We start from the raw sequence: 227026 nt of genomic DNA, 5'->3' as shown, positions 1-227026 counted from the left end.
GGGGGATAAAAAGCCTGACTGGGGGCATAAGCAGAATGAACCGCCACCATCGGGCGGCTGCTTTATGCTTCCTGGCAAAGGAGAAACCGCATGTCAGACCCGAACGCCCCGGACAATACCAGCGAAGTTCGCGAAATCCGCATCAATCCCATCGTGCCGAGCGAATCGGTGCTGGTCGCCACAGCGCGCAGCATGCGCCCGAAAAAAGCCGAGGAACTGGCGCCACGCGACACCCGCAAGCACGTCGAAACCTGCCCGTTCTGCCGCGGCAACGAGCACAAGACGCCGCCGGTGATCCTGAGCTGGCCGCCGGAAGGCGACTGGCAGATTCGCATGGTGGAAAACCTCTACCCGGTGCTGGGCGACGATCGCGAACAAGCCGGCTTCAACTTCGGCCTGCAGCAGACCATCGACGGCTACGGCCGGCACGAAGTCATCATCGATCACCACGAGCATGGCATTGCCGTACAGGACATGGCGGAAAGCCATCTGGCCGCGCTGTTCGGCGTCTACCAGGCGCGCATGCAGCAGCTGTTCGCGTCCGACGAGCGCCTGAAATACGTGCTGGTATTCAAGAATTTCGGCCCGGCGGCCGGCGCGTCGATTCCGCATACGCACAGCCAGGTGATCGCGATGCCGGTGGTGCCGGAGAACGTCGACGCCGAGGTGAAAAACAGCGCCGCGTATTACGCCAAGCACCACCACTGCATTTTTTGCGCGCTGATCGACGAGGCGCTGACCTTCGAGGCGACGATCTACGACCGCAATTCGGGTGCAGTGCGGCGCAAGATCAACGTCGGTCAGTATGTGGTCGAGCGCGGCGAGAAGTTCATCGCGATCAAGCCCTTCGCCAGCCGTTACGAATGGGAAGTGCACATCCTGCCGCTGGCGCACCAGGCCGATTTTCTCGACGTGCGCGGCGAGGATCTGGCCGACCTGGCGCGGGTAGTGAAGCGCACCATGGCGCGGCTGGATGCCGTCATCGGCGGCGCGCAGTACAATTTCTTCCTGCACTCCGTGCCGCATGGCGGTACGGACTCGAAACATGGCGTGCCGCACGGCGCGTACGCCGCGAGCTATCACTGGCATCTGGAAATCTGCCCGCGCACCTCCATTCCGACCGGGTTCGAACTGGGCTCGGGGCTGTTCGTCAACACCATCAACCCGGAACAGGCCGCCGAGCGTTTGCGTGCAGTGGATTTGTAACGGTCGCGAGAAGGCTAGAATGGCGCCTGTTAACCAGCTTCAACGGCGATCATGCAGGCAGTCAACCAATCCGGTCAGCGCGTACCATTGTCCAGCCATGGCGACACGCATGTCGATCGCCTGAATGCCTTGTGGAAACTGTCGGTACGAGGCGGCCTGAGCGATGCCGAGCGCATCCGTGCCATGCTGGCGATGGCGGCCGGGGTGCTGGACATGGATCTGGTGGTGCTGAGCGAGCTTGGCGAGCACTGCACCGCACGCTATGTCAGCGATCGCCTGGGAGTGTTTCCGGAAGGCAGCAGGCAGGCGCTGGAAGCGTCGCCGTTCCATATTGTCATTCATACCCGTACGCCGTCCCATATCGCCGATCTGGCCGCGCACCCCCTGTATGCCGGCAATCCGCTGGTGACCGAGTTTGGCATGCGTGCCTTCTCCGGGATTCCGGTGTCGGTTGGCGACGAGACCGAGACGCGCTGGGTGCTGGCTTTTTTGCGCAGATGCAGCGAATCGCCGCCCGGCGCGGTGGATGTCGGCTACATGAGCCTGATCGCCGACTGGCTCGGCAATGCGCTGCATCAGTCCGCGCAAAAGGACTTGCTGCAGCGCATCGCGCTGACCGATCCGCTGACCGGCCTGCCCAATCGGCGGGCGGCCGAAGAGCGCCTGCAAAAGGAACGCGCACGCACGCTGCGCGACGGCCATGGCTTTGCGCTGGCCCTGGTCGACCTCGACCATTTCAAGATGGTGAACGATCGTTACGGCCATGCCGTGGGAGACGAAGTGCTGAAATCCGTGGCGCGTCGCTTCGAGAGCGGGCTGCGCGAAGGCGACTGGGTGGCGCGCTGGGGCGGGGAAGAATTTTTGTTCGTGCTGCATGGCAGCACCGTGGACGAAGCTGCCGGCATCATGGAACGGTTGGCCGGCCGGGCCCGTACGACGCCCATCCAGACCAGCGTGGGGGCCCTTTCACTGAGTTTCTCGGCGGGGGTGGCGGCTTTCGGCGTGAACGACAGCGAAACCCTGCCGATGCTGGAAAAAATCGACCATGCCTTGTATCGGGCCAAGGCCGATGGCCGCGACCAGGTCAGGATGGCGGCGCTGGACAGCCTGCCGTGGAACAGTACGTTGCTGCGGCAGGCGCTGGCTGAAAACCGGGTCAGGCTGGCCTCGCAGGTCATCGTCGATTTGCAGACCGGGCAGGCCATTGCGGACGAAGCACTGGCACGCATCGAGACCGCGACCGGCGAGATCGTCGAGGCCCAGGAGTTCGTCGACATGGCGGAAGGGCTGGGGCTGATGGCTGAAATCGACCGCCAGGTGATCCGCAACGTGATGCAGCACTGCGTGGTGCGAATGAATGAAGGCGGGGCATCCGATTTCATTCATTTCGTGAATGTGTCGCCGCAATTCCTGGCACGCCGCGATCTGGTCGAGGAGATGTTCGACAATGCCATGGATTATTGCCAGACCTGCAGCGCGATGTTGGGGCCGGCCAAGCCCATCGTGCTGGAACTGACCGAGCGCCAGCACATCGTCAGCCTGGAGAAGCTGCGCGCCGATTTGCAGCCCTTCATCGACTTCGGCTTCCGGCTGGCGCTGGACGATTTCGGCAGCGGCTATTCGTCCTATCTGTACCTGGCGCACCTGCCGGTCAGCTTCCTGAAAATCGAAGGCTGGCTGGTGTCGCATATGCGCCAGGACCGCAAGGTGGCGAGCATCGTCGAAAGCCTGGCGAATTTTGCACGCAAGGAGGGCATGCATACCGTGGCCGAGCACGTCGAGGATGCGGAAACCGCACGCATCCTCGCAGACATGGGCGTGGACTACGGGCAGGGCTGGCATTTCGGCCGCCCGCAACTGGTTTGACCCGCGCAGGATCAAGCGCTGAAGCCAACGGAAAATGAGAGACCTACAATGCATGCCAAGCCGCGATATCTCCGGGACATCTGCGTATCGATATGGCCCGTTTCGTAGCGTCGACAGGCGAGTGTCCCGTCCAGTGAGCGCGCTTGGGTGGAGACGGGGAGAGTCCCCTTGATCGAGCGGCACGCGGGCGGAGAGCGGGTCGTTCTGGTGGCGCTCGATTTCGCGACGCCGGATTTTGCCGAAAGCGTGGCCGAGCTGCGTCTGCTGGCGGCCGGCGCCGGACTCGATATCCGGGGCGAGGTCCAGGGTAAACGCAGCCGCGCGGATGCTGCGTTGTTCGTGGGCAGCGGCAAGGCCGATGAAATCGCGGCGCTGGTCGCCGCCACCGAGGCCGACGTTGTCATCTTCAATCACGAACTGTCGCCCGCGCAGGAGCGCAATCTGGAGCGTCGCCTGCAGTGCCGGGTGATCGACCGCACCAGCCTGATTCTGGATATCTTTGCCCGCCGGGCGCAGAGCGCCGAAGGCAAGCTGCAGGTCGAGCTGGCCCAGCTGCAACACCTGTCGACCCGCCTGGTGCGCGGCTGGACCCACCTCGAGCGCCAGCGCGGTGGCGTCGGCATGCGCGGCCCGGGTGAGAAACAGCTGGAAACCGACCGTCGCCTGCTCGGCGTGCGGGTCAAGGCGCTGCGCGAACGGCTCGCCAAACTGGGCAAGCAGCGCCGCACCCAGCGGCGTTCGCGCTCGCGCCAGCAGGTATTGTCGGTCGCACTGGTGGGCTACACCAATGCGGGCAAATCCACTCTGTTCAATGCGCTGACGCGTGCCGGCGCCTACGCGGCCGACCAGTTGTTCGCCACGCTCGACACCACCACACGCAAGATCTATTTGCCGCGCCTGGCTGAATCGACCGGCGACGGACCAGCGAGCGGTGAAGTGGTGCTGGCCGATACCGTCGGCTTCATCACCCGTCTGCCGCACGACCTGGTGGCTGCTTTCCGCGCCACGCTGGAAGCGACCGCCGAGGCCGATCTGCTTTTGCACGTGATCGATTCGTCCAGCCCCGGGCGCGAACGGCAGATCGAGGCGGTCGAAAAGGTGCTGGGGGAAATCGGCGCGGATGCCGTGCCGCAGCTGCGGGTTTACAACAAGCTCGATTTGACGGGCGTTGCGCCGGGAGTGGGGCGCGACGAATATGGTAAACTTCAGAGCGTATATATATCCGCGCAAACGGGTGCGGGGATTGAACTTTTACGCGAGGCGCTGTCGGAAATCCTGCTGGCCGTGCGGCTCCGGAATGAAGCCGGCAAACCAGACGACCCCTCTCCCCAAACCACAGTTTTCTCTACATAAACATAAACCATATGGCCTGGAACGACCCCCAATGGGGCAACAATGGTAACCGCAACAAAAACAGCGGACCCCCTGACCTGGACGAACTTTGGCGGCGCATCAACCAGCGCCTCAATGGCCTGTTCGGCAACAAGAACACGGGTGGCGGCAGCGGCGGTGGCGATGGCTTCTCCTCCGGAGGGTTGCCGGGCGGCGGCAATCTGGTCGGCTTGCTGGTCGGTGCGCTGGTCGTGGTGTGGTTGGCGAGCGGGTTCTACATCATCGACGCCGGCCAGCGCGGCCTGGTGCTGCGCTTTGGACAATATGTCGAGACCACCGAGCCCGGCCCGCGCTGGCATCTGCCGTGGCCGATCGAATCGCGTGAAGTGGTCAACGTCGATCAGGTGCGCACCGTCGAAGTCGGTTACCGCACCTCGGTAAAAAGCAAGGTGCTGAAAGAATCCCTGATGTTGACCGACGATGAGAACATCATCGATCTGCAATTCGCGGTGCAGTACATCCTCAAAGACCCGAAGGCATTCCTGTTCGTTAACCGCGCGCCTGAAGATTCGGTGCTGCAGGTGGCCGAGACCGCGATGCGCGAAATCGTCGGCAAGAACAAGATGAATTTCGTGCTGTATGAAGGCCGAGCCGATATCGCCGCACAGGCCAAGGTACTGATGCAGCTGGTTCTCGATCGCTACAAGACCGGCATCAGCATCAGCCAGGTAACCTTGCAGAATATCCAGCCGCCCGAACAGGTGCAGGCCGCGTTCGACGATGCGGTCAAGGCGGGGCAGGATCGTGAGCGCCTGAAGAATGAAGCCGAGGCCTACTCCAACGACGTAGTGCCGCGTGCCCGCGGCCTGGCTTCGCGTCTGAAAGAGGAAGCCGAGGGCTACAAGCTGTCGGTGATTGCCAATGCCGAGGGCGAGGCCAGCCGCTTCGTGCAGATTTTTGCCGAATACCAGAAAGCGCCCCAGGTGACGCGCCAGCGTATGTATCTCGATACCATGCAGACTGTGATGAACAACACCAGTAAAGTGCTGGTAGACCAGAAGGGTGGCAACAGCCTCCTCTATCTGCCGCTCGACAAATTGCAGCAGATTGTCGGCCAGACATACAGCGGCGCGCCCGAAGTGCTGTCGCAGCAGCCGGCCGCTGCGCCCGCCCCCATGGACACGCGTTCGCGCGACGCTTTACGCAGCCGTGAACGGGAGGACCGGCCATGAACAGAAGTCTGGGTCCCATACTGATCGGCCTGATCGTGTTGCTGGTGGTGTTGAGCGGCAGCATGTTTACCGTCGACCAGCGGCAGAACGCCATCGTGTTCCAGCTGGGCGAAGTGGTGTCGGTGAAAAAAACGCCGGGGCTGTATTTCAAGCTGCCGCTGGTGCAGAACGTGCGTTTCTTCGATACCCGCATCCTGACGCTGGATGCGGCCGATCCGGAGCGTTTCATCACCTCGGAAAAGAAAAACGTGCTGGTCGATTCCTTCATCAAGTGGCGCGTGGTCGATGCGAGGCAGTTCTACGTATCGGTGGGCGGCGACGAAACGCGTGCGCAGATCCGCCTGAATCAGACCGTCAACGACGGCCTGCGCGCCGAATTCGGCAAGCGCACCGTCAACGAGGTGGTGTCGGGGCGCCGCGAGGAAATCATGAGCATCATCCGCACCAAGGCCGACGCGGACGCGCGCACGATCGGCGTGCAGGTGGTGGACGTGCGGATCAAGCGGGTCGATCTGCCGGAAGCCGTGTCGGAAAACGTCTACCGCCGGATGGAAGCCGAGCGCAAGCAGGTGGCCAACGAGCTGCGTTCGACCGGCGCGGCCGAAGCCGAAAAGATCAAGGCCGATGCCGACAAGCAGAAGGAAGTGATCGTGGCCAATGCCTATCGCGACGCTCAGCGCGTCAAGGGCGAGGGCGATGCCAAGGCCGCGGCCGTGTACGCCTCGGCCTACGGCAGAAACGCCGAATTCTACGCGTTCTACCGCAGCATGCAGGCGTATCGCGAAAGCTTCAAGAGCAAAAGCGACGTCATGGTGCTCGATCCCAGCGCCGACTTCTTCAAATACATGAAGAACCCGCGTGCCGCCGGCGGTCAATGACCGGCCTCGGCGGGCTTGCCGCAACAGGTTTGCTGCGGGTGATTGAAGGGGTCCTGCCTTCGCCGCGCCCGCCCTGCGGCGGGACGGCTTCCGCCGGATACTGGACCCCGGTGACGGCCAATTGCGTTTCATCGGCGCTGCCTCCATGTTGGGCGGCGTTTTTTTGTTGATGATTTTGAACTGAAATGACTGCCTGGTTATTGCCCGAAAACGTCGAGGATGTATTGCCGCCGCAGGCCTGGCGCATGGAGGACATGCGGCGCGCGCTGCTCGACCTGTTCCGCGGCTGTGGCTATCAACTGGTGATTCCGCCGCTGATGGAATACGTCGATTCGCTGCTGACCGGTGTCGGAGCGGATCTCGACCTCAAGACCTTCAAGCTGGTCGATCAGCTCTCCGGGCGGCTGATGGGCGTACGCGCCGACATCACGCCGCAGGTGGCGCGCATCGATGCGCACCTGCTGGCCGCCAACGCGGTGAATCGCCTGTGCTATGCGGGCAGCGTGCTGCATACCCAGTCCGCCGGCTTCCATCGCTCGCGCGAGCCGATCCAGATCGGCGCGGAGCTGTATGGCGAAGCCGGTGCCGAAGCGGATCTCGAAATCCTCACGTTGATGCTGCAGGGTTTATCCGCGTGCGGCGTGAAAACAGTGCAGCTCGATATCGGCCACGTCGGCGTTTACCGTGCGCTGGCGCAAGAAGCCGGCCTGAGCGGCGACATCGAGCACCAGCTGTTCGGTGCATTGCAGACCAAGGACGGCAGTGCCGTGGCGGTGCTGACGGCAGACTTGCCCGTGGCGTTGCGCGATGCTTTTGCAGCGCTGCCGCAGCTGTATGGCGATCGCAGCATGCTGGCAGAAGCGCGTGCGCGCCTGCCACGGCTGGCGGCCGTCGATGCGGCGCTGGATATGCTGGCGGCGCTCGACGAGGGATTGGGCGGCGTCGAAGTGGCGTACGATCTGGCCGAATTGCGCGGCTACGGCTATCACAGCGGCGTCGTCTTCGCGGCGTATACCGGCGGACGCAGCCATGCGATCGCGCAGGGCGGGCGTTACGATGAAGTGGGGCGGGTATTCGGCCGGGCGCGTCCGGCCACCGGTTTCAGCCTGGATTTACGCGAACTGGTTATCGCCAGTTCGGCACAATAAGGGAGATTGCAGCATGGCAGCAAAAAACGTCGTCGTCATCGGCACCCAGTGGGGCGATGAGGGCAAAGGCAAGATCGTCGACTGGCTGACCGACCGCGCGCAGGGAGTGGTGCGCTTCCAGGGCGGCCACAATGCCGGCCACACCCTGGTGGTGGCGGGCAAGAAGACAGTGCTGCACCTGATTCCGTCCGGGATTCTGCGCGACAGCGTCACCTGCTACATCGGCAACGGCGTGGTGCTCGCCCCGGATGCACTGCTGAAGGAAATGGACATGCTCGAGGCGGCCGGCGTCGACGTCGCCAGCCGCCTGAAAATCAGCGAAGCCTGTCCGCTGATCATGCCGCACCACGTGGCACTCGACCAGGCGCGCGAGATCGCCAAGGGCGCCGGCAAGATCGGCACCACCGGGCGCGGCATCGGCCCGGCCTACGAGGACAAGGTGGCGCGCCGCGCGCTGCGCCTGCAGGACCTGTTCCATCGCGAACGTTTCGCCGCCAAGCTCGGCGAGGTGCTCGACCATCACAACTTCATGCTGAAGAACTACTACAAGGCCGAGGTGGTGAGCTTCAACCAGACGCTCGACAGCATGATGGCGATGGCCGAGCGCCTCAAGCCGATGGTCGCCGACGTGCCGCGCAGCCTCTACGAAGTCAACAAGGCGGGCGGCAACCTGTTGTTCGAGGGCGCGCAGGGCACGCTGCTCGACATCGACCACGGCACCTATCCCTTCGTGACCTCGTCGAACTGCACCGCCGGCGGCGCGTCCACCGGTTCCGGCGTCGGCCCGTCCGCGATGCACTACGTGCTCGGGATCACCAAGGCCTACACCACCCGCGTCGGCTCCGGACCGTTCCCGACCGAACTGTTCGACGATGTCGGCCAGTACCTCGGCGAGAAAGGCCACGAGTTCGGCGCCACCACCGGGCGCCAGCGTCGCTGCGGCTGGTTCGACGCCGCCGCGCTCAAGCGCTCGATCCAGATCAACGGCGTGTCCGGCCTGTGCGTGACCAAGCTGGATGTGCTCGATGGCCTGGAAACGGTGCGCGTATGCGTCGGCTACAGGATCGACGGCGAGACCTGCGACATCCTGCCGGTGGGCGCGGAATCGATCACCAACGTCGAGCCGATCTACGAGGATCTTCCCGGCTGGAGCGATACGACCGTGGGCGTGCAGGAGTTTGGCAAGTTGCCGCAGAAGGCGCAGACCTACCTCAAGCGCATGGAGGCGCTGTGCGAAGTGCCGGTTGACGTCGTATCGACCGGCCCGGACCGGGTGGAGACCATCGTGCGTCGCCATCCCTACGAGTCGTAATGCCTGAAACAAGCTTTGAAAAAGCAAAAAGCCGACACGAAGTCGGCTTTTTGCTTGCAGCGTCTGGTGCCCAGAAGAGGACTCGAACCTCCACAGTGTTGCCACCGCTAGGACCTGAACCTAGTGCGTCTACCAATTCCGCCATCTGGGCTGCGAAGACGCGCATATTAGAGAGCACCGAATAAATTGTCAACGAAGATGACCTCAAAAAAATCCCGCAGTCGCGCAAGCAAACACAAGCTTCCTGAAATCCGCCTCGCCGATCCGTTCTACGAGCGTGAGATCGAACGCTACGAATCGCCACTGCCGAGCCGCGAATACATCCTTCAACTGCTGACCGAGGCGGGCTGTCCGGTCGACGCCGATGCCTTCGCCGAGCAGCTGCACATCACCGAGGCCGAACGCGACCTGTTCCAGCGGCGGCTGGGCGCGATGCAGCGCGACGGCCAACTGATGCTCAACCGCAAGCGCCAGCTGTGCCTGCCGGACAAGCTCGACCTGATCAAGGGCCGCGTCGAGGGGCACCCCGACGGCTTCGGCTTCGTGGTGCCGGAAGAGGGCGGCGACGACCTCTATCTGTCGCCCAAGGAAATGCACCGCGTGCTGCACGGCGACAAGGTCCTGGTGCGGGTCGCCGGCTTCGACCGGCGCGGGCGGCGCGAGGCCAAGATCGTCGAAGTGCTGGAGCACGTCAACAGGTTCGTCGTCGGCCGCTACTACCTCGAGGGCGGCGTCGGCTTCCTGATCGCGGAGAACCGCCGCATCAACCAGGATATCCTCGTCCCCGCCGAGCATGCCGGCGCCGCGCAGCCCGGCCAGGTGGTGACGGTGGAAATCCTCACCCAGCCCGGCGCGCACAACGAGGCGGTGGGACGAGTGTCCGAAGTGCTGGGCAGCTTTACCGGCCCCGGCATGGAAATCGAGATCGCCCTGCGCAAGCACGACCTGCCCTACGTGTTCCCGCCTGAGGTCGAGGCGCAGGCATCCAAGCTGCCAAGCAAGGTGCTGAAAAAGGACCTGGCCGGACGCGAGGACATCCGCCACCTGCCGCTCGTCACCATCGACGGCGAGACCGCGCGCGACTTCGATGACGCGGTGTACTGTGAGCCGCTTGGCCGCAGCGGCTTTCGGCTGGTGGTGGCGATCGCCGACGTCAGCCATTACGTGCAGCCCAGGGACGCGCTCGACAGCGAAGGCTTCAACCGCGGCAACTCGGTATATTTCCCGCGCCGCGTCATCCCCATGCTGCCGGAGGCGCTGTCCAATGGCCTGTGCTCGCTCAACCCGGACGTCGATCGCCTGTCGATGGTGTGCGACATGCGCATCACCACCACAGGCAGCATCAAGGAATACCGCTTCTACCCGGCGGTGATCCATTCGCACGCGCGCCTGACCTACGACCAGGTGTGGGACTGGCTCTCCGGCGTTGCCAAGCCGGAGAAGCAGCAGGCCGCGCTGATGCCGCACCTGGAGGCGCTCGATAAACTCTTCCGCACCCTGTTGAAGGCGCGCGCCAAGCGTGGCGCCATCGATTTCGGCTCGACCGAGACGCAGATCAATTTCGACGACCAGGGCAAGATCCGGGAAATCGTGCCGGTGATTCGCAACGACGCCCATCGCATCATCGAGGAATGCATGCTGGCGGCCAACGTGTGCGCGTCGGACTTCCTGCACGAGAACAAGCAACCGGCGCTGTTCCGCGTTCACGAAGGCCCGACCGAGGAGAAGCTCGCTGCGCTGCGCGGCTTCCTCGCCGAGTTCGGCCTCGACCTCGGCGGCGGCGACAAGCCGCACGCCAAGGACTACGCGGCGCTGCTTGACAAGATCAAGGACCGCCCCGACCACGGCCTGTTGCAGACGGTGATGCTGCGCTCGCTCAAGCAGGCGGTCTACAGCCCCGACAACAAGGGGCACTTCGGTCTCGCCTACGAGGCCTACACCCACTTCACCTCGCCGATTCGCCGCTACCCCGATCTGCTGGTGCATCGCGGCATCAAGGCGGTGCTGAATGGCGAGAAGCTACCCGCCAAGGGACTGGCCGAAATCGGCCTGCACTGCTCGATGACCGAACGCCGCGCTGACGATGCCACCCGCGACGTCGACGCCTGGCTGAAAACCTATTTCATGCGCGACCGCATCGGCGACGAGTACAACGGCACCGTCAGCGCGGTGACCAGCTTCGGCATGTTCGTCGCGATCGACGAGATTTTCATCGAGGGCTTGGTTCACGTCTCCGAGCTTGGCCAGGACTACTTCCACTACGACCAGGCCAAGCACATGATGCTCGGCGAGCGCACCGGGAAAAAATATCGCCTCGGTGACCGCGTGCGCATCAAGGTGATGCGCGCCGACATCGAGACCAGCAAGATCGACTTCAGCCTGGTCGAGCAAGAAAACGCCGCGCTCGACATGCAGCGTGCATTCGAGAAGCGGGAGCCGGAAAAGAAATCCGGCAAGGCTAAAACCGGCGCCAAGAAGAAATGAGCGAGAAGTCCTCCGGCAAGCAGGCCGCTGAAAAACTCATCTACGGCTTTCACCCGGTGCTGGCGCGCCTGCGCCAGGATCCGTCGGGAATTTTTGAGATCTATCTCGACCTGACCCGCCGCGACGCGCGCGCGCGCGATCTGGTGCATCAGGCGAAGGACAATGGCGTCAAGCTGGCGCAGGTCGAAGCCGATCGCCTTGCCCGCCTGGTCGGCAAGTCTGCCAAGCACCAGGGCGTGGTCGCGCGCGTCAAGCCGGTCGCGCTCACGCATTCGCTGGACGAAGTGCTGGAAAACATCCAGGGCCCGCCGCTCTTGGTCATCCTCGACGGCGTCACCGACCCGCACAATCTGGGCGCGATCCTGCGCTCGGCCGACGCCTTCGGCGTCCACGCCGTCATCGCACCGAAGGACAACGCCGTCGGCATCAACGCCACGGTGGAAAAAGTCGCCTCCGGCGCCGCCGAGACCGTGCCCTACATCATGGTCACCAATCTTTCGCGCACCATCGAAGACCTCAAGGAACACAACATCTGGGTCATCGCCGCCGACATGGACGGCGAGCAGCCCCTGTCCGGCATCGACTGCAAGACCGGCATCGCCTGGGTGCTCGGCGCCGAGGGTGCGGGTATCCGCCGCCTGGTCAAGCAGAGCTGCGATCAGGTCGCGCGCATCCCGATTGGCGGCACGGTGGAAAGCCTCAACGTGTCGGTGTCGGCGGCGCTGTGCTTGTATGAGACGGTGCGGCAGCGCGGGCGGTGAGCCGTTCTGCGAGAGGTGGTGAATGACCGGAAACCTGGACTTTCAATGAAGAAAATTCTGTTCTTGATCTTGATAGGTCTTGGTGTCTGGAATTATTACGGTAAGCAGCCTTCGGTAAATTCAGGCGAGTCTGCCTCTCCTGAAAAGATTGTGATCAGGGACACCAATGCTTCGACGCCAGCGCCCCGGTCATTCAGTTGCGATGGCCGGATGCACTGCTCAGACATGACATCGAGAGCAGAGGCGGAATACTTTTCCAGGTATTGCCCAGGCACCAAAATGGACGGTGACCATGATGGCGTGCCTTGTGAAAACGACAGCCGGTTTTAACCGGGCTTGAAATACGGTCAGGCCGTTCTGGCCGGGCACGGGTGAATCATCCCGCTTCCTGCAAGCGCAACAGGCGCGCAGCCTCTTCCTCCCGCGCGTCATCAATCTCCCGCATCACCCCTTCCAGATCGACTTCAGGCAACGTGCATTCATACAGGCCGGTGAGTTCGACCTCGGGAAGCAGCTTGCCGTGCTCATACAGCGCCCAGATTTCCTCGGCGTATCGCGTCGCCAGTAGCGCCGGCGCGAACTGGCCGAAGTAAGCCCGCAGATTGTTCACGTCGCGCGCCAGCATGGCCTGGGCGTGGTTGTTGCCGGCTGCATCCACTGCCTGCGGCAGGTCGATGATCACCGGGCCGTCGGCGCCGAAGAGGATGTTGAACTCGGACAGGTCGCCGTGGACGACGCCGGCGCACAGCATGCGCACGACTTCGCGGATCAGGGTGCGGTGGTGGGCGAGGGCTTCGTCTTCGCTGAACGACACGTCGTTGAGCCGGGGCGCGGCGTTGCCCTCGGCGTCGGCCACCAGTTCCATCAGCAGCACGCCCTCAAAGAAGTTGTACGGCGTGGGCACGCGCACGCCGGCGGCGGCGAGCCGATACAGCGCATCGACTTCGGCGCTCTGCCAGGCGGCCTCCTGCATCTGGCGACCATACTTGCTGCCCTTGGCCATGGCGCGCGCCTGGCGGCTGTTCTTGGTCTTGCGGTTTTCGGTGTAGTCGACGGCCTGGCGGAAGCTGCGCTTGTTGGCTTCCTTGTAGACCTTGGCGCAGCGGATGTCGTCGCCGCAGCGGACGACGAAGACCATGGCCTCCTTGCCGCTCATGAGCTGGCGCACGACGCCGTCGATCAGGCCGTCTTCGAGCAGGGGTTCGAGACGTTTGGGGATTTTCATCGGGTATCGATCTAGCCGCGCACCTTGCGGTACGCCTCCAGCAGGTGCCGGTGCATCGCGCTGCCTTCGAAGTCGCTGCCCAGTTTGGTCAGCCCGAAAAAGCGTTCGTCCTGGTTGAATAGCGCGAACGCCAGTTCCAGTGTCTCGCGGCCGTACAGCAGGGCCAGCGCAGATTCGAAGGGATTGGGGTCGCCGAGCTGGACGAGGTCGGCGATGCAGCGGTAGACCTTGAGGCGCGCTTCGCTGCGCTGGCCGTACTGGGCGATCCAGGTGCAGCCTTCGAGGATGGCGTCGTCGTCGCCGAGGGCCAGCGCGAGCAGCAGCTTGAGTTCGCCGACGCGCAGATCGGTCCACGGCGAATCGGCATCCGGCGCCAGGCCGATCAGCACGGTGACGAGACGGTCGTCGGCCAGTTCCAGCTCGATTATCAGGTCAAACAGCTCGGCGCATTCGTCGTCGCCCAGTTCGGGCAGGCGCGCGAGCGCCGGGCGGATCAGGTTGCCGACGCTGTTGTTCTCGAATTCGAGCTCCTCGAACGGGTAGATCTCGGACACGCCGGGCACCAGGATGCGGCAGGCGTAGACGCCCAGATGCTCGAAATCGGCGATGTAGATATCGTGCCCGTCGGCCTGCAGGGCGTCGACCGACCACGCGTAGTCCTCTTCGGTGGTGGTGCCGAAGTTCCAGTCGACGAAGTCGAAGTCGGGGGTGTCGCGCAGGAACTGCCAGGAAATCACGCCGCTGGAATCGACGAAGTGGATTTCCAGGTTCTGCGGATCGGCGATTTCGGCCTCGTCAAATCCGGGAGCGGGAAAGCCTGCCAGCGAATCGAGCGCACGACCTTGCAGCAGCTCGGTCAGCGCGCGTTCCAGCGCCACTTCGAAGCGCGGGTGCGCGCCGAAGCTGGCGAAGCAGCCCTGATCCTCGGGATGCAGCAGGGTGACGTTCATCACCGGATAGAGGCCGCCGAGCGAGGCGTCCTTCACCAGGATGCCGAAGCCGGCGCAACGCAACGCGCGGATGCCGGCGGCGATGTGCGGATAGCGATCGATGACGGCTGCGGGCACGTCGGGCAGGCACAGGCCTTCCTCGATGATGCGGAACTTGATGTGGCGTTCGAAGATTTCGGACAACGCCTGGGTGCGCGCCTCCATCGGCGTGTTGCCGGCCGACATGCCGTTGCTGACGTAGAGGTTGCCGATCAGGTTGACCGGAAAATACACGGTTTCGCCGTCACGCAGCCGCTGGTAGGGAATCGCGCAGATGCCGCGTGTGGCGTTGCCGGAATTGAGGTCGACCAGCTGGTCGGCGCGCACGCTTGCTTCCGGGTTGTAGAGGCCCTGCAGCGTGGACGTGAGCAGGCCGGCTGGCCAGGCATCGCCGCTGTCGCCGAGCGCGAACCAGCGCTCGGCGGGGTGATGGACGTATTCCCGGTTGGCGATCGTCGCACCCAGATGGAAGTGGGTCCAGAAATAGTTGGTCGACAGCCGCTCGAAATATTCGCCCAGCGCGCTCGCCCGCGCGGCCAGTTCCGAGGCGCCCTTGCCATTGGTGAACAGCAGCGGGCAGTCGCGGTCGCGGATGTGTACCGACCACACGCCTTCCACCGGATTGAGCCAGGAGCGTTCCTCGATGTGGAAGCCGATCGCTTCGAGCCTGGATTGCAGGGTGGCGATCGACGCTTCGAGCGAGGCATCCTTGCCGGGAATGAAGTGTTCGGTGACGTGCATGAGGTGGCTCTTTTCTGGACAGCGAACAGCATAAGCGATGCGTCAAGTACGGCGTAAAATGAATGCCGACCCCCGTAACCTTGCCGGCTGCATCCTGCCCCATGCCTGACCGTCTCTCTTGCTTGTTGTTGTTGCTCTGCCTTGCGCTTGCAGGCCCGGCGGCGGCTGCTGCCGCCCAGACCTTCGGTCTGGACAACGGCCAGGCGGCGCTGGCCGCCCGTCCGCAGGCCGAGTGGGTGCGGCAGGCGCAGGCGCTGGAAAAACGCGCCGACTGGCCAGGCCTGCTGGCGTGGGGGCAGGCCTGGGCGCTGGCCGATGCGAAGAGTGCGCTGGCCTGGTTCGTTCAGGGGCGCGCGCTGGGCGAGCTGGGGCGGTTCGCCGAAGCGATCGTGGCATATCGGCGGAATGTGCGCCTGGACCCTGGCGATGTGTATGCGCACAACAATCTGGGCAATGCCTACCGCGACAGCGGGCGCCCGCGCGAGGCGATGCAGGCGTATCGCGCGGCGGTGGAGATCGATCCCGACTACGTCCAGGCCTGGCACAACCTGGGGCTGACGTTTTATCTGACCAAAGGGCAGGACGGGGTGATGCAGGCACTGCAAAAGCTGCAGGCCACCGACCCGACGCTGGCCGAGGTCTGGCGTGCGCTGGCGGTCGAATATTCGATCACGCGCGACGCACGGGTGGCACGCGAAGCGGTGCGGGTGCTGCGCGGCCTGAGCGCAGCCGAACGCGCGCGCATGTTCGGGATTCTGTTTGCCGAGGGGTGACCGCCCGCTTGCGCAGTCGCAGACCGCTATTTCACCCCGCGCTCTGCTCGAATTCCGCTACCAACTGCCGCAACCGGCTGGCTTCCTGTTCCGGCCGCAGCAGGCTGCGTCGGGCACGCGCGTGGCCGAGCAAATCGGCATAAAAGCCGGGATCGTGTTCGGCCATGGCCAGCAGCCTGGCCAGCCGCCTTTCATCGCCCACCGGAAAATAGCCGGGGTAATCCTCGCCCAGCATGCCGACGTTGCCGGGCATGTGCGAGGCCAGCACCGGCACCTCCGCCGCCAGGGCCTCGCAGATCACGTTGGCGCCGCCTTCCAGCACCGATGGAATGACCATGAGCTGCGCCCGCGCCAAGCGCTTCAGCACCGTCTTGTGCGGCACCTCGCCGAGCCAGTGCCAGCGCGGCAGCTTGCTTTGCGCCAGCGTCGCGGTGTCGGCCATCTCCTTGCTCAGGGCGCTGCCCAGATGCGTCACCTGAATGCGCGAGTGCTCGGGCAGGTAGGCGGTCGCCAGCGCCACCCGGAACGGGTCTTTTTCCGTGCGCAGGTGGCCGATCACCAGCACTTCGAAAGTGTGGGCAGGCGAGGGCAGGCGGGCAATGTCGGGCGACGACTGGTAAATCACCCGCGTCTTGGCGGCCAGATGCGGGGCCAGCTCGTCGACCCCGCGATCCTGCAGCACGATCAGCCGGTGCGCGAGCTCCAGCGCCTGCTGGGCGTCGCTGTCTTCGTGGATGTCGCGGTACAGGTCGGTGCCGGTCAGCGCCAGCAACAGGGGGTGGCTCGGAAAGCGCCCGGCAAAGGCGCGGATCGAGGCGAAGCTGCGCCGCGCATGCAGCGCCAGCATCAGGTCGGCCGAGCGGCCATCCCATTCCACCTGCGCCCGCACCGCGTGGCCCGCCTCGCGCAGGAAACGCGCCCAGCGTGCGGCGGTGTGCCAGTTGCCGTTGCGGTGTTCGCGGCCATACGGCGTGATGAGAGCGATGCGCATCGTGTGAGTGTAGCTTGCCGGATGAATCGCGGATAATCGGCGCATGACCGAGACCGCCATTTCCTCGCGCGACAATCCCATCTTCAAACGGTTGAAGAAGCTCGCCGAGTCGGCTCGCGCGCGGCGCGAGGCGCAGATGACGCTGCTCGACGGCGAGCATCTGCTGGCGGCCTATCTCGACGCCGGCGGCCAGCCGCATACGCTGGCACGCGCCGCCTCGTTCGGCCGGGAGCGATTCGCGCAGCTGGCCGCGCGCTGTTCCCGCGCCAAGGCCATCGTCTTGCCTGACGCGCTGTTTGCCGAGCTCGCCCCGGTTGCCACGCCGACCGGCTTGCTCGCCGAGGCGGCCTGGCTCGCGCCGCCGCCGCCGGGCGGCGTTGCGCTCGCCGTCGTGCTGGAGGATATCCAGGACCCCGGCAATCTCGGCGCCATGCTGCGTACCGGCGCGGCGGCGGGGGCGACGCTGGCGGTGCTGTCGAAGGGCTGCCACGATCCCTGGTCGCCCAAGGCGCTGCGCGGCGGACAGGGCGCGCAGTTCGTGCTGCCGATGCGGCTGGGGGCGGATCTGGTGACCTGGCTGAAAGGCTTTGCCGGCCGCAGCGTCGCGCTCGCACCGGCCGAGGACAGCGATTTCTATGCGCTCGACCTCGACGGGCCGCTTGCGCTTATCGCCGGCAACGAAGGCGCGGGGCTGTCCGCCGCGGTGCGTGATGCGGCTCAGCTGAGCGCGCAGATTCCGATGGCGGGCAGGATCGAGTCGCTGAATGCGTCGGCCGCGCTGGCGGTGGCGGTATTCGAGGCCGCCCGGCAGCGCAGGCGATAAACGGTCTGCGCTGTCCGGCTGCACGCCTCAAGCCTGGCCGAACTCCTGCAGCCAGTCGCGGCCCAGCAGCGCGGTGATCTGCTCGGCCGGAACCGGCCGGCTGATGAAATAGCCCTGCACGATGCGGCAGCCGAGCTTGCGCAGCGATTCGAGCTGGTCCCTGTTCTCCACCCCTTCGGCGACGGTGCCGAGACCCAGCCCTGTGCACAGGGCGAGGATCGAGCCGATGAGCGCTTCGTTGACCGGGGCGTGCTGGATGTCCTTGACGAAATAGCGGTCGATTTTCAGGACGTCGAGCGGGAAGCGCTTCAAGTGGGCCAAAGACGAGTAGCCGGTGCCGAAGTCGTCGACGGCCACGGCGATTCCCAGCGCCTTCAAGGCGAGGATTTTCTCTACGGCCGCGTCGACGTTTTCCATGAAAATGCCTTCGGTCAGTTCGAGCTGCAGCGAGTGCGCAGGCAGGCCGGATTGCGCCAGCGCGTCGCGCACGTTCGCGAGCAGGGATGCGTGCCAGAATTCCTTGCTGGAGACGTTGACGGCAACGCCCAGATCGGCGAACCCGGCGGCGTGCCAGCTTGCAGTCTGACGGCAGGCTGCCAGCAAAAGCGACCGCCCGATGCCGACGATGCCGCCGGATTCTTCCAGCAGCTCCAGAAAAACAGCCGGGCCGAGCAGACCCTTGTCCGGGCTGTTCCAGCGGATCAGTGCCTCGACGCCGTGGATGCGCCCGGTTTCCAGGTCGAGTTGGGGCTGGTAATGAAATACGAATTCGTTGCGCTGCAGCGCATAGTGCAGCTCGGTTTCCAACTGCAGTCTTTCTTCCGCCATGGCGTTCATCGCCGTATCGTAAAGCTGGAAGCGGTTTCTGCCGCCACTCTTGGCGGTGTACATCGCCGTGTCGGCGTTCTTCAGCAGGCTGCCGGAGTCGGCGCCGTCATTCGGATAGACGCTGACACCGATGCTGCAGCTGCCAAAAATCTCGCGTCCGGCGATCTGGTAGGGCCTGCCTACGACAGCCAGGATTTTTTCCACGACCTGCAGGATATGGTTGAGCTTGGCGGCATCGATGACCACCACGAATTCGTCGCCGCCCAGCCGCGCCACGATGTCCTCGGCACGCGTGGCTGCCTGCAGGCGCCCGGCCACCTCGCTGATGAGCGTGTCGCCCATGGCATGGCCGAGAGTGTCGTTGACGCGCTTGAAGCGGTCCAGATCGATGAACATGACGCCCACCAGCGTTTTACGCCGCTGCGCACGCACCAGTGCCTGCTCCAGGCGATCCATGAACAGCATGCGGTTGGGCAGGCCGGTCAAGGTGTCGTGGGTGGCGAGATGTTCACGTTCGCGGCTGACGCGATTGGTGTAATGAATGACGGCTGCAGCGACCAGGATCCCCAGCAGCAGGGCAACGCCGGACAACAGATACATCCAGAAACGCGCTACCCCGTGCGCCTCGTGCGCCTCGCGACTGGCCGCCAGCGCGATTTTCTGGGTTTCGGCGTCGAGTTGCGCGAGCACGTCCAGAACATTGTTCTGTGCCGGAATGGCATCGGCGAGGATGCGTTCTTCGGCTTTCCGGCTGACGTCGTTGCGGAACGTGTCGGCAACCCGGTTGTGAATCTGCTGGGCAATGCCGGTCAACCGTCCCTGCAGGGCGATCAGTTCGCGTTCGCGGCTACTCAGGGGCATGTTCAGCAGCGCTATCCGCGCATTGGCAAAGGCCGAGGCGCCCGCGTCGAACTGCATGATAAACCCGTCCCGCTCGAACGGGTCGTCGCTCTGGGCCAGCCTGAGCATGCTGAGCGTGCGTTCGCGAGCGGCGCTCATCATGGCCTTGGTGAGGCTCAGCTTGCGCATGTGGACGTCGACGACCGTGCCGAGGTTGTCGGCGGTCATCCTCAGCTGCTGCAAACCGATGGCGGTTACGAACAGGATCAGCAGCAACTGGGTGACAAACCCCGCAAACAGCGCGCGTCGCCAGGTTGAGGGGAGGGCAGGACGCAGCCCCGCCTTCGCATCGGCATCGATCTCGGCGTGCATGGTGTTCAAACTGTGATTTTCCTGGCGGAATTCCTGCGCTTGCAATCATCCATCCGTCCACAACCCTGCTGCGGCGGGGAGTATGGCGGCGAATGAGCGGGTGCTCGAAAAATGGCCGGACATCAGAAAACTCCTGGTATTTGAACAAGGGCAGGGATGCGCACCGCAGGCTGCATCGATGCAAGGCGTCTGTTCAAACGGTCGAATGGCAGAAAACTTGAGTGCGGGCGGGCCAGCTAGGGGTGCCGCAGGCGTGCCGCGATTTCTTCCACCGACATGCGGGTGGTGTCGAGGACGGGAAGGGCGTGACGCTTGAAGAGCGCCTCGGCAGTAACCAGCTCTTCGCGGCATTGTTGCGGACTGGCGTAGCGGCTGTCGGGGTAGCGCGCCTGGCGGATGGCACTGAGGCGCTCGGCCGACAGGGTCAGGGCGCGTAGCCGCGGCAGATGGGTGAGCAGGACGCCGGGCAGCGCGGGATGGGCAAGGTCGTCCGGGGTGAGCGGATAGTTGGCGACGCGCAGGCCGTATTGCAGGGCGAGATAGAGCGCGCTGGGGGTTTTGCCGACGCGCGAGACGCCGACCAGGATGAGGTCGGCCTGGCCGAGGCGTTCGGGGTTGAGGCCGTCGTCCAGGTTGAGCGCAAAGTTGACGGCGTCCATGCGCGCCTCGTAGTCGGGCGCCATGCCGTGGGTGTGGCCGCCGCTGGGGGTGGCAGTCTGGCCGAGCGAGGCCTCGACAGCGGGAGCGACCAGTTCGAATACGTCGAACAGGCCCGACCCTGCGCTGCGCAAGAGTGCACGCAGCGCAGGGTCGGTCAGCGTGGAAAACACCAGGGCGCGGGGCGCGGCGGCAATGCGCGCGGCGGCGGCCTGCGCTTTCCCGGCGCTGTCGACGAAGGGCAGCGTAATCAGGCTAAACTCAAGACGCGGGAATTGCGCCAGCACGCTTTTGGCGACGGCTTCGACCGTCACGCCGGTGTGGTCGGACACGCAAAATACGCTGCAATTATTCATGGAGCTCACCTAATGTCTGCTGACTATATTGTGCCGCTGGATGCCTTGTCGATCGCGGATGTGCCGCGCGTGGGCGGCAAGAATGCCTCGCTCGGCGAAATGATCCGCCATCTGGCGGGAGCGGGAGTCAAGGTGCCGGGCGGGTTCGCCACCACCGCACAGGCGTTCTGGGATTTTCTCGATCATAACGATTTGCGCGCGCGCATCCATGCGCGGCTGGCGGCGCTCGACGTGGCGGACGTGACGGCGCTGACCGCGGCCGGCGTGGAGATTCGCGCCTGGGTGGAAGCAGCCAGCCTGCAGCCCGCACTGGAAAGCGGTCTGCGCGCCGCCTATGCGGCGCTCGGCGATGCAGTATCGGTGGCGGTGCGCTCATCGGCCACCGCCGAGGATCTGCCCGACGCCTCGTTCGCCGGCCAGCAGGAGACCTATCTGCACGTACGTGGCGAAGACGCGCTGCTGGCACACGTGAAAAAGGTGTTCGCCTCGCTCTACAACGACCGTGCCATCGCCTACCGTGAGCATCACGGCTTCGACCATGCCGAGGTGGCGTTGTCGGCCGGGGTGCAGCGCATGGTGCGTTCCGACATCGCGTGTTCGGGGGTGCTGTTCACGCTCGATACCGAATCCGGGTTTCGCGACGTGGTGTTCATCACCGCCGCCTACGGGCTGGGTGAAACCGTGGTGCAAGGCTCGGTCAACCCGGACGAGTTCTACGTGCACAAGCCGACGCTGGCGCAAGGCTTTCCCGCCGTGGTGCGGCGCGAGCTGGGCGAAAAAGCCATCCGCATGGTCTGGCGCGATGGCGCCACCGCGGTCGAGGAGACTCCGCTGGAGCTGCGCCGGCAGTTCGCGCTGACCGACGCCGAAGTGCTGGAACTGGCGCGCCAGGCGGTGCAGATCGAACGCCACTATGCCCGGCCGATGGACGTCGAGTGGGCCAAGGATGGTGAAACCGGTGAACTTTTCATCGTGCAGGCGCGGCCGGAAACGGTGAAGACGCGCGAGAAAAGTGGCGGCGAGCGCTACGTGCTGGAGGCCACCGGCGAGGTGCGCATCAGCGGCCGCGCCATCGGCCAGAAAATCGGTGCCGGCGTGGTGCGGGTGATCGCCAGCCCGGCGGAAATGGATCGTGTGCAGCCGGGCGACGTGCTGGTGAGCGACATGACCGATCCCGACTGGGAGCCGGTGATGAAGCGGGCCGCGGCGATCGTCACCAACCGCGGCGGCCGCACCTGCCACGCCGCGATCGTGGCGCGCGAACTGGGCATCCCCGCCGTGGTCGGTACCGGCGCGGCGACCACGGTGCTGAAGGACGGCGAGACGGTGACGGTGTCGTGCGCCGAGGGCGATACCGGCAGGATCTATGCGGGCAAGCTGCCGTTCACGGTGGAAACGCTGATGAGCGAAACCCTGGCCGAGCCCCCGGTCAAGCTGATGATGAACGTCGGCAACCCGGAGCGCGCCTTCGAATTCGCGCAGATTCCGAACCACGGCATCGGCCTCGCGCGCCTCGAATTCATCATCGCGCGCATGATCGGTGTGCATCCGCTGGCGCTGCTCGACCATGCCGGCCAGACGCCCGAGCTGCGCGACGAGATCGAACGGCGTACCGCCGGCTACGCCGATCCGGTGTCCTTCTACGTCGACAAGCTGGCCGAGGGCATCGCCACGCTGGCGGCCGCGTTCTGGCCGCAGCCGGCGATCGTGCGATTGAGCGACTTCAAGTCCAACGAATACGCCAACCTGCTCGGCGGCGGCCGCTACGAGCCGAAGGAGGAGAATCCCATGCTGGGGCTGCGCGGCGCAGCGCGCTACGTGTCGCCACTGTTCCGCCCGGCGTTCGAGCTGGAGTGCCGTGCGCTGAAAAAAGTGCGCGACGTCATCGGGCTCACCAACGTCGAGGTCATGATTCCCTTCGTGCGCACCGTCGAGGAATGCGCGGCGGTGGTCGACCTGCTGGCGCTCAACGGCCTTGCGCGCGGCGACAATGGCCTGCGCCTGATCATGATGTGTGAGATCCCCTCCAACGTGCTGCTGGCCGACGATTTTCTGCAGTACGTCGACGGCTTCTCCATCGGCAGCAACGACCTCACCCAGCTCACGCTCGGCATCGACCGCGACTCGGGTCTGGTGGCCGAGAGCTTCGATGAGCGCAACCCGGCGGTGAAGAAACTGCTCGTCGAGGCAATCGCCGCGTGCAAGCGCAACGGCAAGTACATCGGCATCTGCGGCCAGGGGCCGAGCGACCATCCCGACCTGGCCGACTGGCTGGTGGCGCAGGGCATCGGCTCGATGTCGCTGAACCCGGATACGGTGGTGGCGACCTGGCGGCGGCTGGCCCGTGCACAATAGATCGTCAAGCGCAGGGGAACACAATGCCGACAACAACACCGCGGCGCAGAAGCAGGCGCAAATGGCTGGTCGGCAGTGGTACTGCACTACGAGGAGCATCGCGGCATCCCCACCCCTGCTATGGCGACACCAGCCACTTCGTCAGCCGCATCGGGCGATCGATGAGTCCGTGCCGTTCCTGGGCGCACCGGCGGCGCCCCGCCCCTGAGGGAGGGTTTGCGGAAAAGCCGTCACGGTTTGAGCGGCAGGGTGGGATGGAGTAGAATCCGCCATCACCCGCCCCCGCTTACAAAATGACGAAGTATGTGTTTGTCACCGGCGGGGTGGTTTCTTCCCTCGGGAAAGGGATCGCCTCCGCTTCTCTCGCTGCGCTGCTCGAATCGCGCGGTATCCGCGTCACCCTGTTAAAGCTCGATCCGTACATCAACGTCGACCCTGGCACCATGAGCCCGTTCCAGCACGGCGAGGTGTTCGTGACCGACGACGGTGCCGAGACCGACCTCGACCTTGGCCATTACGAGCGCTTCTCTAGCGCGCGCATGAGCCGGCGCAACAACTTCACCACCGGCCAGATCTACAAGTCGGTGATCGACAAGGAGCGCCGCGGCGACTACCTCGGCGGCACGGTGCAGGTGATCCCGCACATCACCGACGAGATCAAGCTGTCGATCCGCGAAGGCGCCAAGGGTGCCGACGTCGCGCTGGTCGAGATCGGCGGCACCGTCGGCGACATCGAGTCGCTGCCTTTCCTCGAAGCCATCCGCCAGATGGGCTTCGAGGACGGCAAGGAAAACACCTGCTTCATCCACCTCACGCTCTTGCCCTACATCGCGACCGCCGGCGAACTGAAGACCAAGCCGACCCAGCATTCGGTGAAGGAACTGCGCGAGATCGGCATCCAGCCCGACATCCTCCTGTGCCGCGCCGACCGCGAGATCCCCCTGGACGAGCGGCGCAAGATCGCGCTGTTCACCAATGTGCGGCCGGAGGCGGTGATCGAAGTACTCGACGCCGATTCGATCTACAAGATCCCGGCGATGCTGCACGAGCAGATGCTCGACGAGATCGTCTGCCACAAATTGAACATCTTGGCGCGCGCCGCCGACCTCTCCGTATGGAAGAGCCTGGTACACGCGCTCGAGCATCCGCAGCACACGGTCAACATCGCCTTCGTCGGCAAGTACGTCGACCTCACCGAATCATACAAGTCGCTGTCGGAAGCGATGATCCACGCTGGCATGCACACGCTGAGCCGGGTCAAGATCCATTACATCGACTCCGAGCAGATCGAGAAGACTGGCACCGATTGCCTGCAGGGCATGGATGCGGTCCTGGTGCCGGGCGGTTTCGGCAAGCGCGGGGTCGAGGGCAAGATCGCCGCCATCCGCTACGCGCGCGAAAACAGGGTGCCGTATCTGGGCATCTGCCTCGGCATGCAGCTCGCGGTGGTCGAGTTCGCCCGCGACGTCGCCGGCATGGCGGACGCGCAATCGACCGAATTCGATCCGGCCACCACGCATCCGGTGATCGGCCTCATCACCGAATGGCTGGACCGCGACGGCCAGGTCGAAAAACGCAGCGAACAATCCGACCTCGGTGGCACCATGCGCCTTGGCGGCCAGCCATGCGAACTCAAGGACGGCACTCTGGCGCGCCGGATATACGGCGCCGCCAGCATCGTTGAACGCCACCGCCACCGCTACGAAGTCAACAACACCCTCCTGGCGGAACTTGAGGCCAAGGGCCTGGTGGTGGCCGGACGCGCGCCGGGCACCGATCTGTGCGAAATGGTCGAACTGCCGGCCTCGGCGCATCCCTGGTTCGTCGGCTGCCAGTTCCATCCCGAATTCACCAGCAACCCGCGCAACGGCCATCCGCTGTTCATCGCTTTCGTGCAGGCGGCGCTGGCGCACCAACAGGAGCGCAGCAAGTGAAACTGTGTCATTTCGAGGCAGGTCTCGACCAGCCGCTGTTCCTGATCTCCGGCCCCTGCGTGATCGAATCCGAGCAACTGGCGATGGACACCGCCGGCACCCTGAAGGAAATGTGTGCCGGGCTGAATATCCCTTTCATCTATAAGTCCTCGTTCGACAAGGCCAACCGTTCGTCGACCCAGTCCTTCCGCGGACTCGGGCTGGACGAGGGGCTGCGCATCCTCTCGGAGGTGAAGGCGAAGATCGGCGTGCCGGTGCTGACCGACGTACACGAAGACACCCCGCTCGAAGAGGTCGCGTCGGTGGTCGACGTGCTGCAGACGCCGGCCTTCCTGTGCCGCCAGACCAACTTCATCCAGAACGTCGCGCGCCAGGGGCGCCCGGTCAACATCAAGAAGGGCCAGTTCCTGGCGCCGTGGGACATGCAGAACGTGGTCGACAAGGCGCGCGCCGTCGGCAACGAGCAGATCATGGTGTGCGAGCGCGGCGTCAGCTTCGGCTACAACACCCTGGTGTCCGACATGCGCGGGCTGGCGATCATGCGTGCGACGCAGTGCCCGGTGGTGTTCGACGCCACCCACTCGGTGCAGCAGCCGGGCGGGCAGGGCACGACCAGCGGCGGCCAGCGCGAGTTCGTGCCGGTGCTGGCGCGCGCCGCGGTGGCCAGCGGGGTGGCGGGGGTATTCGCGGAGACGCATCCGAATCCGGAGCGTGCGCTGTCCGACGGACCGAACGCGTGGCCGCTCGGCATGTTGAAGGAACTGCTGGAGACACTGAAGGAAATCGACGCGCTGGTGAAGCAGCGCGGGTTTATTGAACATAAATTGATGAAAACCTGATCCGCGAATGCCCGAAGGGCATAAAGGGCGCGAAGAAACGCGAAGAAAACCCGGAGTTTTGTCTTGTTTTCCCTTCGCGCCCCTTAGCGTCCTTCATGCCCTTCGGGTATTGCGGATAAGAATTGAATCTGAAGGATAGAAATTGAGCGCAATCATTGATGTCATCGCCCGGGAAATTCTCGACTCCCGCGGCAATCCCACCGTCGAAGCCGACGTGCTGCTTGAGTCAGGCGTACTCGGGCGTGCCGCGGTGCCGTCGGGCGCATCCACCGGCAGCCGCGAGGCGATCGAGCTGCGTGACGGCGACAAGTCGCGCTACCTCGGCAAGGGCGTGCTGAAGGCCGTCGAACATATCAACACCGAAATCTGCGAAGCCATCATCGGGCTGGACGTCGAAGACCAGGCTTTCATCGATCGCACCATGATCGAACTCGATGGCACCGAGAACAAGTCGCGCCTTGGTGCCAACGCGATCCTGGCGGTGTCGATGGCGTGCGCGCGCGCCGCCGCCGAACAGGCCGGGCTGCCACTCTATCGCTATCTAGGCGGTGCCGCGCCGATGGCGCTGCCGGTGCCGATGATGAACATCATCAACGGCGGCGCGCATGCCAACAACAACATCGACATGCAGGAATTCATGGTGATTCCGGTCGGTGCGCCGAGTTTTCGCGAAGCCTTGCGCTATGGCGCCGAAGTGTTCCACGCGTTGAAAAAGCTGCTCGACGACGCTGGCATGGCGACCACCGTCGGCGATGAGGGCGGCTTCGCCCCCAACCTGGAATCGCACGAGGCGGCGCTCAAGCTGATCGTGCAGGCGATCGAAAAGGCCGGCCTGCAGCCCGGCATCGACGTCGCCATCGGCGTCGATTGCGCCGCTTCAGAGTTCCACAAGGACGGCCGCTACCACCTCGAGTCCGAAGGGCTCAAGCTGACTTCCGCCGAGCTCGCCGATTACCTGGCGGCCTGGTGCGACAAGTACCCGATCATCAGCATCGAGGACGGCATGGCCGAAGGCGACTGGGACGGCTGGAAAACCCTCACCGACAAGCTCGGCAAGCGTGTCCAGTTGGTGGGTGACGACCTCTTCGTCACCAACGCCAGGATCCTCAAGGAAGGCATCGACAAGGACATCGCGAATTCCATTCTCATCAAGGTCAACCAGATCGGCACGCTGTCGGAAACCTTCCAGGCGGTCGAGATGGCCAAGCAGGCCGGCTACACCGCGGTGATCTCGCACCGCTCAGGCGAGACCGAGGACACCACGATCGCCGATCTGGCGGTGGCCACCAACGCGCGCCAGATCAAGACCGGCTCGCTGTCGCGCTCCGACCGCATGGCGAAATACAACCAGCTGCTGCGCATCGAAGAAGAACTCGGCGACACGGCGAGCTATCCCGGACGTGATGCTTTCCGCCAGCGCGCCTGACCTCAACGCAGTCAGGCTGGTCGCGCGTATTCGCAGCCAGGGCTTGACCTGGATGCTGGCCGTGGCGATCGTGCTGTTGCAATACCCGCTGTGGCTGGGCGAAGGCGGATGGTTGAAAGTGCGTGAAAGTGCGAACAGAATCGACACCCAGCAGGCGCTGAACCTGCGTCTGCAGACCCGCAATGCCGGCCTGCTGGCCGAGCTTGGCGACCTCAAGCAGGGACGCGACGCCATCGAAGAGCGCGCGCGCAATGAGCTGGGCATGATTGCGTCGGACGAATGGTTCGTCCGGGTGGTGTCTGCCCACACCGTTCAGTCGGGAAAAACGAATGAGTGACTTGCAAATCGGCTTGCTGGTGATCGGCGTGGCCATCGTGGCGGTGGTGCTGCTATTCAACTGGATTCAGGAGCGTCGCTTCCGAAAACAGGCCGACGCGGCTTTCCAGCCGCCAGTGGGCGATGCGCTGATGCAGCCGGAGACGGTACCGCGCGAAACGCACAGCCGGTCTGAGCGGTTTGAGCCGGCGCTGCGCGAACCAGTCTTCGATGCCAGTGACGACATGCGCGACGTGGCCGAGGTCAACGAACCTCATTTGCAGATCGATGCCGACCTGTCGCGGGCGGACGCCCCGCTTGAAGACAGTATGCCCACGCGCGTGACGTCTGCGGCACCGGCTCCGCCGCCTTCCGCTCACGCGCCCTACGTCGCGGTGACGGCACCTGAGGCACCCTACGACGAACTGATCGAATACCGTATCCGCGTCGGCGGCGATGGCGTCCTGGCGAATGTGTTTGCCGATGCCTTCAATCATGCGCGTACTCTGGGCAAGGCGGTGCGCTGGGCCGGATTGCCGGCTGCTGCCGCGGAATGGGAGGAGATCCAGCCCTGGCGCGACGTGCACTATCAGCAGGTGGTGGTCACCATGCAGCTGGCCGACCGTAATGGTGCGGCGCAGGAGGAGCAGCTCTCGGCCCTGTGCGCCTTGCTGCAGAATGTAGGTCAGGCACATGGCCTGCGCGTCGCCTGCGACGATGTGGCCGATGCGATGGAGCGCGCGCAGGCCATCGATCGCTTCTGCGTCGATGTCGATGTCCTCATCGGCCTGAACGTGGTGGCGCGCGGCGAAGGGGCGGTGAATCTGACGCGCATCGTGCACGAGGCCGAAGCCTGCGGCATGGCGCTGGGCATGGACGGCGTATTCCAGCTGCTCGACAGCCGCGGCGAGCCGCTCTATGCGCTGTGCAACCACGATGCCGAACCTTTCAATACCACCGTGATGGAAGGGCAAACCTCGCAGGGGGTGACCCTGCAATTCGACGTGCCGCGCGTACCGGATGGCCTCAAGGTATTCGACGGCATGGTGACGTTCGGCCGCAAGCTTGCCAGCGAAGTCGGCGGCATCCTGGTGGACGACAACCTGCGCCCGCTGACCGACAGCGGCATCGAGAAAATCCGCATTCAGCTCACGCATATCTACGAACGCATGGAAGCGCGCGGCGTGCCATCCGGTTCACGGCGGGCGCTGCGCCTGTTTTCCTGATGCCGGCAGCCGGTGTGCCGGCGCGCGCGGCGGCACTGCGTCAGGAAATCGAGCGCCATGATTACGCCTATTACGTTCTCGATGCCCCCACCATTCCCGATGCGGAGTACGACCGGCTGTTCCGCGAACTGCAAGCGCTCGAAGCCGAACACCCCGAACTTGCCACCCCCGATTCGCCGACCCGGCGCGTAGGCGGCAAGCCGCTGGATGGTTTCGCGCCGGTGCGCCATGCAGTGGCGATGCTGTCGATCCGCACCGAGACCGATACCGAAGCGAGCGGCGCGCAGGCTTTCGATGCGCGGGTGCGGCGCGAATTGGGGCTGGATGAAAGCGACCCGCCGGTCGAATACGCGGCGGAACTGAAGTTCGACGGCCTGGCCATCAACCTGCGCTACGAGCTCGGCGTGCTGGTACAGGCCGCCACCCGCGGCGACGGCGAAACCGGCGAGGACGTCACACAGAACATCTTCACAGTGCATGCCATCCCGCTGCGCCTGAATACCGCTGCGCCGCCCGCCGTGCTGGAAGTGCGCGGTGAGGCGTTCATGCGGCGCGACGACTTCGAGCGCTACAACGCGAAGCAGCGGGAAGCCGGCAAGCCCACCCTGGTCAATCCGCGCAACGGCGCCGCGGGCAGCATTCGCCAGCTCGATCCGGCAATGGCCGCGCAGCGGCCGCTGTCGTTTTTTGCCTATGGGCTGGGCGAGGTACGGGGCTGGTCGCTGCCGCCCACCCACAGTGCCACGCTCGACGCACTGGCTGAACTGGGCGTGCCGGTGTGCAGCGAGCGCATCGCCGGACTAGGTGCGGCGGCACTGGTCGCCTTCCATGACGATGTCGCCGCGCGCCGCGATCAGTTGCCGTTCGACATCGACGGCGTGGTGTACAAGGTCAACCGCCTGGACCTGCAGCGCGAGCTGGGTTTCGTCACGCGCGAGCCGCGCTGGGCAGTGGCGCACAAATTTCCGGCGCAGGAACAGCTGACCACGGTGCTCGGCATCGAGGTGCAGGTCGGCCGCACCGGTGCGCTGACGCCGGTGGCGCGGCTCGCCCCGGTGTTCGTCGGCGGCGTCACCGTGACCAACGCCACCTTGCACAACCAGGATGAAATCGATCGCAAGGATGTGCGCGTGGGCGATACCGTGATCGTGCGGCGCGCCGGCGACGTCATCCCCGAAGTCGTCGCGGCGGTGGTGGAGCGGCGGCCTAAGCCCGAGCCGCCGCGTTTCAGCATTCTGCAAAGCTATCCGCTCTGTCCTGTGTGCGGTTCGCACGCGGTGCGGCTGGAAGGCGAGGCGGCGGTACGCTGCACCGGCGGCCTGTATTGCCCGGCGCAGCGCAAGCAGGCGCTGCTGCATTTTGCCGGCCGTCGCGCGATGGATATCGACGGGCTGGGCGACAAGCTGGTCGATCAGCTGGTCGAGCGTGGCCTGGTGCGCACGCCTGCCGACGTGTATGGCCTCAATCTGGAAACGCTCGCCGGGCTCGACCGCATGGCCGGGAAATCGGCGGCCAACCTCATCGCGGCGATTGAGGCCAGCAAGGCCGCCACGTTGGCGCGCTTTATTTTCGCCTTGGGCATCCGTAATGTCGGGGAAACCACGGCCAAGGATCTGGCGTGGCATTTCGGTTCGCTGGACCGGCTGATTGCCGCGAGCGAGGCCGATTTGCTGAAGGTGCGCGACATCGGGCCGATCGTGGCGCAGTCGATCATCCAGTTTTTTGCCGAACCGCATAACCTGGAGGTGGTCGACAAGCTGCGCGCCGCAGGGGTGCGCTGGCCGGAGTCCACCGGCGTGCAACAATCGGCGGGCATATTGGCCGGCAAGACGCTGGTGCTGACCGGCACGCTGCCGACGCTGACGCGCGATGCCGCCAAGGAAAAGATCGAGGCGGCAGGCGGCAAGGTGGCGGGGTCGGTGTCGAAGAAAACCGACTACGTGGTGGCCGGTGAAGAGGCCGGCAGCAAGCTGGCGAAGGCGCAGGAACTCGGCGTGGCCATTCTCGACGAGGCCGGGCTGCTGGCCTTGCTGGCAGCGGACAACAATAACGAACAACACGTTTTAGACTTTTGAGCCAAAGGACAGACAGGGAAGCGATATGCAAAAAGTAAAAAAAGCCGTATTTCCGGTGGCCGGCCTGGGCACCCGTTTTCTGCCCGCTACCAAGGCCAGCCCAAAGGAAATGCTACCCATCGTCGACAAGCCGCTGATCCAATATGCGGTCGAGGAGGCGATGGCCGCCGGCATCACCGACATCATCTTCATCAGCAGCCGCACCAAGCGCACCGTCGAGGACCACTTCGACAAGGCCTACGAACTGGAAACCGAGCTGGCCGCGCGTGGCAAGGACCGCGTGCTGGAGGCCGTGCAGTCGATCCGCCCGGCCGGCGTCAACTTCATCTACATCCGCCAGGCCGAGGCGCTCGGGCTCGGTCATGCTGTGCTGTGCGCGCAGCCGGTGGTCGGCAACGAGCCCTTCGCCGTGATCCTCGCTGACGATCTGCTCGACGGCGAGCCGCCGGTGATGAAGCAGATGGTCGACCAGTACAACTACTATCAGTGCTCGCTGCTCGGGGTGCAGCAGGTGGCGCCCGAGGACACCGCGTCCTACGGCATCGTCGACGCCAGCCCCATGGCCGAGCGCGTGTCGCGCGTCAACGCCATCGTCGAGAAGCCGAAGCCCGAGGACGCGCCGTCGACCCTCGGGGTGGTCGGCCGCTACATCCTCACCCCGCGCATCTTTCACCACATCCAGCACCTGAAGCCCGGCGCCGGCGGCGAACTGCAGCTCACCGATGCGATCGCCGCGCTGCTGAAGGAGCAGCAGGTGCTGGCCTACGCGTACGACGGCATCCGCTACGACTGCGGCAGCAAGCTCGGCTATCTGCAGGCGACGGTCGAATATGCGTTGAAGCACAGCGAAGTCAGCGACGACTTCGCGGCATACCTGAAAAATCGCGTCTGCTGATCAGGCCGCCGCACCGCTGCCGTGCAGCCAGACGGCGGCTTCCAGCGCGTCTCCCGCAGCCATTCCCTGGCCCAGCAGCGCGACGACCATGCCGGTCAGGCGATCGCCGGAGCCGGCCTGCGCCAGCCAGGGGCCGCCGCTGGTGTTGATGGCATAACGGCCGCCGGGGTGGACGATCACGGTGCCGGCGCCCTTGAGCGCGACGTGCGCGCGATAGTGTGCGCTGAGCTGCTGCGCGGCTTCGATACGGCTGGCCTGGATGTCGGCATTGCTCAGACCGAGCAGGCGCGCAGCCTCGCCGGGATGCGGGGTGAGCAGGGTCGGGTGGGCGCGGCGGCCGATCTGCCTGGCCACTGCGGAATCGCCGGCCAGCAGATTCAGCGCATCGGCATCCAGCAGCAGCGGGCAGGGCGCCGCGAGGGCGGTTTCCAGCAAGTACCGTGCACGCGCGCTGTGCCCCAGCCCGGGGCCGATTGCCAGCCCGTTCAATTGCGCATCCGCCAGCTTTTCCGGCACGGCAAACATCAGCCGCGGCTCGCCGTAATCGACCGCGATGCGCTCGTCCAGAACTCCCAGCGTCGCCATGCCGGCGCCCTGCCGCAGCGCGGCGCGCCCGGCGATCAGGCAGGCGCCTACCATGCCGGGGGCGCCGCCGACGATGCCGACATGGCCAAACTGGCCTTTGTGGCTGTTGCGTGCGCGCGCAGGCAGGCAATGACGGGCTTCCAGCTGCGTCAGCGCGATGCCCGGGGTGGCGGGCAGGGTGGCCGGGTCGACGCCGAGCGTGTCGAGGTGCAATTCGCCGGCGTGGTCGGGGCCATCGGCGGTGAGGAGGCCCGGCTTGAGTCCGAGGAAGGTGAGCGTGTGGTCGGCGCGCAGGGCGCAGCCGCGAATCCGGCCGCTGTCGCTGTCGAGGCCGCTCGGCACGTCGAGCGCCAGTTTCGGGCAGTCCAGGCCATTGGCCTGCGCGATCCAGCGTGCCTCCTCGCCGCCGACGTCGCGCTGCAGCCCCACGCCGAACAGGCCGTCGATGACGAGGCTGTATCGCTGCGACGGCGGAATGTCCGCCTGGATCACGCCGCCGCTTTCGCGCCAGGCGGCCCAGGCGCGCGCGGCGTCCGCCGGCAGGCGCGCGGGGTCGGCGCGACTGACGACGAGCACGCGACACCCCTGAAGCGCGAGCAGGCGCGCGGCGACCAGGGCGTCGCCGCCGTTGTTGCCGGGGCCGGCCAGGATCAGGACGGGGGCGCCCGATTCGCTGGCCAGCGTGCCCGCCAGTTCGGCGGCGGCCGCGCCCGCCCTTTCCATCAACGAGGTTGCGGGGTGGGCGTCTGCCCAATGCCGGTCGATGAGGCGGATGTCGGCGGCCGTGAACAGCGGCGGAGAAACGAGGGAACTGGGAGCGGTCGGCATGGGCAGACAGGGGAATTCGAGTCGGGCGCAGCGGACATCTTAATCCCGGCGGCGGCGCGATCGCGTGAACCGTTCCCGCGGCGGCATGCCGGACTGGTCGAAAATGACTACGCCGCCTGGTATCCAGCGCAGCTTCCGCAATGCCGTTGATGCTTTGCCGCGCGCCCAGCCCGGAAAAAGGAGAATGAAGATGCAACGACGACGCTTCCTGACCGCTCTGGCACTGCTTCCCGCGCTGCCATTGGCGGCGCATGCAGCCAGGACGGAACTGAACATCGGTATATACCCGGGTACCGGCAAGGCGGACGTGATCATGGGGGATTTCCGCGCCTGGGCGATGCCCTTTGCCCAGGCCCTTGGCGCGGCCGTGGGCGCGAAACCGGGGCTTACCCTGTTCCGCAGCATCAAGAGCGTCACCCGCTCCATGGCGGGCGGGCGGCTGGATCTGTATCTTGTGCCGCCGTCGGTGGCGGTGGCCGCGCTGGACCACCGCTACTCGCCGGTGGCACGGGTGCGCGACCAGGCCACGGGCGTTCTCGTGCGCCGCAAGGGCGCGGCGGTGGCGACGGTGGCGCTCACCGAAAAGGAGTCCTGGCTCGACGTGATGGCGCGCCACACGCTCAAGCGCAACAAGCAGGAAGCAGCGCAGATCCTCAATCTGAAAACCCAGGAGGAGGTGGTGCTGGCGATGCAGCGCGATTTTGCCCAGGCCGGCAGCCTGCGCAGCAAGCTGGCCGACGAACTGGTCGCCAGGGGCGGGTTCGAGACCTGGTATGCCTTGCCCGCAACCCCGGATTTCACCCTGATGGCGAGCGATCGTTTCGCCGTCGCCGAGCAGGACAAACTGGGCAGGGCTGCCGCCGCGCTCGGCCCGGACGTCATCCAGTCCCTGCAAAAAACCATCCACAGCAAGGTGACGGGATTCGTGATCGACAAACAGGCGGATTACCAGCTGATCAAGCAGGCGATCCGGGAGGCCGGGTACTGACCCGCGCGAACCGGTCCGGCCGGCTTGCGGGATGCCTGCGGCGGCATATACTGGAAAGTACTGCGAAACTTTCTGGAATGCGCATGGATACCCGTCATCGCACCCCGGCCGGCGCTTTGGTGGCGCAATGCACCGACGAAGACCGTTGTACGGTTTTCAACTGCGAAGTCTGCTTGCGGGAAATCCCCGCCGATGCGGTCAAACTGACGGATGCTCAGGATTACGTCCACCATTTTTGCGGGCTCGACTGCCTCGAAGCCTGGCAGAAGCAGACACGGATTCGCCGCTAAGGCGTCAACGTCGGCGACCGGGCGCCGCGAACCGCGCTAGGTCACACAGCGGGAAAAATATGAAATACGCCTTCTGCGGTCTCGCCTTGCTGCTCACTGCCTGCGCTTCCACCGGGCCGGTCGGGCCCGAACGCCGCGCGGCGCCGATGCCCCTCGACCAGGCGGCACCCGCGCAGTTCGACGCCCGCCTCTCGCTGTATGCCTATCCGTATGCGGTGAAGATCTTCGCGTTCGCGTCGCAGCGCCAAGCACTGGAGATGGCCTACATGGACGTGGCACCCGCGGGCGAGGCCAACGGCAAAACGGTGCTGCTCATGCACGGGAAGAATTTCTCCGCCGCCTCGTGGGCCAGGACCATCGACGCGCTGAGCAAGCGGGGCTACCGCGTGGTGGCACCTGACCAGATCGGCTTTGGCAAGTCGGCGAAGCCAACCCGCTACCAATTTACGTTCCAGGCGCTCGCGCGCAACACGGCGGCGCTGCTCGACGCAATCGGCGTTCACAGGGTGACCGTCGTGGGCCACTCGATGGGGGGCATGCTCGCAACACGCTTCGCGCTGATGTTCCCCGATCGCACCGACAAGCTCGTGCTGGTGAACCCGATCGGCCTGGAAGACTGGAAACGCAAGGTACCCTACGTCGATGTGCAGGCCTGGTACCAGAACGAGCTCAGGCAGACCCCCGGCGGCGTGCGCGAATACATGAAGGCGAGCTACTTCGACGGCAAGTGGAAGCCCGAGTACGAAAAGTTTGCCGACATCCAGATGGGATGGAGCGAGAGCGCCGACCGCGAGCAGCTCGCCTGGGTCTCTGCCCTCACCTACGACATGGTCTTCACCCAGCCCGTGCTCTACGAGTTTGACCAGGTCACGGCCCCCACGCTGCTCATCATCGGCCTGCGCGACCGCACTGCGCTGGGCAAGAACCTGGTCGCGCCCGAAGTGGCAAAGACGATGGGTCTGTACGAATCGCTCGGCCGCGCCGCCGCCACAGCGTTTCCCAACGGCAGCCTCGTTGAGCTTGAGGGCATCGGCCACCTCCCGCAGTTCGAGGCCTGGGACGCCTACATCGAGGCGCTCACTGGCTTCCTTGACTGAGGGCACGCGTCGCCGGCGCGCGCGATCCGGGGCCAGGGACGAATGGCACTGGCGCAAGCCCGCGGATTCGGATGCAGAGTGGGTCAGCCCGTCCGGTCAGGCGCTCCAATCGGATAAAATAGCGCCTTTGCCCTGTTCGCAAAGGCGCTCATGTCTTCCATCGTATCGCTCCCCGGCAGTGCTGCGCTGTCGTCTTTCCGCATCGATAAAATCCGTCAGGAGGCTGGCCGGCTGGGCGTTGCGTTGGGCGAGTTGACGGCGCGCCACTGGCATTTCCTGGAGCTGGAAGCCGAGTTGGACGCAGCGGCCGCGCAGCAGCTCGACAAAACGCTGGATTACGGCACCCCCACCGGCAGTCCGACGGCGAACGACATGCAGGTGCTGGTCACGCCGCGTCCGGGCACGATTTCGCCGTGGTCGTCCAAGGCGACGGATATTCTCAGGAACAGCGGCCTGGCCCAGCTGCGCCGCATCGAGCGCGGGGTGGCCTACCGCCTGTGCGATCCGCAGGGCGCCGCGCTTTCGGGGCAGGCGCTAACGGTGCTGCTGCCGCTGCTGCACGACCGCATGACGGAAGCCGTGATGACCTCGCTGGAAGCCGCCCGCGCGTTGTTTCGGCATGTGCCGCCGCGCGAACTGAGCGCAATCGATGTCATGGCCGGCGGCCGCGCCGCGCTTGCCGAAGCCAACCGCAGCCTCGGCCTGGCACTGTCGGACGACGAACTCGACTACCTGGTCGACAACTTCACCCGCATCGGGCGCAACCCCACCGATGTCGAACTGATGATGTTCGCGCAGGCCAACTCCGAGCACTGCCGCCACAAGATATTCAACGCCAGCTGGGTGATCGACGGCGCGGAACAGGCCAAGTCGCTGTTCGGCATGATCCGCGATACCCATGCCGCGCACCCCGCAGGCACGGTGGTGGCGTATTCGGACAACTCCTCGGTCATCGAAGGAGCGCAGATTGACCGCTTCTACCCGCGCGCCGACGGCAGCTACGCCTACAGCAGCGAGCTGACCCACGTGCTGATGAAGGTGGAGACGCACAATCATCCGACCGCGATCTCGCCTTTCCCGGGCGCCGCCACCGGCAGCGGCGGCGAAATCCGCGACGAGGGCGCGACCGGCATCGGCTCCAAGCCCAAGGCCGGTTTGTGCGGATTCTCGGTGTCCAACCTCAACATTCCCGGCTTCGAGCAGCCGTGGGAGTCGGGCGCCTATGGCAAACCCGAGCGCATCGTCACCCCGCTCGCGATCATGCTCGAAGGCCCGATCGGCGCCGCGGCGTTCAACAACGAATTTGGCCGCCCCAATCTGGCAGGCTATTTCCGCACCTTCGAAGAGACCGTGGCGGGGCAACGGCGCGGCTACCACAAGCCCATCATGCTGGCAGGTGGCGTCGGCAGCATCCGTGCCGATCACGTGGAGAAGAAAATGCTGCCGGCCGGCACGCTGCTGATCCAGCTGGGCGGCCCCGGCATGCTGATCGGACTGGGCGGCGGCGCCGCATCGTCGATGGACACCGGCGCCAACGCCGCCGACCTCGACTTCGATTCGGTGCAGCGCGGCAACCCGGAAATGGAGCGGCGCGCGCAGGAAGTCATCGACCGCTGCTGGCAGTTGGGCGAGGCCAATCCGATCCTGTCGATCCACGACGTCGGCGCCGGCGGCCTGTCGAACGCATTGCCGGAACTGGTGCACGGCGGCGGCCGCGGCGGCCGCTTCGAGCTGCGCGCCGCGCCGTCGGAAGAGTCCGGCATGTCGCCGCGCGAGATCTGGTGCAACGAAGCGCAGGAGCGTTATGTGCTGGCGATCCCGCCGCAGCGAATCGGCGAATTCCGCGCGATGTGCGAGCGCGAGCGCTGCCCGTTTGCGGTGCTGGGCGAAGCGACCGAGGACAATCACCTGCTGGTGACCGACAGCCATTTCCAGAATGCGCCGGTAGACGTGAGCCTCGACGTCATCCTCGGCAAGCCGCCCAGGATGACGCGCGACGTCGAGCATCAGCCCGCCGCACCGGCGCCGCTGCTGCTCGACGGAATCGATCTGAAGGATGCGGCCTACCGCGTGCTGGCGATGCCGGGGGTGGCGTCGAAGATGTTCCTGATATCGATCGGCGACCGCAGCGTCGGCGGGCTGACCGCGCGCGACCAGTGCGTGGGGCCGTGGCAGGTGCCGGTCGCCGATTGCGCGATCACCCTGGCCGGCTACCAGACCACGCTGGGCGAGGCGTTTTCCATCGGTGAGAAAGCGCCGTTGGCGCTGATCGATGCCCCGGCGTCGGGACGCATGGCGATCGCCGAGGCGATCACCAACCTGGCGGCCGCGCGTGTCGATGGCCTGGGCAGTGTCAAACTGTCGGCCAACTGGATGGCTCCGGCCGGCCATCCGGGCGAGGATGCCGCGCTGTTCGATACGGTGGCGGCGGTTTCGGAGTACTGCCAGGCGCTCGGTGTGTCGATCCCGGTCGGCAAGGATTCGATGAGCATGAAGACCGTGTGGCAGGAAGGCGGCGAGAAAAAGGCGGTAACCTCGCCGGTTTCGCTGGTGATCTCGGCTTTCGCCGTCACCCCCGACGCCACGCGGCATCTGACGCCGCAACTGCGTACCGATGCCGGCGACACCGACCTCGTGCTGATCGATCTCGGTCGCGGCAAGAACCGTCTTGGCGCATCGAGCTTCGCCCAGGCTTTCAAACAGGTGGGCGAGCGTTGCCCGGACGCGCCGGTTGCCGACGCACTCCAAGCCTTTTTCGACACCGTACAGGGGCTCAATGCAGCAGGCATGCTGCTCGCCTACCATGACCGTTCCGACGGCGGCCTGTTCGCAGCTTTGTGTGAAATGGCCTTTGCCGGCCATTGCGGCGTGGAGATCGACGTCGACGAGCTGTGCTCGGAGAAGATCCGTCTCGACGCCGAGAATGAAGGCGTGCCCGAGCCGGACATGCGGGATCCGCGCGGCTACTCCGAACGCGTCTTCAACGTGCTGTTCAGCGAGGAGGCCGGCGCGCTGCTGCAGGTACGCCGCGCCGATACCCGGACGGTGATGCAGGCTTTCTTCGATGCCGGCCTGCGCGGCGAGTTCTACATCATCGGCCAGCTCGATACGAGCGACCGCGTGCGGGTGCTGCGCCGCGAACGGGTCATCCTCGACGAGGCGCGCACCGATCTGCAAAGCGCGTGGGCGCGCACCAGCTACGAAATGGCGAAGCTGCGCGACAATCCGGCGTGCGCCGAGCAGGAGTTCGCGACCCATGCCGACGCTGCGGACCCCGGTCTGCGCCATGCCCCGAGCTTCGACGTGAATGAGGATGTCGCCGCTCCCTTCGTTGCCAGCGGTAAGCGGCCGCGGGTGGCGGTGCTGCGCGAACAGGGCGTCAACGGCCAGATCGAGATGGCCGCCGCGTTCGATGCCGCAGGCTTTGCGGCGGTCGACGTCCACATGAGCGACATCCTGTCCGGCCGGGTCAGCCTCGGCGATTTCAGCGGCCTCGCCGCGTGCGGCGGCTTCAGCTACGGCGACGTGCTGGGCGCGGGCGGCGGCTGGGCCAAGTCGATCCTGTTCAACCCGCGCGCGCGCGACCAGTTCGCGGCGTTTTTCGGGCGTGGCGACACCTTCGCGCTCGGTGTCTGCAACGGCTGCCAGATGATGAGCCAGCTGCACGAACTGATACCGGGCGCGGACGCCTGGCCGCGTTTCGAACGCAACCTGTCGGAGCAGTTCGAGGCGCGTTTCGCCCAGGTCGAGGTGCTGGCCTCGCCGTCAATTTTTTTCGCCGGCATGGCGGGTTCGGTGATGCCGATCGTGGTGTCGCACGGCGAAGGCCGGGTCGCTTTCCGTGACCCGGTGCACGCCGCGCAGGCGCATCCCACGCTGCGCTACGTCGATCACCGGGGCGCGCCGGCCGCGACCTATCCGGCCAACCCCAACGGTTCGGCCGGCGGGCAGACCGGTTTTACCACCGCGGACGGCCGCTTCGGCATTCTGATGCCGCATCCGGAACGCGTGTTCCGCGCCGCGCAGCTGTCGTGGAAACCGGACGACGTGACCGGTGCCGCCCCGTGGCTGCGGCTGTTCCGCAACGCGCGGCGCGCGCTTGGGTGATGCGCGCCGACTATGCGAAAATAACTGGCTTTGTCGCATGAATCCCGCTGTGCCGGGATCAATTCTCCAGTCATGAATGCACCTGAAAATCTGCTGACGGATGACCACCTGCGCGCGCAGGTCAAGCTGCTGGGCACCCTGCTCGGCCAGGTGTTGCTGCAGTTTGCCGGCGAAGACGTGTTCGATGCAGTGGAAACCCTGCGCCGCGGTTTCGCTGAATTGCACCAGCAGGAAGATCAGCAGCGCCGCACCGAGTTGATGGCGATGATCGACGCCATGCCCGCCGCCAAGGTGGAGCTGGTGGTGCGTGCCTTCGCCGGCTATTTCAAGCTGGTCAATGTGGCGGAGGAAAGCTTTGCCCACCGCAACCGCCGCCGCATGCTGTCGCACGGCATGCGGCTGTGGGAAGGCTCGTTCGACCGCACCCTGGCGGATCTCAAGGCGCAGGATATGCCGGTCGCCACACTGCAGGAGATGGTCAACCGTCTGCACTACGCGCCGGTATTCACCGCCCATCCCACCGAGGCGCGCCGTCGTGCGGTGATGGAAGGCATGCGCCGGATATTCCTGATCTGCGACGAACTGTACAACCCCGCCCTGGGGGTGAACGACCGCCGCGAACTGGAAGCGCAGCTGGCCGCCGAGATCCAGGTGGGGTGGCGTACCGACGAACTGCGCAGCGCCAAGCTCGAGGTGCGCGACGAAGTGCGCAACGGCCTCTACTATGTGCGGGAAAGCCTGTTCGAGGCGGTGCCGAAGGCGTATTCCTTCTTCGAGAAGGCGCTGCGCAAGCATTACGGCGTGAATGTCGACGGCACCGCCACCGTCCGCGTGCCGAGCTTCATCCGTTTCGGCTCGTGGATTGGCGGCGACCGTGACGGCAACCCGTTCGTGACCGCGGACGTCACCGAATGGACGGTGCATAAGCAGATGCAGGCCGCACTCGAAGAATACCGTTCGCGCGTGCTGGAACTGCGCCAGACGCTGACCCACAGCAGCGACTGGTGCACGCCTTCCGACCTGTTCCTGGAGCGCCTGTCGGAATACGAGGCCGAATTCGGCGAACAGGTGTTCCGCGGCACCGCGGTGCAGATATACAGCCGCGAACCCTACCGTCGCATGGCGGCAATGATGCTGGCGCGGCTGGACGCCAACCTGTCCTACATCCACCAGTGTCTGGCCGACGTGCCGAGCTTTACGCCGCATCTGGCGTATGAGAATGCTGCCGCCTTCCTCGCCGACCTCTACCTGGTGCGTGACTCGCTGATCAGCCATGGCGACCGCATCGTCGCCATGCAGGATCTGCAGGCGCTGATCCGGCTGGTCGAAAGCTTTGGTTTTCACCTGCTGCAGCTCGACATCCGCCAGGAATCGACCGTGCATACGCGCACGGTGGCGGCGCTACTGCAGCAGATCGATCCCGATTTCGATTACCTGGCTGCGAACGAGACCGAGCGGCTGCAGCGCCTGGCTGCCTGGATCGGCCATATCGATCCGATCGAGGTGGACGACGGCATGCTGGACGACGAGGCGCGTGAAGCGCTCGCGGTGTTCCGGCGCATGGTCAAGCTGCAGGCCGAAGTGGGCGACGAGGTCTTCGGCACCTACGTGATTTCGATGACGCACAGCGCGTCCCACGTGATGGAAGTGATGCTGCTGGCGCGGTTGGTGGGCCTGTGCGGCCACAATGGCCGCGACTGGTTCTGCCGCATCCAGGTCGCCCCCCTGTTCGAGACGGTGGACGACCTGCAGCGCAGCGAGACCATCCTCGACCAGCTGCTGTCGAACAAGGTATACCGTGCGCTGGTTACCGCCAACGGCAACCACCAGGAAGTCATGCTGGGCTATTCGGATTCGTGCAAGGATGGCGGCATTCTGGCGTCGAACTGGAATTTGTATCAGGCGCAACTGTCGATCATCGCGCTGACCCAGCGCTATGGCGTCGAATGCCGTCTGTTTCATGGCCGCGGCGGCACGGTGGGCCGCGGCGGCGGGCCGACTCACGAGGCGATCCTGTCGCAGCCGCCGGGCACGGTCAACGGCGAGATCAAGTTCACCGAGCAGGGTGAGATGCTGTATTACAAATACAGCAATCCAGAAACCGCCAACTACGAGATCGGCATGGGTGTCACCGGACTGCTCAAAGCCAGTACGACTGCGCTTGCGCAGATCGATGTGCGCTACCCGCAGGAATACCTCGACGGGATGAGCCGGATCGCCGCCGATGGCGAGAAAAGCTACCGTGCGCTGATCGGCATGCCGGGCTTCATCGACTATTTCTACGAGACCACGCCGGTCACCGAAATCGGCCTGCTCAACATGGGCAGCCGTCCGTCGCACCGCAAGAAGGCCGACCGCTCGCTCGGGTCGATTCGCGCCATTCCGTGGGTGTTCGGCTGGGCCCAGTCGCGCCATACCCTGCCTGCCTGGTATGGAATCGGAACTGCGCTGAAGGATTTCATCGGGTCCGCTCCGGCGGGGCTCGATCAGTTGCGAATCATGTACCGCGAATGGCCGTTCTTCCGCGGTCTGCTGTCCAACGTGCAGATGGCGCTGACCAAGGCCGACATGGAAATTTCCGAGGAATACGCGCGCCTGTGCGACCACCCCGACACCATGGCAATCTACCGCGCCATTGCCGATGAGTTCGCGCTGACGGTGGAGTGGGTCAAGCAAGTCGCGCAGATCGAGACCCTGCTGGAAGACAACCCGACGCTGGCGCTGTCGCTTTCGCGCCGCCGCCCCTACATCGATCCCATCAACCACATCCAGGTGCGCCTGCTGAAACGTTATCGCTCGGAGAGCGTGTGGGAGTCCGAACAGGATAGCTGGCTGACGCCGCTGATGCGCTCGATCAATGCGATCGCCTCCGGGATGCGCAACACCGGTTGAGCATGGATAAGGATATGGCCGCATCCTCTCCGACACGACCGAAGCGGCGTGGGCTGGCCATTTCCATCGGCCTGAATGCCGTGCTGGTTTTGCTGGTATGCGGCCTCGCCCTGTATGCCTTCATGCTGAATGTCGATCTGGGCGATGTGAAGCGGCGGCTGTCGAAGGAAAGCGAAACCCGCCAGCAAGCTGAGCGCTACCTGGTCGAAACGCGCAACCAGTTGACCGACAGCCTGCGTGAAATCGAACAGCTCAAGGCGCAGCTTGCCTATAAGGAAACCGACATCCAGACGGCGGTGGCGGCCAAGCCCGCGCTGCCGGTGGTGATCGGTTTTCGTTCGTCGATGCTGGGCAAGGGGCTGGTGGCGGTGATCGAAAACACCAGCGACCGCTATCTGACCGTGGTCCTCGCCGTGCGCAACCCGACCCTGTCCCTGGCGCGGCGCTTCGAACTCAAGCTGGAACCCAGGTCCAGCACCGACTTCGGACACATGGAAGGCTGGCAGTTTGCCTCGGGCGACGAAGTGGGATTGTTCAACGACGACTTCGGCGCGCTCAAGCTCACGGTGCCGTAACGGCAGGGCGTGGCTTCGGCAATTTCAGGCCGAGCAGCGCGGGCATCAGCAGCAACTCGAACACCTGGCCGGCGAACAGGCCGACCGCGCACAGCATGCCGAAGTGAGCGGTGGGGCGGAAGTCGGACAGCCCCAGCAGGCTGAACTGCGAGATCAACACCACCGAAATGGCGATCACCGCGCGGCCCGAGGCCTCCACGCTGCGGATGATGGCGAACACCGGGCTGACGCCGCGGCGGATGCGGTGCAGGTAGCCGTGATACAGATGGATGGTGTCGTCCACCGTGATGCCGAGGATGACGCCGGCGATCAGGACGGTGGCGACGTCGAGCGAAATTCCCGCCGTCCCCATCACCACGAAAATGAAGAACAGCGGCGCCAGGTTGGGCACCAGGCAGATCAGCGCGCCGCGGAACGAGCGGAACAGCAGCGCCATTAGCAGCAGAATCTGCAGGAAGGCCGAGGCAAAGCTCTTGACCTGGCCGTCGACGATGCGGTCTTCCTGGTCCGAGAACAGCCGCCCATACCCCGCGAGGTCGATTTCCACGCCCGCAATCGGCTGCGCGGCGACGTGCGCGCGCACCCTGTCGATCACCTCGCCGATTTCGTTGGCGCCGTGCACGTTGAGGCTCATCGGGATGCGGGCGCGCTGGAACTCGCGGTTGACCAGCTCGTATAAATCCTTGCCGTCGTAGATCAGCAGCAGCTGTTCGACCAGCTTGCGGCTGGTCGGCAGCGCATCCGCTCCCAGATCCTCGCCGCTGAGGGCGCGGTTCATTTCCTCCAGCACGTCGATCAGGGAGAAGCTGCGGTCGACTTCCGGCTGCTGTTCGAGCCAGGTTTGCAGCGCCTTGATCTGCGCCAGCGTCGCCGGATTCTTCAGGCTGTCGCGGGCCGTGCCGGTGAGGACGACTTCCAGCCCGGTGACGCCGGAAAGCGTGCTCTCCACTCTGGCGGTGCTGCGGCTGATGCTGTGGTCGGGCGCGAAAAACTCGATGATGTTGGATTCGACCTTGACCTGCATCACCAGCGGGATGGCTGCCAGCACCAGCAGCGCGGTGGCCGTCAGCACGGCTTTTGCGTGCCGCAGGCTGAACACGGCCACGGCTGCCGCGATGCGGCGTGCGTGCGCCAAGCCGGAACGGTGGCGCGGCCACCGCGGCGTATCCCATTTCAGCATGATCGGCGGTACCAGGATGAACACCACCAGAAACACGATGAGGGTGCCGATCGCGCCCGCCAGGCCGAAGGCCTGCACCGGAGGAATGTCCACCCACAGCAGGCTCAGCATGCCCGCGCCGGTGGTCAGCACGTTGAACAGGCCGGGGACGAAGGTTTCCTTCAGTGCGCGCGCGATGCGTTTCGGACGCGGCAGCAGTGCGATGCGGGCGCGCTGGATCGCGGCATACAAATGCAGCAGCGTGGCCGTGGTGTAGGCCGCCATCAGGGTGGGAATCATCGCGGTGATCGGGGTATAGGGCTGGCCGGACAGCACCAGCCCGGCAACGCTGGCCGACACGACCGTGCCCATGGCCAGACCACCCACCACCATCGGGCGCACCCGCCCCACCACCCACCATAGCAATGCCATGCCGATGACGAAGGTCAGCGGGATGAAGATGGCGCTGTCGCGCCACAGCGAGCGCAGCTCTTCGACCGTCTGCGCCACTGTGCCGGCGGTGGCGGTGTGATAGGGCGTGAGTTTTTCGGCAGCGATGGCGGCGTCGAGCGCGATCTGGATATCGCGGCGGGCCAGGCTTTCCTTCAGGATCTTGGGGCGCACCACCAGGGCGACCGCACGGCCGTCGCGCGAGGCGAGCAGCCCCGGTGCGAAGCTGTCGCCCAGCACGCGGGCCTTCCATTCGGCGGGCGTGCGGGTGGCGAGGTCGTCGGGGTCGACCAGCAGCGAGACGGCGAAGCCGTCGTCGGTGGCGTCGATGTGCTCCACCGTGGTCAGCGTCAGCACCCGGTCGACCGCCGGGTGCGCCGCCATTTTCTGCGCGGCGCGGTCGAGTGCGGCGAGAAATTCCGGGGTGTAGAGCGCATCGCCCTCGAACAGCGCGATGACGGCTTCGTCGTTGGGGAATTCCCTGAACAGCGATTCGCGCAGTTGGATGGTGGAAGAATCCGGCGGCGAATAGATGTCCGGCGCGTTGTTGAAATGCAGCTGCAGCAGAAACGGCAGCGCCGCCAGCTGGATGCCGAGCAGGATCGCCAGCGCCAGCCAGGGTGGCAGCATGCGGCTGCCGTTGAGCCAGGGTTTCAGCATAGGAGCGTCGGCATGGCGGCGTCAGGCAATCAGAATTTGCTGCGCAGCCCCAGCGTGATCAGCGAATGATCCTGGTGGAAGCCGCCCAGGGTGCGCGCTTCGCCGTCGAAGTAGTGGGCGGCGACGTAGATCTCGTGCGGCTCCCAGCCGACATAGCCGAGTTTGGGGCTGAGATAGACGTCGTTCACGTTGAAGCCGGCGGCAAAGCGCATCCCGGCTTTCCAGCGGCCCTGGCCGAAGCGGGTCTCGATTTCGCCGTTGGCGCCGTAATACTCCTTCAGTTCGAGGATGCTGCGGTCGGTCTGCAGCGCGTGCGCCACCAGTTGCAGGTTGACGCGGGTGTCCGCCCCGCCGGGGAAGAATTCCAGCGCGCCGATCCAGTCGAGCGAATGCGTCGTGTCGAGCGCGGTGGTGGCCAGGGTCACCGGCACGTTGTCGGTGTAGCCGGCTTCCATGCGCCAGGTGAGGCCGCCGCGCACCAGTTCGACATCGGCGCCGACGAAGGTGTTGAACGGATGCACCGCGGTGAGCGTGGCGGTGGGCAGGTCGAGCCGGTAGTACGGCAGCGACTGCCGGGTGCGCGCCAGCGTCATGCCGAAGTCGAGCGCGCTGCCGGTCCGGGTCAGGCGCAGGGCGCCGCCGCCACTGCCGTGTTCGTCCTCGTCGATGCGCGCGGCATTCACCCAGGAGGTGAGCGCGGGATCGATGCCGATGATCTGGCGGCTGGTGCGATTGACCGGGCTCCAGATGCTGGCGGCGTCCGGCAATTGCGCACCACGGAACAGCGGCAGCCAGACCGCGTCCAGCTTGTACTCGCCGAAAGTCTGCTCCCAGCGCGCGGCCAGCTGTGCGCGGCGGCGGTCGGGCAGGTCGTCCAGCACGAAGCGCGTCAGGTCGGCGCGGCTGACGCGGTCGGCCAGCGGGATTTCGTCGGCACGGCCCCAGATGATGGTTTGCGCGCCGAAGGTCAGGCGGGTATCGCCGTTGCGGTAGCGCACATAGGTATCGCCGTAGTCGGCCAGCATCTCGTCGTGATCGGCGCGGCCACCGGCCTGCGTCATGCCGTCGAGGCGGGCGCCGGCGCGGAATTCCCAGTTGCGGCTGGGCTGCCACAGCACGTAGGCGCTGGTGCGCAGGGTGGAATAGCGGTCGGCCTCGGCGGCGTCGGGCAGGCCGCCCGCTTCCAGCAGAAAGTCGTCGATGCCGGCCTTGAGCGTGGGCTGGAAGCCGCGCGCGGCGGGCTTGCGGCTGCGCGCGGTGGGCGGTGGCAGATCGTCGGCCATTCCGGCCTGCGGCGTTGCCGCCGCGGCGGCAACCGGGCGCGGTTTGCGCGTGGTGGCGCGCGGCGGCGGCAACTCGTCCGCCGTGTCCTGGGCGGAGACGGCGCGCGGTGGCGGCAGCTCGTCGGCGGCGCAAACGGGCAGGGCGATGAGCGACAGGCTCAGGGACAGCAGCAGCTTTTTCATGGGCGATATTCCGATTCCAGGCTTTCGTCGGCCAGGGCTTGCGAGGTGAAGAGTTTGGCGGGCAGTTTCTGGTCGTACAGCGCGCTGTCGACCACCAGGCGGGTTTCGTGACCACTGGCCAGATCGATCATGCGGCTGTCGGTGATCGTCCAGTAGCCCTGGTTGCGTTTTTTGCTGCGCAGCAGCCAGCGCTTGCTGGGGGTGCTGGCGTCCTTTTCGAAATAATCCACCCGTTGCGGGATCGCGGTGGCGGGATCGATCCAGCTGATGCGCTTCCGGTATACCGAATCGCCGGTGTCCAGCGGCACGCTTTCGAGCACGTCGCACAGGAGGCCGTTTTCGGCCTGTCTGCCGAGCAGCCGGTGGCGGTCACTGGATGGCTTGCGCTCCTGCAGATCCTCGAAATACAGGTCGGAGCCGACAAAGCGCCCGCCTTTGCGGTCGCTGGAGATGCGCCGTACCCGGTCGAGCGCCGGCAGGTACAGCCACTGGTCGGTGCTGCCGTCGGCCTTGTCTATGCTGAGAAGGCCGGTTCCCGCGATGTCTTCGGGATCGAGAAAGCGGATCAGGTTGGCGGTTTCGCCGCCCGACTTGTCGAGACGGTAGGTGACGAGTTCGCGGATGCGCGGTGCGCGGCCTTTTTCGGTGAGCACCATGCGGCCCAGCGTGGTGAGATCGCGGCCGTTGGGGCGGTCGTAGACTTTTTGCGCAAGGTCCGCGGCTTCATCCGCCTGCGCGGCGGCGGCGCCGAGCAGCAGCGCCAGCATCAGGAAACGGATGAAGTCCAGCAGGGGGCTTGGAGGTGCCATGGGTTTTACGCGCACGTGATACCTTATGACCAACGGATCGCCAGCCCCGAACTTTACCGCAAAACCGGGTAGGCACCGACCGCGCCGGCACAGGCGCCGGGCTCCGGCGCTGCGCTGGATTTCAGGGTTTGCCTATGATAAAAAGACAAAAAAGTCCCCTATTAAGGATGCCAAGATGACGTCGACGACACTGGAACTGCTTCAGAAATACAGCGTGCCTGGTCCGCGCTACACGTCGTATCCGACCGCGCCCTATTTCCGCACCGATTTTGGCGAGGCGGACTGGGACGCGGCGCTGACGGCGTCGGCGGTGGATCGCGGCCTGTCGCTGTATGCCCATATCCCGTTCTGCGATTCGCTCTGCTACTACTGCGGCTGCAATATGGTGGCGACGCGCGACTACAGTAAAACCCAGCCCTATCTGGCCTATCTCGATCAGGAAATGGCGCGCACTGCGCAGCGGGTCGATCCGGCGCGGGTGGCGCGCCAGCTGCACTGGGGCGGCGGCACGCCCACCTATCTCAATCCCGACGACATCCGCCGCCTGATGGCGATGATGCGCCGGCATTTCACCCTCGCCCCGGATGCCGAAATCAGCTGCGAGGTCGATCCGCGCGAACTGACCCGCGCGCATCTCGAGGCGCTGCGCGAATCCGGCTTCAACCGGCTGTCGTTCGGCGTGCAGGACATGGACCCGGCGGTGCAGCAGGCGGTCAATCGCATCCAGTCTGCGGCCCTGATCCAGCAGGTACTCGACTGGTCGCGCGAACTGGGCTTCTCCAGCATCAACCTGGATCTGATCGTGGGGCTGCCGAAGCAGACCGTGGCGAGTTTTTCCCGCACCCTGGAACAGGTGGTGGCGTGGGCGCCCGACCGCCTTGCGGTGTTTTCCTATGCCCACGTGCCATGGCTGAAAAAGCATCAGAACCTGATCCAGGAGGCCGATCTGCCGGATTCCGCGATGCGCCTGGGCCTGCATCAGGCGGTGAACGAGGCGCTGGGGGCGGCGGGTTACGTCAACATCGGCTTCGATCACTTTGCCCGCCCCGAGGACGAACTGGTGCGCGCGCAGCGGAACAAGACGCTGTGGCGCAATTTCCAGGGCTACACCACGCACAAGGACTGCGACATCCTTGCCTTCGGCGTGTCCGGCATCAGCCAGACGGCGGACGTGTACATGCAGAACGAAAAGAACCTCAAGCGCTACGAGGAGCGCATCGCGGCGACCGGGTTTGCGGTCGAACGCGGCCTGAAGCTCAGCCGTGACGACCAGATCCGGCGCGATGCCATCACCCGCGTGATGTGCGACCTGGAACTCGACTTCGCCGCCTTCGGCAAGGAGTGGGATATTGGGTTCAGCGACTATTTCGCCGACGCGCTGGCCGGCCTGCGCCCGCTGGCGGACGACGGGCTGGTGACGATCGCCCCCGACAAGATCAGCGTCACCCCCAGCGGCCGCCTGTTCCTGCGCAACATCGGCATGTGCTTCGACCGCTATTTGAAGGAGGCCGCCGGCGAAAAGCCGCGCTATTCGCGCACGGCCTGAAGCCCGGGCAGGGGCTTGCAGGGTAAAAGCCGGCGGCATGAGGCGCGCAGGCTGTTGACAGAATAGCCGTGACTTCGCAATAGTCGGCCCATAACAAGCGGAGGACAGTGGAAGATGCTGGCTGGGAGAATCGGCCCCCGCGCCCGTAACGCATGGCGCCGAACGGCCAGGATGTCGCTGCAGTGAACCGGTTGCGGCTGTGGCAGCATCGCCTGCTGTTTCCGCTTGCGACCGGGCTGGGCTATTACCTGGGTGCCGCGCTCGGCGTGGCGGCCTCGACGATGTCCGAGGGCATCGCGATCTTCTGGCTGCCGAACGGCATCCTGCTGGCGGCCCTGTTGCTGGTATCCCGGCGCGAATGGCCGCCTGTCCTGCTGGCGGCCGTGGTGGCGGAAATTGCCGCCGACCTGCCGGCCTTCACCCTTGCGCAGGCCCTCGGCTTCGCCGCCGTCAACCTGCTTGAATGCCTGCTGGCCGCCTGGCTGCTGCAGCGGGCCGCCCGCCCGTTTGCGCTCGACCGGCTGCGCCATGTCGTCCTGTTCGGCGTCTATGCGCTGGGGGTGGCCTGCGGGCTGGCCGCCGTGCTGGGCGCATCGATCTATACGCTGAGCGGCCAGGCGACCACTACCTCGTTCTGGGCTTTCTGGGCAATATGGTGGCTGGGCGATGGCATGGGTGTTCTGCTGATTACGCCGCTCCTGCTCGGCTGGCTGCGCGGCCCCGCGCAACCGGCCGAACAGCGTCGCCTGGAAGCCACGGTGCTGTTTGCGCTGACGCTGCTGCTTGCGATCTGGATTTTTTCGCAGGCCGGCACCGACAACTTTCCCAGAAGGCCTTTTCTGCTGTTTCCACTCTCCCTTTGGGCGGCCATCCGCTTCGGGGTGAGGGGTACGGCCAGCATCGGGCTGCTGATCTCGGCCATTGCTATTACGGCCACCCTCAACGACGTGGGTCCACTGCTTGTCGCCACGCCGGCGGACACCGTTCTGCTGCTGCAGGAATATCTGGCCGTGCTGACGTTTTCGTCCCTCGCGCTGGCTGCGCTGTTGCAGGAGTTGCGCGAGCGCAATGAACGTCTGCGCATTCGCGAAATGGAATTGCATGCCACGCATGACGAGCTCGACCGCCTCAACCGCGAGCTCGAGGCGCGGGTGGCGGCGCGCACGCGAGAATTGCAGCAGGCCAACCAGCGCCTGGAGGCGCTGGCTTCGATCGATCCGTTGACGGGCGTCAGCAATCGGCGTCATTTCCTCGAACAGGCCGGGATCGAGATCAGCCGTGCCAAACGGCAAGCGCTTCCGCTGTCGGTGATCATGCTGGATATCGATTTCTTCAAGTCGATCAACGATCGCTTCGGCCATGAAGCCGGCGACAAGGTGCTGGTGACGCTTGCCGACACCATCCACGCCGCGCTGCGCAGCGGCGACATCTTCGCCCGCCTGGGCGGCGAGGAGTTCATTGTCATGCTACCCGGCCAGGGAATCTCCGAAGCCTTCCAGATGGCCGAGCGGCTGCGCCTGCTGATTGCGCAAAACGCGGTGCCGGACTATCCGGTCCACGTCACGGTCAGTGCCGGTGTGGCAGGTCTGGAAAACGAGGCGGAAGAAATCGACGACCTGCTGCGGCGCGCCGACCAGGGGCTCTATCGCGCCAAGAGCCAGGGCCGCAACCAGGTCTGCCTGGGGCAGGGTATGCCGCCGGACAGGCTCGCTGGCACGTAGGCCGCCGCGTCACGGAAAATCAGCAGCAGCCGCTGCCGTCGTCGCGCTTGGGGCAGCCCTCGGGCCGGCTGCGGGGAGGCAGCGGACAGCGGTTGATCTCGTCGGCGCTGCGCTGGAAGTAGCAGGTCATGGCGCTGGAAGCGATGCCCAGCAGCCAGAATGCAAAGAACCCGACGGTGTAGGCGGCGATGCGCTGATCGAACAGCGTCTCGCCGTGATAGGTGATTTCCAGCGGGTCGAACAGGGTGGTGAAGACGATGTCGGCCACCCCGGCAACGAGAAAGGACGGCCACAGTATGTGGATCAGGCGCTTCAGCATGGCGTGCTCCTCGTGGCGGCGGCGGTCATTCTTCCGGGCTGTTCATCTTGCGCTTGTACCAGCCCAGCAGGGTGATCGCCATGCCGATGATGAAGAGGATGGTGAACAGGCTCAACAGGCCGATCGGGCTGGTAAACAACAAATCGAGTACGACGTCCATTTCAGTCTCCCTCTGGTTGATGAACGGTAGATCCGGAAGCCGTCAGCGTGACGGCCCGGTCTAGCGGGGTATGCAGCACGCCGCCCAGGCGCCAGGTGGCTTCATGGTCGGTCAGCTGGACCTGCCATTTGCCGGCGGGCAGCAGGGGCAGCGCCGCGCGATAGCGGCCGCCGCCGGTGTGAACGAGGGTGAGGGTCCGGTCCATGCCCTGGCGGGTGGGGTGCGCCAGGGTGAGCGTCAATTGCCCGGGATACGTCTGCATGCGTCCGTCCAATGCCAGCGCCAGGCCGGCGTTTCCGTTTTGCACGGTGGCGGTCAGCGCCAGCGCGCGGGCGGCGTCGTCGCGCGCCAGCGTCTGGTTGATGGCCAGCCCGGCCTTGTAGTAGTCGCCGACCACCAGGCCATCGGCGCTGGTGGCCGCGATCCACACGGTGACGATCCCGGCGACAACCGCGCTGGCGGGCAGGCTGATGAGAAACCAGGGCCAGGGTTCGCGATACCAGGGTTTGGACTGCAAGGCACGGTTCGTCATGGCGCTCACCGGTTGAAGAATTTGGTTGCGACGGCCTGCCGAATGCGCGGATCGTCGATGGCCTGCACCGTGAAGGTCACCTCGATCGAGCGGCCTTTCAGGTCGACAGGATCGGCAATCAGGCTGACCGGGATGTCCACCGTCTGCAGGGGCGCGGCGGCGATTTCGCGCGTGGCGGCCACCACCTGCAGGCCGGCGATGCCCTGCGCGCCGATCGTGTAGCGATGCGGCCGGCCGTCCTTGTTGATGAGTTGCAGGCGATAGACGTTCTCGATCATGCCCTCGTCGGTTTCCTTCGACAGCGCCACGCGGTCGCGCACCACGTCGACGCGCAGCGGCACACGGGTGGCGAGGCTCCAGACGAAGGCGCCGGAGATCAGCGCCAGCAGCACGCTGTAGATGATGGTGCGCGGGCGCAGCACGTGTTTGAGGATGCCGCTGTCCGGGTAGTTGCCTTTCACCACGTTCTCGGTGGTGTAGCGGATCAGGCCGCGCGGGTAGCCCATCTTGTCCATGATCTGGTCGCAGCCGTCGATGCAGGCGGCGCAGCCGATGCATTCGTACTGCAGGCCGTTGCGGATGTCGATGCCGGTGGGGCAGACCTGCACGCAGACTTCGCAGTCGACGCAGGTGCCCAGCCCGGCCGCCTTGTAGTCGGTCTTTTTGCTGCGCGGCCCGCGCGGTTCGCCGATCGAGCTGTCGTAGGTCACGGTCAGCGTGTCGGAGTCGAACATCACGCTCTGGAAGCGCGCGTAGGGGCACATGTACTTGCACACCTGCTCGCGCATGAAGCCGGCGTTGCCCCAGGTGGCGAAGCCGTAGAACAGGATCCAGAAGCTTTCCCACGGGCCGAGGCTGGCGCTCGCCACTTCGGCGGCGAGCGTCTGGATCGGGGTGAAATAGCCGACGAAGGTGAAGCCGGTCCACAGCGCGATCAGCATCCAGACCAGGTGCTTGAAGCCGCGCCGGCGCAGCTTGTTGGCGTTCCACGGCGACTGGTCGAGCTTCCTGCGCGCGAGGTGGTCGCCTTCCAGCCAGTTTTCCACCCACATGAAGATTTCCGTGTACACGGTCTGCGGACAGGCATAGCCGCACCACAGCCGTCCGGCCACCGCGGTGAACAGGAACAGCGCCAGCGCCGACAGGATCAAAAGGCCGGTGAGATAAACGAAATCCTGCGGCCAGAACACCAGGCCGAAGATATAGAACTTGCGCGCGGCCAGATCGAACAGCACCGCCTGGCGGCTGTCCCATTGCAGCCAAGGCAGGCCGTAATACAGCACCTGGGTCAGCAACACCAGCGCGATGCGCCAGCTGGCGAACACGCCGTGCACCGAGCGCGGCTGGATCTTTTGCCGGATCGCGTAGAGCTGCTGCTCGATCGGCGTGTCGGCGGGGGCGGGCTGCTTGTCGTCTGTCACTGCTTTCATCCGTTAAGGCTGAGCCGCCTGAGCGTACTGGGACAATACGCTCAGGCGGCGCGCCGGAAATATTCCGGCGAGCGCCCGTTGCTTACTGCTTTTGCGACAGGCCGTACACGTAGGCCGCCAGCAGGTGCAGCTTGGCTTCCTTGTTCGAGGTGGTGCCGAGGGTTTGCGTCATGGCTGGCATCACGCCGTTGCGGCCTTTGGTAACGGTCTCGATGATCGTGGCTTCGCTGCCGCCGTACAGCCACACCTTGTCGGTGAGGTTGGGCGCTCCCAGGGCCTGCATGCCGGTGCCGTCGGGCATGTGGCAGGCGGCGCAGTTTTCGGCGAATTTCACCTTGCCTGCGGCTGCCAGCGCGGCGTCGTGCTTGCGGCCCGACAGCGACAGCACATGGTTGGCCACTTCCTTCGTCCCTTGCGGGCCGAGCGCTTCGCCCAATGCGGGCATGATCCCGCTGCGGCCGCCGGTGAGGGTGGCGACGATGGTGTCGGGGTCGCCGCCATAGAGCCAGTCGTGGTCGGTCAGGTTGGGAAAGCCCCTGGCGCCGGTCGCATCGGAGCCGTGGCACTGCGAGCAGTAGGTCAGGAACAGGTTCCTGCCGATGGCGCGCGCCTCCGGGTCGGCGGCCACGCTGGCGATGTCCTGCTTCATGAACCCGGCGTACACCGGCTGGAATTTGGCTTCGGCGGCCTTCACCTCGGCCTCGTACGCGTTACTTGAGGTCCAGCCCAGCACGCCGGCAAAGTTGCCCAGCCCCGGCCACAGCAGCAGATAGGCCACCGCAAATACCAGGGTGCCGTAGAACAACCCCAGCCACCAGCGCGGCAGCGGGTTGTTCAGATCCCGCAGGTCGCCGTCCCAGGTGTGCTCCATCAACTCGGGCTTTTCGCCGGGCGCCAGCTTGCGGGTGGTCTGCGAGCGGAGAAACACCCAGGTGCCGACGATGCTCGCCACGGTGATGACGCTGATGTAAATCGGCCAGAAGCCGTGTGTGAAATCGCTCATTGCTTGTCTCCTTGCTTGGTGGGAGCGTCGTCTTCGCTGAAAGGCAGCTTGCCGGCGTCTTCGAAACGCTTTTTGTTGCCTTTGCTGTAGGCCCACCAGACGATGCCGATGAACACCAGGATGAAGACGACTGTGACGATGCCGCTGATCGTTCCGCTGTCCATGGCAGCCTCAGATCCTGGGGGCGTGGGTGCCCAGCACCTGCAGGTAGGCGATCAGCGCCTCGAGCTCGGTCTTGCCTTCCAGCGCGGCCGGTGCCTCGGCGATTTCCTGCGCACTATAGCCGTGGCCGACGATGTTCAGCGTGCGCATCTTGGCCTGGATCGCGGTGTCCTTCAGCGGACGGTCGAGCCAGGGGTAGGCGGGCATGTTGGATTCCGGCACCACGTCGCGCGGATTCATCAGGTGAGCCGTATGCCAGGCGTCGGAATAGCGCCCGCCGACGCGATGCAGGTCGGGGCCGGTGCGCTTGGAGCCCCACAGAAAGGGACGGTCGTAGACGAATTCGCCCGCCACCGAATAGTGACCGTAGCGTTCGGTTTCGGCGCGGAACGGACGAATCATCTGCGAATGGCAGCCGACGCAGCCTTCGCGGATGTAGATGTCGCGTCCCGACAGCTGCAGCGCCGTGTAGGGCTTCAGGCCTGCCACCGGGGTGGTGGTGGAGGTCTGGAAAAACAGCGGCACGATCTGCACCAGGCCGCCGACGCTGACGACGAGAATGGTCAGCACGATCAGCAGGCCGAGGTTCTTTTCGATAGTTTCATGCGAAATCATGTTCGGTCTCCTTAGGCGTGGACGGCTTGCGGAATGGCGGCGTCATTGACGACCCGTCCGATGCGCACGGTCTTCCAGACGTTCCAGGCCATCATCAGCATGCCGCTGAAGAACAGCACGCCGCCCAGCAGACGGATGCCGTAGAACGGATACATGGTGTTGAGCACCTGGGCAAAGCTGTAGGTCAGCGTGCCGTCGGCGTTGGCCGCGCGCCACATCAGGCCCTGCGCCACCCCGGCGATCCACATCGAGGCGATATACAGCACCACGCCGATGGTGGAGAGCCAGAAATGCCATTCGATCATCTTGGTGCTGTACATCGATTCGCGGCCGTACAGGCGCGGAATCAGGTAGTACATCGAGCCGATCGTGATCATCGCCACCCAGCCGAGCGCGCCGGAATGCACGTGGCCGACCGTCCATTCGGTGTAGTGCGACAGCGCGTTCACCGTCTTGATCGCCATCATCGGACCTTCGAAGGTGGACATGCCGTAGAACGACAGCGCGGTGACGAGAAACTTCAGGATCGGGTCGGTGCGCAGTTTGTGCCAGGCGCCCGACAGCGTCATGATGCCGTTCATCATGCCGCCCCACGAAGGCGCCAGCAGCATCAGCGAGAACACCATGCCGAGCGACTGCGCCCAGTCCGGCAGCGCGGTGTACTGCAGGTGGTGCGGACCGGCCCACATGTAGATGAAGTTGAGCGACCAGAAGTGGACCACCGACAGGCGGTAGGAATAGATCGGACGGCCGGCCTGCTTGGGAATGAAGTAATACATCATGCCGAGGAAGGCCGTGGTGAGAAAGAAGCCCACCGCGTTATGGCCGTACCACCACTGCACCATCGCATCCTGCACGCCGGCATACAGCGAGTAGGACTTGGTCAGCGTCACCGGCAGTTCCAGGTTGTTGACAATATGCAGGATCGCGATGGTCAGGATGTAGGCGCCGAAGAACCAGTTCGAGACATAAATGTGCTTGGTCTTGCGCTTGGCGATGGTGCCGAAGAACACCAGCGCATAGGCCACCCACACCAGCGTGATCAGGATATCGATCGGCCATTCCAGCTCGGCGTATTCCTTGGTGCTGGTATAGCCCATCGGCAGGGTGACGGCCGCCAGCACGATCACCGCCATCCAGCCCCAGAAAGTGAAGGCCGCCAGCTTCTCGGCCCACAGTCTTACCTGGCAGGTGCGCTGCACGATGTAGTACGACACCGCGAACAGGCCCGAGCCACCGAAGGCGAAGATGACGGCGTTGGTATGCAGCGGACGCAGACGGCCATACGACAGCCATTCGATCCCATAGGTTAATTCCGGCCAGATCAGCTGCGTCGCCAGGGTCACCCCGACCAGCATCCCGACGATCCCCCACACCACCGTCATGATGGCGAACTGGCGGACGACCTTATAGTTGTAGGTTGTCGCTTCCATACACGTCTCCCGTGATTGATAACTGGATTAACACATGCGGATACGATGATATGCGCATATGCGGATAAATATATCCATTTAATATTGAATGTGTCAAGGAAGCATGTTCGGGCGTGAGCGAACAATGAGGCCAAGTGTTGTTTGGCTGGGAAAAAGCCATCCCTGCTCGTTGCCGGATCTGGATTTTGTATAGCCCAGTTAGCACGCGATTGATATGCGTCGATATTGTTGGGTGGATTACTCGATCGTGTGATGCTTCTGGCCCGAATGATCGGGTTGGGTAGCTACGGGGTCTCAATCTGTACCCGACCGTGCGTGGCGTGAGGCGCTGGGATTTACACCAGAATCAGTTTCGCAAAGGCCAAAGCCGCCAGTGCGGATTAGCCTTTCCAGCGAGGCACAGAAAAACTTCGACGCGGCAGTTGACTGATATCTCGAAGAACTCGCGTTCACAGCAACAGACGGTTTTGCAGACGAGTTCGAACAGCACTGACGCTGCTTGCTCGATTTTGTGTGCGCTTGAATGTGCGGTATGGCGGTGCGTTGCAGGACATTGGCGCGCGCGATTTCCCCTGCAGGCGAGAGGCGGCCTGTGCCAGCCGCGGCCCGGTTTAGCTGAACCCCAGATCCTGCGCCAGTCCGGCATGAGTGATCTTGCCTGCGTGCACCTGCAGTCCCGTTCGCAGCCCTGCGTCCGCGTCCAGTGCGGCCAGGCCCTGGGCCGCCAGCGCCCGCACATAGGGCAGGGTGGCATGGGTGAGCGCGTCGGTGGCGGTACGGGCGACAGCGCCGGGCATGTTGGTGACGCAGTAGTGGACGACGCCCTCGGCAACAAAAAACGGGGCGCTGTGGGTGGTGGGGCGGGAGGTTTCGGCGATGCCGCCCTGGTCGATGGCCACGTCCACCAGTACCGATCCCGGCGACATCTGCTTCAACAATGCGCGGCTGATCAGGCGCGGCGTGTGGCGTCCGGGAACCTGGGCGGCACCGATGACGATGTCGGCTTGCGCGAGGCCGTCGGCAATCGCCCGCGGCGAGGAAAACCGCGTTGTCACTCGCGCGCCGAACAGCGCTTCGGCGTGGGCGAGCTTGTCGGCCTGCTGGTCGAGCAGGGTGACCTGCGCGCCCACGCCGGTGGCCGCGCGTGCGGCGCTCATGCCGACGACGCCGGCGCCGATGATGAGCACATGCGCCGGCGGCACGCCGGGCATGCCGCTGATCAGCTTGCCGTTGCCGCCGTGGGAGGTGTGCAGCCCGAGTGCGCCCATCTGCGGCGCCAGCCGCCCGGCAATGTCGGACATCGGCTGCAGCAGCGGCAGGCCGCCGGCCGGGCGGGTCACGGTTTCGTAGGCGATCGCCGTCACCCCGCGCGTCATCAGCTCACGCGCCAGCGCAGGTGCGGCGGCCAGGTGCAGGTAGCAGAACAGCAGTTGTCCGGCACGCAAAGCGGCCAGCTCGTCCCGCTGCGGTTCCTTCACCTTGACCACCAGGTCGGCGGCGTAAGTCTCGGCGGGGGTGGCGACGATGTCGGCGCCGCTGGCGTGATAAGCGGCATCGTCAAATCCCGCGGTGGCGCCGGCGCCGGTTTCGATGCTGACCCGGTGCCCTGCCTGGACCAGTTCGCGCGCGCCGTCGGGCGTGAGGGCGACGCGGTATTCGTGGTTCTTGATTTCCTTGGGGATGCCGATGTGCATGGTGGGTCTCGCGCAGGATGGATACCCGCGCAGCATAACCAAAGCGGCCGTGTGCTGGCGAGCGCTAGCGGGCCGGGCGGAGGTCGGCGCGACGCTCGAAGCGGTAGTACGCCGGCGGAATCCGGTTGAACTTGAGTTCGCTGGTGCCCCAGCCGATGCGGATGCGGCCGACGCTGCGATAGGGCCCCAGCATCGACGGCGCGGCCTGCATCTCGTAATCGCCGGGGGCGAGCAGGCGCGCCGAGAGGGTCAGGCCGCCGTCGCGCGCATGGTGGGCGACGCCGGCGAACGGGCGCGCCAGCGGTTCGCCGATGAAGAGACCCTGCCCCGGCATCTGCACGCTTTTCCAGTAGGCTTCGAGCAGGGTTTCGCCCTGCAGGTAGTGCGCCATGACGATGCCGGGAAGCGGAAACTTGGCGGGGAAGTTGCACGGCTCGACCACGGCGCCGTAGCTGCCGGTGGCGCCGGCCTGCAGCCAGGCGAGGCTGCTCATCTGCGAGCCGCCGAATAGTTCGCCGCCGGCCGAGGTGAGGTGGTCGGCGATGGCGCCGGGCAGGAAGCGGTTGCTGTCGAGCGACGCCACATGGGTCAGCCCGGTGAAATAGAACATCACGTCGGACTTGTTTTCGAGGACGTCGGCCGCGACGATTTTAGTGGGCAGGATGCGCTGCATCTGCGTGCGCAGCGCCGCGTAGCCGGCGGCGCGCACGTTGCGCGCCTTGTCGCCGGTACTGACCAGATAGGCGGTGCCCGCCGGGTTGCTGCCGTCGGCGGCGACGCCGCGATCGATGAGTTGTTTCGCCTCGGCCACGCTGGTGGCGGCCAGGCTCATGGCCGGGCGCATCCTGTAGGTGTCGAAGGGGCGTGCCGCGCTGCTGTTGAAATACGGGCTGGGTTGCGTCGGCTTGCAGCTGCTGGCGCACCAGGCGGGATCGAAGCCGAAGGCGAAGGCAGAGGTGATCGACATGCAGTCGACCCGGTAGGGCTGGGCCCAGGTCAGGGCGTAGGCCTGGATATTCCCGGGCGTGATGCGGTCGACCCGGCGTTTGAGCGCGGCGAATTCCTCGCGGGAAAGCGTGCTGCGTCCGGGCTTGAAGCGCACGTGGATCAGGTTGGCGGCGGGGATGCCGCGCTTTTCGAGGTAATACGCGGCAATCGCCACGCTGTCGGGATCGTCGTCGTTGACGATCACGCCCAGTTGCCCGGCCGCGAGTCCCGGCTGGGCAAAGCGGGTGACGACGGCGTGCCCGGGCGGCGCGGCGTGCGCGGCGGCGGCCAGCACCAGCAGGCCAAGGACGAGCCCGCGCACTCGCTTCAGTTTCGTCAGGCGAGGCGCTGCACGCACTCGCGCACCAGTTCCGGGCCGCGGTAGATCAGACCGGAGTAGAGCTGCACCAGCGAGGCGCCGGCGGCGATTTTTTCCTGCGCATCGTCGCCCGACAGGATGCCGCCGACGCCGACGATCGGCACCGCGTTCTTCAGGTGGCGCGCCAGTTCGCGGATCACCCGGGTCGACGCCGCGCGCACCGGTCTGCCCGACAGCCCGCCGGCCTCGTCGGCGTTGGGCAGGCCGGCCACTGCGTCGCGGGCGATGGTGGTGTTGGTGGCGATCACCGCGTCGATGCGGTGTACCATCAGCAGCGCGGCGATGGCGGCGATCTGCGCGTCGTCGAGGTCGGGTGCGATCTTCAGCGCGACCGGCACGTATTTGCCGTGTCGTTGCGCCAGTTCGGACTGCCTGAGCTTGATCGCCGAGAGCAGCGCGTCGAGCGCTGCGTCCTTCTGCAGCTCGCGCAGGTTCTGCGTGTTGGGCGAGGAGATGTTCACCGTCACGTAGCTGGCGTGTGCGTAGACCTTGTCGAGGCAGGCCAGGTAATCGTCCACCGCATGCTCGTTGGGGGTGTCCTTGTTCTTGCCGATGTTGATGCCGAGCACGCCGGTGAAGCCGCTGGCCGCGACGTTTCGCACCAGGTTGTCGACGCCAAGGTTGTTGAAGCCCATGCGGTTGATGATGGCGTCGGCTACCGGCAGGCGGAACATGCGCGGCTGCGGATTGCCGGGCTGCGGGCGCGGCGTCACCGTGCCGATTTCGATGAAGCCGAAGCCCAGCGCGGCCAGCGCATTGATGTGTGCGCCGTCCTTGTCGAGCCCGGCGGCGAGGCCCACCGCGTTGGGGAAGTCGATGCCCAGCGCGTGCACCGGCGTGCCGGTTGCGCGCGGCAGCAGGCCCAGCAGGCCGATCCGGTGCGCGAGATCGAGGCTGGCGAGGGTGAAGCGGTGGGCATCCTCGGGGTCGAGCGAGAAGAGGGCGGGGCGGATCAGCGTATAGAGCATGGTTCAGGCAGCCGGGCGGAAGGAGGCGGCGGGTTTCAGGGGCGGCCGGGTGGGCGCGGTACGATCGTCGGCATGACGCGAGTTTAACAGGACCGTTGCCGCCGGGCTGCCGCCGGGCGGCGTGCGATGTTATCCTGAACGGGTGCGCGTTTGCGCGCACCCGCCTGTTCCAATGCCCATTCTGTTCCTACTCATCGATAAGCCCATGACTATCCCGTATTTCCTGCAACGACTCGTATTGCTCTTTGGTTTTCTGCTCGCGCCGGCTGCGTGGAGCGCCTCCGCCGTCATCCCGCCGCCCCCGCAACTGGCAGCCAAATCCTGGGTGTTGATGGACGCCGTCAGCGGCAACGTGCTGGTCGACCACCAGGGCAATCAGCGCCTGCCTCCCGCCAGCCTGACCAAGCTGATGACCTCGCACGTCGCTGCGCTGGAACTTCAGCGCGGCCGCATCAAGGAGAATGACCTCGTCACCATCAGCGAGAAGGCGTGGCGCATGGGCGGCTCGAAGATGTTCGTCAAGGTCGGCAATCAGGTCGCGGTGAGCGATCTCTTGCGCGGCATCATCGTGCAGTCGGGCAACGACGCCAGCATCGCGCTGGCCGAGCATCTCGCGGGCGGCGAGGACACCTTCGCCGCGCTGATGAACCAGGAGGCGAAACGACTGGGCCTTGCCGATACCCATTTCGTCAACGCCACCGGCTGGCCGGCCGAAGGCCATTATTCGAGCGCGCTCGACATGGCCAAACTGGCGCGGGCCATCGTGATCGAGGATCCAGAGCACTACTCGCTATACAAGGAGAAGGAGTTCGTCTGGAACGACATCAAGCAGCCGAACCGCAATCTGCTGCTGTGGCGCGACCCCACTGTCGACGGCCTCAAGACCGGCCACACCGAGGAAGCCGGCTACTGTCTGGTGGCGTCGAGCCAGCGCGATGGCCAGCGCATGATCGCGGCGGTATTCGGCACCAACAGCGAATCCGAACGGGCGACCGAGACCGCCAAATTGCTCACCTACGGCTTCAACTTCTTCGACAGCAAGACCTTCTTCAAGAAGAGCGAAACGATACAGGCCGTAGCCGTCTGGAAAGGCGCCGCGCGCACGGTCAAGGCCGGGGTTGCTGCCGACTTCGCCGCCGCGCTGCCCAAGCGCGCCAGCAGCGAATACAAGACGCGCGTCGTGCTGAAGGAAGGCAACATCGTCGCGCCCGTCGCCGCCGGCGCACCGCTGGGCCGTGTCGAACTGGTGGGCGGCGACGGCAAGGTCGTCATGCAGGCGCCGCTGGTCGCGCTCGAAGCGGTCGAGGAGGGCGGCTTCTTCCGCCGGATGTGGGATGGCATCCGGCTGCTGTTCCGGGGCCTGTTCGGCTGAGGCTCAAGCGCGCACGTTAAAGGCGACCCCTGGAACGCGAGCGGTCGCCTTTTTGTTTGCAGCAAGGCTGCCGCTCCGGAAGCGCCCCCAGGCACACGGCCAGAAAGGGATTCACCGGCGCCTCGGGCGCGTTCAACCTCCTGGCATTGGCAACGTGAGTTGGAACCGCGTGACTCCATTGGCGGAGGTCACGGACAGGACCCCGCCGTGTGCTTCAACGATCGACTTGACGATGGCAAGCCCCAGCCCGGCGCCGTCGCTTTTGCGTTCGCGTGAAGGGTCGACCCGGTAGAAGCGGTCGAAGAGTCTGGGGATGTGCCCGGCCGGGATTTCCGGGCCCGGGTTCTCGACGACAACGACGGCCTTGTCGCCGGGCGTTTCCAGCGTAACGCGCACCGTGTGGCCCTGTGGGGTATGCCGGATGGCGTTGGAGATGAGGTTGCTCAGTGCGCGCCGCAGCATCAGCCGGTCGCCCGGGACTGAGGCCGAGCCGGTCTGTAGCAGAGAAACGCCACGCTCTTCCGCCCACGCCTCGAAATAGTCGAACAGGTTGGTGGTTTCGCTACTCAGGTCGACCGTCTCCAGACCGGGTCTCAGCAATCCATTGTCGGCCTGTGCGAGATACAGCATGTCTCCGACCATCTGGGCCATGCGCTCGTATTCTTCCAGGCTGGAGTACAGAATCTCCTTGTATTCATCGCTGTTGCGCGCAGTGGAGAGCGCCACCTGGGTCTGGGTCATGAGGTTGGAGATGGGCGTGCGCAATTCGTGCGCGATGTTGGAGGAAAACTCCGAAAGCCGGCGAAAGGCGTCATCGAGGCGGGCCAGCATGGCGTTGAAGGCAGTGGCAAGTGGCATGAGTTCGGCCGGCAGGCCCGCGGACGGGAGGCGCGCACCGAGACGTTCGGCTGAGATGCCCGCCACCGTGTCGGTGACCTTACGCAGCGGCGAGAGACCCCATCGGGTCACGGCCCAGCCGAGGCTGGCGGTGGCCAGGGCTGCCAGGGCGATGGCGATACCCAGGAGCGAGCGGAATGTGTCCATGAAAAGCTCATGGTGCTGGATGTCCTGCACCAGCGCCACGATGTATGGCGTGCCGTCGCCCGCCGTGATCGACGCGGCGATTCCCCGGTTGCTCACGCCGTTTTTCTGCCATTGGTGCAAGGTTTCTTCAGTGCATGCTGCCGGCCGGGCCTGGCAGACTTGCAACAGCCGGTGCGGGAAATCTGCCCCCGAAGTCGCGAACCAGATGTTTCCTGTCCCGTCCGTCACGACGACGGCAAGCCCATGATGCCCGACCAGTGCGTCGTCCAGTTGCTGCGGCAGGCGATCCAGTTCCCTCTGGCTGGAGGCATGCCGGAACAGGTTCTGGATGAGATCAAGCTTGCCATTCAGCTCGTGGTGATCCTCCTCCTCGAAGTGCGCCTCCACCGCCTGCGTCAGGACATAGGCCGTTGCGAGCAGGACCAGCGATGCGGCGACTGCGAAGAGCAGGCTGATCCGGGTGGTCAGCGACAGGGCCTTCAGGTCTGATTCTCCAGGTCGTTTTCCAGCACATAGCCCATGCCCCGCACGGTGTGGATGAGTTTGGACTCGAAGCCGTCGTCGATCTTGACCCGCAGCCGGCGTATCGCCACGTCGATCACATTGGTGTCCGAGTCGAAATTCATGTCCCAGACCTGGGAAGCGATCAGGCTGCGCGGCAGCACTTCGCCCTTGCGGCGGAGAAACAGCTCCAGCAGGGCAAATTCCTTGGCGGTCAGGTCGATCCGGCGGCCGGCCCGTGTGGCCCGGCGCCGCAACAGATCGAGTTCGAGGTCGCCCACTCTGAGAACCGCGGCTTCAAGACCGGCCTGCCCGCGGCGCATCAGCGTTCGCGCCCTGGCCAGCAGTTCCGCGAAGGCGAAGGGCTTCACCAGATAGTCGTCGGCCCCCAGTTCCAGTCCCTTGACCCGATCTTCGACCTGGTCGCGTGCGGTCAGGAACAATACCGGCCCTTCGATGCCGGCGCGGCGCAGGCCTTCGAGCACCTGCCAGCCATCGAGTCCGGGAAGCATCACGTCGAGGATGATCAGGTCGTAGTGCCCTTCCTTGGCGAGCTGAAGACCTTCCCAGCCATCGCGGGCGAGGTCCGTGACGAATCCGGCCTCGCTGAGGCCCTGTTTCAGGTAAGCGCCCGTCTTGGGCTCGTCTTCGACGATCAGGATCTTCATGGCTATGATGGTAGATCGAGCGGCCCATCCTGCCGCACAAATCGCCACGGATGGCGCGGATTACGGGTTTGTAATGTGCGAGTCGGCTTCATGTTTGTCCTGGGCGCCTGCGCGAACATGCCGCCGGGTGTTCCAGCCTGCGGGCCTCGATGGACTCAGGCCATGCCGCGCTTCATGATGGCGAGGTCAACCACGCTGCAGCTGGTTTTCCGCGTGGTCAGGCATGCGTCGTCGCCGGGGTGATGCTCAAACGAACAGGATCGTGCCTGCAGCATCGCCCAGTCGTCCTGCGCGTAGGCCTGGGGCGGCAGATTCGGTGGAAAGTAGACGCAACCGGAGCAGAGCTCGGCGGGTTCGGTGCGGTTTTCGTTCATGCGGGTGTCCTGTCTCCGACAGTGGGTAAAAATCACGGCGGCGTCTTGCCATCGCCGCGTGCGGTAGCTGTAACGATGGCAAAGATGACACAAATGTAACCCATCCGTCAGCTTGTCGTAGTGAACCGCCTTCCATACTGACGTCATTCATCAGCAGGATTTCCCCGCGATACCGCTGTTGACCCCCGAACCTGGCACCGAAAGGAATAGGCATGAGAAAGAACCTCACCCTGACCACTCTGTTCGTGGGTCTCAGCCTGGGCCTGCCGGCCTGGGCCGGGATCCAGCATGCGACGTACGTGAAAACGGCGGCGCAGACGGTTTCCCTGTCCGATGGGGTGGTGAAGAAAATCGACAAAGCACAGGGCAAGCTCACGATCAAGCACGGCCCGCTGGAAAACCTCGACATGCCGGGCATGACCATGGTTTTCCGCGTGCAGGATGCCGGCTGGCTCGACCAGGTCAAGCCCGGCGACACCATACGGTTCCAGGCTGAAAGGGTGAACGGCGTGCTCGCCGTAACCCGGCTCGAGATCGTTCAATAACCCAACTTCAAGGAGCGATTCATGCAGGCAATGCAACGCAACACCCTGATGTTTTCCCTGGCAGCCGCCATGGTGCTGTCCTCCGCCGCGCGCGCCGAGAGCAGCCATCATCCGGATCCGGCCCCTGCGGCGGCGCCTGCAGCGACACAGGCCAAGCCCGCGACAGCTACCGACATGCAAGCCCTGCGCGAACGCATGCAGGAAATGCGCCGTACGCGCGACCCCGCCCAGCGCATGCGGATGATGGAAACGCAGATGAACCAGATGGATGCCGTGATGAAGAACATGGAGGCCGGCTGCCCGATGGCCGGCCAGGCGCCGGGCGGCATGGGCATGATGGGCGGCGGCATGGGCATGATGGGTGGCCAGGGCATGCCCGGTAACGGCGACATGATGAACAGGCGCATGGAGATGATGGAAAAGCGCATGGACATGATGCAGATGATGATGCAGAAGGGCATGGGCATGCCGCCGCCCCCCGCCGCAACACCGGCCAAATGAGGAATGGCGCAGCTGGCCGTCCATTGCACCGTTGAAAAACAGCATGCATGAAAGCCATTTCCCACGTGCGGCCGGCGACGGCCATGCGCCGGAAAAAGGCAGCGGGGAGACCTGCGGGTAGGGGCTCAACAACGGGTCTGCAAAAAGACAGGGATCTATTCCGCGAGCACATCCCTGCGGACGCCAGGTTTGTGTCGCACTGCCAGTCTGGAGAACGGAAATGTGGGGATTCGAACACTACGGTATGGGATGGGGAATGATCCTGGTTTGGCTGGTTCCGATCCTGCTGGTCGCACTGGTCATCCTCTATGGCGTACGCGACCGGAATGAAAAACCCCGGCGCACGGCACTCGACATCCTGGAAGAGCGCTATGCCCGCGGCGAGATCGATCAGGATGAATTCCACAAGCGGCGTGCCGATCTGTCTGTATAACCCTATAGCTGAAACGGGCATGCGTGCCGCATCATCGTGGTCCTGAAGCGCACGCGGGGCGCAACGGGCATACAACCGGGGGGCGGTATGAGTAGGGGAAGAACAGCTGGCTCGCTGCGGCTTCTGTGGGCCATCGCGGCCTCGATCCTGGCGTTGCCTGCCTGGGCACAGGAAGCGCCGCTGCCGGGGGGGAGTGTCGATTCGCTCCTCACGTATGCCCGGGAACACAACCCCGAATACGCAGCAATGCGCCTGGAAGCGGACGCCGCGGGCGAGCGCGCGGCGTCCGCATCTGCCTTGCCCGACCCGAAGTTACGCATCGAGCTGCGCGACATCACCCGATTCGGCGAACAAAACCCGAGCCTGTCCCCGGGCAATGTCGGCAGCACCCGCTATCTGCTGATGCAGGATGTCCCCTGGTTCGGCAAGCGTGCGCTGAAACGGCAGGTAGCGGAACTTGATGCCGAGGGCGTCAGGGGGCAGGTCATGGGGAACTGGGCGGAACTCTCGGCCCGCATCAAATCGGCCTATGCCCAGCTGTACTACGTGCATCGCAACGAGCGGTACACGCGTGAAGTCCTCGATCTCCTGTCGCGCCTGGAAAAGATCGCCCGGGTGCGCTACGCCGGCGGCCTCTCGGCCCAGCAGGATGCCATCCGGGCCCAGGTCGAGCAGACCGGCATGAAGACCGAACTGGTCTCCCTCGAGAACGAACGCCGCCAGCTTCAGGTTCGCATGAATGCCTTGCTTGCCCGCCCCGCTGGCGCGCCGCTGGGCGAGCCGGAACAACTGCGGCCTGTGCCCATCGCGGCGAAGCTCGATCATTCCACGCTCGATGCACGCGTCCGCGCCCGCAATCCGCAATTGTTCAGCGAGGAGGCGCGCATCCGCTCGGCCGAAACTAGCCGTGAGCTCGCCTACCGGAACCGCTACCCGGATTTCACCCTGGGCGTGTCTCCCATCCAGTACCAGAACGCGGTAAGGGAATGGGAACTGATGGTCGAGCTCAACCTGCCCTTGCAGCAAACCTCACGCCGCGCCCGGGAGCGTGAATCGGAATCCCTGCTGCGCGCCGCCAGGGCGCGCGCGGAAGCTGTTTCCAACCAGATCCTCGCCGAGCTCGCCGGGCATCTCGCAGGCATCGAGGCGGCGCGCCGCACCGACACGCTGATCGCCAGCAGCCTGCTGCCGCAGGCCGAGCTTACCTTCCGGGCCGCGCTGGCAGGCTACGAAAACGGACGTCTCGATTTCGCCACGCTGCTGGACGCGCAGCGCCAGATCCTGCAGGCAAGGCTGAACCAGCTCAAGGCCCAGGTCGAGGTCCAGGTACGGCTGGCGGAAATCGAGCGACTGCTGGGGGAGGATCTATGAAGCGGGGCATGATGGGGGCGATGGGGCTGGCGCTTGCTGCGGGACTGGCGGGCGGCGGCTACTGGCTGGGGGTGCGAACCGTGGCTCCGGTCGCCGGTTCGGCTATTCATTCGCCAGCGCGCGAAGGCGCGCAGCAGCCACGCAAACTCCTCTATTACCGCAACCCGATGGGGCTCCCCGATACTTCGCCGGTTCCCAAGAAGGATCCGATGGGGATGGACTATATCCCGGTCTATGAAGGCGATGGGCAGGGCAACGACGATGCCGCGCAGGTCAGGATCAGCCCGGACAAGGTGCAGAAACTGGGCGTGAAGACCGAGGCGGCCGCCCTGCGGACGCTGGACCGGATCGTGCGCGCCGCCGGCCGCATCGAACCGGACGAACGGCGCATCGTCGCGGTCGCCCCCAAGTTCGAAGGTTACATTGAGCGCCTGCACGTCAATGTCACAGGGCAGCGGGTCGCGAGGGGGCAGCCGCTGTTCGAGGTCTACAGTCCCGAGCTGGTTTCGGCCCAGCGCGAATTCGCGCTCGCCGCCGAGGGGGTGCAGGCCATGAAGGATGCCGACAGCGAGACGCGGAACGCCATGCAGCAACTCGCCGAATCGAGCCTGGCGCGGCTGAGGAACTGGGATATTCCCGATGCGCAGGTGAAGGCGTTGACAAAGACGGGCGAGGCGAAACGCTCGCTCACCTTCCGCTCGCCGGTATCCGGCATCGTGACGGAGAAGAAAGCCGTGCAGGGCATGCGCTTCATGCCCGGCGAGACGCTGTATCAGGTGACCGACCTGTCTTCGGTCTGGGTCGTGGCGGACGTGTTCGAGCAGGACATCGGGCTTGTCAGGACCGGCGCCCAGGCCCGTGTGTCGATCAGCGCCTACCCGGACAGGGTGTTCGAGGGCCGGGTCACTTACGTCTACCCGACGCTGACGCCCGCGACGCGCACGGTCCCGGTTCGGCTCGAGCTCGCCAATCCCGGCATGCTGCTGAAACCGGCGATGTTCGCCCAGGTGGAGTTGCCGGTCGGCGATGGAAAGCCGGTGCTGGCCATCCCCGATTCGGCCGTAATCGACAGCGGCACCCGCCGCATCGTGCTGGTGCAGCTTGAAGCCGGCCGCTTCGAGCCACGCGAAGTCAGGCTCGGCAGGCGCGGCGACCGTTACGTGGAGGTGCTGGACGGGATCGACGAAGGCGAGCAGATCGTGGTCGCGGCCAACTTCCTGATCGACGCCGAAAGCAACCTGAGCACGGTGCTAGGGGGCATGGAGGGGCCGGCCGCAGCGGGCGGCGCGCCCGGGAATAAGCCGCCAGGAGCGGGGCACCGGGCCGAAGGAACGGTGGACAGCGTGGATTCCAGGAGCGGCGGGATCAGCATCAATCACGGTCCGGTGAAATCGCTGCAATGGCCCGCCATGACCATGGAATTCACGGTCGCGAATGAATCCCTGCTCAAGGGCATCAATCCCGGAACAGCGGTGTCGTTCGAGTTCGTCGAGCGGCAGCCCGGGGAATGGGTGATCACCGGCATCAAACCGATGGGCGACCCGGCTGCGCATTCCAGCCCTCGCGCCGGTCACTGACGGGGGTCGCCATGCTGGCCAGCATCATCGAGTGGTCGGGCCGGAATCGCTTCCTCGTCCTGCTCGCCGCCCTGTTCACCGTCATCGGCGGCATCTACGCTATCGCGAAGACGCCGCTCGACGCGCTGCCCGACCTCTCGGATATGCAGGTCATCATCTACACCGAATATCCGGGCCAGGCGCCGCAGGTGGTGGAAGACCAGGTCACCTATCCGCTCACCACGTCCATGCTCGCCGTGCCCCGGTCCAGAGTGGTGCGCGGGTTTTCCTTCTTCGGCGCATCCTTCGTCTATGTGATCTTCGAGGACGGTACCGACATCTACTGGGCCCGTTCGCGGGTGCTGGAGTACCTCAACTTCGCCTCCAGCCGACTGCCGAAAGGCGTGACGCCGACACTGGGGCCGGACGCCACAGGCGTGGGCTGGGTCTACCAGTACGTCGTGCTGGCGAAGGATCGGACGCTGGCCGAACTGCGTGCGATCCAGGACTGGTATGTGCGCTACCAGCTGACCAAGGCGCAGGGCGTGGCCGAGGTCGCCTCCGTCGGCGGCTTCGTCCAGACCTACCAGGTGACCGTCGATCCGGTGAAGCTGCGCGCCTACGGAATTCCGCTGCGCACGGTTTCGCAGGTCATCCGCGATTCCAACCGCGACGTCGGCGGGCGCGTCGTCGAAATGGCCGAAACCGAATACATGGTGCGCGGCAAGGGCTATCTGCGCGGCAAGGACGACCTCGAGATGCTGGTGGTGAAGAGCGAGGCGGGAACGCCGGTGCTGATTCGCGACATTGCCCGGGTCGAGCTGGCGCCGGACGAGCGGCGTGGCCTCGCCGAGCTCAACGGCGAGGGCGAGGTGGTGTCCGGTATCGCGATGGCGCGTTACGGCGCCAACGCCCTGGAGGTCATCGGCAATCTCAAGGCCAAGCTCGCCGAGATTTCCGCCGGTCTGCCGCAAGGGGTGACGATCGAGCCGGTCTACGACCGTTCCGACCTCATCCTGCGCGCGGTCGAGACCCTCAAGACCACGCTGATCGAGGAAAGCCTGATCGTCGCGCTGGTGTGCGTGATCTTCCTGCTGCACGTGCGCTCGGCGCTGGTCGCCATCCTGATGCTGCCGGTGGGGGTGCTGATCGCGTTCATCACCATGCGTCTGCTCGGCATGAATTCCAACCTGATGAGCCTGGGCGGCATCGCGATTGCCATCGGCGCGATGATAGACGCCACCATCGTGATGATCGAGAACGCCCACAAGCACCTGGAACGGCTGAAAGAGGGGGAATCGCGCGCCGAGGCGATGATCGTGGCGTGCAAGGAGGTGGGGCCGGCGCTATTCTTCTCGCTGCTTATCATCACCGTGTCCTTCCTGCCGGTGTTCACGCTGGAGGCGCAGGAGGGCCGGCTGTTCGCCCCGCTCGCCTACACCAAGACCTTCGCCATGGCCGGCGCAGCGCTGCTGTCGGTGACGCTGGTTCCGGTGCTGATGCTGCTGTTCATTCGCGGCCGGATCGTGCCGGAGGCGAGAAACCCGGTGAACCGCTTTCTCATCTGGACCTACCGCCCCGTCATCGCCTGGGTCATGCGCTGGAAGAAGACGACCCTCCTCGCCGCGCTGGCGGTACTGGCCGTTTCGGTCTATCCGGCGTCACGGCTCGGCAGCGAATTCATGCCGACGCTCAACGAGGGCACGCTGCTTTACATGCCGTCTTCGCTGCCCGGCATGTCGATCACCAAGGCGGCCGAACTGCTACAGACCCAGGACAGGATCATCAAGAGCTTTCCCGAGGTCGCCTCGGTCTACGGCAAGGCCGGACGGGCCAACACCGCGACCGACCCGGCGCCGCTCGAGATGTTCGAGACGCTGATCAACCTGCGGCCCGAATCCGAATGGCGACCCGGCATGACGACGGACAGGTTGATCGCCGAACTGGACAAGGCCCTGCAGTTTCCCGGGGTGTCGAACGCGTGGACCATGCCCATCCAGGCACGCATCGACATGCTTTCCACCGGCATCCGCACGCCCATCGGGATCAAGGTCTTCGGTCGCGATCTGGGCGAGATGGAAAAGCTGGCCCGGCAAATCGAGGCCGTGGTGAAGGCCGTTCCCGGCACGACTTCGGCCTACGCCGAACGCATCACCGGTGGCTACTATCTCAACATCGAGCCGGACCGCGAGCAACTGGCCCGCTACGGCCTCGCGGTCGGCGATCTGCAGGAGGTGATCGGTACCGCGCTCGGGGGCGAGGTGGTGACGACCACGGTGGAGGGGCGGGAGCGCTTCGGCGTGCAGGTACGCTATCCGCGCGAGTTGCGGTCCAATCCGCAGCAGATCGCACGGGAGGTGCTGGTGCCCACCATGGACGGGGCGATGATTCCGCTCGGCCAGGTGGCGCAAATGAAAATCGTCAAGGGCACGCCGGGCATCCGCACCGAGAATGCGCTGTTGTCGGCGTATATTTTCGTCGACATCCGCGACCGCGACATCGGCTCCTACGTGGCCGAGGCACGCCAGGCGGTCAGCGAGCAGGTGAAATTCCCGCCCGGCTACTACATCACCTGGAGCGGCCAGTTCGAGTACATGGAGCGCGCCATCGACAAGATGAAGATCGTCATTCCGCTGACGCTGCTGCTCATTTTCGTTCTGCTCTATCTCAACTTCCGACGGCTGACCGAAACGCTGATCGTCATGCTCTCGGTGCCTTTCGCCCTGGTGGGGGGTATTTGGCTGATGTGGGCCCTGGATTACAACCTGTCGGTCGCGGTCGCAGTGGGCTTCATCGCGCTGGCCGGCGTCGCCGCCGAGACCGGCGTGGTGATGCTGATCTACCTGGATCACGCCTGGGCATCGGCGCAGGCCCGGTGCCGTGCGGAAAACCGCCCCGCTGGCGCGGCCGATCTGTACGCGGCAGTGATGGAGGGCGCGGTGGAACGCGTCCGCCCCAAGATGATGACGGTGGTCGCGATCATGGCCGGCCTGCTGCCCATCATGTGGGGAACCGGGACCGGATCGGAAGTCATGAGCCGTATCGCGGCGCCCATGATCGGCGGCATGGTGTCCTCGACCGTGCTGACGCTGGCCGTGATCCCGGCGATCTATGCAATGGTCAAGCAATGGGAACTGGCGAGACGAATCCGCTCCGGCACGGCTATCGACCCAATGGCGCCCCGATCATGAAAACCGTGGCGATTTGAAGTGAGCGGCCTGCGCCAGCGCTGGGCGTCCAGGGCTGGAGCAAGGCCAGCATGGCACAAGCTGTCGCCTGTACAGCGTGTGTGCGCCAGCTGAATCGAAAACAGGCCGTTCCAGTCGCTCTGCAGCGCTTCCAGCGGATTTTTACCGATGCGTGCAGGGATGGCACCGCAAGCCTCCCAGGCATCGTGCACCCGTTATCCAGCAAGAACCGGCAGTCAGAATAAGGGAAATCCTGATATTGCATTGTCAGGTTTTACGACTTAAATACAAGCCGGGACAGAAACTGTCGAGCTCAATGGCTTATCCATAAAAATGGAGGAATGAAGATGTCTATCTTTGATCCGGATAACGACGCCAAGAACACATTGAAAATAGCGTCTTTGGTCGAGGCCGAGGAAGCCTTCATCGACAAAGCCAGAACAAACGCCGATTCGGTGTATTTCAGCCAGCATGCTGAGCCGGCAGCGGTAGTAAAAGATGGGCATGCCGAAGAGGTTGATCGTCTTCGACAGCCACAAAACCGACGCCATTTCCTGGCTTCCGTCGCAGCGCTCGCCAGTTCGGGCGTGGCGGGGAGGGCCATCGCGCAAACCGCCGGCCTGTCTCCGGACAACAAGGCCCCTGCAGGCGCGGTATGGCGGTCGGTTCCGGAAGATGCCACAAAGATTGCAGGCGTCGCCATTGGCGAAGACGGGGGCTATGGGACGCGCTCTCAGTTTGAAACCGAGGTTCGTTGGCGCTTTGGCACCAAGACCCCCATCTCCTCCTGGTCGATGACGCCACTGGAGCAGGGGGTTGGCATCATTACCCCGTCAGGACTGCATTTCGAGCGGCACCATGGGGGTATCGCCACCATTGATCCAGCTACGCATAAGCTGTTCGTGCATGGCATGGTGAAACAGCCAAAGAAATTCTCGATGCAGGACGTGAAGCGCTTTCCGTCGATATCTCGAATCCATTTCATTGAATGTTCCGGCAATGGCCTTACCGAATGGTCGAAACCCACGCTGAAAACCGTACAAGGTACGCACGGTCTCGTCTCAACTTCCGAATGGACAGGCGTTCCACTGTCGACAATCCTGAACGAAGTCGGCGTCAAATCGGGTGCCAAATGGCTGCTCGTAGAGGGAGGTGACTCTGCGGTAATGACGCGGAGCATCCCAATCAGCAAGGCAATGAAAGATTGTTTCCTTGCCTATGGGCAGAATGGAGAAGCGATTCGCCCTGAACAGGGGTACCCAATACGCCTGATCGTTCCAGGATACGAGGGGAATATGCATATCAAGTGGGTTCGCCGGATCGAGTTGTCCGACAAACCGTTCATGACACGCGAAGAAACTTCAAAATATACCGATCTGCTTCCCAGTGGCAAGGCGGTGCAGTTCTCTCTGGTCATGGATGCCAAGTCGGTCATTACGCGACCATCCGGGGAAATGACGCTCTCCGGACCCGGTTTTTATGAGATCAGCGGGTTGGCGTGGTCTGGACGCGGCCGCATAAAACGTGTCGATGTCTCCACCGATGGAGGGAGAACGTGGAAACCTGCGGATTTGCAGGGCCCGATCCTGCCGATTTGCCAGACACGTTTTCGTTTTCCTTGGGTGTGGAACGGTAAGGATGCGATTTTGCAAAGCCGTTGCGTGGATGAAACAGGGTATGTCCAGCCAACGCTTGGGCAGCTTATCGAAGTGCGGGGTTTGAATGGGCCTATCGGTTCAATTTACCACCTCAATGCAATCCAGAGCTGGAAGGTTGATACCGCAGGGAGGGTAAGCAATGTTCACTACTACTAAACTCTTTTTGCACGTCACGGCGTGCAGTGCCTTGTTCGCACTTAATACCTATACCGTGAGCGCAGACCCGATTCGGTATGGATTTGGCGCGCCGGCATCTGCAAGTGATCTACAGGATTTCGTCTCGTCTTTGCCGGATGGCCGCGGTCTACCGGCAGGCAGCGGCACGATTGCACGGGGCAAGAAAATTTACGACGAGCAATGTGCATCCTGTCATGGACAAAAACTGGAAGGTGGCATAGGTGATCGATTGATCGGCGGGAGGGGAACGCTGGTGAACAATGACCCCAAGAAAGCGCCGGTCAAGACTGTTGAAAGCTACTGGCCCTATGCAACGACATTGTTTGACTACATCAAGCGGGCAATGCCATTTTATACGCCAGGGACATTGACGAATGACGAGGTATATTCGGTAACCGGATATATCCTCTCAGAGGCCAATATCATGAGCGGCGATGAGCCGGTCACTGCGGAAAGTCTGGTAAAAGTCTCCATGCCGAATCGCGGTGGATTCATTCCAGACCATCGGCCCGATCGCTTCAAACCGGCAGATAAGCATCCACGCTTACGCTAATCCACTGCTCGTATGTTTTTGCATTCTCCCGGCCGTATGCGTCCGGGAAAATCCCATGCCCGGTAATTCGACGGCTAAGTTTTTCAGATTGGCGTGGACGGTATGATTTCGCATCCATCAATAGCAAGGGCCGCAAATGCGGCCCTTGCTATTGATGGGGATGGCAGGATTATCGCTTTGCCGTGCGCCGCAGGCGGTTCAACAGCCGCCGCGCCAGTTCGCCGAACAGCTCGGTCTGGGTCGGATGCGGGAAGATTGCCTTGGCGACCTGGGTCAGCGTCATCTCGCCGGCGACCATCATCACGCCGATGCCGATCAGGGTGTCGGTGTGGTCGGCGAGGTAATGCACGCCGATGATGCGGCCGCTGGCCTTGTCGGCCACCAGCTTGATCATGCCCTCGGTCTCGCCGGTGATCATCGCCTTGGCGTCGATGCTCATCGGCATCTTCGCCTCCACCGCGTCGATGCCCTTGGCCTTGGCCTGCGCCACCGAGAGGCCGACGAAGCCGGCCTGCGGGCGCGAGAAGGTGACGCCGCAGTCCTTATCCTGGTCGTATTCGCTTGCGTGGCCCAACAGGTTGTCGGCCGTGACGCGGCCTTGCGTCGCGGCGGTGTGGGCGAGCATGTAGCCGCCGATGACGTCGCCGACCGCGTAGATGTTCGGCGCGCTGGTGCAGCAGCGGGCGTCGACCTTGATCGCAGCGCCGTCGAGTTCGACGCCGATCTTGTCCAGATTCAGCCGGCTGGTGTCGGGACGCTTGCCGGTGGCCATCAGCACGACGTCACACTCAAAGGTGGACTCGACGCCGTCCTTGTTCGCGTAGCGCAGCTTCATCGCGCCGGGCTTGCCGGAGACCTCGTTGATGGCGGCACCGGTGACGACGGTGATTTCCTTTTCCAGCAAGGCGATCAGGTGCTTGGCGATCTCTTCCTCGGTTTCGGCGAGGATACGGTCATGGCGTTCGAGCATCAGCACCTCGGTGCCGAAGTCGCGGAAGATCTGCGCCATCTCGACGCCGATCACGCCGCCGCCGACGATGCCGAGTTTCTTCGGCGGCGCGGCGAGGTTCCAGATGGTGTCGGAGGTGACCACGCCGCCGGAGGCCAGGTTCTCGCGCGCGCCGGGAATCGGCGGCACGAAGGCGGGGGCGCCCGTTGCAATCACCGCGGCACCGAAGGAAACGGTGTAGGGCTCGCCCTCGACCGGAGTGACCTTCAACGTGTGGGCGTCGACGAATTCGCCGTAGCCTTCGCGCACGTCGATCTTCATACCCTTGTCGGCCTTCAGCGCCATGTCGCCGCGGCTGGTCTGTACCCAGCGCCGGTGCTTCTCGACCTGTTCCCAGTTGAGCCTGGGTGTATTGGTGCCGTCGACGCCCATCTCGGCGTCGTGCGCGCGGTTGCGAATATTGTCCGCCGCGGCGCGCCAGGCCTTGGATGGAATGCAGCCGCGCCACAGGCATTCGCCGCCGGGGAAGGGCTCGTTGTTGACCATCATCACCTTGACGCCATGGTCGGCGAGATCGCGTGCGCAGTCCTCGCCGCCGGGGCCGCCGCCGACGACGACGACCTGGACATCCCAGTTGCCCTCGGGAATCGGCGAGACGGGGGCGCTGGTGGTCGCGGCCGTACCCGTGACGGTTTCAGCGGCCGCGCCGCCAGCCATCCAGCCTTCAGGCGCCTCGATGGTCTGCTTCAGCGTGGCGAGATACAGCGCGACGTCGGCGCCGTTCAGCACGCGGTGGTCGCCAGTGATGGTGAACGGCGTGCCCTGCGGTCCGTTGGCGGCGATCGCCAGGATCGCCGAGATGCCGGGGGTGGGAATCGCGGTGAAGTGCGACACGCCCAGCATGCCCATGTTGGAAATGGTGAAGGTGGGGTTGGAATATTCGGCCGGCGCGAGCTTCCGCACGCGGGCGCGCTCGACGAGGCCCGTCCAGTCGGCCTGCAGCGCCTCCAGCGGCTTCTTCTCGATGCCGTGCAGGATCGGCACCACCAGTCCGCCGTCGTTCGACATCACCGCCACGCCGAAGTCGTGGTTCGCGCGCTCGACCAGCTTGTCGACCGGCTGGTAGGCCCAGTTCATGCGCGGGAACTTCGCCATCGCCACCGAGCACGCTTTGGCGATCGCCACCGTCACCGAGACCTTGTTCGCCTTGGCAGCAGCGGTCAGCTTCGCGGTGTCGATGTTCACCGTGACGTTGAAGGTCGGCAGGGTGAGCGAGGCGGTCATCGCGTGGCTCACCGCCTTTTCCATCGAGGTCATCGCACGACCCTGGCCCGGCACGTCGACCTGCGGCAGCGAGTGCGCGACCTCCTGCATCGAGGGCCGTGCGCGCGCCACGTCGGCGGCGACGATCACGCCGGACGGGCCGCTGCCGGCAAGGCCAGTGAGATTCACGCCGAGCTGCGCCGCCACCTTGCGCGCATAGGGGCTGGCCTGGCGGCCCTGCGGGCGCGCCACCGGCGGCAGGTTGCCGGCGGCGGACACCTGCGCGGGCGCAGCCTTGGGCATGGGAATATGCGCCGGCTTGTCGGCCGCATGCGGGGCAACCTTGTGGATGTCCTTGACCTTGTGCTCGGCGGAAATCGTCACGCCGGTGTCGTTGGCCTTGGCGGCATCGTCGACGATGAAGGCCATCGGATGGCCGACCTCGACCACGCTGCCGACATCGGCGATCGGGCCGGAGAGGAAGCCTTCCTGGAACACCTCGACGTCCATGATCGCCTTGTCGGTCTCGACCGTGGCGACGATGTCGCCGCGCCTGATCGCCTCGCCGGGCTGCTTCTCCCAGGTGACGACGACGCCTTCGGTCATGGTGTCCGACAGCTGCGGCATCACCACCGGGGTGCCGGCGTGGTGCGGGATCATCTCGGTCTGCGCCTTTTCCGCCACCACTTCGTCGGCGGCAATCGCCACGTCGCCGGCGGTGTCGGTGATGTAGCCGAGCGCTGCACCGACGGCGATGGTCGCACCGACGTCGGCTAGCGGGCCAGCGAGATAGCCGGCCTTGAACACTTCGACGTCCATGATCGCCTTGTCGGTCTCGACCGTGGCGACGATGTCGCCGCGCTCGACGCGGTCGCCGGGCTGTTTTTCCCAGGTGACGACCACGCCCTCGGTCATGGTGTCCGAGAGTTGCGGCATCGTAATGGCGTAATGTTGGGACATGTTTATTCCTGAAAAACTTTCATCCGCGAAGGACGCGAAGAAACGCGAAGAAGGCACACCGGGATGACGTTTTCCTTCGCGTCCCTTCGCGTCCTTCGCGGAAAAAAAGGGTTTACGCTTTTCCGAACAGCTTCAGTACTGCCTTGACCACATCCTCGTGATCCGGGATCGCCGCTTTTTCCAGCGTGTGGTTGTAGGGCTGCGGCACCAGCGCCGAGTGCACGCGCACCGGCGCGGCGTCCAGTTCGAAGAAGCATTCCTCGTTGATGATGGCGATCACTTCGGAGCCGACACCGACCGGCGCTTCGTCTTCCTCGGCGATGACGGCGCGGTGGGTTTTGCTGACCGATTTCTTGATGCCTTCGCGGTCCAACGGCGACAGCGAATAGAGGTCGACGACCTCGGCCGAGATGCCGTACTGCTTGTCGAGGATTTCGGCCGCTTTGAGGCACCAGTGCACCGAGACGTTGTAGCCGAACAGCGTCACGTCGGTACCGGCGCGAGCGATCTCCGAACCTTCCAGTGGGTGGAAGTATTCGCCGTCGGGCACTTCGCCCTTCATGTTGTACATCAGCTCGTGTTCGTTGATGAACACCGGGTCGTCGCAGCGGATCGCCGACTTCAACAGGCCATAGGCCTGCCTGGGGCTGGACGGCGTCACCACGCGCAGGCCGGCAATGCCCATGAACACCTTTTCCATGCGCGCCGAGTGCTGCGCGCCGAGCTGGTGCGCGGCGCCGCCGGCGGAACGGAACACGCACGGCGCCGTGAGCTGACCGCCCGACATGTAGCGCACCTTGGCGGCGGAGTTGAACATCTGGTCCATCGCCAGCCAGGCGAAGTTGACCGACATGATTTCGATGACGGGACGCACGCCGAGGAAGGAGGCGCCGATGCCCAGCCCGGTGAAGCCGCCTTCGGAAATCGGCGTGTCCATCACGCGCAGCGGGCCGTATTTTTCGTACAGGCCCTTGGTGGCCTTGTAGGTGCCACCGGCCACGCCGATGTCTTCGCCCATGCAGATGACCAGCGGGTCACGCGCCATTTCTTCGTCGTGGGCGCGCTGGATCGCTTCCCAGTACATGATGTTTGCCATGTTGTGTATTCCTTGAACCTTAAGCGGCTTTGCCCGTGAGCCACGGGAGCTGGGTGTCACGCTCGGCGAGCACGTATTTTTCGAGATCCTCGATGCGCGGCTCGGGGGACTCCTCGGCGAACCTGATCACCTCGTTCTCGATGTAGGCGTCGGTTTCCTTTTCCAGAGCCTCGAATTCGGCCATGGTCAGCGCGCCTTCCTTGATCAGGCGGTCGCGCAGAATGAAAATGGGGTCACGCTGCTTCCACAGCTCCTCTTCCTCGCGCGAGCGGTAGCCGCGCGAATCGGACATCGAGTGGCCGCGATAGCGGTAGGTCATGAGTTCGAGGAAGTAGGGGCCGTTGCCTGCGCGCACATGGTCGACCGCCTTGCGCGCATGCTCGTAGACGACTTCGATATCCTGGCCGTCGCACTCGTCGGCCGGGATGTTGTAGGCGGCGACGCGCTTGTGCTGGTGCACCACGGCGGTGGAGCGCTCGATCGAGGTACCGATGCCGTAGAGATTATTCTCGCACACGAACAGCACCGGCAGCTTCCACAGCGCAGCCATGTTCAGCGTCTCGTGGAACACGCCCTGGTTGTTGGCGGCGTCGCCGAGGAAGCAGATGGATATCTCGTCGCCGCCTTTCAGCTGGATCGCCTTGGCGATGCCGGCCGCCAGCGGGAACGGGCCGCCCACCAACGCGTAGCCGCCCATGAAGCGCTTGTCGGTGTCGAAGATGTGCATCGAGCCGCCGCGGCCTTTGCTCGACCCGGTTTCCTTGCCGTACAGTTCGGCCATCACTTCCTTCGGATCGGCGCCGCACTTGATCGCGTGGACGTGGTCGCGGTAGCCGGTGATCACGTAATCGTGGCCGGGGCGCGCGGCTTCCATCACGCCGTTGCAGCAGGCTTCCTGGCCGGGGTAGAGGTGCAGAAAACCGCCGATCTTGCGTTCGATATAGGCCTGGTAGCAGCGCTCTTCAAAACGGCGGTGCAACACCATTTCGCGCAGCACACGTTTCTTGTCTTCAATCTTCATTCGGTTACCCTTGTTGGATGGGGCGGAAAACGCGCTGGAAAAAAATCAAACGCGTAATTATCCGGGAAACCCCGCCAACCATCAAGAAAAACGCCATTCGCAAGGAATCGCCATGCTGCCTAAACTCACTGAAAACAAACAGGAAATAACCGTTAAATCGCTGGGAGCGGTGGCGCATGCATTGTTGCTGCTACCGGTGTCGAAATCCCTGCCCGAGGTGCCGGGCAGCATTGAACTCAAGGCCGCGATGAAGCGACGCGATCTCAAGATCGATGCGCTGGCCAAGTCGCCGGTGGCGGCGCAGCTGCCCGGCGGCACCCTTGCGGTCTACGCGATGCTCAAGGCCGACGCCGGCGCCTTCGAAACCCACGAACTGGTGCGCAAGGCATTGGCCTTGCTGCTGGGCGAGCATCCCAAGTCGCTGGCGCTGGCCGTGTTCGGCGAGGATGCATTCAAGGCGCGTGCAGCGGAAGCGGCGGTGTACACCGCGCTGGTCAATGCCGTGCCGCTGCCGTCGCGCAAATCCAAGCCCGATCCGGTGCTGAAAACCGTGCAGCTGTTCGGCCACCAATCGGCCGACGGCTTCGCCCGCGCCCAGGCGCTGGCCGAAGGCAATATTCTCACCCGCAGCCTCACCGTGCAGGGACCGGATGAGCTCTCTCCCGGCGTCTACCGCAAGCGCATCAAGGCGCTGGCGAAACAGTACGGCTGGACGGTCGAGGAATACGGCTTCGACAAGCTGAAGAAGATGGGCGCCGGCGCCTTCTGCGCGGTGGCGCAGGGTTCGCCGTCGAAGGATGCGGCGATCGTGCGGATCCGCTGGGAAGGGGGAAAGGGGAAGGGCAAAGGGTTGAAAAAAGTGGCCTTCGTCGGCAAGGGCATCTGCTTCGACACCGGCGGCCACAACCTCAAGCCGGCCAAGTACATGCAGGGCATGCACGAGGACATGAACGGCTCGGCGGTGGTGCTCGGCATCCTTGCCGCCGCGTCGAAGCTGAAGCTGCCGGTCGCGCTGGACGGCTGGGTCGCGCTGGCCGAGAACCACATCAGCCCGCAGGCCTACCGGCAGAACGAAGTGGTCACGGCGCTCAACGGCACCACCATTGAAGTCGTCCACACCGACGCCGAAGGCCGCATGGTGCTGGCCGATACGCTGACCTTGGCGGCCAGGGGCAAGCCCGATCTCATCGCCGACTTCGCCACGCTCACCGGTTCCATGCACTACGCGCTCGGCAGCCGCATGTCCGGCGTGTTCGCCAGCACCAGCGCGATTGCACACCAGGCCTCGCGCGCCGCCACCTCAAGCGGCGAGCGCATCGTCGTCTTCCCCTATCCGGATGACTACGACGCGAGCCTCGATTCGACCGTTGCCGACGTCAAGCAGTGCAGCATGGAAGGCGAAGCCGACCACATCCTCGCCACCCGCTTCCTGTCGCGCTTCGTCGGCGACATGCCGTGGCTGCACATGGATCTTTCCGGCCATAGCTGCAAGGGCGGGCTCGGCGCGGTGATGAGCGACGCCAACGGCTTCGGCGTGGCGTGGGCGATGGCCTTGCTGGACGGCTTGAAGGGCTAGCCGCCCTTCTTTCATGCCTTCCGCAGGATGTCGCCGGCCCAGCTCAATGCGGCCGAAACCGTAGGAAACCCAAGGGTGCTGGTGAGGAGGACGATGGCGTGGTAAACCTCCTCGGGGCTTGCCCCGTTATCGATCGCCCTTCTGACGTGGCTGTGAACGGCGCCCTCGGAATGTATCGCGATAGCCGCGGCGAGCTGGATGAGGTTCGCAGTCTTCCCGTCGAGTGGCCCCTGTTTTTTGAGAACCTTGCCGAGGCCTTCAACCGCATCGATGAACGCCTGGTGCGTTTTTTTCTCGAGCAGATAATGCTCGGGGAATTTTTCCTTCGACATGAGATCCTCCAAATTAGGCCCCTGGGAATTTCACTTTAGTCGAGCTCCAGGCTGAACTCGAAAGAAATGCCGGAAAAGGAAAGGAATGCGGGATTCCGCAATGAAAAACCACCCCGCTGACCATGATGCCGAATCTGCCTGCTCTGCCATCGAGCCACGCTATGCCGACCACACCCTGCTGGTGCTCGACAAGCCCAGCGGCCTGCTGGCGGTGCCAGGGCGCGGTGTGGACAAGCAGGATTGCCTCGCCGCGCGGGTGCAGGCCCGCTATCCCGACGCTCTGGTCGTGCATCGGCTCGACATGGCTACCTCCGGACTGATGGTGATGGCGCGCGGTGCGGCGGCACAGCGCGAACTCTCCCAAGCGTTTGCCGCGCGCGCGGTGACGAAGCGCTATATCGCAGTGGTGGCCGGGCGGCTGGAGGTGCCGCCGGAAGAGTGGGGAATCATCGATATGCCGATCGTCGTCGACTGGCCCAGGCGGCCGTTACGGATCGTCGACCGCATCCGCGGCAAGCCGAGCCTCACCCGCTGGCGCGTGCTGGGGGTCGACGAAGCCGGCGCAAGCACCCGCGTCGAACTCGAACCCGTCACTGGCCGTTCGCACCAGTTGCGTGTTCATCTGCGGGAACTGGGTCATCCCATCCTGGGGGACGCGCTGTATGCGCCGCCCGAGGTGCAGGCCCGAGCCGGGCGCTTGCTATTGCACGCCTGGTCGCTGCGTTTCGCGCATCCATTGACGGGAGACGCGCTTGCGTTCGAGAGCCCGGCGCCGTTTTGACGGGGCGGACGCTCGAACGCGGACGAGTGCTTTAATTCACCACGCCGCAAGCCATGCGCGCACCGCCGCCGCCGAGCGGCGCCGGATGGTCGGCATGGTTGTCCCCACCGACGTGGATCATCAGCGAGCGTCCCTTCATGTCGGCCATCTTCAGGCGCGGCGCCAGCACGGGCTGGGTTGCGTTTCCGGTCGCATCGACGAAAAGAGGCGGCAGGTCGCCCAGGTGTCCGTTGCCCCACGGGGTGCCGTGGCGATTGGTCTTTTCGGGATCGTAGTGGCCGCCTGCAGCGAGCGCCGGAACCATCTTGCCGTCCTTTTCCTTGGCCTGGCAGTCCGGGTTCTGGTGCACATGGAAGCCGTGCATTCCAGGCGTCAGGCCGCTGAGGGCAGGGGTGAATACAAGGCCATGGCTGGATTCGCTGATGGTCACCATGCCGATGGCGGCGCCGATGCCCTTCTCGTCCACGAGATGCATCGTCACCACGCTGTCGGCGGCAGCGGCCAGAGGGGCGAGGCTCAAGGCCATCGCGTATGCCAGCGATCTGATTTTCATGTCTACTCCTTCAGGGGAAAGTGGAAACGTCTACGCGACAACCCAGGGGCAGGGGCAGACAGGCCTTCCCCTCGATCGGCCGATCCATTATAGGAACAGGCGAAGTCTTCCGTGCTTATCGGCTGACAGGTTCCAGACTTCCCGCGAGGCCTTCCGGGCCAGTAACACTGCCGTCATGCGGCGCCGCTAAATTCCCTTCCCTGCGCTGCGGCACGTCCGCCGCTTTTCATACTTGGGTCTGCCGGGATTGGCGGGACAAGCCATCAAGCCATGCAAGGGCTGCTATGCCTGGGGAAAAAATGTCGTTCGAAAACATGAAAATCAGAGTCCGGATGGGCCTGGGGTTCGGTCTGATTCTGGCCTTGACGCTGCTGGCGGCAGGGCTCGGCCTGCTGCGCATGGCGACGATCCAGGGTCATCTCGACCGGGTCGCCGGCAGCCACATGGTCAAGATCAAGCGGGTCAGCGAAATGCGCGATGCCCTGCAAACTGCCGCCATCTCGGCCCGCAATCTTGTCCTACTGACGGATGAGGAGGCCATGGAGGCTGCTGCGAAGCATGTTCAGGAACAGCGCAAACGCTATGCGGAGGCGAGCGGGAAGCTGACTGCCCTGGTGACGGGCGAGGCGGAAAAGGCGCTGCTCGCCAGGATCGTCGCGGCACGTGCGCAGACCGACCCCTCGCTCGACAAGGCGATGGGCTTCGCGCTCGGCAACCCCATCGCCGCGACGCAGACGCTGATCGACGAGGTTCATCCGGCGCAGAGCCTGTGGATCAAGGCGCTGGAAGACATGGCGAGGTTCCAGGAAAAGGCCAGCGCCCAGGCGCTGGCAGACGCCGAGGCAGCCTATGCCAGCGCGCGTGCGCTCGTGCTTGCCATGGCGGGTTTGTCGCTGGTTCTGGGCGGTCTGGTCGCCTGGCGCCTCACCCGTTCCATCACCGGTCCGATCGAACACGCGGTGAATCTTGCGCGCGCTGTTGCCGCCGGCGACCTGACGCAGCGCATCGAAGTCCGCTCGACGAACGAGACCGGCCAGCTGATGCAGGCGCTGAAGGACATGAACGAGAGCCTGGTCCGGATAGTTGGCCAGGTTCGCACCGGTACCGACAGCGTGGCCACTGCGTCGAGCCAGATTTCCAGCGGCAACCTCGACCTCTCCTCGCGCACCGAACAACAGGCCTCGAGCCTGGAAGAGACCGCCAGCTCGATGGAAGAGCTGACCAGCACCGTCAGGCAGAACGCCGAGAACGCGCGCCAGGCCAACCAACTCGTCGTCTCCACCGCCGACGTTGCGGTCAAGGGCGGCCAGGTCGTCGGCCTGGTCGTCGACACCATGGCCTCGATCAAGGACAGCTCGCGCAAGATTGCCGACATCATCGGCGTCATCGACGGCATTGCCTTCCAGACCAACATTCTTGCCTTGAACGCGGCGGTCGAAGCCGCGCGGGCGGGCGAGCAGGGGCGCGGCTTTGCCGTCGTCGCCTCTGAGGTGAGGAACCTTGCCCAGCGCAGCGCCGGTGCTGCCAAGGAGATCAAGGCCCTGATTGAAGACTCCGTTGGCAAAGTCGANGCCGGCAGCAAGCTGGTNGACGAAGCNGGCAAGACCATGGACGAGATTGTTGGCTCGGTGAAACGGGTCACCGACATCATGGGCGAGATTGCCGCGGCCAGCCAGGAGCAGAGCGCCGGTATCGAGCAGGTCAACCAGGCGGTTGGGCAGATGGACGAGATGACGCAGCAGAACGCAGCTCTGGTTGAACAGGCGGCGGCTGCGGCCGAGAGCCTGCAGGATCAGGCGGCCAAGCTTGCCGAGGCGGTGAGCGTATTCAGACTGGATGGTTCGAGCGGCCAGCGGGCCGCGCTGCCGGTGCTGCGCGAGGTCGTGGCGCTGCCGCCGTCGCGCCCGAAGGCGGCGGCTGCGCGGCCGAAGAAGCTCGCGGCTGCCGGCGGCGGCCGCGCGTGGGCGGGGTGAATCTAGTGAGGCAGCTTGATCGCCCGCCAGCCCGGGTGATTGAAGTATTTGCCGTAGGTATTCAGGGTCTGGGAAACATTGACCACCCCCATGGCGCGTGCCTGGCCGGGCTGCTTGCCCTTTATCGTGTCGACACCGCCGGCCAGCTCGCCGATGACGATGTGGAGCTGCGCATCGGCCTTGGGGTCGAGCTTGCAGTTGCCCACGATATAAGCGATGCGCGAATCGATGTCGTTCGCCAGGGCGTCGTACCCGGCAGCCGTGAGCTTGCCGGCATGCGCGGCCGGCAGCGCGTTTTCCACAAGTGCCCGGATCGCTTCCATGCCCTGGCGCAACGCATCGTCGGTGGCCCATTTCTTGCCGGCATTGAGCTGGATTGATTGCGGAGCGCCGGCCCCGTGATCGTGGTGGTGGGCCGGACCGGCAGCCTGCACCATCAGGGGGAGCGCCAGCATGGCGGCGGACAGCGAAAGAAGAAGGGGTTTCATGATTCACTCCATGGTTATGGCGGGTTAGCGGGCCGGCTTCACGGCAGTCGTTTTCCCGGAAGTCAAACCTCCCCGCTTCAGAGGTGGAAAGGGCTCGGTCGAAACCTGGTAGATGCCGTGGCAGGCATTGCATGTCTGCAGCAGGGTGCCCATCTGTTTCAGGGTGTGCCTGGGGTCGCCCAGGCTTTCCGCATCCAGCGCAATCATGTCGAACGTGGTGTGCACGGTACCGGCCAACATCTTGAAGGTATCCGGCAATTTTGCCACGGTCTCGGGCGGGATTTCATTGGCGGCCCCGCTGCCCATGGTTCGCGCCGCATCCGCCAGCGTTTTCATGTCTTCCCGGGTCAGCGAGTCGGTCATGGTCTGCAAAACGTGGAGGAAGTTACGCATTTCGAGCAGCACCAAATGGCGCTCGTGCGGTTCGAGTATCAGCTTGAGGCGTTCGTCCTTGCCCACGTCGGCTGCTGCGCCTGCCATGACCAGGCTTGCCGCCAGGCCGAGCCACGCTGCCTTGAAATGTGGTTTCATGAATATGCTCCAAAATTAGAATGGGTTAGTGGTCTTCGGCCGGCGCGGCAGGTCCGTGCCGTCGGCAGCCATGCTTTGCGCGTACCTCGCGCGCCGTGAGGCGGGCTCAGCCAACCGTGGCCTCGGCGCTGTTTTTTTCGCCCTTGCTGTCTTCCCAGTGCACGGTGATCTTGTCGCCGGCCTTGGCGCCCTTCACCTTCAGTCCCAGGAAGGGGTCTTTGGAAATGGCCCCGCCCCATTGGGCGGCAATGACCGTCTTGCCGTTCAGGCCGACGCTGAGCTGCTTGATGAAATGGGCGGGGATCACCTGCCCGGTTCTCGGGTCTTTGCGCTGGCCGGTCTCCATGACGTGGCCGATCAGGACCTTGATTGCCACCAGGTCGCCGGAGAGCTGCGTGCGAATCTTCATCGGTTCTGCCATTTTTCATTCCTTTCCTTGTTTGAAATTCCGTTTCTCAGCCGCCGCAGCCGCCGATGGTGACCTTGATTTCCTTGGCCGCGCTGTAGTACTTGCCTCCGGCCTTGACCACCACGCGCACGTTGGAGGTTTGGCCCATCTTGATGCGGGTGGAGACGTAGCCCTGCGCCCCGTCGACGAACTCGAACATCGCCAGAAGCGGCAGAGGGTTCTTGTCCGCCAGGATGGTGATGGACTGGGTGCCGGCGATCTGGCTGGTCACCTCGACGGGTATCACGGCGCCGTTTTCGGCAACGTCGGAAGCCTTGATCAGGATGTCCTTGCTGTCGGCGACCCCCGATGCACCCAGGCCCTTGAGGACGTCGGCGACGTTTTTGGCCTCGAAGGCGCTCTTGTTCCATTCCGCGGCGAGGGCGCGGCCTGGCACCAGCAGCCCGGCGGATGCGGCGAAGGCGACGAGGCCGGCGGCGCATCCGCCCTTCAGCAACGCCCTGCGTAGTTCATTCAGCTCATTCATGTCGTTCTCCGTTTGCGGTTGCAGTGAACGGTTAGCGCGCCGATGGCACGGAAACCGGGTAGTCGTTGGAAAGCACGGTGTAAAACACCTCCAGGTCGGTGTAAGCCGGGTCGCCGGGCGGCAGTGCCTTGGTGCGGGCCTGCAGGTTGCAGCGCATGAAGCGCTGCTGCAGCGACTCGATATCGCCCAGGGCCAGGCGGTAGGTGGGGAAGTGGGCCGCGTCCCCGAACGGGGTGGTCGGTACCTGGCCGCGGAAGCGCTGGCCCAGCAGGCCCGACGAGGTGTGGCAGGAGGCGCAGGAGAAGTTGAACTGTCCCACCTTGGCATGGAACAGTTTCTCGCCGCGCCGATAGGACTGCATGATCTCGGCGGAGCCGGTGTCCACTCTGATCGGTTCCCGGGCTGACAGGGACTTGAAGTAAAGGGAGATTTGATTGTTTGCCGGCGACCCCTGCTTGAAGGTCTCCCACAGGGCGGTCTGCGCGCAGTGCTCCACCCGGCCCTCGACGGTCATGATCCGCTTGAGCTTGGGATCGTACTTGGGATAGGTCGCCGCCAGCCCCTTCAAGTCGGTTTTGCCCTCGCCGAGGCAGGTGCGGAATGCCGGCTCGCGCTTGGCCCACAGCTTGAACAGTTTTTCTCCCGCTTCCAGCGCCAGGTATCCCGGGTGCATGTCGTCGGTGCGGTCGAAGTCGAGGAATTTCCAGTTCAGCTTCCACTCATGCTCCGGGTCGCCGATCCACTGCTTGTGCTGCTCGAGCGATTTTTCGTCCTGCCAGTACTGCAGGGTGGCGCCGAAGTCGGCATCGCCGGCACCGCCGATGCCGCGGGACGGGTCGATTGCCGCGCGCGGATAGGCTTCACGATATACGGCTCCGGCGCCGGCAGCCGGCCCCGGGGCCGCCATGACGAACAGCGATATCAGGGCAAGCGCGTGCAGGGAAAAAGAATGGTTTCCAGCCATGACAGGGCTCCTTTACTTCGATGACTGCAGGAAGGCGACGACGTCGCGCAGTTCCTGGTCGTTCAGGATTTGGTTGACCCCGAACGTCGGCATGACGGTGTCCGGGTTGCGCCAGCGCATGTCGTAAACCAGGGCGTAGGTTTCCGCGTCGCTTCTGTCCCATGTGCCGTAGGCGCTCAGGTCCGGGCCTTTTGAACCGGGCTGCTCCGCGCCCTGGATCAGGTGGCAGGCGACGCAATTGCCCTTGCTGCGTTCGTTGGCAAACACCTTGCCGCGCGCCGGATCGCCGCCGAGCGGCCCGGCGAGCGCCTGTTTAACCGGCTTGCGGTTCGGGGTCCGGCCGCAGGCCAGGGTGTAGCTCAGGCAGGGCCACTCCGAGAAATCCGTTCCCTTGCCGCCTCCGGCCGCCGGCTGCGCCGGCTTGCCAGGCTGGGCGACGCAGCCGGCGAGCGCGGCGGCCAGTAGCAGCGGCACAAGGTTCCGCCATTTGCTGAAAATCGGTCTCATGAATATTTCTCCTTTGGTGTTTTTCCGTCGCCCGGCGCGTGCCTAGAAGCTGTGCGTCAGCCTGAGCCCGAAGCGGTCGCCCACCGAGCCGGAGACCACGTTCGCGTTGGTGGTGCTGGGATTGCTGATGACGCCAGCGGTCGTGCGCGCCGGGTTCGGGGCGGTGACGTTGCGGAACTCGTAGTTGAAGGTGAGCCGGGTCTTGGGCGTGAAGTGGTAGTTCACGCCCAGGGTCGTGTACTTCAGGATGCGCTCGTCGCCGCTGGTCCAGTATTGGACGGCCGGGTTGGCGTTGGCCGTTTCGTACAGCAGATCGTTACGCGAATAGCGGATGTCGAACTGCCAGTTCTTGTTGAGGTAGTAGCCGTAGTCGAGCGTAATGCCCTTGGCCTTGTTGCCGCGCTCCGCCGCGAACTGGACCAGCCCGCCGTAGGGCGCGTCTGCCGTGTTGGCGGTGGGGGTGTAGTTGATCATCCCGTCGGCGAACATCAACTCGAATTCCACCCGGTGCTTGCCGTTATCCTCGCCGAACAGGTAGCCGAGTGCCTTCATGCCGATGCCGTAGCGGATCCGGTCGAAATCCTGGCTCTCGGTGCCGTTGGCATCGATGACGAAGTTGCGTACGCCCTTGTGGTGGTAGCCGTACAGCTTCACCCCGTGCTTGAGCGGCCCCTTGCCGCCGGGCAGGTCGTACTCGGAGGAGAGATAGAGGTTGAGGTCCTTGTCGCTGTTGTTGTCGCCCCGATGGATGCCGTTGCCGTTGCCGAACATGACCGAGTAGGTGTGGGTCCATTTGTCGCGGCTGAAGGCATCGAAAAACTGCAGTCCCCAGTCGCGCCCGGCGTCCGCGTCGTAGCCGTGCCGGGATACATTGCCGGCATAGCCCTGGCCTGCGATCGGAGCGGTAGCCTTGGCGTTGCCATTGATGAAGCGCTCGATCTGCACCCGCTGCACGAAGTCGGTGAGGAAGATGTAGTCGGTTGCCTCCAGCCCCTGATACAGCTCCTCGGGGCCGGGCTTGCGCAGCAGGCCGGTTCGTACCCGCATGCCGGGGATGTAGTGGAAGGAGAGACTGGCGTCGGTCAGGCTCGCGATGTGCTTGCGCTCGGTGTTGTACGGCTGGTAGTTGGCGACGTTCTCGCCGGCGTTGGCGGTGAGCATGTAATTGATGCGGCCCGGAATCAGATTTCCCCGGACCCCCAGCATCAGGTTCTGCAGATAAAGGCCGGACTCGTCATTTCTCAGCTCCGGGCCAACCCGGCAGTTGTTTACCACTAATCCGTTGTTGGCTGCTGCGGGGCCCACAAAGCCACGCGTGTCCCTGCAGTCGAAGTTGTTTTCGTAGGTGAGCTGCACCGCACCGAGCAAGCGGTGGGTGCTGGCGAGGGGTTCGGTCCCGAACGCCATCACCCAGTTGGCGGCCTGGCTTGCCCCGCCGGATGAAAGCCCGACTGCCGTCCAGGCCGCGGCGATAAATTTCCTCTTGATGCGCATTCCGTTCTCCTCCTCGTTTATCTTTATTGGGTGAACAAACATTGATGCGGGCTGCCTGCTTTGAAGACATCGCGTTCTTCACTGGCTTAAACGAGAGGGCGAGAGAAATGTTCCGGTTTTTTCTACGACCCCGGAGGTTGGGGAAGCGGTGAAGGCAGAAACGCCGCCGCATCGGTGACGACGGCGTTCAGGCGGGAAGAGGGCACGGGCATGGGAGGCCGCTCGGAATGATCCGTCGGCCGCCAGACTGTCCCAAGGGTATGGCGAAAGCGGCTCCAATAATGCCGGCGCTGCTATGCCGTGCCGTATGTCGCTACACGTTGAAATAAGGCTGAGATGTGCCGGCCGGTCGGCATGGCCGAAGCCGGAAATTGCGGACGGTGTTTTCGATCGGCAATGGCTCGATGGCAGGATCGCGCACGTGCGCCATCCTGCCATGTCGATACCGGTTCTGCCGCATCAATCGCCGTGCAGCCGCTCCTCGAGCGAGCCGGCGGGTTTTTGCTGGATCAGGAGTTCGGCCAGAGCTTCCCGCTGAGTGGCATCGAGCATGCGCTGCTCTTCCATCAGCTGCTCGATGACATGACGCTGCTGCTTTTCCTGGAGGCGCGAGATGGCTGCGCGATCGGCTTCGATCGCTGCAAGGTCGGGCTGCTGCGAGAAAATCTGCCGGATCATGCGTTCGCGGTGAATGCGAACCTCCTCCCAATCGGCCCCCATTTCCCGCAGAAACTTTCCTTCTTTTTCCTGCCACTGCCGCCGCTGTTCCTCGCTGAGGTTGAGGTACTCCGCCAGGTGGTCATGCTTGGCGTCGGCATGCAGATCGGGCCCCCCGCCATTTTGCCAGGCCTGGTAGCCCACCGCGCCCAGCACCCCCACGTTGAGAAGCAGGGAAAATGCTAGCAATGTATGAAGCCAGGAACGTTTCATCAGATTCTTTCCTTCGGATAGCATCCCGCGAATCCGATACATATGCCGCCTGGCGGGATGGGATCGAACATGGCCAGCGTCGGGGCAGTCACCTCGGCGTCGAGCCTGCCGGTGAGGAGGCTCCCCAGGAACACCCCCAGCGAAACCGTGGCCACGGCCGCGAATGAAACCGGCAACAGCCGCCACCAGTTGAAGCGCAGCACGCTTGTCGGGCGGGCGCTACGCCGTCCCAGCTCCGCCAACACCACAGGTGCCAGGTCGAATCCCACTTCCGGCTGTGGCAAGGTCTGGAAACACCCCTGGAGACAGCGCAAATCGCGCAGCATTTCCTTGCAGGTGAAACAGTCTTCCAGGTGCCTCTCGAATTTGAGGCGGGTCTTCTCGTCCAGCTCATCGTCGAGGTAGGCGGACAGATTCTCACTTCTTTTACAGTGCTTGCTCATGATCGTTGCTCTCAGATTTGCCGAAATCTCCAAATGATGGCCTTAGATCCTGCCCTTGCAGACCTCCAGCAGAGCCTGTCTCGCACGTGCGATGCGGGACTTGACCGTCCCCTCGCGTAACCCCAGCACATCGCCTATTTCGGCGTACGACATTTCCTCGACTTCCCGCAACAAGAGAACCTGCCGGTAGTCATCCTGAAGCCGCTGCAGCGCCGCTTCGAGAATGCGGACGCGCTGGGCCGATTGCAGTTCCTCTTCCGGCCCGGCCGCAGGGTCGGGAAACTCCATGTGGGCCTCGATCGGCTCGTACTTCACCACCTTCTTGCGCCGCAGTCTGTCCGTGGCCGCATTGCTGGCGATACGAAACAGCCACGTACCAAAAGCGGCGTCAGGCCGCCAGCCGGGGAGTGCGCGAAAGGCTTTGAACATTGTCTCCTGAGTCAGTTCAAGCGCCTCTTCACGGCAGCCCGTCATGCGCAGGAGGAAACGGAAAATGCGATTCTGGTGGCGTCGCACCAGCTCCGCAAATGCTTCCTGCTCGCCGCGCTGGAACAGGGCGATGCACTCGTGATCCTGCAACTGCTGCCAGCTGCCGCATGATTCACTCTTGTTCATCCGGCACTCTGGTCATCGACGTCCCGTTCCTGGGCCCGGCCATCCCACTGCTCTGGTTGGTTCTTGATCCTGTCAGGCAAGTCCGGGATTTTTGGCTGACGGTCTTCTTCCATACTGCGTCAAACGAAGCAGGAAGAGAAAAGTTCCAATTATTTCAACCCAACGGCTAGCGAGCCGACAGGTAGCGGGGGAAGGCGTGTTTGTCGAGCAGGACTTCGATAAGGTTGATCGCGCCGGTGAGGTCGGCGTGGGCAAACAGGGCATCGAGGTCGGCCCCGGTCTCGATGCGGTAGTGTTGCACGCCGAAGGATTGCGCGAGCAGGCCGAAGTCGGGGTTCGCAAAGTCGCAGTCGATGTAGCGTTCGCCATAGAGCTGGAACTGGTTCTTGCGGATGAGCGAGAGCGTGCCGTTGTTGATCACCACCACGTTGAGCGGGATGCCGTAGTTCACCGCGGTCATCATTTCCATGCAGCACATCTGGAAGCCGCCATCGCCGAGGATGGCGAAGGTGGGGCTGTCAGGGGCAAAGCAGCGCGCGCCGATGGCGGCCGGGATTGCGTGTCCCAGCGACGAGATGCCTGAATTCGGGAAGTAGTGGTTGCGGTCGGAGACGTCGAAGTAGCTCTGCGCGAAGACGATGTTGTCGTCGAACACCAGCGCGTTGTGCGGGAAGTGCCGGGCGAGCCCGCTGAAAAATGCCTGGATCAGGTGGAAGGGTTCCGCTTCCGCCGGCGCAGCGTCGCCGCTTGCGGGTGGCGGGGTGGCCGCGCGGTGGCCGTCCAGCAGGTCGCGGGCCTTGGGCGGCATGGCGTCCGCTTCGAGCATGGCGAGCAGTTCTTCCATCACCGCGCGGACGTCGCCGCAGATCGCCACGTCGGGCTGGAACACGCGGCCGAGCTGGGCGGCGTCGCGGTCTACCTGGGCGATCTTCTTGCCGGCCAGCAGCTTCGCGTCCCACAGGTAGCTGGTGCGTTCGTTGAAGCCGGCGCCGAGAAACACCAGCAGGTCGGCGTGGTCGACGAGGTAGCGGTAGGCATTGCCGTTGGACGTCACCCCGAGACAACCCAGCGACAGCGGCGTGCCTTCGGCCACCACGCCCTTGGCCTTGAGGCTGGTGGTGACCGGGACGTTGAAGCGTTCGGAAAAGGCGGCGACGGTTTCGCGCGCACCCGCCTGGATGCAGCCGTAACCGGCGACGATCACCGGCGCATGCGCAGCCCGGATCAGTTCGGCGAGCGCGCTCGTCGGCGTCGTGTGGCGAATCGTGGGCTGGCAGGGGAAATGGATCTGCTCGAGCACGCTGGCGTCGACCTGTTCCTTCTGCACGTTGTACGGGATCGAAAGCAGCACCGGCCCCGGTTCACGACCGAGCAGCGCCCGGGTGGCCTGGTTCAGCACCTGGCCGAGATAATCAGTGCGCTCGACGAGCCTGTGGTAGCGGGTGATGCTGGCGAACAGCGCGCCCTGGTCGATGGTGCCGCCTTCGCCGGAGCTTTCCTGCAGGCCGCCACGGCCGAAGATGTAGGTCGAGGTCTCGCCGGTGATCACCAGCACCGGCAGCCGCTCGGCGTAGGCATTGGCGATGCCGGTAATGAGATTGGTCGCTCCCGGCCCCGCGGTGGCGATGCAGGCGGAGGGCCGCTGCGACACCCGCGTGTAGCCGCCGGCCATGAAGGCCGCGCCCTGCTCGTGCTTTACCAGCACGCTCTTCACGCCCGAATCATGCAGGCTGTCGTAGATCGGCAGCACGTGCGCGCCCGGCATGCCGAAAATGTGGTCGATGCCCAGGCGTTCCAGATACCGGACGATCAGTTCGCTGACGGAAATATTCATGTGCTTGTCAGGGTGTTGTGCAGGCTTGCTCCGTCGGCGCGCGTTTCGCCGCGGCCGTCCGTCCGGGATTTGAGCACAAGATGCGGTGCGGGAAAACCTTGGATGTTGCGTGGGATAGGGCTTGAGTCCGGCCGGAGATGCCGGCTTGGCGGAATGGGTGCGGGGATGCGTTCGAAACCGGGCACTGCAATGTGCCGTCGCCGCTGCCTCTTGCCGGGCGACGGCAGGGGCAGCGGTTCAGCGGCTCAGGCGTGCGCCAGCTGCTGCTCGATTTCAATGAAGGTGTGCGCCACTTCGGTGGTTTCGACGTTGACGCCAAGCTGCTTGCACAGCTGCGACAGCGATAGCAGGCCGCGCACCATTTGCAGGCCGTTCGCGTTTTCGATCACCAGGGCATGCTGACGGCCGCGTGCCTTGAGCGTTTCCAGTACATGGCCGACGCGGGCATGCGACAGGTCGTCGAAGTCGACCGCTTCCAGCCGGTCCACCGGGGTCATGATGTCGGCCACCAGCACTTCGTCGCGGCGGAGGCCGCGGCTTTGCAGCACCTGCAGGGGCTTTTCGCCGTGGATGTCGGTACTGGTGATCAGCCCGGCCACGCGATCCTGACGGTCCATCACGATCAGCAGGCGCACCTTGCGGCGGATCATGCGCTCTTCCGCCTGCTTGATGGTGTCGCCGGGGGTGGCGATAAAGGCGGTCAACCGACGGAAATCGGTCATCACATCGAGGGCGGGGTTGTCCATTCCCACGCGCTCGGGCAATACGCAGGCAGGGCGTAACAGGCCGGCGGTTTTATCGAGATTGCTGGTGGGCAAACGGGTAAAGCTCATGGCGCGTCTCCTTGTGTCGATTCTGGTATCCCATTGCGCCGGCCGGCGCAATCGAGCGGGAATGGCCATCCTCTCCCCCGCAAGCTTTTCTGTCCATTCAAGATTTCTTTTCAGCGCATAAATTGTTCTTGGTTGATATGCGGTGGTGCAAGGGGTAGCGCGACAGCTTGAGCTGTCGCCCGATCCGGCCGGCCAGGTGGCTGCCGACGTAACCCTGCCGTTGCGTCCGGCCCTTGACGCGGCCGATCTCGGCGGATCGATGATGGCGGGCTTCCGCAGCATCAACAGGACACGCATGGCAGGGATAGGGGGCCGCTCACCCGGTCTGCAGCAGCAGTTTCTGGTACGCGGCTTCGAACAGTTTGACGCCTTCGTCCTGCAAGGTATTGCCGACCGTGTCCATGTCGATCCCCAGCCGCGCCAGATCCACCCACTGCGCTGTCGCCTCGGCAATGCCGTCCTCCAGCCGCAGCGCCGGTTTGCCGTGGTCGCGCAGCGCGGCGAGCGTCTTGTCGGGCAGCGTGTTGATGGTTTCCCTGCCGATCAGCGGTTCGACGTACAGCAGGGCGTGGTAGTCCGGGTTTTTCACGCCGGTGCTTGCCCACAGCAGGGTCTGCGGCATCGCGCCCTGCTGCGCCAGGGTGGCGAAAGCCTCGCCACGAAATATTTTCAGATAGTTTTGATAGGCGAGCCTGGCCATGGCAATGGCCGCCTTGCCGCGCAGCGACAGCGCTTCCGGCGTGCCGATCGAATTGAGCTGCGTGTCGACCAGGGTGTCGACGCGTGACAGGAACAGGCTCGCCACCGCCTTGCTGCGGCGCACGCCGGCCCCGGTTTGCACGCGTGCGGCAAGGCCGCGCAGATAGGCGTTGAACACTGCCTCGGTCTGGGCAAGCGAAAACAGCAGCGTCACATTGACGTTGATGCCGAGCCGGGTCAGCGTCTCGAACGCGCTTATGCCTTCCGGTGTGCCCGGCACCTTGATCATCAGGTTGCTGCGGTCCACCGCGGCCGACAGGCGCTGGGCCTCCTCCACCGTGCGCGCGGCATCGTACGCCCAGCGCGGCGCGACTTCCAGGCTGGCATAGCCGTCGTTGCCGCCGCTGCGTGTGAATATCGGCAACAGCAGATCGCAGGCTGCCCGGATGTCGGAGATGAGCAGCGCTTCGTAACGCCGCTCGGCATCGGATTCGCCCGTTTTCAGCCGTGCCAGGTCATCGGCGTAATACGGGCTGGTGGCGAGCGCATTCTGGAAAATCGACGGATTCGAGGTCACGCCAGATATCCCGTCCTCGGTGATCAGCCTGGCCAGCGTGCCGTCGCGGATCAGGCTGCGCGACAGGTTGTCCAGCCAGAGGCTCTGACCGAGGGTGGTGAGGTGCTGCGTGGTATTCATTGGGGCGTCCTCGTTCCGTGAGATGAAATGTTCAGGATAGCGGCTAAATACGGATCGGTCTTGCCGCGGCGGGCCCGGCGGGATGCGGCGGGCGGCGTGCAAAGCCGCGCCTGTGCTAGACTTCGGCGCATTCTTTCGGTCCTTTCCGCGGTTATTTCCATGTCTGGCAGCACACTCGGCAAACTGTTCTGTGTCACCGTGTTCGGCGAATCGCATGGCCCAGCCATCGGCTGCGTGGTCGACGGCTGTCCGCCCGGCATGGCGCTGTCCGCGGCCGACATCCAGCACGATCTCGACCGCCGCAAGCCCGGCACCTCGCGCCACGTCACCCAGCGCCGCGAATCCGACACCGTTGAAATCCTGTCCGGCATCTACGAGGACAGGACCACCGGCACGCCGATCGCGCTCCTGATCCGCAACGAGGACCAGCGCAGCAAGGACTACGGCAACCTCGCCGAGACCTTCCGCCCCGGCCACGCCGACTACACCTATACGCAGAAATACGGCTTCCGCGACCCGCGCGGCGGCGGCCGTTCGTCGGCGCGGCTGACCGCGCCCATCGTCGGCGCCGGCGCCATCGCCAAGAAGTGGCTGCAGGAAAAACATGGCATCGTCATCCGCGGCTACATGAGCGCGCTGGGACCGATCGACATTTCCTTCGAGTCGTGGGACGAAATCGACAGCAACGCCTTCTTTTCGCCCAATGCGGCCATCGTGCCCGAACTTGAAACCTACATGGACGCGCTCAGGAAGTCGGGCGACTCGGTCGGCGCGAAGGTGACCGTGGTGGCCGAGAACGTGCCGCCCGGCTGGGGCGAGCCGCTGTACGACAAGCTCGACGCTGACCTCGCCCATGCGCTGATGGGGCTGAATGCCGTCAAGGGCGTGGAAATCGGCAGCGGCATGGACGCCGCGCGGCAGAAGGGCACCGAGCACCGCGACGAAATCACGTTGGATGGTTTTTTGAGCAACCACGCCGGCGGCGTGCTCGGCGGCATCTCGTCGGGCCAGGCCATCGTCGCCCACGTCGCGATCAAGCCTACCTCGTCGATGCGCCTGCCCGGCCGCTCGATCGACCTCAACGGCCAGCCGGTCGAGGTCGTCACCCACGGCCGCCACGACCCCTGCGTCGGCATCCGCGCCACCCCCATCGCCGAGGCGCTGACGGCGATCGTGCTGATGGACCACGCGCTGCGCCACCGCGCGCAGTGCGGCGACGTGGCGAGCGGCGCGCCGCAGGTTCCGGGAAACCGATAGCAAGCAAGCCCGCGGATTCAGGCCGGGCCGCATGCGCCGGCCCGGCCCCGGGAATATTGACGGATGGGCGGCTTGCGCTAGGGTTCAATGTGTCGAGCATTCAGGATCTGACGCCATGCGCCTGCCCATCAGTCTGAAAATCTTCAGCATCACCACGGCCCTGCTGGTGCTGATGGTGGTGGTCACCTGGCTGTCGGTGCTCAACTTCCGCCAGCTCAGCAACCAGGTGCGCGCGCTCTCGGACTGGTATCTGCCGCTGCAGCAGCAGGTCGCCAGCGTCGAGATCCTGATCCGCCAGCAAATGGTGCACATGGAGCGGGTGATGGCGGGGATGGAGGCCGCGAAGCCCGATCCCGAATTCCTCGCCAACGAATCCACTGGCTTCGACATGCGCGGCATCAACGCCGACCAGATCGTCGATTCCTCGCTGCGCATGCTGGATGAGGCCGAGGCGCAAAAGGACCTCGAACTCGACCGTGTGACGCTTGCCGTATTGGGTAAGCAGCTGCCGGCGATCCAGACCGCCCGCCAGCACTTTCACCTGACCTTCCGCCAGTTCCAGATTGAGGCCGAGGAGGGCACGCCGCGCTCGGAAAAAATCGTGCGCGACGCCCTGCTGCGCGAGAAGGACACGGTCGACGTCGAAATCGGCAAGACCATCGACATCCTCAACAAGCTGACGCAGGACACCGCGATCCAGGCCAAGTTGGAGGAGAAACGCGCCACCACCCTCAACTGGATCGTCACCGCGATCGCCACCGCGCTTGGGCTGATTTTCGCCACCTTCGTCACGCGCTCGCTGGTCGATCCGGTCAAGCGCCTGGTGGGCGGCACACGCGCGGTGGAAGACGGCGACCTGGGCGTGGAAATCCAGGTCAGGTCGCGTGACGAGATCGCCACCCTAGCCACTTCCTTCAACCACATGGTGGTCGGACTGCGCGAAAAGGAACGCATCCGCGAGACCTTCGGCCAATATGTCGATCCGCGCATCGTCAAGAGTCTGCTGGAAAACCGCATCGACGCGGGCAAGGGTGAGCGCGAGGTGATGACCGTGTTTTTCTCCGATCTCGAAGAGTTCACACGGATGTGCGAAAACCTCACTCCGGATGCTGCGGTGCGTTTCCTCAACCGCTATTTTTCGCTGATGTCCGAAGTGATCCGCGGCCAGCAGGGCATCGTCGACAAGTACATCGGCGATTCCGTCATGGCGTTCTGGGGCCCGCCTTTCACCGACCCCGCCGAGCATGCGCGCCTGGGTTGCGTCGCCGCGCTTGGGCAGATGAAGAAGATGGACGATTTCCGGGCCGCGCTGCCCGGGCTTTTCGGCGTGCGCCACGGCCTGCCCGAGGTCAACGTGCGCATGGGCATCGCTAGCGGCGAGGTCACCGTCGGCAACATCGGCTCGGAGACCTCGCGCGGCTACACCGTCATCGGCGACACCGTGAACCTGGCTTCAAGGCTGGAGCAGGCCAACAAGTTCTACGGCACACGCATCCTCGTCAGCGAGGCCGCGCGGAATCTGGCGGGCGACACGCTGGCCTTTCGCGAGATCGATAGCCTGCGCGTCGCCGGCAAGCTGGAGCCGGTGAAGGTCTACGAACTGATCGGGCTCACCGACGAGATGGGCGATACGACCCGCAAGGCGGTGCAGGCCTATGAAGCGGGGCTCGCGCACTACCGTGTGCAGGCGTGGGACGCCGCCGAAGCCGCGTTCCGCGAATGCCTGTCCAACGCGCCGGGCGACAAGCCGGGCCGGGTCATGCTGGAGCGGGTTGCGGCGTTCCGGCAGGCGCCGCCGGAGACGGGGTGGGATGGGGTTTGGGTGGCGGGGAGCAAGTGAAGGGGTTTACGTTTCCGGGAGCGCAGCTGCGTACCCCGTTCGTAGCAGATGAGCTTGGGAGCCACGACAGCCATTTTGCTGGGCGCTCGGTCGATTCCACCGCCTTACTCGACAACCGCCTCATCCCCATGACACGTGCACCCCGGCTCGGTGCTGGCGGTATTGTCGCAGCACACGATCTTGCCGGCGCGGCAGCCGCAGACGCCTTTGTGGCCCTTGCAGCAGCTGAGCTGGGCGAGGTGGTTGCCTTTTGCACTGGCGAGGCAGACCTCGGGCGAGACCGCTTCCGCCAGGGCGGCGGGGGTGGCACGGTCGAGGGCCGGGCCGGCGCTGGCCGGCATGACGAAGCCGGCGGCGGCGAAGACGAGCGTGGCGAGCAGGGACGGGATGCGCATGACGGGTCTCCTCGAGAGCAACAGGCTAGATCACTATAGCCCCTCGGGCGCTCCCTTATCCACACCCTTGAGCAACAGCCCGAGCAGCAGCGCCGCGGCGACGAGGATCGCCGCCAATAACGTGAAGGCACTGGCGTAGCCGGCGGTGCCGACCATGAAGCCGGTAAGCACGGGGCCGATCGACTGGCCGACGTCCATCACGGTGCGCAGCACGCCCATCGACGAGCCGTAGCGGCCGTAACGGGTGAGGTCGGCGACGAGCGCGGCGGTAGATGATGTCACCGTGGCGAAGCCGATGCCGAACGCGAGGCTCAGTATCGACAGGCCGATGAAGCTGGGGAAGTAGGGCAGCAGCGCGACGCTCACCGCGCCGATCAAGAGGCCCGGCAGGATCACGCGGCGGCGGCCGACGCGGTCGGAGAGGCGGCCCATGACCGGCTTGGCGAACACGATGCTGACCAGCTGCACGCCGAGGATGACGCCGATCTGCCACGCCGGGATGCCGAGCGAGGACGCGTACAGCGCGAGGAAGGCCTCGATCGCGCCGAACACCAGGTATTGCGCCGCCTCGACCGTGCTCACCAGCATGATGCCGCGGTCGCGCAGCACAGTGACGAGGCTCGCCCAGAAATGCGGCAGCTCGATCTTGTCGGTGGGCTGCGACTGGCGGTCTTTAAGCAGCAGACCCGCGCCCAGCGCCAGGACGCCGGCGATGGCGCAGGCGACGTACACCGCGCCGAAGCTCGCCAGCGAGATCAGGGTGCCGCCGAGGAAGGGCGCGACCGAGCGGCCGACGATGGTGACCGAGGAGTAGGTGGAGAGTTTTGCCGCGCGGTCGGCGCTGTAGCGCTCGGCGATGGCCGCGCTGGCCACGGTGCCGAAGATCGCGGTGGCGAAGCCGTGATAGAAGCGCACTGCCATCAACTGCCAGGCGGTTTCGATCACCAGGTAGAGGAAGGGCGCGCTGGCGAACACCACCAGCGAGGCCAGCAGGATGCGCCGCTTGCCGAGGTGATCCGACAGCGCGCCGGCGGGATAGCTGATGAGAATGCCGGGAATCGTCGAAGCCATGACGATCCAGCCGATCTCGGCGGGGGTGGCGTTGAGCGAGGCGGCGAACAGCGGCAGCACCGGCGTTTTCGACAGCGTGGAACTGAAGATGGCCAGCCCGCCGATGAGGGCGATGAGGACGAAGAAGGAGGGCTGGGCGGGTTTCATCTGATGCACGTGTCTTTTACAGGAATGTAGTGCGAAATCCTGCGCCGCGCGAAATATCATGCATCCATGAACGCGCATGCCTCGCCGCTCCTGTTCGGCGCCTTCGACCGCCACAACTTCGGCGATCTGCTGTTTCCGCATCTGCTGGCAGCGCTGCTGCCGGGGCAGGTGTTCGGAGTGTGCGGACTGGTCGAGCGCGATTTGCGGGCTTTCGGCGGCCACCAGGTGCGGCCGTTAGCGGCGCAGGCAGCGCGGCTGATCCACGTCGGCGGCGAACTGCTGACCTGCAGCGCCTGGCAGGCCGCGGTCATGCTGCTTGATCCGGCTGCGGCCGCGGCCGCCATAGCGCGCTACGCTGCCGACCCGGCGGCCGCCGCCACATGGGCTGCGCGCCGGCTCGGCACGGCGCGCAGCATGCCCTACGTGGTCGGGCGTGGCGCGCTGGCGCCGGGCGGCAGGCTGATCTTCAACGCCGTGGGCGGGGTGGCGTGGGATGCCCTGTCGGCCTCGCAGCGGGACGAGGTGAAAGCGGCGCTCAGGGAGGCCGACTGGCTCAGCGTGCGTGATCACGTCACCCAAGCCGCCTTGCGGGCGGAAGGCATCGACGCGCCGCTGTGCCCCGATCCGGCGGTGATGGTGGCGGAATGCTCGGGTGAGTTGATTCTCCAGCACCAGAGGCGGGGCGCGGTGCAGGCGATGCGTGAAGCTTTCCCGCAGGGCTATCTGGCGTGCCAGTTCAGCGCCGATTTTGCCGACGACGCCAGCCTGGATGCGCTGGCGCAGGGGCTGGCGAGGACGGCTGCCGCGACCGGGCTGGGCGTCGCGCTGTTCCGCGCCGGTGCGGCGCCGTGGCACGACGATCCTGCGCTTTACGCAAGCCTGTTGCGCAGGTTGCCGCCGGGTGCGGCGCGGCTGTTCCCGTCGCTGCATCTGTGGGACATCTGCGCACTCATCGCCGCCAGCCGCGGCACGGTCGCGAGCAGCCTGCATACGCGGCTCGTCGCGCTGGCCTATGGCCTGCCGCGCGTCAGTCTCGCATTGCCGCAACAGGGTGAGCGCCCGGGCAAGGTGGCGGCGTGGGCCGAAACCTGGGAGCCGGAGGCGGTCCCGCGCAGCGTGGCGCTCGACCGGATCGAATCCGCGACGATGCAGGCGCTGGCTGTGCCGTCTGACGTGCTGCAGGACAGCGCCGCGCAGCTGCGCACGCGTTACCGCGAAAGCCAGGCGCAATGGGCCGGCCTGTTGCTGCCCCCGGGACATGGGCAATAATCAGGGGAACTTCGCTTCCGCCCCCGACCATGCCCATCGCCACGCTGCTGCCCGCCGACCTGCGCCTGACCATCGATCCCGCTGTCCTGGGATTCGCCGACACCGCCGAACTGCGGGACGAGACCCTGCCATGGATCGGTCAGGCGCGGGCCGAAGCAGCCGCACGCTTCGGCCTCGGCATGGATCAGCCTAACTACAACCTGTTCGTGCTCGGCGAAGTCGGCAGCGGCCGCTCCTCGCTGCTGAAGCAGGCGATGGTCGAGGCCGCCGCGCAGCGCCGGGTGCCGCCCGATCTCTGCTACCTGCACAATTTCGACGCGCCGGAACGGCCGCTGGCATTGCGTCTGCCAGCCGGCGAAGGGAGGCTGCTGCGCCAGCTGCTGACGCAGGCGGTAAAGACGCTACAAAGCGATATCCCGCAGCGGCTCGAGGGGCAGGACTACAAGGCCGAGAGTGAGCGCATCGAGCAGGCCTGGAAGGACGACGTGGCACGGCACTATGCCGAGCTGACAGCGTTTGCCGAGGCGCGCAGCTTTTCGCTGCACCGCGAGGCCGGGCGCATGGTGTTCACGCTGACCGGCAAGAGGGGGCAGGCGCTCACCGAGGACGAGGTGCTGGCGCTGCCGAAGGCGCGCCGTGCGGCGGTGGAACAGGCCGAGCAGGCGCTGCGCGCCGAGATCACCCGCTACATCGAGAAGACCCAGCCGCTGGAACGCGCGATGAACGAGGCATTGGCGGCGCTGCGGCGGCAGGTGGTGAAGCCGCTGGTCGAGCGCGAACTGCAGGCGATCCGCGCCGGCCTGAAGAAGCAGATCAAGGACGCCGCCAAACTCAACGCCTGGCTCGACGCGCTGGAGCAGGACGTGTTCGACAGGCTGGAACTTTTCAGCGGCAGCGAGGATGACGAGGAGCGGCTGGATGGCCTGCAAGCAGCGCTGGCACGCTACCGCGTCAACCTGGTGGTGGACAACGGCGGTCTTTCCGGCGCGCCGGTAATCGTCGAGGACAACCCGCTGTTCCGCGCGCTATTCGGCAGCATCGAATACCAGTCCGAGAACGACGTGCTGGTGACCGACTTCACGCGCATCCGTGCCGGCAGCCTGCTGCAGGCGCATGGTGGCTTCCTGATGCTGCACCTCGCCGACGTGCTGGCCGATACCCTGGTGTGGGAGAAGCTGCGGCGCTTCCTGCGCAGCGGGCGGCTGCAGATCGAGGAACCGGGCGTGTCGTTCTCGCCGATCGCGGCGGTGTCGCTGGTGCCGGAGGCGGTCGACGTCGAGGTCAAGCTGGTGCTGATCGGCTCGCGCGCGCAGTACTATGAGCTGCAGGAAGCGGCGCCGGAATTCGCCCGCCATTTCCGCGCCAAGGTCGATTTCGCCGACAGCTTCGTCGCCAGCGCCGACACCCGCCGCGCCTCGGCGATTTTCGTTGCCCATGCCTGCCGCCTGTCCGGCCTGCCGCATTTTTCGGCGGCGGCGGTGGCGCGTCTGCTCGAGGAATCGCATCGCGAGGCCGGCGACCAGACGCGCGAGAGCGCAATCTTCGCCCGCACCGAGGCGCTGGTGATGGAAAGCGCCGCGGTCTGCCGCGCCCGCGGGGGGCCGTGCCTGGTGGCGGCGGCAGACGTCGAGACGGCGCTCGCTGCGCATGCAGCGCGCCACGATTACCCCGAGCAGCGCCTGCGCGAGGAAATCGCCGAAGGCGACGTGCTGATCGACCTGCATGGCTCCCGGGCGGGCCAGGTCAATGGCCTTACCCAGATCGATCTGGGCGACTATCGCTTCGGCCTGCCGGTACGGCTGTCCGCGCATGCCTACGCGGGCGAAGACGGCCTGCTCAACATCGAACGCGAGGTCGAGCTGTCCGGGCCGATCCACGACAAGGGCGTGTTCATCCTGCAGAACTACCTGGCTGCGCTGTTCGCCCATCTGGCGCCGCTTTCAATGAATGCCTCCATCGTGTTCGAGCAGCAGTATCACGGCGTGGAAGGCGACTCCGCCTCGTGCGCCGAGCTCTATGCGCTGTTGTCGGCATTGTCGGGCCTGCCCCTCAGGCAGGGCATCGCCGTCACCGGTGCGGTCAATCAGCACGGCGGGGTGCTGCCGGTGGGCGGCATCAACGAAAAGATCGAAGGCTGGTTTCGCGTGTGCGAGACCGCCGGCCTGGACGGCAGCCAGGGCGTGCTGATCCCCGCACGCAACCGGCGCCATCTAATGCTGCAACCGTGCGTGGTCGACGCCGTCGCCCGCGGGCTTTTCCATATCCATGCCGCGGAGCACGTGACCGAAGGGATCGGGCTGCTGACCGGGGTGGCGGCAGGCGAACTGAACGCCGCGGGACACTATCCCCATGGCAGCGTGCTGGGGCATGCGCAGGATGCCCTGCTGGCATTTCGTCGTGCCTGCCAGACGCTGGAGCACACCAAGGTGCCGCGCCGGCATTTTCGCGCCGGCGACCGCTCCGGGCGGCGTTAGCGATCCGTTTTCCGGCGCCTGCAGGCGGGAAGGGGTGGACTATAGTGAAAATCATCCAATCGCTTTTGCAAGGAGTCGATCATGAACGCACTGCATCGTATGGAACGTTTTCTCGACCAGCATATGATTCCGTTCGACATCGTGGCGCATCCGCACACCCAGACCAGCGCCGAAACGGCGCGTGCGGCGGGAGTGCCTTCCAATCGGCTGGCTAAGGGCGTGCTACTCGACGGTCAGGGTTGCCAGATGGTGGCGATGATCCCCGCCGATCAGGAAATTCACCTGGGAAAACTGGGGCTGGATCATGGCATGGAGTTCAGCCTGGCCGATGAGGCCAGTGTGAGCAGGCTATTCAGCGAGTGCGAACCCGGCGTGGTGCCGGGCCTGCCAAATGCCTGGGGGGTGGAAATGGTTTGGGACGACGATTTGATGGCGCAACCGGACGTCTATCTGGAAGGCGGCGACCACAAGCGCCTGTTGCACATCGAAACCCGTTATCTGCGCGACATTTTTGGCGATGCGCCGCACTGCCACTTCAGCCAGCCGCGCATGCAGCACGTCACCTGAGCCTCATCTGCGCCGGATTCCGGCGGTGCCGCCCGCGCAGGCGGCGTGAGGCGTTGTCTTGCGTGTGTGATATGTATACGGCTTGATTACCCGCGCGTTGCGTGCGGGGAACGATGAATGAGCCAGACTGTCACCACGTCGTGAATCCGAAAGCATCCGATCCTTCCCGTAACCCGCATCGTCCGCTCGGACGCGGCATGGCACTGGTCGCCAGCCTGCTGGTGCTGGGGCTGTTTTATTTTTACTTCGAAAACAGCCTGCAGGCGCGCAGCAATCCCAATCGCCAACTGCAGGTCGCGCCCGGAACCGAACTGGTGCTGAAGCGCAGCGGCAACGGACACTATATTTTCCCCGGCACGATCAACGGCCGGCCGGTCACCTTCCTGCTAGACACCGGCGCCACTCTGGTGTCGATCCCGGCGCATCTGGCGGGCGAGCTGGGCCTGGAGGCCGGCGTGCCGCAGCGGTCGATCACCGCCAATGGCACGGTGACCACCCATGCCACCCGGGTGGGCGCGCTGGCGTTCGGCCCGTTCGCGCTGCACGGCATCGCCGCCAGCCTTAACCCCGGGATGGCAGGCGATCAGATATTGCTGGGGATGAGCGTGCTGAAGCATCTGGAATTCACTCAGCGCGGCGATACCCTGATGCTGCGTCCACTCGACGAAAAATGAGATTTTTCTTGGACATCGCTTTTATCTGTGCTATTAATGCACCATCTGTTGGATTCAAGCTTTAAATTGCGGTACCTCTGGTAAGCGTTTTCCTTGAAATTCGATCGATAGAGCATGTCGCTCAATTTTTTTAGATAGATAGGAAACAAGATGGAAACGGGTACTGTCAAGTGGTTCAATGATGCAAAAGGTTTTGGTTTTATTACCCCGGATAACGGCGGCGAAGACCTGTTTGCACACTTTTCCGCAATCAACTCCAGCGGCTTCAAGTCCCTGCAGGAAAACCAGAAGGTCAGCTTCGAAGTGACCACTGGCCCCAAGGGCAAGCAAGCCTCCAACATCCAGGTCGTGTCGTAATCCTCGCGACCTGATGTGAAAAAACCCCGGTTCGCCGGGGTTTTTTTATGGGTGCGCGCTACAATCCATCGCCTTTTTCGAGTGATGACCTCATGGCACTCAAAGCCACCATCCACAAAGCCGACCTGCAGATTGCCGATATGGATCGGCATGTCTACGCCGACCACGCGCTGACCATCGCGCGCCATCCCTCCGAAACCGACGAGCGCATGATGGTGCGGGTGCTGGCCTATGCCCTTTACGCACAGGACGGCATTGCCTTCACCAAGGGGCTGTTCGATGTCGACGAGCCGGAAGTGTGGGTCAAGAGCCTGACCGACGAGATTACCCTGTGGATCGACCTCGGTCAGCCCGACGAAGCGCGTATCCGTCGCGCATGCAACCGCGCCGAACAGGTCATTGTGTTGTGCTACAGCAGCGGCTGCGAGGTGTGGTGGAAGCAGATCGCCAGCAAGCTGACGCGGTTTTCCAATTTGACCGTGCTGCAGCTGCCCGCCGCAACCAGCCAGGCGCTGGCCACCCTGGCGGAGCGCAGCATGCGCCTGCAATGCATGGTGCAGGACGGCGAAATCTGGATCAATACCGATACGCAGAATGTGCCGCTAAAACTGACCCCGCTGCAATTGCCTGCCTGAGCACGCTTGTTGCCGGCTGGCCGGCCATGCAACGGCGCCCCTTTGCCGGGGCGTTTCATTTTTCGGGCGGGCAGTTTTTGATGCAGACGGTTTCCGTCAGTCGCTGCCCGCCGCAGCCGACGAAACAGGCGTCGTATACGGGCAGGCAGCCGCAGTCGGCTTGGCAATTCGATTTTTCCAGTTGCGCCAGTACCTCGGTGCGGGTCGGCATCTGCGGCTCGAAATAGGGCGGCGGAAAATAGGGCCTTGGCCACGGATCCCACCAGTAGTAGGGATAGCGGTAGGGGTAGCTGTGCATCCAACTGAACTGCAGCTGCATCTCGTAGTGGCGCAAGGCCGCAGCGTAGCGCTTCAGCTCGAGTTCGTACTCCTTCAGCGCTTCGGTATAGCGTGCTTCCACCTGCGGTTCGAGGGTTTTCACGCAAGCCTGGTAACGGGTCTGGCAATCGGCCTGGCAGGCTGCTTTCCTGGCTTCACAGCCTTTTACGCAAGCCTGACCCTGCGCATCGTCCGGCGGGACCAGACGTACCGTCGTCTGGTATTGCGGCGTGGCGCAAGCTGCCAGAGTGCCGAGCAAAACCAGCGCAATGAAGGGAGCACTCAGGACTGAAACGCGCATTCGGCCATTCTCATTCAAACCCTGCCTTTTTCCAGCATAGGCCGTTTTCAGGATGGCTGCGGGTCGAGAAAGCGTGTTTCGAGTTCCTGCAGATTGAGCTCCTGCAGAATCTGCTGCAAGCGTTCGCGCGCGTTGCGGCGCGGCGCGCCGGTGCGGGTGGCGACGATCAACTCGTTTTTCAGCGAATGCTCCCAGCCGACCAGTTCGGTGACGGTGACCTGGTAGCCGTGCGATTCCAGCTGCAGGCAGCGCAGCACGTTGGTGAGCTGGCTGCCGAATTCGCGCGTGTGGATGGGGTGGCGCCAGATCTCGGACAGCGGCGTCTTGCCAAACGACGCATTCTTGTGCTTTCTGAGCACCGCGGCGACTTCGGCCTGGCAGCACGGCACCAGCACGATGTGGTGCGCCTGCCTGGCGAGCGCGAAGCGGATGGCGTCGTCAGTCGCGGTGTTGCAGGCGTGTAGCGCAGTGACGATGTCGATGCGCGGCGGCAGGGCGTCGGAGGTGATCGATTCCGTCACTGTCGTGCTGAGAAAGCTCATGCGCTCGAAACCCAGCCGCGCTGCCAGTTCGCGCGATTTCTCCACCAGTTCGTCGCGGGTCTCGATGCCATAGATATGGGCGCCGGCGCGATCTTTCAGGAACAGGTCATAGAGGATGAAGCCGAGGTAAGACTTGCCCGCGCCGTGATCGGCCAGCGTCAGCGTGTCCTGCCGGCCCAACACCTCGTCGAGCAGCGGCTCTATGAAATGGCACAGGTGGTAGACCTGCTTCAGCTTGCGGCGGCTGTCCTGATTGAGCTTGCCGTCGCGCGTCAGGATGTGCAATTCCTTCAGCAGCTCGATCGACTGGCCGGGGCGCAGTACCTCCGTCAGCGGGTCGACATAAGCGGCTTTCGGCGTGCCGGCGGCGGAGGGTGCGGCGCGCTTCATGCCGCCCCCAGCAGGCGCACTTCGCGTTGCGGCAAGGGGATGGGGATGCCGCATTCGTGGAAGGTTTCCAGCACCGCCTGGGTGATCTCGCCCGATGTGGTGTGGAAATCGGCCACCGAGGTCCACGGGCGGATCGCGATCTGCACCTTAAAGTCCGCCAGTGCCAGCACATGGATCATCGGCTCAGGTTCCCGCAGGATTTTGGGGTGCGCTATCAGCAGGTCGCGGATTGCCGCCAGCGCCCGCTTGATGTCGGCATCGTAGGCCACGCCGACCACCACGTCGAGCTGGCGCAGGGTGCCGAAGTTGTGCAGGATCTCGCCGGCGATCTTGCGGTTGGGGATGACCACGCGCGAGCGGTCGGGATGGCTCAGCACCGTGTTGAACAGCTTGATTTCCTCGACCATGCCTTCCTCGTCGACGATGGAAATGTATTCGCCCACCTTGAATGGCCGGGTGAAGATGATGGTCAGACCTGCTGCCAGATTGCCCAGCACCCCCTGCATCGCCAGCGCGATGCCGGCGCCTGCGACGCCCAGCCCGGCGATCAGCGGCAGCAGCTGCACCCCCAGATTCTGCAGCGCCATGATGAGAAACAGGCCCAGCACCAGGATGCGTAGCATGCGTACCAGCAGCAGGCGCAGGGTGGCGTCGAGCCCGAGTTTCACCAGCATCGAATCGGCCGCCCTGCCCACCCAGCGCCCGACGTAATAGCCCGCCGCCAGAATCAGCAGCGCCGCCAGCAGCCTGGGACCGAACTGGATGGCGAGGTCGATCGCGGTTTGCTGGGCATGTTCCAGCGTTTGCAGTTGTTCATTCATGATCGGCAAAAGGGAAGGGAATCCCGCAGGGTATCAAAACCGCCAGCCCGGCAGAACCGTCCCGTATTTATCCTGGAAGCCAGGTTTCCAGGATAATGCCGGCTTGCTGAAAGGTTTTTTTACCGTGTCCGTCGTCAATATTTCCTGCTACAAGTTCGTCACCCTCGCCGATCGCGAGGCGCTCAAGACCGATCTCACTTCGCGTTGTCTCGAACTTGGCCTCAAGGGCACGATCCTGCTCGCGCCGGAGGGTATCAACGTATTCCTGGCCGGTCCACGCACAGCGATCGACGCCATCGTCGCCCATCTGCGCTCCGATCCGCGTTTTGCCGACCTCGCGCCCAAGGAAAGCCTGTCGGCCGAGCCGCCGTTCAGGCGGATGCGGGTGCGGCTGAAGAAGGAAATCATCACCATGAAGCATCCGCTGATCCGTCCCGAAGCAGGGCGCGCGCCGTCGGTGGCCGCCGCCACGCTGAAGCAGTGGCTGGACCGCGGCATGGACGACGCAGGCCGCCCGGTAGTGATGCTGGATACCCGCAACGACTACGAAGTGGCGGCGGGCACTTTCGACCGGGCGGTCGATTATGGAATTGGCGTCTTCAGCGAGTTTCCGCCGCGCCTGGCCGCGCATTGTGCCGACTATGCCGGCAAGACCGTGGTGTCGTTCTGCACCGGCGGCATCCGCTGCGAAAAGGCCGCCATCCATATGAAGGCCATCGGCATCGAGCACGTGTACCAGCTCGAAGGCGGCATCCTCAAATATTTCGAGGAGGTCGGCGGCGCGCATTACCGCGGCGACTGCTTCGTGTTCGACGAGCGCGAGGGGGTGAGCGCGGATTTGCAGCCGGCATCCGGACGCCAGCATCGCTGACCTCAAGGGCTCAGTTCAACGCCCGGATCGACTGCATCGGCGGCACGCGCGTGATGTGGCGCGTGGTGAGCCAGCCACTCATCCCCACCAGCAGCGCGCCGGCCGTTGGCAACGTCAGCCACAACCATGGATGCAGACGCAGCGGCAGGTCGAACAGGCGCTCGGCGATCAGCGCCATGGCGATTTCGGCGCAGACGCTGGCGAGCAGGCCGGCCAACACGCCGAGCGCGATGAACTCGCTCCACAGCCCCTTCGCCAGGTAGGCGCGCTGGGCGCCCAGCGTGCGCAGCAACACGGCTTCCTGCCGGCGTGCGTCGAGACTGGCCAGGAGCGTGGCGACGACCACCGCCATGCCGGCGGCGAGCAGGAATCCCAGCAGTAACTGAATGGCACCGATGATCTGCGCGAACACTGCCTCGATGTTGGCGATGAGCTTGTCGAGCGCGAGCACGGTGATGCCGGGAAAGGCCTTGACGAAGCCGGGCAGCGCGCGGGCCGCGTCCGGCGGCACGTAGACGCTGGCGATGGCGCTGGCGGGCAGGGCGTCGAGCTGGCCGGGTGCGAAGATGACGAAGAAGTTGGGCTGCATCGAGTCCCACTTCACGCTGCGAAGGCTGGTGATGCGCGCGGTGAGCGTCTGGTCGCCGACCTGGAAGCCGAGCTGGTCGCCGACCGCAAGATGCAGCCGTTCGGCCATGCCGGATTCGACCGAGATTTCGGCGGCGTGGCGTTCGCCGTGCCAGCGTCCGCCCAGCACGACGTTGTTGGCCGGCAGGGTGGCAGTCCAGGTGAGATTGAGCTCGCGCCGCAGGGTATTGCTGTTGCGCGCGTCCTCGGGCAGCGTGTCGGCGATCGGCACGCCGTTCTTGCTGACCAGGCGGCCGCGCACCATAGGGTAGAGCGCGGAGGCCTGGAGGCGGTGCTGCGACAGATAGGCGGCTACTGCTTGCTGCTGTTGCGGTGCGATGTTCACCAGAAAATAATTGGGTGTTTGCGGCGGCAGTTGCTGGCGCCAGCCAGCGACGAGATCGCTGCGCACCAGCGCCAGCAAGGCCACCAGGAACAGCGCCAGAGTGAAGGCGCCGAGCTGCAGCGTGCTGTCGAAGCGGTGGCGCAGCAGCTGCGCGAGGCCGAAGCGCAGCGGGCCGTGTGCCATGCGCTGGACGCCGCCCCCGGCCAGCAGGGCCAGCCGGGCCAGCAGGATCAATACCGCGGCCAGCGCGGCCAGCGCGCCGACGAAGACGCCGACCAGCCGGGCGTCGCCCGCATACCAGGCAATCAGGAATAGCAGCGCGGACCCGCTGACGGCCGCGCTGGCCCACGCGGCCACCGGCAGCGGCGGCAGCTCGCGCCGCAAGACCCGCAGCGGCGGCACGCGGATCAGGCGCATCAGGGCCGGCAGGCTGGCACCCGCCAGCGCCAGCAAGCCGCTGGCGACGGCGGCGCCCACCGGCGCCAGGCCGAGTGCAGGCAGGCGGGTAGCCGCCTCGGGCAGGATCAGCAGCGCCAGCGCCTGCTGCATCAGCGCGCCGACCGCCACGCCCAGCATGCTGCCCAGGAGACCCAGCGCCAGCAACTGGATGGCATAGAGGCTGCGCAGCTGCGCAGCGGTGGCGCCGAGGCAGCGCAGCAGCGCTGCCTGGTCGTAGTGGCGCAGCGCGTGGTGGTGCGCGGCGACGGCGATGGCGGCCACCGACAGCAGCAGGCTGATGAGCGCGGTGAGCTGGATGTAGCGGTCTGCATTGGCGAACGCGCCGCGCAGGGTTTCGACGCCTTCGCGCGAACCGATGAGGCGCTGGGTGCTGTCGAGCCGTGGCTTGAGCGCCGTACCGAAAGCCGCGAGCTGCCCGGGCTCGCCCGCAAACTGGTAGAGGTAGGTGACGCGGCTGCCAGGCTGCAGCACCCCGGTGCGTTCGATTTCATCGGCCCGCATGAATACGCGGGGGGCGAGCCCGAATACGCCGCCGAGCTGTCCCGGTTCTTCGGCCACCACGCCGGCGATGCGGAAACGTGCTTCGCCGATCTGTACTTCATCCCCCACGCTGGCCGACAGCAGCGACAGCAGCGAAGGCTCGACGTAAATCGCGCCCGGCGGCGGCTGCGCCGGGCGCGGCGTGCCGACGGCGAAGGGGCGGGAGGCGATGCGCACCGTGCCACGCAGTGGATAGGCAGCGTCGACGGCGCGCACGGTGGCGAGTTGGAAAACGTCCTTCCGGGTGACCATGCTGGAAAATTCGAGCGCCTGGCTGGTTGCCAGCGAACCGGCCTTGGGTGCGCTGTTTTCAATGGAAAGGGCGGGCCAGACCTCGATCGGACGCGGGCTGGTGACCAGCAGGTCGGCACCGAGAAAGCTGGCGCCCTGTTCGCTCATGGTGCGCTTCAGACGGTCGCCGAGAAAGCCGGTGGTGGCAACGCTGCCGACGCCGATGATCAGCGCCAGCAGCAGCACGTGCCATTCGCCGCTGGCGCGTTCGCGCTGCAGCAGCCACAGGCCGAGCCGAATCACCCGTAAAGGGTATGCCGGTGGGGTCCCCGCTGCTGCGCAGCGACCCTTCCGCAGGAAGTTCATGCGACGCGCCCCGCGACCAGATGCAGCCGGCGCTGGCAGCGCGCCGCCAGCGCATCGTCGTGGGTGACCAGGATCAGGGTGGTGGCGGCGGAAGCGTTGAGCTCGAACAGCAGTTCGATGATGCGCGCGCCGGTGTCGGCGTCGAGGTTGCCGGTGGGCTCGTCGGCAAACACGATTTCGGGATCGGTGGCGAAGGCGCGTGCGATGGCGACGCGTTGTTGTTCGCCACCGGACAGCTGGCGCGGGGTGTGTGCCGCGCGCGCGGCAAGGCCGACGCGGTCGAGCCAGTAGGCGGCGCGTTCGCGTGCACCGGGGTGGCCCGCCAGTTCCAGCGGCAGCAGGATGTTTTCCAGCGCAGTCAGCGCAGGCAGCAACTGAAACGACTGGAACACGAAGCCGACGCGGCCGGCACGCAGGCGGGCACGGGCGTCCTCGTCGAGATCGTTGAGACGTTGGCCGAGTAAGAAGACTTCGCCCGCGGACGGCTGGTCGAGTCCCGCCAGCAGGCCAAGCAGGGTCGATTTGCCGGAGCCGGAGGCGCCGGTGATGGCCAGCGTCTCACCCGCTTTGACGGCAAGCCCTACATCGCTGAGGATGGCGAGTATGCCGTCGGCTGTGGCGACATGCTGCGACAGGCCGCGTGCACTGACGATGCCGGGCGATTGCAGTGAGCGGGTCGATTCAGCAGGGAACCGGGTGCGGACTGGTGACGTCATTATTGGCATGGGCCGGATTGGGATGAGTGAATGAATTATCGCGTATGGGTGCTGTTGTTGCTGTTGCTGCCAGGTTGGGCAGCGGCGGGCTCGTGTTCCTTGTTGATTGTCGGCGACAGCCTGAGTTCCGGCTATGGCCTGGCAAATGGTTCAGGCTGGGTGGATCGGCTCGATGCGCGATTGAAAAAAACCGCGCCGGACTGGCGCGTGATCAACGCCAGCGTGAGCGGCGACACCACGCAGAACGGCCTGCAGCGCCTGGCGCCCGCGCTGGCCCGGCAGCACCCGCAGGGTGTGCTGATCGAACTGGGCGGCAACGACGCCTTGCGTGGCACGCCGCCCGAGACGATCCGCAAGAATCTGCTGAGCCTGGTGCGCCAGGCCAAGGCGACCGGCGCATGGGTGGTGTTGCTGGAAGCGCCGGTGCTGCCGAATTACGGCAAGACCTATGCCGACGCGGTCGCGAAGTTGTACGGCGAGGTGGCGCGCGCGGAAACGATCACGCATGTGCCGTGTTTCGTCTGTGCGGTCGGCGCGAAGCCGGGCATGATGCAGGCCGATGGCATCCATCCCAACGAAAAGGCCCAGGCCGATATGCTCGACGCCGTGTGGCCGTACCTCAAACCGAAACTGCGCTGCCCAACGAAATGAAGACGCTTGACCCCGCCTGCGCCTGTGGGTCCGGGCGCACCTATGCGGCCTGCTGCGGACGCTTTCACGCCGGCGAACCGGCACCGGATGCGGAAACCCTGATGCGCTCGCGCTATAGCGCCTATGTGCATGGCCTGGAGTCCTATCTCCTGGCTACCTGGCATGCCGCTACCCGCCCCGCGGCGCTGGAACTCGACGCCAGCCCGCGCCCGCAATGGCTGGGACTTGCGGTGAAAGCGCACGTGCCGTCGGACGACAGTCACGCCGAGGTGGAATTCATTGCGCGCTACAAGCTCAATGGCCGTGCGTTCAAGCTGCACGAAGTGAGCCGTTTCGAACGGCTGGACGGACGCTGGCTGTATGTCGGCGGCGAGATCCGCGAATGATGGCGGGCATCGCGGGGTGCGGGCGGCGCACAAGACAAAGCCCGCTGGCGCGGGCTTTGTAGCGGCTTCTAATCGAATAAGGTGGGGTGGATGATGGGACTCGAACCCACGACAACAGGAATCACAATCCTGGACTCTACCAACTGAGCTACATCCACCATTGTTGTCGCCAGCATGCCGGCAACGAAAACCTTGGCCTGCCCGACAGGAATCGAACCTGTAACCCCCAGCTTAGAAGGCTGGTGCTCTATCCAGTTGAGCTACGGGCAGAGACTCACTATCTCGGGCGCGATCTCTTACTTGTCGGATAGGGGGTGGTCGGGGTGAGAGGATTCGAACCTCCGACATCCTGCTCCCAAAGCAGGCGCGCTACCGGGCTGCGCTACACCCCGAAATCCTGTTGGCGCTTCAAGGCGCATTTCGGAGAGGCGAGACTATACCGCGGCGAATCGGCCGGGTCAATTTCCACTTGAGTATGGTGGGTGATTTCCGGGAAAATCACCCTTTTGCTTCAGGGTTGTCCTAATGAGCGCACGCATTCTCGACGGCAAGGCCATGGCCGATACCATCCTCGCAGTGGTCCACGACAAGGTGGCCGAACGCGAGGCGCAAGGCAAGCGCCGCCCCGGCCTGGCGGTCGTGCTGGTCGGCGACGATGCCGCTTCGGCGGTGTACGTGCGCAACAAGAAGCGCGCCTGCGAGCGGGCCGGCGTGGCCAGCATCTCGCACGATCTGCCATCTGCCGCAACACAGGATCAATTGCTGGCGTTGATCGACCAGCTCAACGCCGACCCGGCCATCGACGGTATCCTGGTGCAGCTGCCGCTGCCCGCGCACATCGACGCTGAGACGGTGATCGAGCGCATCCGCCCGGACAAGGATGTCGACGGCTTCCACCCTTACAACATCGGCCGCCTAGCGGTGAAGATGCCGACGCTGCGGCCCTCCACGCCGCGCGGCATCATGACGCTGCTGCGCGCGACCAACGAGGAGCTGCGCGGCAAGAATGCGGTGATGGTCGGCGCCTCCAACATTGTCGGCCGGCCGATGAGTCTGGAACTGCTGCTGGCCGGCTGCACCATCACCGTATGCCACAGTGCCACGCGCGACCTGGAAAGCTTTGTGCGCTCCGCCGAAATCCTGGTGGTGGGGGTGGGCAAGCCGCGCATGATCCCGGGCGACTGGGTGCGCGAGGGCGCGATCGTGATCGACGTCGGCATCAACCGGCTACCCGATGGCAAACTGGTCGGCGACGTCGATTTCGATTCCGCGGTGGAACGCGCCAGCTGGATCACCCCGGTACCCGGTGGGGTCGGCCCGATGACCGTGGCGACGCTGCTGGAAAACACGCTCGAAGCAGCGCTGATGCACAACCCTTGAAATCAGGCTATCCGCGAATACCCGAAGTGCATAAAGACGCGAAGAAACGCGAAGGGAAGGCAGGTTTTCTTCGCGACCCTTCGCAGATAAATATTCAGTTGGCGTGCAGTGCCCTGAGGTAGGCCACGTCGACGAACGGCTGGCCGAGATCGGGGCCGGTCAGCACCCGGGTTGGTGTACCCGGTTCACCGAGGTCGGACAGCACGACGGCAGCGCCGCTGAAGTCGTGCTCCAGCGTGTAGTCGTTGACTGTCACCAGCGTTTTCAGGCTAGCGCCCAGGCTCGCGCGCAGGCCGTTCTCCGAATCCTCGAACGCCAGGCAGTCGGCGGCGTCGACCCCCATTTTCCGCAACGCGTAGTGATAGATGTCGGGCGCGGGTTTCTTCGCCGGAACGATATCGCCTGCAGCGATCACCTCGAACCAGTCAGCCGTGCCGGCACCCAGGCTGTGTTCCAGCAGCACGGTGACGTTTTCCGGGGTGGTGGTGGTGGCGATCGCCAGCCGCAGTCCGGCGCCACGCGCTTCGATCAGCAGACGCTCGACCCCGGGTCGCATCGGAATGCCGCCGCGCGCGGCGAGCGCCGCGTAGTGCCGGGTTTTGGCCTGATGCAGTTCGACCACCATTGTGTCGAAATTATCTGGCTTTCTATAGTCCGGCCGATAGTGGTCGATATAGTGTTTCATCCGCTCCTTGCCGCCAGTCACGGCGAGCAGTTTGCCGTAGAGGGCGACGTCCCAGTGCCAGTCGAGACCGGCATCCTTGAATGCCTGATTGAAGGCAGGACGATGGCCGTCGCGTTCGGTGTCGGCGAGTGTGCCGTCAACGTCGAAGAGTAGGGCTTGTAATGTCATATGGGTTGCGGCGGTTAAATGATTCTGCTATTAAGTCGGGTTGGGCTTCGCCCGGGATGAACCGAAATTTTCAAAGAGAACGAGATGGCTGAAACTTTGATGCGCTTTGAGCCGTACAAGGCCAAAAAAGGCGAAGAATACATGAACGCAAAACAACTCGAGCATTTTCGCAAGATGCTTGAGTCCTGGAAAGCGGAATTGTCGCAGGACATCGATACCACCCTGCATTCCATGCAGGATGAGCAGACCGTCTTTGCCGATCCCAACGATCGCGCCACTCAGGAATCGGACATGGCGCTGGAACTGCGTAATCGGGACAGGGAGCGCAAGCTGATCAAGAAAATCAATGAAACCATCGTCAAGATCGACAGCGGCGAATACGGCTACTGTGAATCCTGCGGTGTCGAAATCGGGCTCGACCGCCTGCAGGCGCGCCCGACCGCCACCCTGTGCATCGATTGCAAGACGCTCGAGGAAATCCGCGAGCGCCAGGTCGCCAAGTAAACCTGGCGTCCCGGATTGCCAGGTCATTTCCGATTCACAAGCTGATCCACGCAATGGCAGATACCGACGAGTTCGACCGTTATTACAATGGGCTGCTTTACAGCGTGATGCGCTGGGATCAGTTGACGGCGTTTTGGCAAAAAGTGGATGCCGGGGCCGGCTGGTACCTCTATGCGGTAGGCCAGCAGGCGCCGCAGGCACCAGCTTCTGCCGACAAGGTGCAGCAGTTCATGCGCGAACTGGATGAACTGCTGCGGCGCGAGCATCACGAAGATTACTGCGCGATCGTTTACGCGGACAATCTGGATACGCCCAGCTTCATCAAGATCTACGATCCCAATCATCTCGGCAGTTCGTGTGGATCGAGCGCGACCAAATCGTCGATCCTGCCGGGCTGGCTGATGAGCCGCATGCCGCCGCGCGAACTCGAAATGCGCGGAGTGGTGACTGGCCAGCGCAAACGCTGGTGGCAATCATTTCTCGATAATTCGGCATAAAAAAACCGCGCCCGAGAGCGCGGTTTTTTGCGGCCGTGAAGAATTACTTCTTGGCGGGCCCGGCAGGCATGGCAGCAGCGTCAGACTTTTTCGTTTCGGCCTTGGCAGCGTGCTTCTTGGCTTCTTCGGCCTTCTTGGGTGCGGCAGCGTGCATTTCAGCCGCGGAGGCAGCGGGGGCGTCGGCAGCGACGGCGGACATGCTGAACGCGCCGGCAATAGCCGCGGCGACCAGGGAAGACATCAGTTTGCTCATCAATTTCTCCAGTGTGATCAAGTAGGTTGCCATGCAATCGCGGGCTGCAACTGCATGGCGCCACTATGCAGCGTCATGCTTACACGAACCTTACGAATGTTGCCTTGATCGAGCTTCCGCCCGTGATGCGTTTCGGGCTGGATTGGCGGGATTTTCCGGATTCCGGATAAAGAGGCTTGCTGCGCGATCGTTTGTGCGGACAGCCGCGATGCGCCCGGCCTCAGCGAGATCCGAGATGCCAACGGCGGCTCTGTAGGATGAGACGCATGCCTTCGCGGAGCCCGCAGTGTGGCGCGGTGACGCTCCGGCATAAAAAAACCGCGCCCGAGAGCGCGGTTCGCTGCGGCCCGGAAGGATTATTTCTTGGCGGGCTCGGCAGGCATGGCAGCAGCATCAGACTTTTTCGCTGCGGCCTTGGCAACGTGTTTTTTGGCTTTATGGGCCTTCTTGGGGGCGGCGGCGGGCTTCTCGGCCGCGGAGCTGGCACCGGTAGCGGGGGGCGCGGCCGTGTCGGCTGCGATAGCGGACATGCTGAATGCGCCGGCAATAGCCGCGGCGATCAGGGAAGACATCAGTTTGTTCATCATTTTCTCCTGTGTGGTCAAGTGTAGGTTGCCATGCAATCGCGGATTGCAACTGCATGCCGGCCACTATGCGGCGCCACGCTTACAGGAACCTTACGAAAGCCGGCTCGGACGGATATTTTTGAGAAGCATTTCGTGTGCGATGGGCACGCTTTATGTCAGACTTTTGGCATGAAAATCCTGCTTGTGGAAGACGATCCGACCCTGGGCGAGGCGGTCATGCTGGCAACCCGGCAGGCGGGTTTTGCGGTCGACTGGAGCCGGGATGGCGTGCAGGCGGAAAACGCGCTGGCGGGGTATGCCTACGATGCCATGCTGCTCGATCTGGGGCTGCCGCGGCGCGAGGGGCTGCAGGTGCTGCGCAACTTGCGGAAACGTGGCGCGACCCTGCCGGTGATGATTCTGACTGCGCGCGACACGGTGGAGGACAGGGTGCGGGGGCTGGATGCCGGCGCGGACGATTACCTGCTCAAGCCGTTTGCGCTGGATGAATTGCTCGCGCGATTGCGGGCCCTGCTGCGCAGGGCGCATGGCGTGGCCGACACCCTGATACGGATCGGGCGCCTGAGTTTCGACAGCGTCAAGCGGCAGGCCAGCATGGGCGAGGCGCCGCTGGTGTTATCCGCACGCGAGGTGGAAGTGCTTGAGATCCTGCTCCATCATGCCGGGCACGTCACGGCCAAAGAGGCCATCGCAGACCGCCTGACCGGCTGGGATGACGGCGTGGGGGAGAATGCGGTGGAGGTCTACATCCATCGCTTGCGCCGCAAGCTGGAAGGCTCCGGCGTGGCGATCCGCACTTTGCGCGGCCTTGGCTATCTGCTGGAGGCCGAGCGTTGAATCGGGAAAAGCGGCAAAGCCTGCGGCGGCAACTGATCGTCCGCATGCTGGCGATGATGTTGCCGCTGTTCATTCTGCTTTGCGCCATTGCCTATTTTTCCAGCCAGTATTTCATCAATGCGGCATTCGATCGCTCGCTGCTACGGCGAACGTTCGCGCTTGCAGATCGGGTTGAGGTGCTGCACGGCCAGGTACAGGTGGATCTGCCGGTCGCAGCACGCGAATTGCTGGTGTTCGATCAGGAAGATTTATTGTTCCACAGCATCACCAGCCCGGATGGACAGGTCATCGAGGGGGAGCGTGATATGCCGCGGCTTCCCGCGCGAAAGCCGCTCAAGCCTGGCCAGTTGATCGTCTATAACGGCACCAAGGATGGCGCGAAAGTCCGGGTGGCGGCATTTGCGCTTTCGCTCAAGGGCACCAGTGCAAGCGGCGCGGCGCTGGTGCAGGTGGGGGAAACACTGACCCGCCGTTCGGTTCTGGCGGGGCGCGCCACGCTGGCGATCGTGATTCCGATGCTGCTCATGACGCTGACTGCCGCGGTTGCCATCGCTTTTGGCGTCGGGCGTGGGCTTGAGCCGCTGAGCCGGCTGCGGGACCGCTTGTCGGCGCGACAGGCGTTCGATCTAAGCCCGGTTCCGCTGGAGGGCACGCCTGCGGAATTGCGGCCGTTCCTGGATGAGATCAATTCGTTGCTGCAGCGCCTGTCCGAAGCGGTCGAAGCGCAGTCGCGCTTTGTCGCGGATGCAGCGCATCAACTCCGCACGCCCATCGCCGGCATCCGTGCACAGGCCGAGGCCGCGCTGGCGAGCACACGGCATGAAGACGCGCAGCACGCACTGGCGCGTATTGCACAGTCGGCGCAAACCATGGGCGGCCTGGTTGAGAAGCTGCTCATCCTGGCGCGCGTCGATGTTGCGGAAAATACCTTGCACCTGATCCGGCTGGACGGCGTTGAGGTGGTGCGGGAGGTTGCCCGCGAATGGGCGCCGCAGGCATTGGCCAAGGGGGTGGAAATCAGCTTCGATATGCAAGGCGGAGACGCATGGCTGATGGGCGATGCCCAGCTGCTGCGCGAGATGCTGGCCAATTTGATCGACAATGCCTTGCGTTATGGCGGGGCGGGGATCGCACTGACAGTATGCGGTTCGGAGCAGGGCGTGACGTGGCAGGTGGCCGATAATGGCCCGGGTATCCCGGAACAGCAGCGCACCGCAGTTTTTGCCCCATTTTACCGACTGTCTGCCGGCGTGGGAGGGGCCGGGCTTGGCTTGACGATCGTGCAGCGCATCGCGCATTTGCATGGCGCGACGGTAAGCCTGGAAGCGGGAGAAGGGGGAACGGGCCTGGTGGCGAGCGTGCGATTTCCGCCAGTGTAGGCGCAAAAAAAACCGCGCCCGGGAGCGCGGTTTTGGCGGGCAGGCTGTTTCAGCCCGCGGTTTCCGGTGTTTCGTTGTCGCTGCTGGCTGCCGGTGCGGGCGCATCCAGCAGCGCCTTCATCGACAGGCGCAGACGGCCTTTTTCATCGGCTTCCAGAATCTTCACCTTCACGATCTGGCCCTCCTTCAGGTAGTCGCCGATGGTGTTGACGCGCTCGTGGGCGATCTGCGAGATGTGCAGCAGACCGTCGCGACCCGGCAGCACGTTGATGATCGCGCCGAAGTCCAGCAGCTTGATGACCGGGCCTTCGTAGACCTTGCCGACTTCGACTTCGGCGGTGATTTCCTCGATCCGCTTCTTGGCGAGTTCGCCGGCTTCCATGCTGGTGCAGGCGATCTTCACGCTGCCGTCTTCCTGGATGTCGATCTGGGTGCCGGTTTCCTCGGTCAGCGCGCGGATGACGGCGCCGCCCTTGCCGATGACGTCGCGGATCTTTTCCGGGTTGATCTTCATCGCGATGATGCGCGGCGCGTAGGCCGACATTTCATGCGTCTCGGAGACCGACGACTTCATGATGCCGAGGATGTGCATGCGGCCTTCCTTCGCCTGCGTCAGCGCGGCCTGCATGATTTCCTTGGTGATGCCGGTGATCTTGATGTCCATCTGCAGCGCGGTCACGCCCTTTTCGGTGCCCGCGACCTTGAAATCCATGTCGCCGAGGTGGTCCTCGTCGCCGAGGATGTCGGTCAGCACGGCGAAGCGGTTGCCTTCCTTGATCAGGCCCATGGCGATGCCGGCGACGTGCGCCTTCAGCGGTGCGCCGGCGTCCATCAGCGACAGGCAGCCGCCGCACACCGAGGCCATCGACGACGAGCCGTTGGATTCGGTGATCTCCGATACCACGCGCATGGTGTAGCCGAATTCCTCCTTGGAGGGCAGCACCGCCAGCAGCGCGCGCTTGGCCAGGCGGCCGTGGCCGATTTCGCGGCGCTTCGGCGAGCCGACGCGGCCGGTTTCGCCGGTGGCGTAGGGCGGCATGTTGTAGTGCAGCATGAAGCGGTCGGAGTAGGAGCCTTCGAGCGCGTCGATGGTCTGTTCGTCGCGGCCGGTGCCGAGCGTGGTGACCACCAGCGCCTGGGTTTCGCCGCGGGTGAACAGGGCGGAACCGTGGGCGCGCGGCAGCACGCCGGTGCGGATGGTGATCGGGCGCACGGTGCGGGTGTCACGGCCGTCGATGCGCGGCTGGCCGGACAGGATGCGGTTGCGCACCACGCCGGCTTCCAGGCGGTGGAACGCGTCCTTGACGTGATTGGCAGCGACGGTATCCATGTCGGCGGTGATCAGTTCGGCGAAGGCCTTGCTGCGCACTTCGTCCACGGCCGTCATGCGGGCCTGTTTCTGCTTGATGTTGTAGGCGGCTAGCAGGCCATCCTCGGCCAGCGCCTTGAGGCGCTCGACCATGGCGGTGTCCTCGGCCAGCGGCTCCCAATCCCAGGCGTCGGCGCCGGCTTCATCGGCGAGTTCGTTGATCGCGTTGATCGCGGCCTGCATCTGGGTGTGGCCGAACACGACCGCGCCCAGCATGATGTCTTCGGGCAGTTCCATGGCTTCGGACTCGACCATCAGCACGGCGGTTTCGGTGCCGGCGACGACCAGGTTGAGCGCGGAATCCTTCAGCTCCGAGTTGGTCGGGTTGAGTACATACTCGCCGTTGACGAAGCCGACACGCGCGGCGCCGACCGGGCCGTCGAACGGCAGGCCGGACAGCGAAAGCGCGGCGGAGGCGCCGATCAGCGCGGGGATGTCGGCGCTGACTTCCGGGTTGGACGACATCACGGTGGCGATGACCTGCACTTCATTGAAGAAGCCTTCCGGGAAGAGCGGGCGGATGGGGCGGTCGATCAGGCGCGAGATCAGGGTTTCGCCTTCGGACGGACGGCTCTCGCGCTTGAGGAAGCCGCCGGGGATGCGGCCGGCAGCGTAGGTCTTTTCCTGGTAGTCGACGGTCAGCGGAAAGAAATCCTGGCCCGGCTTGACTTCGTTCTTGGCGACGACGGTGACCAGCACCACGGTGTCGTCCATGTTGACGATGACGGCGCCGGAGGCCTGGCGGGCGATTTCGCCGGTTTCCAGTGTGACCTGGTGGCGACCGTAGGTAAACGTTTTCTTGATAGCGCTCACACGAGTTCCTTTCAAAGCAGAAACGCCCCGCATGGGCGGGGCGTGGGAAATTCAGGAGGCAGCAATCCCATCCACTGTGCCGGTGCAGCGAAGTGCCGGATCATCACAGTGGCCTTGTCAGGATTACTTGCGCAGACCGAGGCGATCGATCAGGGTCTTGTAGCCTTCGAGGTTGGTGCGCTTCAGGTAGTCGAGCAGCTTGCGGCGGCGGCTCACCATCTTCAGCAGACCCCGACGTGAGTGGTGATCCTTCATGTTGGCCTTGAAGTGGCCGGTCAGATCGTTGATGCGAGCCGTCAGCAGGGCAACCTGCACTTCGGGCGAGCCGGTGTCGGCAGCGGCCCGCTGGTAATCCTGGACGATTTGCGCTTTTTGCGCGACGGTAACAGCCATGGTGTACTCCTTCTGAAATCGCGTGGCCTGCGGCTGAGCGGGACACGTTCTGGTAAACCGCGGATTTTACGCTGGAAAAGGACCCAAACTCAAGCGTTTTGGGTAGCAACCAGGCGGTGCGGCACCAGTTGGCCGGCGCTGGCGTCGGCCAGACCGATAAAGGTGTGCGCCGCCGCATACACGCGCGTGAGCCCTGCATGCGCCGCCGCATACGCGACGCTGCGGCCCTGGCACAAGGCCGTGGCATCGGTGGCATCGAGCTGCACGGCGGGCAGGTGCGCCACCAGGCAGTCTGCCGGCAGCAGCAAGGCCTGCCGCTGGCTGGCGTCGAGCGACTCCAGCTGGGCGAGCGTGTGCGCCTGGTCGAGCGTAAAGCCGCCGGCTGCAGTTCGCGTCAGCGCGCTGAGATGAGCGCCGCAGCCGAGCGCGGCGCCCATGTCCTGCGCCAGGGTACGGATGTAGGTGCCGGCGCTGCATTGCACGTCGAGGACCACGCGGGGCGGCGCACATTCGATCATCGCCAGCGAACGGATGGTGACCTTGCGCGGCGGGCGTTCGATTTCGATCCCGGCACGGGCATATTCGTAGAGCGGGCGCCCCTGGTGCTTGAGCGCCGAATGCATGGGCGGGATCTGCTCGGTTTCGCCCATGAAGCGTGGCAACACGGCGTTGATGCCGGCACAGTCGACCATCACCTCGCGGGTGTCGAGTACTTCGCCTTCCGGGTCGCCGGTCGTGGTGGTGACGCCCAGCTGCATCACGGCACGATAGCGCTTGTCCGATTCCAGAAGATAGGCCGAGAACTTGGTGGCCTCGCCGAAACACAGCGGCAGCAATCCGTCGGCAAAGGGATCGAGGGTGCCGGTGTGGCCCGCCTTTCTGGCGTTGAGCAGCCATTTGGCTTTCTGCAGCGCGGCGTTGGAGGTGATGCCGACCGGCTTGTTCAGCAGCAGCACGCCATCGACGATCTGGCGGGCTGGCTTCACGCGTCTTTGGGGTGTTTTGCGTCTTCGGCGACGGCAGTTTCGATCAGTTGGGTGAGCTCGATGCCACGCTCGACCGAGCGGTCGTACACGAACGTGAGCTTGGGCACTACGCGCAGCTGCATGCGGTGCGACAGCTGCGAACGCAGAAAACCGCTGGCGCGCTGCAGGCCATGCAGGCAGGCATCATGTTCGGTCTGGCCGCCGAGCGTGGTGAAATAGACCTTGGCGAACTCCATGTCGCGGTTGACCTCCACCTCGGTGATGGTCAGCATGCCGACGCGCGGGTCTTTCACTTCCTGCCGGATCAGCTCCGGCAGTTCGCGCTGGATCTGGTCGGCGACACGGCGGGCACGGGGATAGTCTTTGGGCATTTTTAGGGGCTAGGGATTAGGGGCTGGGGGATAAAGAAGCGCGCGGCGAAGCCGCGCTCAATCCCTAAATCCTAGCTCCTATATCCTCGGTCCTCACAGTGAACGTGCTACTTCGACCACCTCGAACACTTCGAGGATGTCGCCTTCCTGGATGTCGTTGAAGTTCTTCAGACTCAAGCCGCATTCGAAGTTGGCCTTGACTTCCTTGACGTCGTCCTTGAAGCGCTTGAGCGAATCGAGTTCGCCCTGATGCACCACTACGTTGTTGCGCAGCACGCGTACGCCGGCGCCGCGCTTGACTATCCCGTCCAGCACGTAGCAGCCGGCAATGGTGCCGATCTTGGAAATATGGAAGACCTGACGGATTTCCACGGTACCGATGACGCTTTCCCGCTTCTCGGGCGCCAGCATGCCCGACAGTGCGGCCTTCACCTCATCCACCGCTTCGTAGATGATGTTGTAGTAGCGGATGTCGACGCCACTGGACTCAGCCAGCTTGCGCGCCGACGCATCGGCGCGCACGTTGAAGCCGATCAGCACCGCCTTGGAGGCGAGCGCCAGGTTGACGTCGGACTCGGTGATCGCACCGACCGCGCTGTGGATGATGTTGACCTTGACCTCATCGGTCGACAGTTTGCCCAACGCATGCGCCAGACCTTCGTAGGAACCCTGCATGTCGGCCTTGAGGATGATGGGCAGATGCTGCACTTCGCCCTGGCCCATCTGCTCGAACATCGATTCCAGCTTGGCGGCCTGCTTCTTGGCGAGCTGCACGTCGCGGAACTTGCCTTGACGGAACAGGGCGATTTCACGTGCCTTGCGTTCGTCCGGCAATACCATCATGTCCTCGCCGGCCTGCGGCACATCGGAAAGGCCCTGGATTTCGACCGGGATCGAGGGGCCGGCTTCGTTCACAACCTTGCCCGATTCGTCGAGCATGGCGCGCACACGACCGAAAGCCTGGCCTGCCAGCACCATGTCGCCGCGGCGCAGCGTGCCGGATTGCACCAGCAGTGTAGTCACCGGGCCCTTGCCCTTGTCCAGGCGGGCCTCGATGACGATGCCTTTGGCGGGGCCGTCGGCCGCTGCCTGCAGTTCCAGCACTTCGGCCTGCAGCAGGATGGCATCGAGCAGGCCGTCGATGTTGGTGTTGGCCTTGGCCGACACTTCGACGAACTGGGTGTCGCCGCCCCATTCCTCGGGCGTGACGCCTTGCGCGACGAGTTCCTGGCGGATGCGCTCGGGGTTGGCATCGGGTTTGTCGATCTTGTTCACTGCCACCACCAGCGGCACATTGGCCGCCTTGGCGTGATGGATGGCTTCGATCGTTTGCGGCATCACGCCGTCGTCGGCCGCCACCACCAGCACCACGATGTCGGTTGCTTTGGCACCGCGTGCGCGCATCGCGGTAAATGCTTCGTGGCCAGGGGTGTCGAGGAAGGTGATGACGCCTTTTTCGGTTTCGACATGGTATGCACCGATGTGCTGGGTGATGCCGCCGGCTTCGCCGATGGCCACCCGGGTACGCCGGATGGTGTCGAGTAGCGAGGTCTTGCCGTGGTCGACGTGACCCATCACCGTCACCACCGGCGGACGCGCGACCATTTCCACTTCGCCGGTCTCGCCGGTTTCGATGAGGAAAGCTTCTGGCGTGTCGAGCGCAGCCGGCTTGCCGATGTGGCCCATTTCCTCGATTACGATGATCGCGGTTTCCTGATCCAGTACCTGGTTGATGGTCACCATGCTGCCCAGCTTCATCAGCGCCTTGATGACTTCCGCCGCCTTCACCGACATCTTGTGGGCGAGTTCGGCCACGGTGATGGTTTCCGGCACCAGCACCTCGCGCACGATCGGCTCAGTCGGGGCGACGAATGTGGTGTCGTCCTGACCGGATCTGGATTTGCCCTTGCGGCCGCGCCAGCCTGCCTCGGGCGCAGCGCCACCGCGGGTCTTGAGTCCGCCCCTGCGGCGCGCGGCGTCGTCCTTCCAGCTGCTTCCGGCCTTCTTGTCCGGGCCCTTGGCCGCAGCCGGCTTGTCCGGCTTGTGCAGGGTTTTTTCGGTGGGCGTGGCCGGCGTGGCGGGCGCAGCGGTTTTTTCCGCTGCAGCAAGCTTGGCGGCTTCGCGCGCAGCTTCCGCCTGTTTGCGCAAGGCTTCGCGTTCTATGCGCGCCCGGGCATCCGCTGCCTGACGCGCCTGCAGCGCCTGGTGACGGCGCGTCTCTTCTTCGCGTGCCTTGATTTCGGCTTCGTTCAGGATCGAGGCTTTTTTGATGCGGGTGGTTTTCTTCACCACCGGGGCGGGTTCCGTAGCGGCGGGCTCGGCAGCGGCGGCATCGGCAGCGGCGGCATCGGCAGCATCGGGCACGGGCGTGGCTTCAACCGCTACGGGTTCAACCACTGCAGCGGGCTCGGCGACGTCGGGCGCAAGCTCGGCAGCCGGGGCCACAACCGGTTCGACGACAGGTTCGGAGACGGGGGCTTCGATCATGCTCTCGGTGACGGGCTGGGCCTGCTCTGCCGCCGGCGGGGTGGGGTGTGCTTCCGCAACGGGCTCTGCCGCAGGTGGCGCTTCGGTCGCCAATGCGGCGGCATCGCGCTTGACGTAGGTGCGCGACTTGCGTACTTCCACCTGGATGGTGCGCGACTTGCCGGTGCTGTCAGTCTTGCGGATTTCGCCGGTCTGCTTGCGCGTGATGGTGATCTTGGTTTTGCCGGCCTCGGTTCCACCACCGTGCATCTTGCGCAGATAGTCGAGCAAATGCGCCTTGTCCGCTTCGGTGACAGGGTCGACGACATCTTTTTTGCTGACGCCTGCCGCTTTCAGCTGTTCGAGCAACAGCTGGGGTGGCAGTTTCAGTTCCTGGGCGAATTGTTCAACGTTCATGCAGTCCTCTTAGCCTTGGGCGAACCAGGGCGCGCGTGCGGCCATGATCAATTGTTTGGCACGTTCGGCATCCATGGCGGCCATTTCGGTCAGCTCATCGACGGCCAGCTCGGCCAGATCCTCGGTGGTGTGGACACCCTTGCTGGCGAGCGTGCGCGCGGTTTCCGCGTCCATGCCTTCGAGCGACAGCAGGTCGCCCGCCGAGGCCTCGACCTGTTCCTCGCCAACGATGGCGGCGGTCAGCAGGGCATTGCGGGCGCGGTTGCGCAATTCGTTGACCAGGTCTTCGTCGAATGCCTCGATCTCGAGCATTTCATTCATGGGGACGTAGGCGACTTCTTCCAGCGTGGAGAAGCCTTCGTCGACCAGAATCTGGGCGACTTCCTCGTCCACATCGAGTTTTTCGATGAACAGGGCAAGCGTCTTGCCGCTTTCGGCCGACTGTTTCTCTTCGGCCGTTTCGCGCGACATGATATTGAGTTCCCAGCCGGTCAGTTCGGACGCCAGGCGCACGTTCTGGCCGCCGCGGCCGATCGCCATCGCAAGCTGTTCCTCGTCCACCACCACGTCCATGCTGTGCTTGTCCTCGTCGACCACGATGGAACTGACCTCGGCCGGCGCCAGCGCGTTGATGACGTACTGCGCGGGGTCGGTCGACCAGTGGATGATGTCGACGCGTTCGCCTGCCAGTTCATTGGTCACCGAGGTGACGCGCGAGCCACGCAGGCCGATGCAGGTGCCGATCGGATCGATGCGCGGGTCGTGCGACACTACCGCGATCTTGGCGCGCAGGCCGGGGTCGCGGGCGGCCGCCTTGATCTCGAGCAGGCCTTCCTCGATTTCCGGCACTTCCAGCTCGAACAGCTTCATGATGAATTCGGGCGCGGTGCGCGACAGCACCACCTGCGGGCCGCGGGCGCCGCGGTCGATGCGCAGCAGGTAGGCGCGCACGCGGTCGCCGACACGCAGGTTTTCGCGCGGGATCATCTGGTCGCGATGCAGGAAGCCTTCGACGCGGCCCGATTCGATAATGGCGTTGCCGCGATCGATGCGCTTCACCACGCCGTTGACCAGGTGTTCCTTGCGGTCGAGGAAGTCGCTGATGATCTGCTCGCGCTCGGCGTCGCGGATCTTCTGCAGGATGACCTGTTTGGCCGCTTGCGCGCCAATGCGGCCGAATTCGACGTTTTCCAGCGGCTCCTCGATGTAGTCGCCGATCTCGATGTCGGGAATCTTGTCCTGGGCGTCGATCAGCAGAATCTGGTGGCCCTCGGACTCCAGTTCGGCCTCGGTCACCACCAGCCAGCGGCGGAAGGATTCGTACTCGCCGGTGTTGCGGTCGATCGACACGCGCACATCGGCCTCTTCCTTGAAGCGTTTCTTGGTGGCGGAGGCGAGTGCCTGCTCGAGTGCTTCGAACACCACCTCCTTGTCCACGTTCTTTTCGCGCGCCAGCGCGTCGGCCAGCATCAACATTTCACGGCTCATCATTCCCTCCAGCGCGGCCCGCCTAAACCATCGGTTTCAGGCGGGCCGCGTCCACATTCCTCAAGTCAACCGACACTTCCGTGCCATCGACGATCAATTTCACCGCATTCTCTTCCAGGCCGACCAGCTGGCCGCTCAGGCGGCGCCGGTTGTCCATCGGCACCCGCAGCTTCAGCGTCACCTGCTCGCCGGCAAAACGCGCATAGTCCTGCGGTTTGACCAGTGGCCGGTCGAGCCCGGGTGAAGAGACTTCCAGCCTGTCGTAGTCGATGTTCTCTACGGTAAACAGGTGGGTCAGGTGATTACTCACCGTTACGCAGTCGTCAATCGTGATGCCGCCCGGCTTGTCGATGAAAATCCGGATCAGCCCACGCCCGGCACGTTCCAGCACTACCAGCTCATAACCGAGTCCGGCGAGTACAGGCTGCAGGCGGGCGGGCAAATCCATCATCGAAAATCCATCATTGCTTCGCATTGGGCACAAATAAAAAATGGGCGAACCGCCCATTTGCCCAACGCCATTACACAAATAATCAAGCGGCGAAATTATACCACTCTGGCCAGTAGACTGGAAGGGAAAGGTGGTGCCCGGAACCGGAATCGAACCGGTACGCCATCGCTGGCGAGGGATTTTAAGTCCCTTGTGTCTACCAATTTCACCATCCGGGCGAAGCGGACAGCCGGCCCTGAATCTGGAGGCGCGTGCCGGAGTCGAACCGACCTACACGGATTTGCAATCCGGTGCATAACCGCTTTGCTAACGCGCCCAAGTTGAATACCGCTGAGATAGGCGGTAAACCGCTTAAACGAAAAGGGGAAAACATCCGGGCTTAGCCTTCTGTTTTCCCCAGAATACTGGAGCGGGAAAGGAGGTTCGAACTCCCGACCTCAACCTTGGCAAGGTTGCGCTCTACCAGCTGAGCTATTCCCGCGTTGAAGGCTGCGCATTATGGGGATTTCGTTTTTTTCTGTCAACACCTCAGGAAGATTCTTGCAGTGCGCGCGCCGCCATCACCAGGTAATACGCCATTGAAACCAGGGTGAGCAGCGCGGCGCCCCAGATCAGCAAGGTGCCGATGGCGGCGATGGGCAGGCCGGCGAAAGGGGTGAAGTACAGCAGCAGCACGATGGCGATCATCTGTGCCGCGGTTTTCAGCTTGCCGACGAAGGACACGGCCACGCTGGCCGATTTGCCGACCTTGGCCATCCACTCGCGTAGGGCGGAAATGGTGATTTCGCGGCCGATGATGATGAGCCCGATCAGCGGCGCCACCCGGTCGAGGTCGATCAGCACGATCAGCGCGGCGGCGACCATCAGCTTGTCGGCTACCGGATCGAGAAAGGCGCCGAAGGCCGAAGTCTGGCCGAGTTTGCGGGCTAGCCAGCCGTCGAGCCAGTCGGTCAGCGCCGCCACGCCAAAAAACCCCGCTGCGAACAAATTGGCTTCGAACGGCGTCACCCAGCCGTCGGGCAGGTAGAACACGCCTGCCATCAGCGGAATGAAGAGGATGCGCAGCCAGGTGAGCAGGTTGGGGAGGTTGAGCGGCATCAGTGGAGGGCGTGATAAATGGTTTCCGCCAATTCTCGGCTGATACCGTTGACCGAGGCAAGCGCGTCGATGCCGGCGTCACGGACGCCCTGCAGGCCGCCGAAATGTTCGAGCAGCTGTTTGCGGCGCTTGGGGCCGATCCCCGCAATGTCTTCCAGCGTCGACTGTACACGTGCCTTGCCGCGCTTGGCGCGGTGGCCGGTGATGGCGAAGCGGTGCGCTTCGTCGCGCACCTGCTGGATCAGGTGGAAACCGGGATGATCCTTGGCCAGTTTCAGTTCGCGGCCGTTGGCGAAGATCAGCGTTTCCAGCCCGGGCTTGCGCGCCTCGCCCTTGGCCACACCAAGCAGCAAAACCTCACCCAATCCAAGCTCATTCATGGCTTCGACCGCGCTCGATACTTGTCCCTTGCCGCCGTCGATCAACAGCAGGTCGGGCAGTACGCCGTTTTCCTCGATGCTTTTGTGGAAGCGCTTGATCAGCGCGGCGTGCATCGCGGCATAGTCGTCGCCCGGAGTGATGCCGCCGATGTTGTAGCGCCGGTAGTCGGATTTTTTCAGGTCGTCGCCTTCGTAGACGACGCAAGACGCGATGGTCGCTTCACCCATGGTGTGCGAGATGTCGAAACATTCGATGCGGTTGAGCGCCGGCAGATCGAGCGTGTCGCGCAGCGCGGCGAGCCGCTGCGACTGGTTGGCGCGCTCGGCGCTGCGACGTTCCGCCGACAGCCGCGCGTTGGCCTGTGCCATGCCGATCCAGACGCGGCGTTCGCCGGTGACACGGTGCTGCAGGCTGATTTTCTTGCCGGACTGCTCGGAGAGCAGCGCTTCCAGCGCGTCGGCCTCGATCGCCTCGTTGACCAGGATACGCGGCGGAATGGGGTGATCGAGGTAATGCTGGGCGACGAAGGCCTCCAGTGCTTCGGCTGGCGTCGCGCCTTCGCCGTGCTGAGGGAAAAAACTGCGATCGCCGAGATGGCGTCCGCCGCGGATCATGGTCAGGTTGACCGCGATCACGCCGCCGGCCTCGGCCGCCGCGATCACATCGGCGTCGGCTTCGCCGCCGGTGCTGTCGACGAACTGCTTTTCGCGCACCGTCGCCAGCATGCGCAGGCGGTCGCGCAGCAGTGCCGCGGTTTCGAAGTCGAGCGCGGCGGCGGCGGCGTTCATCTGTTCGGTGATCTGTCCGGTCAGCCGGGTGGCTTCACCATGCAGGAGTTGCGCAGCCTCGGCGACGTCGCGTGCGTAATGGTCGGGCGCGATGTGGCCGACGCAGGGTGCGCTGCAGCGTTTGATCTGATACAGCAGACAGGGGCGCGAACGGTTGGCGAACACGCTGTCCTCGCAGGTACGCAGCTGGAAAACCTTCTGCAGCAGCTGGATGCTTTCGCGCACCGCATAGGCGTTTGGATACGGCCCGAACGTCTGGTCGTGTTTTTTCGGCGTGCCGCGGAAATAGGCCAGGCGCGGAAAGCGATGCCCGGTCAGCAGCAGGTAGGGATAAGATTTGTCGTCGCGGAACAGGATGTTGAAGCGCGGCTTCAGCCCCTTGATCAGATTGTTTTCCAGCAGCAGCGCTTCGGCCTCGGTGCGCGTCACCGTGGTGTCGATATGGTCGACACTTTTCAGCATCAGCTTGATGCGCGGGCTCTGGTCGGTTTTCTGAAAATAGCTGGAGACGCGCTTTCGGAGATCCTTCGCCTTGCCGACGTAGAGCACCATGCCGGCCGCATCGACCATGCGGTAGACGCCGGGCAGGGTGGGCAGCGAGGCGAGAAAGTCCTTGGTGATACTCACTTGCAAAACCTTTTTATCCGCGAAGTACGCGAAGTGACACGAAGAAAATCTTCAAAGTCTTTCTTCGCGGTTCTTCGCGTACTTCGCGGATAAAAAAATCATTCCTCGTCCAAAAGCTTGCCGGCGATCGCCCAGTTCTCGTCCGGCAGTTCCTCGAACGCGATGGTGGTATACGACGCCGGTTTGCCGGCGTGGCGCTCCAGCGTGGCGGTGATTTCCTCGGCAACCTTCTGTTTCTGTGCGCGGGTGAGCGAACCGGCGAGCTTGATGGTGACGACGGGCATGGTCAGTCCTTGGCTTGAATTTTCTCGAACACCGCCGCGAACATTTCGGGGGTGAGGCGGCGCGTCTGGGTATTGTAGCGGGAGCAGTGGTAGCTGCTGACCAGCCGCCGGCCGTCGGGCAGGCGATGGTCGCTGGCGTGGGCGAAGGGGTAGTCCTTGAGCTTGAGGCCTTGCGCGCGCAGCACGGCCTGATGCGCGATCTGGCCCAGCGCCAGGATGCTGGCATGCCCGGGCAGATCGGCCAGTTCGGTGGCGAGATAGCGGTTGCATTCGCGAATCTCGCCGGGCTCCGGCTTGTTGGCGGGCGGCAGGCATTTCACCGCGTTGGTGATGCGGCAGCCGATGAGCTGCAAGCCGTCGTTTGCCGCTAGCGATTGCGGCGCACTGGCGTAGCCGAAGCGGTGCAGCGTCTCGTACAGGAGCACCCCGGCGTAGTCGCCGGTGAAGGGGCGGCCGCTGCGGTTGGCGCCGTGCATGCCGGGGGCGAGGCCAACGATAAGCAGATCGGGCGCGGCGTCGCCAAAAGCGGGTACCGGGCGGGCGTGGTAATCGGGGTGGCGTGCGCGTACCTCGTCAAGAAAGGTGGCGAGACGCGGGCAGGTGCGGCAATCCGGATCGAAGCTGGCAGGCATGAATGTCCCACGCGGGGATTCCTCTGCGGCGGGCCGAAGCCCGGGCAGTCGTAAGTCCCGCTGGGGGACGTTGATGGTATGGCGGACTGCGCTCAGCCTTCAATCGGGCCGGCAGCGGTTTGCATGTAGTTCTGTTCGCCCATGCGCTGGATGAGGTCGAGCTGGGTTTCCAGATAATCGATGTGCTCTTCAGTGTCTGCCTGGATGCTGACCAGGATTTCGCGCGAGACGTAATCCTTGACCGCTTCGCAATGCGCAATCGCTTCGATATACAGGGCCCGGCCGGTGTGCTCGAGCTTGAGGTCGCATGCCAGGCACTCGGGCACGTTCTCGCCGATCATCAGCTTGTTGAGGTCCTGCAGGTTGGGCAGACCTTCCAGAAAGAGGATGCGCTCGATCAGTTTGTCGGCATGGCGCATCTCCTCGATCGATTCCTCGTATTCATGCTTGCCCAGTGCAGTCAGCCCCCAGTTCTTGTACATGCGCGCATGCAGGAAATACTGGTTGACGGCAGTGAGCTCCACCGTCAGGGTCTTGTTCAGATACTGGATGACTTTCTTATCGCCTTTCATGACGCTCTCCTGGTGGCTGGAAATGCCCGCGAGCGGGCTGATGGCTGGACGCATGCCCGGTCAGGGGGCAATGCAGGTTCATCCGGCATTCTAGGTATACGGGCTTGCAAAGCAAGCGCCGCCGTGGCGATTCGGCGGCGTCTGGGTAATGGGAGTCGGGTATGGGCGGGGGTCAGGCGGCCACGAGCGCGGGGCAGCCTGCTTCGCTGCGTGTCTCATGCATGGCGTCGTGCAGCACTTCCCTGGCGCAGCGGCCGCACTTGCCGCATTGGGTGGCGACACCCAGTTGCCTGCTCAATTCGCGCATCGAGCATACGCCTTCGGTACGCACAAGCCGGCGGATATCGGTGTCGGTGACGCTGTGGCAAAGGCAGACGTACATGGTGAACTCTCCAGCAGTTGCATCGGTTAAATGGAATATTATATAAATGAGAATAATTGTCAATAACAAACATACAGGGCGGCACTACGCTGAAAGCAAGGAAAAAACAGTAGTGGCGGCGTGGTCGCGCCCGGCGTCAGCCTTAGGCACGCGCGGCCTCCGTCATGACGGCCGCCATAAGGCGCGCTTGTTCGTGTCCGCTTACACCGTCGCCCACATTCGCATCAGGTTGTGATAACAGCTGGTAAGCCGCACTGTGGTATCGGTCTCGCCCTGCTCGCCGCGCAGGGCGACGATGCTCATGTCCAGTTCATACAGCAATTCGCGCTGTTGCGGCTCGCGCACCATGCTTTCCAGCCAGGAAAAGCACGCCAGCCGCGTGCCGCGCGTCACTGCTTCGACGCGGTGCACGCTGTATGACGGGTAGAGGATGAGGTGACCCGCCGGCAGCTTGACCGCCCGCCCGCCCATGCCGTCCTCGATGATGAGTTCGCCACCGTCGTAGTCGGCGGGATCGTTGAGAAACAGCGTGAATGACAGATCGGTGCGCACGTGCTGGGCGCTCGCCGGATGGGTGCGGATGGCGTTGTCGACATGATTGCCGAAGGAATTGGCTTCGCCGCCGTAACGGTTGAATAGCAGCGGGTAGATGCGCCTGGGCAAAGCGGCGCTGAAAAAGGCAGGATTCTTCGACAGTGCTTCGAGGACGCTGGCACGCAACTGCTGGGCGAACGGACTGGCTTCCGGCAGTTGCAAGTTGTTTTTGACCGTGGCGGCCTGCGAACCGGCGGTGACGCGGCCGTCGGTCCAGTCGGCCTGGTCGAGCAGATCGCTGCAGCGGGCGAGGGTGGCGGCGTCGAGTACATTGGGAATGAGCAATAGCATGAGGGGCTCCTGTCAGGGATGTGACGCCGCGTGGGCAGCGTCACATCCCTGCCGACGGGCAGGGAAGGCGGGTCAGAATTTCAGTTCGCCGGTGAGGATGAAGGCGCGGTTGGTGCCGGGAACGGTGAACGGGCCGTTGTCGTAGATCGCGTCGTAATAGACTTCGTCGAACACGTTCTTGACGTTCAGGCGAACGCCCCAGTCCTTCCGTTCGTAGGCGACCATGGCATCCCAGCGGTCGTAGGACGGCGCGGTGTTGGGATGGAAAGCGGTGCCGCCCGGCAGGGTGGGAATCGCGCCCGCGCCGCTCGGGTTGTAGCCGTAGCGGTCGCCCTTGACCTCGACGCCGCCGCCAATTTTCCAGCCGCCGCCGAGCTTGTAGGTGCTCCATAAATTGAAGGTGTATTCGGGCGTATTGCGCGGCCGCTGGCCGATGTAGCCGAGGTTGCCCTTGGTGATGACCCCTGTCGTGGCATTGATGTTTTCGGCCGTGTCGAGGATCTCGGCATCCATCAGCGCGAGCCCGGCAAACACTTCCCAGTTGGAGGTGATGCGGCCTGCCAGCTCGAATTCCAGTCCGTCCGTCCGTCGTTTCCTGGTGAGAATCGAGGCCGTCGACTCGAGATCGGTGTTGCGCTCCCAGTGCTTGGTGGCACGGTAGAGGGCGGTGCGGAACGCGAGATCGCCGTCGAAGAACATCCATTTTGCGCCCAGCTCGACCACCTGGCTGGTTTCGGGTGGCTGTGGTGTGACGGTCAGCTGATACAGGTCGGCGGTGGGGCTGAACGAATCACTGTAGCCGAGGTAGTAGTGCGCGCTATCGTTGGGCTGCCATGACAGCGCCGCGCGGTAGCTCCACTCGCCATACTCCAGGCTGGGCGAGGTGAGGCTGTAATAATCGGCATACAGCTCGTCGCGCCTGGCGCCCAGCGTGGCTTTCCAGAAAGGCATGAACTCGACCGTATCCTGCACGTAGATTGCGTAGGAATCGCCGGTGAAATTGACCGCGCCCGTGGTGTTCTCGACGTAGGGCTGGAACAGCGGCGGATTGCCTACCGTCGTGCCGCCAAGATTGCGGAGTCCGATGCGATGGCTGTCCTCGTGCAGATACTCGACGCCGGTGACCAGTTCGTGCTTCATGTCGAAGGCGCGGAAGCGGGTGTTGTAGTCGGACTGCACGGTGACGGTCTCGTAGTCCATCGAGCGCGTCGGGCCGGCATTGGTGCCGATCAGGCCGATCGCGTTCGGCGGCGTGGTGGCATTGGGTGTACGTGCCCAGTAGCTGCGCTCGTAATCGCCGTAACGAACCACGGTGCGCAGTTCGCTCGTCGGCGAGAAACGGTGCGTCCACGTCGCGGTGCTGATGTTCACGTCGCTGTCGTCGAAGTTGGCATCGATGCCCCAGAAGGTGTTCGGCGAAAAATGGGTGTTCGGACGGCGCGTGGCATTGTCGAACGAGAAGCCGTAGTCGGGGATGTCCCGGTTGCGGGTGAATTGATGCGACAGGATGAACGCGTCGTCGGTCTGCATCCCCAACGCCAGGCTGACTGCCACGCCGCTGCGATCGACTTCCGGCTGGGCGCCGGTGACCGGGTTCTCGCGCCAGCTGTCTTCGTCGCGCTTCATCAGATTGACCCGCACGGCGGCGTCCTGGCCGATGCGCTTGTTGAGATCGGCCGTGGCTTCGGTGTACCCGTCGGTGCCGACGCTGCCGGTCAGCTTGTAGGCGTCGGCGCGCTTGGGCGTCTTGCTGACCAGATTGATGACGCCGCCGGCCTGGCCGCGGCCGAACAGCATCGAAGCGGAACCGCGCAGCACGTCGACCTGCTCCAGGTTGAAGGTTTCGCGGTTGTACTGCGCGGTATCGCGGAGACCGTCCAGATACAGGTCGCCGAAGGTGTAGAAGCCGCGCAGCATCATGTTGTCGCCCGCGCGGCCGCCTTCGGCGGCGTTGAAGGTAAGGCCGGACACGTTGCGCAGCGCTTCGCGCAGGCTACCGACCTGCTGCTCTTCCATCAACTGGTTGGTGAGGGTGGTGATCGCTTGTGGAACGTCGTGCGGATTCTGCTTGATTTTACCGACGCGGGTCTCGGTCGCCTGGTAGCCGTTATTGACGGCCATGGGGTCGGCGGTGTCCTCCACCTGTACCGTGGCCAGGGTGGTTTCGGCCGCGCCAGGGGTTTGCGCCAGCGCGGCGGCGGGGGCCAGCATCATGAATGCGAGCGAGGCTGCCACAGGGGTCGTGGCGGCCGGCTGGATGCGTGCCAGCAGCTGGCGGAGGGCACCCGAAGGCGGGTGTGGACGGGGGGGTGACATGGATTTGCTCCTGGCTGGAAAATAACGGGCTGGCGGAGCAAAACGCTGCTTGGCTGGCGGTTGAAAAGATGAGTGTGCGGGACGGGCCTCGAGCAGAGGTCCGTCCCACGAACTCGCCGGAGGTCAGTACGTTGTCAAGGGTGACGATTACGTTTTCCCCGGAAGTCGTGACGCAGGTCAGAAGGTGTATTTCGCACCCACTTCGAATGCCCGTTCGGGACCGGCATAGATGCCCTGGCGCAGACTGGCGATGTAGCGCTCGTCGGTCAGGTTCTTGATCGCGCCGAAGAGTTTGAGTTGCTTGTTGACGTCGTAGCTGCCGGTGAGGTCTACGGTGTAGTAGCTCGGAATCAGGCCCGACCAGACGGCGTTGCCGCTGCCGGTGATCGGCGTGGTGTTCTCGCCGGAACCGAATTGCTCATCGACGTAATTCCACGATAGTGCAGCGTTGACCGGGCCCGACGCGTAGCCGAGGCTCAGGTTCGCCAGCAGTTCTGGCGAGTAGGGCAGGCGGTTGCCGTCGTTGATGCCGCCGCCACGATCTTCGCGGTATTCCGAAACCGGAATCCAGGTCAGGTTGCCGTCCATGCTGAAGCCATTGTCCCAGCGGTAGCCCAGCGCGCCTTCCAGACCGCGATGCAGAGTGCTGCCGGCGTTCGCGTTCGCGAGGCCGCCGGAGATGGCCGGGGTGATCTGGTTGTCGAAATCCATCTGGAACGCGGTGAATTCATAACGTAGCGCGCCACTGCCGCCGCGTACGCCGAATTCGACGTTGATGGAATGTTCGGCGTCGAGTTGCTGATCGAGACCGGTGACGATCGACTGCGAGTTGAGTGGCGGCGAGAACGCTTTGTAGACACTGCCATAAAGCTGGGCGGCGGGGCTCAGCTTGTAGGTTGCGCCGATCCCGGGCAGGTATTCGGTGTTCGAACTGTCGCCGTTGTTGGCGCTGTTCTTCAGATCTTCACGCTCCTGCTCGTAGCTTTCGATCCGCAGGCCAGGGGTAATCGAGAGCCTGTCGGTCACATCGAAGCGATTCTGCGCGAACAGGGCGTAGCTGGTGGCGGTATCGATGCGGTCGGAGGTGATCGTGCCGGTACGCGGGTTGGCACGGGTCGCGGCGATACCCTGATCGACCATCTCTTCCTGCATCACGCGCACACCGATTTCGGCCTCGCCGGTCACGCCGAAGAGCCGGTTGGCGACAGTGAGACGGGAATCCAGACCGATGCGGTCGAAGGCGCGGTTGTTGCCGTTGACGACGTTCGTGTAAACCCAGCTTCCGGCGGCGGTCGAGGCGGCGTTGTCGACTGCGAAGCGCCAGTAATCGCGGTACATCTCGCTCCAGTAGACCACGGTGTTGAGGCTCATGCCGGGGCGGATTTCCCACATATGGTTGATGTCGAGCGATTTGCGTTCGGTCAGGAAATAATCATCCGGCGCGGGGTTGTACCCGGCTCCGGCGTTGTATTCGCCAAGGAACAGGCCGCGATAGGAAATATTGGCGTCGTTTTCGTAATAAGTGAATTTCGCGCCCAGCCACTGGTCGTCACCCAGCGCCATGCCGGCCTTGACCATGAAATCCTGCATGTCGAAGCCTTTGTCCTGGAAGCCGTCGCTTGACGCGCGGGTGTAGAACAAGCCGGCCCTGGCTTCTCCCGAAGGGGTCGAACCGCCTGCTTCGATGGTGGCTTCGCGATAGTTGTGCGTGCCAGCGCGGCCCGAAACGGAAAAGCCGTCGATGGGATCCTTGGTCTTGTAGTTGATGACGCCGCCGATGGTGTTGGGGCCGTAGCGCAGCGCAGCGGCACCCTTCAGCACTTCGATTTCGTCCATGCGCTGGATGCGCGGGTTGTAGTAGCGGCCGTTGCCGACGAACAGGCCGGGGGCAATGGGCACGCCGTCTTCGAGGATCAGCGACTTGTAGTCAGCCGCGTTCAGGCCGCGGATGCCGATGTTGGCGACGACAGCCGTTTCTTCTTCGCGCTTGATGTGCACCCCGGGCACCTGGCGCAGGGCGTCCTCGGTGGTGAGCGGCTGGATGCGTTCGAGTTGCGCCTGATTGACGATCGAGACCGAACCCGGTTGTTTGGCAATGGCTTCTTCGCCACCGGAGATGACGTCGATGCGCGGCAGCTCAGCCTGGGCGGCCATTCCCTGGGCGGGGAAATTGAGGGCGAAGGCCACGGCCACGGCCAGCCGGGATGGGGTGAGTACACAGGCCGGGCCCTGCTGCCTGAAAGTACGGGTGATGCGGTTCATTGCTTGCTCCCTTGCGTCGGATGTGTTTGGCTGGCTGGCTGGCTTGATGCAAGGCATGCGGCTGGCTGGCGGTGGTTGAAAATGGACAGCTGCGTCCGGTAGTGAAACCTTATCGGGGGTGGGGGTCGGTCACGAATCCCAGCTTGGTGAGACCGGCTTTCGCGGCGTCGGCCATGATCTGCGCGACATTGCGGTAGGCCAGATCGCCGTCGGCGCGGAGGTGGATTTCCGGCTGTGGCGTCTGCTGCGCAGCAGCTTCCATGCGTGCCTGCCAGGCAGCGGCGTCGACCGGCTCGGCGTTCCAGAACACCGAGCCGTCTGCCTTGATCGAGAGATTGATCGTCTCGGGCCGGGCCGGGTCGGGCTGGCTGGAAGCGGTCGGCAGGTCGACCTTGACCGCGTGCGTCATCAAAGGCGCAGTGATGATGAAGATGACCAGCAGCACCAGCATCACGTCGATCAGCGGAATCATGTTGATTTCCGCATTGTCGCCGTCGCCGCCGTCGTTCGTGAGTCCGCCGAAGGCCATCACGCGCCCCTTGCCACGGGTGCGCTGTAGATGCGCGCTTCGCCGCGGTCGACGCGGGTGTTGTTGCGCACGCCGGTGGACATGAAAGCGAACAGGTCGTGTGCGAAGCCGTCGACATCGGACAGCATGCTGCGCTTGGCGCGGTTGAAGAAGTTGTAGGCAAGCACGGCGGGGATCGCGACGGCCAGGCCCAGTGCAGTCATGATCAGCGCCTCGCCGACCGGCCCCGCCACCTGATCGAGGCTGCCCGACCCGCTCATGCCGATATTGACCAGCGCGTGATAAATGCCCCATACCGTGCCGAACAGGCCGACGAAAGGCGCCGAGGAGGCGATCGACGCCAGCATGGTGTGGCCGTATTCCAGGCGCGCGGTGTCCTGATTGATCGCCCGCCGCAACGCGCGGGTGAGGAATTCGTCTTCCGAGCCCGACTCGACCAGACGCTGGCCGGTCTTGTTGCGGAACTGCTCGGCGGCCTTGAGGCCGTGATGGGTGAGATGCGAGAACGGGTCGTTGATGCCATGGTTCTGCAGGTATTCGGCCACCGAGGCCAGGCCGGGCGCATCCCAGAAGCGCGCCAGGAAAGCCTGCGCATGTTTCTTCATGCGCCAGTTGGCAATGCTCTTGCTGGCGATGAGGTACCAGGTGATGACCGACATCGCGAGCAGTACGACGAGCAGGAAATGCGCGAGGCCGTCGGCCTGTGCGAGGAAATGGGCGAAGCCCAGCTGGGTGGGGTGTACTGCGGTTTCCATGACTTAGCTCCTGAGGGTGAATTGGATCGGCACGATGACCCAGGCGGCCACCGGTTTACCGTTCTGGCGGGCGGGCTCGAATTTCCAGCTGGACTGAACCGTGTCCATGGCGGAGCGGTCGAGGCGCGGATAACCGCTGCTTTGCGCCAGTTCCAGGCGTGCGACGCTGCCATCCGGATTGACCAGGATGTTGAGGCGCACCGTGCCGGCCTCGCCCAGTCGCCGCGACAGTTGCGGATAGTGCGGCTTGGGATTGGCCAGGTAATCCGCCTGACGTGGCGGTGTGGGCGGCGCTGGCGCAGGTTTGCTGATTTCAGCCGCCACCGGCGCCGGGGCCGGCTCGGGTGCCGGCACCGGCTCGGCTACGGGCACGGGCTTGGGTGCGGGTGCAGGTATGGGCACCTCCTCGATCACGGGCTGTGCTGCGGGGGTGGGCGTCGGCTTGGCTGCCAGTACTGGCGGCGGCGGTAGCGTCTTGACCACCGGTTCGGGCGGCCTGGGTACCGGTTCGGGCTGCGGCCGCGGCTTGGGTTGCGGCGTGGGCTGTGGCTTTACGGCTTCGGGTGAGATCAGGTTGATCGTCAGCGGCCGTGGTGGCGTAATGGGTTCCGGCGAGTCGCTGGCGAACAGCAGCAGGCAGAGCAGAGCGGCGTGACCAAGACCTACCGTGAGAAGCAAGGCGGGTGAAATGCGCGTGCGCTGGAATGTCGAACGGGCGCCGCGTGCTGCTGCTGTGTCGTGATCGTTTTTGAATTCCGGCGAAGCAGTCAGCGTGGCGGTCATCCCGGACATATCCAGTTCAATTTACAAACGATGCCAGCCGAAACCGTGGTCCGTGGCGAACGGCGATTCTGTCTGGCAGGGGCTGGTCCCGTCCGGGTTGAAACCGTTATGGCGGATCGGGAACAATTAAGCTAATGATAATAATTCGCATTATTTGTGTCAATAATCTGTGCTAACCAATATGCAAATGTTGCGTAATTGTATGGGCTGGGCGTGAAATGCTTTACTCCGTGGCCATCGTTTCCGGCGCGTACACCATGGAACCGTCCTTCATCCGATGGGCGATGCCGGCTTTCTCATCTTCCTCTTGGCCGAAGTCATTGCTGGTCTTGTAGCGCTCGACCTTCCCGACCTTCTTGACCTCCATTTTCATGGCCGCCTTGCCCGGATCGGTCATGATCGTGACGTCGCGTTTGCGGCAGGAGTTGAGAGGGCTTCAATGCTTGCATGCATGAAGATTTTTTTTTGTGTGTCATGAATAAAAGTAACGGCAGGGTGGCAAGGCTCACGCCTGCCTTTGCCGCCAATCTGTAGCTCTTGCCCATATCTCCGCGCCAACAACAGGAACAGGGCGAGTGGCGGATGAGGGGCTTGCCATACCGACAAGCCATGGCAGCGCGACGAACAGGTCGCAACCCATGTGTGCCGTTTCATGCCACGTGTTTGTCCACGTGGAGAGCGGATTCCTCCTCGCCGATGTGGGTCCGGATCGGCGCGGCGAAGGCATCGCGCTCCAGTCCCATGCCGTTCAGCATCCAGACGCCAACCCAACTGCGGATGAAGCGTTCGAAACTCGACCGGTTATTCCACGCCATCAGCAGCGTAAAAGCTTCGTGTTGGCTACGTGGCTCGTTGAGCTGATGTGAAACCAGCCCCTGCGCCTGTTGCAAGGTTTCGCGTGATGCCTGGTAGGCATGGCGGAAATGCTCGCGATGGCGCGGCAGCACATAAAAATGGTAGGAGATCGCGAGCATCAGCATGGCTCCAGGCTGGAGGCCAGCATGCGCCAGCCGGTGGTTTCGGGGAAGCCGGGCGTGCGCTTGTCGAAAAAGCAGGCGATGAGCTCGCCTGCAGCGTCGAGCAGTTCGACCGAGGTGACGATACCGTCGGTGGTAGGCTTTCTCACCAGCCAGGCCTGTGCCACCCTGTCTTCGCGCAGGTGCAGACTGAAATCGGGGTCGAGCACGCTGAGCCAGTTACCTCTGCGCTGGACATTCTGCACCGGTCCGGCATGGATCTGGATACAGCCTGGATTGCCGACAAACACCATGATTTCCTGACCGATCCTGGCGGCGGCCTGCAGCAGCCGCGCGGGTGCATCGGTCAGGAGCGGGATGGCAAATTCGCTGCCGATGAGGCGGAATGCCTGCGTACGGCTGAGCTTGTGTTTTTTCAGCAGCCCTAAAATCCCCGGGGTCTCGGTCATCACCCTCCAGTCGGCAGCGAAGGCTTTGGCGTCGACGGCATCGTCCGGGCGTTCCGGCGCGCTGCCTGCGGGATGCGGTAGCACGGTTTCGCCGGAGATCTGGATGGGCGCCGCCCAGGCATCGCGCAGCGCTTCGAAGGCGAATATGTCGCCGTTGTCGCGCAGATAAATCGTGTGAATGACGTCGCCGAACGCATCGAAAAACTGGAAGGAGCGGCGGGTTCCCTGTCCGATCTTCTCTTCGACCGCATAGCCGAATGCCCATTTGTCGTAAAGCAGGCGCAGGTCGATCGCGTCGCCCAGTACCAGACCGACCTGATCGCCGTGGGTGATGTTCGTGTATGCCCCCACCTTCTCATGGACGGCGGCCTCGTTGCGCGTCTGAGCCTGCACTTTCCCCAGTTCGCCGATGCGCATCATCAGGTCACGCAGGTCGCCGGTGAGGCGGGTGACGTGTGCGCCTACGCCGGTGGCGAGCAATTGGGCTTCCGATACGCCGAGTTTCTGCGCCGCATCGCGGGTGCGCAGGTTTTGCTGTGCGGTGAGCGCATGCCAGGCACCGCGCAGGGTGTGGAGGGTTTCGGTGGAAACAACAGCAGCGTGGGCGGGGCTCATGCGGGAACTCCTTTCGTGTTCGAGGCAAGGAATGGGCCGGGAATCGGCTTCCGATGCTGCGGGCTTTTCGCGCCCGGAACGGGGCGTGCCGCGGACCGGACGGGATACGCCGCGATGAGGCCGGGATGCTCGATATCGAGATCGCTGGCAAGATTGAGGCAGGCTTCGCGCTCGGCCGGCGTCAGGTCGGCGTATTCGGCCGCGCGCTCGAGCAGCAACTGGGCGGTCGCCTTGTTGCGCACGCAAGGGCGGCGCAACATGACCAATGCGGCAATAAGAAGTGAAGTGGGATGGGAAGGATGCACGGGAATTCCTTTCTTCAAATGTGAAACTTGCGAAGCGAAATGCCGGCACCGTCAGGCGGCGGCGATGAAGGACTGGCCGGGCTGCCATTCGCAGGCGGTGAGTGCGCCACTTTGCAAGGCGTGCAAGAGGCGCAGTGTTTCGCGTGCTGAACGGCCGACGTTCAGATCGTTCGCTGCCACGCTCATGACGCGGCCTTCAGGGCTGACGATGAAGATGGCGCGCACTGCCACCCCGGATTCGGTGAGTACGTCGAAGCCTTGTGCCAGCGTGCGCGACACGTCGCCCAACAACGGGAACCTGACCGCGCCGAGACCGTGCCTGACCCAGGCGCGGTGGGCGTGCGCTGAATCGACGCTGGCACCGAGTAGGACAGCACCGGAGACGTCGAAATCGTGGCTGAGATCGGAATAGGCACGGATTTCCGTCGGGCAGACGAAGGTGAAATCGAGCGGCCAGAAGAACAGCACCAGCCATTTGCCATGGTATTGATCAAGCGAGATGGGTTCGATGCGACCATCGGGCAGATAAGCTGCGCATGTGGAGTCGGGGATCGTTTGTCCAATCGAGATCATGGGAGGCTCCTTCAATGCAAGCTGGGGGGTGGGGGCACGGGGCGTGCGGCACCCGACACTGAGCGCCATTCGTACGACAGGCGTTCGCACGCATTGGCGAGCACGGGGCTGGTTGCGCTTGCCCGCATCCAGCGCAAATGCTGCTCGACCATACGGGCGAGCTTTTTACAGCCAGTCTTCTGGTAGCGGTGCATCAGCCACAAGGTTGCGGCGATGACGATTTCGTGGGTGTCGTGAAAATGCGGTGAGGCCATGCCAGTCTCCTTGAACTCGAGGCTGGCTGGCGCGTGTGCGCTGGCGGGCGGGTGGGAATTCCATTTTTCAGGCAGCTGAAAAATGGTGTGCGTACTACTTGGTCAGAATCAGTTTGTCGTTCTTGGTTATGCGCAGGCGATAGTGCTCGCCCTGGTGGCTGATCAGGATTTCCTGCTGGCCCTGGAATAAAAGACTCGTTGGGATGATGTCCGACGGAAAAACCCGTTGCCTGGGCTCAACCGGTAAACGGCGGGGTGAAGAGAGGTGCGTTCGCATGGTGTCGGCGTCAGCTTCGGGTTGAGCGGGATTCATTCGAGATATTTGTTTTTGCCTCAGGTGTTACGAATAATAACGATTCTCATTTGTGTGTCAAGCGCCAGCGCACGACTTTTTGCAGAAAAAATATTCAGGAGTGGGTGGGGGGATGGGGTGCGCGTACCAGCGGCGTCGCCGCCAGCACCTCGGGCTGCAGGGTGACATGACAGATGCCGTGCTGTGTGTCCAGGGTCCGGCGCGCTGTAGCGAGAATCGCTGGCCAGTCGGCCAGCGTGCGGATTTCCAGGTGGGCGGACAAGGCGATGGTGCCGGACGACAGGGTCCATACATGCAGATCGTGCACCCGCAGCACGCCTTCGAGCGTGGCCAGGTCGTGGCCGACGGCATCGAGGCGGACATGTGGCGGCACCCCTTCCATCAGCACATGCACGACTTCGCGCAACAGGCGCAATGCCGAGACCAGGATCAGCGCCGCCACCAGCAGCGACAGCAGCGGATCGATCGGCGTCCAGCCGGTGGTGACGATGACGATGCCGGCGACGATCGCCGCCACCGAGCCGAGCGCATCGCCTAGAACATGCAGCAGCGCGGCACGACTGTTCAAGGTGTGTTCGCCACGCGACAGCACCCAGGCGACGACGAGATTGACCGCGAGGCCGATGACGGCGATGCCGATTACGGCATCACCGGCAATCTCACGCGGGGCGCCGAGGCGATCGACGGCCTCATGCACGATGTAGCCGATCAGGATCAGCATCACCAGGCTGTTGAGCAGTGCAGCCAGCACTTCGGCGCGTACCAGCCCGTAGGAATGGCGTGTGCTGGGCGGGCGGCGCGCCAGCCAGGCGGCGCCGGCGGCCAGCCCCAGCGCGGACGAATCGGTGAGCATGTGCGCCGCATCGGACAGCAGCGCGAGCGAACCCGACCACCAGCCGGCCACTGCCTCGATCACGGCGAATGACAGCGTCAGCAGCAGGGCGACGGCCAGCTTGCCATTGCCGCCGGGGACCTCTGCGTGTACGTGGTGTCCGCTGGCGCCGTGCGGGTGATCGTGCTTATGCACGTCCACAGTAATCCGTTGGATCGATTTGCAGGTTGAGGTCGGCGGAATCCTGCCCCAGTCCGGCGATGTGGTGCAGCGCACTCACGTAGCGCGCCGATTCCCGCAGTGCGGTCATCGTCGGCGGATGCGGGTGGCCGTGCATGCGCGCCAGCCGTGCGCGCGCGGGAGCGGGCCAGTCCACCTGCAGCCTGGCCAGCACTTCGTCGGCCAGATCGGGGCGATTGCATACCAGCGCCATGTCACAGCCGGCATCGAGCGCAGCCGCCACGCGTTCGACCACGCCGCCTGCCACCGCGGCACCCGCCATGCAGAGGTCGTCGCTGAAAATCGTTCCGTCGAATCCCAGTTGACGACGCAGCAGCTGTTGCAGCCATATGCGCGAAAATCCGGCGGGCCGGTCGTCGACCTGGGGGTAGACAACATGTGCGGGCATGATCGCCGCGAGCCCCGCTTCGATCATCAGCCGGAAGGGGACGAGGTCGGCGACGGTGATGGCGGCCAGGCTACGCTCGTCCACCGGGACGGCGACATGCGAATCCGCCACCACGAAACCGTGACCGGGGAAATGCTTGCCGCAGGCGGCCATGCCGGCGTCCTTCATCCCCAGCATCACCGCCTGGCCCAACTCGAACACCGCGTGCGGATCGCCGTGAAAGGCGCGGTCACCGATTACGCTGGAGGCGCCGTAATCCAGATCGAGCACCGGTGCAAAGCTGAAATCGACGCCGTGCGCGCGCAGTTCGCTCGCCAGCAGGTAGCCGGTTTCGCGCGCCAGTTCGCGCGCGCGTTGCGGGTGCGTATCCCAGATTTCGCCGATGGCGCGCATCGGTGGCAGACGGGTGAAGCCCTCGCGGAAGCGCTGCACCCGGCCGCCTTCGTGGTCGACGCCGATCAGCAGCGGCGCCGATTTGAGCGCATGGATCTCGGCGGTCAGCGCGGCCAGCTGCGCCGGATCGCGGTAGTTGCGGGAAAACAGGATCACCCCGCCGACGAGCGGGTGGCTCAGGCGGCGGCGGTCGTCGGCGGTCAGTTCGGTACCCGCCACGTCAAGCATCAAGGGGCCAAGCGTCATGCGCGCTCCTGTGGGTTGGGCTGAGGGCCGGTTTGTTCCAGCACGACAAACGCCAGCACGAGGTCGCCCTCGTCCGACAGCGAAACATGATGCGCCGTGACGCCGCGCGCGGCCAGCCAGGCGGCAAGCGGGAGGGCGCATTCGATATGCGGCTTGCCTTGTGCGTCGCGCAGCACGGCGAGATTGCGCAAGCTCACCGGTACGCGCAGCCCGGTTCCTGCCGCCTTGGCAAACGCTTCCTTGGCCGCGAAACATTTGGCCAGAAAGCGCGCCGGGTCAGCGCTGGCGTAATACCCGGCGTGCTCGGCCGGGGCGAGAATGCGGTCGGCGTAATGCTCGCCAAAGCGGGCGAGGCCGCTGCGGATGCGCCCGGCATCGAGCAGGTCGGTGCCGATACCGTGGATCATGGCGACACCTTTACCGGCAGGCCGGCTGCACGGATTTTCTCGGCAAACGCTTCGAGCCACGCGGCGGGCAGCGCGGACAGGCGGCTGGCCTGCGGCTGCATCGACGGCCGTGCAAGGCCATACAGCAGCACGCCCTGCAGCGGAATCTGCTGCATCCGGATGCGTTCGACCGCAGACAGATAAGCCGCCTGTTCCGCGTCGGAAGGCGGCGCGCCATCGAGCGCGAAAATGCAGGTTTGCAGCCAGGTTGGACACAGATGCGCGGCCACGGCTAGCCGCTCGAGCTGCCTTTCGGGTGAAATCCGCGTCTGGTTGATGCTGCGCATGCCGCTTGCGGTTGCGCGATCGAACTTGAACCAGACTTCGCCGTTCAAGGCGGCCATTTTTTTCAGGCCGTCCTGCACGCGTGGACGGTCCGCGAGGCTGCCGTTGGTGATCAGCACCAGCTTGATCTTGTCGACTAGATCGAAATCCGCCATCACCCGGCCGATCAGTTCGATGACTTGCGGAAAGGCGCTGGCGCTGGTCGGCTCGCCGTTGCCCGACAGTGCGATGTCGTTGAGCCGCCGTGCCGTCTCGGGAACGCGCGTTTGCATGAAATCGCCGTACAGGATGGCGGCCAGCATCGCGCGCAGTTCGGTTTCCAGTTGCGCCAGGCTGATTTCGGGTGCCGTGCCGCGCGTCAGGTCCGGCACCTGGCAATACACGCACGCCCAGTTGCACGCGTTATTCGGGTTGAGATTGATTCCGACCGACACCCCGCCGGCGCGGCGCGACACGACGGGATAGACATAGGTCATCCCCGCGCTGTCGCGGTCGTGGTTGCGTGGAGTGAGGGACAAGGTAGGTGCCATCCGTGGATTTTCGCATCAGTTGGGGCGTCCCGGTCATTCGGCTGGCGGAGGCGGTGAGATTCGAACTCACGGATGGCTTGCACCATCGCCGGTTTTCAAGACCGGTGCCTTAAACCGCTCGGCCACACCTCCACGGCGCGCATTGTAGCGGGTTCGTTCTGGTTTGTGCGGAGCGCCGGAAGCGGCTGCGCGTGCGTGGCCGGATTGATGCGGCTTCATCAACAGGTGTCGGTTTTTCGTTAATCCGTCCGGCTTGGTGTACAGGAAATTCCGCCCAATCCGAACAAAACCAATGCGTTGGCATGGAGATTCCCCGACCCTGCGTTTGGCATAAATGGTGCTGGTCAGCAGGCATTTGTTACAAGTCGACGCCAGCCATGAGTGATTTATTTGAAATGTTGAGCGCGATTACCCGCCGCAGAAAAGCTGAAGCGAGATCACCGTTCGCCTCCGTGAAGGCGATTGAAAAATGGCTGAAAACCCTGCATGCGGATTCGGATTACGATGCGCATCATGCGCTGGTCGAAGGGCTGGAACGCTTCAATGCGGAGAATGAGGCGGCCACGCTCAACCGCATGCAGTTACTGATGAAGCTGGAAGAGGCGGGGCTACCCCTGCAGTTGCGCATCGTCGAGCAGTATGTGCGTAATCAGGCTACGTTTCGCCTGGCACGCGAGGCGCTGTGGCGCGAGTCATGGATGTTCTGGTCGCTGCTGGCGGAAGCCTGGCTCAGCATGCTGAAACAGGCCTACCGGGATCAGGCCAGTGCGGAACTCAAACCGTTTACTGCCGGGATCGCCACCCGTGCGCTGCGTTATGCCGGCCTGGTCATGCGCTGGGATTATCATCAGGCGCGTAATCCGCCCGCGTCGGCCTGGCGGCGAGTGCACAAGCTTTACCGCCTGGTCGAACGTGACGGTTTCGCCATGCAGGAAGTGCTGATCAACGCGCGCAGCACGCATTGCGCGCGCGAATACACGCTGGTGGTGTTGATGGGCCTGGTGCATCCGCTGGGCTACCGGGCGCAGGAAATCGAGTCGATTGCGCAGATCATCGAGGGCTACGAGCCCTTGCCCTTGCCTGCGGCCGTGCCGCAGCGCGAACTGCATACGCATATGGTGGACCTTTCGCTGAGCGAAGGTGCCTGCGTGCTGGACAGTGAGTGGGTGCAGGGACGCCGGCTGCGTTATTTTGCGCTGCGTCCGCTGGTCGATCACCTGAAATCGCTGGATCAAACCCCGGCGGCGGCGGAGGATAACGGGCTTACTCGCCAGGTGGCAAGCCTGATCGAACGCGGCGGAATTCGCCGTAACCGTCAGCGCACGCATCGTTTCGGCCGGGTCTGGGTGGCCGCGGGCGTGGACAACATTCTGGCGGCACTGGCCCAACCCGAAACCGCCCAGGGACGCCCGGCCCTGGAACCCTGGATGCTGCGCGACGAGAGCACGGAGGGTATGGGCTTTGTACTGTCCGAAGAGTCGGAGCTGCCGCATGGCCGCCTGGTGGCAGTGAGCTGGGATCCATCGGAAAACGTCTGGCAATTGCTGGCGATACGCTGGAATCGACAGGAGGACGGCCGACATCTGGTGGGTACGCAACGCCTGTCGCGCCATCCCAAGCGGGTGGAAATCTATTCAGAACCGGAGGTGCCGGGCGTGGCGCACGAAAAGACCTGGGCGGTCTTTCTGCCGATGACCCACCCGGAGGAGGGTGCCAGCAATCTGCTGCTTCCCCGGACCCATTACCGCCTGGGCGCGCCGCTGATGCTGCGCGACGGCGATACGGTGTACCGTCTGCGGCTGGGCGAGGTACAGGAAAGCCACGAAGGCTGGTTGCGCGTGGGGATGGATGTGGTGGGGCGGGAGCAGTTCGCCGCCGCTGCCTGAGTCTGGCTCTCAGCGCGTGCGGATGTCGCCGAAATGAAAGTCGAATGAGCCGGCGCGGCGATCGCTGAAATATTGTTCCAGCGTGGCACGCACGGTGCGGAAGGCAATTTCGTCCCAGGGAATGTCGGCCTCGGCGAACAATCGGGCTTCGAGCGATTCGATGCCGGGCTGAAAGTCCAGATCCAGCAGCCGGGCGCGGAACAGGAAATAAACCTGATTGACGTGCGGCAGGTTGTACAGGGTGTACAGCCCGCCGACTTCGATCCGCGCCCCGGCTTCCTCCCAGGTTTCGCGCGCAGCGCCCTCGAGCGTGGTCTCGCCGTTTTCCATGAAGCCGGCCGGCAGTGTCCACAGGCCGTACCGGGGTTCGATGGCGCGGCGGCACAGCAACACCTTGTCTTCCCACTCGGGAATGCAGCCGACCACCATCTTGGGATTCTGGTAATGGATGGTGCCGCATTTGGGGCACACATAGCGCGGTAGGTGGTCGCCGGTCGGCACGCGCAGCATCACTGCGCTACCGCATTCACTGCAAAAATTCATGCTGCATCCAATCGGTCGAGTTAGTTCCACGGTAACAAAATTCCCTCACCTCAAGCAAGGGCGAAGCTGGGGCGTGGCTGTCGCCACTTGAGTGCTTTACAACCACGGCCGACTCTTTACGGGTGGAATGCGAGTCCGTGAGCGATTATCATTTAGGGCCATTTACGTTGTTCTGATCGACCATGCGCCCTTCCCACATTGAAACCATCCTCGACCGCGAATTCGACAGCGCCGCCGACGGCCACCATACCCCGGTGATGCTGTGGGGGCCGCCCGGCGTGGGTAAGTCGCAGATCGTCGCCAAGATCGCCCAGCAGCACGGCGTGCCGCTGATCGACATCCGCCTGTCGCAGATGGAGCCGACCGACTTGCGCGGCATTCCGTTCCGCAGCGGCCAACTGGTCGAGTGGTCGATTCCTGCGGTATTGCCCGACGCTGAACGCCATGGCCCGTCGGGCATCCTGTTTCTCGATGAAATCACCTCGGCACCGCCCACCGTATCGGCGGCGGCCTATCAGCTGATCCTCGACCGCCGCCTGGGCGAGTACAAGGTGCCGGATGGCTGGGTGATCTTCGCCGCCGGCAATCGCCAGGGCGACCGTGGTGTGACCTACGCCATGCCGGCGCCGCTGGCCAACCGCTTCACCCATTATGCAGTCGAGGTGAATCTGGACGACTGGGTGGACTGGGCGCACAGCGAGGATATCGACCCGCGGGTCATCGCTTTCCTGCGCTTCCGTCCCGACCTGCTGTTCAGCTTCGACCCGGCGCACACGCCGATCGCCTTTCCCAGCCCGCGCTCGTGGGAGTATGCCCACCGTGCGCTGCAGAAATTCGACAGGACCGAACTGCTGGCCGATTCGTTGCAGGCCTGCGTTGGCCAGTCAGCCGGCCTGGAGCTGAAAACCTTCGTCGACAACATGGCGCAGATGCCCGATCTCGATGCCATCATCGCGGGCGCCGATGCCGAAGTGCCCGAAGGCATCGACCTGCAGTATGGCGTCGCCGCGGCGCTGGTGCGGCGTGCGCTGCAGGCTGCCGACAGCGGCAACGCTTCGGCGGTATACGGCAACATCCTCAAATATGCGCAGCGTTTCCCGCAGCGCGAAATGGGCGTCATGCTGGTGTCCGACCTGCACCGGGCGGTGGGACGGCCGCTGTTCGCCGTGCCGGCATTCGCCGAGTGGGCCAACAGCATCACCGATCTGGTTCTCTACGAGCATTGACCATGGCTGAACAGCCCGATGCTCTGCAGCCCATCTTCACCAAGCTGGCGGCCGCGCGCACCCGCCTCATCATGGAGCGCCCGTTTCTTGGTGCGCTGGTGATGCACCTTCCGCTGAAGGTTGGCGGCGACGGGTGCACCACCACTGGAACCGATGCGCAGGCGTTTTATTTCAACCCGAAGTTCATCGAGAACCTGTCGCTGGCGCAGACGCAATTCGTCCTCGCACACGAAGCGATGCACTGTGCCATGGGCCACCCCCAGCGCCGCAACCATCGGATGAAGCGGCGCTGGGATGTGGCCTGCGACCACGCGGTGAATCTGATCCTGATCGAGGAAGGCCTGAAGCCGCCGCTGCACGGCATCCTCGCCGACCAGAACTTCATGACGCTGTCGGCGGAAGAAATCTATCCGCTGATTCCCGAGGACACCCCGGAAGAGTCCTTCGACCAGCACCTGTTCGACAACGACAACGAGCAAGGCGCCAGCCCCGATCAGGACGAACGCCAGGATGATCCCGAGGGCGGCGAGGCCGGTGGCCAGGGCAAGGAAGGCCAGAGCGAGGCCGAACCGCAACAGGGCAGTGGCAGCCAGGCCTCGCAGAAGCCGAACGAACTGTCGCCTTCCGAGCGCGAGGAACTTGCCGAGCAGTGGAAAAACCGGCTGGCCGCCGCAGCCCAGGCGGCGCGCCAAGCCGGCAAACTATCCCGGTCGATGATGCGCTGGGTCGACGGCCTGTTGGCACCAAGCCTGCCGTGGCGCGCCTTGCTGGCGCGCTTTTTCGCGATCAACCAGCGCGACGATTATTCGTGGCGCCGTCCTTCGCGGCGCGAGGGCGACGCGCTGCTGCCGCGTCTGTCGAGCGAGGGCATCGAAGTGGTGGCGGCGATCGATACCAGCGGCTCGATCAGCGACGACGAGTTGCGCGAGTTCGTCACCGAGCTCGATGCACTCAAGGGCCAGGTACGCGCCAGGGTGACGCTGCTGGCGTGCGACAACCACGTGGCCGGAAACGCACCGTGGGAATTCGAGCCTTGGGACGCCATGCAGCTTCCCGCCGACCTCGAAGGCGGCGGCGGTACCGATTTCCGCCCGGTGTTCGAGTGGGTCGAGAACGAAAACCGCAGCCCCGACATGCTGGTGTATTTCACCGACGCCGAAGGCGACTTCCCCGGAATCCCGCCGAACTACCCGGTAATCTGGCTGGTCAAGGGCAAGGGTAGGGTGCCCTGGGGCGAGCGGGTGCAACTCAATTGAACCCCTTGCACGCTCAGCCCAGCCGGGTGCGCAGTTTCCTGTTCGAACAGCTTGACATCCGCGGCGTCTGGGTGCAGCTGGGAGCCGCTTGGCGCGAGATGACGGCGGGACGCGATTACCCCGGGCCGGTGCTCGAACTGCTGGGCCAACTGGCGGGGGTGACTACGCTGATCACCGCCAACCTCAAGCAGGCGGGGCGGCTGACCTTCCAACTGCGTGGCGACGGCGACGTGTCGCTGCTAGTGATGGACTGCGACGAGCAGTTGCGCCTGCGGGGCATGGCGCGCGCGCCATCCGAGTTGTCGGCGGGCAGCTTGCCGGTCCTGCTGGGCGGCGGCGCCCTGACACTTACCCTCGACAGCGCCGACATGCGCCAGCCCTACCAGAGCCATGTGCCCTTGCAGGGCGATACGCTGGCTGCCGTATTCGAGCATTATCTGGCGCAGTCGGAGCAGACACCGACCCGGCTGTGGCTGGCGGCCAACCACGAGACCGCGGCGGGCCTGTTCCTGCAGGCCTTGCCGGGCGCAGCCGCGCGTGATGCCGACGGCTGGAACCGGATGCAGATACTAGCCGATACGGTGCGGGCGGACGAACTGCTCGGACTCGGCGCGATCAAGCTGATTGAGCGCCTGTTTCCGGAGGAGGATGTACGGGTGTACGATCCTCGTCCGGTCAGCTATCACTGCCCGTATGACCCGGCCAAAATCCATTCCATGCTGCGCGGCGTGGGGCGGACGGAATGCGAGGCCATCATCACCGAGCAGGGTGAAATCCGGGTTCACGATGATATCTGCAACCATGAATATGTACTGGATGCAGCGGCGGTGGCCGCGCTGTTTGCCCCGAGGGATGCCGATTCTTTGCACGCCGAGGCGCCCGCTGTCAAGGGCAGCAACAAATGAAAGGACGCGCGATGGGGACAGGGTGGGTATTGCTGGGGCTGCTGACACTGTCAACGGGTGCACTGGCGGATGAACGCTATCAGGCGCTGCCGCTGGCAGGTGCCGAGGGCGGCAAGGGCGGCGCGCGCGCGTTTATCCTCGACACCCGTGACGGCCATGTCTGGATCTGGAGCGAAAATGAACTGACCATTGCGCCGGATGGCCGCCGCCGCTATGGCACCGGCTTTTCCTATCAAGGCAAATTGCGTCCTGGCACCCAGCCAGGAGAATTCATCGAAACGCCCAGAAAATAATGTGTCAAACTCGTTTTGTTGCAATTTGGCAACATCCGGAACGCGCTAAATCAATTTTTTAGTAGATTGTGGTTTTCTATTACCGTTTTGCTAGAATTCCGCGCGTCGGCTGGATCACAAGTCCCGGACCGATCTCTGGTGTGGGTTTTTATATTTGTAAGTAAAGGGAAATTAAATGAAATATTCCATCCTCCTGGCTGCCCTGCTGGCTGTCTCCATGACCGCTTGTGGTAAAAAAGAAGAAGCCGCTGCTCCTGTCGAAGCGCCTGCTGCTGAAGCGCCGGCTCCGGAAGCTGCTGCTCCTGCCGTTGAAGCCCCGGCTGCCGATGCTGCTGCGCCTGCCGCCGAAGCCCCTGCCGCCGAAGCTCCTGCTGATGCTGCTGCTCCCGCTCCTGCTCCCGCCCAGTAATTCCGGGTACGGAACACGAAACCGGCCTTCGGGCCGGTTTTTTTATGCCTGCAAAAAACGATCAAGCCGCGCCATGGCATCGGCCAGCCGCGGCAGAGGCTGGGTGTAGGCAAACCGGATGTGGCGTGTCGCGCGATGCGAACCGAAATCGACTCCAGGCGTTGCGGCAATGCCCGTCTGTTCGAGCAAATGATTGGCGAATGCGTAGCTGTCCGAGGTGAGGCGGCTGCAATCCGCATACAGATAAAACGCTCCCTGCGGCGTTACCGGAATATCGAAGCCGCGCTCGCGCAAGGCGGGCAGCAGAAAATCGCGGCGGGTGCGCAACTCGGCCTTGCGGGTTTCGAGTTCATCCAGGGTTGCGGGCGTGAATGCCGCCAGTGCCGCATGCTGTGTCGGGGTGGCGGCGGCCAGGAACAGATTCTGCGCCAGCCGTTCCAGTGCCGGCATGGCCCAGGCAGGAGCGACCAGCCAGCCGAGCCGCCAGCCCGTCATCGAGAAATATTTGGAAAAACTGTTGATGACGAATACGTCGTTCCAGCGTGCAGCGCTGTGCTCGCTGCCGTCGTAAGTGAGCGCCAGATAGATCTCATCGACGATCAAGGCCACGCCCTGTATGTGGCACCAGTCGCGGATGCGTGCGAGTTCGTCGGGGGAAATGGCGGTGCCGGTGGGATTGGACGGGCTGGCGATCAGCACCGCGCGGGTGGCGGGAGTGGCATGGCGCTGGATGGAATCGAGGGTAAGCTGAAAGCCGCTGTCGGCATCGACCGGAACGGCGATTGCGCGGGCATCGCAAAAACGGGCGAAATGGCGGTTGCAGGGATAACCCGGGTCGGCCATCAGCACTTCGTCGCCGGGGCCGGCCAGCAGGCCCAGCGTCAGCAGCAAGGCGCCCGAGGCGCCGGGTGTCACCACGATCCGCGCGGAATCGACCGCAGCCTGCCAGCGAGCGGCATAAAACCCGGCGATGGCTTCGCGCAGGACGGGCAGGCCGAGTGCGCCGGTGTAGTGCGTGTGTCCGGCGCGCAGCGCCGCGATGCCGGCCGCGACGACGGGTTCGGGCGTAGCGAAGTCCGGCTCGCCGATTTCAAGATGGATGATGTCGCGTCCGGCGGCTTCCAGCGCCTGCGCCCGCGCCAGGATGTCCATCACGTGGAACGGCGCGATGCCGTCCATGCGTGCAGCGGTTTTGGGATGGCTTGGGGTCATGTCTGGCTTTCCGCCCGGCGCAAGGGGTGCTGGCGATAAAACTGCTGCAGTTGCCGATAAATCGCCGGGTATTCCGCATCGAGCACGTGCGGCGTTTCAAAAAACACTTCGCTCAACACGGCAAAAAACTCGGCGGGGTTGGCGGTGGCGTAGGGATCAATCGCGGTGTCTTCGCCGCCATCGACGCGCGTGCACAGATCGGCATAGGCCGCACTGAAGTCGCGTGCCCAGCTGGCGGAATCCATGCCGCGATGCAGCGGCGGGAAGCCATTGGCGTCGCCATTCAGCATGTCGAGCTTGTGCGCGAATTCGTGCAGCACGACGTTGGAGCCGTCGGCCAGGCCGCTGGCTTCGGCGTCGGCGAGCGACAGCACCAGCGGGCCACCGTGCCAGGACTCGCCGGCAAGGATGTCGCGTGTATGGTGGACGACGCCGGCCTCGTCCATCTCCACTCGCGGACGCAGGAATTCGTCGGGGTAGAGGATGATTTCGTTCCAGCCCCGGTAGCTGTTTTCGTCGAGATTGAGGGTCAGCAAGCAGGCCTGGACGGCGATGATCAGCTGCATGGCATCGTCGACTTCGGCGCCACCGGCAGCGGAGAAGGTCTTGTCGTGGATGAACAGGCTGGTGATTTCGTGCAGGTGCGCCAGTTCGCCGGACGTCAGTCCCCGCAGGATCGGAAGGCGTTCGACTGCGGCCCGGAACGCGGCGAGTGGAACGAGGTGGCGCCGGAGAACGCGGTTGCGGCGCCAGTCGGAAAACCAGCTCATTCGTCCGCGTCGAGCAGGCGCGCGGCGCCTGCGTCCGGATGTTCGAGTTCGACCCGTTCGATCTGCAGGAAGCGGCGGCTGATCTTGTCGCTGGAAATGCGCACTTCGCTCACATCCTTGTTGGCCTGCTCGATGTGGCTGGCGAGCTTTTTCATGCGCTCGTCGAAGCGCGCGAAATCTTTCGCCAGCTTGGAGAGCTCGTCCTTGATCACGTGCGCCATGCGCCGCGTTTCCGAATCGCGGATTACTGCGCGTGCGGTATTCAGTACCGCCATCAGCGTGGTCGGCGAAGTGAGCCACACCCGCTTTTTCTGTGCATGCTCGACCAGATCCGCGTGGTAGGCGTGGATTTCGGCGAACACCGCTTCGGCCGGCAGGAACATCACGGCGCCGTCGGAGGTTTCGCCTTCGACGATGTATTTGGCGGCGATGTCGTCGACGTGCTTTTTGACGTCGGCCTTGAACTGCCGCCGCGCCGCCTCGCGCTCGGCCGGCGGCAGCGTGTCGTCGAACATGCGGCTGTAGTTTTCCAGCGGAAACTTGGCGTCGACGCAGACAGTGCCGGTGGGTTCTGGCAGGATCAGCACGCAGTCGGCGCGTGTGCCGCTTCTCAGGGTGTGCTGGAAGACATAGGCGTCGGGTGGCAGGCTGTTCCGCACCAGCGCCTCCAGCTGTACTTCGCCGAAAGCGCCGCGCGAGCGCTTGTCGCCGAGGATTTCCTGCAGCGACACGACGTTGGAGGCGAGTCCTTCGATTTTCTTCTGGGCTTCGTCGATCACCGCCAGGCGCGACATCACCGAAGTAAACGTCTCATTGGTTTTCTTGAAGCCCTCGTCGAGCCGCTCGGCTACCTTGCCGGAGATTTCATTCAGGCGGCCATCGACCGTCTGCGACAGCTGCTGCGCGCGTTCGTTGAACTGCGCGCTCATATGCTTCAGTGTGCCTTGCAGCAGGCTCTGCTCGGCACGTCCCTGTTCGATGAGCTTTTCCAGCATCGCAGTCTGGAACTGGCCGAACTGGCCGGTGACGGTTTCACGCGTCTCGGCCAGCCGCTCGGCCTGCGCGATCTGCAAAGCCGCCAGCTGGGTTTGCATGCGGTCCGATTGCTGCGACAGGCCCGCATGCAGGTCGGTCAGCACTGCGCGGTGACGGGCCTCCATATCCTGCACCAGCAGCGCGGGCAGCCTGGCTTGCTCACGCTGCAGCGCACGCAGGCGCAGCAGCAGGAGAACAGTCAGGAAAACGAGGACGGCGAGGCCGGAGAAGAGGCCGATTTCGACAGGATGCATGCGCGAATTTTACCCGTGCCGCAATGAAAAAACCCGGCGCTGGCCGGGTTTTGCATCACGCTGCGGCGCGGCTTGCGCGCTTGCGCTCGTGTTCCTGCAGATGGCGCTTGCGGATGCGGATCGACTTTGGCGTGATCTCGACCAGTTCGTCGTCGTCGATGAACTCCACCGCGGATTCGAGCGTGAGCTTGATCGGGGTGGTCAGGCGCACCGCCTCGTCGGTGCCCGAGGCGCGCACGTTGGTGAGCTGCTTGCCCTTGATCGGGTTGACCACCAGGTCGTTGTCGCGGCTGTGGATGCCGATGATCATGCCTTCGTACAGCTTGTCGCCGGGCGAGACGAACATGCGGCCGCGGTCTTCCAGCTTCCACAGCGCGTAGGCGACCGCCTCGCCGTTGTCCTGCGACACCAGCACGCCGTTGTGGCGGCCGGGCAGGTCGGCTTTCACCGGGCCGTAGTCGTCGAACACGTGGCTCATCAGGCCGGTGCCGCGCGTCATGGTCATGAAGTCGGACTGGAAGCCGATCAGGCCGCGCGCGGGAATGTGGTATTCGAGGCGGGTGCGGCCCTTGCCGTCGGATTCCATGTTGGTCAGCTCGCCGCGGCGGCGGCCGATTTCCTCCATCACGCCGCCCTGGTGCTCGTCTTCCAGGTCGATGGTGAGGTTCTCGTACGGCTCGCATTTTTCGCCGTCGATCTCCTTGTACACCACGCGCGGCTTGGCCACCGCCATCTCGAAGCCTTCGCGGCGCATGTTTTCCAGCAGGATGGTGAGGTGCAGCTCGCCGCGGCCGGCGACGCGGAACACGTCGGCGTCACCGGTTTCGTCGACGCGCAGCGCAACGTTGGTCAGCAGTTCCTTGGTCAGGCGGTCGCGGATCTGGCGGCTGGTGACGAACTTGCCTTCGGTGCCGGCGAGCGGCGAGGTGTTGACCATGAAATCCATGGTCAGCGTCGGTTCGTCGACCGACAGTACCGGCAGGCCGACCGGATTCTCCTTGTCGCAGATGGTGACACCGATGCCGATATCGTCCAGCCCGGAAACGATGATGATGTCGCCGGCTTCGGCTTCTTCGACCTGGATACGCTCGAGGCCACGGAAACCGAGTACCTGGTTGATGCGGCCGGTGGCCACCTGTTCTTCATGGTTCATCACCACGACCGACATGCCGGGCTTGATGCGGCCGTTGAGCACGCGACCGACGCCGAGGCGGCCGGTGTAGGTCGAGTAATCGAGCGCGGCGATCTGCAGCTGCAGCGGTGCGTCGGCGGAGCCGGGCGGGGTAGGGACGTGGGACAACACCGTGTTGAACAGCGGCGTCATGTCGGCCGCTGTGCCGCCCTGCGAAGGCGCGTCCTTCAGATCCATGCATGCCCAGCCGTTGAGGCCCGAGGCGTAGATGATGGGGAAATCGAGCTGGTCGTCGGTGGCGCCGAGCTTGTCGAACAGGTCGAAAGTCTGGTCGACCACCCAGTCGGGGCGTGCGCCGGGGCGGTCGACCTTGTTGATCACCACGATCGGACGCAGGCCCAGTGCCAGCGCTTTCTTGGTGACGAAGCGCGTCTGCGGCATCGGGCCTTCGACCGCGTCGACCAGCAGCACCACGCCGTCGACCATGCCGAGCACGCGCTCGACCTCGCCGCCGAAATCGGCGTGGCCGGGGGTGTCGACGATGTTGATGTGGGTGTCGCCGTAGGTGATCGCGGTGTTCTTCGCCAGGATGGTGATGCCGCGTTCTTTTTCGATGTCGCCGGAGTCCATTACCCGCTCGTCGACCGCCTGGTTGTCGCGGAAGGTGCCGGACTGCTTGAGAAGCTGGTCGACTAGCGTGGTCTTGCCATGGTCGACGTGCGCGATGATGGCGATGTTGCGGAGCTTGCGGGACATGATGGGGGCCGGATTGCGGGAAGCCCAACATTATAGCATGGTTGTTTGACAATTCATTGTTATTGTGCGAGCGGGTGTGCGGCCAGGCGGGTATCGATGCGGGCAATGACGCGCTGGTAGCGGGCGCTGCCGATGGGGCCGAAGCGGCGGTCGAATTCGGCCTGCGGCATGAATTCCGGCAGGTCGCGGAAATCCGGCAGCAGATCGGCATCGTTGCGGGCAAGGGCCAGATGCTGGCGCACCCGTGCCGCGGCAGCGCCGGTGGCGCGTTCACCCAGCCGAACGCCGGCGCGGTTGGCGGCAAGGTCGGTGAAGCTGAAGCCGGAACCCCTGCCCGCATCTTCTTCTTCCTTGATCAGGCCGATGGCGTTGGCCAGACGGCTGCCGCCATTGACCGACAACGCGGCGGAAATCATGAAGTGCTCGGCAAAGTCACGCCTTCCATGCAGTGACAGCAGTACGGGCGGCGCCCGGCGGATCGAGCGGCTGTCGCCTTCCAGCAGCCTGGGCAGGCTGATCCCGGCCAGGTAGGCCGCCAGAGCGGTGAGCGCGGCACGATTTTCCTCGCGCGCGTCGCCGCCGGTTTGCAGGGCGTGCGTAAACAGGGGGCCGGTGATCCGCACCAGCGGTACGGTGCTGCCGTGCGGGTGGCGCTTGAGCAGGGCGTCCAGCTGTTCGGCATAAGCCAGCATGCGTGCCTGGTCCTCGGGGGCGATCAGCAATTTCGCACTTTTGCGTTCCAGTTGGGTCAGCAACTCGGGATGCCAGCGGTAATCCAGGGTGGCCTGGTTTTCATCGAAATTGATCTGGGAGAACGCATCGGCCAGCGTGGCGTAGGTCTTGTCGCGGCGCAACCAGCGATGCGCCTGACGCGCCATCCAGTCGGCGAGTATGCCGGGCAGCGGCAGACTGCCCAGTTGCAGGCCCTGGATCCGGATGCCGCCAGGCACCTCGGCTATTTCCGCGGTGAGATTGAGGTAGCGGCCAAACGGGTTGGGCGGTACGGCGAGGGTGGCGGAAAGCGTGGCCATGCCGGGGGTGAGTTCGGCGGCCATGCCGCTGACGCGGTGCAGTTCGACGGCATAGTTCAGCAGACGGTTGAGTTCAGCCTCGTCGAGCCGGATGCTCTGAACCACGTCGGGCGTCTGGCGGCGCGGGTCATGTTTCTGGAATAGCGTTTTGACCCAGGCCAGATCGGTGCGGCGAAACTCGGCGGGCGGCTCGATCGCCGGTGCGTCGTCCAGCATCAGCCAGGGCAGCGCGGTGAGCGCGGCCAGCACGGCGAGCAGCGCGCTCCAGCCAATCAAACGCTTCATGGCGGGATCATTCCGGCTGGTTGCGCATGAAATCGGCGGTCTTGAAGAATGCCGCCGTCATTTCCTGCTGCATCGCGGCATCCACCCCCACGTCCTGCATCGCACGCATCATGCAGCCCATCCACTGGTCGCGCTCGGCTTCGCCGATGACGAAGGGTAGATGGCGGCGGCGCAAAAATGGATGGCCGAAGCGGTCGGTGTATTCCGGCGGTCCGCCGGTCCAGCCGGAGAGAAACCAGGCGAGCTTGTTGCGCGACTCGGTGAGGTCTGCCGGATGCAGCTTGCGGATGCCGTAATAATCCGGATCTTCGTCCATCAGGTCGTAAAAGCGGTCTACCAGCTTGCGGATCGTTTCGCCGCCGCCGAGGCGTTCGTAATGGGTTTGCATCGCTCAGTCCTTCACCGGCTTGACCGCCGCCGCCGCCGCCCTGGCATGCAGGCGGGCCTCGTTCGTGTCGCCAGCGGCGGCGAGCGCCACCCCCATGCGGCGGTTGACGAAGGCCTGCGGTTTGCCGAACAGCCGCAGATCGACGCCGGGTGTGCGCATGGCATCGGCCACGCCGTCGAAGGCGATGCCGGTCGCGTCCATGCCGCCGTAGATCACCGCCGAGGCGCCGGGTTCGCGCAGGCTCGTATCGACCGGCAGGCCGAGGATGGCGCGCGCATGCAGCTCGAACTCGTTCTGCCGCTGTGTCGCCATCGTCACCATGCCGGTGTCGTGGGGGCGCGGGCTGACTTCGGAGAACCACACCGTGTCGCCCTTGACGAACAATTCCACGCCGAAAACCCCGCGCCCGCCGAGATTGGCGGTGACGGCGGCGGCGATTTCCTGCGCGCGCACCTGTGCCGCGGCGGACATCGCCTGCGGCTGCCATGATTCGACGTAATCGCCCTTCACCTGCAGGTGACCGACAGGCTCGCAGAAATGCGTCTCGACCGTGCCCGCGGCACCGAGCGCGCGCACGGTCAGCAGCGTGATTTCGTAATCGAAATCGATCACCCCCTCGACGATGACGCGTCCCTTGTCCACCCGCCCACCGCTGGCAGCCGCGTTCCATGCAGCCGCCAGCTGGCTGGCGTCGTCCACCCACGATTGTCCCTTGCCGGATGATGACATCACCGGCTTGATGATCACCGGGTAGCCCAACTGGCTGGCTGCAGCCGACATCGCAGCCAGGCTGTCGGCGAACACGTAGGGCGATGTCGGCAGGCCCAGCGTTTCCGCCACCAGCCGGCGGATGCCTTCGCGGTTCATGGTGAGGTTGGCGGCGCGTGCGGTGGGGATGACCTCTGCCAGTCCGGCGGCCTCGATTTCCAGCAGGGTTTCGGTGGCGATGGCCTCGATCTCCGGCACCACCAGCTGCGGCTTCTCCGCTTCGATCAGCGCGCGCAGGGCCGCGCCGTCGCTCATGTCGATCACGTGCGCGCGGTGCGCCACCTGATGGCCGGGGGCGTCGGCGTAGCGATCCACCGCGATGACTTCGACGCCGAGGCGTTGCAGGGCGATGGCGACTTCCTTGCCGAGTTCGCCCGCACCCAGCAGCATGACGCGGGTGGCGGAAGGAGAGAGGGGGGTGCCGAGGCGCATGGCCGGAATCCTGGAAACAATCAAACGGGATTTTACCGTGTTCAGAGATGTTCCTCGATCGGCAGTGCCTGCAGCACACGCAACAGGCCGCGCTGGATCGGGGTGGTTTCGGGTTCGAGATCGAAAATGCGCTCGGAACCCTGGTGGATATCGCGCCATTGCAGGCGTTTCGCGACGCCTTTTTCGGTTTTTTCGACGACGAGCCGAGGCTGGTAGCTGCGTTCGGGACGCATCGCGTCTTCGACGATGACGGTGACCTGGCGGGCCAGTTCGGTGGAGTGGATGACCAGTCCCATTTCAGTATTGAGCAATGCCGAGCGCGGATCGAGATTGAAACTGCCGATGAAGACGTGCTCGTCGTCGAAGACGAAGGTCTTGGCGTGCAGGCTGGCGCGCGAGGAGCCGCTGCCGAGGTCGCGCAGGCGGCCGCCGGTGGGTTCGGCGACCGGTTTCAGTTCGTGGAGATTGACGCCCGCTTGCAGCAGCGGGATGCGGTAATTGGCATAGCCGGCGTGCACCACCGGCACGTCGCTGGCGGCATAGGCGTTGGTCAGCACGTCGATCTGCACGCCCTGGCTGCGCCAGTACTCGAAGTAAGCCATGCCGTAGGCGCTGGGCACGAAATAGGGCGACACGATGAGGGCACGCCGGGTGGGGTCGACCCAAAGCCCTGCAAGCTGGCCGATCAGCAGCCTGGACGGCGATTTGCTGCGCCTGAGCACCTTTCCCGGCGGATCGACGATGAGATCCGCGCGTGCGATGTGCCAGGGGGCTTTGCCTGTCAGCAGTTTGGGGAGTGGATCGGCCGCAGTCAGCGCGCGGCCATAGTCGCTGTCGATCTGCTGCGCGCGGTACTGCTGCAAGAATCGGACGGTGCGCTGCAGCCGGATGTCGCTGGCATTGACTGGCAGGGCGGCGGCGGGTACCGCCGCATCGCTGTTCCAGTATTGATCGAACGATCGCGACAGGCTGTCGACGATGGCGCCCGCCGCAATGACGTCGAGATCGACGAAGGCCAGGTCATGGTGGGCATCGAAATACTCGTCGCCGATATTGCGCCCGCCGGTGATGCCGAGCTGGTTGTCGGCGATGAAGACCTTGTTGTGCATGCGGCGGTTGAGGCGGACGCTTTCGCGCAACGCCTGCCAGCCCTTGACGAAAAGATTGGTGCTGCGGGTGTGGAAGGGGTTGAACAGCCGCACCTGGATGTTGGGATGGGCGTTCAGCGTGGCGAGCCGGAGTTCCTTGTCGGCGGTGTCGATGTCGTCGACCAGCACGCGCACGCGCACGCCGCGCTCGGCGGCGGCCAGCAAGGCCGCGGCGACCAGCTTGCCGGTGGCGTCGTTGTGGAAAAGGTAATACTGGACGTCGAGCGTGCGGGTCGCGCGCTGCGCCAGCGCCAGCCTGGCGGCCAGCGCCGCACGGCCTTCCTGCAGCAGATGAAAGCCCGATTCGCCGGCCGGGATCTGTGCCGACAGATATGCTTTCAATGGGCTGTCGGCCTGGTTTGAGACGGCCTGCGAAGGCGGGCGCTCGGCGCTCATCCTGAGCGTGGGCGCGCAGCCGGCAAGCGCCAGCAGCGCGGCCAGCACGGCGCCGGCAAGGCGGAGCGATTCAAGCGGTTTGCGCATGCAGGCGTTGCCAGTCGAAATGGGGGCCCGGATCGGTCTTGCGGCCCGCAGCGATGTCGCTGTGCCCCACCACGGCCTGGATGGGATAGGCCTGTTTCAGCAAGCGCACCAGCGGAGCCAGGGCGGTGTACTGGGCCTCGGTGAAAGGCTGCTCGTCCGTGCCTTCGAGTTCGATCCCGATGGAAAAATCGTTGCAGCGTTCGCGCCCTTGCCAGGTCGACACTCCTGCGTGCCAGGCGCGCAGCGTGCACGGCACGAACTGGATCAGGGTACCGTCGCGGCGAATGAAAAAATGCGCCGATACCCTGAGCCCACGGATGCCCTGGTAATACGGATGCGCATCCCAGTCGAGCCGGTTGGTGAAGAGGTCGATCACCGCATCGCCGTCGAACACGCCCGGCGGCAGCGAAATATTGTGGATGATGATGAGTTCGATCGCCGTCCCTTCCGGGCGCGCGTCGCAATTGGGCGAGGCCAGCCGGCGCGAAGCGGACAGCCAGCCAGCTGCATCGAGGACGCGGGGATGGGGGGCGGAGAGCGGCATGGCGCAAGCTTACTCGACCCGCACAAAGTCTGGAAACATCGGCGTCGAGGGCTTAGACTGCCGGCTTTTGCCGAATCCTTCCCCTCGCCATGACGCCGTTTGAAGCGCGACAGTTGCTGGACAATGCCGAGTGCATTGCGTCTGCGGACAGCGTCCAGGCCGTGCTCGACCGCCTGGGTCAGGAGATTGTCCGCGTGCTGGCGGAGGACTTTCCGCTGGTGCTGGCGGTGATGGGCGGCGCGGTGGTGTTTGCCGGCCAGTTGCTGCCGCGGCTGGGTTTTCCGCTGGAGTTCGATTACCTGCACGTGACGCGCTATCGCGGTAAAACCAGCGGCGGCGAGGTGGAATGGCGGGTCCTGCCGGGGCAGAACGTGGTGGGCCGCAACGTGCTGGTGCTGGACGACATCCTGGACGAGGGCGAGACCCTGGCCGCGATCCGCGACAAGCTCATGCACATGGGCGCGGCGCGGGTATGGTCGGCGGTGCTGACCAACAAGGACAACGGGCTGGACAAACCGGTCCGGGCCGATTTCGTGGGGCTGGATGTGCCCGACCGCTATGTGTTCGGCTGCGGCATGGACGCTTACGGGCTGTGGCGCAATCTGCCCGCTATCTATGCTTTGAAGGACAAATAATATGTTAGGCATTATCGGCGGCACGGGGCTGACCCAGCTCGCCAATCTGGAAATCACCCATCGCAAGGTGGCGCGCACGCCCTTTGGCGAGCCGTCTGGTGCGCTCACCTTTGGCCACATCTGCGACCAGGAAGTGATCTTTCTGGCACGCCATGGCTATGGCCACACCATTCCGCCGCACGAGGTGAACTATCGTGCCAACCTGTGGGCGCTGAAAGACCATGGCGTCGACCGCGTGGTGTCGGTGGCCACGGTCGGTGGCATTCATCCCGGGCTGATTCCCGGCATGCTGGTCATCCCGGACCAGATCATCGACTACACCCATGGCCGGGCGGCCACCTGTATTGTCGAAAGCGACAAACCGGTCACCCATCTCGATTTCACGTTCCCCTATTGCGACCGGATGCGCAAGGCGCTGCTTCAGGCTGCGATCAGCGCAGGCATCAGTCTGCGCGATGGCGGCGTGTATGGCGCGGTGCAGGGACCACGCCTGGAAACCGCAGCCGAAATCAACCGCATGGAGCGCGACGGTGCCGATATGGTGGGAATGACCGGCATGCCGGAAGCCTATCTGGGGCGCGAGCTGGCGCTCTGCTACGCGGCGGTGGGCGTGGTGGTGAACTACGCGGCCGGCCGTGGCCTGTCGACCGACGGCATCCAGATGGAAGAGATCCAGTCCGTGCTGGGCGAGGTGATGCTGCAGGTGCGCCATCTGCTCGAGCAGCTGGTGCTCAACGACGCTGCCGGGTTGTGCACGTTCTGAACGCGCGATGAAGCGGGCCGTATGAAACTCTACCGCGCCCTGCAGTCGCAGGGATTCGGCAGCCGCAAAGCCTGCATGGCGCAAGTGCGCATGGGCGAGGTGGCGGTCAACGGCGTGGTCTGCGACGACCCCGAGACCGAGGTCGACCCGGCGCAGCTGGAACTGACGCTCGACGGCGTCAGCTGGCTTTACCGCGAGAAAGCCTATGTGCTAATGCATAAGCCGGCCGGGTATGAATGCTCGCATCATCCCCGCCACCATCCCAGCGTGTTTGCCCTGTTGCCGCCACCACTGGTGCAGCGCGGGGTGCAGTGCGTGGGACGTCTCGATCAGGACACCACCGGGCTGTTGCTGTTTTCCGACGACGGCCAGTTCATCCACCGCATGACCTCGCCGAAGAAGGGCATCGCCAAGGTGTATCGCGCAGACTGCGCCGAGCAGCTCGACGACGCCATGCTGGAGGCTTTGCGCCGCGGCGTCCAGCTCAACGACGAGCCGGCGCCAATTGCCGCGCTGGCGTGCGAGGCGCTCGGTGGACGCAGCTTGCGCCTGACCCTGGGCGAGGGCAAATACCATCAGGTCAAGCGCATGATCGCTGCGGCCGGCAACCGGGTCGAGTCGCTGCATCGCGAAGCCATCGGCGGCCAAGTCCTGCCCGCAAGCTTGCCCGCCGGCGCATGGCGCTGGCTGGAAGCTGGCGATCTCACCCGACTGGAGCAGCCATGGCCATCCGCGACGTCCTGAAAATGGGCGATCCGCGCCTACTGGAAGCGGCACGCCCGGTGGAGGAGTTTGCCTCACCCGAACTGGCGCAGCTGATCGTCGACATGCACGACACCATGCGCGCATTGAACGGCGCCGGCCTGGCGGCGCCGCAAATCGGTATCGGCCTGCAGGTGGCGGTCTTCGAGGTCAATGCCAACCCGCGTTATCCGGACGCCGAAAGCGTGCCGTTCACCGTCCTCATCAACCCCGTGCTGACCCCGTTGTCCGATGCAATGGAGGAAGCCTGGGAGGGGTGCCTGTCGGTTCCCGGGATGCGCGGATTGGTGCCGCGCCATGTCGGTTTGCGCTACCAGGGCTTCGACGCGACGGGGCAGCCGATCGATCGCAGTGTGAGCGGTTTCCACGCACGCGTGGTGCAGCACGAAGTCGATCATCTGCGCGGCATCCTGTATCCGATGCGCATTCGCGACCTGCGTCATTTCGGCTTCACCGACACCCTGTTCCCGGGGCAGAACCTGCAGGACGATTGACGGGTTCTCGACGCTTTTGGGCATGCATTTAGCTTGCCTAAAGTTGCCCCTGTTCACGCCGCTAACTTGAAGCGTAACCGTGGGCGAGGTGCCCCGGCACAAGCTGCAAGGACGACAATGAACTCCGAACAACAGATCCGGCAGGCTCGGTACCGCATCCATCATGCCGACGTGATGATGGGGGAGGCGGCCCAGCTCGACGCCATTGCGGCCCAGTTGATGGCGGTGCAGCGGCAATGGAACGCCCCTGGCCGCGAAGCCCACCTGACCGCGGTACTGGCGACCAGCCGCGCGGTGTGGCATGGCATTCAAATCGCGCTGGCCGAAGGCGCCCTGGTTTTCCCGCTGGAAGTGCAGCAGAACCTGCTGATTCTGTCAGTGTATGCCGACAGCAAGATCAGCGCATGCGAGCTTGCGCCCAGCGCCGACACGCTGGGCAGCCTGATCGCGCTGACCCATACGCTGGCAGGCAGCCTCAAGGAATGGCGGGAGGCGGCATGAAGGCTTCGCAGTATGCAGTGCCGGGCCCGGATAGCGGTCTGGCCGATGCTGCAGTCGACGCGGCGGGCACCACCCCCTCGGTGCGTCCCGGCCGTGTCCGCAACCGCAGCAAGACCGAACTGGACGAAAAGCTCAAGAAACCGGACGGCAGCGTGCGCAAGAAGTCGCCGCCAGCACGCAAGGCCCCCGCGCGCGGGCGCTACGTGGACGAATACGCGCAGCCGGCGCGCTGAGTCACTTCAGCACTTCGTGCACGTCGGTTTCCAGCGCCTGTCTTCCGGCCGGGGTATGCAAAGCGCCTCCGCGGATCAGAAAGGTGTCCTCGACACGCTCGCCCAGCGTGTCGATTTTGGCGGCATAGACGTTTACCCCATGCCGCATCAGCACCTCGGCTACCGCAAACAGCAAGCCCCCGCGATCCGCACAGATGATCGACAGCATGTAGCCGTGCCCCTGCGCATCGGCTTCCAGCTGTACCGTGGTGGGGTAGGGATGGTGCCGCTGATGGCGTGACAGGCGGCCGCGCGGTGCCGGCTGCATCGGCTGCGCCGGGTCGAGGTCGCGCGCCAGCTCGTGTTCCACAAAGCTCAGAAAATCGCGGTAATGAATGCCGCGGTTGGCCAGGTCCATCACCTGAAAGCTGTCGAGCGCATAGCCATGCCGGGTGGTGTGGATCTTGGCTTCGAGAATGGTGTACTGGATACGCGCAAAAAAGCCGCAGATGCGGGCAAACAGGTCGGGCCGGTCGGGGGTGTAGACCAGCACCTGGATGCCTTCACCGACCGGCGACAGGCGTGCCCTCACGATGGCGTCGGCGCTGTCGGTGCGGCGCCACAGCATGCGTGCCTGCCAGGCCATGTCGCGGGCGTCGAAACGGGCAAAATAACGCGTGTCGAGGTGCTGCCACAGTGCGTCGGCGGCGCCGGTAGGCAGGCCATACAGGGCGAGGTTGACGCGCGCTTCGTTCTGCTTGGCGGCGATGTCGGCGACGGCTTCGTCGCCGCCAAGCAGCTGCGCCCGCGTGGCATGGTAGAGGTCTTCCAGCAGCTTGCCTTTCCAGGCATTCCATACCGTGGGGCTGGTGCCGCGGATATCGGCCACGGTCAGCAGATAGAGGGCCGTGAGCCGACGCAGGTTGCCTATCCTGGCGGCAAACGCGGCAATCACCCCGGGGTCGCTGGTGTCTTCCTTTTGCGAGGTGCGCGACATCGCCAGGTGCATTTCCACCAGCCAGGCGACCAGTTCGGTATCGGCCTTGTCGAGGCCGTGCCGGCGGCAAAATCTCCGTGCATCGGCCGCTCCCAGTTCGGAGTGGTCGCCGCCGCGGCCTTTGGCAATATCGTGAAACAGGGCGGCCAGGTAGAGCAGTTCGGGTTTGTCGAAACCGGCGATCAGGCGGCTGGCGAGCGGAAGCTCGTGCGCCAGTGCCGGCACGGTGAAGCGCCGCACGTTGCGCAGCACGGTGAGGATGTGTTCATCGACGGTGTAGACGTGAAACAGGTCGTGCTGCATCTGCCCGACGATGCGGCCGAATGCCGGGATGTAGCGTCCCAGCAGGCCATAGCGATGCATGGCGCGCAGCGCCCGGGTGATGCCCAGCGGCTGGCGCAGCAGCGCCATGAACAGTGCGTGGTGTGCCGGATTGGCGCGGAAGGCGGCATCGATGCGGATGCTGCCACGCCACAGCGCGCGCAGCGTGGCCGGCTCGAACCCGGCCAGTGCCGGATGCTGGGCATACAGGATGAAGGCGCGCAGCAGGGCATCGGGCTTGCGTTCGAACAAGTCGGCGGCGCGCGCTTCGAGCAGGTTGGCGCGCAGCTGGAAGTCGGCGTCGATCGGGCTGGGCGGCGCCGTCACCGGAAACAGCCGCACCCGCAATGACTGGATGAGAATGTCGTTGGTGCGCTGGATCAGCTTGGCGGAGCGGTAATAGCCCTGCATCAGGCGTTCGCCTGCGCGCTTGTGCACAGTGGCAGCGAGTCCCAGGCGAGCAGCGAGTTCGGTCTGGTAATCGAAGGCGAGGCGGTCGTCGCGCCGCCTTGCCAGCAGGTGCAGATGGATGCGCAGCGCCGACAGGGCGCGTTCCACCCGCGCGATGCGCTGCGCCTCCGCTTGGGTCAGCAGCCCGGCGCGTGCGATGCCGTTCCAGCCGCCGGCGATGCCGCAGGCCTGCGCCAGCCAGTGAATCATGTGCAAATCGCGCAGGCCGCCCGGGCTGTCCTTGAGGTTGGGTTCGAGTTTGTAGGCACTGTCGTCGAAGCGGGCGTGGCGCGCCTGCTGCTCGGCGAGCTTGCCGTCGAAGAAGTGCTGGGGGCTGAAGCGTGCCTGGAAGCGGCGTTCGAGTTCCCCGAACAGCGGGCGGTCGCCCCACAGGAAGCGTGCTTCAAGCAGATTGGTCTCGACCGTGATGTCGGCGTCGGCCTCGCCGATGCAGGCCTCGACGGTGCGTACGCTGTGGCCGATTTCCAGTCCGACGTCCCAGCACGCCTGCACCCAGCTTTCCAGCGTGGCCTGCTGCCCGGTTGCGGGTTCGTGCGGCAGCAACAGCAGCACGTCCACGTCCGAACCGGGGAACAGTTCGCCGCGCCCGTAGCCGCCGACAGCAGCAAGGCAGAAGCTGGCGGGCAGCGCGAGCCGGACGCCGATTTCCGCCAGCACGCCGTCCACCAGAGCGGTGTGGCGCGCCAGGTAGGAAGAAACGACCGCTTTTTCAAGATAGGCCGCCGCCAGTGCCGCGCGGCCGGATTTGAGCCGCTCGCGCAGATCGGCGAACGGCGGGGCGCTCACGCGGCGTGGCAGACGCGATCGGGAATCGCCGGGGTGCCGGCCGAGACGGTCAGCACTTCGTAACCGCTGTCGGTGACCAGCACCGTGTGTTCCCATTGCGCCGACAGACTGCGGTCCTTGGTGACGATGGTCCAGCCGTCCGGCATCTGGCGAATGTCGCGGCGGCCGGCGTTGATCATCGGTTCAATGGTGAAAGTCATGCCGGGCTCCAGCACGAGACCGGTGCCGGGCTTGCCGTAATGCAGCACCTGCGGCTCCTCATGGAAATCGAGGCCGATGCCGTGGCCGCAGAATTCGCGCACTACGCTGTAGCCGTGGTTTTCGGCAAAACGCTGGATCGCATGGCCGATGTCGCCGAGCCGCGCGCCGGGTTTCACCTGGACGATGCCGACCCACATCGCCTCGTAGGTCACCTGGATCAGCCGCTTGGCCTGGATCGACGCTTCGCCCACCGCAAACATGCGGCTGGTGTCGCCGTGCCAGCCGTCCTTGATCACGGTGATGTCGAGGTTCACGATATCGCCGTTTTTCAGTGCCTTGTCGCTCGGCACGCCGTGGCATACCTGGTTGTTGATCGAGGTACAGATCGACTTGGGGTAGGGGGTGTGGCCGGACGGCGCATAGTTCAAGGGCGCGGGGATCGTGCTCTGCACGTCCACCATGTAGTCGTGGCACAGCCGGTCGAGTTCGCCGGTGGTGACGCCGGGTTTGATAAAAGGCGTGATGTAATCGAGCACTTCCGAGGCGAGACGGCAGGCAATGCGCATGCCTTCGATCTCGGCGCCGGTTTTGATGGTGACAGTCATGTAACGGACAGACGGGAGTTTTAAAGCCACATTCTAGCCAGCGTGCCGGCTGTACGCCAGAGAAACCCCGACGTGCCGGCTGCCCGGGCACAGGCCATCCGCATGGCCCGCCAATCGGCGGGGTCATGCGCCGGCAGGCTTCCTCCTTGAAATGAAGGCCTCGACGAATTAGAATTGCGGGCTGTCCGAAATGGTTCGGACAAATTCGCACACCTGTCATTGAAAAAGGGTGGCGGCGCATCCGGACAAGCGATGCGCGGCTGCTGGCGGGTGGAGGCTCAACCCTTTAGGAGATTCAAATGTCTGTCACCATGCGTCAAATGCTGGAAGCCGGTGTCCACTTCGGTCACCAGACCCGCTTCTGGAACCCCAAGATGGCCCCGTTCATTTTCGGTCATCGCAACAAGATTCATATCGTCAACCTGGAAAAATCGCTGCCGATGTTCCAGGAGGCGCAGAAATTCGTGCGTAAGCTGGCGTCCAACAAAGGCAACGTGCTGTTCGTAGGTACCAAGCGCGCCGCGCGCGACATCGTCCGCGAAGAGGCGCAGCGCGCCGGCATGCCTTATGTCGACAACCGCTGGCTGGGCGGCATGCTGACCAACTTCAAGACGGTCAAGCAGTCGATCAAGCGCCTGAACGACCTGGAGGCCCAAATCGCCGAGCCCGGTCGCCTGTCGAAGAAGGAAATCCTCACCGTGCAGCGTGAGGTCGACAAGCTGAACCGCAGCCTGGGCGGCATCCGCGAAATGGGCGGCCTGCCCGACGCGCTGTTCATCATCGACGTCGGCTACCAGAAGGGCGCCGTGGTCGAGGCCAGGAAGCTGGGTATCCCGGTGATCGGCGTGGTCGACACCAACAACAGCCCGGAAGGCGTGGACTATGTCGTTCCCGGCAACGATGACTCGGCCCGTGCGATTCGCCTGTATGCGCGCGGCATGGCCGATGCGGCGCTGGAAGGCCGCGCCCAGGTCATCAGCGAGCTTGTCGGTGGCGAAGAGTTCGTCGAGATCGAGGAAGAGGGCGCGCCCGCTGCCGAATAAGGCGCGGCGCACTGCAACATCGCCGGGAGGGCTTTCCGGCGGTCGTGTTTAGAGGAGGGGCGTCTGCCCCTCTTTCTGTATTGAATCGTTTGAAACTGGCTGTATTTAATTGAATCCTGGGGAGTTCGAAATGGCTGAAATCACTGCAAGCATGGTCAAGGAGCTGCGCGAAAAAACCGATGCGCCGATGATGGACTGTAAAAAAGCGCTGGCGGAAGCCGGCGGCGACATGCAGAAGGCGGAAGAGATCCTGCGCGTGCGCTTCGGCAACAAGGCGGCCAAGAGCGCCAGCCGTGTCGCAGCCGAAGGCGTAGTGACGATCGCCATCGGTGCCGATGGCAAGTCGGCCGCCATGGTCGAAGTCAACTGCGAGACCGACTTCGTGGCGAAGAACGACGATTTCCTGGCGCTGTCGAACGCGCTGGCCGAGATGGTGCTGAGCCAGAATCCGGCCGACGTTGCCGCGCTGTCCGCGTTGCCTTACAAGGGCGCCACGGTGGAGGCTTTCCGCACCGAACTGGTCGGCAAGATCGGCGAGAACATGGCGGTACGCCGTTTCGTGCGCCTGGACGGTCAGGGCAAATTCGCCAGCTACATCCACGGCGGCAAGATCGGTGTGCTGGTCGACGTAACCGGCGACGAAGCGCTGGCGCGCGACGTTGCCATGCACATCGCGGCGTCCAAGCCGAAGTCGCTGGATGCGTCGGGCGTATCGCAGGAGCTGATTGATACGGAACGCCGCGTCGCGATCGAGAAGGCCAAGGAGGCCGGCAAACCGGAAGCCATGCTGGAGAAGATCGCCGAAGGCACGGTGCAGAAATTCCTCAAGGAAGTCACCCTGCTGTCGCAGCCCTTCGTCAAGGACGACAAGCAGACTGTCGATCAGGTGCTCAAAGCGAAGAACTCGCAGTGCCACGGCTTCGTGATGTACGTGGTAGGCGAGGGCATCGAGAAGAAAGTGAACGACTTCGCTGCCGAAGTAGCGGCGGCTTCCCAGGTCTGATCGGGCATGGCGCCGGTCCGTCGCATCCTGCTGAAGCTGTCCGGCGAGGCCCTGATGGGGCCGGACAGCTTCGGCTATCACGCCGATACCATGGCCGGTTTTGTCGGTCAGATCCGCGAAGTGGTGGCGGCAGGCGTGCAGGTCGGCATCGTGGTTGGCGGTGGCAATCTGTTCCGTGGCGCCACCGGCGCGCTGTCCGGGATGAACCGTGCCAGCGCGGATTCGATGGGCATGCTGGCCACGGTGATGAACGCGCTGGCGCTGAAGGATGCCTTGCAGCAGGCAGGGATCGAGGCGCGGGTGCAGACCGCGGTCAGCATTGCCCATGTTGGCGAGGGTTTCGAGCGTGACGCGGCAGTGCGCCATCTGGAAGCGGCGCGAGTGGTGATCTTTGGCGGCGGCACCGGCAACCCGTTCTTCACCACGGATACGGCGGCGGCGCTGCGTGCGGCTGAAATTGGCGCCGATTTGTTGTTGAAGGCGACCAAGGTCGATGGCGTCTACACCGCCGATCCGAAGAAGGACGCGAGCGCCCGCCGCTACGAGACGCTCTCCTTCGACGAGGCGATCGCCAATAACCTGGGCGTGCTCGATACCGCTGCCTTTGCCTTGTGCCGCGAACAGAAACTGTCCCTGGTCGTGTTCAATGTCTTCAAGCCCGGCGCGCTGAAGCGCGTGGTGATGGGTGAGAATGAAGGCACGCGGGTGACTTTGTAAGGAGTTGAAATGGCTGAAACCAGCATTGTCGAGATCAAGCAATCCGCCGAACAGAAAATGGGCAAGACCCTGGAAGCGTTGAAAAACGACCTGGCCAAGGTGCGCACGGGGCGCGCCCATACTGGTATCCTCGACCACGTCATGGTCGACTACTACGGCAACCCGACGCCGGTTCCGCAGGTGGCCAGCGTGTCGCTGGTCGACAGCCGTACCCTCGGCGTCCAGCCGTACGAAAAGAACATGGTCGGCAAGATCGAGAAAGCGATTCGCGACGGCGATCTGGGCCTGAATCCGGCGACACACGGCGATATCATCCGCGTGCCGATGCCCTCGCTGACCGAAGAACGCCGTCGCGACCTGATCAAGGTGGTGCGCAACGAAGCCGAAGGCGCACGCGTCGCCGTACGCAACATTCGCCGCGACGCCAACGGCACGCTGAAGGACATGGTCAAGGCCAAGACCGCGACCGAAGACGAGGAGCGCCGCACCCAGGACGAGGTGCAGAAGCTGACCGACAAGTTCATCGGCGAAATCGACAAGATGCTGGCCGACAAAGAGAAAGACCTGCTCGCGGTCTGAGCATATCCGGCGTGGCTACCCGCAGCAAGCAAGCGATTCCGGCAAGCGCCGATGTGCCGCGGCACATCGCCATCATCATGGACGGCAATGGCCGCTGGGCGAAGCGCCGGCTGATGCCGCGCGTGGCCGGCCATCGCAAGGGCGTCGAGGCGTTGCGCGGGGTGATCCGCGCCTGCGCCGAACGCGGCGTGTCGCACCTCACGGTGTTTGCCTTCAGTTCCGAAAACTGGCGGCGCCCACAGGAAGAAGTCAGTCTGCTGATGGAACTGTTCATGCGTGCGCTGGAAAATGAAGTCGCGCGGCTGCATGAAAACGACATCCGCTTTCGCGTCATTGGCGACTTGTCGGGCTTTTCCGAGCGCATCCAGAGCCTGGTCAGCGATGCCGAAGCGCTGACGCGCAACAATGCCCGCCTCACTTTCACCGTGGCGGCCAATTACGGCGGACGCTGGGACATCGTGCAGACGGTCAAGAAGCTGATGGCTTCCAGCGTGGCGCCGGAAGCGGTGAGCGAAGCCGCGCTGGCGCAACAACTCAGCATGGCCGATCTGCCGGAACCCGACCTGTTCATCCGCACCGGCGGCGAACAGCGCATCAGCAATTTCCTGCTGTGGCAACTGGCCTACACCGAACTCCATTTCACCAACGTGCTGTGGCCGGACTTCGACGCCGTGGCGCTGGATGCGGCAATCGCTTCCTATCGCACCCGCGAACGCCGCTTTGGTCGCACCAGTGAACAGGTGAGCGCGGCATCATGAATCATTTCCGGGCACCGCATCGATGACACCGCTCCTCAGCCGGGTGCTGACCGCTGCGATCCTGCTGGCGGTATTCGTGCCGGCAGTGCTGTGGGCACCCACATGGTTGTGGACGATCCTGATCGCCGGCGTGGTCGGTGTGGCGGCGCACGAATGGGCGCGCCTGAGCCATTTCCCCGCTTTGCCGGCGCGCCTCTATGCCGCGCTGCTGACCGTGTGCGCACTGGCTCTGCCCTACGTTCTGGGTACGCAATGGCCGATTTTCCAGAATGCCCTCATCCTGCTGGCGGCTGCATTCTGGCTGGGGGTCGCCCCATTGTGGCTGCTGGGGCGCTGGCATGCCGAACAGGCGTTTCTGCGTGCCGCCGTCGGCGTCGTGTTGCTGTTGCCCACCTGGGCTGCGCTGCTGTATCTGCATACACGCGGCCCCGGCGTGCTCCTGGCGGTGATGGCGATCGTCTGGATTGCCGACAGCGCGGCCTATTTTGCCGGGCGCCGCTTCGGCCGGCATAAACTCGCCCCCGCCATCAGCCCCGGCAAAACCTGGGAAGGGGTGGCGGGAGCGCTCGTCGCGCTGGCGCTGTATGCCGGCGTACTGAGCGGCACCATCGGCCTGCCGCTGCTGCCGTTGTTCGCCGCGGTGGCGGGACTGCTATACCTGTCGGTGCTGGGCGACCTGTTCGAATCCTGGATCAAGCGTGTCTCCGGGATGAAGGACAGCGGCGATCTGCTGCCCGGCCATGGCGGGATGCTCGACCGTGTCGATGCGCTGACCTCCACGCTGCCGCTCGCATCGGGCATCCTGATCTGGCTGGAGCGCACCGCATGAAGCCGCGCGTCCTCACCATTCTGGGCGCCACCGGCACCATCGGCGTCAATACGCTCGATGTGGTGGCGCGTCACCCCGGGCGATTCGAGATTTTTGCCCTGACCGGCGCAACGCAAGTCGAACGCATGGTCGAGCAGTGTCGCACCCATCGTCCGCGCTTTGCGGTGATGAGCGAGCCGGCGGCGGCGGCGGAGCTGCGCGCGCGGATTGCCGAGGAATGCCTGGCGGTCGAAGTACTCGAGGGCGCCGCGGCATTGACCGAAGTGGCGACCGCGCCCGAGATCGATACCCTGATGGCGGCGATCGTCGGCGCAGCCGGTCTGCCGGCCACTCTGGCGGCGGCCCGGGCGGGCAAGCGGATTCTGCTGGCCAACAAGGAGACCCTGGTGGTCTCCGGCCAGCTGTTCATGGACGCGATCGCCGCCAGCGGCGCCGAACTGCTGCCGATCGACTCCGAGCACAACGCCATTTTCCAGGCGCTGCCGCGCGACTTCGATGGCGATTTCCAGCAGGCCGGAGTGAAGGCGCTGTGGCTCACCGCGTCCGGCGGCCCCTTCCGCACCTTGTCGGCCGAAGCCATTGCCGCCGCCACCCCGGCGCAGGCGGTGGCGCACCCCAACTGGGTGATGGGGAAAAAGATCTCAGTCGATTCGGCAAGCCTGATGAACAAGGGGCTTGAGGTGATCGAGGCGCGCTGGCTGTTCAACGCGCGCCCCGAGCAGATCAAGGTGGTGGTGCATCCGCAGAGCATCGTGCATTCGATGGTCGAGTACGCCGACGGCTCGGTGATTGCGCAGATGGGTACGCCGGACATGCGCACGCCGATCGCCTACGCGCTGGGTTTTCCCGAGCGCATCGATGCGGGGGTGTCGGCACTGCAACTGATGGGCAGGCAGCTCAGCTTCGAGGCGCCCGATACCGCGCGCTTCCCCTGCCTGCAACTGGCGTTCGACGCGCTTGTCGCTGGTGGCAACGCGGCGGCGGTGCTGAACGCCGCCAATGAAGTCGCGGTTGCGCGTTTCCTCGAAGGCGCCGCCTCGTTCAACGCCATCGCCGCCAGCATTGCGCATACGCTGGGCAAGCTGGCGAACGGGGCGGCGCATACGCTGGACGACCTGCTCGAGGCCGACCGGCAGGCGCGCCGTGTGGCCGACGCGTACCTCGGACAGCTGCGCGCATGAGCCTGCTGCACACCATTCTCTGGTTTCTGGTCGCCATCGGCATCCTGGTGGTGGTGCACGAATTTGGCCACTACCTCGCGGCACGGCTGGCGGGAGTCAAAGTTCTGCGTTTTTCGGTCGGCTTCGGCAAACCCCTGCTCAGCCGCCGCTTCGGCCGCGACCAGACCGAGTGGACGCTGGCCGCCCTGCCGCTCGGTGGCTACGTCAAGATGCTCGACGAGCGCGAGGGTGCCGTACCTGCCGCAGTGGCGCACCGCAGCTTCAACCGCGCCACCGTGTGGCGCCGCATCGGCATCGTGGCGGCCGGGCCGGCCGCCAATTTTCTGCTCGCCACCGTGCTCTACTGGGCGCTGTTCCTGCATGGCCTGCCTGTGCTGAAGCCGCTGATCGGCGAGCCGCCCGCAGGCACGCCGGCAGCGCAGGCCGGCTTGGTGGCGGGCGACGAGATCCGCCGTGTCAACGGCACCGACACGCCGTCGTTCCAGGATTTGCGGCTGAATCTGCTGCGCGCGGGGGTGGCGGGCGGAGCGCTTGCGCTGGAACTGGCCGACGGCCGTAGCGTGCAGCTCGATGCCCCGCCGCTGCAGACCGAGAACCTGGAACAGGATACCTTGCGGCCGCTCGGCATCGTGCGCTATGAACCCGAGATCCCCGCGGTCATCGGCAAGGTGCTGCCCGATGGCGCCGCCGCGCGCGCCGGTCTCCAGCCGGGCGACCGGCTGATCGCCGCCGATGGCAGGGCAGTGGCGAACTGGCAGGGCTGGGTGCAGCTGATACGCCAGCATCCGGCCACGCCCTTGCATATCGAATACGAGCGCCAGGGCCAGCGCAAGGCGCTGAAACTTGATCCCGACGCGGTGGACGAAGGCGGCCGGCGCATCGGCAAGATCGGCGCAGGTCCGCAGGTCGACGAGGCGATGCTGGCCGCGCTGATGACCGAGGTACGCTATGGACCGCTCGAAGCGCTGGGGCGGGGCGCTGTCAAGACCTGGGACATGAGCGTGTTCACGCTGGAGATGATGGGACGCATGGTGCTGGGCCAGGTGTCGTGGAAAAACCTTTCCGGCCCGTTGACCATCGCCGATTACGCAGGCCAGAGCGCCGCGCTCGGCTGGATCAGTTTTGTCGGTTTTCTGGCGCTGGTGAGCGTGAGTCTGGGGGTGCTCAATCTGCTGCCTGTGCCGTTACTGGATGGGGGGCACCTCATGTATTATGTTGTCGAAGTTTTTACCGGCCGTCCCGTGTCCGAACGCGCCATGGAGATAGGCGGCCGGATCGGTATGGCGCTGCTGCTGCTGCTGATGTCGTTTGCCCTGTTCAATGATTTGCAACGCCTGCTAGGCGGATGAAACAACCATGACCCCGAATCGTCTCGCGCTCGCCCTCGCAGCCCTATTTGCCGTGCAACCCGTGTTCGCCGACGAGCCTTTCGTCGTCAAGGACATCCGGGTCGAAGGCATTCAGCGCACCGAGGCGGGTACGGTGTTCAGCTACCTGCCGGTCAAGGTCGGCGAGGTGATGACGGACGAGAAGACGGCGGCGGCGATCAAGGCGCTGTATGCCACCGGATTTTTCAAGGATGTACGGCTGGAAGCGCGCGACGGTGTGGTGATCGTCACGGTTGAAGAGCGCCCTTCGATTGCCAAGATCACCCTGAACGGAATCAAGGAGTTTTCCGAGGACGATCTGAAAAACGGCCTCAAGCAGACCGGCCTGGCCGAAGGCCGCGTGCTCGATCGCGCGCTGCTGGACAAGGCCGAGCAGGAACTGCAGCGGCAATACTTCAACCGCGGCAGGTATGCGGTGGAAATCAAGTCCACCCTGACGCCGCTGGAGCGCAACCGGGTCGCCGTGCAGTTCGACGTGGTGGAAGGCGATAGTGCCAGAATTCGACAGATCAACATCGTCGGCAACAAGGCGTTCAAGGAGAAGGAATTGCTGAATCAGTTCACTTCCACCACGCCGGGCTGGTTGACCTGGTACACCAAGAACGACCAGTATTCAAAATCGCGGCTGGGCGGCGATATCGAGGCCTTGCGCTCGTTCTACCTCAACCGCGGCTATCTCGAATTCAACGTCGATTCCACCCAGGTGTCGATCTCTCCCGACAAGCAGGGCATCTACATCACCGTCAACGTGACGGAAGGGCCGCAATACAAGGTATCCGACGTCAAGCTGGCGGGGCAGATGCTGGTGCCGGAAGCGGAATTGCAAAAACTCGTCACGGTGAAGCCGGGTGAGGTATTCGAACGCGACCGCCTCACCGAGACCACCAAGAAAATCGCCGACCGCCTCGGCAACGACGGCTATGCGTTCGCCAACGTCAACGCGGTACCCGAACTCGACAAGGACAAGAGCACGGTCGCTTTCACCCTGTTCGTCGATCCCGGTCGCCGTGTCTACGTGAACCGCGTCAACGTGACAGGCAACACCAAAACCCGCGACGAAGTGGTGCGCCGCGAGATCCGCCAGATGGAAGGCGCGTATTACGACGCCGAAAAGATCAGCCGTTCGCGCGATCGCTTGAATCGCCTTGGCTATTTCAACGAAGTCAACATCGAAACGCCGAGCGTGGCGGGCACCACCGACCAGGTCGACGTCAACGTCGGCGTGACGGAAAAGTCTACCGGCAACGTGATGTTGGGTGCCGGCTTTTCGTCGTCCGAAGGACTGGTGCTGTCGGGCTCGGTGTCGCAGAGCAACGTGTTCGGCACTGGCAACCGGCTGTCGGCGCAGATCAACTCGGGTAGCGTCAACAAGGTGTATTCGCTGTCGTTCACCAACCCCTACTACACCATCGACGGCATCAGCCTGGGCTACGACCTGTACCGGCGCGACATCGACGCAACCGATCTCGACAATGTCGGCGACTACAAGACTTCCACCTACGGTGCCGGTGTGCGCTTCGGTCTGCCGGTCAACGAACGCGACTTCATTTCCTTCGGCCTGACCTACGAGCAGACCTCGCTCACCACCAACCCGAGCAGCCCGACCATCTACCAGCTGTTCGAGCAGGAGTTCGGCAGAGACAACGATACCCTGCGTCTCGATACCTCGTGGGCGCGCGACACCCGCAACAGTTACCTGTTCCCGACCAAGGGCCAGCTGCAGCGGGTAGCGGCCGAAGTCGGCACCCCGGCTGGCAGCCTGCAGTATTACAAACTATCGTTCCAGCATCAGCAGTTCCTGCCGCTGAGCAAGCGCTTCACCCTGATGCTGAACGGCGAGGTGGGAATCGGCGGTGGCCTGTCGGGCAAGCCGCTGCCGTTCTTCAAGAACTTCTATGCGGGCGGCAACAGCTCGGTGCGTGGCTTCAAAAATGGCACTCTGGGACCGCAGGACCAGAACGAGGATGCGCTCGGCGGCGACAAGCGCATCCTCGGCAATGCGGAACTCTTCTTCCCGCTGCCGGGACTCAAGGATGACCAGTCGCTGCGCATGTCGGCCTTCGTCGATGCGGGCGCGACCTTCGGCCCCAACGATCACCAGGGCAGATACAAGGATTTCGCATTCGATGATCTGCGTTATTCGGCGGGCATTGCTGTACTGTGGGTGTCGCCGCTCGGTCCGCTTAAATTCAGTCTGGCGCAACCGCTGGTCAGCAAGTCGGGCGACAAGGAAGAAATGTTTCAATTCACCTTGGGCAATACGTTCTGAGGGTAGACCGTTACTGGAGTATTCATGATGAAAATCAAGCAGCTTGCCGTCTCCCTGATCCTGGCGTCCGCGTGTGCGGCCGCCCCCGCCCTGGCCAATACCAAGATCGGCTTCGTCAACACCGAAAAGCTGCTGCGCGAGGCGCCGCTGTCGGTTACCGCGCAGAAGAAACTCGAGCGCGAATTCGCCGCGCGCGACCAGGAATTGCAAAAGCTCGCCAAGCAGGCGCGTGACCTGCAGGCGCAACTCGACAAGGACGGCGTGACCATGTCGGACAGCGAGCGCAAGGCCAAGGAGCGCGACCTCGGTAATCTCAATCGCGATCTGCAGCGCCAGGGCCGGGAATTCCGCGAGGATCTCAACCTGCGCCGCAACGAGGAACTGGGACAGATTCAGGAACGCGCACGCAAGGCGATCCAGGACATCGCGCGCGCCGAGAAATTCGACCTTATCGTCGAGCAGGCCGTCTTTGTCGATCCCAAGAGCGACATCACCGACCGGGTGATGAAGGCCCTGGGCGGGAAGTAAGTCTGGCCGCGGAAAACAAGCACCCGATGACATCTACGCTGGCCGAACTGGTCGCGCATTTTGGTGGGGAACTGGTGGGAGACGGCGACGTTTCGATCCGTCAGGTCGCGCCGCTGGACCGGGCCGCGGCAGACGAAATCGGCTTCGTTTCGCAGAGCAAATACCTGTCCCAGCTGGCCGATACGCGCGCCGGGGCGGTGATCCTGCCGGCGGATGCGCGCGATGCCACCGGTCTGCCGCGCATCCTCACAGCCAATCCCTATCTGTATTTCGCGCGCGTCTCCGCCTTGCTGAACCCGCCGCCGCGCCCGCCGGCGGGCATCCATCCTGCGGCGACGGTCGCGCCGGATGCAGAGGTTGCCGCCGATGCCAGCATCGCCGCCGGCGCGGTCATCGGTAGCGGTGCGCGCATCGGCGCCCGCTCGGTGATCGGCCCCAACTGCGTGGTGGGCGATCGTGCGCGCATCGGCGCCGATTGCCTGCTGCACGCCAACGTCACCCTGTACCACCGTTGCGAAGTGGGCGACCGCGCCATTCTGCATTCGGGCTGCGTCGTTGGAGCCGATGGCTTCGGCTTTGCGCCCGACGAAGGGCGCTGGGAGAAAATTCCGCAGATCGGTCGTGTGCTGGTCGGCGACGATGTCGAGATCGGCGCCTGCACCACCATCGACCGCGGTGCGCTGGAAGACACGGTGATCGAGGAGGGCGTCAAGCTCGACAACCTGATCCAGGTCGCGCACAACGTCACGATCGGCGCGCATACCGCGATTGCGGCGTGCACCGGGATCGCCGGCAGCACCAGAATCGGGCGCCATTGCACGATCGGTGGGGCAGCGATGATTTTCGGCCACATCGAGATTGCCGACGGTACCCGCATCTCGACCAACACGCTGATCACCAAATCGCTGCCGCGGGCGGGCACCTATACCTCGGCGTTGCCGTTTTCCGAACACGAGGTCTGGCAGAAGAACGCCGTCCACATGCGCAACCTCGACAAGCTGGTGAACCGGGTCAAACAGCTTGAAAAACGACTCAATGAACTCGAAGGCAAATCATGATCATGGATATCGAGCAGGTGATGCAGTACCTGCCGCACCGCTACCCCTTCCTGCTGATCGACAAGGTGACCGAGCTTGAACTCGGCAAGTCCATCACCGCAATCAAGAACGTCACCATCAACGAGCCGTTCTTCAACGGCCACTTTCCCGGGGCGCCGGTGATGCCGGGTGTGCTGATCCTGGAAGCGATGGCGCAGGCGGCGGGGATCCTCTCGTTCAAGACCAAGAACTACGCGCCGGAAGAAATCGGCATCATCTATTTTGCCGGTATTGACGGCGCGCGCTTCAAGAGGCCGGTCAAGCCGGGAGACCAGCTGGTGCTCAAGGCCGAGATCGTGCGCGAGATGCGCGGCATCTGGAAATACACCGGACGCGCCGAAGTGGACGGTGCCTTGGTGGCCGAAGCCGAACTGATGGCCACCCTGCGCGACAAGCCTTAAATGATGAAGATCCACCCCACCGCGCTGGTCGCAGCAGGCGCCCGGCTCGCCAGCGACGTCGCGATCGGCCCCTACACGATCATCGGCGAACACGTCGAGATCGGCGCCGGCACCACGGTCGGCGCGCATGCCGTGATCACCGGGCATACCAGAATCGGTGAATGCAACCAGATCTTCCATTTCGTCTCGCTCGGCGAGGCGCCGCAAGACAAGAAATACGCTGGTGAACCGACGCGCCTGGAAATCGGCGACCACAACGTGATCCGCGAGTTCTGCACGTTCAATACGGGTACCGTGCAGGATCGCAGCGTCACCACCATCGGCAACCACAACTGGATCATGGCCTATGTCCACATCGCGCACGACTGCGTGGTGGGCGACCGCACCATTTTCGCCAACAATGCCTCGCTGGCGGGACACGCCGAAGTCGGCGACTGGGCGATCCTCGGCGGCTTCACCGGCGTGCACCAGTTCTGCAAGGTCGGTGCCCACGTGATGACCGGCATTTCCAGCGTGGTGTTCAAGGACATCCCGCCTTTCGTCATGGCTTCGGGTCAGCCGGCCGCGCCGCATGGCCTCAACAGCGAGGGGCTCAAACGGCGCGGATTTTCCGCCGACGCGCTGGCGGCATTGAAGCGCGCCTACAAAATTCTCTATCGCGAAGGCAACACGCTGGCCGAAGCGCAGGCCAAACTTGCGCCCGAAGCGGCGAGCCATGCCGAAGTGCAGCAACTGCTCGATTTTCTGGCACGCGCCGAGCGCGGCATCATCCGGTGATTGATCTGGGAGTGGTCGCCGGCGAAACCTCCGGCGACCTCTTGGGCGCGCATTTCATCGCTGCGCTGCAACAGGCTTACCCCGACCTGCGCGCAGCCGGCATTGCCGGGCCACGCTTGCAGGCGATTGGGGTCGAGGCGATCTACCCCAGCGAGAAGCTGGCGGTCAACGGCTACGTCGAGGTGCTGCGGCACCTGCCCGAACTGCTGTGGATCCGTTCGCGCATCGCCCGCTATTTCCTGCACCAGCGGCCGCGCGTCTTCGTCGGCATCGATGCGCCGGATTTCAATTTCACGCTCGAGGCCAAACTCAAGCAGGCCGGCATCCCTACCGTGCATTTCGTCAGCCCGTCGATCTGGGCATGGCGGCCCGAACGCATCCACCGCATCAGGCAGGCGGTGTCGCACATGCTGGTGGTGTTTCCGTTCGAAGAGCAAATTTATCGCGCTGCCGGCATTCCGGTCAGCTACGTCGGCCATCCGCTGGCCGACGTGATCCCACTGGAACCCGACACGGCAGCCGCACGCGCGACGCTGGGCCTGGCGCCGGGGCCGGTCATCGCGCTGCTGCCCGGCAGCCGGCTCTCCGAAGTGATGCGTCACGCGCGACTGATGCTCGATGCGGCGGTGCGTATCCGCCGCCACTATCCGGATGCGCAGTTCGTGCTGCCCGCCGCCAGCGAGGCGGCCGCACGGCTGATCCGGCAGGCGGCGCAGGGGCTGGATTTGGCGCTGCATCTTCTGGACGGCCAGTCGCACACCGCGCTGGCCGCATGTGACCTGACGCTGGTGGCGTCGGGCACGGCCACGCTCGAAGCGGCGCTGTTCAAAAAGCCGATGGTCATCACTTACCGCGTGCCCGCGCTCACCGCGTATCTGATGCGCAAGAAGGCCCTGCAGCCGTGGATCGGTCTGCCGAACATCCTGGCGCGCGATTTCGTGGTGCCGGAACGGGTACAGGAAGCCGCCACCGCGGACAATCTCGCCGCGGATGCCCTGGCCTGGCTCGACGATGCGCCGCGCCGGCGCGCCGCCGCCGACACTTTCCGCGCCATGCACCTGAGCCTGCGGCAGGACGCCAGCGCGCGGATTGCCGAAGCCGTTCAGCCCTATCTGGCGAGGAAGGGGTGATGCGGCGCCAGCCCGTCGTATTGCATCTGGGGCCGCTCGGGCTGTGCGGCGTCGACGAGGCCGGGCGCGGCCCGCTGGCGGGTCCGGTGGTGGCGGCGGCGGTCATGCTCGATCCGGGCCAGCCGATCGATGGCCTGCGCGATTCCAAGAAACTTGGCGCTGCCGTGCGCGAACGTCTGGCCGATGAAATACGTGCGCGCGCCGCCGCCTGGTGCGTTGCCGAGGCCAGCGTCGCCGAAATCGATCAGCTGAACATCCTGCAGGCTACCCTGCTGGCGATGCAGCGTGCCGTCGCCGGGCTGGGGCGTACGCCCGACGACGTATGGGTGGACGGCAACCGCTGCCCCAACTGGGCGTGGCGCTCGCAGGCGGTGGTCAAGGGCGACGACAAGGTGGCTGCCATTGCCGCCGCCTCGATCCTTGCCAAGACCGTACGCGACCAGTTCATGTGCCGCCTGCACGACGAATATCCCGCCTACGGATTTGCCCGGCACATGGGCTACGGCACCGCCGCGCATCTGGATGCATTGAAGATGCATGGCGCCTGCCCGCAGCATCGCAGAAGCTTCGGCCCGGTTAAACTCGTGCTCGATCACCCCACCCCGTTTGGAAAGGAAATCCCGTGACCCTGTCCCTGTTCCTGCATCTCCTGAGCGTCGTCGTCTGGGTCGGCGGCATGTTCTTCGCCTACATGGCGTTGCGTCCGGTGGCCGCCAGCGTGCTCGAACCGCCGCAGCGCCTGGCACTGTGGGCCGGCGTGTTCGGCAAGTTCTTTCCCTGGGTATGGGTGGCCGTAGCCCTGATTCTGGCAACCGGCCTGCATATGCTGATGAAGCTCGGCGGCGCCGCGGCGCCGCATTACATGCTGACCATGCTGGTGCTGGGTGTAGCGATGATGGCGATCTTCGCTCACGTGTTCTTTGCGCCCTACGGCCGGCTCAGGCGCGCAGTCGCGGCGCAGGATTGGAAAGCCGGCGGTGCCGCGCTGGGGCAGATCCGCAGGCTGATCGGCATCAATCTCAGCCTGGGGCTGGTGACGATTGCGGCGGTATTCCTGGGACGCGCGCTGGCGGTTTGATCAGGGCTCGCTCTGCGCGGGGGCTGCCAGCAGTGCGCGTACGGCCTGCCGGATGGCTTCCCGCCGCGCTTCGCACTGCAGCTCGGCATGAAACCGCCCGTCGCGGTAGAGGTACACCGTGGGCAGATGGAAGATGTCGAAATAGCGGGCTATCCCGGTGGCCTCGCTGACATCGACTTCATGGAATGCGTCGGCCATGTCGGCCAGCGCCTGCGGCAGCAACGTCTTCCAGGCGCGGCATGCACCGCAGTGCGGCGCGCTGAACAGCACCACGCCCAAACCAGACGAGGCAGCCAGACGGCGGTGAAACTCGCCCTCAGCCAGACGCGAAAAAGCCGGCAGGGCCGTGGCCGCGGTACTGCTAGAATCGCACTTTTCCCCCTGACTGGCGCTCATGCTGTTCCTCGAACTCCTCGGTTATCTGCTGCTCATCCTGGTGGCGGCGGAAATCTTTGTCAACGCGCTCGAACACCTGGGCGAGAAGCTGAATATCTCGGAAGGCGTGACCGGCTCGCTGTTCGCCGCCGTCGGCACCGCCATGCCGGAAACCCTGGTGCCGTTGCTGGCGATCTTCGCCACCACCGGCAACGCTACCACCAACGAGGAAATCGGAGTCGGCGCCATTCTGGGCGCGCCGCTGATGCTGTCGACGCTGTCGTTGTGCCTGATGAGCGTGGCGGTACTGAAGCGTCGTGGCCTGCTGGGCCGGCTCACGCCCGAGCGGACCGGCCTCAAGCGCGATCTGGATTTCTTCCTGATGGCGTTCGTGCTGGCCTTCGTCGCCATGTTCGTGCCGCACAGCGAAGGCTGGGTGCGCGGCGCGCTCGCCTTCGTCATGGTGATGATCTATTTCTTCTATGTGATGCTGACGCTGCGGGCCTCGGCCAAGCTGGTCGAGGAAGGCCACGCCACCGAAGCCGGATCGCCGATGCTGCTGAGCCGCCTCGGCCTGCCGCAGAACCTGCTGTTCATCGTGGTACAGCTGGCGCTGGGACTGGGGCTGCTGGTCGTCGGCGCCAAGGGCTTCATCCATGGCGTGGAAGAAGCCGCGCCCATCATCGGGATCTCCGCGCTGCTGCTGTCGCTGATGATCATCCCGATCGCCACCGAACTGCCGGAGAAGGTCAACTCGATCCTGTGGATCCGCAAGCACAAGGACACGCTCGCCTTCGGCAACATCACCGGCGCGATGGTGTTCCAGGGTACGCTGTTGCCCGCCATCGGCATCTCGCTTACGCCGTGGGCGCCGCAGAAGGAGGTGCTGCTGGGCGTGCTGGTCACCCTGGTCGCTGCGTTCTGGCTGCGCTGGGCGGCATTGAACGGCGGGCTGCGCGTGTGGCACTTGTTCGTCAACGGCGCCCTGTACGTGACCTACCTGAGCGTGGTGCTGGTGTAATGAAAACGGCGGGTTTCCCCGCCGTTTTGTCGTGTGGCGTATCCGTCTTTATGCCGGGCCTGGCGGATCGCGCCGGAACGGCCCCTCGAGTTCATCCATGTAATGCGTGATGGCGTCGGTTTCGCGTTCCAGGAAACGGTCGACCGCCTCGCGGAATTCGGTGTTTTCCAGCCAGTGCCAGGAGTGGGTAGCGGTGGGCACCAGGCCGCGCGACAGCTTGTGCTCGCCCTGCGCCCCCCCTTCGAACACCTGCAGGCCGTGCACGATCGCGTATTCGATGCCCTGCTGGTAGCAGGTTTCGAAATGCAGGCCGGGCACGTATTCCAGCGTGCCCCAGTGGCGGCCGTACAGCCGCGTGCCGTCTTTCACACAGAACGAGCAGGCGATCGGCTCGCCGTCCTTGTCCGCGATGATCAGCAGCAGCTTGTCCGGCATCGTCCTGCGCAGGGCGGCAAAAAAGGCACGGTTGAGATGCGGTTCGCTGCGGTGACGGGCGTAGGTGTCGGCGTAGCAGCGATAGAAATGGTCCCAGTCGGCGTCGGTGCTCTCCGTGCCCTCGACCCAGCGGAAGCGCACGCCCAGCGAGGCGAGCTTCTTTCTTTCCTGACGGATTTTCTTGCGCTTGTCGTGCGTCATCGCGGCAAGGAAGTCGTCGAAGCTGGCGTAGCCCGCGTTGCAGCCTGGCGGGCATGAGTTCCAATGGAACTGGAAGCCGCTGCGGTGCAGGAGGGAGGTGGCCTCAAGCGCGGCATGATCGGGCTCGGAGGGGAACAGGATGTGGAAGGACGAGCAGTTCAGATCGCGGGTGAGCTTCAGCGCGGCCTGGATCAGCATGGCACGGTCGGCGTCATTCCGTGCCAGCAGACGCGGGCCGGGTACTGGCGAGAAGGGTGCGCAGCACACCAGCTTGGGATAGTAGTTCAGACCATGACGGCGGTAGGCATCGGCCCACGACCAATCGAACACGAATTCGCCCCACGAGTGATGCTTGACATAGAGCGGCATCGCGGCATCCAGCCGGCCGTTCCTGAATAGCGCCAGGTGCACCGGCTCCCAGCCGATGTCGGCGCCGACGCAGCCGGTGATCTCCAGCGCATGCAGGAAAGCGTGCTGCACGAAGGGCGAGTCGCCGGCCAGGGCGTTCCAGGCGTCGGCCGGCAGTTCGGCCATGTGAGGAACGACGCGGATGACAGCTTCCGCATCGGGGGGGTTTGCTTCAAAATGCACGTTTTGGCGAGCTTCCATCGAAAAACACATGAACCTGCACGAATTCCAGGCCAAACAGATATTGCGTTCGGACAACATTAACACGCCGCGCGGCTTCGCTGCGGCCAGTGCCGACGCAGCGGTCAATGCCGCCAGTGAGCTGGGCGGCGATGCCTGGGTGGTGAAGGCGCAGATCCACGCTGGCGGGCGCGGCAAGGCGGGTGGGGTCAAGGTGGTGAAAAGCCTGGACGACGTGCGCACGGTGGCCGCAACGCTACTGGGAAAGCCTTTGGTCACCAATCAGAACGCGTCCGACGGTCAGCCGGTGAACCAGGTGCTGGTGGAAGAAACCCTGCCGATCGCGCGCGAACTGTACCTGTCGCTGCTGGTCGACCGCGAGACCGAACGCATCGCCGTGGTGGCCTCCGCCGCCGGCGGCATGGACATCGAGGACGTCGCCCATGCCACCCCGGAAAAAGTCCTGACCGAGACCTGCGATCCACTGCTGGGTGTGCAGGACTTCCAGTGCCGTGCGCTCGCCTTCGCACTCGAACTCACGGGCGACGCGTTCAAGGATTTCTGCCGCCTGCTGCCGCAGCTCTACCGCGTGTTCGTGGCCAACGATCTCTCCCTGCTCGAAATCAATCCGCTGGTGGTGACCGCCGACAACCGCGTGCTGCCGCTCGACTGCAAGATGAGCGTCGACGACAACGCGCTGTACCGCCGCCGCGCACTGGCCGAACTGCGCGACGACAGCCAGATCGACGCCAAGGAAGCGGCGGCCAATGCGGCCAGCGTGAACTACGTCGCGCTCGCCGGCAACATCGGCTGCATGGTCAACGGCGCCGGCCTGGCAATGGCGACGATGGACCTGATCCAACTGGAAGGCGGAGCGCCCGCCAACTTCCTCGACGTCGGCGGCGGCGCCACCCCGGAGACGGTGGCGCAGGGCTTCAAGATCATCCTCCTCGACCCCAACGTCAAGGCGGTGCTGATCAACATCTTCGGTGGCATCGTGCGCTGCGACGTGATTGCCGAGGGCATCGTCCAGGCGGTGCAGGAGGTCGGTGTCGAAGTGCCGGTGATCGTGCGGCTGGAAGGCACCAATGCCGAGCGAGGCCGCACGCTGCTGGCCGAATCGGGGCTGGCGATCCTGCCGGCGGAAAGCCTCACCCAGGCGGCCAAACTCGCGGTGGAGCAAGCGCAATGAGCATCCTCGTCGATCGGGACACCAAGGTCATCTGCCAGGGCTTCACCGGCAAGCAGGGCAGCTTCCATTCCGCGCAGGCGATCGCCTACGGCACCCGGATGGTCGGCGGGGTGACGCCGGGCAAGGGCGGACAGACGCACCTCGATTTGCCGGTGTTCGACACGGTGCGTGCCGCGGTGCGGCAGACCGGCGCCAATGCGACCATGATCTACGTGCCCGCCGCGTTCGCCGCCGATTCGATCCTGGAGGCGGCGGATGCCGGCATCGAGATCATCGTCTGCATCACCGAGGGCATCCCGGTGCTGGACATGCTCAATGTGAAGGCGGCGCTGCGTGCCAACGGCGCGAAACTGATCGGCCCCAACTGCCCCGGCATCATCAGCTCGGGCGAATGCAAGATCGGCATCATGCCCGGCGCCATCCACCGGAAGGGCAAGATCGGCATCGTTTCGCGTTCCGGCACGCTCACCTACGAAGCGGTGCATCAGACCACGCAACTCGGACTGGGGCAGTCGACCTGCGTCGGCATCGGCGGCGATCCGATCAAGGGGCTGGATTTCATCGATTGTCTCGAACTGTTCGAAGCCGACCCGCAGACCGAAGCGGTGATCCTGGTCGGCGAGATCGGCGGCAGCCGCGAGGAAGAGGCGGCCGAATACATCCGTTCCAGCATGCAGAAACCGGTCGCCGCCTACATCGCCGGCCGCACCGCCCCCAAGGGCAAGCGCATGGGCCACGCCGGTGCGATCATTGCCGGCGGCAGCGGCACGGCGGACGCAAAAATCCGCGCGCTGGAAGCCGCGGGCGCCGTCGTGGCGCAAAGCCCCGCGGGCCTGGGCGAAGCCGTGCAACTGGCGCTCGGCGCTCGATGAAACTCGCTATCGCGCAGATCAATCTCACCGTCGGCGACATCGCGGGCAACGCCGACAGGCTGCTTGCCGCCGCGTGCGAGGCGCATGCGGCAGGCGCGGCCTTGCTGCTTACGCCGGAAATGTCGATCTGCGGCTATCCGGCGGAAGACCTGGTGCTGCGGCGTGATTTTTGCGAGGCCTGCGCGGCTGCGCTGGCGAAAATTGCAGACGAGGCGCCGCGCGAACTTGCGCTGATCGTCGGCTACCCCGAGCGCACTGACGACGGCCTGTTCAATGCGGCGGCGCTGCTGCGCGGTGGACGGATCGAGGCGGTGTACCGCAAGCACCACCTGCCGAATTATTCCGTGTTCGACGAGCAGCGCGTGTTCGACAGCGGCGACGCGCCCTGCGTGTTCAGCTGCGGCGGGGTGAGTTTCGGCCTCAATATCTGCGGTGATATCTGGGAGCCGGGGCCGGCGACGCGGGCGATGGAAGCCGGCGCCGACTGGCTGCTGGTGCCGAACGCCTCACCGTTCCATCTCAACAAGGAGCGTGAACGCCATGCGGTCGCGCGATCGCGCCTCGCCGAAGCTGGCTTGCCGATCATTTACGCCAATCTGGTGGGCGGGCAGGACGAACTGGTGTTCGACGGCGCCTCGTTTGCGGTCAGTACCGGAGGCGAGGTGGTGGTGCAGTGCCCGGCCTGGCGCGAGGGGCTGTTTTATCTGGACATTGCGGGCAACAGCTGCAGCGGGCCACGGCATGACCTGCAGACCGAGGAGGCGGCAGCCTACGACGCGCTGGTGCTGGCGGTGCGCGATTACGTCGGCAAGAACGGCTTCAAGGGGGTGCACCTGGGGTTGTCGGGCGGCATCGATTCAGCGCTGACGCTGGCCATAGCGACCGATGCCCTGGGGGCGGGCCAGGTGCATGCGGTGATGATGCCGTCGGATTACACCGCTTCCATCAGCGTCGAGGATTCGCGCGAGATGGTGCAGCGGCTCGGCGTGCGCTATTCCGAAATCGCCATCGGGCCGATATTCGACGCTTTCGTGGCGCAGCTGGCCGGCGAGTTTGCCGGAAGGGTGGCGGATGCCACCGAAGAAAACCTGCAGGCGCGGGCGCGCGGCACGCTGCTGATGGCGCTGTCCAACAAATTCGGCTCGCTGGTGCTGACCACCGGCAACAAGAGCGAAATGGCGACCGGGTACGCGACCTTGTATGGCGACATGGCAGGCGGCTTCGCCGTGTTGAAGGATGTGCCGAAAACCCTGGTGTACCGGCTGGCGAATTACCGCAACAGCCTGCCTGGGACGGCGGGATTCCAGGTCATTCCGCAACGCATCATCGATCGTCCGCCGTCGGCCGAACTGCGCCCTGACCAGACCGACCAGGACAGCCTGCCGCCGTACGACACGCTCGACGCCATCCTGGCGGCCTACGTCGAGCGCGATCTGGCGGCGCGCGACATCGTCGCGCTGGGGTTTGACGCCGCCATCGTGCGCAAAGTCATCCGCATGATCGATCTTGCAGAATACAAACGCCGCCAGGCGCCACCCGGTCCGCGCATCACGCCGCGCAACTTCGGCAAGGACCGGCGCTATCCGATCACCTCGAAATATCGACCCGAAGGGGAGCTGTCATGAAAAAAATCGAAGCCATCATCAAGCCATTCAAGCTCGACGAAGTGCGCGAAGCGCTGTCCGAACTCGGGGTGACCGGCCTGACCGTGACCGAGGTCAAAGGCTTCGGCCGCCAGAAAGGCCACACCGAGCTGTATCGCGGTGCCGAATACGTGGTGGATTTTCTGCCCAAGGTGAAGGTCGAGATCGTCGTCGCCGACGACCTGCTGGATCGCGCGATGGAGGCGATCATCAGCGCAGCGCGTACCGGCAAGATCGGCGACGGCAAGATTTTCGTGACGGCGGTGGAGCAGGTGGTGCGGATACGCACCGGCGAATCGGGCGAAGCGGCGGTCTGATCTGCCGCCTTGCCGATCGATCACCAGAACCGGTACCAGGCCTTGCCCTCGGTACTGACACCCTTGCTGTACTTGCTATTGGGGAAATTGAGCGTCAGCACGCGCTGCGCATCGTCGCGCAGGTCGGTCAGTTTCAGCTTGTCGTAGGCAATCACCATGATCGCCAGCGCCTCTTCCAGGGCAGGGGCTTCGGGATAGGTTTTCAGCACTTCCTTGGCACGATTGGCAGCGGCTACCCAGGCCTCGCGTTTCAGATAGTATTTGGCGACGTGGACTTCGTTGCCGGCCAGCGCATTGACCAGGTACTTCATGCGGGCGGTCGAATCGGCGGCGTACTTGCTGTCGGGGAAGCGGGTGGCCAGTTCCTTGAACGACAGGAATGCGTCGCGTGCAGCCTTGGGATCGCGTTCGCTCATGTCCTGATCGACCAGGTTGCCCAACAGGCCGAGGTCGTCGTTAAAATTCGCCAGGCCCTTCAGATAGTAGGCGTAATCGACGTTAGGGTGATTGGGGTGCAGCTTGATGAAGCGGTCGCACGCGGCAATGGCGGAAATCGGCTCGTTGTCCTTGTAGTAGGCGTAGGCGACTTCGAGCTGCGCCTGCTGCGCATAGCGGCCGAACGGGTAGCGCGACTCCAGCGTTTCGAACAGCTTGACCGACCGTTCGTAGTTGCCCTCGTTGAGATTGTCTTTCGCCTCGGCATAGAGCTTTTGCGCCGACCAGCCCGCGGTTTCATCCTTGACCTCGGGCAGCAGGCCGCAGCCGCCCAGGGTGAGCGCAGCGGCCAGGAGTGCGCTGCCCAGCGCCGGTTTGAGGCCGGGCGCCCGATTGAATGTATTGAAACCGGATGAACGTTGCTTAAGCATGGGAAAAGACACAGAAAATTCGTCGACCGATTATAAGGGAAATAGCCAGGGCGATATCCGTCAGCTGGTGATCCCGGATGCGCAGGGCGGCCAGCGCCTGGACCAGGCCCTGGCCGCCCTGCTGCCGGAGTTTTCGCGCAACCGCATCCAGAACTGGATCCGTGCGCGCAAGATCGCGGTGGACGACGCCTGGGGCACGACCAGGATGAAGGTCAGCGGCGGCGAGGCGGTACGGGTCGAAATCGAGCCGGATCCGGACGCCACCCCCGACGCGCCGGAGGCCATTCCGCTCAACGTGGTGTTCGAAGATCCGGTGCTGATGGTCATCGACAAACCGGTCGGGCTGGTGGTCCATCCTGGCAGCGGAAACCGCCAGGGAACGCTGCTCAACGCGCTGCTGCATCACGTGCCGCAGGTCGCCGAACTGCCGCGCGCCGGCATCGTGCACCGGCTCGACAAGGACACATCCGGCCTGCTGGTCGTCGCCAAAACCCTGCGCGCGCATACCGACCTGGTGCGCCAGCTGCAGGCGCGCAGCGTCAAGCGCGAATACCTCGCCCTGGTGTATGGCGAGGTCGACCACGCCGGCACCGTCGATGCGCCGCTGGCGCGCGATCCGCACAACCGCACCAAGCGCACCGTGCACAGCATGGGCAAGCAGGCGGTCACCCATTACGACGTGGTCGAGCGCTTTCCGGGGATCACCCTGCTGCGCTGCAAGCTGGAAACCGGGCGCACCCACCAGATCCGCGTCCACATGCAGCACATCGGCCATCCGCTGGTCGGCGAATCGGTCTACAGCGCCAGCCGCCGCAGCCACCTCAAGATTCCGTTCCCGCGCCAGGCGCTGCACGCCGAAAAGCTCGGCCTGATCCACCCGGTCACGCAGGATTACATGCAATGGGAATGCCCTTTGCCGCCTGATTTCGCCTCGCTGCTGCAGGCACTGCGCGACAACACCGACTGGGGCAAGTGAAGCCGATCGTTCCCGACTGGCCCGCGCCGGCGCGGGTAAAAAGCCTGATGACCACCCGTACGGGCGGCGTCAGCGAGGCCTCCTGGGCCAGCCTCAACCTCGGCGACCACGTCGGCGACGCCCCTGCCCGCGTTGCCGCCAATCGCGCGCGACTGCGCCAGCGTCTTCCTGCCGAGCCGGGCTGGCTCAAACAGGTCCACAGCGCGCGCGCACTCGAACTCGGACCCGAACCGAATCCCGAAGCCGATGCATCGTTCACTCGTGAACCCGGGCAGGTCTGCGCCGTGCTCACCGCCGACTGCCTGCCGGTGCTGTTCTGCGACCGTGCCGGCAGTGTTGTCGCGGCTGCCCACGCGGGCTGGCGCGGGCTGGCCGGCGGCGTGCTCGAAGCTACCGTCGCCGCGATGCAGGCGCCGCCGGCCGAGATCATCGCCTGGATGGGCGCCGCCATCGGGCCGCAGGCGTTCGAAGTCGGCGACGAGGTGCGGCAGGCGTTCGTGAACCGGCACCCCGACGCTGGTGCCGCGTTTGTTCCACAACCTGCGCCGGGCAAATGGCTTGCCGACATTTATCAACTGGCGCGCATCCGCCTTGATCGTGTGGGCGTGCAGGCAGTCTACGGCGGTGGGCGCTGCACGTTCAGCGAAGCGGACAGTTTCTATTCATACCGCCGCGACGGCGTGACCGGACGGATGGCGGCGCTGATCTGGCTGGGATAAGCCGTTAGAAATCTTCCCTCACCCGCAGATAGCGCGGAAACCGCGGCAGGCCGTTCTTCGTCAACTGCTGGTAGCGATAGGTGATGCGTGCGCCGATGGGCGGCGGCTGGCGGCGCAACGCGTCGGAGAGGCCGCTGCCGATGCGGAAGCGCCTGCCGTCCGGCATTTCCATCTGCAGTGCGCCGGTCATGCCCCGGTATTTGCCCTTGCCGGGAACGTAGCCGACCACGACCGCCTCGGTATCCAGCCAGGGTTTCAGTTTCAGCAGCGTATCGCTGCGGCCGGCGAGGGTGGGCGCGTCGGCGCGATGCAGCATCAGGCCTTCGCCGCCACCCTGCACCACGGCGTCGAGCCGCTGCATCAGCCCGGCGCGGTCAGCCACGCGCGTCTGCTCGACGGCCTGCAGCCAGGGCACGGCGGCGAGTTCGACGATGGTTCGCATCTGCCGGACGCGCTGGCTGAAGTCGCCGGCCGCGCCGGGCAGTTCGAAAACCAGGTAACGCACCTGCCGCCATTCGGCATCGACCGGCTCGATCCTGCGCACCGTGCCCGACAGGGCATCGAACTGGTCGCGGGCTATCCACAGTTCGCCGTCGAGCGGCAGCGGCGGAAAGTTTTCGGTGAACCAGGGCGGCGCTGGAACCAGGCCGCCGCCGCGAAAGCGCAGGGTGCGGCCGTCCCACTGGGCGCGCACGCCGTCGAATTTCTCGCTCACCCAGTATCGCGTGACGTCGACGTCGGCAGCGTACACCTCGGCCAGCAGCATCGCCGGTGCAGTGTCGGCCGGTGCCGGCTGCGGTAGCCATGCGGCCCATGCCAGCACCAGCGCGGCCAGCGCGCGCTTCAATCCAGCCACTTCTGCAGGAACTGTGCGTGACCCATCACGGGATCAAGCTGGTAGTCGGCAAAGCCCAGTTTTTCATACAGCGAGCGCGCGGCGCGGTTGCCGGAGAGGACTTCCAGCGTCAGCTTGCAGGCGTTGCGCTCGCGCGCGATGGCCTCGACCCCGGCGAACAATTGCGCGGCAATGCCGCGGCCGCGATGGCTTTGCAGGACGACGACGTCGTGGACGTTGACCAGCGGCCGGCAGGCGAAGGTGGAAAAGCCTTCGATGGCGTTGATAAGGCCGACCGGAACACCGTCGTCGAACGCCAGCACGCTGAAGATGGATGGTCGCGCAGCGAGTTCGCCGATCAGGTTGTCGCGGGCGAAGTCGCTGAGCGGCACGCCGCCACCCGCCGGGTCGCGCGCATAGGCATCCAGCAATGCGAGCAGCGCGGCGGCATGCGGGGGGTGGCCGTAGCGGGCACGGACAAGCTCAATCATCGGCGTCGATGCGCATCGACAGGTCGACCGCGCGGATATGCTTGGTGAGTCCGCCGATGGAAATGCGGTCGACCCCGGTTTCGGCCACGGCGCGCACCGTCTCCAGCGTGATGTTGCCGGAAGCTTCGAGCAGGGCGCGGCCATGGGTGAGCTGCACCGCGCGGCGCAGATCGGCCAGACCGAAATTGTCGAGCAGGATCAGTGGCGCGCCGGCGGCCAGCGCCTGTTCGAGCTCGTCGAGGTTTTCCACCTCGATCTGCACGCTGGCCTTGCCGTCAGCCAGTCTGAGCGCCGCTTCCAGCACTGGTGCGATGCCGCCCGCCGCGGCGATGTGGTTTTCCTTGATCAGGATGCCGTCGTACAGGCCTGTGCGCTGGTTCTGTCCGCCGCCGGCTCGCACCGCGTATTTTTCGGCGATGCGCAGACCGGGCAGGGTCTTGCGGGTATCGAGAATGACGGCGTGGGTGCCGCGCACCGCCTCGACGTAGGGCCGGGTGGCGGTGGCCACGGCCGACAGGGCCTGCAGGAAATTCAGCGCCGCGCGCTCGGCGGTCAGCAGCGCGCGGGCGTTGCCGCCGATATCCACCAGCACGCTGCCGGCGGCGACGGCAGCGCCCTCGCCGACCCGCCAGTCGAGGGTGCAGGCGGAGTCGAGCACGCGGAAACAGGCGTCGAACCACGGCCGTCCGGCGATCACGGCGGGTTCGCGGGTGATGACACGGGCGCGGGCGGTTTGCGCTGCGGGGATCAGTTGGGCGGTAAGATCGCCGCTGCCGACATCTTCGGCCAGCGCGCGCGCGACATCGGACAAAACCTGTTCTACGCTCAATTCAGACATAAAGGGTTGAAATCGCCCGGCAAGGCATCATTTAGCTGTCATTCAATATACCTTAAGCACGAGGTCACCTATGCGTTTCGACAAGCTCACCACCCAGTTCCAACAGGCGTTTTCCGACGCGCAAAGCCTGGCCGTCGGCGGCGACCATGCCTACATCGAGCCGCAGCACCTGCTGTTGGCGCTGCTGAACCAGGAAGGCGGCGGCGCCGCGGCCATCCTGTCGCGCGCCGGGGTGCAGGTGCCAGCGCTGAAGGCATCGCTCGCCCAGGCGCTGACGCGGCTGCCGAAGGTGGAAGGCCAGGGTGGCGAGGTGAGCGTCTCGCGCGAACTCAACAACCTCTTGAACCTCACCGACAAGGAGGCGATGAAGCGCAACGACGCCTTCATCGCCTCCGAGCTGTTCCTGCTGGCGGCGCTCGACGACAAGGGTGAGACCGGGCGCCTGCTGAAGCAGCATGGCGCGCAGAAGGCCGCGCTGGAACAGGCCATTCTGGCCGTGCGCGGCGGCGAGGCGGTGCAGTCGCAGGAAGCCGAAGGCCAGCGCGAGGCGCTCGCCAAGTACACACTCGATCTCACCGCGCGCGCGCGCGAAGGCAAGCTCGACCCGGTGATCGGGCGCGACGACGAGATCCGCCGCTCGATCCAGATCCTGCAGCGCCGCACCAAGAACAACCCGGTGCTGATCGGCGAACCCGGCGTCGGTAAAACGGCCATTGTGGAAGGTTTGGCGCAGCGGATCATCAACAACGAGGTGCCGGAGACGCTCAAGGGCAAGAAAGTGCTGGTGCTCGATCTCGCCGCGCTGCTGGCTGGCGCCAAATACCGTGGCGAATTCGAGGAGCGCCTGAAGGCCGTGCTGAAGGAACTGGCGATGGACGCCGGCCGCTACATCGTCTTCCTCGACGAACTGCATACGCTGGTTGGCGCTGGCAAGGCCGAAGGTGCGATCGACGCCGGCAACATGCTCAAACCCGCGCTGGCGCGCGGCGAACTGCACCTGATCGGCGCCACCACGCTCGACGAATACCGCAAGTACATCGAGAAGGACGCCGCGCTCGAGCGCCGCTTCCAGAAAGTGCTGGTCGACGAGCCGAGCGTCGAGTCGACCATCGCCATCCTGCGCGGCCTGCAGGAACGCTACGAGCTGCACCACGGCGTCGATATCACCGACCCGGCCATCGTCGCCGCGGCCGAGTTGAGCCACCGCTACATCACCGACCGCTTCCTGCCCGACAAGGCGATCGACCTGATCGACGAAGCGGCGGCGCGCATCAAGATGGAAATCGACTCCAAGCCGGAGGTGATGGACAAGCTCGACCGCCGCATCATCCAGCTGAAGATCGAGCGCGAGGCGGTCAAGCGGGAAACCGACGAAGCCTCGAAGAAGCGCCTGGGCCTGCTGGAAGACGAGATCGAGAAACTCGGCCGCGAATACGCCGATCTCGAGGAAGTCTGGAAATCCGAAAAGGCCCAGGTGCAGGGCAGCGCCCACATCAAGGAGGCCATCGACAGGCTGCGCGGCGAGATGGTCGAGCTGCAGCGCCAGGGCAAGCTCGACAAGGTGGCCGAGATCCAGTACGGCAAGCTGCCGCAGCTGGAAGCGCAACTGAAGCATGCCGAGGCCTCGGACGAGAAGCCCGCGTTCAAGCTGCTGCGTACCGAAGTCGGCGCCGAGGAAATCGCCGAAGTGGTGTCGCGCGCCACCGGCATCCCGGTGTCGAAGATGATGCAGGGCGAGCGCGACAAGCTGCTGCACATGGAAGACAAGCTGCACAGCCGCGTGGTGGGGCAGGACGAGGCGGTGCGCGTCGTCTCCGACGCGATCCGCCGTTCGCGCGCCGGCCTGTCCGATCCCAACCGGCCGCTCGGCTCCTTCCTGTTCCTCGGCCCCACCGGCGTCGGCAAGACCGAACTGTGCAAGACCCTGGCCGAATACCTGTTCGATTCCGCCGACCACATGATCCGCATCGACATGAGCGAGTTCATGGAGAAGCATTCGGTCGCGCGCCTGATCGGCGCGCCGCCCGGCTACGTCGGTTACGAGGAGGGCGGCTATCTGACCGAGGCGGTGCGCAGGAAGCCCTATTCGGTCATCCTGATGGATGAGGTGGAGAAGGCGCACCCGGACGTCTTCAACGTGCTGCTGCAGGTGCTCGACGACGGCCGTCTGACCGACGGCCAGGGCCGCACCGTGGATTTCCGCAACACCGTGATCGTGATGACCTCTAACCTCGGCAGCCAGATGATCCAGCAGATGGCGGGCGACGACTACCAAGTGGTCAAGCTCGCCGTGCTGGGTGAGGTGAAATCCTACTTCCGTCCCGAATTCATCAACCGCATCGACGAGGTCGTGGTGTTCCACGCGCTGTCCGAAGCGCACATCGCCAGTATCGCCCGCATCCAGTTGCAGGCACTGGAGAAACGCCTGGCGCAGATGGAGATGAAGCTCGACGTCAGCGACGCCGCGCTGGCCGAAATCGCCAAGGCCGGATTCGACCCGATCTACGGTGCGCGGCCGCTCAAGCGCGCGATCCAGAGCGAGCTGGAAAACCCGCTGGCGAAGGAAATCCTGTCCGGGCGCTTCGCGCCCAATGACACCATCCGCGTCGACGTACAAAACGGGACATTCGATTTCGAGAAGGGGGCCGTAGAGCCCGCTTGATAAAGCCAGCCGGACTGACTCCGGCGGCGTCCGGGAGGCCGCGTAATGCAACAAGCGGCCCGAAGACGTCCGGGAAAGCCGGAGCGGTTCGCGCGTGGTTTTGCCCGATTCCACCGCACCCCCTAGAATGGCTCGACGTTATTCTCCGTCGGGTTTGTCTTGCCTGTTCGCCTTTTCAAAGCCTTGCTGCTTCTCGCGGCGCTTGCCGCGACGCCGGCGCACGCGTTGACGCTGGAAGTCGAAGCGCCGGATGAGATCAAGGCACTCCTGACGCAGCATCTGGAAACGGCGCGGGCGGCGCGCTCGGGCGTAAGGCCCGATGCCGAAGAAGTCGCCCGCTTGCAGCGGCAGAGCGAGCTGACGGCACGCGACCTGCTGGCGACCGAGGGCTATTTTTCGCCGCAGGTGGACAGCGCGGTGACGCGGACGGGCGACGACTGGCGGGTGGTTTACCGGGTCGACCCCGGTGCGCGCACGCGGGTGCGCAGCGTGAAACTGGCCTTCGGCGGCGCCTTGAAAACACGGCCCGATGCGGCCAGCCTGCGAGGGCGCGTCGAACGCAGCTTTACGTTGAAGCAGGGCATGCCGTTTCGCCAGGTGGACTGGGAGGCGGCCAAGCTGGCAGTGCTGCGGCCCCTGCTGGCGGGGGCCTATCCGGCGGCGCAGATCGAGTCGAGCGAGGCGCGCATCGATCCCGCCGCACAGGCGGCGGACTTGACCTTGACGGTCGACAGCGGACCTGCCTTCTTTTACGGCCAGCCGACCATCAGCGGCAGCCAGCGCTACCCCGAGTCGATCATCCGCAACCTCAATCCGGTCAGGCCCGGCAAGCCGGTTCGCCAGCAGGATCTGCTGGACTATCAGACGGCGCTCGAATCCAGCGGCTATTACGCACAGGCCACGGTACGCATCGAACCCGATCCGGCGCTGGCGGCGGCGGTGCCGCTCCGGGTCGAGGTGGTGGAGCGGCCGGAGAAACGGTTCAGCGTGGGGGCCGGCGTCAGTACCGACACCGGCGCGCGGGTGCAGGCATCGTGGCTGGATCGCGACATCCTGGACCGTGGCATGCGCCTCAAGCTCGATGCGCGCCTGGAAACCATGCGCCAAACGGGGGCGGCGGAACTGGCCTGGCCGCGCACGACCAAGGGTTACGAACACAGTCTTGGCATGCAGCTCAAGCAGGAAGACATCAAGGGGCAGGAAACCCGTTCCACGGTATTTGTGGCCAAGCGCAGCCGCACGCGTGGGCAGATCGAATCGACCCTGTCGCTGCAATACCAGACCGAACAGCAGAGCATTGCCGAGGTGCTGGACGTGCGCAACCAGGCGCTGGTGGCCAACTATGCGTGGACGCAGCGCACGGTCGGACGCGCGTTCTATCCGCGGCGCGGCTACGTGCTGAGCCTGCAGGGCGGTGGTGCGGCCGAGGCCTTGCTGTCGGATACCGATTTCGTCCGGCTGTATGGCCGCCACACCCAGTATTTCCGTGCCGGCAACAGTGGCCGGCTGATCCTGCGCGGCGAATTCGGCAGCGTACTGGCGGAGTCGCGCGACGGCATTCCCACCGATTTCCTGTTCCGCGCCGGCGGCGACAATTCGGTGCGCGGCTATGCCTATCAGAGCCTGGGCCGCACGCTCACCGGCGGGGTGGCATCGGTGCGCTATCTCGCCACCGGCAGTGTCGAATACAACTATTTTTTCAACCGCGACTGGGGCATGGCGCTGTTCGTCGATGCTGGCGATGCGGCCGACAGCCCGGGTGCTCTGTCGCCGGTGCTGGGCTATGGCACGGGTGTGCGCTACCGCTCTCCGGTCGGCCCGGTGAATCTCGACCTCGCCTATGGCGAAGCCACCGCCAAATTCCGTCTGCATTTCTCGCTCGGAGTATCGTTTTGAGGCGCGCCATTCGGTGGCTGGCGGGCCTGTTTGCGCTGCTGGGCCTGTTGGTCGCGGCGGGTGCCTTCCTGGCAGGCACGGCCACCGGGTTCCGCTGGCTGAGCGGAGCAGCGGCGAACTTGAGCGGCGGCCGTGTGCAGATCGAAGGCGTCGACGGTCATCTCGGCGTGCCGCTCGGCATCCGCAAGCTGACGATCGCCACCGCCGCCCGGCGTATCGAAATCGAGGGCATCCGCCTCGAATGGCAACCGCGTGCACTGTGGCAGCGCCGGCTCGACGTCGACCTGCTGGCGGCGCGCAATGTGCGGGTGACGATCCTGAAGCCCGACCCCACGCCGCTGCAATTGCCGCGCAGCCTGCGCCTGCCGCTCGCTGTGCAGGTGCGCACATTCGACCTGGCGCAGCTGGAGATCGTCGATGCCGGTGCAGGGTTGACGCTCGGCGCGTTGCGCGGGCGGCTCGATGACGACGGCCAGCGCTATCGCCTGACCCAGGCAAGCGTAAGCTCGCCGTGGGCCGGGCTGCAGGGGCAAGTCGAGATCGGCAAGGATGCGCCATTTGTCTTGCAGGGGCGCATCGACGCCGTGCGCGACGAACCGGTGCCGATAACGGCCCGGCTCGGCCTGACCGGTACCCTGACGGCATTGCAATTCAGGCTCGATGCCGAGGCGGAAAGCATGCGCATGATGGCCAGCGGCGAAGCCGCGCCGTTCGCACGCGTGCGCCTGCCCCGATTGCTGCTGAGCGGGCAGGGGATCGACCCGCGGCTGTTCGTGACGGACGCGCCGGCCGCCGATCTGGCGTTTTCCGGGGTATTCGAGGGGCGTGTCGGCGAACGCCTGCTCGGCAGCTTCAGCCTGACCAACCGGCTGGCTGGCCGGCTCGACCAGCACCGGCTGCCAGTGGCCAACCTGACCGGGGCGCTGGCGGGCGACATGACCGATGCGGATTTCAGCGCGCTGGCGATCGACCTGGGCGCAGCCGGGCAACTCACGGGAACAGGCCAGTGGCACAATGGCCGCTTTGCGCTCGATCTCGCCAGCCCGCGTCTCGATCTGGCCGGCCTGCACCGCGATCTCTACGCCACGCGTCTGCGCACGACGCTGCAACTGACCGGCGATGCCGCGCGCCAGGCGCTCGACGCCGAGGTGGACGAAACCTGGGGGCAAGGACGTTTCACGCTGAGTCATGCCGATTCGCGCTTGCGGCTGGAAACGGCAAATTTCAGCGGCCAGGCCGGCCGGCTGACGGCGAAAGGCATGCTGCAGCTCGATGCCAGCCGCGCGTTTTCCGCCGAGTTCGACGCCACGCAGATCAATCCGGCGCGCTTCGGACAGTTTCCGCGCGCGCGGCTCAACGCGCGCGGCCAGGTGAGCGGCGCGCTGCTGCCCGGCCTGCGGATGCAAACGCAATTCACCCTGCCGCCGGGCGAGCTCGAGGGCCGCCCGGTCCGCGGGCAGGGACGCTTGCGCTACGAAAACCGGCATCTGACCGGTGCCGACATCGATCTCGATATCGCCGGCAACCGCGCGCAGCTGACGGGTGCCTATGGCCGTGCCGGCGACCGCCTGAAGTGGGACATCGACGCGCCCGCGCTGGCGCGGCTGAACCTGGGACTGGCCGGGCGGCTGACCAGCACGGGCAGTGCCGGTGGCGATCCTGCCCAGTTGCAGATCGATGCAAAGGTGGCAGCCAGCGGCCTGCGCCTGCCGGGCGACATCGCGGCCGATAGCCTGGATCTGCAACTCGAACTGCAGGCGACGGCGGCCGGCGCGTTCAACGGCCGGCTCGACGCACGCGGGGTGCGTCTGGCCGGGCAGCGCCTGAGTGTCATCCAGGCAGACCTGCAGGGTCGCCGCAACGCGCACACACTGTCGCTCGACGCCCGTCTGCCTGCCTGGCGGGTGACGGCGAATCTCGCCGGCGGACTGGACGCCACGCGGATGTCGTGGCGCGGACAGTTGAACCGGGCCGAGGTGGAGGGCGCCTGGCCGATGCGGCTGAGCGCGCCCGCCGCGCTGACGCTGTCGCGCGAGCGGCAACAGGTGAACGATCTGGTGCTGACGCTGGCGGGCGGCCAGGTCAACGTAATGCAGATCGACCGTCAGGGCGCGCAGCTGGCCACGCGCGGCAGCTTGGCCAACCTGCCGCTGACGCCCGTGCTCGGCCTGCTGGAAAAGCCGTTGCCGTTCACCACCGACCTGCGGATGAACGGCGACTGGAGCCTGCGCCTGGGCGATACGCTCGACGGCCAGGCGCGCCTGCTGCGCCAGAGCGGCGACGTGCACCTGACCGAGCCGGCGATGAATCTGGGGCTGACCGCGCTCGCACTGAATTTTCGTGCCGACGCCAGCCGCGTCACGGCCCGCCTCGAAGCCGATACCCGCGAGGCCGGACAGGTGCGTGCCGAAGGACGCGCCACGCTGGAACGCACGGGCGCCGCCTTCGGCTTGCCGCGCAGCGCGCCGCTGGCATGGACGGCCACGCTCAACGTGCCCGACCTGCGTCTGGCCAGGCCTTTCCTGCCAGTCGGCATCCAGCTGGATGCGCGCCTGGCCACGCAGCTCGCGGGCAGCGGCAGCCTGGCGGCACCGCGCATCGACGGCCAGATCGATGCCGGCGCGATCCGCTTTGCGATGCCGGAAGAAGGCATCGCCATCACCGACGGCAGCCTGAAACTGCTGCTGGACGGTGACCGGGTGCGGGTGCAGCAGGGCGAACTGAAAGGCCAGAGCGGACGCATTGTGGTGAGCGGCGAAGCGCAGCTGAAAAACCCGCAGGCGGGGCTCACGCTGGTCTTCGAGAAATTTGCCGCCATCAATCGCAGCGACCGCCGCGTGAGCGTGTCCGGCACGACCCGTCTCAATCTCGACCCGCAGCGCCTGCAACTCACCGGCGAACTCACTGCAGACCGCGCCCGGCTGGAAATGCCGGAGGCGGGACGGCCCGTATTGTCGAGCGACGTCGTCGTCATCGGCCAGCCGCCGCGTGAAAAACCGGTAGCGCAGCGTTTCCCGCTGGCGCTCGACCTGACGCTCAGGCTGGGCGACGACTTCCTGTTCAAGGGCGGCGGGCTCGATGCGCGGCTGGGCGGCCAGTTGCGCGTGTTCACCGTAAGCCGGACGCTGCGCCCGGACCCCCCGCAGAACGAGCATCCTGATGGGCGTAAACCGCAGGCGGCATACCCCTCGCAGGTGCTGCGCGGCGAAGGCACGATCCAGGTGGAAGAAGGGCGCTACGCGGCGTATGCGCAGACGCTGGAGATCGAGCGCGGGGTGCTGCGCTTTGCCGGGCCGATCGACAACCCCGGGCTGGACGTGCTGGCGGTGCGCAAGAATCCGAGCGTCAAGGCCGGCGTACAGGTCAGCGGCACGGTGCAGCGCCCGGTGGTGAAGCTGTATTCCGATCCGGCCCTGCCCGACACCGAAAAGCTCGCCTGGCTGGTGCTGGGGCACGGCCTGGAAAACAGCGGGCAGCAGGAATTCGTGCTGCTTCAGGTTGCGGCCGGTGCGCTGCTGAGCCAGGCCGAATCGGTGAACTTTCAGTCAAAACTGGCCGACGCGCTGGGCATCGACAGTTTCGACGTGCGTGCCGGCAGCGGTGACGACCTCACCGGCAGCGTGGTCAGTGTCGGCAAGCGCCTTTCGTCGCGCGCGATGCTGAGCTACGAGCAGAGCCTGGACGGGCTGAGCCAGGTGGTCAAGGTGCTGTACCAGCTGACGCCGCGCGTGCGACTGGAAGCGCAGGCCGGGCAGCAAAGCAGCTTCGACGCGTTTTACAGCCTGGAATACGACTGAATCCATCAAGCGGCGATGATAGAATCCGGCATGTTTCATCCCCTGCTTGTTCTCATGCAGCCCGTGTTTTCGACGATAGATAGTGCTGGGGGCCGCTGATGCGCATCCTGCTTTCCAACGATGACGGTTACTTCGCCCCCGGTCTTGCCGCGCTGGCGCGGACGCTCGCTCCCCTGGCCGACATCACCGTGGTGGCGCCCGAACGCGACCGCAGCGGCGCTTCCAATTCGCTGACGCTCGATCGCCCGCTGATGTTGCGGCAGGAGCCGGGTGGCTTTTACTACGTCAACGGCACCCCGACCGACTGCGTTCATCTGGCTGTCACCGGCATGCTCGACCATCTGCCGGACATGGTGATCTCCGGCATCAACCACGGCGCCAACATGGGCGACGACACGATTTATTCGGGCACCGTCGCCGCCGCCACCGAAGGCTATCTGCTCGGTGTCCCGTCGATTGCGGTATCGCTCGCCAACCACAGCGCGCAGCACTTCGACACTGCCGCACGCGTGGTGGTCGAACTGGTGCAACGTATCCAGGCGCAGCCACCGACCGAGCCGATGCTGCTCAACGTCAATGTGCCGGATCGCGCCTGGGCCGATCTCGGCGGCATACGCGTGACCCGACTGGGCAAGCGCCACAAGGCCGAACCGGTGGTGAAAACCACCAACCCGCGCGGACAGACCGTGTACTGGGTGGGGGCATCGGGAGGCGCGCAGGATGCGGGCGAAGGCACCGATTTTCATGCCATCGCCAACGGCTTCGTTTCGATCACCCCGCTGCAAATGGACCTGACCCGTTTCAGCCAGATGGACAGCGTAAGCGTATGGCTGAATCCCTGAACCTGCGCGCCGGCATCGGCATGACCTCGGCACGCACGCGCGGCCGCATGGTCGAGCGCCTGCGCGAGCAGGGCATCAAGGACGAGATCGTGCTGGCGGCGATGGGCGCGGTGCCGCGCCATCTGTTCGTCGACCAGGCGCTGGAGTCGCGCGCCTACGAGGACACAGCGCTGCCGATCGGCTTCGGACAGACCATTTCGAATCCTTACACCGTGGCGCGCATGGCCGAACTGGCGCGCCACGGCGAGGCGAGCCAGGGCCATGAACTGGGCCGCGTACTGGAAATCGGGCTGGGCTGCGGCTATCAGGCAGCCGTGCTGGGCAGGCTGGCGCGCGAAGTGGTGTCGCTGGAACGCATCGCCGCGCTGGTCGGCAAAACCCGCCAGCGCCTGCGTGAACTGCGGGTCAACAACGTCAAGCCCAAGCACGGCGACGGCATGGCGGGGGCGAAGGATTTCGCGCCGTTCGACGCCATCGTGATTGCGGCCGCGTTTGCCGAGGTGCCGCATGGTTTGCTGGCCCAGCTGGGCGATGGCGGGCGTCTGGTGATGCCGCTCGGCAATGCCACGCAGACGCTGTGCGTGTTCGAGCGCCAGGGCGATCAGTTCACCGAGCGTCGGCTCGAAGGCGTGAAATTCGTCCCTTTGCTGCCGGGGGTGGCGTGATCAGGATGGCCGCCCGCGGCGGCGTGAGGGCCGTATGGCTGGGCGGACTGCTGTTGGGAATGGCGGGGTGCGCCTCGCACACGCCGGCGCCGGTGAGCGAACGGACGCCAGCGCGCGTCGGCAGCATGCCACCCGCTACGGCCAAACCCGGCCCGGCGCAGCAGATCGTGCCGTCCGCCAACGGCCTGTATACGGTTCAGCGCGGCGATACGCTGTATGCCATTGCGTTTGCCAACAGCCTGGATTACCGCGAAGTTGCCGACTGGAACCGGCTCGATTCGCCCGACCGCATCCTGGTTGGCCAGGTGCTGCGGCTGACGCCGCCACCGGGTGCGGTCGAAATCAAACCGCTCGACGAGGTGGCCGTGCCGAGCGCGCGCCCGCTGGTCGAGCCGCCTTTGCAGCGCGAACCGCAAGCCGTGTTGCTGGCGTATTCCGAGGCCAACTGGGCGCAGGTGTCGGCCGCGCCCACCGTCGCCCAGCCGGTGCCCGCCGCCGCTCCGACCCCCGCTCCGGCTCCGGCTCCCGCTCCGGCTCCCGCTCCGAGCGCGGCTCCGGCTCGGAGCGTGACTCCGACCCCCGCTCCGAGCGCGGCGGTCGACAACTGGCTGTGGCCGGTCGACGGCACCCTGGCGGGGCGTTTTGGTGCAGCGGGCGGCAAAGGCATCGACATCGTCGGGCAACGCAATGCGCCGGTGAAAGCGGTGGCGCCCGGCAAGGTGGTATACAGCGGCAGCGGCCTGCGCGGCTACGGGCGTCTGCTGATCGTCAAGCATGCGGGCGAGTTCCTCTCCGCCTATGCACACAACGAAGCGATCCTGGTGAAGGAAGGCGACAGCGTGAGCGCCGGACAAAAAATCGCGCTGATGGGTGATAGCGATGCCGATCGGGTTAAACTTCATTTTGAAATCCGCCGTTATGGCAAACCGCTCGATCCACTGAACTACCTTCCGGAGCGTTCATGAGCCGTCAATCCAGCGACGAATCCGAAGACCTGACGCCAGGCGATGCCGAAACGGAGCAGCCGGTGGCGGACAGCAGCGAAGAACTGGCGTCGGCCATCCTCGACGAGCCGCAGGTCGACGTCACCCAGCTCTATCTCAACGAAATCGGCCAGGCGCCGCTGCTGACCGCAGCGGAGGAAGTCGCGCTGGCGCGGCGCACCGTGCTGGGCGACTTCGAGGCGCGGCAGACCATGATCGAGCGCAACCTGCGGCTGGTGGTCAACATCGCCAAGCATTACGCCAACCGCGGCCTGACGCTGCTCGACCTGGTGGAAGAGGGCAATCTCGGTCTCATCCATGCGCTGGAAAAATTCGACCCCGAGCGCGGTTTCCGCTTCTCGACCTACGCCACCTGGTGGATCCGCCAGAACATCGAGCGCGCGATCATGAACCAGTCGCGCACCATCCGCCTGCCGGTGCACATCATCAAGGAACTCAACATCTATCTGCGTGCCAAGCGGCATCTGGAAACCCACGGCGTGACCGATGCCACCTCGGACGATATCGCCGCACTGACCGGTCATCCGGTCGAGAACGTGCGCCGCATCATGCGGCTGAATGAAAGAGTGGCATCGCTCGATGCGCCGCTCGACGTCGATCCCACGCTGTCGCTGGGCGAAACGATCGCCGACGACAATGTTCATCTGCCGGACGAAATGCTGCAGATCGAAGAAATCGAACACCATGTCCACGAATGGCTGACCCAGCTCAATGACAAGCAGCGCTGGGTGATCGAGCGGCGCTTCGGCCTCAACAACTGCGAAGCCTGCACGCTGGAAGACCTGGCGCTCGAACTGCAGGTGACGCGCGAGCGCGTGCGCCAGATCCAGATGGAATCCCTGCGCGTGCTGCGGCAGCTGTTGCGGCGGCGCGGCGTATCCAAGGACGAGTTGTTTTAACCCGGAAACGGCAGCGACCGTCGCCGGCGCATGGGGAGGCGCTGCAGTGATCGATTGGCAGCAGATACAGAGCGTCTTCCTCGACATGGACGGCACGCTGCTGGATCTCCATTTCGACAACCACTTCTGGCTGGAGCACATGCCGCGTCGCTATGCCGAATACCACGGCCTGGCGCCGGAAGTGGCACGCGCCCGGCTCACCGCGCATTACGAGCGCCACAGCGGCACGCTCAACTGGTATTGCCTCGACTTCTGGAGCAATGAGCTTGCGCTCGACATCGTGCAGTTGAAGGAAGAGGTCGCGCACCTGATCGCCGTGCGCCCGGACGTCCCGGCATTCTTGCAGGCGGTGCGCGCGACGGGACGCCGGGTGGTGATGGTGACCAACGCGCATCCCAAGAGTCTCGGCCTGAAAATGCGCGAAACCCGCATCGATGCCTATTTCGATGCGCTGGTCTCTTCCCATCAGGTCGGCCTACCGAAGGAGCATCCGGATTTCTGGCAGGGCTTGCAGAAGGTCGAGCCGTACGACAAGGCGCGCACCTTGTTCGTCGACGACAGCCTGCCGGTACTGCGGAGTGCGCAGGCCTATGGCATCGCCCACCTGCTGGCGGTGTGCAATCCGGATTCGAAACAGCCGCACAAGGACTGCGGCGAATTCACCGCCATCGCCAGCTTTGCGCAGATGATGCCGGAATAGGCGTTCGCGGGAGCCGGGCTAATCGGGGTCGATCAGCACCGCTGCGCCCACGTTGCGGCCTTCGGCGATCAGGATGTTGTAGGTGCGGCAGAGCGCGCCGAGGTCCATGACTTCCAGCCCGATGCGGGCATCCAGCAGCGGGCGGGTGAGCGCAGGCTGGGGAAAGCGCAGCCGGGTGCCGGTGCCGAGCAGCACGATGTCGACCGGGTGCTCGGCGATCCAGGCAAAGTGCGCCACCGTGAGCGCCGTAAAGTCCAGCCCCGCCCAAGGCGCGGCCTCGATGCCGCGGGCGGTGAGCAACAGGCCCGTATCGTGGCGTGTGCCGCCAATCAGCACGTGGCCGGCCGCATAGCCGGTGAACAGCAGCTGGTTCGGGGCGGTATTGAGGTGCAGTTTCATGACGAAACCATAGCAGATTCGAAGGTAGCCGGCTTTCTGCCGCCCTGCGCAGCGTTTGCCGGGGCGGGGCGGCTCCGGTAAAATCGCGCGTTTTCCAAGGCGTTGTTTTACTTTGATTTGTTGCCTTGATTTTACGCAGGTTGACAAGGATTCGTTGTGACGGCAGACACCAAGCCATGCTTACGCACCATTCGTAAATCGTCCAAGCTGGACAACGTCTGCTACGACATCCGCGGCCCGGTATTGGCGCGCGCACGGCAGATGGAGGAAGAGGGCCAGCGCATCATCAAGCTGAACATCGGCAATCCGGCGCCGTTCGGCTTCGACGCGCCCGAGGAGATCGTCCAGGACGTGATCGTCAACCTGCCGAATGCGTCCGGCTACAGCGACTCCAAGGGCCTGTTCTCGGCGCGCAAGGCGATCATGCACGAGACCCAGCGCAAAGGCATCGCCGGGGTGACCATCGATGACATCATCGTCGGCAACGGCGCCTCCGAACTGATCGTGATGGCGATGCAGGCGCTGCTGAACAACGGCGACGAGGTGCTGGTGCCGGCGCCGGACTACCCCTTGTGGACCGCAGCAGTAAGCCTGGGCGGCGGCAAGCCGCGGCACTACCTGTGCGACGAGGGCGCCGGCTGGCTGCCCGATCTCGACGACATCCGCGCCAAGATCACGCCACATACGCGCGCCATCGTCATCATCAATCCGAACAACCCCACCGGTGCGCTGTATCCGACCGAACTGCTGCTGGAACTCCTGGAGATCGCGCGCCAGCATCAACTGATCGTGTACGCCGACGAGATCTATGACAAGGTGCTGTACGACGGCGTGGTGCACACCTCGATCGCCTCGCTGGCCGAGGACGTGCTGATCGTCACCTTCAACGGCCTGTCGAAAAACTACCGCGCCTGCGGCTATCGTTCCGGCTGGCTGATCGTGTCGGGCGACAAGCGCCACGCCAAGGACTATCTGGAAGGCCTCAACATGCTGGCGTCGATGCGCCTGTGCTCCAACGTGCCGGGGCAATACGCGATCCAGACCGCGCTGGGCGGCTACCAGAGCATCAACGACCTGGTCGCGCCAGGCGGCCGGCTGGCCCGCCAGCGCGACCTGGCGCACGAACTGCTGAGCCTGATTCCTGGCGTCAGCTGCGTCAAGCCGAAGGCGGCGATGTACCTGTTCCCGCGGCTCGACCCCAAGTACTACCGCATCCACGACGACCAGAAATTCATCCTCGATCTGCTGGATGAGGAGCGTGTGCTGGTGGTGCAGGGAACCGGTTTCAACTGGCCGCATCCGGATCACATCCGGGTGGCGTTCCTGCCGCACGAAGAAGGCCTGATCGAGGCAATCGGCCGCATGAGCCGCTTTCTCGACCGGCAACGGGCACATCGCTGATTTTTTTTCATCCGCGAAGTACGCGAAGAGACCCGAAGACAATGCAAGAGAAAATTCCAGGAAACGATTCGAATGTCCTGGGTTTTCTTCGCGCTTCTTCGCGTCCTTTATGCCCTTCGGGTATTCGCGGATAAATGTTTTTTTGACCGAGATCACACAATGAAGCCCATCCACGTCGGCCTGCTGGGCCTGGGAACCGTCGGTGGCGGCACGCTCACCGTGCTGCGCCGCAATGCCGAAGAAATCACCCGTCGCGCCGGCCGCGAAATCCGTGTGCTGCGCGCGGCGGTACGCAATCTTGAAAAGGCCAGGGCATTGGCGGGCGACCTGCCGCTGACGACCAACCCGTTCGACGTGGTCGACGATCCCGATATCGACATCGTGGTCGAGCTGATCGGCGGGTTGGAGCCGGCGCGTGAGCTGGTGATGCAGGCGATCGCCAACGGCAAGCACGTGGTGACCGCCAACAAGCATCTGGTCGCCAAGCACGGCAATGAAATCTTCGCCGCGGCGCAGGCCAGGGGCGTGATGGTGACGTTCGAGGCCGCAGTGGCGGGTGGCATCCCCATCATCAAGGCGCTGCGCGAAGGGCTTTCCGCCAACCGTATCGAGTGGCTGGCCGGCATCATCAACGGCACCAGCAACTTCATTCTCACCGAGATGCGCGACAAGGGCGCCGCCTTCGCCGACGTGCTGAAGCAGGCACAGGAGCTCGGCTACGCCGAGGCCGACCCGACCTTCGACATCGAGGGCATCGATGCCGCGCACAAGCTCACCATCCTGTCGGCGATCGCCTTTGGCATCCCGATGCAGTTCGAGCGTGTCTACACCGAGGGCATCTCGAATCTCACGCGCGAGGACGTGCAATACGCCGAGGAACTGGGATACCGCATCAAGCTGCTGGGCATCGCCCGCCGTGCGGAGGCCGGTATCGAACTGCGCGTCCACCCGACGCTGATTCCCGAGCGGCGCCTCATCGCCAATGTCGACGGCGCGATGAACGCGGTGCTGGTGAAGGGCGACGCCGTCGGCCCGACGCTGTATTACGGCGCTGGCGCCGGCGCCGAGCCGACCGCTTCCGCGGTGGTCGCCGACCTGGTCGACGTCACCCGGCTGCATACCGCCGATCCGCACCATCGCGTGCCGCATCTGGCGTTCCAGCCCGACCAGCTGGCCGCCACGCCGATCCTGCCGATGGACGAGGTGCGCACTGCCTACTACCTGCGCCTGCGCGCCTTCGACCGTCCGGGCGTGCTGGCCGACATCACCCGCATCCTGGCCGACAGCGACATCTCCATCGACGCCATGGTGCAGAAGGAACCCGCCGAGGGCGAGGAGCAGGTCAACATCATCCTGCTGACTCATCTCACGGTGGAAAAAAACGTCAATGCCGCGATCGCCAGGATCGAGGCGCTCGACGCCGTGGCGGGGCAGGTGATGCGCATCCGTCTCGAAGAACTGGCAGCCAGGTAACCAGGGGCAGGCAATGAACTACCTCAGCACGCGCGGCCTTGCACCGCAATTACGTTTCTCCGAAATCCTGCTCGGCGGACTCGCCAGTGACGGCGGCCTCTATGTGCCGGAGACCTATCCGCACTTCAGCGAGGCCGAACTCGCGACGATGCGCGGAATGAATTACCGCGAACTGGCCTTCGCCGTACTGTCGCGCCTGATCGACGACATCCCGCACGACGACCTGCGCCGGCTGATCGACAAGACCTACACCGCCGATGTCTACCGCTACGCCAGCCCGGGCGAGAACGCCGAGGACATCACCCCGCTGAAAACGCTGGAGCCCGGCCTGCACGTGCTGGCGCTGTCGAACGGCCCGACGCTGGCGTTCAAGGACATGGCGATGCAGCTCCTGGGCAACCTGTTCGAGTACGTGCTGGCGAAAACCGGCGGCGAGCTCAACATCCTCGGCGCCACCTCGGGCGACACCGGTTCCGCCGCCGAATACGCGATGCGCGGCAAGCGCGGCATCCGCGTCTTCATGCTGTCGCCCGAGCACGGCATGACGCGCTTCCAGCAGGCGCAGATGTATGCGCTCACGGACGCCAACATCCACAACCTGGTGATCCGCGGCGTGTTCGACCAGTGCCAGGACATCGTCAAGGCGGTCTCCAACGATCTCGGCTTTAAAACGAAGCATCACATCGGCGTGGTCAACTCGATCAACTGGGCGCGTGTCGCGGCGCAGAGCGTCTACTACTTCAAGGCCTACTTCGCTGCCACCCACGACAACGACCAGCCGGTGTCGTTCTCCGTACCGTCGGGCAATTTCGGCAACGTCTGCGCCGGCCATATCGCGCGCCAGATGGGCCTGCCGATCCGCAAGCTGATCGTCGCCACCAACGAAAACGACGTGCTCGACGAATTTTTCAAGACCGGCGTCTACCGTCCGCGGCCTGAGACCAAACACACTTCCAGCCCGTCGATGGACATCTCCAAGGCGTCCAACTTCGAGCGCTTCGTGTTCGATCTCAGCGGGCGCGATGCCGCCAGGATCCGCAGCCTGTGGGCGGCGGTGGAGTCCGGCGGCAGTTTCGATCTCGATGCAGATGGCCTGTTCAGGCGCGTGGCCGAGTTCGGCATGGTCTCGGGATCGAGCAACCACGCCAGCCGCATCGACACCATCCGCACCGTGTACGAGGTCTATGGCACCATGATCGATCCGCACACCGCCGACGGCCTGAAAGTGGGCCTCGAGCACCGCGAGCCGGGCGTACCGCTGATCTGCATGGAAACCGCGCAGCCGGCCAAGTTCGAGGACGCAATCCGCGAGGCGCTCGGCGTCGAGCCGGTGCGCCCGGCCGAACTCGCCGAGTTGGAGGCGCAGCCGCAGAAAAAATACGTCATGGATGCCGACATCGATGCGGTCAAGCAGTTTATCGTCGACCACGCCGGCTGATCCCGACCAGCCGGAAGGCCTTGGCAGGCTGGTGGAGAAGGTGCAGGCGTGCACCGTCTGCGCCGCAAACTTGCCCCATTCCCCACGCCCCGTTCTGCAGGTCTCTCCCACCGCGCGCCTGCTGATTGTCGGCCAGGCGCCGGGACGGCGCGTGCACGAGACCGGCATTCCATGGAACGATCCCTCCGGCGATTTACTGCGGCAATGGCTGGGAATGACGCGCGAACAGTTCTACGATGCGGCGCGCATTGCCATCGTCCCCACCGGCCTGTGCTACCCCGGCACGGCGAAAGGCGGCGACCTGCCGCCGCGCCCGGAATGCGCGCCACTGTGGCATCCGCAGTTGATCCAGGCCATGCCGCAGATCCGGCTGACGCTGTTGATCGGTGCCTACGCCCAGGCGTATTACCTGGGGCGGCGCCGTGGCAGAACGCTGGCCGACACGGTGGCCAGGTGGCGCGAATTCTCCCCGAATTTATTTCCGCTGCCGCATCCCAGTCCGCGCAACCGCCTGTGGCTGAAACGTAATCCCTGGTTCGAGACCGAAGTGTTGCCGGCCCTGCGCGAACGGGTTGGAGCCGCGCTGGCGCCGGGTGATAATGACGGCGCTGCGCCATAACCATGCCTAACAAAGCTGTACTCAGGGAACCCGAATGAAACTCGTCACCTCGCTCACCAGTCCTTACGGCCGCAAAGTTCGTGTGGTGCTGGCGGAAAAGAAAATCCCGTTCCAACTCCAGATCGAGGACCCCTGGCGGCCCGACAGCCCGGTGTCCGACTTCAACCCGCTCGGCAAGGTGCCGGTGCTGGTGCTGGAAGACGGTGAATCGGTGTTCGATTCGCGCGTCATCGTCGAGTATCTCGACCACATCAGTCCGGTTTCGCACCTGATTCCCGGCGAGCCGAAAAGCCGCATGATGGTGCGCGGCGTCGAAGCGCTGGCCGATGGCGTTACCGACTCCGCGGTCGCGATTTTCTACGAGAAAAAACGCCCCGCCGACAAACAGAGCGCCGACTGGCTGACGATGCAGGAAAAAACTCTGTTCCGCGGACTCGAAGCCCTGTCCGAGGCACTCGGCGAAAAGCCCTGGTATCTTGGCAACAGCATGACGCTCGCCGACGTCGCCTGCGGTTGCACGCTGGGGTATCTGAATCTGCGCTTCCCTGAAATCGACTGGCGCGACGCGCACCCCAACCTGGCAAAACTTTTCGACAAGCTGATGGCGCGCGCCTCGTTCAAGGAAACCGTGCCGGTCGTCTGATGTGCTCACTCTCCTTCCCTGCAAGCGGCTGCAGGAGGGGCGTTGCCAGGCAACGGGGCATCCACTGGCGTATTCCTTGCGGGTGAGAGGCAAATCTGAACGACCGTGCAATGGAGAAATGGAATGGCTCGTGAAATCGCAACCCTCGCCGGCGGCTGCTTCTGGTGCACCGAAACCGTTTTCAACCGCCTGCACGGCGTCGAATCCGCCGCCTCGGGCTACATGGGCGGCCACACGCTCAACCCCACCTACGAGGACATCTGCAACGGCGACACCGGCCATGCCGAAGTCGTACGGGTGACGTTCGACCCCGACGTGATTGCGTTTCGCGACCTGCTCGACGTCTTCTTCACGATCCACGATCCCACCCAGCTCAACCGCCAGGGCAACGACGTCGGCACCCAGTACCGCTCGGCCATCTTCTGGCACACGGTCGGGCAGAAGGCCGAGGCCGAAGCCGCGATCGCCGAGCTGAATGCGTCAAAGCAGTTCGCCGTGCCCATCGTGACGGAAGTGACTGAAGCGACGACCTTCTATCCCGCCGAGGACTACCATCAGCGCTACTACGAGCAGAACCCGCATCGGCCGTATTGCCAGTTCGTGGTCGCGCCGAAGGTGGCCAAGGCCGAGGCGAAGTTCGGCGGGCTGCTCAAGGGCTGAAGTGCGGAGCCGCTCAAGCAGGTCGATCAGGCGCAGATTTTGCCGTTCGTCCGTTCGACAGGCTCACGACGCAGCCTGAGCTTGTCGAAGGATTTGTTCGCGTCCCCCGCACGGTGCCAAAGCTGTCATTCCCGGAACGCAATCGCCCCGTTCACTCGCCGACCGAACCCCATTCCTTGAACTGGCGCTCCATGTCCTTTTCCTCGGCCTCGATCGAGTCCAGCCCGGTGTCCGGACACTCGGTCTCCGACGTGGCGCTGTCCGGCGGCGAAGTACGCTCAGAATGGGCAGGCGCAGCGCCGTTCCGCGCGAACGGGTTGCGGAAAGACGGCGGATCCGGCAGGCAGTCGTACTTGTAGATCGGCGGCCAGCCCGTCTCGAAGGGCAGGAAGGCGATGGTCTTCTCGAATACCAGCGGCTTGCCCGTCGGCGTCGGCGGCAGCGGCGGCATGGCGCGGATCGCCTGCAGGGCCAGCTTCTCGACGACATCCGAGGTCGACCACAGCACGTCCGCCTTCATGAGCCTGCCGTCGGGCGCGATCTCGATGCGGAAACGCACCAGGCCCTGACGTTCGCCCTCGATCGCCGTCCCCATCATGCTGCGTACCTGCTGGCCCCAGTTGTAGCGGTAGCGCTTGCTGTTCTTGAGCGTGTAGGTGGAGGCGAGTTGCCACTCCTCCGCGGTGGGCGCGAGCGGCGCGGCCATCGTGGCGGGTGTCTTCTCGGCCACGGGTGGCACCGGCGCATCCGGCACGCGAACCCGTTTCTGCTCCACGCGTTGCGGCGTCGGGGCAGGGTGGACAGGGTTCACCGGCCGCACCGGCGCAAGCGTGAGCTCGACCCGCAACGGCTCCTCGACGGCCGGGGGCGGAGGGAGCGGCGCGTGGAACTTGCCCAGCGCCAGCAGGCCGGCGTGAACGCCCAGCGACAGCGCGAGGGCCGAGAGCAACCGGAACCTGACGGGGGGCATGAGTGTGGGGGAAGTTCCATCCTGGCGTGCCAGGGTGGGAGAGCGGGAGTCCAGGAAGCTGAATTCTCCCTCAGGTGCCCGGAGGCGCTAATGGGCTCTTCTTACTGCCCTCCGGCGTTGTCTTGCTCCACTGAAGAGAAGCGGATGGGAATGTTACTTTGCAAGACCTGCCCCTATCCGTTGGTTGTCTGCTAATCGGCCGAAGCGGCCGGTGGGGTTCTGGGTAAACGTGGTCCGCTATGCGGTTTTGAGCAGTCGCTGATCAGAGCTCACGCCGAACGGCAGCTTTCCAATACGGCGAACGCGCACTTTCGACCCATAGCAGGCGTTTGTGACCCTACAGTTTCTGTCTGTTGTCAGCCGGGAAGCAGTCGTTCAACGTCAGGCTACAGGCGCGTGTCGACTGCGGCGGTCGTTTCTGCAAGCCGCCGTTCAGCGGCACACGCCTCCGAAGAGCACCGTCACGAGTCGGTCAAAAGCGGATATTGCATCGCGCCTACCACTGGGTCAGGCTGCTTTTCCGTCTTTTCCACATACGCGGCGAACTCCGCAAACGGCAACGGCTTGGCGAAGAGGTAGCCCTGCGCGTATTGAACGCCTCGCTGCGCCAAAAAGCGGCGTTGTTCTTCGGTTTCCACTCCTTCGGCAATCATCTCCAGCTTGAGCGACTTCGCCATCTCAATGATATGCAGTGCGACCTGGCTGGTTGCGGCTTCACCGCCCATCGTATCAACAAAGGACTTGTCGATTTTCAGATAGTCGAGATGGAACTTCTCCAGGTAGGACAAGCTGGAATAGTCGGTGCCGAAATCATCGATGGCGATTCGCACGTCGAGGGAGTGGATATCGTCCATTATGCGTCGTGCGACGTCCGCCTGCATGAAGCCGCGTTCTGTCGCCTCAACCATAATATTATGTGGCTTGACGCCCATCTCGCGGATGAGGTCGCGCACAAGCTGCGTAGTCTCGGCGATCACCAAGTCTTTGGACGACAGGTTGATCCCGATGTGCAGATGCGGATGTGCCTTGAGGAATCGCGCCGTGTCGTGAGCGACGAGCCGCAGCACCTCCTTCGTTATATCGTGGATGAGTCCCGATTCTTCGGCGTACGGGATGAACATGTCTGGTCTTACTATCGTGCCATCAGGTCGGCGCCAGCGGATGAGCGCTTCTGCCCCGACACACCTGCCGCTCTGTAGCTCGACAACCGGTTGATAAACGAGAAAGAATTCGTTCCGCCTCAGACCGGCCTTGATCAAAGCACGGGGAGACATCTGGTATCTCGTCCCGTAAAAGACTGCGAGCGCGAGCACCAGACCGGCACCGACGCCGGCGGGGATCATAAGCATTGCCGCGCGTTGTAAGCCTTCTCTTACCGTCGTTTGTTTAATCGCAGCGAACGATGCGAACGTATATTTTGAAGACCTCTTGAACGCGACGAGATGTCGGCCACTGGAAAAATGTGCCTCTGTCGCACTGCCGAGTTCTTCCATCCATCGCGGATTGAAATCGCCATGCGACACAAGGGGTGTCTTCGTGGAACCGAAAAATGCGCCCATCGAAATATCCGGCACGTTTGGCAGAAGCGCTTGATCGCCATCTATTATGGCGGTATAGCCGGTTGATCTGTCTGTCGAGACGAGGAAAGTCTTGCCCGGAACATCTTCGAATCGAACCGATGTGCGGACATCAGAGCCGAGAGGGCTGCGGTATGCTGGCGGGCCGAGCGGGATGCCCATGCTTCCTACGTCATGGCGGCCGAATGAGCTGCATATTAAGTGATCGTTCGCCACGTACCCCACTGCCTTAAGCTGGTCCATTTGCATGGCGATGCGACGCATCAAGCGGATGTTCTGCTCCGAACATGAGTCGGTAGCCTTGGCAGCCTTCATCAGGCGGAACATTTCGAAGGTCTCGTCGGCCATAAGATCCATGCGCCGAAGGACTTCGCTGGCCACTCTGTCGCCCCGGCTCTGCTGTTCCGCGAGGTTTTGCTTCTCAGCCCAATACAGGGAGGCTGCGATGGGTGCTGCAATCGCAAGGACGCCTACGACTACGGCGATACCAATTACGGCCCGCTTGTTCAAGCCTCCCCCCTAACGTCCATAATTATTCAGGGCGCCCATTATGGACTCCTATCCTCCTGATTTTTAATCGTTATCGATTTCCTGCGTCTCTATAATAACCTCCAATAATATGGACAGGGTGAATGTCCCTTTTGGGAGGGTAAGCAGGTCCCTAGATGAACTAGGCCAATGTCCCTTTTTGGCCGATAGTGCGCGAAGAAAACCCCACCAGATAGCGGACTTCGCTTCCGTGATCTTCAAACAGATTCCCTTCAACAACCAAGGAGTCTGTCATGGAAAACATCCCACAACGGCAAGCATGGAACAAGGGCAAGCTTGTTGGCCAGAAGCCGCCGCTGAAGCCCAAGGACATCTGGGCCATCCGTATACACCTACAGAACAGACATGCCGTCCGTGACCTTGCCATGTTCAACTTGGCGATCGACAGCAAACTGCGCGGCTGCGATCTCGTCAATCTGCACGTGCGTGACGTGACCAACGGGCACCAGATCCTCTCTCGTGCCATGGTCATCCAGCGGAAGACGCAGCGTCCCGTCCAATTTGAATTGACGGAGCCAACGAGAATCGCTGTGGCAGCCTGGATCGAAAAGGCTCAGTTGCATACCACCGACCAGTATCTGTTTCCAAGCCGGGTCAGCAGGTCACCGCACGTGTCGACTCGCCAATATGCGCGCCTCGTGCATCATTGGGTCCACGCTGTTGGGCTGGATTCATCGGCATATGGGACGCATTCGATGCGTCGCACCAAGGCCACGCTGATCTACAAACGGACGAAGAATCTTCGGGCCGTTCAGCTCCTGCTTGGTCACACCAAACTGGAAAGCACGGTCCACTACCTCGGCATCGAGGTGGACGACGCTTTGGAGATTTCCGAGCAGACGGAAATCTAGCGATACTCTTCTGCGGCCACACCGTTTTCGGCGGGGTGGCCGCTTTCTGGCATCAGGTTGTCGGGCTGGTGCCGGCCAGGAGCAGAAGCTCAAGCTGAGAGGTACGCCTGTCTCTTGTTCGGCCTGAGCGGCCGCTCAAGACTGCAACCGAATACGTCCCCTATAGGCTGATTAGAGACGTTCAGCAGAACCGTTCAGGCAGTGGGCTGTGCCCCCGTTGCGGCCGGTCGGCAGCCAGTGCTGGTGATCGTTCTGCGGTTAATGAAGACTTCAGTCTGGCTTTGACCCGACGAGGCCACGGCGAAAATGGAGCATGGAGAACACCCCGTCACCTTAGCTGAACAAAATAAGCCGGATAGTCCACCCCCCCTTCAGCCCCGCCATCGTAGAACGTTGCTCGGTCAGTTGCCCCGGCGGCCAGCCATTCTGTATGCGCGCGACTAGGTCTACCGCCTCCTGCTACGCAACGAGCAGCTCAATCAGGCATGTCAGCTGCCCCGCAGAGCGCGCGCAGTTTGTAGTAACTCATCCAAGGCCCCCATAATTGCCAACACTATGTCATAGGGACAAACGTAATAATGGGCGAAGCAAGAGATATGAACCAAGCTGTCAAAGCCGATCCACTGGGGCCTACCGAACGTGCGCGCTCTAACTTCGTACGTGACATGGTGCAGCGCCGTGATGTCTTAACGTTCGCCTCGACGACGTGGGCGAGCCCGACTCCAAAGCGCATCGTGCAGTTCTGGAACAATCTGCAGCGATTGCCTGAAGACGTCAAAGCCTGCATGGACTCGTGGAAACAACTCGAAAGGATCGGGTTTGAGTTAGAGGTGTTCGACGAGAGCTCTGCAAGAACGTTCATCCGAAACCGCTTAGGTGCTCGCCATGAGAGAGCCTTTAACAGGTGCTACCACCCTTCAATGATGTCGGACTACTTTCGTTACTCGTACGTGCTCGTAGAAGGAGGTTTCTACATCGATGCCGATGATGTCTACCACGGCACGCCGATCGACCAACTATTCCTGGATGGACGACTGAAGCTTCAGCCGTTCTGCTACGACATTGCAACGTCTCAAATGGTGGCACCGTCAATCTTTACTGAGCCGGGAGCCAACCAGCCGGGGTGGATTTTCTATTTCAACACCACGCCTCTGATCGCGTCGCGCCATCACCCCATCGTTGAAAGAGCGTTGTTGAACGCTACCTTGTCCCTTGAGGCGGATTTAGCGAGCGGGTTGCCCGAGGTCCAGGCTACGACCGGTCCTGGCAACCTCACCCGGTCAGTGTTCGAAGTGCTTAACGAAGGATGCTCGCCTAACGCGATGATGGTTGCGCACGATTGGGAACTGACATCCATTAGCCAGTGGCCACTTAGCTACCGCAACGACTCGAGGAACTGGAGGCTGTCCAATCAGCAGGCGTACCGTGCATCTTCGCTTTCGGACGCGCAGTGAATCCGGCACGCCCCCCCGTAGCTGCCCTCCGTCTGGCTTTTCACCTATGGCACGGCCTTCGCAAGATGCTTCCGGTGCAGACTTCGAAAGCATTCGGCGCTCAACGAACATTGAACGGTCAGGCGATTGAAAAAATCTACGTAATCAACCTTGACCGCGAGCCAACTCGATGGTCCCGCGTCAAACAGGAGCTTGGACGCATACGGGATGCGTTCGGCACTGAGCTTCTCAACCTCACGGAACGGCATGCAGCGGTGGATGCAAGATGTTTTTCACAAGATCCCGCCAAAGACGCAGAAGTCGATCCCTATTACACGTTGGCAGATCAACTTTTTGTCGAGCCTCAACCACAGACACTACCGACGCGGTACGAGCTTGAAGCACCTATCCAAATGAGTAGGGCTGAGGTGGCGGTTGCCAAATCACACATTCAGGTTTGGAGGCGAGTTGCGCAGGGAGAGCAAGAAAATGCTCTTATCCTTGAAGACGACGTGTGGTTTCATCCCCGTTTTGCCCGTCATGTGGACCAAGCTTGGAAGGATATTGCGATCGAAGGACGAAAGCACGAAGGCTTCGACATCCTCTATGTGTCGTACATGGAAGTGACGCATGGTGCCCCCAAAACGTTCGTGTCGAGCAATGTGTTCCGACCAGTGCGCGGACTGTGGTTTTTGTCCGGGTACATACTCTCCCGAAAAGGCGCAGAAAAGCTTCTTCGTTTACTACCTTGTCGCGGCCCGGTCGATCTTTGGATCAACCATCAGTTCAGCGTGCTGAACGTGCGAGCAACGAGGCGCTCCCTTGTTCGTCAAAGAAGAGACGCCCCCTCCAGCAATTTGTACTCGATTCTTCCCACCCTCTCCACGATCGGCGCGATCAATAGCGAGGGTGCTGCTCTGTTTAACATTCGTCCGACTCAGCTGCCTGTTTTTGCATTTGGGCCTGCCAACTCAGGCCAGTCTTCCCTCGCGATGGCGTTGTCGATGCTTGGGTACCGATGCTGCAGCGATCTGAATGAGCTGCCATTGCTGGAGTTGACGCGGCTTCGTGAGGGCAGTGTCGACCGGGTCTTCAATGCGTACGTCAACGTGGGATGTCTGGAATTGATGGTCGGGGACCTTCGACGCGTCTATCCTCAAGCTAAGTTCATCGTGACCCTCCCTCCAAGCGAAGCCGTTACTCAAACCGCTTGGAGCGTTCCAACCGACCTCGAAGGCTCGGACGTCGTCGTGCTTGATTCGGGCGACGTGCATGCTTGGAGGATCCTCTGCGAGCACCTCAAGTGTCCGCCACCTTCGTGCTCGTTCCCAAAGTTGGAGGACCTAGGGCAACGGCACACCCTTGAAGTCGGTCTAAAGACTGATCTTGCTCGCAAGCGCGCTACACCTGAGCGGGATCGATCCCCCTGGGTCGTTGAGTCTGATCACCGCGGCTGGTTAGGTATTCATGTTGTACCCACGGTCCATAAGAACGAAGGAAAGTGGATCGATGTCGATGATCGCCTAGAGCATCTCGACCCGCTGCGCTGGTCTGCAAGGACCGATACCTTCACCGGCAATTTGGCGCTTTTTCGTCCGCTGAACGTTGAATTCCACGGTGCCGGGGGCACAATGTTTCACGTACGTCGAGAAGAGCTAGGCGTTCGGCAATACAGCGCAGGCGCCCTGAGCAGTCATGCCCAGTACCTTTTCGGGAGGTTCGAATCTACTTTCCAAGCGTCTAACGTGCCGGGGGTGATCACTGGTTTTTTTCTTCACCGTAATTCACCGCACCAAGAAATTGACATCGAGATTGCCGGCAACATGCCAGATCGTCTCCTTGTCAACGTCTTCTACAACCCAGGTAATGAAGGTGCTCAGTTCGACTACGGCTACAGAGGTGCCCCAAGCCACATCGAGTTGGGCTTCGACGCCTCGAAGGGTATGCATCGGTATACCATCGAATGGTCCCCGTGCGAGATCCGATGGTTGGTGGATGATCAGCTTGTTCATCGGCGTGTGCTTTGGGATCCAACTCCGATTCCACACTTGCCGATGAAACTACATATCAACACTTGGCCCTCTCGATCCAGTCAGCTCGCGGGACGACTTAACACCCGCCGGCTTCCGGCCATGACCCACGTGCAATCGATTCGCGTAAGAGCGTACAGCCCATCGTTGCCTGAGCGCCAAGATGAGTTCATCCCGCCTCGGACGGCCCAGTTACCAGTGGAACAGCAACATGAAGATACTCTCGTATAACCCTGGCCACGACGGCGCATTTACGTATGTTGAGGACGGTCGCTTGGTGTTTTCCATCGAGGCTGAGAAGAATTCGAAGTACCGGCATTCATCGCTATCTGTTCCCGATACATTCGACGCACTCGCCGAACTTCAGGCCGTTCCCGACGTGCTGTGCAGAGGAGGTTGGTGGCCCGGCGACTCCCCACTCGGGCAAGAGGCCTTTGCTGACTACCGTGGCAGCCTTCGCGACCAAGTAGTTACCAGCAAGAAGCGCTTGTTGGGCAAGAGTGTCGACTTCTTTTCATCGTCCCACGAACGCTCGCACATCCTATGCGCCTTTGGAATGTCCAACTTGCCGAAGGGAACTCCCTGTTACGTGCTGCTTTGGGAGGGAGTCATCGGAGCGTTTTACGAGATCGATGCAGAGTTGAATGTGACGAAGGTCGGCGACGTCATGCCAGAGCCTGGCCATCGATACGCAATGCTCTACGCATTGGCAGATCCAACTTTCGACAAAAGCACCGCCGAATTCTCCCGGTTTTCTGATGCAGGAAAATTGATGGCGCTCGCTTCGTTTTCGAAGAGAAGCGAGCCGTCGGAAGAGGAAGAGAGAATAATTTCCTTCTTACTGCAGGATTGTCAGCACCTCACGCCCAGCCAGTGTGAAGCCCTGAAAGAGTTGCGGCACTACAACGTGGGGCTGGAAGATCCGGAATTCCGCAACTTCGCGGGTATCTTCAGCGACCGTCTGTTCGACCGGTTTCAGCGGTTTGCTACGGAAAATCTGAAACGGGGCGTGCCATTGTTGGTAGCGGGAGGATGTGGCCTCAATTGCGACTGGAACACGAAGTGGAAAGAGTCAGGATTCTTTTGCGACGTGTTCGTCCCTCCCGTCGCGAACGATTCGGGGTCAGCGATTGGTACAGCCATCGACGCGCAGTTCCATTTCACCGGCAATCCCAAGGTCACGTGGGATGTCTATTCCGGACTGCATTTCTTGTCCGACGAAGGTGTCGATGCCGCTCACTTCGACGAGTGGGAACCGAACATTTCAACCGTCGCCGACATGTTGGCCAGTGATTTGATCATGGGGTGGACAAATGGCCGGTACGAGATTGGACCGCGCGCTCTTGGTAACCGCTCCATCTTGGCCGCGCCTTTTAAAGCCAGCACCAGAAAGCGGCTGAACGTCATCAAACAGCGAGAGCAGTTCCGTCCGATCGCTCCCGTCTGCTTGGAGGATGACGCGGGAAAGTGGTTTGGATGCAATCACCCAAGCCCGTTCATGCTTTACACCCATCGGGCCTCCACGGATGCGCTGGCAGCGGTAACCCATGTAAACCAGACTGCGCGCATTCAAACGGTGTCCGCTCTGACCAACCGCCCGATGTTCGAGTTGCTGGCTGCGTTCAAGGCGCTAACGGGCTATGGCGTCTTATGCAATACATCTCTGAATTTCAAGAACAAGGGCTTCATCAACAAGATGTCCGATCTTTCAGCTTACACGTTGCAGCATAAACTTGACGGGTTTGTGGTCGAGGGACGTATCTACATGCTGAAATCGTCAACGAGGTACCAGAAGTACCTTCGTGACAACAAGCGACCCCAGGCAAAGGATTGAATCGCCCCAGATTTCGCAGTCATCAGGGGCCGCTTTCCATTCCGATCCCGCCGCTTAGGCCTAAGGAACGGAATGACGGCAATGGCCTACGACGAGCCGGTCGAGACTAGTCGGCCCACCATCGCCTCCTCGGTCTACGCCGGGCAAGGCGAATACGTCCGCTCTGGACTGGCGGATTCAACCGATCGACGCAACGGATTGGTGAAATCGTTCGGCGGGTGTTGCGTAGTTTAGTGTTTTCCTAGGGCGCTCATTCAATTTCCTCGCGATGGCATTGAGCTTGGCTTGCGAGTAGGTCGAAATATCGGTTCCCTTGGGGAAATACTGTCGCAGTAGCCCATTCGTATTTTCATTGGTTCCACGCTGCCAAGGACTCCGAGGGTCACAGAAATAGACCTGTATGTCCGTCGCCAACGTAAAGCGCTTGTGTCCGGCCATCTCGGTGCCTC

212 protein-coding genes, 8 tRNA genes and 1 pseudogene are annotated in these 227026 nt (G+C 64.2%); 110 read left to right on the top strand and 111 right to left on the bottom strand.

Translation table 11 applies throughout. The features are described from left to right. Nucleotides 1-90: 90 nt before the first annotated feature. The 8 genes from B059_RS0107915 (at nt 91) to B059_RS0107885 (ending at nt 8974) form a co-directional block, all read left to right on the top strand. On the top strand, nt 91-1206 hold the full coding sequence (locus B059_RS0107915; protein WP_018077705.1) for a galactose-1-phosphate uridylyltransferase: 1116 nt from the start codon (nt 91-93) through the stop codon (nt 1204-1206). Nucleotides 1207-1257: 51 nt separating this feature from the next. Next, the gene (locus B059_RS18840; RefSeq protein WP_018077704.1) at nt 1258-3072 is read left to right on the top strand and encodes a putative bifunctional diguanylate cyclase/phosphodiesterase; all 1815 of its coding nucleotides are present in this window, start codon (nt 1258-1260) and stop codon (nt 3070-3072) included. A gap of 168 nt (nt 3073-3240) precedes the next feature. Beyond that, a complete protein-coding gene (gene hflX / locus B059_RS0107905) occupies nt 3241-4425 on the top strand; it encodes a GTPase HflX (RefSeq protein ID WP_018077703.1) in 1185 nt (394 codons plus the stop codon). An 11-nt stretch (nt 4426-4436) separates the two neighbouring features. Next, nucleotides 4437-5636 (top strand): FtsH protease activity modulator HflK, encoded by a 1200-nt coding sequence (gene hflK, locus B059_RS0107900; protein WP_018077702.1) that lies wholly within the window; start codon nt 4437-4439, stop codon nt 5634-5636. After that, on the top strand, nt 5633-6514 hold the full coding sequence (hflC, locus tag B059_RS0107895) for a protease modulator HflC (RefSeq protein ID WP_018077701.1): 882 nt from the start codon (nt 5633-5635) through the stop codon (nt 6512-6514). The genes hflK and hflC overlap by 4 nt, the downstream gene beginning before the upstream one ends. Nucleotides 6515-6587: 73 nt before the next feature. Further along, entirely contained in the window at nt 6588-6698 is a 111-nt protein-coding gene (locus tag B059_RS21385; RefSeq protein ID WP_336433338.1) for a DUF2065 family protein, read from the top strand. Between the two features lies 1 nt (nt 6699). After that, entirely contained in the window at nt 6700-7662 is a 963-nt protein-coding gene (locus B059_RS0107890; RefSeq protein WP_018077700.1) for an ATP phosphoribosyltransferase regulatory subunit, read from the top strand. Nucleotides 7663-7675: 13 nt separating this feature from the next. Then, the gene (locus B059_RS0107885) at nt 7676-8974 is read left to right on the top strand and encodes an adenylosuccinate synthase (RefSeq protein WP_018077699.1); all 1299 of its coding nucleotides are present in this window, start codon (nt 7676-7678) and stop codon (nt 8972-8974) included. A gap of 64 nt (nt 8975-9038) precedes the next feature. On the opposite strand, the gene B059_RS0107880 is transcribed toward B059_RS0107885, so the two are convergent. Continuing rightward, nucleotides 9039-9125, bottom strand: a tRNA-Leu gene (locus B059_RS0107880). Between the two features lie 47 nt (nt 9126-9172). Between B059_RS0107880 and rnr the strand changes: the two genes are divergently transcribed. The 3 genes from rnr to B059_RS20285 are packed head-to-tail and all read left to right on the top strand — an operon-like array spanning nt 9173 to nt 12549. Next, nucleotides 9173-11458 carry a ribonuclease R gene (gene rnr, locus B059_RS18835; RefSeq protein WP_018077698.1) on the top strand — a complete coding sequence of 762 codons (2286 nt, stop codon included), beginning with the start codon at nt 9173-9175 and terminating at the stop codon, nt 11456-11458. Then, entirely contained in the window at nt 11455-12219 is a 765-nt protein-coding gene (gene rlmB, locus B059_RS0107870; protein ID WP_018077697.1) for a 23S rRNA (guanosine(2251)-2'-O)-methyltransferase RlmB, read from the top strand. The genes rnr and rlmB overlap by 4 nt, the downstream gene beginning before the upstream one ends. A 45-nt stretch (nt 12220-12264) precedes the next feature. Further along, nucleotides 12265-12549, top strand: coding sequence for an excalibur calcium-binding domain-containing protein (locus B059_RS20285; RefSeq protein ID WP_081601594.1), 285 nt, complete (start codon nt 12265-12267; stop codon nt 12547-12549). Between the two features lie 46 nt (nt 12550-12595). Here the strand turns inward: B059_RS20285 and B059_RS0107865 are convergent, their stop codons facing one another. Both B059_RS0107865 and ycaO read right to left on the bottom strand, forming a co-directional pair. Beyond that, nucleotides 12596-13444, bottom strand: coding sequence for a PA4780 family RIO1-like protein kinase (locus B059_RS0107865; RefSeq protein WP_018077696.1), 849 nt, complete (start codon nt 13442-13444; stop codon nt 12596-12598). Nucleotides 13445-13455: 11 nt separating this feature from the next. Then, nucleotides 13456-15174: a 30S ribosomal protein S12 methylthiotransferase accessory factor YcaO gene (gene ycaO, locus B059_RS0107860; RefSeq protein WP_018077695.1), complete on the bottom strand. Its 1719-nt coding sequence runs from the start codon at nt 15172-15174 to the stop codon at nt 13456-13458. 101 nt (nt 15175-15275) lie between these two features. Here ycaO and B059_RS0107855 point away from each other — a divergent pair, with 101 nt between their 5' ends. Then, nucleotides 15276-15947, top strand: coding sequence for a tetratricopeptide repeat protein (locus tag B059_RS0107855; protein ID WP_038058360.1), 672 nt, complete (start codon nt 15276-15278; stop codon nt 15945-15947). A gap of 31 nt (nt 15948-15978) precedes the next feature. On the opposite strand, the gene senB is transcribed toward B059_RS0107855, so the two are convergent. Beyond that, nucleotides 15979-16983 carry a selenoneine biosynthesis selenosugar synthase SenB gene (senB, locus tag B059_RS0107850; RefSeq protein ID WP_245538752.1) on the bottom strand — a complete coding sequence of 335 codons (1005 nt, stop codon included), beginning with the start codon at nt 16981-16983 and terminating at the stop codon, nt 15979-15981. Between senB and B059_RS0107845 the strand changes: the two genes are divergently transcribed. Next, nucleotides 16982-17761: a TrmH family RNA methyltransferase gene (locus B059_RS0107845; RefSeq protein WP_018077692.1), complete on the top strand. Its 780-nt coding sequence runs from the start codon at nt 16982-16984 to the stop codon at nt 17759-17761. The genes senB and B059_RS0107845 overlap by 2 nt on opposite strands. A 27-nt stretch (nt 17762-17788) precedes the next feature. On the opposite strand, the gene B059_RS0107840 is transcribed toward B059_RS0107845, so the two are convergent. Further along, nucleotides 17789-19801 carry a putative bifunctional diguanylate cyclase/phosphodiesterase gene (locus tag B059_RS0107840; RefSeq protein ID WP_157273651.1) on the bottom strand — a complete coding sequence of 671 codons (2013 nt, stop codon included), beginning with the start codon at nt 19799-19801 and terminating at the stop codon, nt 17789-17791. 236 nt (nt 19802-20037) lie between these two features. Further along, on the bottom strand, nt 20038-20814 hold the full coding sequence (locus B059_RS0107835) for a pyruvate, water dikinase regulatory protein (RefSeq protein WP_026177389.1): 777 nt from the start codon (nt 20812-20814) through the stop codon (nt 20038-20040). Between the two features lie 12 nt (nt 20815-20826). Here B059_RS0107835 and ppsA point away from each other — a divergent pair, with 12 nt between their 5' ends. The 8 genes from ppsA (at nt 20827) to galU (ending at nt 31879) form a co-directional block, all read left to right on the top strand. Then, nucleotides 20827-23169 (top strand): phosphoenolpyruvate synthase, encoded by a 2343-nt coding sequence (gene ppsA / locus B059_RS0107830; RefSeq protein WP_018077689.1) that lies wholly within the window; start codon nt 20827-20829, stop codon nt 23167-23169. Between the two features lie 293 nt (nt 23170-23462). After that, nucleotides 23463-25103 carry a CTP synthase gene (locus tag B059_RS0107825; RefSeq protein WP_018077688.1) on the top strand — a complete coding sequence of 547 codons (1641 nt, stop codon included), beginning with the start codon at nt 23463-23465 and terminating at the stop codon, nt 25101-25103. Beyond that, nucleotides 25100-25942 (top strand): 3-deoxy-8-phosphooctulonate synthase, encoded by an 843-nt coding sequence (gene kdsA, locus B059_RS0107820; protein ID WP_018077687.1) that lies wholly within the window; start codon nt 25100-25102, stop codon nt 25940-25942. The genes B059_RS0107825 and kdsA overlap by 4 nt, the downstream gene beginning before the upstream one ends. Nucleotides 25943-26084: 142 nt before the next feature. Beyond that, on the top strand, nt 26085-27368 hold the full coding sequence (eno, locus tag B059_RS0107815; RefSeq protein ID WP_018077686.1) for a phosphopyruvate hydratase: 1284 nt from the start codon (nt 26085-26087) through the stop codon (nt 27366-27368). After that, on the top strand, nt 27346-27705 hold the full coding sequence (gene ftsB / locus B059_RS0107810) for a cell division protein FtsB (protein WP_018077685.1): 360 nt from the start codon (nt 27346-27348) through the stop codon (nt 27703-27705). Before eno ends, ftsB begins: the two co-directional genes overlap by 23 nt. After that, complete coding sequence (locus B059_RS0107805; RefSeq protein ID WP_018077684.1) at nt 27698-28909, top strand: cell division protein ZipA C-terminal FtsZ-binding domain-containing protein; 1212 nt, start codon at nt 27698-27700, stop codon at nt 28907-28909. The genes ftsB and B059_RS0107805 overlap by 8 nt, the downstream gene beginning before the upstream one ends. Next, nucleotides 28909-30984 carry an NAD-dependent DNA ligase LigA gene (gene ligA / locus B059_RS0107800; RefSeq protein ID WP_018077683.1) on the top strand — a complete coding sequence of 692 codons (2076 nt, stop codon included), beginning with the start codon at nt 28909-28911 and terminating at the stop codon, nt 30982-30984. The genes B059_RS0107805 and ligA overlap by 1 nt, the downstream gene beginning before the upstream one ends. A gap of 25 nt (nt 30985-31009) precedes the next feature. Beyond that, nucleotides 31010-31879: a UTP--glucose-1-phosphate uridylyltransferase GalU gene (gene galU / locus B059_RS0107795; protein ID WP_018077682.1), complete on the top strand. Its 870-nt coding sequence runs from the start codon at nt 31010-31012 to the stop codon at nt 31877-31879. Here galU and B059_RS0107790 read toward each other — a convergent pair whose 3' ends face one another. Beyond that, complete coding sequence (locus B059_RS0107790) at nt 31880-33292, bottom strand: bifunctional ADP-dependent NAD(P)H-hydrate dehydratase/NAD(P)H-hydrate epimerase (RefSeq protein WP_018077681.1); 1413 nt, start codon at nt 33290-33292, stop codon at nt 31880-31882. Nucleotides 33293-33482: 190 nt separating this feature from the next. Here B059_RS0107790 and B059_RS0107785 point away from each other — a divergent pair, with 190 nt between their 5' ends. The 6 genes from B059_RS0107785 (at nt 33483) to B059_RS0107760 (ending at nt 43241) form a co-directional block, all read left to right on the top strand. Further along, nucleotides 33483-34280 (top strand): phosphate/phosphite/phosphonate ABC transporter substrate-binding protein, encoded by a 798-nt coding sequence (locus B059_RS0107785; protein ID WP_245538751.1) that lies wholly within the window; start codon nt 33483-33485, stop codon nt 34278-34280. An 83-nt stretch (nt 34281-34363) separates the two neighbouring features. Next, the gene (locus B059_RS18830; RefSeq protein WP_018077679.1) at nt 34364-34570 is read left to right on the top strand and encodes a DUF3330 domain-containing protein; all 207 of its coding nucleotides are present in this window, start codon (nt 34364-34366) and stop codon (nt 34568-34570) included. 59 nt (nt 34571-34629) lie between these two features. Further along, nucleotides 34630-35667, top strand: a complete 1038-nt coding sequence (locus tag B059_RS0107775) for an alpha/beta fold hydrolase (protein WP_018077678.1) — start codon at nt 34630-34632, stop codon at nt 35665-35667. A gap of 150 nt (nt 35668-35817) precedes the next feature. Further along, nucleotides 35818-39774, top strand: coding sequence for a phosphoribosylformylglycinamidine synthase (purL, locus tag B059_RS0107770; RefSeq protein ID WP_018077677.1), 3957 nt, complete (start codon nt 35818-35820; stop codon nt 39772-39774). Between the two features lie 72 nt (nt 39775-39846). Continuing rightward, nucleotides 39847-42666: a phosphoenolpyruvate carboxylase gene (gene ppc, locus B059_RS0107765; RefSeq protein ID WP_018077676.1), complete on the top strand. Its 2820-nt coding sequence runs from the start codon at nt 39847-39849 to the stop codon at nt 42664-42666. Nucleotides 42667-42680: 14 nt separating this feature from the next. Beyond that, nucleotides 42681-43241, top strand: a complete 561-nt coding sequence (locus tag B059_RS0107760) for a hypothetical protein (RefSeq protein WP_018077675.1) — start codon at nt 42681-42683, stop codon at nt 43239-43241. On the opposite strand, the gene B059_RS0107755 is transcribed toward B059_RS0107760, so the two are convergent. From B059_RS0107755 to B059_RS0107745, 3 genes are read right to left on the bottom strand one after another with little or no spacing between them, the layout of a single operon-like run. Beyond that, entirely contained in the window at nt 43228-45510 is a 2283-nt protein-coding gene (locus tag B059_RS0107755; protein ID WP_018077674.1) for an efflux RND transporter permease subunit, read from the bottom strand. The two genes, B059_RS0107760 and B059_RS0107755, sit on opposite strands and share 14 nt — an antisense overlap. A 29-nt stretch (nt 45511-45539) precedes the next feature. Then, nucleotides 45540-46976 (bottom strand): DUF1302 family protein, encoded by a 1437-nt coding sequence (locus B059_RS0107750; protein ID WP_018077673.1) that lies wholly within the window; start codon nt 46974-46976, stop codon nt 45540-45542. Next, entirely contained in the window at nt 46973-47785 is an 813-nt protein-coding gene (locus B059_RS0107745; RefSeq protein WP_018077672.1) for an outer membrane lipoprotein-sorting protein, read from the bottom strand. The genes B059_RS0107750 and B059_RS0107745 overlap by 4 nt, the downstream gene beginning before the upstream one ends. 175 nt (nt 47786-47960) lie before the next feature. On the opposite strand from B059_RS0107745, the gene hemN reads away from it, so the two are divergent. Both hemN and B059_RS0107735 read left to right on the top strand, forming a co-directional pair. Beyond that, complete coding sequence (gene hemN / locus B059_RS0107740) at nt 47961-49331, top strand: oxygen-independent coproporphyrinogen III oxidase (RefSeq protein WP_018077671.1); 1371 nt, start codon at nt 47961-47963, stop codon at nt 49329-49331. A 152-nt stretch (nt 49332-49483) separates the two neighbouring features. Beyond that, nucleotides 49484-51052, top strand: a complete 1569-nt coding sequence (locus tag B059_RS0107735) for a GGDEF domain-containing protein (RefSeq protein ID WP_018077670.1) — start codon at nt 49484-49486, stop codon at nt 51050-51052. A 19-nt stretch (nt 51053-51071) separates the two neighbouring features. Here B059_RS0107735 and B059_RS0107730 read toward each other — a convergent pair whose 3' ends face one another. The 11 genes from B059_RS0107730 to B059_RS0107680 all read right to left on the bottom strand — a co-directional run bounded on the left by B059_RS0107730 (nt 51072) and on the right by B059_RS0107680 (nt 60734). After that, nucleotides 51072-51371 carry a hypothetical protein gene (locus tag B059_RS0107730; protein WP_018077669.1) on the bottom strand — a complete coding sequence of 100 codons (300 nt, stop codon included), beginning with the start codon at nt 51369-51371 and terminating at the stop codon, nt 51072-51074. A gap of 25 nt (nt 51372-51396) precedes the next feature. Then, nucleotides 51397-51531 carry a DUF3149 domain-containing protein gene (locus tag B059_RS20280; protein WP_018077668.1) on the bottom strand — a complete coding sequence of 45 codons (135 nt, stop codon included), beginning with the start codon at nt 51529-51531 and terminating at the stop codon, nt 51397-51399. A 1-nt stretch (nt 51532) separates the two neighbouring features. Further along, nucleotides 51533-52063: a FixH family protein gene (locus B059_RS18825; protein ID WP_018077667.1), complete on the bottom strand. Its 531-nt coding sequence runs from the start codon at nt 52061-52063 to the stop codon at nt 51533-51535. A gap of 5 nt (nt 52064-52068) precedes the next feature. Continuing rightward, a complete protein-coding gene (gene ccoG / locus B059_RS0107715) occupies nt 52069-53493 on the bottom strand; it encodes a cytochrome c oxidase accessory protein CcoG (RefSeq protein ID WP_018077666.1) in 1425 nt (474 codons plus the stop codon). Between the two features lie 82 nt (nt 53494-53575). Continuing rightward, complete coding sequence (ccoP, locus tag B059_RS0107710; RefSeq protein ID WP_018077665.1) at nt 53576-54496, bottom strand: cytochrome-c oxidase, cbb3-type subunit III; 921 nt, start codon at nt 54494-54496, stop codon at nt 53576-53578. Beyond that, complete coding sequence (locus tag B059_RS0107705; RefSeq protein WP_018077664.1) at nt 54493-54660, bottom strand: cbb3-type cytochrome oxidase subunit 3; 168 nt, start codon at nt 54658-54660, stop codon at nt 54493-54495. The genes ccoP and B059_RS0107705 overlap by 4 nt, the downstream gene beginning before the upstream one ends. Before the next feature lie 7 nt (nt 54661-54667). After that, on the bottom strand, nt 54668-55273 hold the full coding sequence (gene ccoO / locus B059_RS0107700; RefSeq protein ID WP_018077663.1) for a cytochrome-c oxidase, cbb3-type subunit II: 606 nt from the start codon (nt 55271-55273) through the stop codon (nt 54668-54670). Between the two features lie 11 nt (nt 55274-55284). Further along, nucleotides 55285-56706, bottom strand: a complete 1422-nt coding sequence (gene ccoN, locus B059_RS0107695; protein WP_018077662.1) for a cytochrome-c oxidase, cbb3-type subunit I — start codon at nt 56704-56706, stop codon at nt 55285-55287. Between the two features lie 611 nt (nt 56707-57317). Then, nucleotides 57318-58400 (bottom strand): alanine dehydrogenase, encoded by a 1083-nt coding sequence (gene ald / locus B059_RS0107690; protein WP_018077661.1) that lies wholly within the window; start codon nt 58398-58400, stop codon nt 57318-57320. 64 nt (nt 58401-58464) lie between these two features. After that, the gene (locus B059_RS0107685) at nt 58465-59745 is read right to left on the bottom strand and encodes a TIGR03790 family protein (protein ID WP_018077660.1); all 1281 of its coding nucleotides are present in this window, start codon (nt 59743-59745) and stop codon (nt 58465-58467) included. Next, complete coding sequence (locus tag B059_RS0107680; protein ID WP_018077659.1) at nt 59724-60734, bottom strand: quinone-dependent dihydroorotate dehydrogenase; 1011 nt, start codon at nt 60732-60734, stop codon at nt 59724-59726. The genes B059_RS0107685 and B059_RS0107680 overlap by 22 nt, the downstream gene beginning before the upstream one ends. Before the next feature lie 205 nt (nt 60735-60939). On the opposite strand from B059_RS0107680, the gene B059_RS0107675 reads away from it, so the two are divergent. After that, on the top strand, nt 60940-62106 hold the full coding sequence (locus B059_RS0107675) for a D-alanyl-D-alanine carboxypeptidase family protein (protein ID WP_026177385.1): 1167 nt from the start codon (nt 60940-60942) through the stop codon (nt 62104-62106). A 132-nt stretch (nt 62107-62238) separates the two neighbouring features. Here B059_RS0107675 and B059_RS0107670 read toward each other — a convergent pair whose 3' ends face one another. The 3 genes from B059_RS0107670 to B059_RS0107660 all read right to left on the bottom strand — a co-directional run bounded on the left by B059_RS0107670 (nt 62239) and on the right by B059_RS0107660 (nt 64693). Beyond that, nucleotides 62239-63570, bottom strand: a complete 1332-nt coding sequence (locus tag B059_RS0107670) for a heavy metal sensor histidine kinase (RefSeq protein WP_245538759.1) — start codon at nt 63568-63570, stop codon at nt 62239-62241. A gap of 59 nt (nt 63571-63629) precedes the next feature. Beyond that, nucleotides 63630-64319: a heavy metal response regulator transcription factor gene (locus B059_RS0107665; RefSeq protein WP_018077656.1), complete on the bottom strand. Its 690-nt coding sequence runs from the start codon at nt 64317-64319 to the stop codon at nt 63630-63632. A 155-nt stretch (nt 64320-64474) separates the two neighbouring features. Further along, the gene (locus B059_RS0107660; protein WP_018077655.1) at nt 64475-64693 is read right to left on the bottom strand and encodes a hypothetical protein; all 219 of its coding nucleotides are present in this window, start codon (nt 64691-64693) and stop codon (nt 64475-64477) included. Between the two features lie 212 nt (nt 64694-64905). Here B059_RS0107660 and B059_RS0107655 point away from each other — a divergent pair, with 212 nt between their 5' ends. From B059_RS0107655 to B059_RS20275, 8 genes are all read left to right on the top strand, one after another. Continuing rightward, on the top strand, nt 64906-65238 hold the full coding sequence (locus B059_RS0107655) for a copper-binding protein (protein WP_018077654.1): 333 nt from the start codon (nt 64906-64908) through the stop codon (nt 65236-65238). Between the two features lie 21 nt (nt 65239-65259). Continuing rightward, on the top strand, nt 65260-65739 hold the full coding sequence (locus tag B059_RS0107650) for a hypothetical protein (RefSeq protein WP_018077653.1): 480 nt from the start codon (nt 65260-65262) through the stop codon (nt 65737-65739). Nucleotides 65740-65959: 220 nt separating this feature from the next. Continuing rightward, complete coding sequence (locus tag B059_RS0107640; protein ID WP_018077651.1) at nt 65960-66172, top strand: SHOCT domain-containing protein; 213 nt, start codon at nt 65960-65962, stop codon at nt 66170-66172. 87 nt (nt 66173-66259) lie between these two features. Further along, complete coding sequence (locus B059_RS0107635) at nt 66260-67543, top strand: TolC family protein (protein WP_026177382.1); 1284 nt, start codon at nt 66260-66262, stop codon at nt 67541-67543. Further along, nucleotides 67540-69120 (top strand): efflux RND transporter periplasmic adaptor subunit, encoded by a 1581-nt coding sequence (locus B059_RS0107630; protein ID WP_026177381.1) that lies wholly within the window; start codon nt 67540-67542, stop codon nt 69118-69120. Before B059_RS0107635 ends, B059_RS0107630 begins: the two co-directional genes overlap by 4 nt. Nucleotides 69121-69131: 11 nt before the next feature. Next, nucleotides 69132-72290 (top strand): efflux RND transporter permease subunit, encoded by a 3159-nt coding sequence (locus tag B059_RS0107625; RefSeq protein WP_018077648.1) that lies wholly within the window; start codon nt 69132-69134, stop codon nt 72288-72290. 344 nt (nt 72291-72634) lie between these two features. Then, nucleotides 72635-74101, top strand: coding sequence for a sulfite dehydrogenase (gene soxC / locus B059_RS18820; RefSeq protein ID WP_245538750.1), 1467 nt, complete (start codon nt 72635-72637; stop codon nt 74099-74101). Next, on the top strand, nt 74085-74675 hold the full coding sequence (locus B059_RS20275; RefSeq protein WP_081601593.1) for a c-type cytochrome: 591 nt from the start codon (nt 74085-74087) through the stop codon (nt 74673-74675). The genes soxC and B059_RS20275 overlap by 17 nt, the downstream gene beginning before the upstream one ends. A gap of 169 nt (nt 74676-74844) precedes the next feature. Here the strand turns inward: B059_RS20275 and B059_RS0107610 are convergent, their stop codons facing one another. The 3 genes from B059_RS0107610 to pdhA form a co-directional block, all read right to left on the bottom strand. Next, nucleotides 74845-77847, bottom strand: coding sequence for an FAD-dependent oxidoreductase (locus B059_RS0107610; RefSeq protein ID WP_018077645.1), 3003 nt, complete (start codon nt 77845-77847; stop codon nt 74845-74847). 112 nt (nt 77848-77959) lie between these two features. Beyond that, on the bottom strand, nt 77960-78943 hold the full coding sequence (locus B059_RS0107605) for an alpha-ketoacid dehydrogenase subunit beta (RefSeq protein ID WP_018077644.1): 984 nt from the start codon (nt 78941-78943) through the stop codon (nt 77960-77962). 19 nt (nt 78944-78962) lie between these two features. Then, complete coding sequence (gene pdhA, locus B059_RS0107600) at nt 78963-79964, bottom strand: pyruvate dehydrogenase (acetyl-transferring) E1 component subunit alpha (RefSeq protein WP_018077643.1); 1002 nt, start codon at nt 79962-79964, stop codon at nt 78963-78965. Between the two features lie 112 nt (nt 79965-80076). On the opposite strand from pdhA, the gene B059_RS0107595 reads away from it, so the two are divergent. After that, nucleotides 80077-81540 carry a M17 family metallopeptidase gene (locus tag B059_RS0107595; RefSeq protein WP_026177380.1) on the top strand — a complete coding sequence of 488 codons (1464 nt, stop codon included), beginning with the start codon at nt 80077-80079 and terminating at the stop codon, nt 81538-81540. 11 nt (nt 81541-81551) lie between these two features. Here the strand turns inward: B059_RS0107595 and B059_RS0107590 are convergent, their stop codons facing one another. Next, on the bottom strand, nt 81552-81872 hold the full coding sequence (locus B059_RS0107590) for a carboxymuconolactone decarboxylase family protein (protein ID WP_026177379.1): 321 nt from the start codon (nt 81870-81872) through the stop codon (nt 81552-81554). A gap of 100 nt (nt 81873-81972) precedes the next feature. Here B059_RS0107590 and B059_RS0107585 point away from each other — a divergent pair, with 100 nt between their 5' ends. Continuing rightward, entirely contained in the window at nt 81973-82653 is a 681-nt protein-coding gene (locus B059_RS0107585) for an RluA family pseudouridine synthase (RefSeq protein ID WP_018077640.1), read from the top strand. Nucleotides 82654-82684: 31 nt separating this feature from the next. On the opposite strand, the gene sodC is transcribed toward B059_RS0107585, so the two are convergent. Further along, the gene (gene sodC, locus B059_RS0107580; protein WP_018077639.1) at nt 82685-83206 is read right to left on the bottom strand and encodes a superoxide dismutase family protein; all 522 of its coding nucleotides are present in this window, start codon (nt 83204-83206) and stop codon (nt 82685-82687) included. 284 nt (nt 83207-83490) lie between these two features. Here sodC and B059_RS0107575 point away from each other — a divergent pair, with 284 nt between their 5' ends. Then, on the top strand, nt 83491-85179 hold the full coding sequence (locus B059_RS0107575; RefSeq protein ID WP_018077638.1) for a methyl-accepting chemotaxis protein: 1689 nt from the start codon (nt 83491-83493) through the stop codon (nt 85177-85179). A gap of 2 nt (nt 85180-85181) precedes the next feature. Here the strand turns inward: B059_RS0107575 and B059_RS0107570 are convergent, their stop codons facing one another. The 13 genes from B059_RS0107570 to tal form a co-directional block, all read right to left on the bottom strand. Beyond that, entirely contained in the window at nt 85182-85667 is a 486-nt protein-coding gene (locus tag B059_RS0107570) for a hypothetical protein (protein ID WP_018077637.1), read from the bottom strand. Nucleotides 85668-85691: 24 nt separating this feature from the next. Next, nucleotides 85692-86198, bottom strand: coding sequence for a hypothetical protein (locus tag B059_RS18815; RefSeq protein WP_018077636.1), 507 nt, complete (start codon nt 86196-86198; stop codon nt 85692-85694). A 106-nt stretch (nt 86199-86304) separates the two neighbouring features. Continuing rightward, a complete protein-coding gene (gene soxZ, locus B059_RS0107560) occupies nt 86305-86619 on the bottom strand; it encodes a thiosulfate oxidation carrier complex protein SoxZ (RefSeq protein WP_018077635.1) in 315 nt (104 codons plus the stop codon). A gap of 34 nt (nt 86620-86653) precedes the next feature. After that, entirely contained in the window at nt 86654-87133 is a 480-nt protein-coding gene (soxY, locus tag B059_RS0107555) for a thiosulfate oxidation carrier protein SoxY (RefSeq protein WP_018077634.1), read from the bottom strand. 31 nt (nt 87134-87164) lie between these two features. Next, nucleotides 87165-88097: a sulfur oxidation c-type cytochrome SoxA gene (gene soxA / locus B059_RS18810; RefSeq protein WP_018077633.1), complete on the bottom strand. Its 933-nt coding sequence runs from the start codon at nt 88095-88097 to the stop codon at nt 87165-87167. Nucleotides 88098-88109: 12 nt separating this feature from the next. After that, nucleotides 88110-88604 (bottom strand): sulfur oxidation c-type cytochrome SoxX, encoded by a 495-nt coding sequence (gene soxX, locus B059_RS0107545; RefSeq protein ID WP_018077632.1) that lies wholly within the window; start codon nt 88602-88604, stop codon nt 88110-88112. 42 nt (nt 88605-88646) lie between these two features. Next, on the bottom strand, nt 88647-90098 hold the full coding sequence (locus B059_RS0107540; RefSeq protein WP_018077631.1) for a TonB-dependent receptor: 1452 nt from the start codon (nt 90096-90098) through the stop codon (nt 88647-88649). A gap of 459 nt (nt 90099-90557) precedes the next feature. Further along, on the bottom strand, nt 90558-91028 hold the full coding sequence (locus B059_RS0107535; RefSeq protein ID WP_018077630.1) for a periplasmic heavy metal sensor: 471 nt from the start codon (nt 91026-91028) through the stop codon (nt 90558-90560). Next, the gene (locus B059_RS0107530; RefSeq protein WP_018077629.1) at nt 91028-91471 is read right to left on the bottom strand and encodes an anti-sigma factor family protein; all 444 of its coding nucleotides are present in this window, start codon (nt 91469-91471) and stop codon (nt 91028-91030) included. The genes B059_RS0107535 and B059_RS0107530 overlap by 1 nt, the downstream gene beginning before the upstream one ends. Before the next feature lie 42 nt (nt 91472-91513). Further along, a complete protein-coding gene (locus B059_RS0107525; protein ID WP_018077628.1) occupies nt 91514-92086 on the bottom strand; it encodes an RNA polymerase sigma factor in 573 nt (190 codons plus the stop codon). Nucleotides 92087-92252: 166 nt separating this feature from the next. Further along, nucleotides 92253-93920 (bottom strand): thiamine pyrophosphate-binding protein, encoded by a 1668-nt coding sequence (locus tag B059_RS0107515; RefSeq protein ID WP_018077626.1) that lies wholly within the window; start codon nt 93918-93920, stop codon nt 92253-92255. A 245-nt stretch (nt 93921-94165) separates the two neighbouring features. Next, nucleotides 94166-94753 carry a CBS domain-containing protein gene (locus B059_RS0107510; RefSeq protein ID WP_018077625.1) on the bottom strand — a complete coding sequence of 196 codons (588 nt, stop codon included), beginning with the start codon at nt 94751-94753 and terminating at the stop codon, nt 94166-94168. A gap of 316 nt (nt 94754-95069) precedes the next feature. Beyond that, nucleotides 95070-96149: a transaldolase gene (gene tal, locus B059_RS0107505; protein WP_018077624.1), complete on the bottom strand. Its 1080-nt coding sequence runs from the start codon at nt 96147-96149 to the stop codon at nt 95070-95072. Nucleotides 96150-96308: 159 nt separating this feature from the next. Between tal and aroC the strand changes: the two genes are divergently transcribed. Together aroC and B059_RS0107495 are read left to right on the top strand one after the other, a co-directional pair. Further along, on the top strand, nt 96309-97406 hold the full coding sequence (gene aroC, locus B059_RS0107500) for a chorismate synthase (RefSeq protein ID WP_018077623.1): 1098 nt from the start codon (nt 96309-96311) through the stop codon (nt 97404-97406). A 115-nt stretch (nt 97407-97521) separates the two neighbouring features. Further along, a complete protein-coding gene (locus B059_RS0107495) occupies nt 97522-99246 on the top strand; it encodes an adenylate/guanylate cyclase domain-containing protein (protein ID WP_018077622.1) in 1725 nt (574 codons plus the stop codon). A 104-nt stretch (nt 99247-99350) separates the two neighbouring features. On the opposite strand, the gene B059_RS0107490 is transcribed toward B059_RS0107495, so the two are convergent. Together B059_RS0107490 and B059_RS0107485 are read right to left on the bottom strand one after the other, a co-directional pair. Then, nucleotides 99351-99641: a hypothetical protein gene (locus B059_RS0107490; protein WP_018077621.1), complete on the bottom strand. Its 291-nt coding sequence runs from the start codon at nt 99639-99641 to the stop codon at nt 99351-99353. Between the two features lie 33 nt (nt 99642-99674). Further along, complete coding sequence (locus tag B059_RS0107485) at nt 99675-100859, bottom strand: MFS transporter (RefSeq protein ID WP_038058405.1); 1185 nt, start codon at nt 100857-100859, stop codon at nt 99675-99677. Between the two features lie 66 nt (nt 100860-100925). Between B059_RS0107485 and B059_RS0107480 the strand changes: the two genes are divergently transcribed. From B059_RS0107480 to B059_RS0107455, 6 genes are all read left to right on the top strand, one after another. Continuing rightward, nucleotides 100926-102128 carry a polysaccharide pyruvyl transferase family protein gene (locus tag B059_RS0107480; protein WP_018077619.1) on the top strand — a complete coding sequence of 401 codons (1203 nt, stop codon included), beginning with the start codon at nt 100926-100928 and terminating at the stop codon, nt 102126-102128. A gap of 29 nt (nt 102129-102157) precedes the next feature. Then, entirely contained in the window at nt 102158-104602 is a 2445-nt protein-coding gene (locus B059_RS0107475; protein ID WP_018077618.1) for a Lon protease family protein, read from the top strand. An 81-nt stretch (nt 104603-104683) separates the two neighbouring features. Further along, nucleotides 104684-105169 carry an aminoacyl-tRNA deacylase gene (locus B059_RS0107470; RefSeq protein ID WP_018077617.1) on the top strand — a complete coding sequence of 162 codons (486 nt, stop codon included), beginning with the start codon at nt 104684-104686 and terminating at the stop codon, nt 105167-105169. Nucleotides 105170-105366: 197 nt separating this feature from the next. Further along, nucleotides 105367-105843, top strand: a complete 477-nt coding sequence (locus B059_RS0107465; RefSeq protein WP_051068502.1) for a retropepsin-like aspartic protease family protein — start codon at nt 105367-105369, stop codon at nt 105841-105843. Nucleotides 105844-105993: 150 nt separating this feature from the next. Continuing rightward, nucleotides 105994-106200, top strand: a complete 207-nt coding sequence (locus B059_RS0107460) for a cold-shock protein (protein WP_018077615.1) — start codon at nt 105994-105996, stop codon at nt 106198-106200. A gap of 92 nt (nt 106201-106292) precedes the next feature. After that, nucleotides 106293-106835 carry a YaeQ family protein gene (locus B059_RS0107455; protein WP_026177372.1) on the top strand — a complete coding sequence of 181 codons (543 nt, stop codon included), beginning with the start codon at nt 106293-106295 and terminating at the stop codon, nt 106833-106835. A 55-nt stretch (nt 106836-106890) separates the two neighbouring features. Here B059_RS0107455 and B059_RS0107450 read toward each other — a convergent pair whose 3' ends face one another. The 3 genes from B059_RS0107450 to B059_RS0107440 are packed head-to-tail and all read right to left on the bottom strand — an operon-like array spanning nt 106891 to nt 109207. Beyond that, nucleotides 106891-107454, bottom strand: a complete 564-nt coding sequence (locus B059_RS0107450; protein ID WP_018077613.1) for a hypothetical protein — start codon at nt 107452-107454, stop codon at nt 106891-106893. A 47-nt stretch (nt 107455-107501) separates the two neighbouring features. Then, entirely contained in the window at nt 107502-108386 is an 885-nt protein-coding gene (locus B059_RS0107445; protein ID WP_018077612.1) for a class I SAM-dependent methyltransferase, read from the bottom strand. Then, nucleotides 108383-109207: a mechanosensitive ion channel family protein gene (locus B059_RS0107440; protein ID WP_038058401.1), complete on the bottom strand. Its 825-nt coding sequence runs from the start codon at nt 109205-109207 to the stop codon at nt 108383-108385. Before B059_RS0107440 ends, B059_RS0107445 begins: the two co-directional genes overlap by 4 nt. A 124-nt stretch (nt 109208-109331) precedes the next feature. On the opposite strand from B059_RS0107440, the gene B059_RS0107435 reads away from it, so the two are divergent. Continuing rightward, nucleotides 109332-110078, top strand: coding sequence for a sulfurtransferase (locus B059_RS0107435; protein WP_026177371.1), 747 nt, complete (start codon nt 109332-109334; stop codon nt 110076-110078). Nucleotides 110079-110088: 10 nt separating this feature from the next. Here the strand turns inward: B059_RS0107435 and B059_RS0107430 are convergent, their stop codons facing one another. Next, a complete protein-coding gene (locus B059_RS0107430) occupies nt 110089-112647 on the bottom strand; it encodes an ABC transporter permease (protein ID WP_081601591.1) in 2559 nt (852 codons plus the stop codon). Beyond that, nucleotides 112644-113363 (bottom strand): ABC transporter ATP-binding protein, encoded by a 720-nt coding sequence (locus B059_RS0107425; RefSeq protein WP_018077608.1) that lies wholly within the window; start codon nt 113361-113363, stop codon nt 112644-112646. The genes B059_RS0107430 and B059_RS0107425 overlap by 4 nt, the downstream gene beginning before the upstream one ends. Before the next feature lie 30 nt (nt 113364-113393). On the opposite strand from B059_RS0107425, the gene B059_RS0107420 reads away from it, so the two are divergent. Both B059_RS0107420 and B059_RS0107415 read left to right on the top strand, forming a co-directional pair. Continuing rightward, nucleotides 113394-114014 (top strand): arylesterase, encoded by a 621-nt coding sequence (locus B059_RS0107420; RefSeq protein ID WP_018077607.1) that lies wholly within the window; start codon nt 113394-113396, stop codon nt 114012-114014. Continuing rightward, on the top strand, nt 114011-114400 hold the full coding sequence (locus B059_RS0107415; protein WP_018077606.1) for a YchJ family protein: 390 nt from the start codon (nt 114011-114013) through the stop codon (nt 114398-114400). The genes B059_RS0107420 and B059_RS0107415 overlap by 4 nt, the downstream gene beginning before the upstream one ends. 82 nt (nt 114401-114482) lie before the next feature. Here the strand turns inward: B059_RS0107415 and B059_RS0107410 are convergent. From B059_RS0107410 to B059_RS0107400, 3 genes are all read right to left on the bottom strand, one after another. Further along, nucleotides 114483-114558 (bottom strand) — tRNA-His (locus B059_RS0107410). A 35-nt stretch (nt 114559-114593) separates the two neighbouring features. Beyond that, nucleotides 114594-114670 (bottom strand) — tRNA-Arg (locus B059_RS0107405). Between the two features lie 45 nt (nt 114671-114715). Continuing rightward, nucleotides 114716-114792 (bottom strand) — tRNA-Pro (locus B059_RS0107400). Between the two features lie 133 nt (nt 114793-114925). Between B059_RS0107400 and folD the strand changes: the two genes are divergently transcribed. Further along, entirely contained in the window at nt 114926-115780 is an 855-nt protein-coding gene (gene folD / locus B059_RS0107395; protein WP_018077605.1) for a bifunctional methylenetetrahydrofolate dehydrogenase/methenyltetrahydrofolate cyclohydrolase FolD, read from the top strand. 94 nt (nt 115781-115874) lie between these two features. On the opposite strand, the gene B059_RS0107390 is transcribed toward folD, so the two are convergent. Continuing rightward, nucleotides 115875-116633: an HAD family hydrolase gene (locus B059_RS0107390; protein WP_018077604.1), complete on the bottom strand. Its 759-nt coding sequence runs from the start codon at nt 116631-116633 to the stop codon at nt 115875-115877. Nucleotides 116634-116717: 84 nt separating this feature from the next. Here B059_RS0107390 and dksA point away from each other — a divergent pair, with 84 nt between their 5' ends. Both dksA and B059_RS0107380 read left to right on the top strand, forming a co-directional pair. After that, nucleotides 116718-117137, top strand: coding sequence for an RNA polymerase-binding protein DksA (dksA, locus tag B059_RS0107385; protein WP_018077603.1), 420 nt, complete (start codon nt 116718-116720; stop codon nt 117135-117137). A 53-nt stretch (nt 117138-117190) separates the two neighbouring features. Continuing rightward, nucleotides 117191-117634 carry a hypothetical protein gene (locus B059_RS0107380; protein ID WP_018077602.1) on the top strand — a complete coding sequence of 148 codons (444 nt, stop codon included), beginning with the start codon at nt 117191-117193 and terminating at the stop codon, nt 117632-117634. A gap of 43 nt (nt 117635-117677) precedes the next feature. On the opposite strand, the gene B059_RS0107375 is transcribed toward B059_RS0107380, so the two are convergent. Next, complete coding sequence (locus tag B059_RS0107375; RefSeq protein WP_038058398.1) at nt 117678-117887, bottom strand: hypothetical protein; 210 nt, start codon at nt 117885-117887, stop codon at nt 117678-117680. Nucleotides 117888-118243: 356 nt separating this feature from the next. After that, on the bottom strand, nt 118244-118474 hold the full coding sequence (locus B059_RS0107370) for a hypothetical protein (protein ID WP_245538748.1): 231 nt from the start codon (nt 118472-118474) through the stop codon (nt 118244-118246). Nucleotides 118475-118642: 168 nt separating this feature from the next. Here B059_RS0107370 and B059_RS0107365 point away from each other — a divergent pair, with 168 nt between their 5' ends. Together B059_RS0107365 and B059_RS0107360 are read left to right on the top strand one after the other, a co-directional pair. Continuing rightward, entirely contained in the window at nt 118643-119311 is a 669-nt protein-coding gene (locus B059_RS0107365) for a response regulator (RefSeq protein ID WP_018077599.1), read from the top strand. Beyond that, nucleotides 119308-120690: a sensor histidine kinase gene (locus B059_RS0107360; protein ID WP_018077598.1), complete on the top strand. Its 1383-nt coding sequence runs from the start codon at nt 119308-119310 to the stop codon at nt 120688-120690. The genes B059_RS0107365 and B059_RS0107360 overlap by 4 nt, the downstream gene beginning before the upstream one ends. Nucleotides 120691-120739: 49 nt before the next feature. On the opposite strand, the gene pnp is transcribed toward B059_RS0107360, so the two are convergent. The 34 genes and pseudogenes from pnp to B059_RS0107190 form a co-directional block, all read right to left on the bottom strand. Continuing rightward, on the bottom strand, nt 120740-122872 hold the full coding sequence (pnp, locus tag B059_RS0107355; protein ID WP_018077597.1) for a polyribonucleotide nucleotidyltransferase: 2133 nt from the start codon (nt 122870-122872) through the stop codon (nt 120740-120742). 123 nt (nt 122873-122995) lie between these two features. Beyond that, complete coding sequence (rpsO, locus tag B059_RS0107350) at nt 122996-123265, bottom strand: 30S ribosomal protein S15 (protein WP_018077596.1); 270 nt, start codon at nt 123263-123265, stop codon at nt 122996-122998. Nucleotides 123266-123354: 89 nt separating this feature from the next. Continuing rightward, entirely contained in the window at nt 123355-124251 is an 897-nt protein-coding gene (truB, locus tag B059_RS0107345; RefSeq protein ID WP_018077595.1) for a tRNA pseudouridine(55) synthase TruB, read from the bottom strand. After that, nucleotides 124248-124622, bottom strand: a complete 375-nt coding sequence (gene rbfA / locus B059_RS0107340; protein WP_018077594.1) for a 30S ribosome-binding factor RbfA — start codon at nt 124620-124622, stop codon at nt 124248-124250. Before rbfA ends, truB begins: the two co-directional genes overlap by 4 nt. A 93-nt stretch (nt 124623-124715) precedes the next feature. Beyond that, nucleotides 124716-127505, bottom strand: coding sequence for a translation initiation factor IF-2 (gene infB / locus B059_RS0107335; RefSeq protein ID WP_018077593.1), 2790 nt, complete (start codon nt 127503-127505; stop codon nt 124716-124718). A 9-nt stretch (nt 127506-127514) separates the two neighbouring features. Next, the gene (gene nusA / locus B059_RS0107330; protein ID WP_018077592.1) at nt 127515-128993 is read right to left on the bottom strand and encodes a transcription termination factor NusA; all 1479 of its coding nucleotides are present in this window, start codon (nt 128991-128993) and stop codon (nt 127515-127517) included. A 22-nt stretch (nt 128994-129015) separates the two neighbouring features. Continuing rightward, nucleotides 129016-129441, bottom strand: coding sequence for a ribosome maturation factor RimP (gene rimP, locus B059_RS0107325; RefSeq protein ID WP_026177367.1), 426 nt, complete (start codon nt 129439-129441; stop codon nt 129016-129018). A 134-nt stretch (nt 129442-129575) separates the two neighbouring features. Then, nucleotides 129576-129662 (bottom strand) — tRNA-Leu (locus tag B059_RS0107320). Between the two features lie 24 nt (nt 129663-129686). Beyond that, a tRNA-Cys gene (locus B059_RS0107315) sits at nt 129687-129760 on the bottom strand. Between the two features lie 89 nt (nt 129761-129849). Continuing rightward, nucleotides 129850-129925, bottom strand: a tRNA-Gly gene (locus B059_RS0107310). Nucleotides 129926-129972: 47 nt separating this feature from the next. After that, entirely contained in the window at nt 129973-130542 is a 570-nt protein-coding gene (gene pgsA, locus B059_RS0107305; protein ID WP_018077590.1) for a CDP-diacylglycerol--glycerol-3-phosphate 3-phosphatidyltransferase, read from the bottom strand. Then, the gene (gene uvrC, locus B059_RS0107300) at nt 130542-132338 is read right to left on the bottom strand and encodes an excinuclease ABC subunit UvrC (RefSeq protein ID WP_026177366.1); all 1797 of its coding nucleotides are present in this window, start codon (nt 132336-132338) and stop codon (nt 130542-130544) included. The genes pgsA and uvrC overlap by 1 nt, the downstream gene beginning before the upstream one ends. Before the next feature lie 98 nt (nt 132339-132436). Beyond that, complete coding sequence (locus tag B059_RS0107295) at nt 132437-132622, bottom strand: tautomerase family protein (RefSeq protein WP_018077588.1); 186 nt, start codon at nt 132620-132622, stop codon at nt 132437-132439. Between the two features lie 2 nt (nt 132623-132624). Next, complete coding sequence (locus B059_RS0107290) at nt 132625-133254, bottom strand: uracil-DNA glycosylase (RefSeq protein WP_018077587.1); 630 nt, start codon at nt 133252-133254, stop codon at nt 132625-132627. 92 nt (nt 133255-133346) lie between these two features. Beyond that, a complete protein-coding gene (gene bfr, locus B059_RS0107285) occupies nt 133347-133826 on the bottom strand; it encodes a bacterioferritin (protein ID WP_026177365.1) in 480 nt (159 codons plus the stop codon). Between the two features lie 172 nt (nt 133827-133998). Then, a complete protein-coding gene (locus B059_RS0107280) occupies nt 133999-134208 on the bottom strand; it encodes a bacterioferritin-associated ferredoxin (RefSeq protein WP_018077585.1) in 210 nt (69 codons plus the stop codon). 201 nt (nt 134209-134409) lie between these two features. Continuing rightward, complete coding sequence (locus B059_RS0107275; RefSeq protein ID WP_018077584.1) at nt 134410-135093, bottom strand: Fe2+-dependent dioxygenase; 684 nt, start codon at nt 135091-135093, stop codon at nt 134410-134412. Nucleotides 135094-135165: 72 nt separating this feature from the next. Then, nucleotides 135166-137409 carry a TonB-dependent receptor gene (locus B059_RS0107270; RefSeq protein ID WP_018077583.1) on the bottom strand — a complete coding sequence of 748 codons (2244 nt, stop codon included), beginning with the start codon at nt 137407-137409 and terminating at the stop codon, nt 135166-135168. Between the two features lie 177 nt (nt 137410-137586). Next, entirely contained in the window at nt 137587-139671 is a 2085-nt protein-coding gene (locus B059_RS0107265) for a TonB-dependent receptor family protein (protein ID WP_018077582.1), read from the bottom strand. Between the two features lie 109 nt (nt 139672-139780). Next, a complete protein-coding gene (locus tag B059_RS0107260) occupies nt 139781-140200 on the bottom strand; it encodes an ExbD/TolR family protein (RefSeq protein ID WP_018077581.1) in 420 nt (139 codons plus the stop codon). Further along, nucleotides 140200-140955 carry a MotA/TolQ/ExbB proton channel family protein gene (locus B059_RS0107255; RefSeq protein ID WP_018077580.1) on the bottom strand — a complete coding sequence of 252 codons (756 nt, stop codon included), beginning with the start codon at nt 140953-140955 and terminating at the stop codon, nt 140200-140202. Before B059_RS0107255 ends, B059_RS0107260 begins: the two co-directional genes overlap by 1 nt. A 3-nt stretch (nt 140956-140958) precedes the next feature. Beyond that, on the bottom strand, nt 140959-141747 hold the full coding sequence (locus tag B059_RS18805) for an energy transducer TonB (RefSeq protein WP_018077579.1): 789 nt from the start codon (nt 141745-141747) through the stop codon (nt 140959-140961). Between the two features lie 214 nt (nt 141748-141961). Then, nucleotides 141962-142141: pseudogene (locus tag B059_RS20270) on the bottom strand (DUF2149 domain-containing protein); the annotation flags it as partial. A 247-nt stretch (nt 142142-142388) separates the two neighbouring features. Further along, the gene (locus B059_RS0107240; protein WP_018077577.1) at nt 142389-142718 is read right to left on the bottom strand and encodes an antibiotic biosynthesis monooxygenase; all 330 of its coding nucleotides are present in this window, start codon (nt 142716-142718) and stop codon (nt 142389-142391) included. Continuing rightward, entirely contained in the window at nt 142712-143779 is a 1068-nt protein-coding gene (locus B059_RS0107235; RefSeq protein WP_018077576.1) for a hemin-degrading factor, read from the bottom strand. Before B059_RS0107235 ends, B059_RS0107240 begins: the two co-directional genes overlap by 7 nt. After that, entirely contained in the window at nt 143776-144084 is a 309-nt protein-coding gene (locus B059_RS0107230; RefSeq protein ID WP_157273640.1) for a hypothetical protein, read from the bottom strand. The genes B059_RS0107235 and B059_RS0107230 overlap by 4 nt, the downstream gene beginning before the upstream one ends. Nucleotides 144085-144135: 51 nt before the next feature. After that, the gene (locus B059_RS0107225) at nt 144136-144657 is read right to left on the bottom strand and encodes a peroxiredoxin (RefSeq protein ID WP_018077574.1); all 522 of its coding nucleotides are present in this window, start codon (nt 144655-144657) and stop codon (nt 144136-144138) included. An 11-nt stretch (nt 144658-144668) separates the two neighbouring features. Continuing rightward, a complete protein-coding gene (locus tag B059_RS0107220) occupies nt 144669-144911 on the bottom strand; it encodes a hypothetical protein (protein ID WP_018077573.1) in 243 nt (80 codons plus the stop codon). A gap of 94 nt (nt 144912-145005) precedes the next feature. Continuing rightward, on the bottom strand, nt 145006-145224 hold the full coding sequence (locus B059_RS20265; RefSeq protein WP_169333071.1) for a hemin uptake protein HemP: 219 nt from the start codon (nt 145222-145224) through the stop codon (nt 145006-145008). 94 nt (nt 145225-145318) lie between these two features. Next, nucleotides 145319-146251: a cation diffusion facilitator family transporter gene (locus B059_RS0107210; RefSeq protein ID WP_245538747.1), complete on the bottom strand. Its 933-nt coding sequence runs from the start codon at nt 146249-146251 to the stop codon at nt 145319-145321. Beyond that, nucleotides 146244-147323 carry a beta-N-acetylhexosaminidase gene (nagZ, locus tag B059_RS0107205; RefSeq protein ID WP_018077570.1) on the bottom strand — a complete coding sequence of 360 codons (1080 nt, stop codon included), beginning with the start codon at nt 147321-147323 and terminating at the stop codon, nt 146244-146246. The genes B059_RS0107210 and nagZ overlap by 8 nt, the downstream gene beginning before the upstream one ends. Beyond that, a complete protein-coding gene (acpS, locus tag B059_RS0107200) occupies nt 147320-147730 on the bottom strand; it encodes a holo-ACP synthase (protein ID WP_018077569.1) in 411 nt (136 codons plus the stop codon). Before acpS ends, nagZ begins: the two co-directional genes overlap by 4 nt. After that, the gene (locus B059_RS0107195) at nt 147727-148584 is read right to left on the bottom strand and encodes a radical SAM protein (protein WP_026177363.1); all 858 of its coding nucleotides are present in this window, start codon (nt 148582-148584) and stop codon (nt 147727-147729) included. The genes acpS and B059_RS0107195 overlap by 4 nt, the downstream gene beginning before the upstream one ends. Before the next feature lie 42 nt (nt 148585-148626). Next, nucleotides 148627-148716: transfer RNA gene (locus B059_RS0107190), tRNA-Ser, on the bottom strand. Nucleotides 148717-149036: 320 nt separating this feature from the next. Here B059_RS0107190 and B059_RS0107185 point away from each other — a divergent pair. Continuing rightward, nucleotides 149037-150470, top strand: a complete 1434-nt coding sequence (locus B059_RS0107185) for a hypothetical protein (RefSeq protein ID WP_245538746.1) — start codon at nt 149037-149039, stop codon at nt 150468-150470. Nucleotides 150471-150479: 9 nt separating this feature from the next. Here the strand turns inward: B059_RS0107185 and B059_RS0107180 are convergent, their stop codons facing one another. Next, on the bottom strand, nt 150480-151013 hold the full coding sequence (locus B059_RS0107180; RefSeq protein ID WP_018077566.1) for an NUDIX hydrolase: 534 nt from the start codon (nt 151011-151013) through the stop codon (nt 150480-150482). Nucleotides 151014-151195: 182 nt separating this feature from the next. Here B059_RS0107180 and B059_RS0107175 point away from each other — a divergent pair, with 182 nt between their 5' ends. The 5 genes from B059_RS0107175 to B059_RS20260 all read left to right on the top strand — a co-directional run bounded on the left by B059_RS0107175 (nt 151196) and on the right by B059_RS20260 (nt 155102). Next, nucleotides 151196-152239 (top strand): AAA family ATPase, encoded by a 1044-nt coding sequence (locus B059_RS0107175; RefSeq protein WP_018077565.1) that lies wholly within the window; start codon nt 151196-151198, stop codon nt 152237-152239. Between the two features lie 2 nt (nt 152240-152241). Continuing rightward, complete coding sequence (locus B059_RS0107170; RefSeq protein WP_018077564.1) at nt 152242-153495, top strand: vWA domain-containing protein; 1254 nt, start codon at nt 152242-152244, stop codon at nt 153493-153495. Between the two features lie 5 nt (nt 153496-153500). Continuing rightward, complete coding sequence (hslO, locus tag B059_RS0107165; protein WP_051068495.1) at nt 153501-154400, top strand: Hsp33 family molecular chaperone HslO; 900 nt, start codon at nt 153501-153503, stop codon at nt 154398-154400. Beyond that, nucleotides 154397-154693: a hypothetical protein gene (locus B059_RS0107160; protein WP_245538745.1), complete on the top strand. Its 297-nt coding sequence runs from the start codon at nt 154397-154399 to the stop codon at nt 154691-154693. The genes hslO and B059_RS0107160 overlap by 4 nt, the downstream gene beginning before the upstream one ends. Before the next feature lie 175 nt (nt 154694-154868). Then, nucleotides 154869-155102, top strand: coding sequence for a hypothetical protein (locus B059_RS20260; protein ID WP_038058349.1), 234 nt, complete (start codon nt 154869-154871; stop codon nt 155100-155102). Nucleotides 155103-155144: 42 nt separating this feature from the next. Here B059_RS20260 and B059_RS0107155 read toward each other — a convergent pair whose 3' ends face one another. The 9 genes from B059_RS0107155 to ampD are packed head-to-tail and all read right to left on the bottom strand — an operon-like array spanning nt 155145 to nt 165340. Next, the gene (locus tag B059_RS0107155; protein ID WP_018077561.1) at nt 155145-156314 is read right to left on the bottom strand and encodes a pyridoxal phosphate-dependent aminotransferase; all 1170 of its coding nucleotides are present in this window, start codon (nt 156312-156314) and stop codon (nt 155145-155147) included. Continuing rightward, nucleotides 156311-157084 carry a M90 family metallopeptidase gene (locus B059_RS0107150; RefSeq protein ID WP_018077560.1) on the bottom strand — a complete coding sequence of 258 codons (774 nt, stop codon included), beginning with the start codon at nt 157082-157084 and terminating at the stop codon, nt 156311-156313. Before B059_RS0107150 ends, B059_RS0107155 begins: the two co-directional genes overlap by 4 nt. Then, nucleotides 157081-158373 carry a DNA recombination protein RmuC gene (locus B059_RS0107145; protein ID WP_018077559.1) on the bottom strand — a complete coding sequence of 431 codons (1293 nt, stop codon included), beginning with the start codon at nt 158371-158373 and terminating at the stop codon, nt 157081-157083. Before B059_RS0107145 ends, B059_RS0107150 begins: the two co-directional genes overlap by 4 nt. A 55-nt stretch (nt 158374-158428) precedes the next feature. Beyond that, entirely contained in the window at nt 158429-160261 is a 1833-nt protein-coding gene (gene typA / locus B059_RS0107140; RefSeq protein ID WP_018077558.1) for a translational GTPase TypA, read from the bottom strand. A 59-nt stretch (nt 160262-160320) separates the two neighbouring features. After that, nucleotides 160321-161577, bottom strand: coding sequence for a hypothetical protein (locus tag B059_RS0107135; RefSeq protein ID WP_018077557.1), 1257 nt, complete (start codon nt 161575-161577; stop codon nt 160321-160323). Nucleotides 161578-161584: 7 nt separating this feature from the next. Continuing rightward, nucleotides 161585-161965 (bottom strand): group II truncated hemoglobin, encoded by a 381-nt coding sequence (locus B059_RS0107130; RefSeq protein ID WP_018077556.1) that lies wholly within the window; start codon nt 161963-161965, stop codon nt 161585-161587. Between the two features lie 3 nt (nt 161966-161968). After that, nucleotides 161969-163165, bottom strand: coding sequence for a formate-dependent phosphoribosylglycinamide formyltransferase (gene purT / locus B059_RS0107125; RefSeq protein WP_018077555.1), 1197 nt, complete (start codon nt 163163-163165; stop codon nt 161969-161971). 41 nt (nt 163166-163206) lie between these two features. Continuing rightward, nucleotides 163207-164796, bottom strand: coding sequence for a phospholipase D family protein (locus B059_RS0107120; RefSeq protein ID WP_018077554.1), 1590 nt, complete (start codon nt 164794-164796; stop codon nt 163207-163209). Next, complete coding sequence (ampD, locus tag B059_RS0107115) at nt 164780-165340, bottom strand: 1,6-anhydro-N-acetylmuramyl-L-alanine amidase AmpD (protein ID WP_018077553.1); 561 nt, start codon at nt 165338-165340, stop codon at nt 164780-164782. The genes B059_RS0107120 and ampD overlap by 17 nt, the downstream gene beginning before the upstream one ends. 89 nt (nt 165341-165429) lie before the next feature. Between ampD and B059_RS0107110 the strand changes: the two genes are divergently transcribed. The 6 genes from B059_RS0107110 (at nt 165430) to B059_RS0107085 (ending at nt 168728) form a co-directional block, all read left to right on the top strand. Further along, nucleotides 165430-165975, top strand: a complete 546-nt coding sequence (locus B059_RS0107110) for a hypoxanthine-guanine phosphoribosyltransferase (protein ID WP_018077552.1) — start codon at nt 165430-165432, stop codon at nt 165973-165975. Nucleotide 165976: 1 nt separating this feature from the next. After that, entirely contained in the window at nt 165977-166738 is a 762-nt protein-coding gene (locus tag B059_RS0107105; protein ID WP_018077551.1) for an S-methyl-5'-thioinosine phosphorylase, read from the top strand. 21 nt (nt 166739-166759) lie between these two features. Next, nucleotides 166760-167482 (top strand): pseudouridine synthase, encoded by a 723-nt coding sequence (locus tag B059_RS0107100; protein ID WP_018077550.1) that lies wholly within the window; start codon nt 166760-166762, stop codon nt 167480-167482. Then, the gene (gene def, locus B059_RS0107095) at nt 167461-167994 is read left to right on the top strand and encodes a peptide deformylase (RefSeq protein WP_018077549.1); all 534 of its coding nucleotides are present in this window, start codon (nt 167461-167463) and stop codon (nt 167992-167994) included. The genes B059_RS0107100 and def overlap by 22 nt, the downstream gene beginning before the upstream one ends. A 117-nt stretch (nt 167995-168111) precedes the next feature. Next, nucleotides 168112-168495, top strand: a complete 384-nt coding sequence (locus tag B059_RS0107090; protein WP_018077548.1) for a flagellar biosynthesis regulator FlaF — start codon at nt 168112-168114, stop codon at nt 168493-168495. Next, nucleotides 168492-168728: a hypothetical protein gene (locus tag B059_RS0107085; RefSeq protein WP_018077547.1), complete on the top strand. Its 237-nt coding sequence runs from the start codon at nt 168492-168494 to the stop codon at nt 168726-168728. The genes B059_RS0107090 and B059_RS0107085 overlap by 4 nt, the downstream gene beginning before the upstream one ends. 1 nt (nt 168729) lies before the next feature. Here the strand turns inward: B059_RS0107085 and B059_RS0107080 are convergent, their stop codons facing one another. Both B059_RS0107080 and map read right to left on the bottom strand, forming a co-directional pair. Beyond that, nucleotides 168730-171282 carry a [protein-PII] uridylyltransferase gene (locus B059_RS0107080; RefSeq protein ID WP_018077546.1) on the bottom strand — a complete coding sequence of 851 codons (2553 nt, stop codon included), beginning with the start codon at nt 171280-171282 and terminating at the stop codon, nt 168730-168732. Further along, nucleotides 171279-172088, bottom strand: coding sequence for a type I methionyl aminopeptidase (gene map / locus B059_RS0107075; RefSeq protein WP_018077545.1), 810 nt, complete (start codon nt 172086-172088; stop codon nt 171279-171281). The genes B059_RS0107080 and map overlap by 4 nt, the downstream gene beginning before the upstream one ends. A 299-nt stretch (nt 172089-172387) precedes the next feature. Between map and rpsB the strand changes: the two genes are divergently transcribed. The 16 genes from rpsB (at nt 172388) to B059_RS0106995 (ending at nt 186866) form a co-directional block, all read left to right on the top strand. Continuing rightward, entirely contained in the window at nt 172388-173131 is a 744-nt protein-coding gene (rpsB, locus tag B059_RS0107070; protein WP_018077544.1) for a 30S ribosomal protein S2, read from the top strand. 130 nt (nt 173132-173261) lie between these two features. Further along, the gene (gene tsf / locus B059_RS0107065; RefSeq protein ID WP_018077543.1) at nt 173262-174134 is read left to right on the top strand and encodes a translation elongation factor Ts; all 873 of its coding nucleotides are present in this window, start codon (nt 173262-173264) and stop codon (nt 174132-174134) included. Between the two features lie 6 nt (nt 174135-174140). Next, complete coding sequence (pyrH, locus tag B059_RS0107060) at nt 174141-174851, top strand: UMP kinase (protein WP_018077542.1); 711 nt, start codon at nt 174141-174143, stop codon at nt 174849-174851. Between the two features lie 9 nt (nt 174852-174860). Continuing rightward, on the top strand, nt 174861-175430 hold the full coding sequence (gene frr, locus B059_RS0107055; protein ID WP_018077541.1) for a ribosome recycling factor: 570 nt from the start codon (nt 174861-174863) through the stop codon (nt 175428-175430). A gap of 11 nt (nt 175431-175441) precedes the next feature. Further along, nucleotides 175442-176188 (top strand): polyprenyl diphosphate synthase, encoded by a 747-nt coding sequence (gene uppS / locus B059_RS0107050; protein WP_018077540.1) that lies wholly within the window; start codon nt 175442-175444, stop codon nt 176186-176188. Nucleotides 176189-176210: 22 nt separating this feature from the next. Then, nucleotides 176211-177017, top strand: coding sequence for a phosphatidate cytidylyltransferase (locus B059_RS0107045; RefSeq protein ID WP_018077539.1), 807 nt, complete (start codon nt 176211-176213; stop codon nt 177015-177017). Then, the gene (ispC, locus tag B059_RS0107040) at nt 177014-178198 is read left to right on the top strand and encodes a 1-deoxy-D-xylulose-5-phosphate reductoisomerase (protein ID WP_018077538.1); all 1185 of its coding nucleotides are present in this window, start codon (nt 177014-177016) and stop codon (nt 178196-178198) included. The genes B059_RS0107045 and ispC overlap by 4 nt, the downstream gene beginning before the upstream one ends. Beyond that, entirely contained in the window at nt 178195-179547 is a 1353-nt protein-coding gene (gene rseP, locus B059_RS0107035) for an RIP metalloprotease RseP (protein WP_018077537.1), read from the top strand. Before ispC ends, rseP begins: the two co-directional genes overlap by 4 nt. 7 nt (nt 179548-179554) lie before the next feature. Beyond that, a complete protein-coding gene (gene bamA, locus B059_RS0107030; RefSeq protein WP_018077536.1) occupies nt 179555-181855 on the top strand; it encodes an outer membrane protein assembly factor BamA in 2301 nt (766 codons plus the stop codon). Nucleotides 181856-181879: 24 nt separating this feature from the next. Continuing rightward, the gene (locus B059_RS0107025) at nt 181880-182383 is read left to right on the top strand and encodes an OmpH/Skp family outer membrane protein (protein ID WP_018077535.1); all 504 of its coding nucleotides are present in this window, start codon (nt 181880-181882) and stop codon (nt 182381-182383) included. Nucleotides 182384-182409: 26 nt separating this feature from the next. Next, nucleotides 182410-183441: a UDP-3-O-(3-hydroxymyristoyl)glucosamine N-acyltransferase gene (gene lpxD, locus B059_RS0107020; protein WP_018077534.1), complete on the top strand. Its 1032-nt coding sequence runs from the start codon at nt 182410-182412 to the stop codon at nt 183439-183441. Continuing rightward, the gene (gene fabZ / locus B059_RS0107015; protein ID WP_018077533.1) at nt 183438-183881 is read left to right on the top strand and encodes a 3-hydroxyacyl-ACP dehydratase FabZ; all 444 of its coding nucleotides are present in this window, start codon (nt 183438-183440) and stop codon (nt 183879-183881) included. Before lpxD ends, fabZ begins: the two co-directional genes overlap by 4 nt. Beyond that, on the top strand, nt 183882-184658 hold the full coding sequence (gene lpxA, locus B059_RS0107010; RefSeq protein WP_018077532.1) for an acyl-ACP--UDP-N-acetylglucosamine O-acyltransferase: 777 nt from the start codon (nt 183882-183884) through the stop codon (nt 184656-184658). Beyond that, nucleotides 184655-185788 (top strand): lipid-A-disaccharide synthase, encoded by a 1134-nt coding sequence (gene lpxB / locus B059_RS0107005; protein ID WP_245538744.1) that lies wholly within the window; start codon nt 184655-184657, stop codon nt 185786-185788. Before lpxA ends, lpxB begins: the two co-directional genes overlap by 4 nt. Beyond that, nucleotides 185788-186414: a ribonuclease HII gene (rnhB, locus tag B059_RS0107000; RefSeq protein WP_018077530.1), complete on the top strand. Its 627-nt coding sequence runs from the start codon at nt 185788-185790 to the stop codon at nt 186412-186414. The genes lpxB and rnhB overlap by 1 nt, the downstream gene beginning before the upstream one ends. Then, on the top strand, nt 186411-186866 hold the full coding sequence (locus B059_RS0106995; protein ID WP_018077529.1) for a DUF4149 domain-containing protein: 456 nt from the start codon (nt 186411-186413) through the stop codon (nt 186864-186866). The genes rnhB and B059_RS0106995 overlap by 4 nt, the downstream gene beginning before the upstream one ends. Here B059_RS0106995 and B059_RS0106990 read toward each other — a convergent pair whose 3' ends face one another. After that, the gene (locus B059_RS0106990; protein ID WP_018077528.1) at nt 186867-187262 is read right to left on the bottom strand and encodes a thioredoxin family protein; all 396 of its coding nucleotides are present in this window, start codon (nt 187260-187262) and stop codon (nt 186867-186869) included. On the opposite strand from B059_RS0106990, the gene B059_RS0106985 reads away from it, so the two are divergent. Further along, nucleotides 187261-188262 carry a sodium:calcium antiporter gene (locus tag B059_RS0106985; RefSeq protein WP_018077527.1) on the top strand — a complete coding sequence of 334 codons (1002 nt, stop codon included), beginning with the start codon at nt 187261-187263 and terminating at the stop codon, nt 188260-188262. The two genes, B059_RS0106990 and B059_RS0106985, sit on opposite strands and share 2 nt — an antisense overlap. A 48-nt stretch (nt 188263-188310) precedes the next feature. On the opposite strand, the gene B059_RS0106980 is transcribed toward B059_RS0106985, so the two are convergent. Continuing rightward, complete coding sequence (locus tag B059_RS0106980) at nt 188311-189489, bottom strand: GNAT family N-acetyltransferase (RefSeq protein WP_026177359.1); 1179 nt, start codon at nt 189487-189489, stop codon at nt 188311-188313. Nucleotides 189490-189517: 28 nt separating this feature from the next. Here B059_RS0106980 and sucC point away from each other — a divergent pair, with 28 nt between their 5' ends. From sucC to B059_RS0106960, 4 genes are read left to right on the top strand one after another with little or no spacing between them, the layout of a single operon-like run. Then, on the top strand, nt 189518-190678 hold the full coding sequence (gene sucC, locus B059_RS0106975) for an ADP-forming succinate--CoA ligase subunit beta (RefSeq protein ID WP_018077525.1): 1161 nt from the start codon (nt 189518-189520) through the stop codon (nt 190676-190678). Further along, nucleotides 190675-191550, top strand: a complete 876-nt coding sequence (sucD, locus tag B059_RS0106970; protein WP_018077524.1) for a succinate--CoA ligase subunit alpha — start codon at nt 190675-190677, stop codon at nt 191548-191550. The genes sucC and sucD overlap by 4 nt, the downstream gene beginning before the upstream one ends. Continuing rightward, entirely contained in the window at nt 191547-193175 is a 1629-nt protein-coding gene (locus B059_RS0106965; protein ID WP_018077523.1) for an NAD+ synthase, read from the top strand. The genes sucD and B059_RS0106965 overlap by 4 nt, the downstream gene beginning before the upstream one ends. Continuing rightward, entirely contained in the window at nt 193172-193510 is a 339-nt protein-coding gene (locus B059_RS0106960; protein WP_018077522.1) for a P-II family nitrogen regulator, read from the top strand. Before B059_RS0106965 ends, B059_RS0106960 begins: the two co-directional genes overlap by 4 nt. 20 nt (nt 193511-193530) lie before the next feature. Here the strand turns inward: B059_RS0106960 and B059_RS0106955 are convergent, their stop codons facing one another. Further along, the gene (locus tag B059_RS0106955; protein WP_018077521.1) at nt 193531-194376 is read right to left on the bottom strand and encodes an outer membrane protein assembly factor BamD; all 846 of its coding nucleotides are present in this window, start codon (nt 194374-194376) and stop codon (nt 193531-193533) included. Between B059_RS0106955 and rluD the strand changes: the two genes are divergently transcribed. Continuing rightward, the gene (gene rluD / locus B059_RS0106950; RefSeq protein ID WP_018077520.1) at nt 194375-195352 is read left to right on the top strand and encodes a 23S rRNA pseudouridine(1911/1915/1917) synthase RluD; all 978 of its coding nucleotides are present in this window, start codon (nt 194375-194377) and stop codon (nt 195350-195352) included. The two genes, B059_RS0106955 and rluD, sit on opposite strands and share 2 nt — an antisense overlap. Next, entirely contained in the window at nt 195349-196071 is a 723-nt protein-coding gene (pgeF, locus tag B059_RS0106945; protein ID WP_018077519.1) for a peptidoglycan editing factor PgeF, read from the top strand. The genes rluD and pgeF overlap by 4 nt, the downstream gene beginning before the upstream one ends. A gap of 4 nt (nt 196072-196075) precedes the next feature. On the opposite strand, the gene B059_RS0106940 is transcribed toward pgeF, so the two are convergent. The 3 genes from B059_RS0106940 to nadC are packed head-to-tail and all read right to left on the bottom strand — an operon-like array spanning nt 196076 to nt 198235. Beyond that, nucleotides 196076-196918 carry a DNA ligase gene (locus tag B059_RS0106940; protein ID WP_018077518.1) on the bottom strand — a complete coding sequence of 281 codons (843 nt, stop codon included), beginning with the start codon at nt 196916-196918 and terminating at the stop codon, nt 196076-196078. Further along, nucleotides 196915-197397, bottom strand: a complete 483-nt coding sequence (locus B059_RS0106935; protein WP_018077517.1) for a GNAT family N-acetyltransferase — start codon at nt 197395-197397, stop codon at nt 196915-196917. Before B059_RS0106935 ends, B059_RS0106940 begins: the two co-directional genes overlap by 4 nt. Then, nucleotides 197390-198235, bottom strand: a complete 846-nt coding sequence (gene nadC, locus B059_RS0106930; protein WP_018077516.1) for a carboxylating nicotinate-nucleotide diphosphorylase — start codon at nt 198233-198235, stop codon at nt 197390-197392. The genes B059_RS0106935 and nadC overlap by 8 nt, the downstream gene beginning before the upstream one ends. A 70-nt stretch (nt 198236-198305) precedes the next feature. Between nadC and clpB the strand changes: the two genes are divergently transcribed. From clpB to yrfG, 8 genes are all read left to right on the top strand, one after another. Further along, complete coding sequence (gene clpB, locus B059_RS0106925) at nt 198306-200897, top strand: ATP-dependent chaperone ClpB (RefSeq protein ID WP_018077515.1); 2592 nt, start codon at nt 198306-198308, stop codon at nt 200895-200897. Between the two features lie 159 nt (nt 200898-201056). Further along, nucleotides 201057-202793, top strand: a complete 1737-nt coding sequence (locus B059_RS0106920) for an autotransporter assembly complex protein TamA (protein ID WP_018077514.1) — start codon at nt 201057-201059, stop codon at nt 202791-202793. Then, complete coding sequence (locus B059_RS0106915; RefSeq protein ID WP_018077513.1) at nt 202790-206590, top strand: translocation/assembly module TamB domain-containing protein; 3801 nt, start codon at nt 202790-202792, stop codon at nt 206588-206590. The genes B059_RS0106920 and B059_RS0106915 overlap by 4 nt, the downstream gene beginning before the upstream one ends. Nucleotides 206591-206688: 98 nt before the next feature. Next, the gene (gene surE / locus B059_RS0106910; RefSeq protein ID WP_018077512.1) at nt 206689-207432 is read left to right on the top strand and encodes a 5'/3'-nucleotidase SurE; all 744 of its coding nucleotides are present in this window, start codon (nt 206689-206691) and stop codon (nt 207430-207432) included. Continuing rightward, on the top strand, nt 207417-208097 hold the full coding sequence (locus tag B059_RS0106905; protein ID WP_018077511.1) for a protein-L-isoaspartate(D-aspartate) O-methyltransferase: 681 nt from the start codon (nt 207417-207419) through the stop codon (nt 208095-208097). The genes surE and B059_RS0106905 overlap by 16 nt, the downstream gene beginning before the upstream one ends. A 5-nt stretch (nt 208098-208102) precedes the next feature. After that, nucleotides 208103-209062, top strand: a complete 960-nt coding sequence (locus tag B059_RS0106900; RefSeq protein ID WP_038058377.1) for a peptidoglycan DD-metalloendopeptidase family protein — start codon at nt 208103-208105, stop codon at nt 209060-209062. Continuing rightward, the gene (rpoS, locus tag B059_RS0106895; RefSeq protein ID WP_018077509.1) at nt 209059-210000 is read left to right on the top strand and encodes an RNA polymerase sigma factor RpoS; all 942 of its coding nucleotides are present in this window, start codon (nt 209059-209061) and stop codon (nt 209998-210000) included. Before B059_RS0106900 ends, rpoS begins: the two co-directional genes overlap by 4 nt. 46 nt (nt 210001-210046) lie before the next feature. Beyond that, the gene (gene yrfG / locus B059_RS0106890; protein ID WP_018077508.1) at nt 210047-210700 is read left to right on the top strand and encodes a GMP/IMP nucleotidase; all 654 of its coding nucleotides are present in this window, start codon (nt 210047-210049) and stop codon (nt 210698-210700) included. An 18-nt stretch (nt 210701-210718) separates the two neighbouring features. Here yrfG and B059_RS0106885 read toward each other — a convergent pair whose 3' ends face one another. Further along, nucleotides 210719-211099, bottom strand: coding sequence for an Mth938-like domain-containing protein (locus B059_RS0106885; RefSeq protein WP_018077507.1), 381 nt, complete (start codon nt 211097-211099; stop codon nt 210719-210721). A gap of 156 nt (nt 211100-211255) precedes the next feature. On the opposite strand from B059_RS0106885, the gene B059_RS0106875 reads away from it, so the two are divergent. The 6 genes from B059_RS0106875 (at nt 211256) to msrA (ending at nt 217333) form a co-directional block, all read left to right on the top strand. After that, nucleotides 211256-212500: a pyridoxal phosphate-dependent aminotransferase gene (locus tag B059_RS0106875; RefSeq protein WP_018077506.1), complete on the top strand. Its 1245-nt coding sequence runs from the start codon at nt 211256-211258 to the stop codon at nt 212498-212500. A 159-nt stretch (nt 212501-212659) separates the two neighbouring features. Further along, nucleotides 212660-213973 carry a homoserine dehydrogenase gene (locus B059_RS0106870; RefSeq protein ID WP_018077505.1) on the top strand — a complete coding sequence of 438 codons (1314 nt, stop codon included), beginning with the start codon at nt 212660-212662 and terminating at the stop codon, nt 213971-213973. A gap of 13 nt (nt 213974-213986) precedes the next feature. Then, nucleotides 213987-215411 (top strand): threonine synthase, encoded by a 1425-nt coding sequence (thrC, locus tag B059_RS0106865; protein WP_018077504.1) that lies wholly within the window; start codon nt 213987-213989, stop codon nt 215409-215411. After that, complete coding sequence (locus B059_RS0106860) at nt 215374-216030, top strand: uracil-DNA glycosylase family protein (RefSeq protein WP_081601590.1); 657 nt, start codon at nt 215374-215376, stop codon at nt 216028-216030. Before thrC ends, B059_RS0106860 begins: the two co-directional genes overlap by 38 nt. A gap of 34 nt (nt 216031-216064) precedes the next feature. Then, nucleotides 216065-216673, top strand: a complete 609-nt coding sequence (locus B059_RS0106855; RefSeq protein ID WP_018077502.1) for a glutathione S-transferase — start codon at nt 216065-216067, stop codon at nt 216671-216673. Nucleotides 216674-216796: 123 nt separating this feature from the next. Next, a complete protein-coding gene (msrA, locus tag B059_RS0106850; RefSeq protein ID WP_018077501.1) occupies nt 216797-217333 on the top strand; it encodes a peptide-methionine (S)-S-oxide reductase MsrA in 537 nt (178 codons plus the stop codon). Between the two features lie 151 nt (nt 217334-217484). Here the strand turns inward: msrA and B059_RS0106845 are convergent, their stop codons facing one another. Both B059_RS0106845 and B059_RS18790 read right to left on the bottom strand, forming a co-directional pair. Beyond that, nucleotides 217485-218303 carry an energy transducer TonB family protein gene (locus B059_RS0106845; RefSeq protein ID WP_026177356.1) on the bottom strand — a complete coding sequence of 273 codons (819 nt, stop codon included), beginning with the start codon at nt 218301-218303 and terminating at the stop codon, nt 217485-217487. A gap of 461 nt (nt 218304-218764) precedes the next feature. Further along, nucleotides 218765-220390 (bottom strand): EAL domain-containing protein, encoded by a 1626-nt coding sequence (locus B059_RS18790; RefSeq protein WP_018077500.1) that lies wholly within the window; start codon nt 220388-220390, stop codon nt 218765-218767. Between the two features lie 272 nt (nt 220391-220662). Between B059_RS18790 and B059_RS0106835 the strand changes: the two genes are divergently transcribed. The 4 genes from B059_RS0106835 (at nt 220663) to B059_RS0106820 (ending at nt 226577) form a co-directional block, all read left to right on the top strand. Next, nucleotides 220663-221280 (top strand): tyrosine-type recombinase/integrase, encoded by a 618-nt coding sequence (locus B059_RS0106835; RefSeq protein ID WP_018077499.1) that lies wholly within the window; start codon nt 220663-220665, stop codon nt 221278-221280. A 596-nt stretch (nt 221281-221876) separates the two neighbouring features. Next, nucleotides 221877-222734 carry a glycosyltransferase family 32 protein gene (locus B059_RS0106830; protein WP_018077498.1) on the top strand — a complete coding sequence of 286 codons (858 nt, stop codon included), beginning with the start codon at nt 221877-221879 and terminating at the stop codon, nt 222732-222734. A 65-nt stretch (nt 222735-222799) separates the two neighbouring features. Next, a complete protein-coding gene (locus B059_RS18785; RefSeq protein ID WP_018077497.1) occupies nt 222800-224974 on the top strand; it encodes a family 16 glycosylhydrolase in 2175 nt (724 codons plus the stop codon). Then, the gene (locus B059_RS0106820; RefSeq protein ID WP_018077496.1) at nt 224955-226577 is read left to right on the top strand and encodes a carbamoyltransferase C-terminal domain-containing protein; all 1623 of its coding nucleotides are present in this window, start codon (nt 224955-224957) and stop codon (nt 226575-226577) included. Before B059_RS18785 ends, B059_RS0106820 begins: the two co-directional genes overlap by 20 nt. A gap of 177 nt (nt 226578-226754) precedes the next feature. On the opposite strand, the gene B059_RS20255 is transcribed toward B059_RS0106820, so the two are convergent. Beyond that, nucleotides 226755-227026, bottom strand: a 272-nt coding sequence (locus tag B059_RS20255; protein WP_157273638.1) for an IS30 family transposase, incomplete at its 5' end; no start/stop codon positions are given.

Origin of the sequence: Thiobacillus denitrificans DSM 12475 (assembly GCF_000376425.1) — a bacterium.
Taxonomy (GTDB): Bacteria; Pseudomonadota; Gammaproteobacteria; order Burkholderiales; family Thiobacillaceae; genus Thiobacillus; species Thiobacillus denitrificans.
The sequence above is the reverse complement of the archived record's forward strand: the minus strand, read 5'-3'. Positions and strand labels throughout refer to the sequence as shown.

Bases quoted from the DNA above. Each gene is read 5' to 3' on its own strand.
- B059_RS0107915 (WP_018077705.1), top strand. From the start codon at position 91: ATGTCAGACCCGAACGCCCCGGACAATACCAGCGAAGTTCGCGAAATC.
- B059_RS18840 (WP_018077704.1), top strand. From the start codon at position 1,258: ATGCAGGCAGTCAACCAATCCGGTCAGCGCGTACCATTGTCCAGCCAT.
- hflK (WP_018077702.1), top strand. From the start codon at position 4,437: ATGGCCTGGAACGACCCCCAATGGGGCAACAATGGTAACCGCAACAAA.
- hflC (WP_018077701.1), top strand. From the start codon at position 5,633: ATGAACAGAAGTCTGGGTCCCATACTGATCGGCCTGATCGTGTTGCTG.
- B059_RS0107890 (WP_018077700.1), top strand. From the start codon at position 6,700: ATGACTGCCTGGTTATTGCCCGAAAACGTCGAGGATGTATTGCCGCCG.
- B059_RS0107885 (WP_018077699.1), top strand. From the start codon at position 7,676: ATGGCAGCAAAAAACGTCGTCGTCATCGGCACCCAGTGGGGCGATGAG.
- rnr (WP_018077698.1), top strand. From the start codon at position 9,173: ATGACCTCAAAAAAATCCCGCAGTCGCGCAAGCAAACACAAGCTTCCT.
- rlmB (WP_018077697.1), top strand. From the start codon at position 11,455: ATGAGCGAGAAGTCCTCCGGCAAGCAGGCCGCTGAAAAACTCATCTAC.
- B059_RS20285 (WP_081601594.1), top strand. From the start codon at position 12,265: ATGAAGAAAATTCTGTTCTTGATCTTGATAGGTCTTGGTGTCTGGAAT.
- B059_RS0107865 (WP_018077696.1), bottom strand. From the start codon at position 13,444: ATGAAAATCCCCAAACGTCTCGAACCCCTGCTCGAAGACGGCCTGATC.
- ycaO (WP_018077695.1), bottom strand. From the start codon at position 15,174: ATGCACGTCACCGAACACTTCATTCCCGGCAAGGATGCCTCGCTCGAA.
- B059_RS0107855 (WP_038058360.1), top strand. From the start codon at position 15,276: ATGCCTGACCGTCTCTCTTGCTTGTTGTTGTTGCTCTGCCTTGCGCTT.
- B059_RS0107845 (WP_018077692.1), top strand. From the start codon at position 16,982: ATGACCGAGACCGCCATTTCCTCGCGCGACAATCCCATCTTCAAACGG.
- senB (WP_245538752.1), bottom strand. From the start codon at position 16,983: ATGCGCCGATTATCCGCGATTCATCCGGCAAGCTACACTCACACGATG.
- B059_RS0107840 (WP_157273651.1), bottom strand. From the start codon at position 19,801: ATGCACGCCGAGATCGATGCCGATGCGAAGGCGGGGCTGCGTCCTGCC.
- B059_RS0107835 (WP_026177389.1), bottom strand. From the start codon at position 20,814: ATGAATAATTGCAGCGTATTTTGCGTGTCCGACCACACCGGCGTGACG.
- ppsA (WP_018077689.1), top strand. From the start codon at position 20,827: ATGTCTGCTGACTATATTGTGCCGCTGGATGCCTTGTCGATCGCGGAT.
- B059_RS0107825 (WP_018077688.1), top strand. From the start codon at position 23,463: ATGACGAAGTATGTGTTTGTCACCGGCGGGGTGGTTTCTTCCCTCGGG.
- ftsB (WP_018077685.1), top strand. From the start codon at position 27,346: ATGCTTTCCGCCAGCGCGCCTGACCTCAACGCAGTCAGGCTGGTCGCG.
- B059_RS0107805 (WP_018077684.1), top strand. From the start codon at position 27,698: ATGAGTGACTTGCAAATCGGCTTGCTGGTGATCGGCGTGGCCATCGTG.
- ligA (WP_018077683.1), top strand. From the start codon at position 28,909: ATGCCGGCAGCCGGTGTGCCGGCGCGCGCGGCGGCACTGCGTCAGGAA.
- galU (WP_018077682.1), top strand. From the start codon at position 31,010: ATGCAAAAAGTAAAAAAAGCCGTATTTCCGGTGGCCGGCCTGGGCACC.
- B059_RS0107790 (WP_018077681.1), bottom strand. From the start codon at position 33,292: ATGCCGACCGCTCCCAGTTCCCTCGTTTCTCCGCCGCTGTTCACGGCC.
- B059_RS0107785 (WP_245538751.1), top strand. From the start codon at position 33,483: ATGCAACGACGACGCTTCCTGACCGCTCTGGCACTGCTTCCCGCGCTG.
- B059_RS18830 (WP_018077679.1), top strand. From the start codon at position 34,364: ATGGATACCCGTCATCGCACCCCGGCCGGCGCTTTGGTGGCGCAATGC.
- B059_RS0107775 (WP_018077678.1), top strand. From the start codon at position 34,630: ATGAAATACGCCTTCTGCGGTCTCGCCTTGCTGCTCACTGCCTGCGCT.
- purL (WP_018077677.1), top strand. From the start codon at position 35,818: ATGTCTTCCATCGTATCGCTCCCCGGCAGTGCTGCGCTGTCGTCTTTC.
- ppc (WP_018077676.1), top strand. From the start codon at position 39,847: ATGAATGCACCTGAAAATCTGCTGACGGATGACCACCTGCGCGCGCAG.
- B059_RS0107760 (WP_018077675.1), top strand. From the start codon at position 42,681: ATGGCCGCATCCTCTCCGACACGACCGAAGCGGCGTGGGCTGGCCATT.
- B059_RS0107755 (WP_018077674.1), bottom strand. From the start codon at position 45,510: ATGCTGAAACCCTGGCTCAACGGCAGCCGCATGCTGCCACCCTGGCTG.
- B059_RS0107750 (WP_018077673.1), bottom strand. From the start codon at position 46,976: ATGAAAAAGCTGCTGCTGTCCCTGAGCCTGTCGCTCATCGCCCTGCCC.
- B059_RS0107745 (WP_018077672.1), bottom strand. From the start codon at position 47,785: ATGGCACCTCCAAGCCCCCTGCTGGACTTCATCCGTTTCCTGATGCTG.
- hemN (WP_018077671.1), top strand. From the start codon at position 47,961: ATGACGTCGACGACACTGGAACTGCTTCAGAAATACAGCGTGCCTGGT.
- B059_RS0107735 (WP_018077670.1), top strand. From the start codon at position 49,484: ATGGCGCCGAACGGCCAGGATGTCGCTGCAGTGAACCGGTTGCGGCTG.
- B059_RS0107730 (WP_018077669.1), bottom strand. From the start codon at position 51,371: ATGCTGAAGCGCCTGATCCACATACTGTGGCCGTCCTTTCTCGTTGCC.
- B059_RS20280 (WP_018077668.1), bottom strand. From the start codon at position 51,531: ATGGACGTCGTACTCGATTTGTTGTTTACCAGCCCGATCGGCCTGTTG.
- B059_RS18825 (WP_018077667.1), bottom strand. From the start codon at position 52,063: ATGACGAACCGTGCCTTGCAGTCCAAACCCTGGTATCGCGAACCCTGG.
- ccoG (WP_018077666.1), bottom strand. From the start codon at position 53,493: ATGAAAGCAGTGACAGACGACAAGCAGCCCGCCCCCGCCGACACGCCG.
- ccoP (WP_018077665.1), bottom strand. From the start codon at position 54,496: ATGAGCGATTTCACACACGGCTTCTGGCCGATTTACATCAGCGTCATC.
- B059_RS0107705 (WP_018077664.1), bottom strand. From the start codon at position 54,660: ATGGACAGCGGAACGATCAGCGGCATCGTCACAGTCGTCTTCATCCTG.
- ccoO (WP_018077663.1), bottom strand. From the start codon at position 55,273: ATGATTTCGCATGAAACTATCGAAAAGAACCTCGGCCTGCTGATCGTG.
- ccoN (WP_018077662.1), bottom strand. From the start codon at position 56,706: ATGGAAGCGACAACCTACAACTATAAGGTCGTCCGCCAGTTCGCCATC.
- ald (WP_018077661.1), bottom strand. From the start codon at position 58,400: ATGCACATCGGCATCCCCAAGGAAATCAAGAACCACGAATACCGCGTC.
- B059_RS0107680 (WP_018077659.1), bottom strand. From the start codon at position 60,734: ATGCTCTATACGCTGATCCGCCCCGCCCTCTTCTCGCTCGACCCCGAG.
- B059_RS0107675 (WP_026177385.1), top strand. From the start codon at position 60,940: ATGACTATCCCGTATTTCCTGCAACGACTCGTATTGCTCTTTGGTTTT.
- B059_RS0107665 (WP_018077656.1), bottom strand. From the start codon at position 64,319: ATGAAGATCCTGATCGTCGAAGACGAGCCCAAGACGGGCGCTTACCTG.
- B059_RS0107660 (WP_018077655.1), bottom strand. From the start codon at position 64,693: ATGAACGAAAACCGCACCGAACCCGCCGAGCTCTGCTCCGGTTGCGTC.
- B059_RS0107655 (WP_018077654.1), top strand. From the start codon at position 64,906: ATGAGAAAGAACCTCACCCTGACCACTCTGTTCGTGGGTCTCAGCCTG.
- B059_RS0107650 (WP_018077653.1), top strand. From the start codon at position 65,260: ATGCAGGCAATGCAACGCAACACCCTGATGTTTTCCCTGGCAGCCGCC.
- B059_RS0107640 (WP_018077651.1), top strand. From the start codon at position 65,960: ATGTGGGGATTCGAACACTACGGTATGGGATGGGGAATGATCCTGGTT.
- B059_RS0107635 (WP_026177382.1), top strand. From the start codon at position 66,260: ATGAGTAGGGGAAGAACAGCTGGCTCGCTGCGGCTTCTGTGGGCCATC.
- B059_RS0107630 (WP_026177381.1), top strand. From the start codon at position 67,540: ATGAAGCGGGGCATGATGGGGGCGATGGGGCTGGCGCTTGCTGCGGGA.
- B059_RS0107625 (WP_018077648.1), top strand. From the start codon at position 69,132: ATGCTGGCCAGCATCATCGAGTGGTCGGGCCGGAATCGCTTCCTCGTC.
- soxC (WP_245538750.1), top strand. From the start codon at position 72,635: ATGTCTATCTTTGATCCGGATAACGACGCCAAGAACACATTGAAAATA.
- B059_RS20275 (WP_081601593.1), top strand. From the start codon at position 74,085: ATGTTCACTACTACTAAACTCTTTTTGCACGTCACGGCGTGCAGTGCC.
- B059_RS0107610 (WP_018077645.1), bottom strand. From the start codon at position 77,847: ATGTCCCAACATTACGCCATTACGATGCCGCAACTCTCGGACACCATG.
- B059_RS0107605 (WP_018077644.1), bottom strand. From the start codon at position 78,943: ATGGCAAACATCATGTACTGGGAAGCGATCCAGCGCGCCCACGACGAA.
- pdhA (WP_018077643.1), bottom strand. From the start codon at position 79,964: ATGAAGATTGAAGACAAGAAACGTGTGCTGCGCGAAATGGTGTTGCAC.
- B059_RS0107595 (WP_026177380.1), top strand. From the start codon at position 80,077: ATGCTGCCTAAACTCACTGAAAACAAACAGGAAATAACCGTTAAATCG.
- B059_RS0107590 (WP_026177379.1), bottom strand. From the start codon at position 81,872: ATGTCGAAGGAAAAATTCCCCGAGCATTATCTGCTCGAGAAAAAAACG.
- B059_RS0107585 (WP_018077640.1), top strand. From the start codon at position 81,973: ATGAAAAACCACCCCGCTGACCATGATGCCGAATCTGCCTGCTCTGCC.
- sodC (WP_018077639.1), bottom strand. From the start codon at position 83,206: ATGAAAATCAGATCGCTGGCATACGCGATGGCCTTGAGCCTCGCCCCT.
- B059_RS0107570 (WP_018077637.1), bottom strand. From the start codon at position 85,667: ATGAAACCCCTTCTTCTTTCGCTGTCCGCCGCCATGCTGGCGCTCCCC.
- B059_RS18815 (WP_018077636.1), bottom strand. From the start codon at position 86,198: ATGAAACCACATTTCAAGGCAGCGTGGCTCGGCCTGGCGGCAAGCCTG.
- soxZ (WP_018077635.1), bottom strand. From the start codon at position 86,619: ATGGCAGAACCGATGAAGATTCGCACGCAGCTCTCCGGCGACCTGGTG.
- soxY (WP_018077634.1), bottom strand. From the start codon at position 87,133: ATGAATGAGCTGAATGAACTACGCAGGGCGTTGCTGAAGGGCGGATGC.
- soxA (WP_018077633.1), bottom strand. From the start codon at position 88,097: ATGGCTGGAAACCATTCTTTTTCCCTGCACGCGCTTGCCCTGATATCG.
- soxX (WP_018077632.1), bottom strand. From the start codon at position 88,604: ATGAGACCGATTTTCAGCAAATGGCGGAACCTTGTGCCGCTGCTACTG.
- B059_RS0107540 (WP_018077631.1), bottom strand. From the start codon at position 90,098: ATGCGCATCAAGAGGAAATTTATCGCCGCGGCCTGGACGGCAGTCGGG.
- B059_RS0107535 (WP_018077630.1), bottom strand. From the start codon at position 91,028: ATGAAACGTTCCTGGCTTCATACATTGCTAGCATTTTCCCTGCTTCTC.
- B059_RS0107530 (WP_018077629.1), bottom strand. From the start codon at position 91,471: ATGAGCAAGCACTGTAAAAGAAGTGAGAATCTGTCCGCCTACCTCGAC.
- B059_RS0107525 (WP_018077628.1), bottom strand. From the start codon at position 92,086: ATGAACAAGAGTGAATCATGCGGCAGCTGGCAGCAGTTGCAGGATCAC.
- B059_RS0107515 (WP_018077626.1), bottom strand. From the start codon at position 93,920: ATGAATATTTCCGTCAGCGAACTGATCGTCCGGTATCTGGAACGCCTG.
- B059_RS0107510 (WP_018077625.1), bottom strand. From the start codon at position 94,753: ATGAGCTTTACCCGTTTGCCCACCAGCAATCTCGATAAAACCGCCGGC.
- tal (WP_018077624.1), bottom strand. From the start codon at position 96,149: ATGAATACCACGCAGCACCTCACCACCCTCGGTCAGAGCCTCTGGCTG.
- aroC (WP_018077623.1), top strand. From the start codon at position 96,309: ATGTCTGGCAGCACACTCGGCAAACTGTTCTGTGTCACCGTGTTCGGC.
- B059_RS0107495 (WP_018077622.1), top strand. From the start codon at position 97,522: ATGCGCCTGCCCATCAGTCTGAAAATCTTCAGCATCACCACGGCCCTG.
- B059_RS0107490 (WP_018077621.1), bottom strand. From the start codon at position 99,641: ATGCGCATCCCGTCCCTGCTCGCCACGCTCGTCTTCGCCGCCGCCGGC.
- B059_RS0107485 (WP_038058405.1), bottom strand. From the start codon at position 100,859: ATGAAACCCGCCCAGCCCTCCTTCTTCGTCCTCATCGCCCTCATCGGC.
- B059_RS0107480 (WP_018077619.1), top strand. From the start codon at position 100,926: ATGAACGCGCATGCCTCGCCGCTCCTGTTCGGCGCCTTCGACCGCCAC.
- B059_RS0107475 (WP_018077618.1), top strand. From the start codon at position 102,158: ATGCCCATCGCCACGCTGCTGCCCGCCGACCTGCGCCTGACCATCGAT.
- B059_RS0107470 (WP_018077617.1), top strand. From the start codon at position 104,684: ATGAACGCACTGCATCGTATGGAACGTTTTCTCGACCAGCATATGATT.
- B059_RS0107465 (WP_051068502.1), top strand. From the start codon at position 105,367: ATGGCACTGGTCGCCAGCCTGCTGGTGCTGGGGCTGTTTTATTTTTAC.
- B059_RS0107460 (WP_018077615.1), top strand. From the start codon at position 105,994: ATGGAAACGGGTACTGTCAAGTGGTTCAATGATGCAAAAGGTTTTGGT.
- B059_RS0107455 (WP_026177372.1), top strand. From the start codon at position 106,293: ATGGCACTCAAAGCCACCATCCACAAAGCCGACCTGCAGATTGCCGAT.
- B059_RS0107450 (WP_018077613.1), bottom strand. From the start codon at position 107,454: ATGCGCGTTTCAGTCCTGAGTGCTCCCTTCATTGCGCTGGTTTTGCTC.
- B059_RS0107445 (WP_018077612.1), bottom strand. From the start codon at position 108,386: ATGAAGCGCGCCGCACCCTCCGCCGCCGGCACGCCGAAAGCCGCTTAT.
- B059_RS0107440 (WP_038058401.1), bottom strand. From the start codon at position 109,207: ATGAATGAACAACTGCAAACGCTGGAACATGCCCAGCAAACCGCGATC.
- B059_RS0107430 (WP_081601591.1), bottom strand. From the start codon at position 112,647: ATGAACTTCCTGCGGAAGGGTCGCTGCGCAGCAGCGGGGACCCCACCG.
- B059_RS0107425 (WP_018077608.1), bottom strand. From the start codon at position 113,363: ATGACGTCACCAGTCCGCACCCGGTTCCCTGCTGAATCGACCCGCTCA.
- B059_RS0107420 (WP_018077607.1), top strand. From the start codon at position 113,394: ATGAATTATCGCGTATGGGTGCTGTTGTTGCTGTTGCTGCCAGGTTGG.
- B059_RS0107415 (WP_018077606.1), top strand. From the start codon at position 114,011: ATGAAGACGCTTGACCCCGCCTGCGCCTGTGGGTCCGGGCGCACCTAT.
- folD (WP_018077605.1), top strand. From the start codon at position 114,926: ATGAGCGCACGCATTCTCGACGGCAAGGCCATGGCCGATACCATCCTC.
- B059_RS0107390 (WP_018077604.1), bottom strand. From the start codon at position 116,633: ATGACATTACAAGCCCTACTCTTCGACGTTGACGGCACACTCGCCGAC.
- dksA (WP_018077603.1), top strand. From the start codon at position 116,718: ATGGCTGAAACTTTGATGCGCTTTGAGCCGTACAAGGCCAAAAAAGGC.
- B059_RS0107380 (WP_018077602.1), top strand. From the start codon at position 117,191: ATGGCAGATACCGACGAGTTCGACCGTTATTACAATGGGCTGCTTTAC.
- B059_RS0107375 (WP_038058398.1), bottom strand. From the start codon at position 117,887: ATGAGCAAACTGATGTCTTCCCTGGTCGCCGCGGCTATTGCCGGCGCG.
- B059_RS0107370 (WP_245538748.1), bottom strand. From the start codon at position 118,474: ATGATGAACAAACTGATGTCTTCCCTGATCGCCGCGGCTATTGCCGGC.
- B059_RS0107365 (WP_018077599.1), top strand. From the start codon at position 118,643: ATGAAAATCCTGCTTGTGGAAGACGATCCGACCCTGGGCGAGGCGGTC.
- rpsO (WP_018077596.1), bottom strand. From the start codon at position 123,265: ATGGCTGTTACCGTCGCGCAAAAAGCGCAAATCGTCCAGGATTACCAG.
- rbfA (WP_018077594.1), bottom strand. From the start codon at position 124,622: ATGCCCAAAGACTATCCCCGTGCCCGCCGTGTCGCCGACCAGATCCAG.
- infB (WP_018077593.1), bottom strand. From the start codon at position 127,505: ATGAACGTTGAACAATTCGCCCAGGAACTGAAACTGCCACCCCAGCTG.
- nusA (WP_018077592.1), bottom strand. From the start codon at position 128,993: ATGAGCCGTGAAATGTTGATGCTGGCCGACGCGCTGGCGCGCGAAAAG.
- rimP (WP_026177367.1), bottom strand. From the start codon at position 129,441: ATGGATTTGCCCGCCCGCCTGCAGCCTGTACTCGCCGGACTCGGTTAT.
- pgsA (WP_018077590.1), bottom strand. From the start codon at position 130,542: ATGCCGCTCAACCTCCCCAACCTGCTCACCTGGCTGCGCATCCTCTTC.
- B059_RS0107295 (WP_018077588.1), bottom strand. From the start codon at position 132,622: ATGCCCGTCGTCACCATCAAGCTCGCCGGTTCGCTCACCCGCGCACAG.
- B059_RS0107290 (WP_018077587.1), bottom strand. From the start codon at position 133,254: ATGCCTGCCAGCTTCGATCCGGATTGCCGCACCTGCCCGCGTCTCGCC.
- bfr (WP_026177365.1), bottom strand. From the start codon at position 133,826: ATGAAAGGCGATAAGAAAGTCATCCAGTATCTGAACAAGACCCTGACG.
- B059_RS0107280 (WP_018077585.1), bottom strand. From the start codon at position 134,208: ATGTACGTCTGCCTTTGCCACAGCGTCACCGACACCGATATCCGCCGG.
- B059_RS0107275 (WP_018077584.1), bottom strand. From the start codon at position 135,093: ATGCTATTGCTCATTCCCAATGTACTCGACGCCGCCACCCTCGCCCGC.
- B059_RS0107270 (WP_018077583.1), bottom strand. From the start codon at position 137,409: ATGTCACCCCCCCGTCCACACCCGCCTTCGGGTGCCCTCCGCCAGCTG.
- B059_RS0107265 (WP_018077582.1), bottom strand. From the start codon at position 139,671: ATGAACCGCATCACCCGTACTTTCAGGCAGCAGGGCCCGGCCTGTGTA.
- B059_RS0107260 (WP_018077581.1), bottom strand. From the start codon at position 140,200: ATGGCCTTCGGCGGACTCACGAACGACGGCGGCGACGGCGACAATGCG.
- B059_RS0107255 (WP_018077580.1), bottom strand. From the start codon at position 140,955: ATGGAAACCGCAGTACACCCCACCCAGCTGGGCTTCGCCCATTTCCTC.
- B059_RS18805 (WP_018077579.1), bottom strand. From the start codon at position 141,747: ATGTCCGGGATGACCGCCACGCTGACTGCTTCGCCGGAATTCAAAAAC.
- B059_RS0107240 (WP_018077577.1), bottom strand. From the start codon at position 142,718: ATGCTGATGCTCGCGATCTCCTACCATTTTTATGTGCTGCCGCGCCAT.
- B059_RS0107235 (WP_018077576.1), bottom strand. From the start codon at position 143,779: ATGAGCCCCGCCCACGCTGCTGTTGTTTCCACCGAAACCCTCCACACC.
- B059_RS0107225 (WP_018077574.1), bottom strand. From the start codon at position 144,657: ATGATCTCGATTGGACAAACGATCCCCGACTCCACATGCGCAGCTTAT.
- B059_RS0107220 (WP_018077573.1), bottom strand. From the start codon at position 144,911: ATGGCCTCACCGCATTTTCACGACACCCACGAAATCGTCATCGCCGCA.
- B059_RS20265 (WP_169333071.1), bottom strand. From the start codon at position 145,224: ATGAATCCCGCTCAACCCGAAGCTGACGCCGACACCATGCGAACGCAC.
- nagZ (WP_018077570.1), bottom strand. From the start codon at position 147,323: ATGACGCTTGGCCCCTTGATGCTTGACGTGGCGGGTACCGAACTGACC.
- acpS (WP_018077569.1), bottom strand. From the start codon at position 147,730: ATGATCCACGGTATCGGCACCGACCTGCTCGATGCCGGGCGCATCCGC.
- B059_RS0107195 (WP_026177363.1), bottom strand. From the start codon at position 148,584: ATGGCACCTACCTTGTCCCTCACTCCACGCAACCACGACCGCGACAGC.
- B059_RS0107180 (WP_018077566.1), bottom strand. From the start codon at position 151,013: ATGAATTTTTGCAGTGAATGCGGTAGCGCAGTGATGCTGCGCGTGCCG.
- B059_RS0107175 (WP_018077565.1), top strand. From the start codon at position 151,196: ATGCGCCCTTCCCACATTGAAACCATCCTCGACCGCGAATTCGACAGC.
- B059_RS0107170 (WP_018077564.1), top strand. From the start codon at position 152,242: ATGGCTGAACAGCCCGATGCTCTGCAGCCCATCTTCACCAAGCTGGCG.
- B059_RS0107160 (WP_245538745.1), top strand. From the start codon at position 154,397: ATGAAAGGACGCGCGATGGGGACAGGGTGGGTATTGCTGGGGCTGCTG.
- B059_RS20260 (WP_038058349.1), top strand. From the start codon at position 154,869: ATGAAATATTCCATCCTCCTGGCTGCCCTGCTGGCTGTCTCCATGACC.
- B059_RS0107155 (WP_018077561.1), bottom strand. From the start codon at position 156,314: ATGACCCCAAGCCATCCCAAAACCGCTGCACGCATGGACGGCATCGCG.
- B059_RS0107150 (WP_018077560.1), bottom strand. From the start codon at position 157,084: ATGAGCTGGTTTTCCGACTGGCGCCGCAACCGCGTTCTCCGGCGCCAC.
- B059_RS0107145 (WP_018077559.1), bottom strand. From the start codon at position 158,373: ATGCATCCTGTCGAAATCGGCCTCTTCTCCGGCCTCGCCGTCCTCGTT.
- typA (WP_018077558.1), bottom strand. From the start codon at position 160,261: ATGTCCCGCAAGCTCCGCAACATCGCCATCATCGCGCACGTCGACCAT.
- B059_RS0107135 (WP_018077557.1), bottom strand. From the start codon at position 161,577: ATGAAGCGTTTGATTGGCTGGAGCGCGCTGCTCGCCGTGCTGGCCGCG.
- B059_RS0107130 (WP_018077556.1), bottom strand. From the start codon at position 161,965: ATGCAAACCCATTACGAACGCCTCGGCGGCGGCGAAACGATCCGCAAG.
- purT (WP_018077555.1), bottom strand. From the start codon at position 163,165: ATGCGCCTCGGCACCCCCCTCTCTCCTTCCGCCACCCGCGTCATGCTG.
- B059_RS0107120 (WP_018077554.1), bottom strand. From the start codon at position 164,796: ATGCGCAAACCGCTTGAATCGCTCCGCCTTGCCGGCGCCGTGCTGGCC.
- ampD (WP_018077553.1), bottom strand. From the start codon at position 165,340: ATGCCGCTCTCCGCCCCCCATCCCCGCGTCCTCGATGCAGCTGGCTGG.
- B059_RS0107110 (WP_018077552.1), top strand. From the start codon at position 165,430: ATGACGCCGTTTGAAGCGCGACAGTTGCTGGACAATGCCGAGTGCATT.
- B059_RS0107105 (WP_018077551.1), top strand. From the start codon at position 165,977: ATGTTAGGCATTATCGGCGGCACGGGGCTGACCCAGCTCGCCAATCTG.
- B059_RS0107100 (WP_018077550.1), top strand. From the start codon at position 166,760: ATGAAACTCTACCGCGCCCTGCAGTCGCAGGGATTCGGCAGCCGCAAA.
- def (WP_018077549.1), top strand. From the start codon at position 167,461: ATGGCCATCCGCGACGTCCTGAAAATGGGCGATCCGCGCCTACTGGAA.
- B059_RS0107090 (WP_018077548.1), top strand. From the start codon at position 168,112: ATGAACTCCGAACAACAGATCCGGCAGGCTCGGTACCGCATCCATCAT.
- B059_RS0107085 (WP_018077547.1), top strand. From the start codon at position 168,492: ATGAAGGCTTCGCAGTATGCAGTGCCGGGCCCGGATAGCGGTCTGGCC.
- map (WP_018077545.1), bottom strand. From the start codon at position 172,088: ATGACTGTCACCATCAAAACCGGCGCCGAGATCGAAGGCATGCGCATT.
- rpsB (WP_018077544.1), top strand. From the start codon at position 172,388: ATGTCTGTCACCATGCGTCAAATGCTGGAAGCCGGTGTCCACTTCGGT.
- tsf (WP_018077543.1), top strand. From the start codon at position 173,262: ATGGCTGAAATCACTGCAAGCATGGTCAAGGAGCTGCGCGAAAAAACC.
- pyrH (WP_018077542.1), top strand. From the start codon at position 174,141: ATGGCGCCGGTCCGTCGCATCCTGCTGAAGCTGTCCGGCGAGGCCCTG.
- frr (WP_018077541.1), top strand. From the start codon at position 174,861: ATGGCTGAAACCAGCATTGTCGAGATCAAGCAATCCGCCGAACAGAAA.
- B059_RS0107045 (WP_018077539.1), top strand. From the start codon at position 176,211: ATGACACCGCTCCTCAGCCGGGTGCTGACCGCTGCGATCCTGCTGGCG.
- ispC (WP_018077538.1), top strand. From the start codon at position 177,014: ATGAAGCCGCGCGTCCTCACCATTCTGGGCGCCACCGGCACCATCGGC.
- rseP (WP_018077537.1), top strand. From the start codon at position 178,195: ATGAGCCTGCTGCACACCATTCTCTGGTTTCTGGTCGCCATCGGCATC.
- bamA (WP_018077536.1), top strand. From the start codon at position 179,555: ATGACCCCGAATCGTCTCGCGCTCGCCCTCGCAGCCCTATTTGCCGTG.
- B059_RS0107025 (WP_018077535.1), top strand. From the start codon at position 181,880: ATGATGAAAATCAAGCAGCTTGCCGTCTCCCTGATCCTGGCGTCCGCG.
- lpxD (WP_018077534.1), top strand. From the start codon at position 182,410: ATGACATCTACGCTGGCCGAACTGGTCGCGCATTTTGGTGGGGAACTG.
- fabZ (WP_018077533.1), top strand. From the start codon at position 183,438: ATGATCATGGATATCGAGCAGGTGATGCAGTACCTGCCGCACCGCTAC.
- lpxA (WP_018077532.1), top strand. From the start codon at position 183,882: ATGATGAAGATCCACCCCACCGCGCTGGTCGCAGCAGGCGCCCGGCTC.
- rnhB (WP_018077530.1), top strand. From the start codon at position 185,788: ATGCGGCGCCAGCCCGTCGTATTGCATCTGGGGCCGCTCGGGCTGTGC.
- B059_RS0106985 (WP_018077527.1), top strand. From the start codon at position 187,261: ATGCTGTTCCTCGAACTCCTCGGTTATCTGCTGCTCATCCTGGTGGCG.
- B059_RS0106990 (WP_018077528.1), bottom strand. From the start codon at position 187,262: ATGAGCGCCAGTCAGGGGGAAAAGTGCGATTCTAGCAGTACCGCGGCC.
- sucC (WP_018077525.1), top strand. From the start codon at position 189,518: ATGAACCTGCACGAATTCCAGGCCAAACAGATATTGCGTTCGGACAAC.
- sucD (WP_018077524.1), top strand. From the start codon at position 190,675: ATGAGCATCCTCGTCGATCGGGACACCAAGGTCATCTGCCAGGGCTTC.
- B059_RS0106965 (WP_018077523.1), top strand. From the start codon at position 191,547: ATGAAACTCGCTATCGCGCAGATCAATCTCACCGTCGGCGACATCGCG.
- B059_RS0106960 (WP_018077522.1), top strand. From the start codon at position 193,172: ATGAAAAAAATCGAAGCCATCATCAAGCCATTCAAGCTCGACGAAGTG.
- rluD (WP_018077520.1), top strand. From the start codon at position 194,375: ATGGGAAAAGACACAGAAAATTCGTCGACCGATTATAAGGGAAATAGC.
- B059_RS0106955 (WP_018077521.1), bottom strand. From the start codon at position 194,376: ATGCTTAAGCAACGTTCATCCGGTTTCAATACATTCAATCGGGCGCCC.
- B059_RS0106935 (WP_018077517.1), bottom strand. From the start codon at position 197,397: ATGATTGAGCTTGTCCGTGCCCGCTACGGCCACCCCCCGCATGCCGCC.
- nadC (WP_018077516.1), bottom strand. From the start codon at position 198,235: ATGTCTGAATTGAGCGTAGAACAGGTTTTGTCCGATGTCGCGCGCGCG.
- clpB (WP_018077515.1), top strand. From the start codon at position 198,306: ATGCGTTTCGACAAGCTCACCACCCAGTTCCAACAGGCGTTTTCCGAC.
- surE (WP_018077512.1), top strand. From the start codon at position 206,689: ATGCGCATCCTGCTTTCCAACGATGACGGTTACTTCGCCCCCGGTCTT.
- B059_RS0106905 (WP_018077511.1), top strand. From the start codon at position 207,417: ATGGCTGAATCCCTGAACCTGCGCGCCGGCATCGGCATGACCTCGGCA.
- B059_RS0106900 (WP_038058377.1), top strand. From the start codon at position 208,103: ATGGCCGCCCGCGGCGGCGTGAGGGCCGTATGGCTGGGCGGACTGCTG.
- rpoS (WP_018077509.1), top strand. From the start codon at position 209,059: ATGAGCCGTCAATCCAGCGACGAATCCGAAGACCTGACGCCAGGCGAT.
- B059_RS0106885 (WP_018077507.1), bottom strand. From the start codon at position 211,099: ATGAAACTGCACCTCAATACCGCCCCGAACCAGCTGCTGTTCACCGGC.
- B059_RS0106870 (WP_018077505.1), top strand. From the start codon at position 212,660: ATGAAGCCCATCCACGTCGGCCTGCTGGGCCTGGGAACCGTCGGTGGC.
- thrC (WP_018077504.1), top strand. From the start codon at position 213,987: ATGAACTACCTCAGCACGCGCGGCCTTGCACCGCAATTACGTTTCTCC.
- B059_RS0106860 (WP_081601590.1), top strand. From the start codon at position 215,374: ATGCGGTCAAGCAGTTTATCGTCGACCACGCCGGCTGATCCCGACCAG.
- B059_RS0106855 (WP_018077502.1), top strand. From the start codon at position 216,065: ATGAAACTCGTCACCTCGCTCACCAGTCCTTACGGCCGCAAAGTTCGT.
- msrA (WP_018077501.1), top strand. From the start codon at position 216,797: ATGGCTCGTGAAATCGCAACCCTCGCCGGCGGCTGCTTCTGGTGCACC.
- B059_RS0106845 (WP_026177356.1), bottom strand. From the start codon at position 218,303: ATGCCCCCCGTCAGGTTCCGGTTGCTCTCGGCCCTCGCGCTGTCGCTG.
- B059_RS0106835 (WP_018077499.1), top strand. From the start codon at position 220,663: ATGGAAAACATCCCACAACGGCAAGCATGGAACAAGGGCAAGCTTGTT.
- B059_RS0106830 (WP_018077498.1), top strand. From the start codon at position 221,877: ATGAACCAAGCTGTCAAAGCCGATCCACTGGGGCCTACCGAACGTGCG.
- B059_RS18785 (WP_018077497.1), top strand. From the start codon at position 222,800: ATGCTTCCGGTGCAGACTTCGAAAGCATTCGGCGCTCAACGAACATTG.
- B059_RS0106820 (WP_018077496.1), top strand. From the start codon at position 224,955: ATGAAGATACTCTCGTATAACCCTGGCCACGACGGCGCATTTACGTAT.